This is a genomic window from Nocardioides cremeus (genome assembly GCF_030518195.1).
Taxonomy (GTDB): Bacteria; Actinomycetota; Actinomycetes; order Propionibacteriales; family Nocardioidaceae; genus Nocardioides; species Nocardioides cremeus.
Genome location: NZ_JAULSC010000002.1, coordinates 1 through 223,534, shown reverse-complemented (window position 1 = coordinate 223,534; position 223,534 = coordinate 1). Strand labels below are relative to the sequence as shown.

207 protein-coding genes, 6 tRNA genes, 1 other RNA gene and 7 pseudogenes are annotated in these 223,534 nt (G+C 72.3%); 72 read left to right on the top strand and 149 right to left on the bottom strand.

What is annotated here, in order from left to right; genetic code table 11:
• Positions 1-18 precede the first annotated feature (18 nt).
• Positions 19-426, bottom strand: a complete 408-nt coding sequence (locus QWJ41_RS03980; RefSeq protein ID WP_302705866.1) for a VOC family protein — start codon at positions 424-426, stop codon at positions 19-21.
• A 37-nt stretch (positions 427-463) separates the two neighbouring features.
• Between QWJ41_RS03980 and QWJ41_RS03975 the strand changes: the two genes are divergently transcribed.
• Together QWJ41_RS03975 and QWJ41_RS03970 are read left to right on the top strand one after the other, a co-directional pair.
• A complete protein-coding gene (locus QWJ41_RS03975; protein WP_302705865.1) occupies positions 464-1,120 on the top strand; it encodes a Pr6Pr family membrane protein in 657 nt (218 codons plus the stop codon).
• Positions 1,120-3,306, top strand: coding sequence for a molybdopterin-containing oxidoreductase family protein (locus tag QWJ41_RS03970; protein ID WP_302705864.1), 2,187 nt, complete (start codon positions 1,120-1,122; stop codon positions 3,304-3,306). Before QWJ41_RS03975 ends, QWJ41_RS03970 begins: the two co-directional genes overlap by 1 nt.
• On the opposite strand, the gene QWJ41_RS03965 is transcribed toward QWJ41_RS03970, so the two are convergent.
• Both QWJ41_RS03965 and QWJ41_RS03960 read right to left on the bottom strand, forming a co-directional pair.
• Positions 3,287-4,324 (bottom strand): S66 family peptidase, encoded by a 1,038-nt coding sequence (locus tag QWJ41_RS03965; RefSeq protein ID WP_302705863.1) that lies wholly within the window; start codon positions 4,322-4,324, stop codon positions 3,287-3,289. The genes QWJ41_RS03970 and QWJ41_RS03965 overlap by 20 nt on opposite strands.
• Entirely contained in the window at positions 4,321-5,556 is a 1,236-nt protein-coding gene (locus QWJ41_RS03960) for a kynureninase (protein ID WP_302705862.1), read from the bottom strand. The genes QWJ41_RS03965 and QWJ41_RS03960 overlap by 4 nt, the downstream gene beginning before the upstream one ends.
• A gap of 43 nt (positions 5,557-5,599) precedes the next feature.
• Here QWJ41_RS03960 and QWJ41_RS03955 point away from each other — a divergent pair.
• A pseudogene (locus QWJ41_RS03955) lies at positions 5,600-7,147 on the top strand (acyl-CoA carboxylase subunit beta).
• A 95-nt stretch (positions 7,148-7,242) separates the two neighbouring features.
• On the opposite strand, the gene ilvD reads toward QWJ41_RS03955, so the two are convergent.
• Positions 7,243-8,931 carry a dihydroxy-acid dehydratase gene (gene ilvD / locus QWJ41_RS03950; RefSeq protein WP_302705861.1) on the bottom strand — a complete coding sequence of 563 codons (1,689 nt, stop codon included), beginning with the start codon at positions 8,929-8,931 and terminating at the stop codon, positions 7,243-7,245.
• A gap of 101 nt (positions 8,932-9,032) precedes the next feature.
• Here ilvD and QWJ41_RS03945 point away from each other — a divergent pair, with 101 nt between their 5' ends.
• Together QWJ41_RS03945 and QWJ41_RS03940 are read left to right on the top strand one after the other, a co-directional pair.
• Positions 9,033-9,743, top strand: coding sequence for an HAD family hydrolase (locus tag QWJ41_RS03945; protein ID WP_302705947.1), 711 nt, complete (start codon positions 9,033-9,035; stop codon positions 9,741-9,743).
• Positions 9,744-9,769: 26 nt separating this feature from the next.
• Positions 9,770-12,241 carry a glycoside hydrolase family 65 protein gene (locus tag QWJ41_RS03940; protein ID WP_302705946.1) on the top strand — a complete coding sequence of 824 codons (2,472 nt, stop codon included), beginning with the start codon at positions 9,770-9,772 and terminating at the stop codon, positions 12,239-12,241.
• A 29-nt stretch (positions 12,242-12,270) separates the two neighbouring features.
• Here QWJ41_RS03940 and QWJ41_RS03935 read toward each other — a convergent pair whose 3' ends face one another.
• Positions 12,271-13,380, bottom strand: a complete 1,110-nt coding sequence (locus tag QWJ41_RS03935) for a WD40/YVTN/BNR-like repeat-containing protein (protein WP_302705860.1) — start codon at positions 13,378-13,380, stop codon at positions 12,271-12,273.
• An 81-nt stretch (positions 13,381-13,461) separates the two neighbouring features.
• Between QWJ41_RS03935 and QWJ41_RS03930 the strand changes: the two genes are divergently transcribed.
• The 4 genes from QWJ41_RS03930 to QWJ41_RS03915 all read left to right on the top strand — a co-directional run bounded on the left by QWJ41_RS03930 (position 13,462) and on the right by QWJ41_RS03915 (position 16,813).
• Positions 13,462-14,301, top strand: a complete 840-nt coding sequence (locus QWJ41_RS03930) for an EamA family transporter (RefSeq protein ID WP_302705859.1) — start codon at positions 13,462-13,464, stop codon at positions 14,299-14,301.
• Between the two features lie 128 nt (positions 14,302-14,429).
• Positions 14,430-14,663 (top strand): hypothetical protein, encoded by a 234-nt coding sequence (locus QWJ41_RS03925; RefSeq protein WP_302705858.1) that lies wholly within the window; start codon positions 14,430-14,432, stop codon positions 14,661-14,663.
• Between the two features lie 42 nt (positions 14,664-14,705).
• On the top strand, positions 14,706-15,617 hold the full coding sequence (locus QWJ41_RS03920) for an alpha/beta fold hydrolase (protein WP_302705857.1): 912 nt from the start codon (positions 14,706-14,708) through the stop codon (positions 15,615-15,617).
• The gene (locus tag QWJ41_RS03915) at positions 15,614-16,813 is read left to right on the top strand and encodes a PQQ-dependent sugar dehydrogenase (protein ID WP_302705856.1); all 1,200 of its coding nucleotides are present in this window, start codon (positions 15,614-15,616) and stop codon (positions 16,811-16,813) included. Before QWJ41_RS03920 ends, QWJ41_RS03915 begins: the two co-directional genes overlap by 4 nt.
• Here QWJ41_RS03915 and QWJ41_RS03910 read toward each other — a convergent pair.
• The 9 genes from QWJ41_RS03910 to gatC form a co-directional block, all read right to left on the bottom strand.
• A complete protein-coding gene (locus QWJ41_RS03910) occupies positions 16,797-17,666 on the bottom strand; it encodes an ECF transporter S component (RefSeq protein ID WP_302705855.1) in 870 nt (289 codons plus the stop codon). The two genes, QWJ41_RS03915 and QWJ41_RS03910, sit on opposite strands and share 17 nt — an antisense overlap.
• Complete coding sequence (locus tag QWJ41_RS03905; protein ID WP_302705854.1) at positions 17,663-19,273, bottom strand: ABC transporter ATP-binding protein; 1,611 nt, start codon at positions 19,271-19,273, stop codon at positions 17,663-17,665. The genes QWJ41_RS03910 and QWJ41_RS03905 overlap by 4 nt, the downstream gene beginning before the upstream one ends.
• Positions 19,270-20,424 (bottom strand): CbiQ family ECF transporter T component, encoded by a 1,155-nt coding sequence (locus QWJ41_RS03900; protein WP_302705853.1) that lies wholly within the window; start codon positions 20,422-20,424, stop codon positions 19,270-19,272. Before QWJ41_RS03900 ends, QWJ41_RS03905 begins: the two co-directional genes overlap by 4 nt.
• Positions 20,421-21,569 carry a prenyltransferase/squalene oxidase repeat-containing protein gene (locus QWJ41_RS03895; protein WP_302705852.1) on the bottom strand — a complete coding sequence of 383 codons (1,149 nt, stop codon included), beginning with the start codon at positions 21,567-21,569 and terminating at the stop codon, positions 20,421-20,423. Before QWJ41_RS03895 ends, QWJ41_RS03900 begins: the two co-directional genes overlap by 4 nt.
• Before the next feature lie 234 nt (positions 21,570-21,803).
• Positions 21,804-22,745, bottom strand: coding sequence for a hypothetical protein (locus QWJ41_RS03890; RefSeq protein ID WP_302705851.1), 942 nt, complete (start codon positions 22,743-22,745; stop codon positions 21,804-21,806).
• Positions 22,742-23,839, bottom strand: coding sequence for a prenyltransferase/squalene oxidase repeat-containing protein (locus QWJ41_RS03885; protein ID WP_302705850.1), 1,098 nt, complete (start codon positions 23,837-23,839; stop codon positions 22,742-22,744). The genes QWJ41_RS03890 and QWJ41_RS03885 overlap by 4 nt, the downstream gene beginning before the upstream one ends.
• Before the next feature lie 241 nt (positions 23,840-24,080).
• Positions 24,081-25,580: an Asp-tRNA(Asn)/Glu-tRNA(Gln) amidotransferase subunit GatB gene (gatB, locus tag QWJ41_RS03880; RefSeq protein ID WP_302705849.1), complete on the bottom strand. Its 1,500-nt coding sequence runs from the start codon at positions 25,578-25,580 to the stop codon at positions 24,081-24,083.
• A complete protein-coding gene (gatA, locus tag QWJ41_RS03875) occupies positions 25,577-27,067 on the bottom strand; it encodes an Asp-tRNA(Asn)/Glu-tRNA(Gln) amidotransferase subunit GatA (RefSeq protein ID WP_302705945.1) in 1,491 nt (496 codons plus the stop codon). Before gatA ends, gatB begins: the two co-directional genes overlap by 4 nt.
• Before the next feature lie 32 nt (positions 27,068-27,099).
• Positions 27,100-27,399 carry an Asp-tRNA(Asn)/Glu-tRNA(Gln) amidotransferase subunit GatC gene (gene gatC / locus QWJ41_RS03870; RefSeq protein WP_302705848.1) on the bottom strand — a complete coding sequence of 100 codons (300 nt, stop codon included), beginning with the start codon at positions 27,397-27,399 and terminating at the stop codon, positions 27,100-27,102.
• A gap of 138 nt (positions 27,400-27,537) precedes the next feature.
• Between gatC and QWJ41_RS03865 the strand changes: the two genes are divergently transcribed.
• From QWJ41_RS03865 to wrbA, 3 genes are all read left to right on the top strand, one after another.
• Positions 27,538-28,896 carry a PP2C family protein-serine/threonine phosphatase gene (locus tag QWJ41_RS03865; RefSeq protein WP_302705847.1) on the top strand — a complete coding sequence of 453 codons (1,359 nt, stop codon included), beginning with the start codon at positions 27,538-27,540 and terminating at the stop codon, positions 28,894-28,896.
• Positions 28,893-29,885 (top strand): cobalamin B12-binding domain-containing protein, encoded by a 993-nt coding sequence (locus QWJ41_RS03860; protein WP_302705846.1) that lies wholly within the window; start codon positions 28,893-28,895, stop codon positions 29,883-29,885. Before QWJ41_RS03865 ends, QWJ41_RS03860 begins: the two co-directional genes overlap by 4 nt.
• A 98-nt stretch (positions 29,886-29,983) precedes the next feature.
• On the top strand, positions 29,984-30,577 hold the full coding sequence (gene wrbA / locus QWJ41_RS03855; protein WP_302705845.1) for an NAD(P)H:quinone oxidoreductase: 594 nt from the start codon (positions 29,984-29,986) through the stop codon (positions 30,575-30,577).
• Positions 30,578-30,619: 42 nt separating this feature from the next.
• Here wrbA and ligA read toward each other — a convergent pair whose 3' ends face one another.
• On the bottom strand, positions 30,620-32,716 hold the full coding sequence (ligA, locus tag QWJ41_RS03850) for an NAD-dependent DNA ligase LigA (RefSeq protein WP_302705844.1): 2,097 nt from the start codon (positions 32,714-32,716) through the stop codon (positions 30,620-30,622).
• A gap of 223 nt (positions 32,717-32,939) precedes the next feature.
• On the opposite strand from ligA, the gene QWJ41_RS03845 reads away from it, so the two are divergent.
• The gene (locus QWJ41_RS03845; protein WP_302705843.1) at positions 32,940-33,920 is read left to right on the top strand and encodes a hypothetical protein; all 981 of its coding nucleotides are present in this window, start codon (positions 32,940-32,942) and stop codon (positions 33,918-33,920) included.
• 90 nt (positions 33,921-34,010) lie between these two features.
• On the opposite strand, the gene QWJ41_RS03840 is transcribed toward QWJ41_RS03845, so the two are convergent.
• The 12 genes from QWJ41_RS03840 to QWJ41_RS03785 form a co-directional block, all read right to left on the bottom strand.
• A complete protein-coding gene (locus QWJ41_RS03840; protein WP_302705842.1) occupies positions 34,011-35,024 on the bottom strand; it encodes a uroporphyrinogen decarboxylase/cobalamine-independent methonine synthase family protein in 1,014 nt (337 codons plus the stop codon).
• Positions 35,021-36,124, bottom strand: coding sequence for a tRNA 2-thiouridine(34) synthase MnmA (mnmA, locus tag QWJ41_RS03835; protein WP_302705841.1), 1,104 nt, complete (start codon positions 36,122-36,124; stop codon positions 35,021-35,023). The genes QWJ41_RS03840 and mnmA overlap by 4 nt, the downstream gene beginning before the upstream one ends.
• Entirely contained in the window at positions 36,124-37,308 is a 1,185-nt protein-coding gene (locus QWJ41_RS03830; RefSeq protein ID WP_302705840.1) for a cysteine desulfurase family protein, read from the bottom strand. Before QWJ41_RS03830 ends, mnmA begins: the two co-directional genes overlap by 1 nt.
• Positions 37,305-38,306 (bottom strand): endonuclease/exonuclease/phosphatase family protein, encoded by a 1,002-nt coding sequence (locus QWJ41_RS03825; protein ID WP_302705839.1) that lies wholly within the window; start codon positions 38,304-38,306, stop codon positions 37,305-37,307. The genes QWJ41_RS03830 and QWJ41_RS03825 overlap by 4 nt, the downstream gene beginning before the upstream one ends.
• Position 38,307: 1 nt before the next feature.
• On the bottom strand, positions 38,308-39,423 hold the full coding sequence (gene proB / locus QWJ41_RS03820) for a glutamate 5-kinase (RefSeq protein WP_302705838.1): 1,116 nt from the start codon (positions 39,421-39,423) through the stop codon (positions 38,308-38,310).
• A gap of 7 nt (positions 39,424-39,430) precedes the next feature.
• The gene (gene obgE / locus QWJ41_RS03815; RefSeq protein WP_302705837.1) at positions 39,431-41,005 is read right to left on the bottom strand and encodes a GTPase ObgE; all 1,575 of its coding nucleotides are present in this window, start codon (positions 41,003-41,005) and stop codon (positions 39,431-39,433) included.
• 160 nt (positions 41,006-41,165) lie between these two features.
• Positions 41,166-41,420 (bottom strand): 50S ribosomal protein L27, encoded by a 255-nt coding sequence (rpmA, locus tag QWJ41_RS03810; RefSeq protein WP_179615857.1) that lies wholly within the window; start codon positions 41,418-41,420, stop codon positions 41,166-41,168.
• A gap of 59 nt (positions 41,421-41,479) precedes the next feature.
• Positions 41,480-41,782, bottom strand: coding sequence for a 50S ribosomal protein L21 (gene rplU / locus QWJ41_RS03805; protein ID WP_179615856.1), 303 nt, complete (start codon positions 41,780-41,782; stop codon positions 41,480-41,482).
• 198 nt (positions 41,783-41,980) lie between these two features.
• Complete coding sequence (locus QWJ41_RS03800) at positions 41,981-45,673, bottom strand: Rne/Rng family ribonuclease (protein WP_302705836.1); 3,693 nt, start codon at positions 45,671-45,673, stop codon at positions 41,981-41,983.
• A gap of 387 nt (positions 45,674-46,060) precedes the next feature.
• Complete coding sequence (locus QWJ41_RS03795; RefSeq protein WP_302705835.1) at positions 46,061-46,774, bottom strand: TIGR03936 family radical SAM-associated protein; 714 nt, start codon at positions 46,772-46,774, stop codon at positions 46,061-46,063.
• Positions 46,767-47,987, bottom strand: a complete 1,221-nt coding sequence (locus QWJ41_RS03790) for a winged helix DNA-binding domain-containing protein (RefSeq protein WP_302705944.1) — start codon at positions 47,985-47,987, stop codon at positions 46,767-46,769. The genes QWJ41_RS03795 and QWJ41_RS03790 overlap by 8 nt, the downstream gene beginning before the upstream one ends.
• 89 nt (positions 47,988-48,076) lie before the next feature.
• Complete coding sequence (locus QWJ41_RS03785; protein ID WP_302705834.1) at positions 48,077-48,490, bottom strand: hypothetical protein; 414 nt, start codon at positions 48,488-48,490, stop codon at positions 48,077-48,079.
• Here QWJ41_RS03785 and QWJ41_RS03780 point away from each other — a divergent pair.
• Positions 48,465-48,686: a hypothetical protein gene (locus tag QWJ41_RS03780; RefSeq protein WP_302705833.1), complete on the top strand. Its 222-nt coding sequence runs from the start codon at positions 48,465-48,467 to the stop codon at positions 48,684-48,686. The genes QWJ41_RS03785 and QWJ41_RS03780 overlap by 26 nt on opposite strands.
• Here the strand turns inward: QWJ41_RS03780 and QWJ41_RS03775 are convergent.
• The gene (locus QWJ41_RS03775; RefSeq protein ID WP_302705832.1) at positions 48,683-49,792 is read right to left on the bottom strand and encodes a S8 family peptidase; all 1,110 of its coding nucleotides are present in this window, start codon (positions 49,790-49,792) and stop codon (positions 48,683-48,685) included. The genes QWJ41_RS03780 and QWJ41_RS03775 overlap by 4 nt on opposite strands.
• 246 nt (positions 49,793-50,038) lie before the next feature.
• Between QWJ41_RS03775 and QWJ41_RS03770 the strand changes: the two genes are divergently transcribed.
• Positions 50,039-51,244, top strand: a complete 1,206-nt coding sequence (locus tag QWJ41_RS03770; RefSeq protein ID WP_302705831.1) for an MFS transporter — start codon at positions 50,039-50,041, stop codon at positions 51,242-51,244.
• On the top strand, positions 51,241-52,008 hold the full coding sequence (locus tag QWJ41_RS03765) for a DUF4190 domain-containing protein (RefSeq protein ID WP_302705830.1): 768 nt from the start codon (positions 51,241-51,243) through the stop codon (positions 52,006-52,008). The genes QWJ41_RS03770 and QWJ41_RS03765 overlap by 4 nt, the downstream gene beginning before the upstream one ends.
• Positions 52,009-52,026: 18 nt before the next feature.
• Here QWJ41_RS03765 and QWJ41_RS03760 read toward each other — a convergent pair whose 3' ends face one another.
• The 8 genes from QWJ41_RS03760 to QWJ41_RS03725 all read right to left on the bottom strand — a co-directional run bounded on the left by QWJ41_RS03760 (position 52,027) and on the right by QWJ41_RS03725 (position 61,547).
• Complete coding sequence (locus QWJ41_RS03760) at positions 52,027-53,997, bottom strand: TIGR03960 family B12-binding radical SAM protein (RefSeq protein WP_302705829.1); 1,971 nt, start codon at positions 53,995-53,997, stop codon at positions 52,027-52,029.
• Positions 53,998-54,096: 99 nt separating this feature from the next.
• Positions 54,097-55,302 carry a rod shape-determining protein RodA gene (rodA, locus tag QWJ41_RS03755; RefSeq protein ID WP_302705828.1) on the bottom strand — a complete coding sequence of 402 codons (1,206 nt, stop codon included), beginning with the start codon at positions 55,300-55,302 and terminating at the stop codon, positions 54,097-54,099.
• Complete coding sequence (gene mrdA, locus QWJ41_RS03750; protein ID WP_302705827.1) at positions 55,299-57,452, bottom strand: penicillin-binding protein 2; 2,154 nt, start codon at positions 57,450-57,452, stop codon at positions 55,299-55,301. The genes rodA and mrdA overlap by 4 nt, the downstream gene beginning before the upstream one ends.
• A 46-nt stretch (positions 57,453-57,498) precedes the next feature.
• Entirely contained in the window at positions 57,499-58,008 is a 510-nt protein-coding gene (gene mreD, locus QWJ41_RS03745; RefSeq protein ID WP_302705826.1) for a rod shape-determining protein MreD, read from the bottom strand.
• A complete protein-coding gene (gene mreC, locus QWJ41_RS03740; protein ID WP_302705825.1) occupies positions 58,005-59,063 on the bottom strand; it encodes a rod shape-determining protein MreC in 1,059 nt (352 codons plus the stop codon). The genes mreD and mreC overlap by 4 nt, the downstream gene beginning before the upstream one ends.
• Complete coding sequence (locus QWJ41_RS03735; protein ID WP_302705824.1) at positions 59,063-60,091, bottom strand: rod shape-determining protein; 1,029 nt, start codon at positions 60,089-60,091, stop codon at positions 59,063-59,065. Before QWJ41_RS03735 ends, mreC begins: the two co-directional genes overlap by 1 nt.
• 330 nt (positions 60,092-60,421) lie before the next feature.
• Complete coding sequence (gene ndk / locus QWJ41_RS03730; RefSeq protein WP_302705823.1) at positions 60,422-60,841, bottom strand: nucleoside-diphosphate kinase; 420 nt, start codon at positions 60,839-60,841, stop codon at positions 60,422-60,424.
• A 10-nt stretch (positions 60,842-60,851) separates the two neighbouring features.
• Positions 60,852-61,547 carry a pyridoxamine 5'-phosphate oxidase family protein gene (locus tag QWJ41_RS03725; protein ID WP_302705822.1) on the bottom strand — a complete coding sequence of 232 codons (696 nt, stop codon included), beginning with the start codon at positions 61,545-61,547 and terminating at the stop codon, positions 60,852-60,854.
• Positions 61,548-61,618: 71 nt separating this feature from the next.
• Between QWJ41_RS03725 and pdxR the strand changes: the two genes are divergently transcribed.
• The gene (pdxR, locus tag QWJ41_RS03720) at positions 61,619-62,965 is read left to right on the top strand and encodes a MocR-like pyridoxine biosynthesis transcription factor PdxR (RefSeq protein ID WP_302705821.1); all 1,347 of its coding nucleotides are present in this window, start codon (positions 61,619-61,621) and stop codon (positions 62,963-62,965) included.
• Positions 62,966-63,058: 93 nt separating this feature from the next.
• On the opposite strand, the gene QWJ41_RS03715 is transcribed toward pdxR, so the two are convergent.
• Both QWJ41_RS03715 and folC read right to left on the bottom strand, forming a co-directional pair.
• Positions 63,059-63,421, bottom strand: coding sequence for a DUF4233 domain-containing protein (locus QWJ41_RS03715; protein WP_302705820.1), 363 nt, complete (start codon positions 63,419-63,421; stop codon positions 63,059-63,061).
• Positions 63,418-64,848 carry a bifunctional tetrahydrofolate synthase/dihydrofolate synthase gene (folC, locus tag QWJ41_RS03710; RefSeq protein WP_302705819.1) on the bottom strand — a complete coding sequence of 477 codons (1,431 nt, stop codon included), beginning with the start codon at positions 64,846-64,848 and terminating at the stop codon, positions 63,418-63,420. Before folC ends, QWJ41_RS03715 begins: the two co-directional genes overlap by 4 nt.
• Positions 64,849-64,913: 65 nt before the next feature.
• On the opposite strand from folC, the gene QWJ41_RS03705 reads away from it, so the two are divergent.
• Positions 64,914-66,017, top strand: coding sequence for an NAD(P)-dependent alcohol dehydrogenase (locus QWJ41_RS03705; RefSeq protein WP_302705818.1), 1,104 nt, complete (start codon positions 64,914-64,916; stop codon positions 66,015-66,017).
• Here the strand turns inward: QWJ41_RS03705 and QWJ41_RS03700 are convergent.
• Complete coding sequence (locus QWJ41_RS03700) at positions 65,995-66,891, bottom strand: GNAT family N-acetyltransferase (RefSeq protein ID WP_302705817.1); 897 nt, start codon at positions 66,889-66,891, stop codon at positions 65,995-65,997. The two genes, QWJ41_RS03705 and QWJ41_RS03700, sit on opposite strands and share 23 nt — an antisense overlap.
• A 97-nt stretch (positions 66,892-66,988) precedes the next feature.
• Here QWJ41_RS03700 and valS point away from each other — a divergent pair, with 97 nt between their 5' ends.
• Positions 66,989-69,601, top strand: a complete 2,613-nt coding sequence (gene valS / locus QWJ41_RS03695) for a valine--tRNA ligase (protein ID WP_302705816.1) — start codon at positions 66,989-66,991, stop codon at positions 69,599-69,601.
• Positions 69,602-69,703: 102 nt separating this feature from the next.
• Here valS and clpX read toward each other — a convergent pair whose 3' ends face one another.
• From clpX to QWJ41_RS03635, 12 genes are all read right to left on the bottom strand, one after another.
• Positions 69,704-70,987, bottom strand: coding sequence for an ATP-dependent Clp protease ATP-binding subunit ClpX (clpX, locus tag QWJ41_RS03690; RefSeq protein ID WP_302705815.1), 1,284 nt, complete (start codon positions 70,985-70,987; stop codon positions 69,704-69,706).
• 174 nt (positions 70,988-71,161) lie between these two features.
• Positions 71,162-71,767 (bottom strand): ATP-dependent Clp protease proteolytic subunit, encoded by a 606-nt coding sequence (locus tag QWJ41_RS03685; protein WP_302705814.1) that lies wholly within the window; start codon positions 71,765-71,767, stop codon positions 71,162-71,164.
• A 17-nt stretch (positions 71,768-71,784) separates the two neighbouring features.
• The gene (locus QWJ41_RS03680) at positions 71,785-72,387 is read right to left on the bottom strand and encodes an ATP-dependent Clp protease proteolytic subunit (RefSeq protein WP_302705943.1); all 603 of its coding nucleotides are present in this window, start codon (positions 72,385-72,387) and stop codon (positions 71,785-71,787) included.
• Between the two features lie 175 nt (positions 72,388-72,562).
• Positions 72,563-73,741, bottom strand: coding sequence for a PGAP1-like alpha/beta domain-containing protein (locus QWJ41_RS03675; protein ID WP_302705813.1), 1,179 nt, complete (start codon positions 73,739-73,741; stop codon positions 72,563-72,565).
• Between the two features lie 117 nt (positions 73,742-73,858).
• Positions 73,859-75,292, bottom strand: a complete 1,434-nt coding sequence (tig, locus tag QWJ41_RS03670) for a trigger factor (protein ID WP_302705812.1) — start codon at positions 75,290-75,292, stop codon at positions 73,859-73,861.
• 57 nt (positions 75,293-75,349) lie between these two features.
• Positions 75,350-75,422: transfer RNA gene (locus QWJ41_RS03665), tRNA-Pro, on the bottom strand.
• Positions 75,423-75,469: 47 nt separating this feature from the next.
• Positions 75,470-75,543: transfer RNA gene (locus QWJ41_RS03660), tRNA-Gly, on the bottom strand.
• 130 nt (positions 75,544-75,673) lie between these two features.
• Positions 75,674-76,777, bottom strand: a complete 1,104-nt coding sequence (locus QWJ41_RS03655) for a PP2C family protein-serine/threonine phosphatase (protein ID WP_302705811.1) — start codon at positions 76,775-76,777, stop codon at positions 75,674-75,676.
• 26 nt (positions 76,778-76,803) lie between these two features.
• Complete coding sequence (locus tag QWJ41_RS03650) at positions 76,804-77,652, bottom strand: Fpg/Nei family DNA glycosylase (RefSeq protein ID WP_302705810.1); 849 nt, start codon at positions 77,650-77,652, stop codon at positions 76,804-76,806.
• On the bottom strand, positions 77,645-78,166 hold the full coding sequence (locus tag QWJ41_RS03645) for a ribose-5-phosphate isomerase (RefSeq protein ID WP_302705809.1): 522 nt from the start codon (positions 78,164-78,166) through the stop codon (positions 77,645-77,647). Before QWJ41_RS03645 ends, QWJ41_RS03650 begins: the two co-directional genes overlap by 8 nt.
• Before the next feature lie 36 nt (positions 78,167-78,202).
• Entirely contained in the window at positions 78,203-79,087 is an 885-nt protein-coding gene (locus QWJ41_RS03640; RefSeq protein WP_302705808.1) for an alpha/beta hydrolase, read from the bottom strand.
• Positions 79,088-79,096: 9 nt separating this feature from the next.
• Positions 79,097-79,666, bottom strand: coding sequence for an LURP-one-related family protein (locus QWJ41_RS03635; RefSeq protein ID WP_302705807.1), 570 nt, complete (start codon positions 79,664-79,666; stop codon positions 79,097-79,099).
• An 88-nt stretch (positions 79,667-79,754) separates the two neighbouring features.
• Between QWJ41_RS03635 and QWJ41_RS03630 the strand changes: the two genes are divergently transcribed.
• A complete protein-coding gene (locus tag QWJ41_RS03630; protein ID WP_302705806.1) occupies positions 79,755-80,114 on the top strand; it encodes a DUF2568 domain-containing protein in 360 nt (119 codons plus the stop codon).
• Positions 80,115-80,149: 35 nt separating this feature from the next.
• Here the strand turns inward: QWJ41_RS03630 and metG are convergent, their stop codons facing one another.
• Positions 80,150-81,946: a methionine--tRNA ligase gene (gene metG / locus QWJ41_RS03625; protein WP_302705805.1), complete on the bottom strand. Its 1,797-nt coding sequence runs from the start codon at positions 81,944-81,946 to the stop codon at positions 80,150-80,152.
• Between the two features lie 61 nt (positions 81,947-82,007).
• Here metG and QWJ41_RS03620 point away from each other — a divergent pair, with 61 nt between their 5' ends.
• Entirely contained in the window at positions 82,008-82,658 is a 651-nt protein-coding gene (locus QWJ41_RS03620) for a GOLPH3/VPS74 family protein (RefSeq protein WP_302705804.1), read from the top strand.
• Here QWJ41_RS03620 and QWJ41_RS03615 read toward each other — a convergent pair whose 3' ends face one another.
• Positions 82,659-83,864 (bottom strand): N-acetylmuramoyl-L-alanine amidase, encoded by a 1,206-nt coding sequence (locus QWJ41_RS03615; protein WP_302705803.1) that lies wholly within the window; start codon positions 83,862-83,864, stop codon positions 82,659-82,661. It abuts the gene before it with no gap.
• Between the two features lie 107 nt (positions 83,865-83,971).
• Here QWJ41_RS03615 and QWJ41_RS03610 point away from each other — a divergent pair, with 107 nt between their 5' ends.
• Positions 83,972-85,249, top strand: a complete 1,278-nt coding sequence (locus QWJ41_RS03610) for a DUF2254 domain-containing protein (protein ID WP_302705802.1) — start codon at positions 83,972-83,974, stop codon at positions 85,247-85,249.
• A 4-nt stretch (positions 85,250-85,253) separates the two neighbouring features.
• Here QWJ41_RS03610 and QWJ41_RS03605 read toward each other — a convergent pair whose 3' ends face one another.
• Together QWJ41_RS03605 and QWJ41_RS03600 are read right to left on the bottom strand one after the other, a co-directional pair.
• A complete protein-coding gene (locus tag QWJ41_RS03605) occupies positions 85,254-85,874 on the bottom strand; it encodes a mycothiol-dependent nitroreductase Rv2466c family protein (RefSeq protein WP_302705801.1) in 621 nt (206 codons plus the stop codon).
• Positions 85,875-85,942: 68 nt separating this feature from the next.
• On the bottom strand, positions 85,943-87,592 hold the full coding sequence (locus QWJ41_RS03600; protein ID WP_302705800.1) for a CHAP domain-containing protein: 1,650 nt from the start codon (positions 87,590-87,592) through the stop codon (positions 85,943-85,945).
• A 170-nt stretch (positions 87,593-87,762) separates the two neighbouring features.
• Here QWJ41_RS03600 and pepN point away from each other — a divergent pair, with 170 nt between their 5' ends.
• Positions 87,763-90,312 (top strand): aminopeptidase N, encoded by a 2,550-nt coding sequence (gene pepN, locus QWJ41_RS03595; RefSeq protein ID WP_302705799.1) that lies wholly within the window; start codon positions 87,763-87,765, stop codon positions 90,310-90,312.
• Positions 90,313-90,433: 121 nt separating this feature from the next.
• Here pepN and QWJ41_RS03590 read toward each other — a convergent pair whose 3' ends face one another.
• Together QWJ41_RS03590 and QWJ41_RS03585 are read right to left on the bottom strand one after the other, a co-directional pair.
• A complete protein-coding gene (locus QWJ41_RS03590; RefSeq protein WP_302705798.1) occupies positions 90,434-90,820 on the bottom strand; it encodes a DUF5130 family protein in 387 nt (128 codons plus the stop codon).
• The gene (locus QWJ41_RS03585) at positions 90,807-91,181 is read right to left on the bottom strand and encodes a hypothetical protein (protein ID WP_302705797.1); all 375 of its coding nucleotides are present in this window, start codon (positions 91,179-91,181) and stop codon (positions 90,807-90,809) included. Before QWJ41_RS03585 ends, QWJ41_RS03590 begins: the two co-directional genes overlap by 14 nt.
• Positions 91,182-91,305: 124 nt before the next feature.
• Between QWJ41_RS03585 and QWJ41_RS03580 the strand changes: the two genes are divergently transcribed.
• Together QWJ41_RS03580 and QWJ41_RS03575 are read left to right on the top strand one after the other, a co-directional pair.
• A complete protein-coding gene (locus QWJ41_RS03580; RefSeq protein WP_302705796.1) occupies positions 91,306-92,367 on the top strand; it encodes a mechanosensitive ion channel family protein in 1,062 nt (353 codons plus the stop codon).
• Entirely contained in the window at positions 92,364-92,735 is a 372-nt protein-coding gene (locus QWJ41_RS03575) for a globin (RefSeq protein WP_302705795.1), read from the top strand. The genes QWJ41_RS03580 and QWJ41_RS03575 overlap by 4 nt, the downstream gene beginning before the upstream one ends.
• A gap of 4 nt (positions 92,736-92,739) precedes the next feature.
• On the opposite strand, the gene QWJ41_RS03570 is transcribed toward QWJ41_RS03575, so the two are convergent.
• Complete coding sequence (locus QWJ41_RS03570) at positions 92,740-93,636, bottom strand: acyl-CoA thioesterase (RefSeq protein ID WP_302705794.1); 897 nt, start codon at positions 93,634-93,636, stop codon at positions 92,740-92,742.
• Positions 93,637-93,736: 100 nt separating this feature from the next.
• Between QWJ41_RS03570 and QWJ41_RS03565 the strand changes: the two genes are divergently transcribed.
• Together QWJ41_RS03565 and QWJ41_RS03560 are read left to right on the top strand one after the other, a co-directional pair.
• Positions 93,737-94,951 (top strand): acetyl-CoA C-acetyltransferase, encoded by a 1,215-nt coding sequence (locus tag QWJ41_RS03565; protein ID WP_302705793.1) that lies wholly within the window; start codon positions 93,737-93,739, stop codon positions 94,949-94,951.
• Positions 94,952-95,068: 117 nt separating this feature from the next.
• Positions 95,069-95,584 carry a MarR family winged helix-turn-helix transcriptional regulator gene (locus tag QWJ41_RS03560; protein ID WP_302705792.1) on the top strand — a complete coding sequence of 172 codons (516 nt, stop codon included), beginning with the start codon at positions 95,069-95,071 and terminating at the stop codon, positions 95,582-95,584.
• A 54-nt stretch (positions 95,585-95,638) separates the two neighbouring features.
• Here the strand turns inward: QWJ41_RS03560 and ettA are convergent, their stop codons facing one another.
• The 5 genes from ettA to QWJ41_RS03535 all read right to left on the bottom strand — a co-directional run bounded on the left by ettA (position 95,639) and on the right by QWJ41_RS03535 (position 102,593).
• Positions 95,639-97,321 (bottom strand): energy-dependent translational throttle protein EttA, encoded by a 1,683-nt coding sequence (ettA, locus tag QWJ41_RS03555; protein ID WP_302705791.1) that lies wholly within the window; start codon positions 97,319-97,321, stop codon positions 95,639-95,641.
• 52 nt (positions 97,322-97,373) lie between these two features.
• Positions 97,374-97,868 (bottom strand): single-stranded DNA-binding protein, encoded by a 495-nt coding sequence (locus tag QWJ41_RS03550; RefSeq protein ID WP_302705790.1) that lies wholly within the window; start codon positions 97,866-97,868, stop codon positions 97,374-97,376.
• Positions 97,869-97,993: 125 nt separating this feature from the next.
• On the bottom strand, positions 97,994-99,640 hold the full coding sequence (locus QWJ41_RS03545; RefSeq protein ID WP_302705789.1) for a GTPase: 1,647 nt from the start codon (positions 99,638-99,640) through the stop codon (positions 97,994-97,996).
• 74 nt (positions 99,641-99,714) lie between these two features.
• Positions 99,715-101,475, bottom strand: coding sequence for a GTPase domain-containing protein (locus tag QWJ41_RS03540; RefSeq protein WP_302705788.1), 1,761 nt, complete (start codon positions 101,473-101,475; stop codon positions 99,715-99,717).
• A complete protein-coding gene (locus tag QWJ41_RS03535) occupies positions 101,472-102,593 on the bottom strand; it encodes a PrsW family intramembrane metalloprotease (protein ID WP_302705787.1) in 1,122 nt (373 codons plus the stop codon). Before QWJ41_RS03535 ends, QWJ41_RS03540 begins: the two co-directional genes overlap by 4 nt.
• An 82-nt stretch (positions 102,594-102,675) precedes the next feature.
• On the opposite strand from QWJ41_RS03535, the gene QWJ41_RS03530 reads away from it, so the two are divergent.
• A complete protein-coding gene (locus QWJ41_RS03530; RefSeq protein ID WP_302705786.1) occupies positions 102,676-104,097 on the top strand; it encodes an aminopeptidase P family protein in 1,422 nt (473 codons plus the stop codon).
• 15 nt (positions 104,098-104,112) lie between these two features.
• Here QWJ41_RS03530 and QWJ41_RS03525 read toward each other — a convergent pair whose 3' ends face one another.
• The 4 genes from QWJ41_RS03525 to QWJ41_RS03510 form a co-directional block, all read right to left on the bottom strand.
• A complete protein-coding gene (locus QWJ41_RS03525) occupies positions 104,113-105,423 on the bottom strand; it encodes a sensor histidine kinase (protein WP_302705785.1) in 1,311 nt (436 codons plus the stop codon).
• A gap of 29 nt (positions 105,424-105,452) precedes the next feature.
• On the bottom strand, positions 105,453-106,475 hold the full coding sequence (locus QWJ41_RS03520; protein WP_302705784.1) for a cytochrome P450: 1,023 nt from the start codon (positions 106,473-106,475) through the stop codon (positions 105,453-105,455).
• Positions 106,476-106,849: 374 nt separating this feature from the next.
• Entirely contained in the window at positions 106,850-107,272 is a 423-nt protein-coding gene (locus QWJ41_RS03515) for a response regulator (RefSeq protein WP_302705783.1), read from the bottom strand.
• Between the two features lie 37 nt (positions 107,273-107,309).
• Positions 107,310-108,923: a Na+/H+ antiporter NhaC family protein gene (locus tag QWJ41_RS03510; protein ID WP_302705782.1), complete on the bottom strand. Its 1,614-nt coding sequence runs from the start codon at positions 108,921-108,923 to the stop codon at positions 107,310-107,312.
• A gap of 486 nt (positions 108,924-109,409) precedes the next feature.
• On the opposite strand from QWJ41_RS03510, the gene QWJ41_RS03505 reads away from it, so the two are divergent.
• Positions 109,410-109,483, top strand: a tRNA-Arg gene (locus QWJ41_RS03505).
• A gap of 33 nt (positions 109,484-109,516) precedes the next feature.
• Here the strand turns inward: QWJ41_RS03505 and QWJ41_RS03500 are convergent.
• Positions 109,517-110,191 (bottom strand): response regulator transcription factor, encoded by a 675-nt coding sequence (locus tag QWJ41_RS03500; RefSeq protein ID WP_302705781.1) that lies wholly within the window; start codon positions 110,189-110,191, stop codon positions 109,517-109,519.
• Between the two features lie 143 nt (positions 110,192-110,334).
• Here QWJ41_RS03500 and QWJ41_RS22030 point away from each other — a divergent pair.
• A pseudogene (locus QWJ41_RS22030) lies at positions 110,335-110,688 on the top strand (PIG-L deacetylase family protein); the annotation flags it as partial.
• 369 nt (positions 110,689-111,057) lie between these two features.
• On the opposite strand, the pseudogene QWJ41_RS22025 reads toward QWJ41_RS22030, so the two are convergent.
• From QWJ41_RS22025 to QWJ41_RS03485, 3 genes and pseudogenes are all read right to left on the bottom strand, one after another.
• Positions 111,058-112,056, bottom strand: a pseudogene (locus QWJ41_RS22025) (adenosine deaminase); the annotation flags it as partial.
• Positions 112,053-112,787, bottom strand: a complete 735-nt coding sequence (locus QWJ41_RS03490) for a DsbA family protein (RefSeq protein WP_302705779.1) — start codon at positions 112,785-112,787, stop codon at positions 112,053-112,055. The gene QWJ41_RS03490 and the pseudogene QWJ41_RS22025, both read right to left, overlap by 4 nt.
• The gene (locus tag QWJ41_RS03485) at positions 112,784-113,317 is read right to left on the bottom strand and encodes a MauE/DoxX family redox-associated membrane protein (protein WP_302705778.1); all 534 of its coding nucleotides are present in this window, start codon (positions 113,315-113,317) and stop codon (positions 112,784-112,786) included. The genes QWJ41_RS03490 and QWJ41_RS03485 overlap by 4 nt, the downstream gene beginning before the upstream one ends.
• 83 nt (positions 113,318-113,400) lie before the next feature.
• Here QWJ41_RS03485 and orn point away from each other — a divergent pair, with 83 nt between their 5' ends.
• From orn to QWJ41_RS03470, 3 genes are all read left to right on the top strand, one after another.
• On the top strand, positions 113,401-114,021 hold the full coding sequence (gene orn, locus QWJ41_RS03480) for an oligoribonuclease (RefSeq protein ID WP_302705777.1): 621 nt from the start codon (positions 113,401-113,403) through the stop codon (positions 114,019-114,021).
• Positions 114,022-114,110: 89 nt separating this feature from the next.
• Positions 114,111-114,186, top strand: a tRNA-His gene (locus QWJ41_RS03475).
• A 100-nt stretch (positions 114,187-114,286) separates the two neighbouring features.
• Positions 114,287-114,802, top strand: a complete 516-nt coding sequence (locus tag QWJ41_RS03470) for a GNAT family N-acetyltransferase (RefSeq protein WP_302705776.1) — start codon at positions 114,287-114,289, stop codon at positions 114,800-114,802.
• Here the strand turns inward: QWJ41_RS03470 and QWJ41_RS03465 are convergent.
• Positions 114,757-115,704, bottom strand: coding sequence for a pirin family protein (locus tag QWJ41_RS03465; RefSeq protein WP_302705775.1), 948 nt, complete (start codon positions 115,702-115,704; stop codon positions 114,757-114,759). The two genes, QWJ41_RS03470 and QWJ41_RS03465, sit on opposite strands and share 46 nt — an antisense overlap.
• Before the next feature lie 81 nt (positions 115,705-115,785).
• Entirely contained in the window at positions 115,786-117,843 is a 2,058-nt protein-coding gene (locus QWJ41_RS03460; RefSeq protein ID WP_302705774.1) for an ATP-binding protein, read from the bottom strand.
• A gap of 126 nt (positions 117,844-117,969) precedes the next feature.
• Here QWJ41_RS03460 and QWJ41_RS03455 point away from each other — a divergent pair, with 126 nt between their 5' ends.
• From QWJ41_RS03455 to QWJ41_RS03420, 8 genes are all read left to right on the top strand, one after another.
• Complete coding sequence (locus QWJ41_RS03455) at positions 117,970-119,553, top strand: phytoene desaturase family protein (protein ID WP_302705773.1); 1,584 nt, start codon at positions 117,970-117,972, stop codon at positions 119,551-119,553.
• A gap of 66 nt (positions 119,554-119,619) precedes the next feature.
• Positions 119,620-119,692, top strand: a tRNA-Lys gene (locus QWJ41_RS03450).
• Between the two features lie 210 nt (positions 119,693-119,902).
• The gene (locus QWJ41_RS03445) at positions 119,903-121,099 is read left to right on the top strand and encodes a GAF domain-containing sensor histidine kinase (protein ID WP_302705772.1); all 1,197 of its coding nucleotides are present in this window, start codon (positions 119,903-119,905) and stop codon (positions 121,097-121,099) included.
• 65 nt (positions 121,100-121,164) lie between these two features.
• Positions 121,165-122,790, top strand: a complete 1,626-nt coding sequence (locus QWJ41_RS03440; protein ID WP_302705771.1) for a phytoene desaturase family protein — start codon at positions 121,165-121,167, stop codon at positions 122,788-122,790.
• Positions 122,791-122,825: 35 nt separating this feature from the next.
• A complete protein-coding gene (locus QWJ41_RS03435; RefSeq protein WP_302705770.1) occupies positions 122,826-123,185 on the top strand; it encodes a hypothetical protein in 360 nt (119 codons plus the stop codon).
• Positions 123,186-123,257: 72 nt separating this feature from the next.
• A complete protein-coding gene (locus QWJ41_RS03430; RefSeq protein ID WP_302705769.1) occupies positions 123,258-124,736 on the top strand; it encodes an MFS transporter in 1,479 nt (492 codons plus the stop codon).
• Between the two features lie 55 nt (positions 124,737-124,791).
• A complete protein-coding gene (locus tag QWJ41_RS03425) occupies positions 124,792-125,211 on the top strand; it encodes a PPOX class F420-dependent oxidoreductase (protein ID WP_302705768.1) in 420 nt (139 codons plus the stop codon).
• A 127-nt stretch (positions 125,212-125,338) separates the two neighbouring features.
• Positions 125,339-126,490: a hypothetical protein gene (locus tag QWJ41_RS03420; protein ID WP_302705767.1), complete on the top strand. Its 1,152-nt coding sequence runs from the start codon at positions 125,339-125,341 to the stop codon at positions 126,488-126,490.
• Between the two features lie 37 nt (positions 126,491-126,527).
• On the opposite strand, the gene QWJ41_RS03415 is transcribed toward QWJ41_RS03420, so the two are convergent.
• Complete coding sequence (locus tag QWJ41_RS03415; protein ID WP_302705766.1) at positions 126,528-128,132, bottom strand: penicillin acylase family protein; 1,605 nt, start codon at positions 128,130-128,132, stop codon at positions 126,528-126,530.
• A gap of 29 nt (positions 128,133-128,161) precedes the next feature.
• Between QWJ41_RS03415 and QWJ41_RS03410 the strand changes: the two genes are divergently transcribed.
• The 4 genes from QWJ41_RS03410 (at position 128,162) to QWJ41_RS03395 (ending at position 134,532) form a co-directional block, all read left to right on the top strand.
• Positions 128,162-129,727: a site-specific integrase gene (locus tag QWJ41_RS03410; protein ID WP_300388479.1), complete on the top strand. Its 1,566-nt coding sequence runs from the start codon at positions 128,162-128,164 to the stop codon at positions 129,725-129,727.
• A 104-nt stretch (positions 129,728-129,831) separates the two neighbouring features.
• Positions 129,832-131,547 (top strand): hypothetical protein, encoded by a 1,716-nt coding sequence (locus tag QWJ41_RS03405; RefSeq protein WP_302705765.1) that lies wholly within the window; start codon positions 129,832-129,834, stop codon positions 131,545-131,547.
• Complete coding sequence (locus tag QWJ41_RS03400) at positions 131,534-133,717, top strand: hypothetical protein (protein ID WP_300388483.1); 2,184 nt, start codon at positions 131,534-131,536, stop codon at positions 133,715-133,717. Before QWJ41_RS03405 ends, QWJ41_RS03400 begins: the two co-directional genes overlap by 14 nt.
• Before the next feature lie 299 nt (positions 133,718-134,016).
• Complete coding sequence (locus QWJ41_RS03395; protein ID WP_300388485.1) at positions 134,017-134,532, top strand: hypothetical protein; 516 nt, start codon at positions 134,017-134,019, stop codon at positions 134,530-134,532.
• A 521-nt stretch (positions 134,533-135,053) separates the two neighbouring features.
• Here QWJ41_RS03395 and QWJ41_RS03390 read toward each other — a convergent pair.
• Positions 135,054-135,713, bottom strand: a complete 660-nt coding sequence (locus QWJ41_RS03390; protein ID WP_302705764.1) for a hypothetical protein — start codon at positions 135,711-135,713, stop codon at positions 135,054-135,056.
• Positions 135,714-135,784: 71 nt separating this feature from the next.
• Positions 135,785-136,354 (bottom strand): HAD domain-containing protein, encoded by a 570-nt coding sequence (locus tag QWJ41_RS03385; protein ID WP_302705763.1) that lies wholly within the window; start codon positions 136,352-136,354, stop codon positions 135,785-135,787.
• Between the two features lie 204 nt (positions 136,355-136,558).
• Between QWJ41_RS03385 and QWJ41_RS03380 the strand changes: the two genes are divergently transcribed.
• On the top strand, positions 136,559-137,800 hold the full coding sequence (locus QWJ41_RS03380; RefSeq protein WP_300388491.1) for an MFS transporter: 1,242 nt from the start codon (positions 136,559-136,561) through the stop codon (positions 137,798-137,800).
• Positions 137,801-138,117: 317 nt separating this feature from the next.
• Here the strand turns inward: QWJ41_RS03380 and QWJ41_RS03375 are convergent, their stop codons facing one another.
• From QWJ41_RS03375 to QWJ41_RS03340, 8 genes are all read right to left on the bottom strand, one after another.
• The gene (locus tag QWJ41_RS03375; protein WP_302705762.1) at positions 138,118-138,975 is read right to left on the bottom strand and encodes a penicillin acylase family protein; all 858 of its coding nucleotides are present in this window, start codon (positions 138,973-138,975) and stop codon (positions 138,118-138,120) included.
• 65 nt (positions 138,976-139,040) lie between these two features.
• Positions 139,041-139,280 carry a hypothetical protein gene (locus QWJ41_RS03370; protein ID WP_302705761.1) on the bottom strand — a complete coding sequence of 80 codons (240 nt, stop codon included), beginning with the start codon at positions 139,278-139,280 and terminating at the stop codon, positions 139,041-139,043.
• 76 nt (positions 139,281-139,356) lie between these two features.
• Entirely contained in the window at positions 139,357-139,680 is a 324-nt protein-coding gene (locus QWJ41_RS03365) for a GroES family chaperonin (RefSeq protein ID WP_302705760.1), read from the bottom strand.
• A gap of 50 nt (positions 139,681-139,730) precedes the next feature.
• Positions 139,731-139,979 carry a DUF3618 domain-containing protein gene (locus tag QWJ41_RS03360; RefSeq protein ID WP_302705759.1) on the bottom strand — a complete coding sequence of 83 codons (249 nt, stop codon included), beginning with the start codon at positions 139,977-139,979 and terminating at the stop codon, positions 139,731-139,733.
• Positions 139,976-140,794, bottom strand: a complete 819-nt coding sequence (locus QWJ41_RS03355) for an energy-coupling factor ABC transporter ATP-binding protein (RefSeq protein ID WP_302705758.1) — start codon at positions 140,792-140,794, stop codon at positions 139,976-139,978. Before QWJ41_RS03355 ends, QWJ41_RS03360 begins: the two co-directional genes overlap by 4 nt.
• Complete coding sequence (gene cbiQ / locus QWJ41_RS03350) at positions 140,791-141,474, bottom strand: cobalt ECF transporter T component CbiQ (RefSeq protein ID WP_302705757.1); 684 nt, start codon at positions 141,472-141,474, stop codon at positions 140,791-140,793. The genes QWJ41_RS03355 and cbiQ overlap by 4 nt, the downstream gene beginning before the upstream one ends.
• A 1-nt stretch (position 141,475) precedes the next feature.
• The gene (locus QWJ41_RS03345) at positions 141,476-141,817 is read right to left on the bottom strand and encodes a PDGLE domain-containing protein (protein WP_302705756.1); all 342 of its coding nucleotides are present in this window, start codon (positions 141,815-141,817) and stop codon (positions 141,476-141,478) included.
• Positions 141,814-142,512 carry an energy-coupling factor ABC transporter permease gene (locus QWJ41_RS03340; protein ID WP_302705755.1) on the bottom strand — a complete coding sequence of 233 codons (699 nt, stop codon included), beginning with the start codon at positions 142,510-142,512 and terminating at the stop codon, positions 141,814-141,816. Before QWJ41_RS03340 ends, QWJ41_RS03345 begins: the two co-directional genes overlap by 4 nt.
• A gap of 125 nt (positions 142,513-142,637) precedes the next feature.
• On the opposite strand from QWJ41_RS03340, the gene bcp reads away from it, so the two are divergent.
• The gene (gene bcp, locus QWJ41_RS03335) at positions 142,638-143,117 is read left to right on the top strand and encodes a thioredoxin-dependent thiol peroxidase (protein ID WP_302705754.1); all 480 of its coding nucleotides are present in this window, start codon (positions 142,638-142,640) and stop codon (positions 143,115-143,117) included.
• On the opposite strand, the gene QWJ41_RS03330 is transcribed toward bcp, so the two are convergent.
• Together QWJ41_RS03330 and QWJ41_RS03325 are read right to left on the bottom strand one after the other, a co-directional pair.
• A complete protein-coding gene (locus QWJ41_RS03330; RefSeq protein WP_302705753.1) occupies positions 143,114-143,674 on the bottom strand; it encodes a GNAT family N-acetyltransferase in 561 nt (186 codons plus the stop codon). The two genes, bcp and QWJ41_RS03330, sit on opposite strands and share 4 nt — an antisense overlap.
• Complete coding sequence (locus QWJ41_RS03325) at positions 143,671-144,537, bottom strand: hypothetical protein (protein ID WP_302705752.1); 867 nt, start codon at positions 144,535-144,537, stop codon at positions 143,671-143,673. Before QWJ41_RS03325 ends, QWJ41_RS03330 begins: the two co-directional genes overlap by 4 nt.
• 21 nt (positions 144,538-144,558) lie before the next feature.
• Between QWJ41_RS03325 and QWJ41_RS03320 the strand changes: the two genes are divergently transcribed.
• Positions 144,559-144,640, top strand: a tRNA-Leu gene (locus tag QWJ41_RS03320).
• 117 nt (positions 144,641-144,757) lie between these two features.
• Here QWJ41_RS03320 and QWJ41_RS03315 read toward each other — a convergent pair.
• From QWJ41_RS03315 to murI, 7 genes are all read right to left on the bottom strand, one after another.
• The gene (locus QWJ41_RS03315; RefSeq protein WP_302705751.1) at positions 144,758-145,339 is read right to left on the bottom strand and encodes a 1-acyl-sn-glycerol-3-phosphate acyltransferase; all 582 of its coding nucleotides are present in this window, start codon (positions 145,337-145,339) and stop codon (positions 144,758-144,760) included.
• Between the two features lie 12 nt (positions 145,340-145,351).
• Positions 145,352-145,990 carry an RdgB/HAM1 family non-canonical purine NTP pyrophosphatase gene (gene rdgB / locus QWJ41_RS03310; RefSeq protein ID WP_302705750.1) on the bottom strand — a complete coding sequence of 213 codons (639 nt, stop codon included), beginning with the start codon at positions 145,988-145,990 and terminating at the stop codon, positions 145,352-145,354.
• On the bottom strand, positions 145,987-146,709 hold the full coding sequence (rph, locus tag QWJ41_RS03305; RefSeq protein ID WP_302705749.1) for a ribonuclease PH: 723 nt from the start codon (positions 146,707-146,709) through the stop codon (positions 145,987-145,989). The genes rdgB and rph overlap by 4 nt, the downstream gene beginning before the upstream one ends.
• Positions 146,710-146,763: 54 nt before the next feature.
• Positions 146,764-147,564 carry an ABC transporter permease gene (locus QWJ41_RS03300; RefSeq protein ID WP_302705748.1) on the bottom strand — a complete coding sequence of 267 codons (801 nt, stop codon included), beginning with the start codon at positions 147,562-147,564 and terminating at the stop codon, positions 146,764-146,766.
• Entirely contained in the window at positions 147,561-148,523 is a 963-nt protein-coding gene (locus QWJ41_RS03295) for an ABC transporter ATP-binding protein (protein WP_302705747.1), read from the bottom strand. The genes QWJ41_RS03300 and QWJ41_RS03295 overlap by 4 nt, the downstream gene beginning before the upstream one ends.
• 160 nt (positions 148,524-148,683) lie before the next feature.
• Positions 148,684-149,493 carry an MBL fold metallo-hydrolase gene (locus QWJ41_RS03290; protein ID WP_302705746.1) on the bottom strand — a complete coding sequence of 270 codons (810 nt, stop codon included), beginning with the start codon at positions 149,491-149,493 and terminating at the stop codon, positions 148,684-148,686.
• A complete protein-coding gene (gene murI, locus QWJ41_RS03285; RefSeq protein WP_302705745.1) occupies positions 149,490-150,323 on the bottom strand; it encodes a glutamate racemase in 834 nt (277 codons plus the stop codon). The genes QWJ41_RS03290 and murI overlap by 4 nt, the downstream gene beginning before the upstream one ends.
• 202 nt (positions 150,324-150,525) lie before the next feature.
• On the opposite strand from murI, the gene QWJ41_RS03280 reads away from it, so the two are divergent.
• Entirely contained in the window at positions 150,526-151,272 is a 747-nt protein-coding gene (locus QWJ41_RS03280; protein ID WP_302705744.1) for a PAS domain-containing protein, read from the top strand.
• Here QWJ41_RS03280 and QWJ41_RS03275 read toward each other — a convergent pair.
• The 4 genes from QWJ41_RS03275 to QWJ41_RS03260 all read right to left on the bottom strand — a co-directional run bounded on the left by QWJ41_RS03275 (position 151,269) and on the right by QWJ41_RS03260 (position 153,614).
• Positions 151,269-152,216: a PLP-dependent cysteine synthase family protein gene (locus QWJ41_RS03275; protein WP_302705743.1), complete on the bottom strand. Its 948-nt coding sequence runs from the start codon at positions 152,214-152,216 to the stop codon at positions 151,269-151,271. The genes QWJ41_RS03280 and QWJ41_RS03275 overlap by 4 nt on opposite strands.
• Before the next feature lie 17 nt (positions 152,217-152,233).
• Positions 152,234-152,800 carry an NYN domain-containing protein gene (locus tag QWJ41_RS03270; RefSeq protein WP_302705742.1) on the bottom strand — a complete coding sequence of 189 codons (567 nt, stop codon included), beginning with the start codon at positions 152,798-152,800 and terminating at the stop codon, positions 152,234-152,236.
• 11 nt (positions 152,801-152,811) lie between these two features.
• Positions 152,812-153,099, bottom strand: coding sequence for a MoaD/ThiS family protein (locus QWJ41_RS03265; RefSeq protein WP_302705741.1), 288 nt, complete (start codon positions 153,097-153,099; stop codon positions 152,812-152,814).
• Between the two features lie 86 nt (positions 153,100-153,185).
• Positions 153,186-153,614, bottom strand: coding sequence for a M67 family metallopeptidase (locus QWJ41_RS03260; protein WP_302705740.1), 429 nt, complete (start codon positions 153,612-153,614; stop codon positions 153,186-153,188).
• Between the two features lie 94 nt (positions 153,615-153,708).
• Here QWJ41_RS03260 and gdhA point away from each other — a divergent pair, with 94 nt between their 5' ends.
• Positions 153,709-155,055: an NADP-specific glutamate dehydrogenase gene (gdhA, locus tag QWJ41_RS03255; RefSeq protein WP_302705739.1), complete on the top strand. Its 1,347-nt coding sequence runs from the start codon at positions 153,709-153,711 to the stop codon at positions 155,053-155,055.
• Positions 155,056-155,064: 9 nt separating this feature from the next.
• Here the strand turns inward: gdhA and QWJ41_RS03250 are convergent, their stop codons facing one another.
• The 3 genes from QWJ41_RS03250 to clpS are packed head-to-tail and all read right to left on the bottom strand — an operon-like array spanning position 155,065 to position 156,404.
• A complete protein-coding gene (locus QWJ41_RS03250; protein WP_302705738.1) occupies positions 155,065-155,493 on the bottom strand; it encodes a hypothetical protein in 429 nt (142 codons plus the stop codon).
• Between the two features lie 26 nt (positions 155,494-155,519).
• Entirely contained in the window at positions 155,520-156,104 is a 585-nt protein-coding gene (locus tag QWJ41_RS03245; protein WP_302705737.1) for a DUF2017 domain-containing protein, read from the bottom strand.
• Positions 156,105-156,107: 3 nt separating this feature from the next.
• Positions 156,108-156,404, bottom strand: coding sequence for an ATP-dependent Clp protease adapter ClpS (gene clpS, locus QWJ41_RS03240; protein ID WP_193667732.1), 297 nt, complete (start codon positions 156,402-156,404; stop codon positions 156,108-156,110).
• 47 nt (positions 156,405-156,451) lie between these two features.
• Here clpS and QWJ41_RS03235 point away from each other — a divergent pair, with 47 nt between their 5' ends.
• The 5 genes from QWJ41_RS03235 (at position 156,452) to QWJ41_RS03215 (ending at position 161,114) form a co-directional block, all read left to right on the top strand.
• A complete protein-coding gene (locus QWJ41_RS03235; RefSeq protein WP_302705736.1) occupies positions 156,452-157,759 on the top strand; it encodes a nicotinate phosphoribosyltransferase in 1,308 nt (435 codons plus the stop codon).
• Positions 157,760-157,768: 9 nt separating this feature from the next.
• Complete coding sequence (locus QWJ41_RS03230; RefSeq protein WP_302705735.1) at positions 157,769-158,344, top strand: isochorismatase family protein; 576 nt, start codon at positions 157,769-157,771, stop codon at positions 158,342-158,344.
• A gap of 19 nt (positions 158,345-158,363) precedes the next feature.
• Positions 158,364-159,125 (top strand): enoyl-CoA hydratase, encoded by a 762-nt coding sequence (locus QWJ41_RS03225; protein WP_302705734.1) that lies wholly within the window; start codon positions 158,364-158,366, stop codon positions 159,123-159,125.
• A gap of 175 nt (positions 159,126-159,300) precedes the next feature.
• On the top strand, positions 159,301-159,873 hold the full coding sequence (locus tag QWJ41_RS03220; RefSeq protein WP_302705733.1) for an ArsR/SmtB family transcription factor: 573 nt from the start codon (positions 159,301-159,303) through the stop codon (positions 159,871-159,873).
• Positions 159,870-161,114, top strand: a complete 1,245-nt coding sequence (locus tag QWJ41_RS03215) for an MFS transporter (protein WP_302705732.1) — start codon at positions 159,870-159,872, stop codon at positions 161,112-161,114. The genes QWJ41_RS03220 and QWJ41_RS03215 overlap by 4 nt, the downstream gene beginning before the upstream one ends.
• A 96-nt stretch (positions 161,115-161,210) precedes the next feature.
• Here QWJ41_RS03215 and QWJ41_RS03210 read toward each other — a convergent pair whose 3' ends face one another.
• The 4 genes from QWJ41_RS03210 to hppD form a co-directional block, all read right to left on the bottom strand.
• On the bottom strand, positions 161,211-161,741 hold the full coding sequence (locus QWJ41_RS03210; RefSeq protein ID WP_302705731.1) for a DUF1697 domain-containing protein: 531 nt from the start codon (positions 161,739-161,741) through the stop codon (positions 161,211-161,213).
• 53 nt (positions 161,742-161,794) lie between these two features.
• Positions 161,795-162,466 carry a hypothetical protein gene (locus QWJ41_RS03205; protein ID WP_302705730.1) on the bottom strand — a complete coding sequence of 224 codons (672 nt, stop codon included), beginning with the start codon at positions 162,464-162,466 and terminating at the stop codon, positions 161,795-161,797.
• A gap of 77 nt (positions 162,467-162,543) precedes the next feature.
• Entirely contained in the window at positions 162,544-163,272 is a 729-nt protein-coding gene (locus QWJ41_RS03200) for a hypothetical protein (protein WP_302705729.1), read from the bottom strand.
• Between the two features lie 142 nt (positions 163,273-163,414).
• Positions 163,415-164,641: a 4-hydroxyphenylpyruvate dioxygenase gene (gene hppD / locus QWJ41_RS03195; protein WP_302705728.1), complete on the bottom strand. Its 1,227-nt coding sequence runs from the start codon at positions 164,639-164,641 to the stop codon at positions 163,415-163,417.
• A gap of 81 nt (positions 164,642-164,722) precedes the next feature.
• Between hppD and QWJ41_RS03190 the strand changes: the two genes are divergently transcribed.
• Positions 164,723-165,259, top strand: a complete 537-nt coding sequence (locus QWJ41_RS03190) for an Lrp/AsnC family transcriptional regulator (RefSeq protein WP_302705727.1) — start codon at positions 164,723-164,725, stop codon at positions 165,257-165,259.
• Positions 165,260-165,271: 12 nt separating this feature from the next.
• Here QWJ41_RS03190 and QWJ41_RS03185 read toward each other — a convergent pair whose 3' ends face one another.
• From QWJ41_RS03185 to QWJ41_RS03170, 4 genes are all read right to left on the bottom strand, one after another.
• Positions 165,272-165,922 carry an IclR family transcriptional regulator gene (locus QWJ41_RS03185; RefSeq protein ID WP_302705726.1) on the bottom strand — a complete coding sequence of 217 codons (651 nt, stop codon included), beginning with the start codon at positions 165,920-165,922 and terminating at the stop codon, positions 165,272-165,274.
• 31 nt (positions 165,923-165,953) lie between these two features.
• Positions 165,954-167,642: a DEAD/DEAH box helicase gene (locus QWJ41_RS03180; RefSeq protein ID WP_439117303.1), complete on the bottom strand. Its 1,689-nt coding sequence runs from the start codon at positions 167,640-167,642 to the stop codon at positions 165,954-165,956.
• 134 nt (positions 167,643-167,776) lie between these two features.
• Positions 167,777-168,064, bottom strand: a complete 288-nt coding sequence (locus QWJ41_RS03175; RefSeq protein WP_302705725.1) for a DUF3039 domain-containing protein — start codon at positions 168,062-168,064, stop codon at positions 167,777-167,779.
• Between the two features lie 28 nt (positions 168,065-168,092).
• A complete protein-coding gene (locus tag QWJ41_RS03170; protein ID WP_302705724.1) occupies positions 168,093-168,668 on the bottom strand; it encodes a YqgE/AlgH family protein in 576 nt (191 codons plus the stop codon).
• Between the two features lie 147 nt (positions 168,669-168,815).
• Here QWJ41_RS03170 and QWJ41_RS03165 point away from each other — a divergent pair, with 147 nt between their 5' ends.
• Positions 168,816-170,078 (top strand): HNH endonuclease signature motif containing protein, encoded by a 1,263-nt coding sequence (locus QWJ41_RS03165; RefSeq protein WP_302705723.1) that lies wholly within the window; start codon positions 168,816-168,818, stop codon positions 170,076-170,078.
• Positions 170,079-170,388: 310 nt separating this feature from the next.
• On the opposite strand, the gene QWJ41_RS03160 is transcribed toward QWJ41_RS03165, so the two are convergent.
• A complete protein-coding gene (locus QWJ41_RS03160) occupies positions 170,389-170,913 on the bottom strand; it encodes a hypothetical protein (RefSeq protein WP_302705722.1) in 525 nt (174 codons plus the stop codon).
• A 168-nt stretch (positions 170,914-171,081) separates the two neighbouring features.
• Here QWJ41_RS03160 and QWJ41_RS03155 point away from each other — a divergent pair, with 168 nt between their 5' ends.
• Positions 171,082-171,771, top strand: a complete 690-nt coding sequence (locus QWJ41_RS03155) for a TetR/AcrR family transcriptional regulator (RefSeq protein ID WP_302705721.1) — start codon at positions 171,082-171,084, stop codon at positions 171,769-171,771.
• A gap of 37 nt (positions 171,772-171,808) precedes the next feature.
• On the opposite strand, the gene QWJ41_RS03150 is transcribed toward QWJ41_RS03155, so the two are convergent.
• The 8 genes from QWJ41_RS03150 to QWJ41_RS03115 all read right to left on the bottom strand — a co-directional run bounded on the left by QWJ41_RS03150 (position 171,809) and on the right by QWJ41_RS03115 (position 178,329).
• A complete protein-coding gene (locus QWJ41_RS03150; protein WP_302705720.1) occupies positions 171,809-172,876 on the bottom strand; it encodes a DUF3048 domain-containing protein in 1,068 nt (355 codons plus the stop codon).
• Between the two features lie 63 nt (positions 172,877-172,939).
• Entirely contained in the window at positions 172,940-173,707 is a 768-nt protein-coding gene (locus QWJ41_RS03145) for an SDR family NAD(P)-dependent oxidoreductase (RefSeq protein ID WP_193669152.1), read from the bottom strand.
• A gap of 89 nt (positions 173,708-173,796) precedes the next feature.
• Positions 173,797-174,207, bottom strand: a complete 411-nt coding sequence (locus QWJ41_RS03140) for an HIT family protein (RefSeq protein ID WP_302705719.1) — start codon at positions 174,205-174,207, stop codon at positions 173,797-173,799.
• A 51-nt stretch (positions 174,208-174,258) separates the two neighbouring features.
• Positions 174,259-174,861, bottom strand: coding sequence for a M15 family metallopeptidase (locus tag QWJ41_RS03135; RefSeq protein ID WP_302705718.1), 603 nt, complete (start codon positions 174,859-174,861; stop codon positions 174,259-174,261).
• On the bottom strand, positions 174,818-175,750 hold the full coding sequence (locus QWJ41_RS03130; protein WP_302705717.1) for a hypothetical protein: 933 nt from the start codon (positions 175,748-175,750) through the stop codon (positions 174,818-174,820). Before QWJ41_RS03130 ends, QWJ41_RS03135 begins: the two co-directional genes overlap by 44 nt.
• Positions 175,751-175,795: 45 nt before the next feature.
• Positions 175,796-176,506: a potassium channel family protein gene (locus QWJ41_RS03125; RefSeq protein WP_302705716.1), complete on the bottom strand. Its 711-nt coding sequence runs from the start codon at positions 176,504-176,506 to the stop codon at positions 175,796-175,798.
• Positions 176,499-177,848 (bottom strand): TrkH family potassium uptake protein, encoded by a 1,350-nt coding sequence (locus QWJ41_RS03120; RefSeq protein WP_302705715.1) that lies wholly within the window; start codon positions 177,846-177,848, stop codon positions 176,499-176,501. Before QWJ41_RS03120 ends, QWJ41_RS03125 begins: the two co-directional genes overlap by 8 nt.
• Before the next feature lie 64 nt (positions 177,849-177,912).
• A complete protein-coding gene (locus QWJ41_RS03115) occupies positions 177,913-178,329 on the bottom strand; it encodes a hypothetical protein (protein ID WP_302705714.1) in 417 nt (138 codons plus the stop codon).
• A 253-nt stretch (positions 178,330-178,582) separates the two neighbouring features.
• On the opposite strand from QWJ41_RS03115, the gene QWJ41_RS03110 reads away from it, so the two are divergent.
• Complete coding sequence (locus tag QWJ41_RS03110; RefSeq protein ID WP_302705713.1) at positions 178,583-179,575, top strand: hypothetical protein; 993 nt, start codon at positions 178,583-178,585, stop codon at positions 179,573-179,575.
• 8 nt (positions 179,576-179,583) lie between these two features.
• Here the strand turns inward: QWJ41_RS03110 and uvrA are convergent, their stop codons facing one another.
• Together uvrA and QWJ41_RS03100 are read right to left on the bottom strand one after the other, a co-directional pair.
• The gene (uvrA, locus tag QWJ41_RS03105) at positions 179,584-182,094 is read right to left on the bottom strand and encodes an excinuclease ABC subunit UvrA (protein ID WP_302705712.1); all 2,511 of its coding nucleotides are present in this window, start codon (positions 182,092-182,094) and stop codon (positions 179,584-179,586) included.
• A 9-nt stretch (positions 182,095-182,103) separates the two neighbouring features.
• Positions 182,104-182,691, bottom strand: a complete 588-nt coding sequence (locus tag QWJ41_RS03100) for a gluconokinase (RefSeq protein ID WP_302705711.1) — start codon at positions 182,689-182,691, stop codon at positions 182,104-182,106.
• Between the two features lie 17 nt (positions 182,692-182,708).
• Between QWJ41_RS03100 and QWJ41_RS03095 the strand changes: the two genes are divergently transcribed.
• On the top strand, positions 182,709-183,389 hold the full coding sequence (locus tag QWJ41_RS03095) for a FadR/GntR family transcriptional regulator (RefSeq protein ID WP_302705710.1): 681 nt from the start codon (positions 182,709-182,711) through the stop codon (positions 183,387-183,389).
• Positions 183,390-183,427: 38 nt separating this feature from the next.
• On the opposite strand, the gene QWJ41_RS03090 is transcribed toward QWJ41_RS03095, so the two are convergent.
• From QWJ41_RS03090 to QWJ41_RS03080, 3 genes are all read right to left on the bottom strand, one after another.
• Positions 183,428-184,906 (bottom strand): GntP family permease, encoded by a 1,479-nt coding sequence (locus tag QWJ41_RS03090; RefSeq protein WP_302705709.1) that lies wholly within the window; start codon positions 184,904-184,906, stop codon positions 183,428-183,430.
• A gap of 205 nt (positions 184,907-185,111) precedes the next feature.
• The gene (locus QWJ41_RS03085; RefSeq protein ID WP_302705708.1) at positions 185,112-186,734 is read right to left on the bottom strand and encodes a sulfatase family protein; all 1,623 of its coding nucleotides are present in this window, start codon (positions 186,732-186,734) and stop codon (positions 185,112-185,114) included.
• A 49-nt stretch (positions 186,735-186,783) separates the two neighbouring features.
• Positions 186,784-187,365 carry a helix-turn-helix domain-containing protein gene (locus QWJ41_RS03080; RefSeq protein ID WP_302705707.1) on the bottom strand — a complete coding sequence of 194 codons (582 nt, stop codon included), beginning with the start codon at positions 187,363-187,365 and terminating at the stop codon, positions 186,784-186,786.
• Between the two features lie 65 nt (positions 187,366-187,430).
• On the opposite strand from QWJ41_RS03080, the gene QWJ41_RS03075 reads away from it, so the two are divergent.
• A complete protein-coding gene (locus QWJ41_RS03075) occupies positions 187,431-189,116 on the top strand; it encodes a bifunctional NAD(P)/FAD-dependent oxidoreductase/class I SAM-dependent methyltransferase (RefSeq protein ID WP_302705706.1) in 1,686 nt (561 codons plus the stop codon).
• 81 nt (positions 189,117-189,197) lie between these two features.
• Here the strand turns inward: QWJ41_RS03075 and QWJ41_RS03070 are convergent, their stop codons facing one another.
• A complete protein-coding gene (locus tag QWJ41_RS03070; protein ID WP_439117302.1) occupies positions 189,198-190,193 on the bottom strand; it encodes a helix-turn-helix transcriptional regulator in 996 nt (331 codons plus the stop codon).
• A 79-nt stretch (positions 190,194-190,272) separates the two neighbouring features.
• On the opposite strand from QWJ41_RS03070, the gene QWJ41_RS03065 reads away from it, so the two are divergent.
• Positions 190,273-191,229 carry a mycothiol transferase gene (locus QWJ41_RS03065; protein WP_302705704.1) on the top strand — a complete coding sequence of 319 codons (957 nt, stop codon included), beginning with the start codon at positions 190,273-190,275 and terminating at the stop codon, positions 191,227-191,229.
• A 131-nt stretch (positions 191,230-191,360) separates the two neighbouring features.
• Here QWJ41_RS03065 and ssrA read toward each other — a convergent pair.
• Positions 191,361-191,730: a transfer-messenger RNA gene (gene ssrA, locus QWJ41_RS03060) on the bottom strand.
• Positions 191,731-191,779: 49 nt separating this feature from the next.
• On the bottom strand, positions 191,780-192,388 hold the full coding sequence (locus QWJ41_RS03055; RefSeq protein WP_302705703.1) for a GNAT family N-acetyltransferase: 609 nt from the start codon (positions 192,386-192,388) through the stop codon (positions 191,780-191,782).
• A 114-nt stretch (positions 192,389-192,502) separates the two neighbouring features.
• Here QWJ41_RS03055 and QWJ41_RS03050 point away from each other — a divergent pair, with 114 nt between their 5' ends.
• Positions 192,503-193,948: an HNH endonuclease signature motif containing protein gene (locus QWJ41_RS03050; protein WP_302705702.1), complete on the top strand. Its 1,446-nt coding sequence runs from the start codon at positions 192,503-192,505 to the stop codon at positions 193,946-193,948.
• Positions 193,949-193,965: 17 nt separating this feature from the next.
• Here the strand turns inward: QWJ41_RS03050 and QWJ41_RS03045 are convergent, their stop codons facing one another.
• The 5 genes from QWJ41_RS03045 to ftsE form a co-directional block, all read right to left on the bottom strand.
• Positions 193,966-194,889 carry an amidohydrolase family protein gene (locus tag QWJ41_RS03045; protein ID WP_302705701.1) on the bottom strand — a complete coding sequence of 308 codons (924 nt, stop codon included), beginning with the start codon at positions 194,887-194,889 and terminating at the stop codon, positions 193,966-193,968.
• Positions 194,882-195,361 (bottom strand): SsrA-binding protein SmpB, encoded by a 480-nt coding sequence (gene smpB, locus QWJ41_RS03040; RefSeq protein WP_193669136.1) that lies wholly within the window; start codon positions 195,359-195,361, stop codon positions 194,882-194,884. The genes QWJ41_RS03045 and smpB overlap by 8 nt, the downstream gene beginning before the upstream one ends.
• Before the next feature lie 46 nt (positions 195,362-195,407).
• Positions 195,408-196,664 (bottom strand): M23 family metallopeptidase, encoded by a 1,257-nt coding sequence (locus tag QWJ41_RS03035; protein ID WP_302705700.1) that lies wholly within the window; start codon positions 196,662-196,664, stop codon positions 195,408-195,410.
• A gap of 53 nt (positions 196,665-196,717) precedes the next feature.
• Entirely contained in the window at positions 196,718-197,632 is a 915-nt protein-coding gene (gene ftsX, locus QWJ41_RS03030) for a permease-like cell division protein FtsX (RefSeq protein ID WP_302705699.1), read from the bottom strand.
• 70 nt (positions 197,633-197,702) lie between these two features.
• Positions 197,703-198,392 carry a cell division ATP-binding protein FtsE gene (gene ftsE / locus QWJ41_RS03025; RefSeq protein WP_302705698.1) on the bottom strand — a complete coding sequence of 230 codons (690 nt, stop codon included), beginning with the start codon at positions 198,390-198,392 and terminating at the stop codon, positions 197,703-197,705.
• A gap of 72 nt (positions 198,393-198,464) precedes the next feature.
• Between ftsE and QWJ41_RS03020 the strand changes: the two genes are divergently transcribed.
• A complete protein-coding gene (locus tag QWJ41_RS03020) occupies positions 198,465-199,154 on the top strand; it encodes a hypothetical protein (RefSeq protein ID WP_302705697.1) in 690 nt (229 codons plus the stop codon).
• Between the two features lie 3 nt (positions 199,155-199,157).
• Here the strand turns inward: QWJ41_RS03020 and prfB are convergent, their stop codons facing one another.
• The 11 genes from prfB to QWJ41_RS02965 form a co-directional block, all read right to left on the bottom strand.
• Entirely contained in the window at positions 199,158-200,273 is a 1,116-nt protein-coding gene (prfB, locus tag QWJ41_RS03015) for a peptide chain release factor 2 (protein WP_302705696.1), read from the bottom strand.
• A gap of 34 nt (positions 200,274-200,307) precedes the next feature.
• Positions 200,308-200,775 carry a CAP domain-containing protein gene (locus QWJ41_RS03010; protein ID WP_302705695.1) on the bottom strand — a complete coding sequence of 156 codons (468 nt, stop codon included), beginning with the start codon at positions 200,773-200,775 and terminating at the stop codon, positions 200,308-200,310.
• Between the two features lie 80 nt (positions 200,776-200,855).
• Positions 200,856-201,491, bottom strand: coding sequence for a class F sortase (locus tag QWJ41_RS03005; RefSeq protein WP_302705694.1), 636 nt, complete (start codon positions 201,489-201,491; stop codon positions 200,856-200,858).
• On the bottom strand, positions 201,484-202,731 hold the full coding sequence (locus tag QWJ41_RS03000) for a hypothetical protein (protein WP_302705693.1): 1,248 nt from the start codon (positions 202,729-202,731) through the stop codon (positions 201,484-201,486). Before QWJ41_RS03000 ends, QWJ41_RS03005 begins: the two co-directional genes overlap by 8 nt.
• 127 nt (positions 202,732-202,858) lie before the next feature.
• Positions 202,859-204,187: a cation:proton antiporter gene (locus QWJ41_RS02995; protein ID WP_302705692.1), complete on the bottom strand. Its 1,329-nt coding sequence runs from the start codon at positions 204,185-204,187 to the stop codon at positions 202,859-202,861.
• 64 nt (positions 204,188-204,251) lie between these two features.
• The gene (locus tag QWJ41_RS02990; RefSeq protein ID WP_302705691.1) at positions 204,252-205,772 is read right to left on the bottom strand and encodes a GntP family permease; all 1,521 of its coding nucleotides are present in this window, start codon (positions 205,770-205,772) and stop codon (positions 204,252-204,254) included.
• 174 nt (positions 205,773-205,946) lie between these two features.
• Positions 205,947-206,405 carry a pilus assembly protein TadG-related protein gene (locus QWJ41_RS02985; protein ID WP_302705690.1) on the bottom strand — a complete coding sequence of 153 codons (459 nt, stop codon included), beginning with the start codon at positions 206,403-206,405 and terminating at the stop codon, positions 205,947-205,949.
• Positions 206,402-206,857 carry a hypothetical protein gene (locus QWJ41_RS02980; RefSeq protein WP_302705689.1) on the bottom strand — a complete coding sequence of 152 codons (456 nt, stop codon included), beginning with the start codon at positions 206,855-206,857 and terminating at the stop codon, positions 206,402-206,404. The genes QWJ41_RS02985 and QWJ41_RS02980 overlap by 4 nt, the downstream gene beginning before the upstream one ends.
• On the bottom strand, positions 206,854-207,243 hold the full coding sequence (locus QWJ41_RS02975) for a TadE/TadG family type IV pilus assembly protein (protein ID WP_302705688.1): 390 nt from the start codon (positions 207,241-207,243) through the stop codon (positions 206,854-206,856). The genes QWJ41_RS02980 and QWJ41_RS02975 overlap by 4 nt, the downstream gene beginning before the upstream one ends.
• Entirely contained in the window at positions 207,243-207,449 is a 207-nt protein-coding gene (locus QWJ41_RS02970; RefSeq protein WP_302705687.1) for a hypothetical protein, read from the bottom strand. Before QWJ41_RS02970 ends, QWJ41_RS02975 begins: the two co-directional genes overlap by 1 nt.
• Positions 207,450-207,878: 429 nt before the next feature.
• Positions 207,879-208,379, bottom strand: a complete 501-nt coding sequence (locus QWJ41_RS02965) for an Lsr2 dimerization domain-containing protein (RefSeq protein WP_302705686.1) — start codon at positions 208,377-208,379, stop codon at positions 207,879-207,881.
• A 95-nt stretch (positions 208,380-208,474) separates the two neighbouring features.
• Between QWJ41_RS02965 and QWJ41_RS02960 the strand changes: the two genes are divergently transcribed.
• The gene (locus tag QWJ41_RS02960; RefSeq protein WP_302705685.1) at positions 208,475-210,109 is read left to right on the top strand and encodes a DNA methyltransferase; all 1,635 of its coding nucleotides are present in this window, start codon (positions 208,475-208,477) and stop codon (positions 210,107-210,109) included.
• A 182-nt stretch (positions 210,110-210,291) separates the two neighbouring features.
• Here QWJ41_RS02960 and QWJ41_RS02955 read toward each other — a convergent pair whose 3' ends face one another.
• From QWJ41_RS02955 to QWJ41_RS02930, 6 genes are all read right to left on the bottom strand, one after another.
• Positions 210,292-210,966 (bottom strand): recombinase family protein, encoded by a 675-nt coding sequence (locus QWJ41_RS02955; RefSeq protein WP_302705684.1) that lies wholly within the window; start codon positions 210,964-210,966, stop codon positions 210,292-210,294.
• 1,583 nt (positions 210,967-212,549) lie between these two features.
• Positions 212,550-213,992, bottom strand: coding sequence for a recombinase family protein (locus tag QWJ41_RS02950; protein WP_302705683.1), 1,443 nt, complete (start codon positions 213,990-213,992; stop codon positions 212,550-212,552).
• Positions 213,989-214,903: a type II secretion system F family protein gene (locus tag QWJ41_RS02945; protein ID WP_302705682.1), complete on the bottom strand. Its 915-nt coding sequence runs from the start codon at positions 214,901-214,903 to the stop codon at positions 213,989-213,991. The genes QWJ41_RS02950 and QWJ41_RS02945 overlap by 4 nt, the downstream gene beginning before the upstream one ends.
• Entirely contained in the window at positions 214,900-215,754 is an 855-nt protein-coding gene (locus QWJ41_RS02940; RefSeq protein ID WP_302705681.1) for a type II secretion system F family protein, read from the bottom strand. Before QWJ41_RS02940 ends, QWJ41_RS02945 begins: the two co-directional genes overlap by 4 nt.
• A gap of 2 nt (positions 215,755-215,756) precedes the next feature.
• The gene (locus tag QWJ41_RS02935) at positions 215,757-216,542 is read right to left on the bottom strand and encodes a TadA family conjugal transfer-associated ATPase (RefSeq protein ID WP_302705680.1); all 786 of its coding nucleotides are present in this window, start codon (positions 216,540-216,542) and stop codon (positions 215,757-215,759) included.
• 501 nt (positions 216,543-217,043) lie between these two features.
• Positions 217,044-217,391 carry a winged helix-turn-helix transcriptional regulator gene (locus QWJ41_RS02930; protein WP_200951053.1) on the bottom strand — a complete coding sequence of 116 codons (348 nt, stop codon included), beginning with the start codon at positions 217,389-217,391 and terminating at the stop codon, positions 217,044-217,046.
• A 99-nt stretch (positions 217,392-217,490) separates the two neighbouring features.
• On the opposite strand from QWJ41_RS02930, the gene QWJ41_RS02925 reads away from it, so the two are divergent.
• The 3 genes and pseudogenes from QWJ41_RS02925 to QWJ41_RS02915 all read left to right on the top strand — a co-directional run.
• Positions 217,491-217,910 (top strand): DoxX family protein, encoded by a 420-nt coding sequence (locus QWJ41_RS02925; protein WP_056675171.1) that lies wholly within the window; start codon positions 217,491-217,493, stop codon positions 217,908-217,910.
• Between the two features lie 170 nt (positions 217,911-218,080).
• The gene (locus QWJ41_RS02920; RefSeq protein WP_336623272.1) at positions 218,081-218,428 is read left to right on the top strand and encodes a luciferase domain-containing protein; all 348 of its coding nucleotides are present in this window, start codon (positions 218,081-218,083) and stop codon (positions 218,426-218,428) included.
• 408 nt (positions 218,429-218,836) lie between these two features.
• Positions 218,837-219,031, top strand: a pseudogene (locus QWJ41_RS02915) (IS3-like element ISPfr13 family transposase); the annotation flags it as partial.
• Here the strand turns inward: QWJ41_RS02915 and QWJ41_RS02910 are convergent.
• A pseudogene (locus tag QWJ41_RS02910) lies at positions 219,031-219,678 on the bottom strand (IS630 family transposase); the annotation flags it as partial. The pseudogenes QWJ41_RS02915 and QWJ41_RS02910 overlap by 1 nt on opposite strands.
• Positions 219,679-219,888: 210 nt before the next feature.
• Here QWJ41_RS02910 and QWJ41_RS02905 point away from each other — a divergent pair.
• Positions 219,889-220,197 carry a transposase gene (locus QWJ41_RS02905; protein WP_302705679.1) on the top strand — a complete coding sequence of 103 codons (309 nt, stop codon included), beginning with the start codon at positions 219,889-219,891 and terminating at the stop codon, positions 220,195-220,197.
• Here the strand turns inward: QWJ41_RS02905 and QWJ41_RS02900 are convergent.
• Entirely contained in the window at positions 220,159-221,316 is a 1,158-nt protein-coding gene (locus QWJ41_RS02900; RefSeq protein ID WP_302705678.1) for an IS30 family transposase, read from the bottom strand. The genes QWJ41_RS02905 and QWJ41_RS02900 overlap by 39 nt on opposite strands.
• Positions 221,317-221,516: 200 nt before the next feature.
• Between QWJ41_RS02900 and QWJ41_RS02895 the strand changes: the two genes are divergently transcribed.
• The 3 genes and pseudogenes from QWJ41_RS02895 to QWJ41_RS02890 form a co-directional block, all read left to right on the top strand.
• On the top strand, positions 221,517-221,879 hold the full coding sequence (locus QWJ41_RS02895) for an IS3 family transposase (protein ID WP_162250901.1): 363 nt from the start codon (positions 221,517-221,519) through the stop codon (positions 221,877-221,879).
• Positions 221,879-222,072: pseudogene (locus tag QWJ41_RS22385) on the top strand (DDE-type integrase/transposase/recombinase); the annotation flags it as partial. The gene QWJ41_RS02895 and the pseudogene QWJ41_RS22385, both read left to right, overlap by 1 nt.
• A 100-nt stretch (positions 222,073-222,172) precedes the next feature.
• A pseudogene (locus QWJ41_RS02890) lies at positions 222,173-223,384 on the top strand (IS30 family transposase); the annotation flags it as partial.
• Between the last annotated feature and the right edge of the window lie 150 nt (positions 223,385-223,534).

The following is a 223,534-nucleotide window of genomic DNA, read 5'->3' as shown; positions in this document are numbered from 1 at the left end:
CGCCGCGCCGGTCCGCCCTCAGGGCAGCACCTCCTGGCCGACCGGCCCCGGGTTCCAGGCCACCTCCCACCGGTAGCCGGCCGGGTCGGCGAAGTAGCCGGTGTAGCCGCCCCAGGCCCGTTCCTGCGGGGCCAGCACGACCCGGGCGCCGGCCACGCGGGCCTGCTCGAGCACCTCGTCGACCTCGGCCCGGGTGGCCACGTTGTGGGCGATGGTCAGCGGCGCCGCGCCCGAGCCGAGCGCGCCCACCTCGGCCTCCATCGCGGCGCGGTCCCACAGCGAGAGCACCAGGTGCTCACCCACCCGCAGCATCAGCACCTCCTCGCTGTCGTGGCTGGCCTGCCAGCCCAGGCCGTCGAGGAAGAAGGCCCGCGACGCGGCGAGGTCGCGCACCCCCAGGGTGATGAAGCTGATCCGCTGGTCCACCGCACAGATGCTGCCAGATGCCCTAGCGTCAGGGCCCATGACGTCACGGGTCCGGTCCTGGCACGCGCTCGTGGCGGTGGTGGCTGCCGCCGCACTGCTTCTCCAGCTGGTGCTGGTCGTCCAGGGCGGTCGGGTGCTCGACGAGCAGTCGGTGCCCCCGCTCGAGGTGCGCCTGGGCCGCCTGGTCTCCTACTTCACCGTGCAGAGCAACCTGCTGGTCGCCCTGGCCGCCGCCCACCTGGCCCGCCACCGCGGCAGGGACGGCACCGCCTGGACCGTGCTGCGCCTCGACGCCGTCGTCGGCATCACCCTCACCGGCCTCGTGCACTTCGTGCTGCTGCGCCCGCTGCTCGACCTGCAGGGCGCCGACGCGCTGGCCGACGCGATGCTGCACCTGGTGGTGCCCGTGCTGGCGGTCGTCGGCTTCGTCGTGGTGGGCCCGCGCCCGCGCGTCACCCGTCGTACGGCGGGCCTGGCGCTGGTCTGGCCGCTGGCGTGGCTGGCCTGGACCCTGGTCGTCGGGCTGGTGTCCGGGTGGTTCCCCTACCCCTTCCTCGACCACCGCGAGGACGGTTGGGCCGCGGTGGCGATCACCTGCGTGGCGATCACGGCGCTCTTCGTCGCGCTGCTCGGCGCGCTGTCGCTGCTGGACCGCCGCTCCTCCACCGGGTCGCACGAGCGGCAGCCGGCCTGATGACCCGCAGCGTGCGCACCTTCTGCCGCATCTGCGAGGTGCACTGCGGCCTGGTCGTCGACGTCGAGGGCAGCCCCGGCGTCGGCGACGGCGAGCGGGTCGTCAAGGTCCGCCCCGACCGCGAGCACCCCGTCACGAAGGGCTACTGCTGCGTCAAGGGCCTGGGCCTCGGTGCGCTGCACCACGACGAGGACCGGGTCGAGACCCCGCTCAAGCGGGTCGACGGCGAGCTGGTGCCGATCACCTGGGAGCAGGCCAACCGCGAGATCGGCGCCCGGGTGCGGGCCCTGGTCGGCGAGCACGGCCCGCGCGCGATCGGGATGTACCAGGGCAACCCGACCTTCTTCTCCCTGGCCGGCACCCTGATGTCGGCGGGCTTCGTCGAGGCGCTCGGCTCCCCCAACGTCTTCGCCTCCCACTCCATCGACGTCAACACCAAGTTCCACGTCGCCACCGAGATGTACGGGCTCTCCCTGGTCCAGCCGGTGCCCGACCTGGAGCACGTGCAGATGTTCCTCTGCCTGGGCTCGAACCCGCTGGTCAGCCAGATGTCGGTGGTGCAGGTCGCCGACGCCGCAGGTGTGCTGCGCCGCATCGAGGAGCGCGGCGGTCGCGTCGTGGTCGTCGACCCCCGGCGCACCGAGACCGCCCGCCGGGTCGGCGAGCACGTGGCGATCCGCCCCGGCACCGACGCCTACCTGCTGGCCGCGATGCTGCACGTGGTGACCCGCGAGGTCGGCGTCGACCTGGCCCCGGCCCGCGCCGTGGCCCGCGGTGTCGACGACTTCGTGGCCGCCGGGGCACCGTGGACCCCCGAGCGCGCCGAGCGCGTGACCGGGGTGCCGGCCGGCACCATCCGCGAGCTCGCCACGGCGTACGCCGCCGCCGACGGGGCCGCGCTCTACTGCTCGACCGGCGTCAACATGGGGCCCTTCGGCTCGATCTGCACCTGGTTGGTGCAGGGGCTCAACCTGCTCACCGGCAACCTCGACCGCCGCGGCGGGCTGCTGGTGCCGCGCGGTGCGTTCGACACGCTGCGCCTCGCCGGTCTCGCCGGGCTGGGCCGCTTCGACGAGCACCGCACCACCGACGGGCGCTGGCACCGGGTGGCCGGCGCCTTCCCCGTCGCCGCGCTCGCCGACGAGATCACCACCGAGCACCCCGACCGCATCCGGGCGCTCCTCGTGACCTCCGGCAACCCCGTGCACTCGGTGCCGGGCGGGCGGCTGGCCGCGGCGCTCGAGCGGCTCGACCTGGTCGTCAGCGTCGACCTCTACCGCAACGAGACCGCCGCGCACGCCGACTACGTGCTGCCGGCCACCGACATGCTCGAGCGCAGCGACTTCCCCGCCTCGCACCAGTCGCTGCAGGTGGTGCCGCACGCGCAGTGGACCCCGCCCGTCGTCGCGCCGCTGGGCGAGCGGCGTACCGAGTGGCAGATCTTCTCCGACCTGGCGCTGGCCTCGGGCGCGCGCCCCTGGGGCACCACCCCGGCCCACCTGCTCCCCCGCCTCAACCGCCTGCTGGCCCGGCTGCCGCGCTCACCCCAGGTCGGCTTCGACCAGCTGCTGGCGGTGCTGCTGCGCTGGGGGCGGCGTACGACGCTCGGCGAGCTGCGGCGCCGCCCCGAGGGGGTGCTGCTGCCACCGACCGAGCCCGGCTCGTTCCTGGGCCACCGGGTGGCCACCCCCGACGGGCTGGTCGACCTGGCGCCCGCCGACCTGGTCGCCGACCTCGACCGGCTGGCGGCCAGCGAGGCCGACCTCGCCCGCCCCGGGGTGCTGCGGCTGGTGGGCCGGCGCGACCGGCGCTCGCACAACAGCTGGATGCACAACAACCCCTACATCGAGCAGCCCGACGGCAACACCGCGCTGCTGCACCCGCTCGACGCCGGCGAGCGCGGCATCGGCGACGGCGACGAGGTCGAGGTGCGCGGCGCCGCGGGCGCGGTGCGCCTGCCGGTCAAGCTGACCACCGACGTCGCGCGCGGCGTCGTGGTGGTGCCCCACGGCTGGGGCCACCGGGCCTCCGGCGCCAGCCGGGCGCGGGCCCGCGCGGGGGTCAACGTCAACGAGGTGGTGCCGGGCGGCGCGGCGCACATGGAGCCCGTGAGCGGTCAGGCCGTGATGCTGGCCCACGAGGTGGAGGTCTCGCCAGTGGCGGCGCTCAGCCCCACACCTGGGTGATCTCGGCGCGCCGGGCGTCGACGACCACGCGGCACGACGCGCCGTTGACCAGCGGCAGGTTCGGCGGCACGTGGCCCACGTCGACCCCCAGCACCAGCGGCACCTCCAGCGGGCCCAGCGCGTCGAGCACGGCCTGGCGCTGGCTCAGCCCGGGGCTGTCGGGCCCGGAGGTGCGCCCGACGAGCACTGCCTCGGCCTCGTCGAACCAGCCGGCCATCCGCATCCCGTGCAGCGCGCGGCACACGTCGAAGGCGGCGTGCTCGGCCGCCTCCACGTAGACCACGAGGCCCTCGTCGACCTGCGCGCGGCCCCAGCCGGCGACGTCGGCGTACGGCGTGCCGACCAGCGGTCCGAGCACCTCGATGCAGCCGCCCACCAGTCGACCGGTCAGGTCGAGCCCGCCGCCGCCGACGACCTCCCACGAGCCGGTGAGGTCGAGCTGCTGCTCGGCGAGGCCCGGCTCGGCCTCCCAGTCGTCGAAGCCGCCGGAGCGGTGCCGGCCGGGCGAGGACTGCACGACCGGGTCGCCCGGCTCGGTCTCGAGCACGTCGATCCAGTGCGCGAGGCCCTCGGGCTGGCGGTAGGGCGCGTCCATCAGGTTGCCGCCGTGCAGCGTCGCCCAACCCAGCCGGGTCAGCAGCGGCACCATCAGGGTGGTCAGGTCGCTCCAGCCGACCAGCCAGGTCGGCTCGGCGGCGGCCAGGGCGTCCCAGTCGAGGTGGTCGAGCACCTGGATCGCCAGCTCACCGCCCCACGGCGGCACCACGGCGCGCACGTCGGGGTCGCAGAGCATCGCGGTCAGCTCGGCCGCGCGCTGGGCCGCCGGGGCGGCCACTCCCCCGTCGGGCGTCTCGAGCACCGCGCCGCGGCGCACCTCGTAGCCCCGCCGCCGCAGGTGCTCGCAGGCCACGTCGAGCCTCGGGAGCAGCGAGGTCTGCACGCCCGAGGAGGGCGCGGTGACCCCGATGGTGTCGCCGGGGCGCAGCGGGCGGGGGAAGCGGACGTCGGTGCTGCTCATGCGTCCGAGGCTGTCAGGTCGGCGAGCACCTCGCGAACCGACTCCATCCCGCGCGTCACCTCGTCGTACGACGTCGAGAGCGGCGAGAGGCCCAGTCGCAGGCCGCCGGGGTCGCGGTAGTCGGGGACCACGTCGGCGGCCCAGAGCCGGGCCGTGGCCTCGCGCATGGCCGGGTGGGTGAGCGTGACGTGGCCGCCGCGACGCTGCGCCTCGCGGGGCGTGGCGACGCCGACGCCCAGCGGCGCGAGCAGGACGTCGGTGAGCCGCAGGACGTGCTCGGCCAGGCCCACCGACTTGGCGCGCACGGCCGGCATGCCGACCTCCTCGAGCAGGTCGAGCATGTCCTGGACGGCGAGCATCCCGACCACCGGCGGGGTGCCCGAGACCATCCGGCGGATGCCCGGCGCGGGCGTCCAGCCGGGGCCCATCGCGAACGGGTCGGCGTGGCCCATCCAGCCCGGCACCGGCTGCTGCAGCCCGTCGAGCAGCCGCTCGGCGACGTAGACGAACGCGGGCGAGCCGGGCCCGCCGTTGAGGTACTTGTAGGTGCAGCCGACCGCCAGGTCGACCCCCCACGCGTCGAGCTCGAGCGGCACCGAGCCGACCGAGTGGCTCAGGTCCCACAGCACCAGCGCCCCGGCGTCGTGGACCGCCGCGGTGATCGCCGGCGCGTCGGCCAGCCAGGCCGAGCGGTAGGCGACGTGGCTGAGCAGCACCACCGCGGTCTGCTCGCCCACGACCTCCTGCACCTGCTCGAGGGTGACCCCGGCGCTGGTGTCGACGTCGATCCAGCGCAGGGTCAGGCCGAGCTCGTCGGCCACGCCGGCCGCCACGTAGCGGTCGGTCGGGAAGTTGTCGCGGTCGAGCACCACCTCGCGGCGCCCCGGCCGGGCGGCCACCGCGGCGCGCAGCGCCTTGTAGAGCAGCACCGTGGTCGAGTCGGCGACCACCGTCTGCCCGGGGGCCGCGCCCAGGCAGGTGGCGCCGATCCGGTCGCCCACGACGGTCGGCAGGTCCATCCACGCCTCGTCCCAGCCGCGGATCAGCCGGCCGCCCCACTCGTGCTCGACGAAGGTCCGCAGCCGCTCCCCCGTGACCCGCAGCGGGCGTCCCAGCGAGTTGCCGTCGAGGTAGACCAGGGGGCTCTGCGCCCCGACGAAGCGGTCGCGGTACGACGCCAGCCCGTCGTCGGCGTCGAGGCGTGCGGTGGTCTCGTGGGTGGTGGAGGTCACGGCGCATGTCTACCCCACCGGGCACGCTCCTAGACTCCCCGCCATGTCGACCCCCGACCCGATCCGGCCCGCCCTGCTGGAGGTGCTCGCACGGCGGGCCCTGACCGAGGACGCCGCACGCCCCGAGGCCGTCGAGCGGCTGCACGAGCGCGGCGGCCGCACCGCCCGCGAGCAGGTCGCGGCGCTGGTCGACCCGGGCAGCTTCGTCGAGTACGGCCGCTTCGTCACCGCGGCGCAGGAGGACAAGCGGTCGATGGACGACCTGCTCGACCGCACCGTCGCCGACGGCATCGTCGGTGGCCTGGCCACCATCGGCGGCCGGTCCGTGGCGGTGCTCTCCTACGACTACCTCGTGATGGCCGGCACCCAGGGCATGCGCGGGCACCGCAAGACCGACCGGCTCCTCGACGTCGTCGAGCGGCTCGCGCTGCCCTGAGTGTTCTTCGCCGCCGGGGGCGGCGGACGCCCCGGCGACACCGACATCCCGCTCGTCTCCGCGCTCGACGTCACCACCTTCGCCGCGTGGGCCCGGCTGTCGGGCCGGGTGCCGCGGATCGCCGTGGTCGAGGGCCCCTGCTTCGCCGGCAACGCGGTCGTCGCGGGCTGCTCCGACCTCGTGGTCGCCACCCCGCGGGCCTCCCTCGGCATGGGTGGGCCGGCGATGATCGCCGGTGGCGGGCTCGGCGAGGTCAGCGCCGCCGAGGTCGGGCCGCTCGACGTGATGACCGCCAACGGCGTGGTCGACGTGGCCGTCGACGAGGACGACGCGGTCGAGGCGGCCCGCGCGCTCATCGGCTACTTCCTGGGCGACGAGGACTCGTGGGAGGTGCCCGACCAGACGCCGCTGCGCGAGGCCGTCCCCGACGGCGAGCGCACGTCGTACGAGCTGGTGCCGGTGGTGGAGACGATCTGCGACGAGGGCACCGTCACCGAGCTGCGCCCCGACTTCGCCCCCGAGCTGCTGACCGCGCTGGGGCGCATCGAGGGCCGCACCGTCGGGGTCATCGGCAACGACACCCGCCACCTCGCCGGCGCGATCACCGCCGACGCCGGCGACAAGGCCGCGCGGTTCCTCCAGCTGTGCGACGCCCACGGCTTCCCGGTCGTCTCGCTGGTCGACACCCCCGGCATGATGGTCGGCCCCGACGCCGAGCGCACCGGCCTGGTGCGCCACACCTCGCGGCTGCTCGTGGCCGGCGCCCGGCTGCAGGTGCCGATGATCGGTGTGGTGCTGCGCCGCGGCTACGGCCTGGGCGCGCAGGCGATGCTCGGCGGCAGCACCCACCAGCCGCTGATGACGCTGGCCTGGCCCGGCGCGCACCTGGGCGCGATGGGGCTCGAGGGCGCGGTGCGCCTGTCGATGCGCCGCGAGCTCGAGGCGATCGAGGACGAGGCCGAACGCGAGCAGCAGGTGCGCGAGCTGACGGCCTACGCCCAGGCGCACTCCGCGGCGCTCAACGTCGCCCGACACTTCGAGATCGACGACGTCATCGACCCCGCCGAGACCCGTCAGGTCGTCGCGGCGCTGCTCGCGGCCGCCGCCCGCGACGGCCGCCTGGTGGGCAGCGGCCGTCCCGTCGACACCTGGTAGCGGCACGAGCAGTCACCTTCGCACCACCGAGCAGTCACTTTCGCACCCGACCAGGTGCAGAAGTGACCGGTGGCTGGTGCGAAAGTGACCGGTCGTCAGCCGGTGACCGCGCCGTGGGCGGCGGAGGAGACCGTCTTGGCGTACTTGCCCAGGACCCCGCGGGTGTACTTCGGCGGGTTGGGCTCCCAGCCCTCCTTGCGCGACTCCCACTCGTCGCCCTGCTCGACCTCGAGGGTGCGGTTGAGGACGTCGAGGGTGATCCGGTCGCCGTCGCGCACGAACGCGATCGGGCCGCCGTCGACGGCCTCGGGCGCCACGTGGCCCACGCACAGGCCGGTGGTGCCGCCGGAGAAGCGGCCGTCGGTGAGCAGCAGCACGTCCTTGCCGAGGCCGGCACCCTTGATGGCCCCGGTGATGGCGAGCATCTCGCGCATGCCGGGACCGCCCTTGGGGCCCTCGTAGCGGATGACGACGACGTCGCGGGCCTGGATCTGCCCGGCCGACAGCGCGTCCATGGCGGCGCGCTCGCCGTCGAAGACCCGGGCGGTGCCCTCGAAGACGGTCTCGTCGAAGCCGGCCGACTTCACCACCGCGCCCTCGGGGGCCAGCGAGCCCTTGAGGATGGTCAGGCCGCCGGTGGCGTGGATCGGGCGCTCGAGGCTGCGGATCACGTCGTCGTCGAGCGACGGCGGGGCGAGGGCCTCGAGGTTCTCGGCCATCGTGCGGCCGGTCACGGTCAGCACGTCGCCGTGCATCAGGCCCGCGTCGAGCAGCGCCTTCATCACCACGGGGATGCCGCCGATCTTGTCGACGTCGTTCATCACGTAGCGGCCGAACGGCTTGAGGTCGCCCAGGTGGGGCACCTTGTCGCCGATGCGGTTGAAGTCGTCGATGGTCAGCGGCACCTCGGCCTCGCGGGCGATCGCCAGCAGGTGCAGCACCGCGTTGGTGGAGCCGCCGAGGGCCATCACCACGGTGATCGCGTTCTCGAAGGCCTCCATGGTCATGATCTGGCGCGCGGTGATGCCCTCGCGCAGCATCCCGACGACGGCCTCTCCGGAGCGGTGCGCGAACCCGTCGCGGCGCCGGTCGACGGCCGGCGGGGCGGCCGAGCCGGGCAGCGACATGCCGAGCGCCTCGCCGACGGCGGCCATCGTGTTGGCGGTGTACATGCCGCCGCAGGCGCCCTCGCCGGGGCAGATGGCCCGCTCGATCCGGTCGACCTCCTCGCGGCTCATCTTGCCGGCCAGGCACGCGCCGACGGCCTCGAAGGCGTCGATGATCGTCACGTCCTCGCCGTCGACCTGGCCGGGCATGATCGAGCCGGCGTACATGAAGACGGAGGCCAGGTCGAGGCGCGCGGCGGCCATCAGCATGCCGGGCAGCGACTTGTCGCAGCCCGCCAGCAGCACCGACCCGTCGAGACGCTCGGCGCTCATCACCACCTCGACCGAGTCGGCGATGACCTCGCGGGAGACCAGCGAGAAGTGCATGCCCTCGTGGCCCATCGAGATGCCGTCGGAGACCGAGATGGTGCCGAACTCCAGCGGGTAGCCGCCGGCGGCGTGCACGCCGTTCTTGACCGCCTTGGCCAGGCGGTCCAGCGACAGGTTGCAGGGGGTGATCTCGTTCCAGCTCGACGCGACGCCGATCTGGGGCTTCTCCCAGTCGTCGTCGCCCATCCCCACCGCCCGGAGCATGCCGCGGGAGGCGGCGCGCTCGAGGCCGTCGGTGACGTCGCGGGAACGGGGCTTGAGGTCGGGTCGCTCGGACGGTCCGGTCATGGAACCAGGCTATCCGTGACCGTCGTCGCACTCGGGGCGGCGTCTCACGGTGTCGATCTGCGTCGGGGCGCAAAGGGCCCTAGCCTCGTGGGGTGACGACCGTGAACTGGACCGACCACGACGCCGTGCTGCTCGACCTCGACGGCGTCATCACGCCGACTGCCGAGGTGCACATGAGGGCCTGGGCCGACATGTTCAACGCCTTCCTGGGCTCCTACGACGGCGCGGCGACCGACCGCTCGCCCTACACCGAGGCCGACTACTTCGCCCACGTCGACGGCAAGCCCCGCTACGACGGCGTGCGCGACTTCCTCACCTCGCGCGGCATCGAGCTGTCCGAGGAGCGGGTCCGCGAGCTCGGCGACCGCAAGAACGAGGCGTTCAACGCGGTGCTGGCCCGCGACGGCGTCGAGGCCTACCCGGGATCGGTGGCGCTGCTCGACCACCTGCGCGAGCTCGGGATGCCGCTGGGCGTCGTCTCCTCCTCGGCCAACGCCCCGGCCGTGCTCGAGGCCGCGGGCCTGGCCGACCGGTTCGGCACCGTGGTCAGCGGCGCCGTGGCCACCGAGCTGGGCCTGCCGGGCAAGCCCGAGCCCGACACCTTCGTGCACGCCGCCCGCGAGCTGGGCGCCGACGTGGCGCGCTCGGTGGTCTTCGAGGACGCTGTGTCGGGCGTGCGCGCCGGCGCGGCCGGCGGCTTCGCGCTGGTGGTCGGCGTCGACCGTGGCGCCGGCGTCGAGACGCTGACCGGGGCCGGGGCCGACCTCGTCGTGGCCGACCTCGCCGAGCTGCTCCCGGGCCCGGTCGCGTGACCCGCCGCTTCGTCACCGAGGACCCGATGAACCGGGGCCGCTTCCCGGTGCACCCGTGGCGGCTGGTCGAGCGCTCGCACCGTCCCGAGGACCTCGGCGTCACCGAGACCCTCTTCGCGGTGGCCAACGGCTACCTCGGCATGCGCGGCAACCCCGAGGAGGGGCGCGACGCGCACGCGCACGGCACCTTCGTCAACGGCTTCCACGAGACCTGGCCGATCCGCCACGCCGAGGCCGCCGTCGGCTTCGCCCAGACCGGGCAGACGATCGTCAACGTCCCCGACGCCAAGCTGATGAAGCTCTACGTCGACGACGAGCCCCTCATCCTCGGCACCGCCGACCTCGAGCGCTACGAGCGCTCCCTGGACTTCCGCGACGGCGTGCTGCGCCGCTCGCTGGTCTGGCGCACCCCGTCGGGCAAGCGGGTCAAGGTGGAGTCGACGCGGATGGTGTCGATGACCCAGCGCCACCTCGCGCTGCTCGGCCTGACGGTGACCATGCTCGAGGGCGACGCCCCGATCACCATCTCCTCGCAGCTGCTCAACCGCCAGGACGGCACCGACGAGTACCACGACCCGCGTGCCGCGATGGGCGAGGGCGTCGACCCCCGCAAGGCCGCCGCGTTCGAGGACCGGGTGCTGGTGCCGCGCCTGCACTCGGCCCACCAGCAGCGCATGGAGCTCGGCTACAGCTGTGCCAACTCCCGGATGACCATCGCGGTCGCCGCCGACCACACCCTCACCACCGACGACCCCAGCGAGGTCGTGCGCAGCGCCGAGCAGGACCTGGCCAAGATGGTCTTCCGGGTCGAGGCGACCGAGGGCAACCCGGTGCGGCTGCAGAAGGTGGTGGCCTACCACACCTCGCGCGGCGTGCCGGTGCGCGAGCTCGCCGACCGCTGCGAGCGCACCCTCGACCGGGCCCGCCACCACGGCCTCGACCACTACCTCGACGAGCAGCGCGACTGGTACGCCGACTTCTGGTCGGCCGCCGACGTCGAGGTCACCGAGCCCGACGCCTCCGACGAGGAGATCGCCGTCCAGCAGGCGATCCGGTTCAACCTCTTCTCCCTGGCCCAAGCGAGCGCCCGCGCCGACCAGCAGGGCGTGCCCGCCAAGGGCGTCACCGGCTCGGGCTACGAGGGGCACTACTTCTGGGACAGCGAGATCTACGTCGCGCCGTTCCTCACCTACACCCAGCCGCACCTGGCGCGGAACCTGCTGCACTTCCGCAGCCGGATGCTGCCCTCGGCCCGGCACCGGGCCCGCGAGATGGCCCAGAGCGGCGCGCTCTACCCGTGGCGGACCATCAACGGCGAGGAGGCCTCGGCCTACTACGCCGCGGGCACCGCCCAGGTGCACATCGACGCCGACGTGGCGCACGCGCTGATGCAGTACGTCGCCGCCTCGGGCGACGTGGGCTTCCTGGTGCGCGACGGCATCGACATGCTCGTCGAGACCTCGCGGATGTGGGTCGACCTCGGCTTCTGGCGCAGCAACGGCACGCCGTCCTTCCACATCCACGGCGTCACCGGGCCCGACGAGTACACGACGGTCGTCAACAACAACCTGTTCACCAACGTGATGGCCCGCTACAACCTCGAGCAGGCCGTGGCCGCCGTCGAGACCGTGCGCCGCGACCACCCCGAGGACTTCGAGCAGGTGCGGGCCCGGCTCGAGCTCGACGACGCCGAGGTCGAGGAGTGGGCGCGCTGCGCGGCCGGGATGCACATCCCCTTCGACGAGGGCCTGGGCATCCACCCGCAGGACGACGCGTTCCTCGACCGCGAGGTGTGGGACCTCTCCGAGACCCCGGACTCGCTGCGCCCGCTGCTGCTGCACTACCACCCGCTGGTCATCTACCGCTTCCAGGTGCTCAAGCAGGCCGACGTGGTGCTGGCGCTGTTCCTGCAGGGCGACCGCTTCACCGAGGAGGAGAAGCGCGCCGACTTCGAGTACTACGACCCGATCACCACCGGAGACTCGACCCTGTCGGCCGTGGTCCAGTCGGTGGTCGCGGCCGAGGTCGGCTACGCCGACGCCGCCTGGGGCTACTTCCGCCAGGCCCTGCACGTCGACCTGGCCAACCTGCACGGCAACACCGACGACGGCCTGCACGTCGCGTCGGCGGGCGGGGTGTGGGCGGCGCTTGTCAACGGCTTCGCCGGCATGCGCGACCACGGTGGCCGGCTCTCCTTCGACCCGCGGCTGCCCGACGCCTTCCCGGTGCTGCGCTGCACGCTGCGCTGGCAGGGGCACCGGCTGGCGCTGGAGGTGCGCCCCGACCGGCTGTGCGTCTCGGTGCTCGACGGGACGGGACCGGTCTGCATCACGGTGCGCGGCCACGAGCACGAGGTCGACGCGGACCGTGCGCTCGTGGTGCGGCTCGACGCCCGCGGCACCCGGCTGCCACACCCGCTCGACGACCGCCCCCAGCTCGGCGGCACCCGCGCCGACGGCAGCAGGATCACCGCCGGCGTGCCGGCCGCCACGCTGTAGCGGCGGCTGGAACGACGCTACGAGCAGGGCTAGAACGAGGCGGCGCGCACGCAGACCACGTCGGGCAGGTCGGCCACCGCCAGGCGCCAGGTCCTCCCGGCGTCGGCCGAGGCCCACACGGTGCCGTTGCGGGCGCCGAGGTAGAGCCCGGCCTCGGCGTGGTCGTCGCTGGTCATGGCGTCGCGCAGCACCCCGACGAAGAACCCGTCGGGCAGGCCCTCCCCCAGCGCCTCCCAGCTCTCCCCGGCGTCGCGCGAGCACCACACCCGGGCCCGCCCGTCGGGCGGGTAGCGCCCGCCGGCGCCGCCCAGCGGGAAGACGTAGGCCGTGTCGGGCTCGTGGGGGTGCACCACGACGGGGAAGCCGAAGTCGGCCGGCAGGCCGGCGGCGATCGAGGTCCAGCTGCCGCCCTCGTCGTCGGAGCGGTAGACCCCGCCGTGGTTCTGGGCGTAGAGCCGCTCGGGGCGGGAGGGGTGGCGCGCGACCTTGTGGACGCACTGGCCGAACTCGGGGTACTGCTCGCCCTCGGGCAGGAACTCGGCGCGGATGCCGACGTTGCGCGGCTCCCACGACGCCCCGTCGTCGGTGGTGCGGTAGACCCCGCCGGTGGACAGCGCGACCACGGCCGAGCCGGGGTCGGTGGGGTGCGGCAGCACGGTGTGGAAGGCCTGGCCGCCGAAGCCCTCCGACCAGCGCGGCCGGTGCGGGTGGTCCCACAGGGCGCGCTCGAGGTCCCAGGTCTCGCCGTCGTCGCGGGAGCGGAAGACCGCGCCCGGTTCGGTGCCCGCCCAGACGACGCCCGGCTCGCTGCCCGGCGCCAGCTGCCAGACCCGGTCGACCGAGGCGTCGACGTCGCCGGGGAAGACCGGCGGCGCCTTGCCCGGGCGCCAGGTGGCCCCCAGGTCGTCGGAGACCTGCACCTGCGGGCCGAACCAGGTCGACGAGGCGCCCGCCAGCAGCCGCGGCCGGCCCTGCGCGTCGCGCACCCGGGTGTCGACCAGGCAGGAGTAGACCTCCTGCATGTCGTGGTGCGGCCCGGTGAAGGACCACTCCTCGCGGCGCGCGTCGGACTCCCCGACCCACAGGCCCTTGCGGGTGCCCACCATCAGCACCGTCCTGCCCTGCGTCTCCTGCGCCATGTCGCTGTCCTCTCCTCGGCGGCCCACCCGTACATTGACCGCGTGCTCGGCCCGAACTCATCGTCGCCCCTCACACGGGCCGTGTCACCGGTCTGGCTGGTGCTCATCGGGATCGCCTCGGTGCAGCTCGGCGCCAGCGTCGCGAAGTCGATCTTCGACGAGATCGGCCCCACCACCATGGTGTGGCTGCGGCTGGCCTCGAGCGTGCTGGTGCTGGCGCTCGTGGTGCGCCCGCGGCTGCGTGGTCGCAGCCACCGCGACTGGGCCGTGGTCGTGGCCTTCGGGCTGAGCCTGGGCCTGATGAACTGGGCGATCTACCAGTCCTTCGCCCGGATCCCGCTCGGGGTCGCGGTGACCATCGAGTTCATCGGCCCGCTGAGCCTGGCGGTGCTGGGCTCGCGGCGCGCCCGCGACCTGGTGTGGGTGGGGCTGGCCGGGGTCGGGGTGGCGCTGCTGGGCCTCGACGGCGCCGACGTGAACTGGGCCGGGGTCGGGTTCGCGCTGCTGGCCGGCGCCGCCTGGGCGGCCTACATCCTGCTCAGCGCGGAGACCGGGCGGCACTGGCAGGGCGTCGACGGCCTGGTGCTGGCCAGCGCGGTGGCGGCGCTGCTGCTGATGCCCTTCGCGGTCGGCACCGGCGGCAGCGACCTGCTCGACCCCCGGGTGCTGCTCATCGGCGCCGCGGTGGGCCTGTTGTCGTCGGTGATCCCCTACAGCTGCGAGCTGGTGGCGCTGCGCAGCCTGCGCCCGGCCGTCTTCGGCATCCTGATGAGCCTCGAGCCGGCGGCCGCCGCACTGGCCGGCATCGTCGTACTGGGCGAGCTGCTCGGCCCGGTGCAGTACGCCGCCGTCGCGTGCGTGGTGCTGGCCAGCATCGGCGCCACCCGCTCCCGGCGTCCCGCTGTCCCGGTCGTCGACTGAGCCCTCCGGGCTGAGACGGGCAACCGGCCGCTGACCTGCTTGTTCACGCTGCGGTGACGCCACGGACTCCCCAGCGACACCGGAGCGTCCTAGATTCAGCGACGTCGTCCAACCACTGGAGCCCCCTGATGTCCCTGGCACGCCGCGCTGTCCTGCCCGTCCTCGGCCTGGCCGGGGCTGCCCGGCGCTGGCCGGTCGCCGCCCAGCAGCGGGCCCAGCACAACGCCATGGTGGCCAGCACCGAGGCGGCCCGACGGCGCGTGGAGCGCTACGAGGTCGAGCACTACCTCGAGGAGCTCTCGGCCGCCCGCCGGCACGGCCAGCCGCACGCCACGGCCCAGCCGCGCGCCCAGCACCTCTGATCCTGCGCCCGGCCGCACCGCCGGTGCGGCACAATCGGCGCCATGCCGACCTCCCAGGCCCGCACCTCGACGCCCGCGCTCGCCTTCGACGAGGTGCTCTCCGACGACGGGACGCGCCTGCGGGCCTGGACCAACGACCCCGACGGCGTCATCGACGGCCCCACCGTGGTGCTGTGCAACGGCCTCGGCACCAACGCCTACGCCTGGCCGGCGCTGCTCGACCCCGACTGCGGGGTGCGCGTGGTCTCCTGGCACCACCGGGGCGTCGGCGGCTCCGAGCGGCCCCGCGACCGCTCGCACTGCCGCATCGAGGACGTCGTCGACGACGGCCTGTCGGTGATGGACCACTTCGGCATCGACCGGGCGGTGCTGATGGGCTGGTCGATGGGCGTCAACACGATGTTCGAGCTCGCGCTGCGCCACCCCGAGCGGGTCAGCGGACTCTTCGCCGTCGCCGGGGTGCCCGGTGACACCTTCGCCACCATGCTGGCGCCGCTGCGGGTGCCGCGCCCGCTCGCGCGGCTGCTCACGGTCAACACCGCCCGCGCCGCCAAGCACGCCGGCTGCCTGCTGAGCCCCGTCACGAGGCGGCTGCCCGTGGGGCCGCTGACGATCGCGGCGCTGAGCCACAGCGGCTTCATGCTGCCGGTGCGCGACCCCGAGATGGCGGCGCTGGCGGTGCGCGAGTTCCTCTCCACCCCGCTCGACTGGTACTTCCACCTCGCCCTGCACACCTCCGAGCACGCCCGGGTCTCGCTGCGCCACCTGCAGGTGCCGGCGGCCTTCGTCGCCGGCACGTACGACGTGCTGGCCGGTGCACGCGACATGGCCAGTGCGGCCGAGCGGGTGCCGGGCGCGACCTACCACGAGCTGCCCGGCACCCACTTCCTGTCGCTGGAGCAGCCCGACGAGGTGCACCGCCTGCTGCTCGAGCTGCTCGAGCGGGTCGGATGAGCCGGCGCCGCCCCGCCCTCGCCCTGGTAGGCGCGCTGGTGGGTGCCCTGCTGCTCGGCGGTTGCCTCGACGAGGGCAACAGCACCGACGTGCGGATCCTCGAGACGACCCCCGACGCCACCCCGCTGCCGGCCACCCCGACCATGAGCCCGACCACCAGCCCGACCACCAACCCGACCGCGTCCCCCTCGCGGGCCCCGGGGGCGACGCTGACCCCGGCCGACCGCGACCCGCGGCTGCTCGGCACCGTGGCCACCGGGCTGTCGGTGCCCTGGGGCCTGGACTTCCTGCCCGACGGCGACGCGGTGGTCACCGAGCGCGACAGCGGCCGGGTGCTGCTGCTGCGCGGGGAGCAGCACCGCGTGGTGGTGGCGGGCACCGTCGAGGAGCGGGTGGCCCAGGGCGAGGCCGGCCTGCTCGGGGTGGCGGTCTCCCCCGACTTCGACGACGACCGGCTGCTCTACCTCTACGTCAGCACCGCCGAGGACAACCGGGTGGTGCGGGCGCGGCTGCAGGGAGCGCGGCTCGGCGATACCGAGCCGGTGCTGACCGGCATCCCCAACGGCTTCATCCACGACGGCGGCCGGCTGCTCTTCGGGCCGGACGGCCACCTCTACGTCTCCACCGGCGACGCCGGCGAGCCCTCCCGGGCCCCCGACCCCGACAGCCTCGGCGGCAAGATCCTGCGGATCACCACCGACGGCGAGCCGGCCCCCGGCAACCCGCGCCCCGACAGCCCCGTCTTCTCCTCCGGGCACCGCAACGTGCAGGGCCTCGCGTTCGTCGGCGACCAGCTGTGGGCCTCGGAGTTCGGTGACAGCACCGCCGACGAGCTCAACCGCATCGACGGCGGCCAGGACCACGGCTGGCCGGCCGTCGAGGGCGTCGGCGACCAGCAGCGCTACGTCGACCCGCAGGTCACCTGGGGCACCGGCGAGGCATCGCCGTCGGGCCTGGCGCTGGCCGGCGGCCACCTGTGGCTCGGCGCGCTGCAGGGCGAGCGGCTGTGGCGCGTCGAGGTCGGCGCCGACGGTCGCCGCGCCGGCGAGGCGACGGCGTACCTGGTCGGCGAGCACGGCCGGATGCGCAGCGTCGCGCAGGCGCCCGACGGGTCGCTGTGGGTGACGACCAGCAACCGCGACGGCCGCGGCGACCCGGGCCCGGGCGACGACAAGATCCTCAGGATCCGTCCCTGACCCCCGCCACGACGCCCGTCACGGTCGCCCGCCGGGCCGCGCGACGCAGGACCGCGAGGATCGAGGGGCCCAGCAGCACGATCGCGGCGCTGTTGGTGACGGCGCGCAGGGTGTCCCAGCCGCCGGTCGAGGTCAGCAGCGTGTAGACCCCGAAGCGCTGCAGGTTCTCGAGCACCGGCGCCCCGGCGACGTAGCTCAGGTCGCCCTCGTGGCCCGGCACCGCGACACCCAGGATGAAGGGCCAGCCCGAGAGGTTCATCAGCGCGCCGAAGAGGTAGGCCGCCACGATCCCGTAGACCACGAGCATCGCGATCTCGCCGCGCCCGCGCGGGCGCCGCGGCAGCAGCCCCGCGAACATGCCCACCCAGGCCGCCACCAGCATCTGGTAGGGCAGCCACGGGCCGACGCCGGCGGTGACCAGCGCCGAGGCGAAGAGGCTGGTGCAGCCCAGCACGAAGCCGAAGCCCGGCCCGAAGACGCGCCCGCCCAGCACGAGCAGGAAGAAGACCAGCTCGACCCCGGCGATGCCCGGGGAGATGGCGCGGGCCAGGGCGTTGACGGCGCTGAGCACCCCCAGGACCGCCAGCACCCTCGCGTCGAGACCGCCCTCGCTGACCTCGGCGAGCACGACGGCCACCACGATCGGCAGCAGCGCCAGGAACAGGAACGGCGGGTCGACGCGGGTGCCCTCGGGCACCCGCAGCAGCAGCGGCCAGACCAGCATCATCAGGCCCGCGACCGAGGCGAGCGCCAGCACCAGCCCGGAGCGGCGCCCCAGCGGTACGGCGGCGGCGCGGTGGGGACGGCCGGGACGGTCGGGACGGTCGGGGCGCGCCGGCGCGCGGGTGCTCACACCGGCTCCAGGGCCGCGACGACCTCGTCGACGCGCAGCCACGGCGCGCCCAGGACCTTGGTGACCTGCGGGGCGAAGGCGGGCGACTCGACGACGACCCGGCGGGCCGGGCCCGAGGAGACCACCTCGCCCTCGGCCATCACGACCGCGTCGTCGGCGGCCTGGGCCACGAACTCGACGTCGTGGGTGGCCACCAGCACGGCGTGCCCCTCGCTCGCCAGGGCTCGCAGCACCCGGGCCAGCTCGGCCTTGGCGGCGTAGTCGAGCCCGCGGGTGGGTTCGTCGAGCAGCACCACGCCGGGGCGCGCGGCGAGCACCAGCGCCAGGGCCAGGGCCAGGCGCTGGCCCTCGGAGAGGTCGCGGGGGTGGGCCTCGCCGTCGATGCCGGGCACCAGCCGGTCGAGCAGCGCCCGGCAGGCCCCCGGGGCGTCGTCGGGGTCGCCGGCGGCGAGCTCCTCGTCGACGGTCTCGAGGTAGAGCAGGTCGGCGGCGTTCTGCGGCAGCAGGCCCACCAGCGCCCGCCGCCGGCCCGGCGGCACCGCGGCCGGGTCGGTGCCCGCGGCCGCGACCGAGCCGGCCGAGCGGCGCCCGGTGCCCTGCAGCGCCCACAGCAGCGACGACTTCCCGGCCCCGTTGCGGCCCATCAGGGCGGTGACCCGGCCGGGGGGCAGCACCAGGTCGACCTCGCGCACCGCCACCTTGGCGCCGTGGCTGACGGTGAGGCCGCGCGCGACCAGGCCCTCCCCCGGCGGGCCGGTGAGCGGCGCGAGCTCCTCGACGGGCGGGACCAGGCGCTGCTGCAGGGGGCGGGCGGCGCGCCTGGCCTCGCGCACGCTCAGCGGCAGCGGCGACCAGCCGGCGGCGCGGCCGAGCTCGACGATGGGCGGGGCGACCGGCGAGGTGCGCAGCAGCTCGGCCGGCGGCCCGACCAGCAGGCGGCCGTCGCCGGGCAGCAGGCACATGGCGTCGGCGAACGGCACGACCCGCTCGAGCCGGTGCTCGGCCAGCAGCACGGAGACCCCGAGGTCGTGCACGAGCCGGGTCAGGGTGGCCAGCACCTCCTCGGCGGCGGTGGGGTCGAGCGCCGAGGTGGGCTCGTCGAGCACCAGCAGGCGCGGGTGCATGGTCAGCACCGAGCCGATCGCGACCCGCTGCTGCTGCCCGCCCGAGAGGGTGCGCAGGTCGCGGGCGCGCAGCTCGGCGATGCCGAGCAGGTCGAGGGTCTCCTCGACGCGGCGGCGCATCGTCTCGGCGGGCAGCCCCAGCTGCTCCATGCCGTAGGCGAGCTCCTCCTCGACGGTGTCGGTGACGAAGCCCCGGGCGGGGTCCTGGCCGACGTAGCCGATGGCGTGGGCGCGCTCGCGCGGCGGGCGGTGCACGATGCTCTCGCCGTCGAGCAGCACGTCGCCCTCGAGACGGCCGCCCGAGAAGCGGGGCACGAGCCCGGTGACGATGCCGAGCAGGGTGGACTTGCCGACGCCGGTGGGTCCGGAGACCACGACGAGCTCGCCCTCCTCCACCACCAGGTCGACGGAGTCGAGGACGCGCCGGGCCGGGGTGCCGGCGCCGGGCTCGTAGGCGAAGTCGATGCCGCGCAGCTCGATCATGCGAGCGCCCCCCGTCGCGCCGGCGGCGCCGCCAGGCCACCGGCCACGGCCACGACCGCGGCGGCCAGCGCGGCCGCGCTCACGCTCGGCACGGCGTCGAGCGGCGGGTGGGCGAGGGCCACCTGGGCCTCGGCGACCCAGAGCCCGAGAGCGCCGGCGCCCACGCCCGAGAGCGCCACGACGAGGTCGGGCCAGCGCCAGCGGTCGGCCCGGTAGCGGGTGCGCTCGACGCGGCGACCTGCCGAGACCAGCCCGGCCACCGCGAGCAGCACTCCCAGCGCCAGCATCGGCAGGGCCAGCACCTGCGGGGCGCTGGTGTCGAGCAGCGCGTAGGTGCCGACGCAGACCCCGAGCAGCCCGGCCACCATCAGGGCGCCGGTGAGCAGGCGGGCCCCCCGCTGCTGGTCGGGCAGCCGGCCGTAGCCACGCGCATCCATGCCGGCCGCCATCGCCAGCGAGCGGTCGAGGGCGTCCTCGAGCACCGGCACCAGCGAGCGGCGCAGCAGCCCGAGGCGGCCCTCGGCGCCCGCGCGCAGGCCCTGCGCCGCACGCACCCGGCGTACCGAGTCGGCCAGCTGGGGCAGCACGGTCACCGCCACCACCAGCGCCGTGCCGATCTCGTAGAGCGCCGGCGGCACCGAGCGCAGCAGCCGCTTGGGGTTGGCCAGCGAGTTCGCGGCACCGACGCAGACGACGATGGTGGCCAGCCGCATGCCGTCGTACAACCCGGCCAGCAGGGCCTGCGAGGTCAGCGGGCCGAGCAGGGCGATGCCCGCGGCCGCGTCGGGGAGCGGGATCTCGGGCAGGTCGAGCAGCACCGGGCCGCCGGCGTACCCGCCGCCCAGCAGGATGCGGAAGAGCACCCGCACGACGACGATCGCCAGGGCGAGCCAGAGGTAGAGCTTGAAGGAGCGCGCCCAGGGCTGGTCGGAGCGGCGGGCCGAGACGACCAGGGCGGCGACCCCGACCAGGAGCAGCAGGCTCAGCGGGTTGGTGGTGCCCGAGGCGGCGGCGGCCAGACCGATGGCCCAGACCCACCACGCGACCGGGTGCAGGTCGCGGGGCAGCCGGGCGTTGCCGCCCGTCGGCCGACGGGCGGTGAGCTCCGCGCCGGATCCCTCCACGCCGCCGGGGGGCGCCAGGACGCTCACGGGGACGCCGACCCGCAGCGCTCGGGCTGCAGGTGCTCGAGCGCCGGGGCGGCCTGGGCGGTGGCGCGGCGCCACTGGTCGCGCTCGGGCACCACGATGCGCCCGCTGGCCGGCAACGACTCGAAGGCCTCCAGCGAGTAGGCGACCGCGCCCGCCGCGCGCTCGCCCTCGGGCACCTGGACCGCCGCCAGCCACTGCGCGGCCGCTGCGGCCTCCTCGCAGGCGCCGAGGCGGCCCAGCACCCAGCCGGCGAGGCCGGTGGAGTTGGAGCTGGGCACCGGGTCGGGCGCGCCCGGCTCGGCGACCAGGCTGCCGTCGGCGGCCTGCTGCTCGACGAGCCAGGCCTGCGCGCGCTGCAGGGCCTCGGTGATCTCGGCCGACGGGTCGTCGACCTCCAGCAGCGCCAGCACCACCAGCGCCGTCGCGTCGGTGTCGGGAGCGCTGCGCCCCTCGGGGTCACCGGCGTCGCAGGACTGGTCGCGAGCGGTCGGGTCCTCGGTGAGCAGCAGCCGGAACCAGCCGCCTGCGCACTGCTGGTCGAGCAGGTACGCCGTCGCGGGTGCGGCGGCCGGCGAGCCGGCGGCGTCGAGCGCGTGCGCGCCGAAGGCCTGGCCGATGGTGTTGGCGACGTCGGTGCCCGGCGCGCTGTCCTGCAGCCGCCCGGCGGAGACCGGACGGGTGCTGACCAGGCCCTCGAGGCGCTCCACGAGGTCGGTGCCACCGAAGGAGGTCGGGTCGTCGCCGACCTGGACGGCGAAGGACGCCAGCTTGGCCACCGCGCCGGAGTAGAGGCCCTCGGTGCCGCCGGTGGTGTACTCCTCGACCGCACCCTCCAGGGCACCCGCGACCTCCTGCACCACCGCCTCGCGCCCGCCCTGGGCCCGCAGCGCCAGGGCCACGTCGATGCTCAGGCCGTGGTCGTCGAAGTCGTACTGCTCGTTGCGCACCAGGCCGTCGCTGAGCTGGGCGGTGAGCCAGTCGGCGGCGAGCGCGGCCTCGGCCGGCTGCTCGACCTGCTGCTCGGCCTGGGGCTCTCGGGGCTCGGCCGGCTGCTCGTCCTGCTCGCCTGCGCCGCAGGCGGTCACGGCCAGCAGGGCCGCGGCCAGCACGGTGGCCAGGGCGGTGCCTGGGTGTCGGCTCCTCACGGGGCTCCCCTCCGCTGCACGCGGCGGCGACCCGGTGGAGCGGGGGCGACACCGCTGCGGTCCTCGACAGCGTGTGATCGGTGCGCGGCACGCGGGTGCTCCGGCTCGCCGCCTGCCGGCGGCCTACGGTTGCGGGTCAGCGCCGGACTTCGACCGGCTTCCCCCGACGTGCGCGGGTGTGTGGTTGGTGCTGGGAGCATACCGCCGCCGGGGCCCGACGGCGGCATGCGTCCCTCAGCCCCTGCGGCGACGGCGTACGACGGCCAGGCCGGCCAGGCCCGCGGCCAGCAGGCCCAGCACCGCCGGCGCGACCCAGACGGGCAGCCCCGCCGGGTCGTCGACGGGCGCCGTGGTCGGCTCGGTGCCGTCGAGGTCGACGACGGTGTCCTGCTCCTCGGCCTCGGCGTCCTGATCGGTCTCGGCGTCCTCGTCGGCCTGATCGGCCTTCTCCTGCTTCTGCGACTTCCGGCGGTCCTTCTGGGCCTTCTCGGCCTCGTCGGCCCGCTCCTGCTGCTGGTCGGACCCGTCCGCCGGCTCCTCCCCGGCCGCGGCCCCGGCGCTGGCCGAGCCCGCGGTGGGGGCCGGCGCGGTCGGGGACGTGCCGCCGCCCTGGGCGCCCTGGCCGCTCTGGCTGCCCTGGCCGCCCTGGCTGCCCTGGCTGCCCTGGCTGGGGCTCGGGCTGGCGGCCGGCGCCTTCGGCGGGGCGGTGCCGGGCTCGACCTGACCGGACTGGTCGTCCCAGGCGAAGCCGACCGACCCGCCCTCGGGGATCTCCAGCTGGTCGACGCCGAGGCTGGCATAGCTCCAGGAGCCCGACGAGCCGTCGGACCACCACAGCGCCCAGTAGGCGTCGGACGGCGAGGCGTTGACGCACGGGTCGCTCGCCGGCACCTGCTGCACGCGGCACACGAAGCCCGGCTGGTTGCGCGCCCGGGTCAGCTCGACCCCGGCGGCGCCCAGGATGGTGGCTGCACTGCTGCCGCCCTTGCCGGTGACGCACCCGGTCTGCTGTCCCCCGCCGAGATCCTTGAAGTCGACGACGACCGAGACACCCGCCCCGCTGCAGGTGGCAGCGGTGGCGGCGGGCGCGACGGCCACGAGCCCCGCCGTCGTCGCGCCCAGCGCGACGACGGCGGAGCCCAGGACTGACATGGTGCGGGAGGGGCGCAGGCTCACGCCTTGCACTCGACCTTGCGGAGGTTCTCCAGCGCCGGCGCGGCCTGGGCGGTGGCCCGGTGCCACTGGTCGCGGGTCTGCTCGGTGATGCCCTCCTTCTTGCCGGTCAGGAAGGCGGCGCGGTCATAGGCGATCGCGCCCTTCTCGACACCCAGCGCCTTGTCGCGGGCGCCGGCCTGCTGCTTCTTGACCCACCGGGCGGCCTGCTGCGCCTTGCCGCACATGCCGGCCTCGCCGAGCGCCCACCCGGCCAGGCCGGTGCTGTTGGAGTTCACCCCGGCGTCGGCACCGCCGCCGAAGGCGCCGCCGTCGCTCTGCTGGGCGACCAGCCACGCGGTGGCGTCGTCGACAGCGGCGACCACCTCGGCCGAGGGGTCGTCGATCTCGAGCAGGTTGAGCACCACCAGGGCGGTGACGTCGGCGCCCTGGTCGGGGTCACCGGGGGCGGCGTCGCAGCCCTGGTCGGGCGCGGCGGCGGGGCTGAAGGAGAGGCGGAAGTAGCCCGCCTCGCACTGCTGCTGCAGCAGGTACGACGTCACCGGCGCGGCCTGCTCGGAGCCGACGGCCTCGAGCGCCTGGGCTGCGAAGGCCTGGCCGATGGTGTTGGCGTAGTCGCCGAAGGAGGAGCGGTCCTGCAGGCGGCCCGTGGTCGGAGCCTCGGTGGAGACCAGGCCCTCGAGGCGCTCCACCAGGTCGACACCGCCGACGTCGACCGGGTCGCCGCCGGTGCGGGTGACGAAGGAGGCCAGCTTGGCCGTGGCGCCGGCGTACACGTCGTCGGAGCCGAAGTCGGCGCCGGTGGTGTAGCTGTCGACGGCCTCGGCCATGGCCGCGGAGATCTTCGAGACCTTGCGGGCCTTGAGACCCTGCGCGCGCAGGGCGAGGCCGGTGTCGATGCTCAGGCCGTAGTCGTTGAACTCGTACTGCTCGTTGACGGCGACGCCGCCGTCGAGCTGGCCGGCCAGCCAGCCGGCCGCGGCCTGCTGCTTGTCGGCCGGGCCGGCGACGGCCGGCGTGGCGGTGGCCACGACGGCCAGGGTGGTGGCGGCGGCGCCGGCGACGAGCGCCGCACCGCGGGTGAGCGGGTGCTTCACGGGGTTCCTCTCCGCTGCGGGCAGCGGCGACGACCCCGCGCGGCGGGGGCGACACCGCTGCGGTCCTCGACAGCGTGTGATCGGTACGCGCCACGTGGGTGCTCCGGCTCACCGCCCTGCGGGCGGTCTACGGTTGCGGGTCAGCGCCGGACTTCGACCGGCTTCCCCCTGCGTGGGCGTGCATGTGTAGTTGGTGAGCGGAGCGTACCGCCGCCGGGGACCGGCGGCGGCACCGCGTCCGTCAGGCGAGCTTCTCGAGCACCAGCTCGCGCACGCGGGCGGCGTCGGCCTGCCCGCGCATCTGCTTCATCACCGCGCCGATGAGCGCACCCGCGGCGGCGTGCTTGCCGTCGCGGATCTTGTCGGCCACGTCGGGGTTGGCCGCGATGGCCTCGTCGACGGCGGCGTTGAGCGCCCCCTCGTCGGAGACGATGGCCAGCCCGCGGGAGGCCACGATCTCGTCGGGCGTGCCCTCGCCGGCCAGCAGCCCGTCGAAGACCTGGCGCGCGAGCTTGTCGTTGAGCGAGCCCTCGTCGACCAGTGCCTGCACCCGGGCCACGTCGAGCGGGGTGACGCCGAGGTCGGCGATGTCGGTGCCGGAGTCGTTGGCGCGGCGCGCCATCTCGCCCAGCCACCACTTGCGCGCGGCCTGCGGCGGGCAGCCGGCGGCCACGGTGGCCTCGACGAGCCCGAAGGCGCCGGCGCCGACCGTGTCGCGCATCTCCATGTCGGAGAAGCCCCAGTCGGCCTGCAGCCGGGCACGCTTCTGCGTCGGGTTCTCGGGCAGCGTGGCCCGCAGCTCCTCGACCCACTCGCGCGTCGGCGCGACCGGCACGAGGTCGGGCTCGGGGAAGTAGCGGTAGTCGTCGGCGTCGGACTTCTCGCGGCCGCTGGTGGTCACGCCGGTGTCCTCGTGCCAGTGCCGGGTCTCCTGCAGGATCGAGCCGCCGGAGCCCAGGATGCCGGCGTGGCGCTGCATCTCGTAGCGCACCGCGCGCTCCACGGAGCGGAAGGAGTTGACGTTCTTGGTTTCGGTGCGGGTGCCGAGCACCCCGCTGCCCTTGGGGGCCAGCGACAGGTTGACGTCGGCGCGCAGGTTGCCCTGGTCCATCCGGGCCTCGGAGACCCCGAGCGCGACGATCAGCTCGCGCAGCTGCTGCACGTAGGCGCGCGCCACCGCCGGCGCCTTCTCCCCCATGCCCGTGATCGGCTTGGTGACGATCTCGATCAGGGGGATGCCGGCGCGGTTGTAGTCGACCAGCGAGTAGTCGGCGCCGTGGATGCGCCCGGTGGAGCCGCCGACGTGCAGCGACTTGCCGGTGTCCTCCTCCATGTGGGCGCGCTCGATCTCGACCCGGAAGGTCTCGCCGTCGACCTCGACGTCCATGAAGCCCTCGAACGCGATCGGCTCGTCGTACTGGCTGGTCTGGAAGTTCTTCGGCATGTCGGGGTAGAAGTAGTTCTTGCGCGCGAAGCGGCACCACTCGGCGATCTCGCAGTTCAGGGCGAGGCCGATGCGGATCGCCGACTCGACCGCGACCCGGTTGACCGCGGGCATCGCGCCCGGCAGGCCCAGGCAGGTCGGGCAGACCTGGGTGTTCGGCTCGGCGCCGAAGCCGGTCGGGCAGCCGCAGAACATCTTGGTCGCGGTGCTGAGCTCGACGTGCACCTCGAGACCCAGCGCGGGGTCGTAGGCGGCGAGCACGTCGTCGAAGGGCACGAGGGTCTCGGTGGCGCTCATCGGGCCGCTCCTTCCAGGGTGGGGGCCTTGTCGAGCAGCGGGCCGCCCCACTGCTTCTCGAGCGCGGCCTCGAGCGCGGCGCCGACTCGGTAGAGCCGGTCGTCGGCGAGCGCCGGCGCGAGCACCTGGAAGCCGGTGGGCAGGCCGTCCTCGTCGGCCAGCCCGCTGGGCACCGAGATGCCCGGCACGCCGGCGAGGTTGGCGGGGATCGTCGCGAGGTCGTTGAGGTACATCGCGAGCGGGTCGTCGAGCTTCTCGCCGAGCTTGAAGGCGGTGGTCGGCGAGGTCGGGCTGACCAGCACGTCGACCTTCTCGAAGGCGGCCTCGAAGTCGCGCGAGATCAGCGTGCGCACGCGCTGGGCGGTGCCGTAGTAGGCGTCGTAGTAGCCGCTCGAGAGCGCGTAGGTGCCCAGGATGATGCGGCGCTTGACCTCGTCGCCGAAGCCGGCGTCGCGGGTCGCGCGCATGACCTCCTCGGCCGAGGGCGACTCGACGCCCTCGGGCAGCACCCGCAGGCCGTAGCGCATCGCGTCGAACTTCGCGAGGTTGGAGGACGCCTCGCAGGGCATCACGAGGTAGTAGGTGGCCAGCGCGTGCACGAAGTTCGGGCACGAGACCTCGACGACCTCGGCGCCCGCCTGCACCAGCAGCTCGACCGACTCGTTGAAGCGGGCCAGCACGCCCGGCTGGTAGCCCTCGCCCGACAGCTCGGTGACCACACCGACCTTGAGGCCGCTCAGGTCGCCGGCCGCGCCCTGGCGGGCCGCCTCGACCAGCGGCGGCAGCGGCTGGTCGACCGAGGTGGAGTCGAGGGGGTCGTGGCCGCCGATGATCTCGTGCAGCAGCGCCGCGTCGAGCACGGTGCGGGTGACCGGGCCGACCTGGTCGAGGGAGTTGGCCATCGCGACCAGCCCGTAGCGCGAGACCCCGCCGTACGTCGGCTTGACGCCCACGGTGCCGGTGACGGCGCCGGGCTGGCGGATCGAGCCGCCGGTGTCGGTGCCCAGGGCCAGCGGCGCCTGGAAGGAGGCCACGGCCGCGGCCGAGCCGCCGCCCGAGCCGCCGGGGATGCGCTCGAGGTCCCACGGGTTGTGCGTGGGGCCGTAGGCCGAGTGCTCGGTGGAGGAGCCCATCGCGAACTCGTCCATGTTGGTCTTGCCCAGGATCGGCAGGCCGGCGGCCTTGAGGCGGGTGACCACCGTGGCGTCGTACGGCGGCAGCCAGCCCTCGAGGATCTTGGAGCCGCAGGTGGTCGGCAGGCCGGTGGTGGCCAGCACGTCCTTGACCGCGACGGGCACGCCGTCGAGGGCGGAGGCGGGGGTGCCGGCGGCGCGGCGGGCGTCGGACTCGGCGGCCTGTGCCAGCGCGCCCTCGGCGTCGACGTGGAGGTAGGCGTGCACGAGGCCGTCGACGGCGGCGATGGCGTCGAGCGCGGCGCGGGTGAGCTCGACCGAGGTCGTCTCACCGGCCGCCAGGGCGCGCGCCATCTCGTCGGCGCTGGCGCGGGTCAGGTCGATGCTCACTGCTCGTCCCCCAGGATCCGCGGCACCATGAAGCGCTGCTCCTCCGAGGCCGGGGCCCCGGCGAGGGCCTCCTCGGCGCTCAGTCCGGGCCTGACGACGTCCTCGCGGAAGACGTTGGTCAGGGGCAGCGGGTGCGAGGTGGGCGGCACGTCGGCGCCGGCCACCTCGCTGATCGAGGCGACCGACTCGAGGATGACCGACAGCTGGGGTGCCAGGTGGTCGAGCTCGTCGTCGGACAGGTCGATCCGGGCCAGGTTCGCCAGGTGGGCGACCTCGTCTCGGGTGATCTCGGGCATGGGCGCCATCCTAGGAGGCGCCGTGGCGGCCACCCGACCGGGTGGGTCGGCCCGGGAAGCCCCACTTCTGGGGATCCTTCTTTAGGCTGGCCCCGGCAGCACCTTGGCTGGAGACCTGGCACCGCACCTGGAGGCACGATGACGGCGACGACGCGCGAGCGCCCGGCGCGGCTGCTGGCCGACTCCCGCTCCGCCGAGCCGCGTGCCCGCCTGGCCCAGGCGGTCAGCCGGGCCGACTTCCTGCTGCGTCTCTCGCGCAACGTCTCGGCCGTGCAGAACCCCGACCGCGGCCTGGAGGCGCTGGTCGAGCTGCTGCTCGACGAGGTCGTCGACGTGGCGCAGGTCGTGGTCCGCTCCGGGGCCCACCACCTCGTCTGCAGCGGCACCCACGTCGACGAGCCGACGACGCTGCGCCGGCCCCTGGCCGACCCGCTGCCGCGCGACGCCGCGGCGACGATGGAGACCGGGCTGGGCGCCGAGGTCGTGCTCCCGCGCACTGGCCCCGCGCGACGTGAGGCGCTGCGCTCGGTGGTCGTCGACGACGACCTCGCCGCCCGTCTCGAGCTCAGCGAGGTCGAGCTGCTGGCCGTGCTGCCGCTGGTCGCCCGCGGTCGCACGCTGGGCTCGCTGGTCGTGGGCCGCGACCGGGGCAGCGACTTCTCCGGCTCGCAGGCCTTCCTGGCCGACCTGACCGAGCGGATCGGGGTCGGGCTCGACGCCACCCTGCTGGTCGCCGAGAGCCGCTACGTCGCCGACGTGCTGCGCCGCTCGCTGGCCCCGGGCCGGGTGCCCGAGGTCCCCGGCCTGCAGATCGCCACCCACGTGCGCGTGGCTCACGAGTCCCAGGCCGTCGGCGGCGACTTCTTCGACGTGCTCCACGACCCCGAGCGCCCCGACGACCTGGTGCTGCTGTGCGGCGACGTGACCGGCAAGGGCGTCGAGGCCGCGGTGCACGCGCGGCGCATCCGCAACGCCGTGCGCACCACCTCCTTGGTGCACGACTCCCCCGGCGCCGTCCTCGCGCTGACCAACCGGGTGCTGGTGCTCGAGGCCGACCAGGACGACGAGTTCAGCGAGCGGCTCGCCACCGCGGTGTGCGGACGGCTCAGCCGCGACGGCGACGAGCTGGGCGTGACCCTGGCCGGGGCCGGACACCCCGACGCGCTCCTGCTGCGCGCCGGCGGCGAGGTCGAGGCGCTGCCCGGCGGGGGTGTGGCACTGGGCCTGATGCCGGGCGCCGAGTTCCCCGAGACCACCGCCTCGATGGGGCCGGGCGACACGCTGGTCCTCTACACCGACGGCGTCACCGAGGCCCGCGGCGCTGACGACCTCTTCGGCCAGGACCGTCTCGAGGCCGTGCTGGCCACGGTCGCCGGGATGCCCGCGGCCGCGGTCGTGGAGGCGGTGGCACTGGCCGTCTCCGACCACCTGGGCGACCGGGCCCACGACGACATCGCCCTCGTGGTGCTGCACCGCGAGCCGGCGGACCGCGCGTGAGCGCGTCCGTCACCGACAGCGCAGCGCCGCACCGCGACGACTACTGGGCCGCCGTGTCCGCCGGCGACGCCGCGCGCGCCCATGCGGTGGCCGCCGGCGCCCTGGCCGACGGCACCGACGTCGAGACCTTCCTGCAGGAGGTGGTCGTCGAGGCGCAGCGACGCGTCGGCGAGCTGTGGGCGACCAACGACTGGAGCGTGGCCCAGGAGCACGCGGCGACCGCCGTTTCCGAGGCCGTGGTCGGCCGGCTCGCCGACACCCTGCCCGTCGGGTCCGGGCCGCTGCTGCTGGTCGGCTGCGCCGAGCGCGAGTGGCACGCGATGCCCGCACTGGTGCTGACCACGACCCTGCGCGCCCGTGGGCTCGACGCCGTCTACACCGGCGCCTCCACCTCGCGCGACGAGCTCGTCTCCGCCATCCTCGACCGCGGCCCTCGCGCCGTGCTGCTCAGCGCCTCGCTGTCCTCGTCGCTGCCCCGGCTGCGCCGCCAGGTCGAGGCGGTGCGCGGCACCGGCACGCCCGTGGTCGTCGGCGGGCGCGCGTTCACCCACGGTGGGCGGTGGCGCACGCTCGGCGCAACGGCGTACGCCGCGTCGCCGGCCCACGCGGTGCAGGTGCTGGCCGACCTGCCGCGCCACGTCGGTGCGGCCGCCCCGCTGACCCATCCCGGCGCCGCTGAGTCGCGCACCGTGCAGGCCGGCGCCGACCGGGTCGTGCGCGACGTGCTGGCCGCCCTCGACCTGGGCAACCTGGCGCTCCCGCCCGACGACTGGCGGGTGGTGCTGGCCACGCACACCTCGCACGTGGTCGACTCGGTGGCCAGCGCCCTGCTCTGCGACGACGCCTCGGTGCTCGTGGAGGCCCGCACGTGGCTGGGCGAGGTCGTGACCGGCCGTGGCGGCGACCCGGCCGCGGTGGACCGCCTCTGGGAGGCGCTGGCCCACGAGCTGCGCGACTTCCCGGCCGCGCTCGCGATGCTGCGGGCCTGACCCCGGTGAGGACCCGCCCACCCGTGCGGGTGGGCGGAGGCGACCTACCGTCGAAGTTGAAGAGTGAATCATTCCTCGACCTCACCGGGAGTCTCCGCATGACCAAGATCGCGATCGTCTACTACTCCTCCTACGGCAGCGTGCACGCCCTCGCCGAGCGCGCCGCCCAGACCGCCGAGAAGGCCGGCGCCGAGGTGCGGCTGCGCCACGTCGCCGAGACCGCGCCCGAGGAGGTCTGGTCCTCCGTCGAGGGCTGGGCCGCGCACCGCGCCGAGGTCGCGGACCGCCCGGTCGCCGAGCCGGCCGACCTGGAGTGGGCCGACGTCGTGCTGCTCGGCTCCGGCACCCGCTACGGCAGCGTGACCAGCCAGCTGCAGTCCTTCATCGACACCCTCGGCCCGCTGTGGGCGGAGGGCAAGCTGGCCGACAAGGTCTACGCAGGCTTCACCGCGAGCCAGACCGCCCACGGCGGCCAGGAGACCACGCTGCTCTCGATGCTGACCACCTTCGTGCACCTCGGCGGCATCATCGTGCCCCCGGGCTACACCGACCCGGTCAAGTTCACCGACGGCAACCCCTACGGCGTCGGCAAGGTCACCGGGGCCTCCTCCGAGCTCACCGACGACGACCACGCGGCGATGGACCACCTCGTCGAGCGGGTGCTCAGCGTCGGCGCCAAGCTGGCCGCCTGAGCCGCCGGTCCTCCCGGAGGCCGCTCAGGCCGCTCAGGCCGCTCAGGCCTCCGGGGGACCCTGCTCGAGCAGCGCCTTGAACCCGTCCTCGTCGAGGACCGGCACCCCCAGCTGCTCGGCCTTGTCCGCCTTCGAGCCGGCGTTGTCGCCGACCACGACGAAGTCGGTCTTCTTCGAGACCGACCCCGCGGCCTTCCCGCCGCGCAGCAGCACCGCCTCCTTCGCCGAGTCGCGGCTGAAGTCGACCAGCGAGCCGGTCACCACGATGGTCAGGCCCTCGAGGGTGCGCGGCACCGACTCGTCACGCTCGTCGGCCATGCTCACGCCGGCCGCCTCCCATGCCTCCACGATGCGCCGGTGCCAGGCGACGTCGAACCACTCGATGACGGCGCTCGCGATGGTCGGGCCCACGCCCTCGGCGGCGGCGAGCTCCTCCTCCCCCGCCTCGCGGATCCGCTGCATCGACCCGAACTCCTGGGCCAGCGCGCGGGCCGCCGTCGGCCCGACGTGGCGGATCGACAGCGCCACCAGCACCCGCCACAGCGGCACCTGCTTGGCCCGGTCGAGGTGGTCGAGGAGCCGCTGGCCGTTGGCCGAGAGCACCCGGCCGTCGGTGGCCCGGTCGGTCTCGGTGCGCTTGGCGGCGCGGGTGAAGAGCTCGGTGCGCAGCAGGTCCTGCTCGGTGAGGGCGAAGACGTCGCCCTCGTTGGTGATCACGCCCGCGTCGAGCAGCGCCGAGGCCGCCTCGTAGCCCAGCCCCTCGATGTCGAAGGCCCCGCGCCCCGCGACGTGGAAGACCCGCTCGCGCACCTGGGCGGGGCACTGCTCGTGGTTGGGACAGCGCAGGTCCTTGTCGCCCTCCTTCTGCTCGGCGAGCTCGGTGCCGCAGGCGGGGCAGTGCGTCGGCATCACCCAGGGCTCCAGGCCTTCGGGCCGCAGCGCCAGCACCGGGCCGAGGATCTCGGGGATCACGTCGCCGGCCTTGCGCAGGATCACGGTGTCGCCGGGGCGCACGTCCTTGCGGCGCACCTCGTGGGCGTTGTGCAGGGTGGCGTTCTCGACGGTCGAGCCGGCCACCCGGGTGGGCACCATGACGCCGTACGGCGTGACGCGCCCGGTGCGCCCGACGTTGACGCGGATGTCGAGCAGCTCGGCGTTGACCTCCTCGGGCGGGTACTTGAAGGCGATCGCCCAGCGCGGCGCGCGGCTGGTGGAGCCCAGGCGGCGCTGGTCGCTGACCGCGTCGACCTTGACCACCACGCCGTCGATCTCGTGCTCGACGGCGTGGCGGTGCTCGCCGTGGTGGGCGATGAGCTCCTCGACCTCCGCGAGGGTGGACAGCACCGTGGCGCGCTCGCTGGTGGGCAGCCCCCACGCCTGCAGCGCGCGGTAGGCCTCGGACTGCGAGAGCGGCTCGAAGCCGCGGCGCGCACCGACGCCGTGGCAGACCATGCCCAGCGCGCGGGTGGCGGTGACCCGGGGGTCCTTCTGGCGCAACGAGCCGGCCGCGGCGTTGCGCGGGTTGGCGAAGACCGGCTTGCCGGCCTCGGTCATCGCCTCGTTGAGCCGCTCGAAGGCAGCCACCGGCAGGAACACCTCGCCGCGCACCTCGACCAGCTCGGGCACCGGGAAGTCGTCGGTGCCGGTGAGGCGGTGCGGGATGGTGTCGATCGTCTTCACGTTGGGCGTCACGTCCTCGCCCGTGCGGCCGTCGCCGCGGGTCAGCGCCCGCACCAGCCGGCCCTGCTCGTAGAGCAGGTTGATGGCCAGCCCGTCGACCTTCAGCTCGCACAGCAGCGCCGGGTCGTCGACGCCGTCGCGGCGCAGCCGGTCGTGCCAGGCCTGCAGCTCCTCGAAGGAGAAGGCGTTGTCGAGGCTCTGCATCGGCTCGAGGTGGTCGACCGCGGTGAACAGCGTCGACACCGCTCCCCCGACCTGCTGGGTCGGCGAGTCGGGGGTGCGCAGCTCGGGGTAGGCCTCCTCGAGCTCCTCCAGCCGCCGCATCCGGGCGTCGAAGTCGGCGTCGTCGATCGTCGGGCTGTCCAGCACGTAGTAGCGCCAGCGCGCGTCGTTGATCTCCTCCGCCAGGCGGCGGTGCTCCTCGCGGGCCTCGTCTCCGGGCGGGGTGGGGTCGCTCATGGGGACATCTTGCCCGGTGCCGCGGACACCCTCGGGGTGCGGCTGGGGCGTGCGGTTTCCCCGGGTACCCGGGGAAGCCGATCCAGTGACCCGCCAGGCACCCCGGGGCGCTCCTCCGGGGTGCCGGGGCGGTCACTCGACCCCAGCCCTGCCCACCTGCGGGGTTCTCCACAGGCCGCCGTGCCCCTGGTTGGGGCTCCAGCCCGGCGGGCAGGCCCAGCAGGTGCCTGCCGACTTCACCCTCCAGCTCCCGGTCCCCTGTGACCTGGTCGTGCCACGACCGGTCGACCCCCGTGGTCGGCAGGGCCCGACCCGGGGACAGGCCCGCGGGTCGCAGTGGCGACGCTGCGCCCCCGGCCTCTACGTGCCGGCCGCGACCGCGACGACGGTGGAGCAGCGGGTCCTGGAGCAGTCCGCGCGCCTCGGGACAGGAGCCGTGACCGGGTGGGCGGCGCTGCGCTGGTGGGGCGCCGCGTTCTTCGACGGCCTGGCGCCCGACGGGCGTACGCCGCTGCCGGTGCCGCTGCTCGCGGGCACCGACCGGCTGCGTCCCGGGGCGGGCGTGGTGGTGCAGCGCGCGCGGGTCGCGCCCGCCGACGTGGTGCTGCGCGGCGGCGTACGCGTGGTGGGAGCGCAGCGTGCCCTGCTCGACGAGGCCCGGCGCCACGTCCCCGCGCCCGGGACCGGTCTCGAGGCGTGGGAGGAGGCGCTCGACGAGGCGGCGGTCTCGCTGAGCATGGCCTTCGGTGCCCGGGTCTGCTCGGCCGCCGGGCTGCGCGACTGGCTCGGGCCGCGGCGCGGGGTGCGGCACAAGGGCTTCGTGCTGGCGGCGCTGGCCCGCAGCGTCGACGACGCCCGCTCGCCCATGGAGGTGCGGCTGCTGCGCCGCTGGCTGCGCGAGAGCGAGCTGCCGGAGCCGCTGCGCAACCCCGTGGTCCGCGACCTCGACGGGGCGTTCGTCGGCATGCCCGACCTGCTCGACGTGGAGCTGGGCCTGGTGGGCGAGTTCGACGGCGAGGTGCACCGCAGCCGGGCCAGGCACACCGCCGACGCGCGTCGGCACGCGGCGTTCCGGGGCGTGGGCCTGGAGTACGTCGAGTTCGTGGGCGCCGACCTGCGCACCCCGGGCCTGGTGGGGCGCCGGCTGCGGGAGGCAGCCAGTCGGTGCCGGCCCGAGCTGCACCGGTTCGTGGTGGTCCAGTGACCCACCTGGCACCTCCGGAGCCCCTCCGACGACCCTGGGGGGTCACTCGTCCGGGTTCCCCGGGTACCCGGGGAAACCGCACGGGCCGGGCTACCCCAGGTTCGCCAGGTTGTCGGCGACGGTGCGGCTCAGCGCCAGCGCCCGCCGCGACCAGTCGTACGACGCCCCGGCCAGGCCGCAGGTCGGCGAGACGCCGAGGCGGCCCGAGGTGGGGTCGAGGCCGAGCATGTCGAGCCAGCGCACGATGCGCTGAGTCAGGGCGGTGTCGCTGACGGCCCCCTGGGGGTCGGTGCTCGGGACCAGCCCCAGGACGACCACGTCACCGGCCTCGAGCGCCTCGGCGAGCACGTCGTGGTCGGCGGCGGCCAGCCGGTCGACGTCGACCAGGAGCCCGCGGGCGCCGGCGCCGCGCAGCAGGGCCAGCGGGGTGCCGGCCGAGCACGAGTGCACCCAGGGCTCCGCGCCCTCGGCGACGACGGCACCGATGACCGTCTCGAGCAGCGCGGAGGCCTCGGGCGGGTGCACGGCACGGTGCCGCCCGAAGCCCGACGCGGTCGGCACCGCCGCGGCCAGCACCGAGGCCAGCGCCGGCTCGTCGAGCTGGACGACCAGGGAGGCCGCCGCCGGCATCCGGCGGCGCACGTCGCGCACGTGGTCGCGCAGGCCCTCGGCCAGCGCCTCCGCGAGGTCGCGTCGCGCCCCGTGGTCGCCGAGCACGAGGTCGCCGCGCGGCTTCTCCACGGTGGCCGCCAGCGTCCAGGGACCGGCGACCTGCAGCTTCACGACACCGGCGTACCCCTGGCCGAGCTCCTCGAGCGCGTCGAGGTCCTGGCCGAGCAGGCTGCGGGTGCGGCGGTGGTCGAGGCCGGGGCTGCCCGAGCCGCCGGTGAGCCGCCACCCGGCGGGCTGCAGATCGACGTCGAGCCCCGCGACGACGGCCAGGGTGCGCCCGGTCATGGTGGCGGCGGGGCCGCGGCCCGGCTGCTCGGGCACGGCCGCGAGGTCGGGCAGCTGGTCGAGCACGACCTTGACCGCCTCGCGGTAGCCCGCACCCGTCGTCTCGTCGCCGGGCATCGACCCGATCGCGGTCGCCAGCACACTCATGACTCTCCCCCGGTCTCGCTGATGGTGGCCGAGCCGACGACCCGGCTGCCGTCGTAGACGACGACCGCCTGCCCCGGCGCGATGCCGTACGCCGGCTCGTCCAGCTCGACGTCGACGCCCTCGCCGCCGACGACCACCCGCGCGGGCAGCTCGGCCCCGTGGGCGCGCAGCTGCACGCTCACCTCGGGGCCGTCGAGACGGGTGGGGCGGGTGCCGCACCAGCGCGGCCGGATGCCGCGCAGCCGGTGCACGGCCAGCCGCTCGCGCGGGCCGACCCGCACGGTGCCGGTGACCGGCTCGATGTCGAGCACGAAGCGCGGCTTGCCGTCGGGCGCCGGCCGGCCGATCCGCAGACCCTTGCGCTGGCCGATGGTGAAGCCGTAGGTGCCCTCGTGGCGCCCGAGCTCCTCACCGGTGGCGTCGTCGACCACGGCGCCGCCGTGGTTGGGGGCCCGGTCGCCGAGCTTCTCGCGCAGCCAGCCGGCGTTGTCGCCGTCGGCGACGAAGCAGATGTCGTGGCTGTCGGGCTTGTCGGCCACCAGCAGGCCGCGCTCGGCCGCCTCGGCGCGCACGTCGGTCTTCGTCGAGCCGCCGAGCGGGAAGAGCGAGTGCTGCAGCTGGCGCTGGTCGAGCACCCCGAGCACGTAGGACTGGTCCTTGCCGTGGTCGAGGGCGCGGTGCATCTCCACGAGCCCGTCGGCGCCGGTGCGCAGCTGCGCGTAGTGCCCGGTGACGACGGCGTCGAACCCGAGCGCGAGCGCCTTGTCGAGGACCGCGGCGAACTTGATCTTCTCGTTGCAGCGCAGGCACGGGTTGGGGGTGCGCCCGGCGGCGTACTCGTCCATGAAGTCCTCCACGACGTCCTCGTGGAAGCGCTCGGACATGTCCCAGACGTAGAACGGGATGCCGATCACGTCGGCGGCGCGGCGCGCGTCGTTGCTGTCCTCGATGGTGCAGCAGCCCCGCGCGCCCGAGCGGTACGACGCCGGGTTGCGCGAGAGCGCGAGGTGGATGCCGGTCACGTCGTGGCCGGCCTCGACGGCGCGGGCAGCGGCGACCGCGGAGTCCACGCCGCCCGACATCGCGGCCAGGACCCGCATCAGAACCGGACCCCGCGGGCCCGCTCGACGCAGGGGCCGATGGCCTCGACCACGGCCGCCACGTCGTCCTCCGTGGAGGTGTGGCCCAGCGAGAAGCGCAGCGAGCTGCGGGCCGCGGCGTCCTCGCGGCCCATCGCCAGCAGCACGTGGGAGGCCTGCGGCACGCCGGCCGAGCAGGCCGAGCCGGTGGAGCACTCGATGCCGCGGGCGTCGAGGAGCATCAGCAGCGAGTCGCCCTCGCAGCCGGGGAAGGACAGGTGCACGTTGCCGGGCAGCCGCTCGGCGTCCCAGGCGTCGGGGCCGGGGCCGTTGAGCACCGCGTCGGGCACGACCTCGCGCACCCCGGCGACCAGCCGCTCGCGCAGGCCCGCCATCCGCGCCGCGTGCTCGGCCTGGCGGGCCACGGCCAGCTCGACCGCGGCGGCGAAGCCGGCGATCGCGGGGGCGTCGAGGGTGCCGCTGCGGATGTCGCGCTCCTGGCCGCCGCCGTGCACGAGCGGGACCACCCCGACCTCGCGGCGTACGACGAGCGCGCCGGCGCCGTGGGGGCCGCCGACCTTGTGCCCGGTCACGGTCATCGCGTCGACCCCGGAGGCGGCGAAGTCGACGGGCAGCACGCCGAGGGCCTGCACGGCGTCGGTGTGCACGGGGATCGCGTGCTCGGCGGCCAGCGCCACCACGTCGGTGACCGGCTGGCGGGTGCCGACCTCGTTGTTGGCCCACATCACCGAGACCAGGGCCACGCCGGCGGGGTCCCGCTCGATGCTGGCGCGCAGGGCCGCGAGGTCGAGGCGGCCGTCGGCGTCGACGGGCAGCAGCTCGACCTCGGCGCCGTGGTGCTCGGCCAGCCAGTCGAGCGGGTCGAGGACCGCGTGGTGCTCGACCGCGGTGGTCAGGATGCGCACGCGGCGCGGGTCGGCGGCCCGGCGCGACCAGTAGATGCCCTTGACCGCGAGGTTGTCGGCCTCGGTGCCTCCCGAGGTCAGCACCACCTCGCCGGGCCGGCAGCCCAGGGCTCGCGCGATGGTCTCGCGGGACTCCTCGACGACCCGGCGGGCCCGGCGCCCGGAGGCGTGCAGCGAGGACGGGTTGGCCGCGGTGGCCAGGTGCGCGGTCATCGCCTCCAGCGCGGCGGGCACCATCGGCGTCGTCGCTGCGTGGTCGAGGTAGACGGGCGTGCTCATGACCGGCTCAGCCTACGTGCCTCGACCAGCACCTCGACCAGCAGCGCACGGTGGTCGGTGCCGTCGACGGGCAGGGTGCGCGCGGAGGCCGCGCGCAGCCCCGGCCCGGTCAGCACGTGGTCGATCTGCACCAGCGGCCCCGGCAGGCCGACGAAGAGCCCGTTGGCCGGCCAGGTGGGCTGCCAGCCGCTGTTGCTCTCCTCGACCGCGTCGCGGTAGCCGTCGTCGACCAGGCGGCGCAGCGGGGCGTGGTCGAGGGTGGCGTTGAGGTCGCCGACCACCAGGTCGGCGTCGCTCTCGCGGGCGGCCTCGCGCAGCAGGGCGTGGTCGCGCACCCAGCCGTCGGGGTCGGTGGGCGCCGAGGGGTGCACCGCGAGCAGCACCAGCCCGTCGACCTCGACCTCCCACGACTGCAGCACGGTGCCGAGCGGGCGCGGCTCCCCCAGCGGCTCGCGGGCGAAGACCATGGTGCCGACCGTGTCGGCGAAGGGGCGCTCGCCGGTGGCCGGGAAGCCGATCCGGTGCGGCAGCAGCTCGTCGAGGCCGGCACTGTCGAGCCCGGCCAGGGCCCGGCCCGTCACCTCCTGCAGCACCAGCAGGTCGACGTCGGCGTCGACGGCGGCGCGCACCACCTGGGCGGTGTCGGCGCGCCCCATCAGCAGGTTGCTGCTCATCACCACGACCCGCTCGTCGGCCGCGGCCTGGCCCGCGCCGCCGGCCGCCGGGGCCCCGGTCACCAGCGGCGCCAGCCACGAGCCGTGCAGCACCAGCGCCGCGACCACGCCCAGCGCCCCGACCCGGGGCGCCGGGCGGCGCCGAGCCACCACGAGCAGCAGCACCAGCGCGACCGTGTAGGCCACGACGGCGTACGGCGTGAACGAGACCAGGCGGATGGCCAGGCCGGCCTCCCAGGCGCCCAGCCGCAGCACGGTGAGGGTGAGGGCGGGCAGGAGGCTCGCGAGGAGCAGCACCCACCAGACGGCGCGACGCACGCTCATCTCAGAGCAGGACCAGGTCGTCGCGGTGCACGACCTCGCGCTCGTAGGCGGCGCCGAGCTCCTGCTTGAGCTCGTGGCTGGAGCGCCCCAGCAGCCGGGGCACCTCCTCGGCGTCGAAGTTCACCAGCCCGCGCGCGACCGCGGTGCCGTCGGGACCGGCCAGGTCGACGGGGTCGCCGGCCTGGAAGACCCCGCTCGCCCCGGTGACACCGGCGGCCAGCAGCGAGGCCCGCCGCTCGACCACGGCGCGCACCGCCCCCTCGTCGAGGTGCAGGGTGCCCAGCGGCTCGGTCGCGTGCGCCAGCCACAGCAGCCGCTTGGGGCGACGCTTGCCGGTGGGGTGGAACAGGGTGCCGACGGGCTCGCCGGCCACGGCCTCGGCCGCGCGGTCGGCGGCCGTGAGCACCACCGGGATGCCCGCACCGGTCGCGATGCGGGCGGCCTGCACCTTGGTCTCCATCCCGCCGGTGCCCAGGCCCGCGGCGCCGGTGCGACCGATCCGCACGCCGTCGAGGTCGTCGAGGCCGTGCACGTCGGCGAGCAGCCGGCTGCCCGGGGTGCGCGGGTCGGCGTCGTACAGGCCGTCGACGTCGGAGAGCAGCACCAGCAGGTCGGCGTGCACCAGGTGCGCCACCAGCGCGGCGAGCCGGTCGTTGTCGCCGAACCGGATCTCGGAGGTCGCGACCGTGTCGTTCTCGTTGACGATGGGCAGCACCCCCAGGTCGAGCAGCTGGGTGAAGGTCTGCGAGGCGTTGCGGTAGTGCGCGCGACGGGTGACGTCGTCGACGGTCAGCAGCACCTGTCCCGCGATCAGCCCGTGGCGGCGCAGCTCCTCGGTGTAGCGGTGCACCAGCAGCCCCTGGCCCACCGAGGCCGCGGCCTGCTGGGCGGCCAGGCCCGAGGGGCGCCGGCGCAGGCCGAGCGGCGCCAGCCCCGCGGCGATCGCGCCCGAGGAGACCAGCACGACCTCGACGCCCCGCTCGCGCGCGGCGCCGAGCACGTCGACCAGCGCCCGCAGCCGGTCGGGGTCGATCCCGCCGGCGGCGGTGGTCAGCGACGAGGAGCCCACCTTGACGACGACACGTCGGGCCCCGGTGACCTCGGGGCGCAGGCTCATCGCGACGTCACTCGCGGTCCTGGCCCACGCCGGGGTCCGACTCTTCCCAGTCGGGGTCCGAGGGCGTGCCGATCTCGTACGACTTCGGGCCGCTGGCCCCGCCACGCTTCTGCTTGGCGGGGCTGGTGGTGTCGAGGCGGCGGGCCACGTCGGCGCGGGTCTCGTTCTCCTCGCGGCCCTCCATCGCCTCGTCGATCTCGCGGCGGCGGCGGGCGGCGGGGCGGGAGTCGTCGAAGCGCTGGTCCTCGCCGCGGCGACCGAGCATCTCGGCGCCGGCCTCGATGCCGGGCTGGAAGTCGAAGACCACGGCGTTGTCGGGGTGCCCGATGAGCACGGTGTCGCCCTCGACGGCACCCATCCGCACGAGCCGCTCCTCGATGCCGAGGCGGTTGAAGCGGTCGGCGAGGAAGCCGACGGCCTCGTCGTTGCTGAAGTCGGTCTGGCGCACCCAGCGCTCGGGCTTGGCCCCGCGCACCCGCCAGCCCTCGCCGGTCTCCTTGATGGTGAAGTCGTCGCCGCCGTCGGCGCTGGGCGGTCGCAGCACGATCCGCTGGGCCTCGACGACCTCCTTCTCGGCGCGGGCGGCTGCCACGATCTCGCCCATCGCGAAGGTCAGCTGGCGCAGCCCCTCGCCGGAGGCGGCCGAGATCGGGAAGACCTTCAGGCCGCGCTCGCGCAGGTCGTCGATGGTGATGTCGGACAGGTCGCGCCCGTCGGGCACGTCGACCTTGTTCAGCGCCACCAGGCGGGGGCGGTCCTCGAGACCGCCGTAGCGCGCGAGCTCGTTCTCGATCACGTCGAGGTCGTCGAGCGGGTTGCGGCCCGGCTCGATCGAGGCGGTGTCGATGACGTGCACGATCGCCGCGCAGCGCTCGACGTGGCGCAGGAAGTCGTGGCCCAGGCCACGGCCCTCGCTGGCGCCCTCGATCAGCCCGGGCACGTCGGCCACGGTGAAGGTCAGCTCACCGGCGGTGACCACGCCCAGGTTGGGCACCAGGGTGGTGAAGGGGTAGTCGGCGATCTTGGGCCGCGCCCGCGAGATCGCCGCGATCAGGCTCGACTTGCCGGCGCTGGGGAAGCCCACCAGCCCGATGTCGGCGACCACCTTGAGCTCGAGGACGATCTCGAGCTCGTCGCCGGGCTCGCCCAGCAGCGCGAAGCCGGGCGCCTTGCGCTTGGAGGAGGCCAGCGCGGCGTTGCCCAGGCCGCCGCGACCGCCCTGCGCGATGACCAGCTCGGTGCCGGGCCCGACCATGTCGGCCAGCACGTTGCCCTCCTTGTCGCTGACCACGGTGCCCTCGGGCACGGGCAGGACCAGGTCGGAGCCGTGGCCGCCGTTGCGGTGGTCGCCGGCGCCGTGCCCACCGTGCTCGGCGCGGCGCTTGGGGCTGTGGTGGTAGTCCAGGAGCGTGGTGACGTCGGTGGCGACGCGCAGGATCACCGAGCCGCCGGGCCCGCCGTTGCCGCCGTCGGGGCCGCCGAGCGGCTTGAACTTCTCGCGGTGCACCGAGGCGACGCCGTTGCCGCCGCGGCCGGCGCTGACGTGCAGCGTGACGCGGTCCACGAAGGTGGGGACGGCCATGGGGTGCTCCTCGGGGCTGGGGTGCTGCTGGGGGTGCTGCTGGGGGTGCTGCTGGGGGTGCTGCTCAGGATGGTGCAGAAATGCCCGAAGGGCGCCCCGGGTGGGGGCGCCCTCCTGGACAGCTGCCGGTCAGGACCGGCGCAGACGTGGTCGCCTCAGGTCACTCGCCCGGGACGATGTTGACGACCTTGCGGCCGCGGCGGGTGCCGAACTCGACGGCACCGGCCTCGAGGGCGAACAGGGTGTCGTCGCCACCGCGGCCCACGTTGGAACCCGGGTGGAAGTGGGTACCACGCTGGCGCACGATGATCTCGCCGGCGTTGACGAGCTGGCCGCCGAAGCGCTTGACGCCGAGGCGCTGGGAGTTGGAGTCGCGGCCGTTCTTGGTGGACGCCGCACCCTTCTTGTGTGCCATGTCGTGTTCCTTAGTCCTGGATTCGTTCGGGAGGGCCTGCAGCAGGCTCGAGCCGGGGCTCAGAGCGAGATGTCGGTGACCTTGACCTGGGTGTACTTCTGGCGGTGACCCTGGCGCTTCTTGTAGCCGGTCTTGTTCTTGTACTTCTGGATGATGATCTTGGGGCCCTTGGTGGCGCCGAGGACCTCGACGGTCACCGCGGCCTTGTCGAGGCCGTTGGCCGTGACCTTCTCACCGTCGACAGCCATGAGGACGGGGAGCGTCAGGGTCTCGCCGACGGCCGTCGTGACCTTGTCGATCTCGATGACGTCGCCCACGGCAACCTTCTGCTGGGTTGCGCCAGCGCGCACGATCGCGTACACCGCGGTCTCCTTCGTCGAACTCTGGATGTGTCTTCGGTCTGGGGCTGCCCACCCGCTAGCGGGCCACCTCCGAGGAGATGCCTCGTCAGTGGGGGTGCCACGCAGAGACGGCACGCGTAGGCGCACCGAGAGGCAATACTACGGACGGGGCCGGACAGGAGCAAAACGTGAGCCCGCTCCTGCCCGGCGCCGGTGTCCTCAGCGCTTGCGCGCGCCCTTCTTGACGGGCACGTGGGCGACGTCGTCGTCCTCGCCGTCCCCTGCTGTGCCGGGAGCTGCCTCGGAGGCTGTCCCCGCACCTGTCTCCGAACCTGTCTGCGGCGCGCTGGCTGCGCGCCCGCGGGTCCGGGTGACCACCTTGGGCGGTGCGGCCACGGGGGCCTCCGCAGCCGCTGCGGGCTCGGCTGCGGCGGGTGCCTGTGCGGCCGGGGCCGACATCACCACGGGCTCCCCCGCCGTGGTGGGCTGGCCCGCGGGGCGGGTCGCCGCACGACGACGGGTCCGGGTCACGACCCGGGTGCCGGCGGCCGGCGCCGGCTCGTCCTGCCCAGCGCCCTCCTCAGCCGGCGCAGCGGGCTGCGGCTCGGCTCCTTTGGGCTGCTCCGCGGCCTGCTCGGGCTCGGCCTGCTTCTGCTCGGGCTGCTTCTGCTCGGGCTGCTTCTGCTCGGGCTGCTTCTGCTCCGGCTGCTCCTGCTCGACCTCGGCGCTCTCGGTGCTGTCGGTGCCCTCGGTGCTGTCGGTGCTGTCGGGGTTCTCGGGTCGCGCCATCGCCGCGACGTCCTTGGGCGAGGGCGCCTTGGCGGGCGAGGAGTCCTCGCCACCGTTGCCACCCCGGCCCCGGCCGCCGCCGCTCTTGCCGCCGCCCTGCTGGCCGCCCTGCTGGTTGCTCTGCTGGTTGCCCTGCTGGCCGGAGTCGTCGCCGCCCTTGCCGCCCTTGCCGCCGCGCCGACCACCGCTGCGACGACCCTCGTCGTCACCGCCGTTCTTGGGCTCGATCGGGTGGTCGTGGGTGACGATGCCGCGGCCCTGGCAGTGCTGGCACGGCTCGCTGAAGGCCTCGAGCAGGCCGGTGCCGATCCGCTTGCGGGTCATCTGCACCAGGCCGAGCGAGGTGACCTCGGCGACCTGGTGGCGGGTCCGGTCGCGGCCCAGGCACTCGACCATGCGGCGCAGCACCAGGTCGCGGTTCGACTCCAGCACCATGTCGATGAAGTCGACGACGATGATGCCGCCGATGTCGCGCAGCCGCAGCTGGCGCACGATCTCCTCGGCCGCCTCGAGGTTGTTCTTGGTCACCGTCTCCTCGAGGTTGCCCCCCGAGCCGGTGAACTTGCCGGTGTTGACGTCGACGACGGTCATCGCCTCGGTCCGGTCGATCACCAGGGAGCCGCCCGAGGGCAGCCACACCTTGCGGTCCAGGCCCTTGGCGATCTGCTCGTCGACCCGGTAGGCGGCGAAGACGTCCTTGCCGGCGAGCTTGCCCTCGGTGGCCGGCTCGAAGCGCTGCAGGCGCTCCTCGAGGTCCGGCGCCACGTGGCTGACGTAGCTCTGCACCGTCTCCCACGCGTCGTCGCCGTCGATGACCAGCTGCGAGAAGTCCTCGGTGAAGAGGTCGCGCACCACCTTGAGGGTCAGGTCGGGCTCGCCGTACAGCAGCTGGGGCCCGTTGCCCTTCGTCTTCTTCTCGATGTCCTCCCAGCGCGCCTTGAGCCGCTCGACGTCGCGGGTCAGCTCGTCCTCGCTGGCACCCTCGGCGGCCGTGCGCACGATGACGCCGGCGGTGTCGGGGACGATCTCCTTGAGCAGCGCCTTGAGCCGCGCCCGCTCGGTGTCGGGCAGCTTGCGCGAGATGCCGCTGGTGGTGCCGTCGGGCACGTAGACCAGGAAGCGTCCGGCCAGGCTGACCTGGCTGGTCAGTCGGGCGCCCTTGTGGCCGATGGGGTCCTTGGTGACCTGCACCAGCACCGACTGGCCCGAGGAGAGCACCGACTCGATCTTGCGCGGCTGGCCGTCCTTGTGACCCAGCGCCGACCAGTTGACCTCGCCGGCGTACAGGACCGCGTTGCGGCCCTTGCCGATGTCGATGAAGGCGGCCTCCATCGAGGGCAGCACGTTCTGCACGCGGCCGAGGTAGACGTTGCCGATCAGCGAGGTCTGCGACTCACGGGCCACGTAGTGCTCGACGAGCACCTTGTCCTCGAGGACGCCGATCTGGGTGAGGTCGTCGCGCTGGCGGATCACCATGACCCGGTCGACCGCCTCGCGGCGGGCCAGGAACTCGGCCTCGCTGGCGATCGGGGCGCGGCGGCGGCCGGCCTCGCGGCCCTCGCGCCGACGCTGCTTCTTGGCCTCGAGCCGGGTCGAGCCCGAGACCGCGGTGATCTGGTCCTCGCCGGTGCGCGAGCTGCGCACCCGGGTGACGGTGTTGCTCGGGTCGTCGCCGCCCTCGCCACCGTCGTCGCCCGAGCGGCGCCGACGCCGGCGGCGGCGCGAGCTGCTGCTGCCGCCCTCGTCGCCGTCCTGGCCACCGTCCTGGCCGCCGTTCTGGCCGCCGTTCTGGCCGCCGCCCTTCTTGGCCTCGGTGTCGTCGTCGGACGTGGCGTCGGCGGAGCCCTGCTCGGCGCCGCCGCCCTTGCCGCGGCCGCCGTTGCGCTGGCCGCCCTGGCCGCCCTGGCCCTGGCCACCCTGGTTCCGGCCGCCCCGGTCCTGGCCGCCCTTGTCCTGGCCGCCCTTGTCCTGGCTGCCCTGGTCCTGGCCACCCTGGTCCTGCTGGTCGTCCTGCTGGTCGTCCTGGGCGCTCTGGCCGTTGTCGCCGCCGCCCTCGCCGGACCTGCGGCGGCGACGCCCGCCGCGACGGCGGCGACGGCGCCCGGTGCCGGAGCCTTGGCCCTCGTCGTCGCTGTCGTCGCTGTCGTCGTCGTTGTCGTCGTCGTCCGTGGCGGCGCGACCCGTGTCGGCCGCCGACCGATCGGCGGGCTTGTCGCTGGCCTTGTCGGCGGGCTCCTCGTCGGCCGGCTGGTCGGCGCGAGCGGTGCGCCCCGACGACGAGCGGCTGCGCCGGGTGGTCGTGGTCGTGGTCGTGCGGGTGGCGGCGCCCGACTCCTCGGTCGCGGCCTCCTCGCTCTCCTCGACCTCGGCCTCGCCAGCCTCGTCAGCCTCGGCCGGCGTCGCGACGACGGGCTCGGCGGCCTTGGCCGGGGTGGCCTTGCGGGCGCTGCGGGTGCGCGTCGTGGTGGTGACGGTGGGCGCCTGGAAGACCGGCGCGACGCCAGCGGTCCCGGCAGCGGCCTCGGCCGGCTGCTCGGTGTCGGTGGCGTCGGGGGCGTCGGTGGTCTCGGCGGTCGGGGCGGCGGGTGCCGCCACCTTCGCGGTGGTCGAACGGCGGGTGGTCCGCTTGACGACCGGCTTGTCGCCGGCGGGCGCCTCGGTGGTCTCCGGCGTCGCGGAGGTCTCGGAGGTCTCGGCCTCGGCGGAGGCCTTCTTCGCGGTGGTCTTCTTGGCCGCGGCCTTCTTCGCCGGTGCCTTCTTGGCCGCGGTCTTCCGGGCCGGCGCCTTCTTGGCGGGCGCCTCGGCGGCGTCGCCCAGCTCGAGCTGCTCGTCGGCCGGCGCCGGTGCGCTGGCCGCCTTCTTCGTGGTGCGCCGCGTCGTCGCCTTCTTGGCGGGAGGAGCGTCGGCGGCGACCTCGGGGCCGTCCTGGGCGTCGGCCGGGGAGTCGGCCTGGGCGGCCTTCTTGGCCGGGGCCTTCTTCGCCGGCGCCTTCTTGGCGGCGCTCTTGCGGGTGCGCGTGGTCGTGGTCACCTTCGGCGCGGCGGCCTCGGTGGCCTCGGTGCCCTCGGTGGGGGCTTCCTTCGAGGTGGTCGGCTCCTGGCCGACCTGGGTCTCGTCGGGCATGTGGTGCTCCTCTGCCCGGCACGCCAGCGGGTGCCGGACTCGTCAGACGTCGTCGTCCGCAGCGCGGTCGCGACGCAAAGCCTTCGGTGGCGACGACACCCTCCGCGTATGCGTCACCACGGTCACGGCCATCACCTTCCGCGGTCGCCGGGCTCTCCTCCGGATGGAGGTGGCGGACTCGCTGTCACCGGGCCTGCCTGCCGCGTCGCGGTCTGGCGACGACCGGTTCCCTGGTGTGCCGCCCTCCTGCTGGGAGGACCGGCGAGAACGTCGTCGGGTCGACGACCGCAGCTGTGCCGTCAGGGCAGGCGCTGGAGTGCGCCCTCGTCGGGTACGACCGCAGGTCGGGGACCGTGGCGAGTATCGCACACCACGGCCCCGCGGTCGTCATGTCGACGCGGCCAGCGGGTCGCCGACGTTCCCGTCGTCCTGCAGCGGCCCCTGGGCCAGGCGCGTCAGCAGCGGGGCGGCCCCGGCCCCGAGGCCCGCGACGGCCGCCAGGCCGCGCAGCACGTCGTCGGGGCGCACCGAGGGGACACCGTGGCGCAGCACCAGGTCGAGGGAGGAGCCCTGCTCGCGCGGCGAGCTGCTGAGCGAGACCACCGCCGCTCGGCAGTCGAACTCGCGCAGCCCCTTCTTCATCATCCGCTCCACCAGCACCGACTCGGTGGCCAGGAAGGTGGCGACTGCGGCCGCCGACTCCTCGGGCATCGCCTCGATGTCGAGGCGCCAGCGGCTGGCCTCGAGCCGGTCGGCCAGCGACCCGCCCGGCGACTCCACGACCTCGAGCACGTCGAGCCCGGTCGGCAGCGCCTCGGCGAGCTCGACGTGGATGTCGGCAGGGTCGACCACCTGGGCCAGGCCGATCTCGAGGTACTCCGCCTCGCTGGCCGAGCCGGTCGGGGCGGCACCGGCGTACGAGATGCGCGGGTGCGGGTTGAAGCCCGAGGAGTAGGCCATCGGCACGCGGGCGCGGAAGACCGCGCGCTCGAAGGCGCGCGAGAAGTCGCGGTGGCTGGTGAAGCGCAACCGCCCCCGCTTGGCGTAGCGGATGCGCAGGCGCTGGACGGGCGGGGCTTGCTGCTCGGGCTGGTCACGCACGCACGACAGGGTAGGTGAGGTCACCGGGATCGGCCCGCATCGCCGGCGACGGGTAGACCGTGCCGACCCGCTGGCCGTCGAGGCGTCGGGTGAGCCGGGCGGCCTCCACGGCCAGCCCGGCCCGGGCGTCGCGACCGACGTCGTCGAGCAGCCGCACCTCGACCACGCCGTCGGGGTCCTGCACCCAGCAGCCCACGACGCGACCGTCCCACCAGGCGGTGGTGCCGGCGTTGCCGTTGCGGTCGAAGAGGGCCCCGGCGTGGGCGGGGAGGTAGAAGTCGCGCTGCTTCCAGCCCATCACGCTCGGGTCGAGGACCGGCAGCAGCGCCGGCCACGGCTCCACGGGCGGCTCTTCCTCCAGGTCGTCGGACAGCAGGTGGCCGCGTCCGGCACCCTCCAGGTCGACCTCGACCGCCCCGAGGGCTCCCAGCGCGGCGCGCACCGCGCCCTTGGTGGCACCCAGCCACCAGACGAGGTCGGCCTCGGTCGCGGGCCCGAAGCGCTCGAGCCAGCAGCGCACCAGTGCGGCGTACCCCTCGGCGGGACCCAGCGGCGGCGGGCGGTCGTCGAGCCAGTGCTCGAGCAGCGTCCACCGCGGGCGGGACTGTCGCCAGTGGGTGGTGTTGTGGCCACGCACGACCTCGCCGCGCGCGCCGAGCCAGGTCAGCACCCGGCTGCCGGCGTACGTCGCCCCGCCGGCCAGGCGCACCTCGAGACCGGGGACGCTCGAGCGCAGCTCGATCGCGGTCAGCCCCTCGGGCCTGTCCCCCAGCACCTCCAGCACCGCGGCGCGGGTCTGCGCCAGCCAGCCCGCGGGGTCGGCGACCTCGCCGGAGGCGGCGAGGTCCTTGGCCAGCCGCGCCTCCTCGCTCTGCGCGACCCGGGCCGCCGCGCTGCCCCACGCCGCGCCCAGCAGGTCGCGCGGGAACACGAACAGGGTGCGGCGCATCGCCAGCTGGCGCACCAGGCTGCGGTCGACGTGCAGCGCGCGGTCGAGGCCGGCGGCCGGCTCGTCGCCCGCCCGCTCGCCGCCCGCCTGCTCATCGCCCGGGGCCTCGTCGACGCGGGCGTGCACCGAGAGGTGCACCGTGGCCGGCTCGGTGGCGTGCAGCGCCACCACGGCCCGGGTCGCGCCCACCGCGTCGCCGACCCGGTGGGCGGGGGCGACCGCGTGCCGCCGCGCCAGCCGTGCCCGTCGCTGCGCCGCGCTCATCTCCCGCACGACACGCACCCTGCCACCGACCACGGACGGTCGGCGACAGGGTGCGGGTGGCGGGGTGCGGGACTAGTTGGGGGTGGTGCTCAGCTCGTGGCCAGGGAGGTGTCGTCGACCACGAAGCTGGTGCCCAGGGAGGAGTCCTCGGTGCCGACGAAGCGCACCGTGACGCTCTTGCCCGTGAAGGCGGAGGCGTCGAGGGTGCGGGTGACGTAGCCCGTGCCCTCGTCGAGGTTGGAGTAGGTCGCCAGCGTCGTGGTGCTGCTCCCCGAGACGACCTGGACCTTCAGCGTGTCGTAGGCCCGGCTCGTCGTGGTCTCGGCGCTGCTGACGTAGAGCTTGAACGAGAGCGTGGCGTTCGCCGCCGAGGGGACGCTCACCTGCTGGGTGAGGGTGTCGGTGCGGGTGGTGCCGTAGCCGGTGAGCCACGCCTTCCAGGAGCCGCTGGCCGCGGGGGCGCCGGAGTCGTTGGTGATGACCCCCGAGCTGGCCGACCACACCGTCGCACCGGACTCGAAGCCGGGGTTGGCCAGCAGGTTGCCCGACGGGGCCGGCGGCTCGGTCGGGGTGCCGCTGAGCAGGGAAGTCAGCAGGCGGTTGGGCGACCCGGTGCCGGCACCGACGACCTTGCCGCTGGTGGAGGCGCCGAGGATCGCGCTGGCGACGGTGCTCGGCGACGCGGTCGGGGAGCCCTAGAGGTAGAGGGCGGCCACGCCGGCGACGTGCGGGGTGGCCATCGAGGTGCCGGAGATGGTGTTGGTGGCGCTGGTCGAGGTGTGCCAGGCCGAGGTGATGCTGGAGCCGGGTGCGAAGAGGTCGAGGCAGCTGCCGAAGTTGGAGAACGACGAGCGGGCGTCGGTGCTGGTCGTGGAGCCGACGGTGATCGCGGCAGCCACGCGCGACGGGGAGCCGTTGCAGGCGTTGGTGTTCTCGTTGCCGGCCGCCACGGCGTAGGTGACGCCGTCGGCGATGGAGGTGTTGACCGCCTGGTCGAGGGCCGAGGACACCCCGCCGCCCAGGCTCATGTTGGCCACCGCGGGGGCCCCGGCGCCGTGGTGGGAGGTGACCCAGTCCACGCCGGCGATGACCCCGGAGGTCGAGCCGCTGCCCGCGCAGTCGAGCACCCGCACCGGTCGCAGGGTGACCTGCTTGGCGACGCCGTACGTCGTGCCGCCGACGGTGCCGGCGACGTGCGTGCCGTGGCCGTTGCAGTCGCTGGTGCCGCGGCCGTCGTTGATCGCGGTGTAGCCGGACTGCACGCGGCCGCCCAGGTCGGTGTGCCCGGCCAGGATGCCGGTGTCGATGACGTAGGCGGTGACCCCGCTGCCGGTGGGCGTGTAGGTGTAGCTGCCGTCGAGCGGCAGGTCGCGCTGGTCGATGCGGTCCAGGCCCCAGGTGGCCCCCGTCTGCGTCGCGTCGATCGACAGGGCCTGGTCGGCCTCGATGTAGGCGACACCGGGACGGTTGCGCAGCGCCTCCACGGCGCGTTGCGGGAGCCGCGCGGAGAAGCCGGTGAGCGCCGCGCCGTAGGTCTGCTGCACACGGCCACCGTTGTCGCGGGCGACGCGCCGGGCGTCGGCGACGTCGGCCGCGCTCGCCCGCTCCTCCATCACGACGATGTAGTCGCCCGGCACGGCCGCGGCGCGGCCCTGGCCCACGACGGGCGCGGGCCGGTCGGCACGGTCGGCCCGGTCGGGGGCGGCCTGGGCCGAGGTGGGGGTGAGCGCGGCGAGGCCTGCGAGGGCGACGGCGGCGGCGGTGCCGGCGCCGAGGCGGCGCAGGCGCGATGACGAGGTTGTCATGGATGGACTCCCGAGAGATGAGGTCGCCGCGGGAGGCCCCGCGGCTCCCGCGCCGGTCGGCGCGGTGGGCAGGACAGTAGGGCCGCACGACCTCCGGTGGGGGCGGCTGCTCGCCTCAGCTTTGTCCGCTGCAAGAACCTGCACCTTTACCTTCTCCGGCCACGCGTCCGACCTCCGGGCCCGACCTCCGGGCCCGACCTCCGAGCCCGACCTCCGGGGTGGTGCACCGGGTGCGACGATCCTCGGGTGTCTCGTCGCGGTGGATGGCTGTTCCTGCTCGGCCTCGTCCTGCTCTCGCTCAACCTGCGACCGGCGGCCGTCAGCGTCGGGCCGGTGCTGGCCGAGGTGCGGGCGGGGCTGGCGATGTCGGCGGCCGAGGCCTCGCTGCTGACGACGCTGCCGGTCCTGGCCTTCGCGGTCTTCGGAGCGCTGGCCCCGCGCGCTGCCGCCTCGGTCGGCCTGCACCGGGTCACCCTGGCCGCCCTGGTGGCGGTGGTGGTCGGGCTGGCCGGGCGGGCCGTCACCGGTTCCGACCTCGTCTTCCTGGCGCTCTCGCTGCTGGCGGTGGCCGGCATGGCGATGGCCAACGTGCTGATGCCCTCGCTGGTCAAGCGGCACGCGCCGGAGCGCATCGGTGCGGTCACGGCCGTCTACTCCACCGCCCTGGCCATCGGGCTCACCTCGGCGCTCCTGCTGACCGTGCCGCTCTCCGAGGCCCTCGGCGGCTGGCGCGGCGGCCTGGGCGCCTGGGCCGTGCTCGCGGGCCTGGCGGTGCTGCCCTGGCTGGTGCTGGCCCGCCACGACCGGGTGGCGCCGACCCCCGGGGGTCCGATCACGGTCGGACAGGTGGCGCGCACCCGCCTCGGCCTCGCGATGGCGGCCTTCTTCGGCGTGCAGTCGCTGCACGCCTACGTGATGTTCGGCTGGTTCGCCCAGCTCTGGCGCGACGCGGGCTACTCCCCCGCCGCCGCCGGGGCGCTCGTGGGCCTGCTCGCGGGGGTCAGCATCCCGCTCTCGTGGCTGCTGCCGCCGCTGCTGGCCCGCTCGCAGCACCAGCGGCGGGTGCTGCTGCCGGTCATCGCCTGCTACCCGGTGGCCTACGTCGGCCTGCTGGTCGCGCCGGCCGGTCCGGCCGTGCTGTGGGCGCTGCTCGCCGGGATCGGCGCCTGCACCTTCCCGCTCATCCTCACCCTGATCGGGCTGCGCGCGCGCACCGCGGAGGGCACCGCGGCGCTCTCGGCCTTCACGCAGTCCGCGGGCTACCTGCTGGCTGCGGCCGGGCCGTTCGTCGTGGGGCTGCTCTACGACGCGACCGGCGAGTGGACCATTCCACTGATCCTGCTGCTCGTCCTCGTGGTACCCATGCTGGGCCTGGCCAGCTGGCTGTCCCGCCCGCTGCTGCTCGAGGACGAGCTCGAGCAGCACGCCGCACGAAGGAGCGCACCCGCATGAGCAGCACCCCACCCGAAGGCCCCGAGGACCAGCCGTCGTACCCGCCGTCGTACGGCCAGCAGCCCCCGCCGCAGCCGCAGCAGCCGCCGCCGGCGTACGAGCAGGGCTACCCGCCCGCGGGCGGGCACCCCTACGGGCAGGCGTTCCCCGGGGGCGGCGACCCGCGCCAGGAGGCGCCGCCGTCGAAGGCGATGGCGATCACCTCGCTGGTGCTGTCGCTGCTGTTCTGCGTGCCCTTCCTGGCGGCGATCGTCTCGATCGTGCTGGGCGTGGTCGTGCTGGGGCGCAGCAGGGACGGGCGCGACCACGGTCGCGGCATGGCCATCGCCGGCATCGTGATCAGCACGCTGGTCCTGCTGGCCACGGTGGCGCTGCTGGTCGTGGCGGTGGTGCTGGGCATCAGCTCGCTCAAGGACGTCAACGACCTGGAGCGGGGCGACTGCATCAGCGCCGACAACCTGACCGACGGCGACGCGGAGGGCTTCGGCCAGATCACGGTCGGCTCCTGCACCGACGAGCACGACGCCGAGGTGGTGGCCGTCAAGACGCTCGACGCCGAGGAGGCCGAGCGCTACGCCTCCGCCTCGACCACCGAGATCTGCCAGAGCCTGGTGCTCGACGACCCCGAGCTGCTCGAGCTGGTCGCCCCCGGGATCGATCTGCTCACCATCACGAACTCCGCCGAGCCCGCCGCGGGCGACAAGGTGGCCTGCATCCTCTTCAACGCCGACGGCTCCCCCCTCGACGAGCCGCTGCTCGACTGAGCAGCGGCGCGGGCCGGGTCAGACGACCTGGAGGGGCAGCAGCTTCTGGCCGGTGGGGCCGACCTGGATCTCGGTGCCCATCTCGGGGCACACGCCACAGTCGTAGCAGGGCGTCCAGCGGCAGTCCTCGACGTCGACCGAGTCGGGGTCGAGGGCGTCCTCCCAGTCGGCCCACAGCCAGTCCTTGTCGAGGCCCGAGTCGAGGTGGTCCCAGGGCAGGACCTCGTCGATGGTGCGCTCGCGGGTGGTGTACCAGTCGAGGTCGACGCCGGTGCCGGCGAGGGCGGTGGTGGCCGCCTCCATCCAACGGTCGTAGGAGAAGTGCTCGCTCCAGCCGTCGAAGCGGCCGCCGTCGCGCCAGACCTGCTCGATGACCCGCCCGACGCGGCGGTCGCCGCGCGAGAGCAGTCCCTCGATGATGCCGGGCTTGCCGTCGTGGTAGCGGAAGCCGATCGCGCGACCGAACTTCTTGTCCTCGCGCACCGTGTCGCGCAGCTTCTTGAGCCGCTCGTCGGTGGTCTCGTGGTCGAGCTGGGCGGCCCACTGGAACGGGGTGTGCGGCTTGGGCACGAAGCCGCCGATCGAGACGGTGCAGCGGATGTCGTTGCGGCCCGAGACCTCGCGGCCCTTGGCGATCACCTTCTTGGCCAGCTCGGCGACCTGCAGCACGTCATCGTCGGTCTCGGTGGGCAGCCCGACCATGAAGTAGAGCTTGACCTGCCGCCAGCCGTGCGAGTACGCCGCCGCCACGGTGCGGATCAGGTCCTCCTCGGTCACCATCTTGTTGATGACCTTGCGCATCCGCTCCGAGCCGCCCTCGGGGGCGAAGGTCAGCCCCGAGCGGCGCCCGTTGCGGGAGAACTCGTTGGCCAGGGTGATGTTGAAGGCGTCGACGCGGGTCGAGGGCAGCGAGAGCGAGACGTTGGTGCCCTCGTAGCGGTCGGCCAGGCCCTTGGCGACGTCGCCGATCTCGGTGTGGTCGGCGCTGGAGAGCGAGAGCAGGCCGACCTCCTCGAAGCCCGTCTTGCGGATGCCGTTCTCGACCATGTCGCCGATGGTCTCGATGGAGCGCTCGCGCACCGGGCGGGTGATCATCCCGGCCTGGCAGAAGCGGCAGCCGCGGGTGCAGCCGCGGAAGATCTCGACGCTGAAGCGCTCGTGCACGGTCTCGGCGAGCGGCACCAGCGGCTTGGCCGGGTAGGGCCAGGCGTCGAGGTCCATCAGGGTGTGCTTCTTGACCCGGAACGGCACGCCGGGCTTGTTGGGCACCACGGCCTCGATCGAGCCGTCCTCGGCGTGCACCACGTCGTAGAACTTCGGCACGTAGACGTTGCCGGTCACCGCGAGGCGGCGCAGCAGCTCGTCGCGGCCGCCGGGGCGGCCCTCGCCCTTCCACTCGCGCACCACCTCGGAGATCGCCAGCACGACCTCCTCGCCGTCACCGAGCACGGCGGCGTCGATGAAGTCGGCGATCGGCTCGGGGTTGAAGGCGGCGTGCCCGCCGGCCAGCACGACCGGGTCGTGCTCGCCGCGGTCGACGGCGTGCAGCGCGATGCCGGCCAGGTCGAGGGCGTTGAGCATGTTGGTGTAGCCGAGCTCGGTGGAGAAGCTCAGGCCGAGCACGTCGAAGTCACCGACGGGGCGGTGGGCGTCGACGGTGAACTGCGGGATGGCGTGCTCGCGCAGCACCGCCTCCATGTCGGGCCACACGGCGTACGTGCGCTCGGCCACGATCCAGTCGCGCTCGTTGAGGACCTCGTAGAGGATCTGCACGCCCTGGTTGGGCAGGCCGACCTCGTAGGCGTCGGGGTACATCAGCGCCCAGCGCACCGTCTCGCCCTCGGGGGCGCAGTCCCACTCCTTGACGGTGGAGTTGAGCTCGCCGCCGACGTACTGGATCGGCTTCGAGACGCCCGGCAGGTGCGGCTCCAGGTCGGCGAAGACGGAGCGACCGGCCTGACGTGTGGCCTCGACGGTGGACGCGGACATGCAGCAGACCTCGCAGCGGTGGTGGGACGGTGGGGCGAAGCATCCAGGGTACGGCGGCGCCGGGCCCCGATCCATTTCGTCGCCCGTGCGCGAGGGCGCTCAGCGCGCGGTGACCAGCACCCGGGGCGCGGAGTAGCGGCGGGGGGCGGGCTCGGTGGCGCGCAGGTGGATGTTCTGCAGCAGCCCGACCGCGACCAGGCCGGCGAACATCGACGAGCCGCCGTACGACACGAAGGGCAGCGGCACGCCGGTGACCGGCATGATGCCCAGGCACATCCCGACGTTCTGGAAGGCCTGGAAGCCGAACCAGCAGGCGATGCCGGCGGCCGCGACCCGGCCGAAGACGTCCTCGGTGCGGGTGGCGATCGCCAGGGCGCGCCAGATGACCACGCCCAGCAGCACCACCACGAGCCCGGCGCCCAGCAGGCCGAGCTCCTCGCCGGCCACGGTGAAGACGAAGTCGGTGTGCTGCTCGGGCACGAAGCCCGAGCGGGTCTGCGAGCCGCTGAAGAGGCCCTGGCCGAAGAGGCCGCCGTTCCCGACCGCGACCCGGGCCTGCTCGACGTTGTAGCCGGCGCCGCGGGGGTCGAGGTCGGGGTTGGTGAAGGCCAGGAAGCGGTCGACCTGGTAGTCCTTGAGCACCCCGGCCGCCACGGCCACCACGGCCGCGGTCACGCCGCCGGCGCCGAGCACGGCCAGCCAGCGCCGCGGGGCTCCCGAGACGGCGAGCACGCCCACCACGGTGGCGGTCAGCACCAGCATCGTGCCGAGGTCGGGCTGGAGCAGGATCAGCACCGCGGGCACGGCCGCGATCAGCAGCATCAGCACCACCTCGACCAGCCCCACCTGGGGCCGCCAGCGCCCGGCCGCCCGGTGCGCCAGCACCAGGCTCATCCCGATGATGACGGCCAGCTTGGCGAACTCGGCCGGCTGCACCGACATCCCGCCCACCATCAGCCACGAGCGCGAGCCGTTGATGGTCGAGCCCATCACCAGCACCAGCACCAGCCCCACCACCGAGGCCAGGTAGACCACCGGCGCCGCGACCCGCACCCAGCGGTGGTCGGCGACCACCACGGCGGCCATCAGCAGCAGCCCCACCGAGATGTTGAACAGCTGCTTCTCGAGGTAGGCGCGCGGGTTGCCGCCGGTCAGGTCGTCGCGCGTCGAGGTCGCCGACCACACGAGCAGGGTGCCGACGACCACCAGCGCGAGCACCGCGCCCAGCAGCACCCAGTCGAGGCCCTTCCAGCGCAGCCGCGGCCGGGTCCCGCCGGGCGTGCGCAGGCGTACGCCGGCGCTCACCGGGCGTCCTTCGACGGGGTCCTGGCCGGCGGCAGCACCGAGCCGTCGCGGGTGAACGTGGGCAGCCTGGTCGGGGGGACGGTGCCGGGGATCGCGGCCTGCGCGGGCCGCACCCGGTCGCCCTCGACGCCGTACAGCGTCTCCCAGATGGTGCGGATCGCCGGGCCCGAGGTGCCCGAGCCGGTGCCGCCCTGGCTGACCATCATCACCACGACGTAGTCCTCGGAGTAGGAGGCCACCCACGACGTCGACTGCTTGCCGTAGACCTCGGCCGAGCCGGTCTTGGAGCGGATCGGGACCTCCTCGAGCGGGAAGCCGATCATCCGCCACGACATCGTGCCCTGGCGGGTCACCCCGGCCAGCGCCTGGTCGATGTAGCCGAAGGTCTTCTCGGGCAGGTCGACGGTGCCCTGCACCTCGGGGTCGATGCGCCGCAGCACCTTGCCGTCGGGGCCCACGACGGCCTTGGCCACCCGCGGCTCGTAGAGGGTGCCGCCGTTGGCGATCGCGCCGTAGGCCCGGGCCAGCTGCAGCGGCGTGACGATCGTGTCGCCCTGGCCGATGGCGAAGTTCACCGCGTCACCGGCGCGGTAGGCGTAGCCCTCGATGCAGAACTCGCGGGCGAACTTGTAGACGAAGTCGGAGGTGTCGGCGTCCTGCGGCTTCTTCGAGATGCCGCAGTAGTAGCCCTTCATCGACTCGTAGTAGTCGCGCTTCCACTGCCGGTCGGCGATCCGCCCGGCGGCCTCGCCGGGCAGGTCGATGCCGGTCTCCTCGCCGAAGCCCCAGTCCTTGGCCTCCTCGACCAGCGGGTCCTTCGCGTCGACGTCGTCGACGTCGGAGCCCAGGCGGCGCCAGTAGTCGTAGCCGATGCGGTAGAAGAAGGTGTTGCAGGAGACCTCGAGCGCCTTGGCGAAGGAGATCGAGCCGTAGGCGCCGGACTCGTAGTTCTTGAAGTCGCGGTTGCCGACCCGGAACGCCGAGGAGCAGTCGAGCACCGTGTCGGTGTCGTAGCCGTTGCTCAGCGCGCCGGCGGTCATGAACGGCTTCCACGTCGAGCCGGGCGCGAACTGGCCCTGGGTGGCGCGGCCCAGCAGCGGGGTGCCGGCGGCCTCGGAGTAGAGGCGGGCCAGCTCCTTGTCGGAGATCCCGCCCACCCAGACCTCCGGGTCGTACGTCGGCTGGCTGGCCATCGCCACGACCCGGCCGGTGTCGGCCTCGAGCACGATCGCGGCGCCGGAGTCGGCGGCGTACTTGCGCCCGGTCACGGTGTCGGTGGTGGCGCGCGCGGTCCTGATGGTCTCGGCGAGCTGCTCCTCGACCACGCTCTGCACGCGGGCGTCGATCGAGGTGACCAGGGTGTCGCCGGGGCGGGCCTGGGTCTCGCTGTCCTCGCCCAGCACGCGGCCCATCGAGTCGACCGCCACGGACTGGTAGCCGGGCATGCCGCGCAACCACGCGTCGTACTCCTTCTCGACACCGGCGCGGCCCACGGAGGAGGCGCCGTTGACGCTGGCGTCGCCGTCGGACTCGGCCTGGTCGAGCTCGTCCTCGGTGATCGGGCTGAGGTAGCCCAGCACGTGGGCCAGGTTGACGCCGTAGGGGCGCGGGTAGGCGCGCACGGTCTGCTGCTCGGCCAGCACCGCGGGGTAGTCCTCGGGCTGCTCGAGGATCTTCAGCGCGACCCCGCGCTCGACGTCGGTGGCCACGGGGACCGGCTGGTAGGGCGAACCGTTCCAGCAGGTGCCGCTGACCGACCCCTCGTCGCCGCAGGTGACCAGGCGCTTCTCGAGCGTGCCGCGCTCCTCGCCGGTGACGGTCGCGACCCGGTCGAGGACCTCGCGCCGGTCGCGCCCGCCCATCCTGCCCAGCAGGGTGCGGTCGACGGAGACGACCCACGCGGTGCGGTTGGTGACCAGGGGCCGGCCCATGTCGTCGACGATGAGCCCGCGCTGGGGCTGCACGACGATGTCGCGCACCGACTGCGAGGCGGCCTGGGCGGTGTACTCCTCGCCGGTGACGACCTGCAGGTAGTACAGCCGCACCAGCAGGGTCGCGAACAGCGAGAGCACCAGGGCCTGGATCACCACGATCCGCAGGCGCGAACGGCGGGTGCCGGTCGCCTCCTCGCCGCGGGTGGGAGCACGCATCAGCTGGACCTCACAGGACTGTTCACGGAGTGGCTCATAGGGCGGCTCATAGGGCGTGGGCGGGTTCGAGGCGGCGGAAGAGCGCCATCAGCGGGGGCAGCACGAAGGGGGTCAGCAGCACGTCCCAGACCAGCGAGACCGCCAGCACCGAGAGGGTCTCCCCCACCCCCACCACCGGGTCGGAGAGCAGCACGCCGCTCAGCGCGAAGACCGAGGTGCCGACGAAGGAGGCACCGGCGACGGTGGCGACCACGGTGGTGGCCGTGGGCCGCGACTCCGGCCGCACGCGACCGACGAGGTAGCCCACCAGCAGCAGGGCCAGCGCCCAGCGGCCGGCGACGTGGTCGGCGGGCGGCGCGAGGTCGAGCAGCAGCCCGGCCCCGAAGCCCAGGACCATCGCGAACTGGGGCCCGCGGGTCAGCGCCCCGGCCACCACGACGAGCAGGCACAGGTTGGGCACGACGCCCTCCCAGGCCAGCGGGCCGAAGACGGAGACCTGCAGCACCAGCGCGAGCGCGACGGCCACGGCCGCCACGACGCCGCGCACCGCGCTCACCGTCCACCACCGGCGATCTCGCCGTCGGCACCGATGATGCCGCGGTCGCTGCGGGTGCCGGTGGGCACGACCACGCCGACGAGGTCGAGCGCGCCGAAGTCGACGTACGGGTCGATCACCGCGCGCTGCGCGGTCTCGCGCAGCGAGGAGTAGACCTTGGTGACGCGGCCGATCGGGATGCCGGCCAGGTACGGCGCCCCGCCGTCGCTGCCCCAGGTCACCACGCTGTCGGCGCGCGCGGGCACCGAGGAGTCGTCGACCAGCTCGAGGTCGAGGCGGCCCTCGTCGCCGATCACGCCGCGCCCGCTGAGGAAGCCCATCTCCATCGAGTCGCCCACCCGGGCCCCGACGGTCGCCTCGGGGTCGACGAGCAGCAGCACGGTGGCGGTGGAGCGACCGGCGCTCAGCACCCGCCCGACGAGGCCGTCGTTGTTGACCACGGTCATGTCGGGCTGCACGCCCGCGTCGGTGCCGGCGTCGATGGTCACGGTGCTCGAGAACGACTGCGCCGGGCCGACCCCGACGACCCGCGAGGGCACCAGGGAGTAGCCGAGGTCGGCGGCGACGCTGGTCAGGCCGTCGTACTCGGCGAGGCGGTTGCGGTCGTAGGCGGAGGTGTTCAGCTCCGAGCGCAGCGCGGAGTTCTCGGCCTCGAGCGTCGCGACCTCGTCGCGCAGCGAGCCGTTGCTCTCGAACCAGCCACCGATCGCGGTGAAGGGCCGCACCACGGCCGTCGCCGCGCCCTGCGCGGGCCCCATGGTGTCGGCGAGCACCCCGCGCACCGGGTCGAGCGGGGAGTCCTCGCCGGTGGCCAGGTCGAGGGTGGTCACCGTGGCGCTGGCCAGCAGCAGCGCGACCAGCAGCGAGCGCGAGGCCCGGGGCGGCTCGGCGCCGGTGCCGCCCTCGTGGCCCCACCGGCGCTCACGGCGCTCGTGGCGCGACATCAGCGAGCGGGTACGCCGCGAGCGGCCGGGTCGCCCGGGGCGCACCGGCTGCTCCTCGCGCGGCGTACCGGGGGCGCGGCGGGCGGTGCCGACGCGGTCGAGCAGGGCCATCAGTAGCGCCTCGGATCGGTGACGAGCACCTGCTGCAGCGCCTCGAACTCCTCGACGCACTTGCCGGCGCCCAGGGCCACCGAGCTCAGCGGGTCGGGGGCCACGTGCACGGGCATGCCGGTCTCGTGGCGCAGGCGCTCGTCGAGGCCGCGCAGCAGCGCGCCGCCGCCGGTGAGCACGATGCCGCGGTCCATGATGTCGCCGGCCAGCTCGGGCGGGGTCTGGTCGAGGGTGGTGCGCACCGCGTCGACGATGGCGTGCAGCGGCTCCTCGAGGGCCTGGCGGACCTCGGCGCTGGAGACCACGACGGTGCGCGGCAGCCCGGAGACCATGTCGCGGCCGCGGATCTCGGCCTCCGGCTCGTCGGGCAGCGGGAACGCCGAGCCGAGGGTCATCTTGACCTCCTCGGCGGTGCGCTCGCCGAGCATCAGCGAGTACTCCTTCTTCATCCACGCCACGATCGCGGCGTCGAGGTCGTCGCCGGCGGTGCGGATCGACAGGCTGGTCACGATGCCGCCGAGGCTGATCACGGCCACCTCGGTGGTGCCGCCGCCGACGTCGACGACCATGTTGCCGGTGGCCTGGTGCACCGGCAGGCCGGCGCCGATCGCGGCGGCCATCGGCTCCTCGACGATGTAGACGCGTCGTGCACCCGCCTGGTAGCCGGCCTCCTTGACCGCGCGCTGCTCGACGGCGGTGATGCCGGAGGGCACGCAGATGACCATGCGGGGCTTGGCGAAGACGCTGCGCCGGTGCACCTGCTGGATGAAGTAGCGCAGCATCTGCTCGGTCGCCTCGAAGTCGGCGATCACGCCGTCCTTGAGCGGGCGGATGGCGGTGATGTTGTCGGGCGTGCGACCGATCATCCGCTTGGCCTCGTGGCCCACCGCGAGGATCTCGCCGGTGGTCGAGTTCAGGGCGACCACGCTGGGCTCGTCGAGCAGCACGCCGCGACCGCGGGCGTAGACCAGCGTGTTGGCGGTGCCGAGGTCGACGGCCATGTCGCGGCCGAAGAAGCTGTTCGCCATGGCAGGTGCGCCTCGTGGTCCCTCGTGCGCGAGTGCTGACCGGGGAAGGTAGGCCGCCCCGCGCGCACGATCCCGGCACGACCCGGTCCTGAGCCTAAGGAGCGCCTACCACAGATCCCGGACGCCACGCCGAGGCACCACGCGCCACACGAGTCACACGCACCCCGCCCACTCGCGACCCGGCCCAGATCCCCCGCTGACCCGTCCCCAATGTCGCACTGACCCGGCCCAGATCTCCCGCCGAGCCGGCCCGGACCCACCGTGGTGGGTTCGGGCCGGGTCAGTGGGAAGTTCGGGCCGGGTCAGGGCGAAGTTCGGGCCGGGTCGGCGTCAGGAGGTGGGGAACCAGATGCCGATCTCGCGCTCGGCGGTCTCGGGGGCGTCCGAGCCGTGCACCAGGTTCTGCTGCACCTTCAGGCCCCAGTCGCGGCCCAGGTCGCCGCGGATGGTGCCGGGGGCGGCGGCGGTCGGGTCGGTGGCGCCGGCCAGCGAGCGGAAGCCCTCGATGCAGCGCTCGCCCTCGAGCACCATCGCCACGACCGGGCCGGAGAGCATGAACTCGACGAGGGGCTCGTAGAACGGCTTGCCCTGGTGCTCCTCGTAGTGCTCGGCGAGCAGCTCGGGGGTGGCCTCGCGCAGCTCGAGGCGGACCAGGGTGTAGCCCTTGGCCTCGATGCGGCGCACGATCTCGCCGGTGAGGCCGCGGCGGACGCCGTCGGGCTTGATCAGGGCAAGGGTGCGCTCGGTCATGGCCGCGACCCTACCGAGCCCCGAGCGCCGTCGCTCGTGCGGCCACGTCGGACGGCACCGCCACGTCGCGCGCGTCGGCGTCGGCGACCGGCTCGCCGGCCACCAGCCGCAGCGGGACGTGGCCTCCCCACACGCCCGCCTCGACGTCGGCCTCGTCGTCGACGGGGCCACCGCCGCGGACCTTGAGGGACGCCTCGGCGAGCGGGAGGGCCAGCACCACGGTGGCAGCCAGCTCCTTGCGGGTGTGCGGGCGCAGCGTGGCCGAGCGTCCGGGCACCACCTGGTCGACCACCAGGTCGAGCGCCCGGGCGCGCTCGGTCTCGTCGTCGACGAGCCGTGGCCGCCCGACCACCACGGCGCTGCGGTAGTTCATGGAGTGGTGGAAGCCCGAGCGCGCCGCGACCAGCCCGTCGAGCACGGTGATGGTCACGCAGACCTCGCCTGCGAGCACCGGAGCCAGCCAGCCGGCGGCGACCGAGCCGTGCAGGTAGAGCGAGCCGCCGTCGTCGGGGCCGCCCGGGTCGGCGGCGTACGCCGTGGGCAGGACGAGGGGGTGGGCCTCGGCGCCGGACCCGACGACGAGACCCAGGTGGGCGACCAGCGCCTCGTCGAGCAGGGCGTGCAGGGCTGCCCGGTCGTCGACCATGCGGTGCCGGCCGCGGGTGGCGGTGGTGCGGTCGGTGGGTGAGAGCGGTGCGCTGGGCATGCGACCATCGTGGTTGCGAAGTGGCCCGCGCTCGAGGGCCACTTGCCACCGACTTCGACAGGCCACTACCGATGACCTCGCTCGCCCTGCACCTCGACCGCTCCGCCCCCGGCCCGTTGGGCGTCCAGCTGGCCGACGCGGTCCGCGACCGCGTCACCGACGGTCGGCTGCGCCCCGGCGAGCGGCTGCCCAGCAGCCGCGCGCTGGCCGCCGAGCTCGGCGTGGCCCGCAGCGTCGTCGAGCAGGCCTGGGCGCAGCTGGTGGCCGAGGGGTGGCTCGAGGGTAGGCACGGCGCCGGCACCTTCGTGGCCGCGGGTCGCAGCGGTGCGGGCGCCCCACCCCCGCGCCGACCGCGCGCCCCCGCGGCGGCAGGCGGGCAGCCCGTGCGCCTCGACACCGGCACGCCGTGGATCGACCCGCGCCACCGGGCGCTGTGGCGCCGCGCCTGGCGCGACGTCGCGGCCGCCACCCCGCCATCCGGGTACGACGACCCGCGGGGCCTGCCCGAGCTGCGCGCCGAGATCGCGGCACGCCTGGCCCGCACCCGGGGGCTCGTCGTCGACGCCGACGACGTGCGGGTCACGGTCGGCACCACCGACGGGCTGCGCCACCTGCTGGGCGCGCTGGCACCTGGGCCGGTGGGGGTGGAGGACCCCGGCTACCGCGCGGCCGTCGCCACGGTCGAGGCCGCCGGGCGCCGGGTCGTCGACCTGCCGCCCGGCGCGGCCGGGGCCGACCTGCGTGCTCTCGCGGCGGCGTACGTCACCCCGGCCCACCAGCACCCGCTCGGGCGCACCATGCCGGGAGCCGAGCGGCTGGCGCTGCTGGCCGCGGCCGGCGAGGCCGGGGCGGTGCTCGTCGAGGACGACTACGACTCGGAGTTCCGCTACGACGTGGCGCCGATCCCGGCGCTGGCCAGCCTCGACCGCGAGCGCGTCGCCTACCTGGGCACCACGAGCAAGTCGGTCTCCCCCAGCCTGCGCCTGGGCTGGCTGGTGCCACCGGCCGGCCTCGGCGCCCGCATCGACGCGCAGCGGGCGCGCACCCACGACGCCGCCCCCTGGCCGGTGCAGCGGGCCTACCTCTCCCTGCTGCGCGAGGGGTACGTCGACCGCGTGGTCCGCTCGGCGCGCCGCACCTACGCGGCCCGGGCCGCGCGGGTGGTCGAGGTCCTGGGCGCGCACCTCGACGGACCCGTGGCCGGGATGTACGCCACGGTCCCGCTGCCGACGGACACGGCCCGCCGGGCCCGGGACGCAGCGCTCGCGGCGGGCTTCGACGTACCGCTGCTCGACGACTACTGCCGCTCGACCAGGCGCAGCGGGCTGGTGCTGGGCTTCGGGGGCTGCACCGACGCCGAGCTCGACCTGGCCCTGGAGGCCATCAGGGTGGTCCTGGGGGCCGACGTACCCGAGTGACCCTCCCGGCACCGCCACGGACCCCTCGGGCAAGCCTGCGGGGTCACTCGAACGGTTTCCCCGGGTACCCGGGGAAACCGCACGGGCACGGACCTACCCCTGCTCCGCCTCGTACGCCGCGTAGGCGGCGGCCCGCTCGCTCTCGATCTTGCGCCCCAGGAAGACCGCGGTGCCCCAGAGCAGGGCGAAGACGCCACCCAGGAAGAACATCATCGGGATCACCAGGCCCAGCGCGATCGCGGCGCCCTGCACCACCCAGCCGGCGGTGTAGGCCCACTCGGAGCGCAGCATGCCGGCCAGCAGCAGGCACACCACGGCCAGGCCGAGGCCGATCAGGAGGGCGAGCCCGGTGGGCACGTCGGTCAACGAGATCAGCACCGGCGTGGTGAGGCCGAGGGTGATCGCCTCGAGCGAGAGGATCGCCGCGCACATGCCGCGGCGGGGCGAGCGGCTCACTCGTGGTCCTCCTCGCGGGGGGTGCCGGGGGCGCGGCGGCCGCGGGTCAGCAGCGTGCGGGCCTCGCCAGCAGTGACCACCGAGCCGGTGACCAGCACCGCCCCCGACCCGATCGAGGATCCCACGGTCTCGCCCGCCTCGGCGAGCGCGGCGGCGGCGTCGATCGCGTCGAGGAGCCGGTCGATGACGGTGACGCGGTCCTCGCCGAACACCTCCACGGCGGCGGCGCCCAGCTCGGCGGCCGGCATCGCCCGGTCGGTGCTGTTCTGGGTGCACACGACGTGGGCCAGGTGCGGCTCGAGCGCGACCAGCAGGCCCTCGGCGTCCTTGTCGCCCATCACGCCGAGCACGCCGATCAGCGGCTCGAAGGTGAAGGAGTCCTCGAGGGCGGCGCCGACGGCCTCGGCGCCGTGGGGGTTGTGGGCGGCGTCGAGCACGACGGTGGGGCTGCGGCGCACGACCTCGAGCCGGGCCGGCGAGGTCACGTCGGCGAAGGCGGCGCGCACGAGCTCGGCGTCGAGCGCCTGGGCGTCGGGACCGGATGCCGCGAACGCCTCGACCGCGGCCAGCGCGACGGCGGCGTTCTGGGCCTGGTGGGCGCCGTAGAGCGGCAGGAACACGTCGTCGTAGCGCGCCCGCAGGCCCTGCAGCGAGAGCATCTGCCCGCCGACGGCGGGCGTGCGCGAGACCACGCCGAACTCCAGGCCCTCGCGGGCCACGGTGGCGCCGACCTCGGTGGCGCGCGCCATCAGCACCGCGCCGGCCTCGGCCTCCTGCTGGGCCATCACCACGGTCGAGCCGGCCTTGATGATGCCGGCCTTCTCGTGGGCGATCGCCTCGACGGTGCCGCCGAGGTAGCGGGCGTGGTCGACCGCGACCGGCAGCACCACGGCCACGTCGGCGTCGGCGACGTTGGTGGCGTCCCACGAGCCGCCCATGCCGACCTCGACCACCGCCACGTCGACCGGGGCGTCGGCGAAGGCGGCGTAGGCCATGCCGACCACGGTCTCGAAGAACGACAGCGGGTGGGTCTGGTCCTCGTCGACCAGGTGCGTGTAGGGCGCCACGTCGTTGAAGGCGCGCACGAAGGCCTCGTCGTCGAGCGGCTCGCCGTCGACGCTGATCCGCTCGTTCATCGTCTCCACGTGCGGGCTGGTGAAGCGCCCGGTGCGCAGCTCGAGGGCGCGCAGCAGCGCGTCGATCATCCGCGAGGTCGACGTCTTGCCGTTGGTGCCGGTCAGGTGGACCATCCGGAAGGAGCGCTGCGGGTCGCCGAGCAGCTCGAGGAACGCCTCGATGCGCTCCAGCGAGGGCTCGAGGCGGGTCTCGGGCCAGCGCGAGAGCAGGGCGTCCTCGACCTCGCTGAAGGTCTCGGCGGCGCGGGGCACGACGGTCTCGTCGTCTGGCAGGGCGGATGCATCACTCATGTCCGGTCCAGTCTAGGGACGTGACCCGCTTGACCCCGAGTCTGTAACACGTTCTAGTTCTGCGCATGAGGACGACAGTGGCGTTGGTCGCCGAGCAGGGCGGCACGTTCGAGCTCGCGGAGGTCGAGATCGACGAGCCTCGCGACGACGAGGTGCTGGTGCGGATCGTGGCCACCGGGCTGTGCCACACCGACCTGACGATGCGCCACTTCCTGCCGCCCGAGATGTTCCCCCACGTCTTCGGCCACGAGGGCGCCGGCGTCGTCGAGGCGGTGGGCTCGTTGGTCGAGGGCATCACGGTGGGCGACCACGTGGTGCTCTCCTTCCGCTCCTGCCGCGAGTGCGCGGCGTGCAAGGCCGGCGACGTGGGCTACTGCGAGCAGACGCTGCTGCTCAACTACATGGGCATGCGCGCCGACGGCTCGACCACGATGACCGCCGGCGACGGCGCCCCGGTCTTCGGCTCCTTCTTCGGCCAGTCCAGCCTCGCTCGGCACGCCCTCGCCCACGCCGACAACTGCGTCGTGGTCGACCCCGCGCTCGACCTGCGCATCGCCGCGCCCTACGGCTGCGGCTTCCAGACCGGCGCCGGCACCGTGCTCAACGTGCTGCGCCCCGCCCCCTCCGAGTCCCTGGCGGTGTACGGCGCCGGCGCCGTGGGGCTCGCCGCCGTGGCGGCCGCGGTGGCCGAGGGGGTCACCACCGTGCTGGCCGTCGACCTCGTGGCCGACCGGCTCGCCCAGGCCGAGCGGCTCGGGGCGACCCCGGTCGACGCGAGCGGGCTGGAACCGGCCCAGGTGGTCGCCCGGGTCAAGGAGCTCACCGGCGGCGCGGGGTCGACGTACGCCATCGACACCACGGCGCTGCCGGTCGTGGTCAAGCAGGCCCAGCAGGCCCTCGCCCCGCGCGGCACCCTGGTGGCGCTCGGGCTCGGCCCCGAGGAGTACCAGCTCGACGCCATCGACCTGCTGCACGGCGGCAAGCGGGTGATGTCGTCGATCGAGGGCGACTCCGACCCGCTGGAGATGGTCCCCCGGCTGCTAGCGCTGCGCGAGGCCGGCCGCTTCGACCTCGACGCCCTGGTCACCACCTACTCCTTCGAGCAGATCGGCGAGGCGGTCGAGGACGTGCTGGCCGGCCGGGTCGTCAAGCCGGTGCTGGTGTGGTGAGCCGCAGGTTCGCGGTGTCGGTGACCGCCTCGTAACCCAGCGCCTGGTAGATCCGGTTGGAGACCGGGTTGGCCTGGTCGGTGAAGAGGGTGGGCCGCGCGCCCTCGTCGAGCACGCCGCGGCTCAGGTGCGCCACCAGGGCGCTGGCGTAGCCGTGCCCGCGGTGCTCGCCGGGGGTGTAGACGGGACCGATGCGGGCCACACCGAACCGCGCCGGGGAGCGGGCGCTGAAGTGCACCGGCACGCCGTCGACCTCCCAGACCCACAGCAGACCCTGCTCGAGCCGCTCACGGGTCCACTCCCGGTCGAGGTGCTCGAGGGGCTCGGGCGGGCGACCGGCCTGCTCGTCGGCGTCGACCGAGAACGCCGCCGCCCAGCCGGTGAGCAGGTCGAGGTCCGACGGCACGGTGACCCGGGCCGCACCCCGCGTGGCCCGGGGCTCCACGAGCCGGCGCAGCTCGAAGAGCCGCAGGTGCTCGTGCACGTACGCCGCCGCGCCGCGCAGCCGGGCCAGCTCGTCCATGAAGACGCGCACGGCGGGCAGCGCGCCGTTGGCGGCGGTGACGTCGTCGCCGCGCTCGTGCACCCAGCGGGCCAGCGCGACCGCGGCGTCGTCGGGCATCTGGTGCACCCACATCGGGTAGGGCCGGAAGGGCGCGGTGCGCATCGCGGTCCCCACCACCTCCGCGCGACGACCGGCCAGCACGCTGACCCACCACTGCGGGTGCGCGGGTCGCGCCGACCCGCCCTCCAGCACCCCGTGGGCGGAGCCGGCGAGCACCGTGGCGAGCACCGGCTCGAGCGCCAGGTGGGCCCCGGCACGGTCCAGGAAGACCGCGGGGTCGGTGGTGCTCTCGAAGAGGTAGGACGTCACCAGGCGCACGCTAGGCGCTGCCCGGCGGGGACCGCACGCCGGTTTCGGGCACGATGCGGGTTCGCACCCCTCGAGCCGCCACTCATAGGATTCCCCCATGACCGAGACCACGCAGCAGGCCACCGACACGACGAGCACCGACGCGCGTGCCCTCGTCGTACCGGAGAAGCCGGCGCTCGAGGGTCTCGAGTCGACCTGGGCGGCGCGCTGGAAGGAGCAGGACACCTACGCCTTCGACCGCACCCAGCCGCGGGAGAACGTCTACTCCATCGACACTCCCCCGCCGACCGTCAGCGGCAGCCTGCACGTGGGCCACGTCTTCTCCTACACCCACACCGACCTGGTCGCGCGCTACCAGCGCATGCAGGGCAAGTCGGTCTTCTACCCGATGGGCTGGGACGACAACGGCCTGCCCACCGAGCGCCGGGTGCAGAACTACTACGGCGTGCGCTGCGACCCCTCGCTGCCCTACGACCCCGACTTCACCGCGCCGGCCAAGCCCGACCCCAAGAAGCAGGTGCCGGTCAGCCGGCCCAACTTCATCGCCCTGTGCGAGGAGCTGGTCGCGCAGGACGAGGAGGTCTTCGAGTCGCTGTGGCGCACCCTGGGCCTCTCGGTCGACTGGTCGCAGCACTACACGACCATCGGCCCGAAGGCGCAGACCGTCAGCCAGCGCGCGTTCCTGCGCAACTTCGCCCGCGGCGAGGCCTACCTGCAGGAGGCGCCCACGCTGTGGGACGTCACCTTCCAGACCGCCGTCGCGCAGGCCGAGCTCGAGGCGCGTGAGTACGCCGGCGCCTACCACCGCGTCGCCTACCACGCCCCCGACGGCACCCCGGTGCACATCGAGACGACCCGCCCCGAGCTGATCCCCAGCGTCGTGGCGCTGATCGCGCACCCCGACGACGAGCGCTACCAGCCGCTCTTCGGCACCATGGTGACCTCGCCGGTCTTCGGCGTGGAGGTCCCGGTGCTGGCCCACCCGGGCGCCGAGATGGACAAGGGCGCCGGCATCGCCATGTGCTGCACCTTCGGCGACCTCACCGACGTCACCTGGTGGCGCGAGCTCGACCTGCCGGTGCGCACCGTGATCGGGCGCGACGGCCGGTTCACCCGCGAGACGCCGCCCTGGCTGACCGCGGCCGAGGAGTCCTACCAGCGCCTGGCCGGCAAGACGACGTTCTCGGCGCGCGAGGAGATGGTCGCGATGCTGCGCGAGGTCGGCGACCTCGAGGGCGAGCCGAAGCCCACGCAGCGGATGGCCAACTTCTTCGAGAAGGGCGACAAGCCGCTCGAGATCGTCGCGACCCGCCAGTGGTACCTGCGCAACGGTGGGCGCGACGGCGACCTGCGCGACGAGATGCTCGCCCGCGCCGACGAGATCACCTGGCTGCCCACCCACATGAAGCACCGCTACGACAACTGGGTGGGCGGCCTCAACGGCGACTGGCTGATCTCGCGCCAGCGCTTCTTCGGTATCCCCTTCCCGGTCTGGTACCCCCTCGACGCCGAGGGCGAGCCCGACTACGAGCACCCGCTGCTGCCCAGCGAGGCCGAGCTGCCCGTCGACCCGTCCACCGACGCCCCCCGCGGGTACGACGAGTCGCAGCGCAACCAGCCCGGCGGCTTCCTCGGCGACCCCGACGTGATGGACACCTGGGCCACCTCCTCGCTGACCCCGCAGATCGCCGGCGGCTGGGAGGACGACCCCGACCTCTTCGACCGGGTCTTCCCGATGGACCTGTGCACCCAGGGCCACGACATCATCCGCACCTGGCTCTTCAGCCGCGTGGTGCGCGCCCACCACGAGCACGGCCGCACCCCGTGGACCCACGCGATGCTCTCGGGCTGGATCCTCGACCCCGACCGCAAGAAGATGTCGAAGTCCAAGGGCAACGTGGTCGTGCCGACCGAGATCCTCGAGAAGTTCGGCGCCGACGCGGTGCGCTGGCGCGCCGCGATGGCCCGCCCGGGACTCGACTCGCCCTTCGACGAGGCGCAGATGAAGGTCGGGCGCCGCCTGGCCATGAAGGTCCTCAACGCCTCCAAGTTCGTGCTCGGCAACGTCGGCGCGACCTCGTGCAACGCCTTCGAGGTCTCCGAGCCGGTCGACTGCGCGCTGCTGGGCCGGCTGGCCCTGGTGGTGCGCAGGGCCACCGAGTCCTTCGACGCCTACGACTACACCAGCGCCCTCGAGAGCGTCGAGAAGTTCTTCTGGGAGTTCTGCGACGACTACCTCGAGCTGGTCAAGGAGCGCGCGTACGCCGAGGACGGCGGCGCGGCCACCGCCTCGGCGAAGGCCACGCTGGCCATCGCGCTGCAGGTCCAGCTGCGGCTGCTGGCCCCGTTCCTGCCCTACGTGACCGAGGAGGTCTGGTCGTGGTGGCAGGAGGGTTCCATCCACCGCGCCAGCTGGCCCACCGAGATCGACCTGGGCTCGGCGGCCGCGGCCGACCCCGGCGTGGTCGACGCCGTCGCGGCGGCCCTGGTGGGCATCCGCGGCGCCAAGTCGCAGGCCAAGGTCTCGATGCGCGCCGAGCTGGGCCGCGTCGAGGTGCGCGGCCCCGAGACGCTGGTGCGCGCGGCCGAGCAGGCCGCCGACGACCTGCGCCGCTCGGGGCGCATCGTGGGCGAGCTGCTCTTCACCGCCGACGAGTCGGCGGGCGAGATCAGCGTCGATGCCGAGCTGGCCCCGGTCGCCGAGGGCTGAGCGAGCGCCCGCCACCCCGCACACCCTGCAGAGCAAGCAGCGCCCCGACCGGTCCGGTCGGGGCGCTGCTCGTTGGTGCAGGTGCGGGGGCGGCGGAGCCGCTCAGGCCGACTTCTTCTTCTTCGTCTCGGCCTCGCGCAGCACCAGCTCGGGGCTCTCCTCGCCGGAGACGACCTCGGCCGACAGGATCACCTTGGCGACGTCGCCGCGCGAGGGCACCTCGTACATCACCTGGAGCAGGACCTCCTCGATGATGGCGCGCAGACCGCGCGCGCCGGTGCCGCGCTCCATGGCCTTGTCGGCGATCGCGTCGATCGCCTCGGGGCTGAACTCGAGCTCGACACCGTCGATCTCGAAGAGCTTCTGGTACTGCTTGACCAGCGCGTTGCGCGGCTCGGTGAGGATCTGCACCAGTGCCGGGCGGTCGAGCTTGGAGACGCTGGCGATGAGCGGGAGCCGGCCGATGAACTCGGGGATCAGGCCGAACTTCGTGAGGTCCTCGGGGCGCACGAGCGCCAGCAGGTCGTCCTCGGTGCTCTCGGACTGCTTCTTGACCTCGGCGGTGAAGCCGAGGGTCTTCTTGCCGACCCGCTGCTCGATGATGTGCTCCAGGCCCGCGAACGCGCCGCCCACCACGAAGAGGATGTTGGTGGTGTCGATCTGGATGAACTCCTGGTGCGGGTGCTTGCGCCCGCCCTGCGGCGGCACCGAGGCGGTGGTGCCCTCGATGATCTTCAGCAGCGCCTGCTGCACGCCCTCGCCGGAGACGTCGCGCGTGATCGAGGGGTTCTCCGACTTGCGGGCCACCTTGTCGATCTCGTCGATGTAGATGATCCCGGTCTCGGCCTTCTTGACGTCGTAGTCGGCGGCCTGGATCAGCTTGAGCAGGATGTTCTCGACGTCCTCGCCGACGTAGCCGGCCTCGGTCAGGGCCGTGGCGTCGGCGATGGCGAACGGCACGTTGAGCATCCGGGCCAGCGTCTGGGCCAGGTAGGTCTTGCCGCAGCCGGTGGGCCCGATCACCAGGATGTTGGACTTGGCGACCTCGACCACCTCGTCCTTGGCGTGCTTGCCACCGGCCGGCGCGAGACCGGCCTGGACGCGCTTGTAGTGGTTGTAGACCGCCACCGCCAGCGACTTCTTGGCCTGCTCCTGGCCGATCACGTAGGAGTTGAGGAAGTCGAAGATCTCGCGCGGCTTGGGCAGCTCGCCCATGCCGACCTCGGTGCCCTCGCTGAGCTCCTCCTCGATGATCTCGTTGCACAGGTCGATGCACTCGTCGCAGATGTAGACGCCGGGTCCGGCGATGAGCTTCTTCACCTGCTTCTGCGACTTGCCGCAGAACGAGCACTTCAGCAGGTCTCCGCCGTCACCGATCCGTGCCACCGGGGTCACCCTCCTCGATCACCTCGGGCGCGAGGGGCGCCCGGGTCGTGCTTCTTGGTGCGCCGCTCCCCCGTCGGGCGGGGGGCAGCCGTGTTGCAACGATCTGGACGAAGGTACTCCCCGAGCCGCCCCTCGCGCGGGAGGACGCGGGGAGACACCCTCGTCGTGTGGCCCTCAGGCGAGGGCCGGCGTCTTCAGCGACTCCAGGACCGAGTCGATCAGGCCGTACTCGACCGCCTGCTGGGCGGTCAGGATCTTGTCGCGCTCGATGTCGCGGCTGACCTCCTCGACCGGACGGCCGGAGTGGTCGCTGATCATCTTCTCGAGCAGCTCGCGCATCCGGATGATCTCGTTGGCCTGGATCTCGATGTCGGAGGTCTGGCCGAACGTGCCCTCGGTGTAGGGCTGGTGAATCAGGATCCGGCTGTTGGGCAGGCCCATCCGCTTGCCGGGGGTGCCCGCGGCCAGCAGGATCGCGGCCGCCGAGGCGGCCTGGCCCAGGCACACGGTGCGCACGTCGGGCTTGATGAAGTTCATCGTGTCGTAGATCGCCGTCAGCGCGGTGAACGAGCCACCGGGGCTGTTGATGTAGATGCTGATCTCCTGGTCGGGGTTCATCGACTGCAGGCACAGCAGCTGGGCGATGACCGCGTTCGCGACGTCGTCGGAGATCGGCGTCCCGAGGTAGATGATGCGCTCCTCGAAGAGCTTCGCGTAGGGGTCGATGCGGCGCACGCCGTAGGAGGTGCGCTCCTCCCACTGCGGGATGTAGTAGTTCATGGTGTGCGGTGCTCCCGTCACTTCGTGTGGGCCGGACGGCCGTCGTCGGCCGCCTCGCGAGCGCTCTTGATGACCTGGTCGACCAGGCCGTAGTCCTTGGCCTGGTCGGCGGTGAACCAGCGGTCGCGGTCGGCGTCGGCGACGACCTGGTCGATCGGCTGGCCGGTGTGCTCGGCGATCAGGTCGAGCAGCACCTTCTTGATGTGCAGCGACTGCTGGGCCTGGATCTTGATGTCCGAGGCCGAGCCGCCCATGCCCGAGGAGGGCTGGTGCATCATGATCCGCGCGTGCGGCAGGGCGTAGCGCTTGCCCTTGGTGCCGGCGCACAGGAGGAACTGGCCCATCGAGGCGGCCAGGCCCATGCCGACCGTGGCCACGTCGTTGGGGATGTAGTTCATGGTGTCGTAGATCGCCATGCCGGCGTCCACGGACCCGCCCGGGGAGTTGATGTGCAGGAAGATGTCGGCCTCGGGGTCCTCTGCCGAGAGCAGCAGCAGCTGCGCGCAGATCGCGTTGGCGTTCTGGTCGCGCACCTCGGAGCCGAGGAAGACGATCCGCTCCCGGAGCAGACGCTGGTAGATGTGGTCGTCGAGGACGTTGAGCCCGGCACCACCACCCATCCTCTGGTCGGAGGCGGTGTCGCGGCCTGCGGAGCTGGAGTTCTGGTTCACGTCGCCGACACTAGCCCGAACGACGGACAGTTCCACGAGCAACCCCGCCCTGTTCGCCGACAGCGGATCCCGGCGCCGCACCGGTCCGGTCCAGCTGCCCGGTCCGGCCACTCAGTCCAGCCACTCAGTCCAGCCACTCCCTGAGGGCTGCCAGCACCTCGGGATGGTTGAGCAGGTCGAAGTGGCCGCTGCGCCCGACGTGCAGCACGGTGGCGCCGGGGAACAGCTCACCGCCGCGCCGGTCGCGCCCGTACGCCGAGGGCGGGCGCACCAGCAGGTCGCCGACCACCTGGCCCACGGGGTGCCGCTCGGCGGCGCTCAGCGTCGCCGCCACCAGCCGGTAGCGCGCGTGCGGCAGCGCCGGCACGTCCTCGGCCAGCCCGGCCACCAGGTCGTGCACACCCACCGAGCGCCAGTCGAGCAGCCGCCCGAAGGCGGCGGTCTCGGGCAGCAGCGACAGCCCGCGGCTGCCGTGCCCGATGCCCTGGGCCACGGGCGCGCCCAGGTGCGGGGTGCCGAGCGTGACCACGTCGCTGACCAGGCGGGTCCAGCCCGCCCCCGCCCCGTCCGGCTGCACGGCCACCGCACCCGCGGCGCGCATCACCAGCCCGCCCATCGAGTGGCCCACCAGGGCGATGCGGGTGACGTCGACGGGCCAGTGGTCGACGACCTGCTGCAGCAGCGCGGTCAGGGCCGCGCCGTTCTCACGCAGCGACAGGCCGGTGTTGGCGCGCAGCAGCAGCGGGGTCCACCCCAGAGCGGCCAGGTCGTCGGCGTACGTCGTGCCGGTGCGCTCGCGGTGGTGGCCCCAGTAGGACTCGTCCTCGCACAGCCCGTGCAGCAGCACCACGACCCGCCCGGTGGCGTCGGGGAAGGCCCCCGCCAGCCCGGGGCCGTCGGGCACCACGTCGCGCCCGGCCAGGCGCACCGCAGTCGGGATCGCCATCTGCGGTCGTTCGCGCAGCAGCCGGTCGCCGATCAGGCCGTTGACGGCCGCGCTGACGAACCGGCCCCGGGGCGAGTCCTCGAGGCGCGGCCCGGCGCCGGTCGCGGCCGCCCGGTCGAGCCCCCGCGACGCGGTGCGCAGCCCCAGCCCCAGACCGCCGTACACGGCGCCGGCGATGCCGCGGTGGGCCGTCTCGACGACGCCCGGGCCGGTGCCGCTGAGGCGGCGTCCCAGGCCGTGGACGCGGTCGAGCCACGCGGTGTGGGTGTCGCGCACGCTGCGCACGACCAGGCCGTCGACGACCTCGCAGGCCAGCGAGGCGAGGTCGAGCACCGAGGGGCCGGTGGCGGTGGTCATGGGGCCCACCCTAGCGCCTTCAGTGGACGCCCGTTCACTCAGCGGCGATGGAGCCCCGGAACGCCACGACCCGCCCGAGCAGTGCTCGGGCGGGTCGTGGGCGGGATCGCGCCGGGCTCAGGCCTGGGCGTCCTCGGTCTCGCTGTCGTCCTCGGCCTCGGCCGGCTCGGCAGCCTCCGCCTCGGCGGGCTCGGCAGCCTCGGCGGGCTCGGCCGGCTGCTCCATGATGGTGCCGTCGGGCTGCAGGTTCTTCAGCTCCAGCACGTTGCCCGAGGCGTCCTTGACGGTCGCCGACTCCACCAGCACCGCCAGCGCCTTGCCGCGCAGGATCTCCTGCACCAGCTCGGGGATGTGGTTGTGCTCGAACATGTGGTTCGCGAACTCCTGCGGGTCCTGGCCGGACTGCTGGGCGCGACGGATCAGGTGCTGGGAGAGCTCCTGCTGGTCGACGCCGAGCTCCTCCTTCTTCGCGATCTCGTCGAGCAGGAACTGCGCGGCGACGGCGTCGCGGACCCGGCGGTCGAGCTCGGCCTCGAACTCCTCCTGGGTCTGCTCCTCGTCCTCGAGGTACTTCTCCATCGTGATGCCGGCCATCATCAGCTGCTGCTCGATGTTCTGGCGGCGCGCGTTGAGCTCGTCGGTGACCATGGTCTCCGGCAGCGGGACGCTGATCTTCTCGAGGAGGGCCTCGAGCACCGCGTCGCGGGCCTCGGCGGCCTGCTCGAGGCGCTTGCCGTTGCCCAGGCGCGAGCGGACGTCGGCCACGAGCTCCTCGGAGGTGTCGAACTCGGAGGCCAGCTGGGCGAACTCGTCGTCGAGCTCGGGCAGCTCCTGCTCCTGGACCTGGCTGACCGAGACGGCCACCTCGACCTCCTCGCCGACGAGGTCGCCGCCGACGAGCTGGGAGGTGAAGGTCTTGTCGTCGCCGGCCTTCATGCCGACCAGCGCGTCGTCGAGGCCGTCGATCATGCCGCCCTTGCCGACCTGGTAGCTCATGCCGGTCACCTCGGCGCCCTCGAGCACCTCGCCGTCCTTCATGGCCTTGAGGTCGAGCACGACGAAGTCGCCCTCGGCCGCGGGACGCTCGACGTCGGCGAGGGTGCCGAAGCGCTCACGCAGCGACTGGACCTGCTCGTCGACGTCCTCGTCGCTGATCTCGATGTCCTCGACCTGGGCCTCGAGGCCCTCGTAGGCCGGCAGGTCGATCTGCGGCTTGACGTCGACCTCGGCGGTGAACTCGACGAGGTCGTTGTCCTCGAGCCGGGTCACCTCGATCTCGGGCTGCGCGAGCGGCTCGAGCGAGTTCTCCTGCAGCGCCTCCACGTACTTCTTCGGCAGCGCGTCGTTGATGGCCTGGTCGAGGACCGCGCCCCGGCCGACCTGACGGTCGATGACCATCGGCGGCACCTTGCCCCGGCGGAACCCGGGGACGTTGATCTGCTGGGCGATCGCCTTGTAGGCCGCGTCGAGGCTCGGCTTGAGCTCCTCGAAGGGCACCTCGACGGTCAGCTTGGCCCGGGTCGGGCTCAAGGTCTCGACGGCGCTCTTCACAGGGTGTCTCCTCATGGTTCGGTGGTGGTGTCGGCACAGGTGGTTCGTGGTGTGACGTCGGGGCGACAGGACTCGAACCTGCGGTCTCCTGCTCCCAAAGCAGGCGCGCTAGCCACTACGCTACGCCCCGCCAAAGCGCCCCCTCCGGCTCGCGTCGCGAGGCCGCCGGGGGCTCCTTGGAGCGGATGACGGGAATCGAACCCGCGTAGCCAGTTTGGAAGACTGGGGCTCTACCATTGAGCTACATCCGCGCGCGTGATCATCGACGTCGACGCACCGGGATCAGGGCGCGCGCCAGCCTGCGATCTGCTCCGTCATCGTGCCACACGCCGCGGCCACGGCCACAACCGGCGCCGGACCCCCACGCCGGTGCAAGCGCCGTCAGCGCCGGTGCACGACGACCATGGCCCGGTCGTCGTCGGGCGAGCCGAGCGAGGTGACCAGGCGCTCGGCCGAGCCCACGAAGCTGCCGTGCAGCAGGGTCTCGGCCTGCCCCAGCATCCGGTCCAGCCCCATCTCGATGTCGCGTCGCGGGCGCTCGACCATGCCGTCGGTGTAGAGCAGCACGGCGTCGCCGTGGCCCAGCACGCCGTGGGCGACCTCGAAGTGGGCGTCGTCGATCAGGCCCAGGACCGGGCCAGCGCTGGGCAGCACGCCCCAGCGACCCGATCCCGAGTGGCGCTGCACGGCGGGCGGGTGGCCGGCGCTGCGCACCGAGAACCTGCCGCTGCGGAGGTCGAGGGAGAGGTGCACGGCGGTGGCGAACCCCTCCTCCCAGCCCTGGCGCAGCAGGTAGTCGTTGGCGGCGCCGAGGAAGTCCTGCGGGGCCAGCGAGCCGAGCATGCCGCCGAACGCGCCCGAGAGCAGCAGCGCGCGGGTGCCGGCGGCGTCGCCCTTGCCCGAGACGTCGACGACCACCACCTCGAGCCGGGTGTCGTCGTCGAGCACGGTGGCGACCAGGAAGTCGCCGGCGAAGGGCGTGCCGGAGGCCGAGCGCAGCGCCGACTCGACGCGCCAGCCGCCGGGCAGCGCCGGGATGCCGCCCTGGTTGAGCAGGCGGTCGCGCAGGTCGACGAACATCGACTCGCCGGTGTTGCCGGCCACGCCCAGGCTCGAGCGGCGCCGTGCGGTGACCAGCACGATCGCGGCCATCAGCACCTCGATCACCGCCACGGCCATGATCCGGCCGGTGCGCTCGTCCTGCAGCCACAGCGCGACCCCGACCATCACGACGATCCAGCCCACGAACCACGGCAGCTGGCGCGGGTTGAGCACCAGGCTGCCCAGCAGCAGCGGGACCATCAGCGCGGTGACCGGGAAGACCGACGGGTCGATCGCCACCCCCATCACGACGCTGGCGGCCAGCAGGCACAGCAGCACGGCGGTGCGGAACTGGCGCACCCTGCCCCGGCTCCACGCCAGACGCGCCCGGTCGAGGCCGCTCGCCACGACGCCCGGGCCGGAGTGGTCGAACACCGCGTCCATGGTCCGTCCTTCGCCGAGGGTCCGGCTCATCGTAGGGCCCGGGAGCGGAACGTGGGCTGGCATCGGCTGCACCAGAAGAGGTTGCGCCCGGCCATCTCGGTGGTGCGCACCGCCCGGCCGCACACCAGGCAGGGCTGGCCGTGGCGCCGGTAGACGTAGACCTCCCCGCCGTGGTCGTCGCGGCGCGGCGGGCGACTCATCGCCTCGGGCTCGTGCTGGGGGCGCACGGTGTCGATGCGTCCGGTGCGCACGCCCTCGTTCATCAGCACCACCAGGTCGTCCCACATCGCCCGCCACTGGCCCACCCGCAGCGTGCGGCCCGGGCGCTGGGGGTCGAGGCGGTGCCGGAAGAGCACCTCGGCGCGGTAGACGTTGCCCACGCCGGCCAGCACCGACTGGTCCATCAGCAGCGCCCCGATCGGGGTGCGGCTGCGGCGGATCCGCTCCCACGCCCGGTCGGGGTCGGCGTCGGCGCGCAGCGGGTCGGGCCCCTGCCGCTCGAGCACCGCGTCGCGCTGGGGCCCGGTCAGCAGCTCGCAGGCGGTGGCCCCGCGCAGGTCGGCGTACGCCCGGCCACGGGCGTCGGCGGCGACCAGGCGCAGCCGCACCTGCCCGACCGGCTCGGGCACCTCGTCGACGTCGGGGTGCACGTCGAGCTTGCCGTAGAGACCCAGGTGCACGTGCACCCAGCGCTCGCCGGGGAAGGCCAGGAAGAGGTGCTTGCCCCACGCCTCGGCGTGCTCGAGCACGCTCCCGTCGAGCTGGGCGGCCGCCTCGGCGAAGCGGCCCTGGGGGCTGGAGACGGCGACCCGGCGCCCGGCGAACGCTGCGCCCAGGTGCCCGGCGAGCCGGTGGAGGGTGTGCCCCTCAGGCATCGGTCCCCTCGTCGGGGCCCAGGCCCCGTGCCGACTCCGGCAGCGGCGGCAGCACCGACGTCTCGTCGTACGACGAGAGCTGGCCGATGCGCCGCACGTGCCGCTCGTCGCCGCTGAACGGCTCGGCCAGGAAGACCTCCACGAAGCGGGTCATGTCGGCCAGGCTGTGCATCCGGCCGCCGACCGAGACCATCTGGGCGTCGTTGTGGTCGCGGGCGAGCTTGGCGGTCTCCTCCGACCAGGCCAGGGCGCAGCGGATGCCCTCGACCTTGTTGGCGGCCATCTGCTCGCCGTTGCCGGAGCCGCCGATGACCACGCCCATCGAGTCCTGGCCGGCGGCGCGCTCGCGGGCCACGGCCTCGGCGGCGCGCAGGCAGAAGACGGGGTAGTCGTCGAGGGCGTCGTAGACGAAGGGGCCGTGGTCGACAGGCTCGTAGCCGTGCTCGGAGAGCCAGGCGACGAGGTGGGCCTTGAGGTCGAGTCCGGCATGGTCGGAGCCCAGGTGCACGCGCATGGCGGGATCATCCCAGAGCCGGGCAGGCAGGTCGGCTCAGGGGTACATGCCCAGGAAGGCCGCGACCTGGCGGGTCATCGGCTCGGCCGCGTCGAAGACCTCGGGATGGCGCCAGAAGCCGTGCACCTGGCCCAGGTAGCGGGTCGCGACCACGGCGACGCCGGCGTCGGCGAGCAGGGCGGCGAGGTGCTCGCCCTCGTCGCGCAGCGGGTCGTGCTCGGCGGTGGTCACCAGGGTCGGCGGCAGCGTCCAGAGGCGGTCGGAGCGCAGCGGGGCCAGGTCGGGGTGCTGCAGGTCGGCCGGGGTGGCGGCGTACTGCTGCCAGTACCACTGCGCCTCGCGAGGATCGAAGCCGTCGGCGGCGGTGCGGTAGCTCTCGAACGCGCCCTCGGGGTCGAGGAAGGGGTAGATGAGCGCCAGCGCCCGGAAGCGCCCGGGGTGGCGCAGCGCCGCGACCAGGGCCAGGTTGGCCCCGGCGCTGTCGCCGTGCACGTAGAGCGGCGCCTCGAGCTCGTACGCCGCTCCCTCGCGCGCCATCCAGCCCAGCACGGTGTCGACGTCGTCGGGGGCCGCGGGGAACCGGTGCTCGGGCGGGCGGCGGTAGTCGACGCTGAGCACCGTCACCTCGCTGCGGTTGGCCAGGCGGCGCGCCGCGGCGTCGTGCACGTCGATGTCGTGGAAGACGAAGCCGCCGCCGTGCAGGTGCACCAGGGTGCCCTCGCGCGCGTCGCGGGGCCGGTAGAGCCGGCAGCGGACCCCGTCGGCGTCGACGTCGAGGACCTGCTCGACGTCCTCGCGCGGCTGGCCGGCGGCCAGCTCACGCGCCTGGCGCCGCGACTCCTCGATGTCGAAGTCGGGGTCGAAGACCTTGGGCGTCAGCGCGGCCGCCTCGACCGAGCGTCGGGACTGGGGGTAGAGCACGGGGTCTCCTCAGCGCTGCATCAGCGCGTCGAGCCCGACGGCGATGGCGGCGGCGACCCGGAAGTCGACGCGCTCGTCGGGCACGGTGACGGTGTAGCGGTCGCGCAGCTTGAACTGCCGCTCCACGCTCATCAGCGGCGCTCCGTCGGGGGTGGTGAAGTCGAAGTGGATCGACAGGAACGGGATGTCGGCGACGCGGCGCAGCAGCGCGGTGAGCTGGCTGCGCTCCTGCCCGGTGCCGGTGTAGCCGGGGCCCTCGACGTGGAAGGTCGAGCGCAGCAGGCTGGCCCCGAAGTCCTTGCGGAAGAAGCCGATCTGGCGCTGTGCCTCGTCGAGCACGTCGTAGCCGGCGTTGAGGTCGACACGCTTGCGGGCCTTGAAGCTGAAGACCGGACGCGCCTTGGACTCGTCGGCGTAGAAGGTGACCTCCTCCTTGAACGCCAGCCGCTTCTGCTGGGCCAGGCCCATCAGCCGACCCTCTCCCCCGCCCGGCTCCGCGGCGACGAGCTCGTAGCGGTTGGTGGTCATCGCCAGCTTCTGCTTGACGTAGAAGCTGGGGAGGTACATCTCCGCGGTCATGGCCCCGAACCTACTGCCGAGCAGTCACTTTCTAACCACCGACCAGTCACTTCCGCACCGACGGGTCCGGGCGCCGCAGACTGGTCCCGTGGTCTGGTCCGTGCTGACGCTGCTGCTCCTGGTCGAGCTGCTCGCCTGGGCGGCGTACGGCGTGCTCGGGTGGGCGTTGTCGCCCGGGTGGCTGTGGGTGTGGCTGCTGCCGCTGCTCGTGGTCTCCCTGTGGACGGCGACCGCCTCGCCGAGGGCTCGGTGGCGCGGCGCCGTGCTGACCCCGGTCGTCAAGCTGCTCGTCTTCTCCGGTGCCGTGCTCGCCCTGGTCGCCACCAGGCACCCGGTGGCCGGTGGCGTGCTCGGTGTCCTCGCGACCGCCGTGCACCTGGCTGCGCGCCGACCCGACGTACGGGCTCGGCTGGAGCAGGTCAGCACCCCGGATGGAGTGCGGGACTGACCGCTCGGTGGTGCAGAAGTGACTGCTCGTCCCGCTCAGGCCTCGGCGAGGCGGGCGACCTCCTCCTCGGCCACGGCGGGGTCGAGCTTGGTGAAGACCGGGGTGGGCTTGTCGACGGGGGTGCCGACCACGATCGGGTGGCGCTGCCAGGACGGTGCGGTGGTGTAGTCGCCGGTGATGACCGGGTAGCCGGGGCCCCCGTCGAGGTCCTCGACCTCCTCGATGCGCGGCATCGGGGCGACCTCGCCGGTGCCGCCGAGGGCCCGGTCGACGGCGTTGGCCGAGAACGGCAGGAACGGGGCCAGCACCAGGTTGAGGTCGGCGACGCACTGGGCGACCACGTGCAGGATCGTGGCCAGCCGCTCGCGCTGGTCGTCGCCCTTGAGCTTCCAGGGCTCGGAGTCGGAGACGTACTTGTTGACCACGCCGACCGCGCGCATGGCCTCTCCGATGGCGGCCTTGAGGCGGTGCCGCTCGAGCAGCTCGCCCACGACGCCGAACGCCGCCTCCGCGACGTCCAGCACCTCCTGGTCCTGGGGCTCCAGCGGCCCCGCGGCCGGGATCTCGCCGAAGTTCTTGGCGATCAGGGTGGCGGTGCGGTTGACCAGGTTGCCCCAACCGGCGACCAGCTCGTCGTTGGTGCGGCGCACGAACTCGGCCCAGGTGAAGTCGGAGTCCTGGTTCTCGGGGCCGGCCGAGGCCACGAAGAAGCGGAACGCGTCGGGCTGGTAGCGGCTGAGCAGGTCGCGCACGTAGATGACGACCTTCTTGGAGGAGGAGAACTTGCGCCCCTCCATCGTCAGGAACTCCGAGCTGACCACCTCGGTCGGCAGGTTGAGCTCGCCGTAGGCATGGGTGCTGCCGCCGCGCTCGCCCTTGCCCGAGTAGGCCAGCAGCTCGGCCGGCCAGATCTGGGAGTGGAACGTGATGTTGTCCTTGCCCATGAAGTAGTACGACAGGGCCTCGGGGTCGTTCCACCACTGGCGCCAGGCCTCGGGGTCGCCACTGCGGCGGGCCCACTCGATGGAGGCCGAGAGGTAGCCGATGACCGCGTCGAACCAGACGTAGAGCTTCTTGGTGGGCTGCTCGCGCCACCCGTCGAGCGGGACCGCGATGCCCCAGTCGATGTCACGGGTCATCGCGCGCGGCCGGATCTCCTTGAGGATGTTCTGGCTGAACCGGATGACGTTGGGCCGCCACAGACCGGTCGCCTCGCGCTCGTCGAGCCACTCCCCCAGCGCCTCGGCCAGCGCGGGCAGGTCGAGGAAGAAGTGCTGGGTCTCGATGAACTCGGGCGTCTCGCCGTTGATCTTCGAGACCGGGTCGACGAGGTCGGCGGGGTCGAGCTGGTTGCCGCAGGTGTCGCACTGGTCGCCGCGGGCGCCCCCGGCGCCGCAGATCGGGCAGGTGCCCTCGATGTAGCGGTCGGGCAGGGTGCGCCCGGTCGACGGCGAGATCGCCCCGTGGGTGGTCTGCTCGACGAAGTAGCCGTTGGCGTGCACGCCCAGGAACAGCTCCTGGACCACCGCGTGGTGGTTGGGCGTGGTGGTGCGCGTGTAGAGGTCGTAGGTGCAGCCCAGCGCGGCGAGGTCCTCGGCGATGACCCGGTGGTTCTTGTCGGCGAGCTCCTGGGGGGTGACCCCGGCCTCGTCGGCGGCGATCAGGATGGGCGTGCCGTGCTCGTCGGAGCCCGAGACCATCAGCACGTCGTGGCCCGCCATGCGCATGTAGCGGCTGAAGACGTCGGAGGGCACACCGAAACCGGCGACGTGGCCGATGTGGCGCGGACCGTTGGCGTAGGGCCAGGCGACTGCCGACAGGACTCTGCTCATGCACCGAATCCTAGGGATGGCGTCGCGGCCGGCCTGCGGCGGTGCGGCTACCGTCGCTCCCATGACCACCTCGGTCGCGGAGGACCTGCTGCTCCTGCTGCTCGACGACGCCTCCGGGGCCACCCACGGATCGACCTACGTGGCGCCGGGCCTCGGCGGGGCGCTGCTGGTCGAGCTGGCCCTCGAGGGCCGGGTCGAGGTCGTCGAGCACGGCGGCCTGCTGCGGCGCCAGGGTGTGCGGGCGCTCGGCGCCGTCCCCGACGACGACCTGCTGGCCGGGGCCTGGTCCGAGGTGTCCCGCAAGGAACGCAGCCCCCAGCGCCTCGTCGGCCGCCTCGGGCGAGGACTCGAGGAGCCGCTGGCCCAGCGCCTGGTCGACCAGGGCGTCCTCGAGCGCCACGACGACACCGTGCTGGGCCTCTTCCACCGCACCCGCTGGCCCGCTCGCGACGGGTCCCGCGAGGCCGCGGTGCGCCGAGACCTGGCCTCCGTGCTCGTCGAGGGAGCAGAGCCCGACCGGCGTACGGCGGCCCTGGTGGCGCTGCTGCTCGCCGTCGGGCGCGCCCACAAGGTGGTGGACCACGAAGGCCTGCGCGCGTCGAGGGTGCGTGCTCGCGCCCGGTCGGTGGCCCGGGCCACCGAGTGCGAGTGGGCCACGCAGGGCGTCAAGGACGCGATCGCCGCCGCGGGGTCGGGGTCGTTCGGCGGCTGATCAGCCGATCCCGCCGTGCTTCTTGACCCGCTTGCGGGTGCGCTTCCGGATCGCCGGCAGCTTCTTGTACAGCGACTGCCCCGGGCAGGCGGTGTCGTTGGTGTCGCGGTGCCCATCGATGACGCGCAGCCGCACCCAGCCCTTCGGGTACTTGTCGCTGCCGGTGGAGTAGACGCGGACCTTGCCCGAGGGGCGGCGGCCGTACTTGTCGAGCTTCCAGGCGGCCAGCTTGACCACGGCCGTGACGGTCTTGCTGGTCACACCGCTGGTCTCGAAGTTGCCGATCACCGCGACACCCACCGAGGTGTTGTTGAAGCCGAGCGTGTGCGCGCCGCGCACCGGCCGGCCCGGGCCGCCGGCGCGGCCAACCCAGGTGCGCCCGAACTTGTCGACGAGGAAGTTGTAGCCGATGTCGGACCAGCCCAGGGACTGCGTGTGGTAGCGGTACATCGAACGGATCATGGCGGGCACGTCGGTGCGGCTGTAGTCGTTGCCGCTCGCGGTGTGGTGCACGTGCACCTGCTGGATCGTGCGGCACATCACCGGCTTGCCGTCGCGCCACGAGCCGTCGGCGCCCCAGTCCTTGCGGCTGCGCAGCGGCGGTCGCGGCGAGCGCCGAGGCTTCTTGCGGGCGGCCTCGTCGGTCTCGTCGGCTCCATCGGTCTCGTCGCGCTCCTGTGCCCCGCTGCGTCCCGCGGGGATCGAGGCCCGGGTGCGGGAGTCGCCGGCGCGACTGCCGGGGTCGATCAGCACCAGGCGCAGGTCGCGGGGCCGCTGCCCGACCACGAGCACCTCGACGCCGTCGGCCTCGGGCAGCCACAGCGGCTCGGTGCCACGGCGTCCGGAGTCCTCGCGGCCCCCGGTGTCGGGCCCGTCGTGCAGGACCCGCAGGGCCCGCCACGACGACCAGCGACCACTGCTGCGGGTGCGCACCCGCAGGCCGGGCGCCCGGCCGGTCCAGGTCAGCGCGAGCATCCGGTACGACGCCGTGTCGAGGCGGCCGGTGGCCCACCGACCCGCGCCGCTGCGTTGCAGCCGCTGGTCGCCGAGGGCGATCTCGTGGCTGGTGACGCCGCCGGAACGGGTGGTCTCGGCGGCCACCGCGCCGGGCGCGGGCCACCCGGTCAGGGCGCCGACGACCGGCACGGTCGACAGGGCCGCGGCCCGGGTGACCAGGGCGCGGCGCGGCAGTGGGGGGCTGGACATCACCAACATCATGCGTCACTGCAGTCACAGTGTCGATCCCCGAGCCCGCCCCCGGTCGATGACCGTGTCACCCCAGCGGGGGGCGGCGTACACGATAGGAAGGGGCGGTGAGCACCCCACAGAGCCGGCCCACCCCCGTCCCCGCAGCCCCCGACGGCGACCAGGCCGGGCGCAGCTGGGTGAGCCGGCAGGCCCGCCGCGCCGTGCGCCCGTTCTGGGTCGTGCCGGCGCTGTGGTCGGTCGGTGCCATCGGGCTGGGCCTGCTCGTCCCGCGGCTCGACGCCACCGGGTTGGCCGACCTGCTGCCGTTCCTCTTCCCCGGCGACGTCGAGGGGGCGCGCAGCGTGCTGTCGAGCATCGCGGGCGCGATGATCACGGTGACCGGCCTGGTCTTCTCCAACACGATGGTGGTGCTGCAGCTGGCCAGCAGCCAGTTCTCTCCGCGGGTGCTGCAGACCTTCCTGCAGGACCGGGTCACCCAGCACACGCTCGGCGTCTTCACCGCGACCTTCGTCTACGCCCTGACGGTGCTGCGCTCGCTGGCCGACGCCGGTGACGACCCCGTGCCCCAGCTGGCCGTGACCCTCGCCTTCGCGCTGGTGGTCGCCGCGGTGGCCATGTTCCTGCTCTTCATCAACCACATCACCGCCTCGGTGGGCATCTCCAACATCTTGCACCGCAGCGCGCGCGAGACCCGCGACCTGCTGCAGCGCGGCCGGGGCGCGCGCCGCGAGATGCCCGAGAGCCGACCCGAGATGCCCGACCTGGGGCACCAGCACGTGGTGCTGGCCCGGGTCAGCGGCTACCTCGACGCGCTCGACGTCGACCAGCTGTGCGCTCGCGCCGAGCAGCACGGGGTGCGCCTCGAGATGCTGCACCCGTTGGGCACGTTCCTGGTGGAGTCGCGCCCCCTCGCGGTGGTGCACGGCGCCCGACCGGGCGAGGTCGACTGGGACCGGGTGCTGCGCCGTCACGTCGACCTCGCCAGCGAGCGCTCCCTGCAGCAGGACATCGCCTTCGGCCTGCGGCGCCTGGTCGACATCGCCGAGCGTGCGCTGTCGCCCGGCATCAACGACCCGACCACCGCCGTGCAGGTCGTCGACCAGCTGCACGACCTGCTGCACCGTCTGGCCGTCGAGCCCGACCCGTGGCCGGTGCACGTCGACGGCGAGGGCACGCCGCGCCTGGTGACCCGCGAGACCACGTTCGAGCAGCTGCTCGACCTGGCCGTCGACGAGATCGCACACTGGGGCCACGACAGCCTGCAGGTCCCCCGGCGGCTGCGCGCCATGCTCGACGACCTCCTGGTCGACGCGACGCCCGAGCACCGCACGGCCCTGCAGGCCAAGCAGTCCCAGCTCGCCGCGCTCGACACGGCGGGCTGAGGGTCTAGCTGAAGTCGAGCTCTGCGGTGCGCGAGCGCTTGAGCTCGAAGAAGTGGGGGTAGCCGGCCAGCAGCACCGCGCCGTCCCAGACCTTCCCGGCCTCCTCGCCGCGCGGGATCGACGTCATGACCGGCCCGAAGAAGGCGGTGCCGTCGATGGCGATCGTCGGCGTGCCGACCTCGTCGCCGACCTGGTCCATCCCCTCGTGGTGCGAGGCGCGGACGGCGTCGTCGTACGACGCGTCGTCCCACGCCTCGATCAGCGTGTCCGGGAGCCCGACCTCGGCGAGCGCCTCGACGACCACGTCGCGCTCGGCCCCCCGCCCCTGGTCGTGGATGCGGGTGCCCATGGCGGAGTAGAGCGGCAGCAGCTGGTCCTGGCCGTGGCGCTGCCAGGTCGCCATCGCGACCCGCACCGGGCCCCAGCCCTTCTCGAGCGCCTCGCGGTACTCCTCGGGCACGTCCTTGCCCTCGTTGAGGTAGGACAGGCTCATCACCTGCCAGGAGACCTCGATGTCGCGCACCTTCTCGACCTCGAGGATCCATCGCGAGGTGACCCAGGCGAAGGGGCACAGGGGGTCGAACCAGAAGTCGGCGGTGGACGCGGGTGCGGTCTCGGAGGTCATGGACCTTTCAATCACCTCCGCCGGCGCACTATTCCCCCGGCCTGCTTCCCCGGCCTGCTCCCCCGGCGCTACTTCCCCGGCACCGTGACCCGCAGGACCTGGCGCGAGCGCCGGACCACGTCGGTGCCGTCGTAGAGCACGCGGACGCGGTGCGTGCCGGGGTCGAGGCGGCCCAGGCGCAGCTGTGCCGTGCCGTCGACCAGCTCGGCCACCTTCTCCCGCTGCCCGACCAGCAGGCGCACCGTGCCACCGGGCCCGGGCTCCGCCACGCCGGGCGCGGAGACGGAGACGTCGGCGACCACCTTGCGGGTGGCCCCTGTGGCCTCGACCAGCATGGTCGAGCGCGTGGTGACCGGCCCACCGGTCCCCAGCAGCGCGGTGTGGGTCTCGTAGCCGGGCCGCTCGACCTCGACGAGCAACTCGAGGGTGCTGCCCACGTCGCCCTCGCCGAGCGAGTAGCGCCGACCGCCGGCACCGACCGCCGGGCCGGAGACGGCCTCGCCGTCGCGTCGCCACGTGTAGGTGACCTCGGCGTCCGCGGGCGTGAAGGTGCCTCGGCCGACCTCGAGCGTCTTGCCCAGCCTGGCCTTGCCCGCCAGCGTGAACGGCTCGGTGACGCTCAGGACACCGGGCGCGACCCGGCCGCCCGTGACGGCGGCGGTGCTCGTGCGGTAGCCGTCGAGGACCGCGGCCTCGCGCACCTCGACGTCGGCGCCGACCAGCTCGGGCGTAAGTCGCAGCCTGGCCGTCGTGGCACCCGGCACGGGTGTCCCGTCGGCGTACCACTGCAGCGAGGTCTGCTCGGGCCTCGGCTCGTAGCTGCCGCGGGTGGCGGTGAGGACCTGGTCGACCTGCGCGGTGCCCGCGACGGCGGGCGCGCTGAGGGTGGTCAGGGTGCCGGGCTTGACCTTGCGGGTGCGCGAGGACGTGGCGGTGCCGTCGGCGTAGCCCTTCTTGGTCGCCACGACCGACACCGAGAGCCGCGTACGCCGCTGCGCCGCGGTCGGCGTGAAGGTGGGCTGGTCGGCCCCGGGCACCGGGGTGTTGCCGGCGTACCACTGCAGGCGCGTGGTGCCCGCGGGCCGCCAGCTGCCGGTGGTGGCCTGCAGGGTCTCGCCGACGGCGACGTCGCCGGTGATCACGGGCGCCTCCTCGGCCTCGACCTGCTGGTCGCGGAAGTGGATGAAGCCGCTGGGCCAGCCCGTGCCCGAGGTCGTGATGCGGCGCCAGTGGAAGTCGCCGCCCCACACGTCCTCCGAGACGATGATCTCCGTCGGCGAGATCACCTGCTCGACGTAGGCGAGGTGGCCGGCGGAGCCGGCGCCGGGCACGTTGGCCTTCCACCAGGCCACCGACCCCACGACGGGGACGTCGTCGACCAGGTGGGACATGGCGTAGCCCCAGTTGGTGGCGTTGCCGCTGCCCGACCAGGGCCGCTCGGGCGACATCCCGTTCTGCACGAGGCGGTAGGCCACGTAGTTGGTGCAGTTGTGCCCGGCGTACATCCGCCACCACATCTGCTGGCCCGCCGTGCGGTAGCCGGCGTGGGAGTAGCCCTTCTCCTGGCACGACACGTAGCCGGTGCACAGGTAGGTGGAGTAGCCCTGCGCGGGCACCGCCGGCAGCACGACCAGGCCCACGGCCAGGCTCACGAGCAGTCCCACCAGCCGCCCGGCCGGGCGCCTCGCCCCAGCACGCACGGCATCCCGAGTCATCATCACGAGAGGGGATTAAACCCCACGTCAAGCACCGACACGCCGGTTCTCTCGATTTTTTTCACATTGGTCACACCGGTCGCACACGGCCTCAGGCACCCCAGCAGTCACGCCGCAGACCCCTCCAGGTATCTGGTTGTCGCCCTCGGCCCGCGCGGTGCGATGATCGCGCCATGCCTGGAACCAACCTCACCCGGGACGAGGCCGCCACCCGCGCCGCCCTCCTGGACGTCACGTCGTACTCCATCGACCTGGACCTCACGACGGGCGAGAAGACCTTCGCCTCCACGACCACGATCTCCTTCACGTGCAGCGAGCCGGGGGCGGCGAGCTTCGCCGATCTCGTCGACGCGACCGTGCACGAGATCACCCTCAACGGGCGCAGCCTCGACCCCGCCACGGCGTACGCCGACAGCCGCATCGCCCTCGACGACCTGGCCGCCGACAACGAGCTGGTCGTGCGTGCCGACTGCACCTACTCCCACACCGGCGAGGGCCTGCACCGCTTCGTCGACCCGGCCGACGATCGCGTCTACCTCTACTCGCAGTTCGAGGTCCCCGACGCCCGGCGGGTCTACACCACCTTCGAGCAGCCCGACCTCAAGTCGGTCTTCACCTTCCGGGTCACCGCGCCCCAGGACTGGAAGGTCGTCTCCAACTCCCCCACCCCCGAGCCGCAGGGTCTCGGCGACGGCCGCGCCGTGTGGGAGTTCGAGCCGACCAAGCCGATGTCGACCTACATCACCGCGCTCATCGCCGGCGAGTACCACGAGGTCCAGGACGTCTACGAGGGCAAGCACGGCACCATCCCGCTGGGCCACTACTGCCGCCAGTCGCTGGTGGAGTACCTCGAGCGCGACCTCGAGGACGTCATGACGATCACCAAGCAGGGCTTCGCCTTCTTCGAGGACGCCTTCGACTTCCCCTACCCCTTCGGCAAGTACGACCAGCTCTACGTGCCGGAGTACAACATGGGCGCGATGGAGAACGCCGGCGCCGTGACGCTGCGCGACGAGTACCTGCCGCGCTCGCGCCAGCCGCGCTCGTTCTACGAGTTCCGCTGCTCGGTGATCCTGCACGAGATGGCGCACATGTGGTTCGGCGACCTGGTCACCATGAAGTGGTGGGACGACCTGTGGCTCAACGAGTCGTTCGCCGAGTGGGCCTGCTACCACGCCGAGGTCGAGGCCACCGAGTTCACCGACTCCTGGACCGGCTTCGCCAACGCGCGCAAGCAGACCGGCTACCGCGCCGACCAGCTGCCCAGCACGCACCCGATCGCGGCCGACAACCACGACCTCCAGGCCGTCGAGGTCAACTTCGACATGATCACCTACGCCAAGGGCGCCTCGGTGCTCAAGCAGCTGGTGGCCTGGGTCGGGCTCGACGACTTCCTCGGCGGCCTGCAGCAGTACTTCAAGGACTTCGCCTACGGCAACTCCGAGTTCGCCGACCTGCTCGCCGCGCTGGAGAAGTCCTCGGGCCGCGAGCTGTCGGGCTGGGCCAAGGAGTGGCTGCAGACGGCGGGCGTCAACACCCTCAGCGCCGAGTTCGACCTCGACGCCGAGGGCCGCTACACCCGCCTCGCGGTGCGCCAGGGCGCGCACCCCGACTGGCCCCAGCTGCGCCGGCACCGCATCGGCATCGGCCTCTACAACGAGGTCGAGGGCCGCCTGGTGCGCGCCCGCTACGTCGAGACCGACGTCGAGGGCGAGCTCACCGACATCGCCGAGCTCGCCGGAGAGACCCAGCCCGACCTGCTGCTTCTCAACGACGCCGACCTGACCTACGCCAAGATCCGGCTCGACGAGCGCTCGCTGGCCACCGCGATCAGCGGCCTCTCGCGCCTTGACGACTCGCTGGCCCGGGCCCTGGTCTGGGGTGCGGCGTGGGACATGACCCGCGATGCCGAGATGGCCGCCACCGACTACGTCGAGCTCGTGCTGGCCAACATCGGCAGCGAGACCGACCCCTGGGGCGTCAGCCGGATCCCGAGCACGGCCGCCACCGCGGCGTCGGCGTACTCCGCACCCGAGGGGCGCGCCGCGCTCCTCGAGCGCTGGGAGGGCGGGCTGCGCGAGCTGGCGCTGGCCGCCGAACCGGGCAGCGACCAGCAGCTGACCTTCGTGCGGTCCTACGCCGCGGCCGCCCACGGCGACCGGGCGCTCGACGACGTGGCCGGGCTGCTCGACGGCACCTGGGAGATCGAGGGCCTCAGCGTCGACCAGGACCTGCGCTGGTCGCTGGTGACCTCCCTGGCCGCCGCCGGTCGTGCGGGCTCGCGCATCGAGGACGAGCTGGCCGGCGACGCCACCATCTCGGGCCAGGAGCACGCGGCCGGGGCTCGCGCCGCGCGCCCCGACGCGACCGCGAAGGCCGAGGCCTGGGAGCTGGCGGTCGAGCGCACCGACGTGCCCAACGAGACCGCGCGCTCGATCGTGTTCTCGTTCATGCGCCAGGGCCAGGAGGAGGTGCTCGCGCCGTACGTCGACAAGTACCTCGAGGCGGCCGAGACCCTGTGGGACCACCTGGGCACCCACCGCGCCTCGACCGTGCTCAACTACATCTTCCCCAGCCCGCTGGCGAGCACCGCGCTGGTGGAGAAGGTCGACGCCTGGCTGGAGCGCACCGCCGCGCCCGCCGCGGCCCAGCGCTACGTGCTCGAGGGCCGCGCCGACGTGCTGCGCGCCCTGGCCGCCCAGGAGCGCGACGCCCGCCGCTGACACACGAGCAGTCACTTTCGCACCACCGAGAGGTCGCTTCTGCACCTCTCGGTGGTGCGAGAACGACCGGTCGCTGGTGCAAAAGTGACCGGTCGGTGGTGCGAAGGTGACCGGTGGTGCTTCAGGCCTTGGCGTGCAGGGTGCGCGGGGGCCGCGCGTGCTCGGCGAGCATCTCGATGCCGCGGCGCAGGCCGCCGGCGAGGTCGCCCGCGGCGAAGTCCTGCTGCATGTGCAGCGCGGCCAGCTCGACCTCGCGGTCGGTGAGGGTGCGGCGCACGTAGGCGCCGGTGACGATCTCGAGCACCCGGCGGGTCGGGTCGACCATCACCAGGATGCTGCGCGAGGGCGCCACCAGCGTGTTGTGCAGGCTCGTGGCGAAGTCACGGGGCTCGCCCTCGGCGTTGCCGACGAAGATCGAGAACTCCATCCGGCACAGCTGCTCGGCGCGACGGATCGTCGCGTCGAGGGCGGCGTGCTCGGCGGAGCTGAACGGGTCACCAGCGGGCACTGGAGCCACCCGCCTGCGAGTCGTCGCCGTCGGGGCCGGCGAGCTCGCCGGTCGCGCGGCGCGGACCGCCGATCCACTGGTTCTCGACGGCCGGGGCGCCGGGGGCGACCCGCTCGCCGCGGGCCAGCGGGGGCCCGTAGACCAGCGCGGTCAGCACGAGCACGCCCAGCACCGGCAGCCCGACCAGGACCAGCAGCCAGCCGAGCGGGTCGACGGCGGCCGGGTCCGACCAGCCCTCGGGGACGTCGGCGGCGGCCGGGGCGGCGCTCAGCACGACCGCGACGCCGGCCGCGCCGAGCGCGAGCAGCAGCGTGCGGGCACGGCGGGCGAGGACGGTGGAGGCGGTGATCAGCGTGGTCACCCCCCGAGGATATCGCTCCCTGCCCGGGGCTCGCACCGCGGCCGCCCCGGCGCCCGCGCGACGTGACCCGGTCGACACGCGCAGGGTTGGGGGTCCTGGGTGGGCACCTGTTTGACTGGCAGGCATGGTCCCCCTGGTTTCCCTGTCCTCCCTGATCAAGGGCCGGTGCGACGAGTCCGAGCAGGTCTGCAACTGGGTCAAGGAGCAGACCGGCAGCAACAAGCTCGCCAACACCGCCGACCTGCTGATCGGCAAGCCGATGGCCGTGCTCGGTCTGATCGTCTTCGGCTTCGTGCTGCGCTGGGTCCTCCACCGGGTCGTCGACCGCATCGTCTCCCGCGCCGAGGACGGCGTGCTGCCCGACCAGATGAACCGCTTCCGCCGCGGGCGTGCGGCCAGGGTGGAGGCCGCCCACGAGGCGCGCAACGCCACCCGCCGGGTCCAGCGCGCCAAGACGATGGGCAGCCTGCTCAAGAGCATCATCACCGGCCTGGTGCTGGCGATCGTCGGCACGATGGTGCTCAGCGAGATCGGCGTCAACATCGCCCCGATCATCGCCAGCGCCGGCATCGTGGGCCTGGCCGTCGGCTTCGGCGCCCAGTCGCTGGTCACCGACTTCCTCTCGGGCGTCTTCATGATCTTCGAGGACCAGTACGGCGTGGGCGACGAGATCGACCTCGGCGAGGCCATCGGCACCGTCGAGGCGGTGAGCCTGCGCGTGACCCGCCTGCGCGACATCAACGGCACCGTCTGGTACGTCCGCAACGGCGAGATCGCCCGCGTGGGCAACATGAGCCAGAACTGGGCACGCACGGTGCTCGACGTCTCGGTCTCCTACGACTCCGACCTGGTCAAGGTCAGCCGGGTGCTGCAGGACGTCGCGCACGACCTGTGGGACGACGAGGACTTCAAGGGCAAGGTGCTCGAGGAGCCCTCGGTCTGGGGCGTGCAGGACCTCGGCGCCGACGGCATCGCGGTGCGGGTGGCCCTCAAGACGGCGCCCGGCCTGCAGTGGGGCGTGGCCCGCGAGATGCGCCAGCGCATCAAGGCCCGCTTCGACATCGAGGGCATCGAGATCCCCTTCCCGCAGCGGGTGGTCTGGCACCGCGACGAGCGCTCCGGCGACGAGGCCGGCGACCGGGCGGCCGAGGACGCCGCGGGCACGAACGGGATGATGGGGCGGTGACGTTCTACGACGAGATCGGGGGCGAGGCCACGATCCGCGCGATCGTGCACCGCTTCTACCAGGGCGTGCGCGACGACGAGGTGCTGCGCCCGATGTACCCCGAGGAGGACCTCGCCCCCGCCGAGGACCGCTTCGCGCTGTTCCTGGTGCAGTACTGGGGCGGGCCCACGACGTACTCCGACACCCGCGGGCACCCGCGCCTGCGGATGCGGCACGCCCCGTTCGCGGTCAACCCCGAGGCGCGAGACCACTGGCTGATGCACTTCCGGGCCGCGCTCGACGAGGCCGACCTGACCGAGGAGCAGCGCCAGACGTTCTGGGACTACGTCACCCACGCGGCCCAGTTCATGGTCAACACCTTCGACTGATCCGCTACCCGGCGGCGCGGCCCAGCATGGCCTCGAGCGGCTCGCGCTGCTCCGGGGCCGGCGGGCGGGCGCGCCCCGACTCGGGGTCGACGAAGACGAGCACCACGCGCGCGCGGGCCAGCACCGCGTCGCCGTCGCAGATCTCGCTCTCGACCACCATCGACGTCGTGCCGACGTGGCTGACCCACGACCAGGCGTCGTACGCCGCCTCGCGGTGCAGGATCGGCACCCGGTAGTCGACCTCGGCGCGGGCCACGACCATGCTGGCCCGGCTCGCGTCGCCCGGGCTCGGCCACAACCGCGACATCAGCGCGATCCGGGCCTCCTGCAGGTACTCGAAGTAGCGCACGTTGTTGACGTGGCCGTAGACGTCGACGTCGCTGAAGCGGACCTGCACCGGGTAGTGCCCGGCCTCCTCGCGGTGCGCCCGGCCGACCGTGCCCCTCTCCCCCGCGGCCTCCTCGCCGTCCCCGTCCTCGAGGTACGCCGCGAGCGCCTCGCGCTCCTCGGCGCTCAGGCGGCGGGGCCGTTCGTGGCTGAAGACGAAGGGCGTCAGCACGGTGGTGGCCCGCAGGTAGACGGTGCGGCTGCCGTCGTCGTGCTCGTCGAAGATCTCGTAGGCCATCGTGAAGCTCGCGGCACGCACCCGCACGACCCAGCACTCGATGCTCACCGGCCCGAAGCGGAAGGTGAGCGGTGCGCGGTAGGAGACCTCGTGGCGCACCACGACCAGGCCCTCGACCAGGTCCTGCGCCGACTGCTGGGCCGGGGCCCCGCCGCGGTGGTGGCGCATCATGTCGACGCGCGCCTCCTGCAGGTAGTCGACGTACACGACGTTGTTGACGTGGCCCAGCAGGTCGAGGTCGGCCCAGCGCACCGGGCACTCGTAGCGATGTCGCACGTCGTGATCGTGCCAGAACGGTCACGCCGTCCGGGGTCCCCGGGGCTCGACTAGGGTGGGCGCGACTCATCGTTCCCGACCAGAGAGCCGGTTCACATCCATGCCTGAGGCAGTCATCGTCTCCACCGCCCGCTCGCCCATCGGGCGCGCCAACAAGGGCTCGCTCAAGGACCTGCGTCCCGACGACCTGAGCGCGACCATCATCAAGGCCGCCCTCGACAAGGTGCCGGCGCTCGACCCCAGCAGCATCGACGACCACTACATGGGCGTGGGCCTGCCCGGCGGCGAGTCCGGCAACAACCTGGCGCGCGTCGTCAACGTGCTCAACGGCATGGACGACGTGCCCGGCGCGACGATCACGCGCTACTGCTCCTCCTCGGTGCAGACCACCCGGATGGCCTTCCACGCGATCAAGGCCGGGGAGGGCGACGTCTTCATCTCCTCGGGCGTCGAGACCGTCTCCCGCTTCGCCAAGGGCACCTCCGACCACTGGCCCGACACCCACAACCACGCCTTCGACGACGCCAAGGCGCGCACCGACAAGATGGCCGAGGGCGGCCAGGACTGGGTCGACCCGCGCGAGAACGGCGCGCTGCCCGACGTCTACATCGCGATGGGCCAGACGGCCGAGAACGTCGCGCGGATGCGCGGGCTGGACCGCAAGGAGCTTGACGAGTTCGGCGTGCGCAGCCAGAACCTGGCCGAGAAGGCGATCAACGACGGCTTCTGGGCCCGCGAGATCACCCCGGTGACCCTGCCCGACGGCACCGTCGTCTCGACCGACGACGGCCCGCGCGCCGGCGTCACCTACGACGCCCTCAAGGACCTCAAGCCGGTCTTCCGTCCCGACGGCGTGGTCACCGCCGGCAACTGCTGCGCGCTCAACGACGGCGCCGCCGCCGTGGTCATCATGAGCGACACCAAGGCCGCCGAGCTGGGCCTCACGCCGCTGGCCCGCATCGTCTCGACCGGTGTCAGCGGCCTCTCCCCCGAGATCATGGGCCTGGGCCCGGTCGAGGCCACCCGCAACGCGCTCAAGCACGCCGGCATGAGCATCGGCGACATCGACCTCGTCGAGATCAACGAGGCCTTCGCCGCGCAGGTCGTGCCGTCCTACCAGGACCTCGGCATCGACCTCGACCGCCTCAACGTCAACGGCGGCGCGATCGCCGTGGGCCACCCCTTCGGCATGACCGGCGCGCGTCTGCAGAACACCATGCTCAACAGCCTGGACTGGCACGACAAGACGACCGGCCTGATCACCATGTGCGTCGGCGGCGGCCAGGGCATGGCGCTGATCCTCGAGCGTCTCTGAGCCTTCGCTCGCAGCTCCCACGACCGCTCAGGCGCGACCCCCGGCACCCCGGTGCCGGGGGTCGCGGCCGTCCTGGGTGGTGCCGCTCGCCCGCGTCGCGAGACTAGGATGCGCGCTGTGACCAGCACCGAGACCTCCCCCAGCCGCGTCACCGGACGTTGGCTCGACGCCGACCAGCAGCACGCCTGGCGTGGGCTGGTGATGGGCTCGACGCTGCTGTTCGACCGTCTCGACGACGAGCTGCGCCGCGAGTGCGGCCTCTCGCTGACCGAGTACGAGATCCTGGTGCGGCTCTCGGAGCGCGACGACCACCTGCGGATGGCCCAGCTGGCCGACGCGCTGGCGCACAGCCGCAGCCGGGTCACCCACACCGTGGCGCGCATGGAGAAGGCCGGGCTGGTCGAGCGGCGCACCTCTCCCGAGGACGGTCGCGGGATCGTGTGCTGGCTGACGCCTCAGGGTCGTCGGCTGCTCGAGCGGATCGCGCCGGTGCACGTGGCCGGGGTGCGCGAGCACCTCATCGACCGGGTCGACCCCGACGACCTGGCGGCCCTGGGCCGGGCGATGAACGCCGTGGCCGACGCGCTGGTCGCCTGCCACCCCGAGATGGAGATGCGACAGCCGGGACCCTGAGGGTCCCGGCCGCCGGCTCGTGCGGTCCCGGCGCCGGCGCCGGGACCTGCTGCCTCAGTCGCGGGTCAGGCGACGGTGGGTCACCCGGTGCGGGCGGGCCGCCTCGGCGCCCAGGCGCTCGATCTTGTTCTCCTCGTAGGCCGCGAAGTTGCCCTCGAACCAGAACCAACGGGCCGGGTCCTCGTCGTCGCCCTCCCAGGCGAGGATGTGGGTGGCCACGCGGTCGAGGAACCAGCGGTCGTGCGAGGTGACCACGGCGCACCCGGGGAAGTCGAGCAGCGCGTCCTCGAGCGAGGACAGGGTCTCGACGTCGAGGTCGTTGGTCGGCTCGTCGAGCAGCAGCAGGTTGCCGCCCATCTTCAGGGTCAGCGCCAGGTTGAGGCGGTTGCGCTCTCCACCGGAGAGCACGTTGGCCTTCTTCTGCTGGTCGGGACCCTTGAACCCGAAGGAGGCCACGTAGGCGCGCGAGTTCATCTCGAAGTTCGCGACCTTGATGAAGTCGAGCCCGTCGGAGACGACCTCCCACACGTTCTTGGTGGCGTCCAGGCCGCCGCGGCTCTGGTCGACGTAGGAGATCTTGACGGTCTGGCCGACGTTGAGCTCGCCGGAGTCGGGCTGCTCCTGGCCGGTGATCATCCGGAACAGCGTGGTCTTGCCGACGCCGTTGGGGCCGATGACGCCCACGATGCCGGCGCGCGGCAGCGAGAACGACAGGTCGTGCATGAGGGTGCGGCCCTCGAAGCCCTTGGTCAGGGTCTTGGCCTCGAGCACCACGTCACCGAGCCGCGGCCCGGCCGGAATGTTGATCTCGGAGGTGTCGATCTTGCGCATCCGGTCGGCCTCGGCCGCCATCTCCTCGTAGCGCGCCAGGCGGGACTTGCTCTTGGCCTGGCGGGCCTTGGGGTTGGAGCGGACCCACTCCAGCTCCTTCTCGAGCATCCGGGCGCGCTTGGCGTCCTTCTGGCCCTCGACCTTGAGCCGGTCCTTCTTGGTCTCGAGGTAGGTGGAGTAGTTGCCCTCGTAGGGGTGCGCCTGGCCGCGGTCGAGCTCGAGGATCCACTGGGCGACGTTGTCGAGGAAGTACCGGTCGTGGGTCACGGCCAGGACCGCTCCGGGGTAGCTGGCCAGGTGGCCCTCGAGCCACTGCACCGACTCGGCGTCGAGGTGGTTGGTGGGCTCGTCGAGCAGCAGCAGGTCGGGCTGCTGCAGCAGCAGCTTGCACAGCGCCACCCGGCGCCGCTCGCCACCGGACAGGTTGTCGACCAGCGCGTCGGCGGGCGGGCAGCGCAGCGCGTCCATGGCCTGGTCGAGCCGGCTGTCGAGGTCCCAGACGTTGGCCGCGTCGAGCTCGCTCTGCAGGTCGCCGGCCTCGGTGGCGACCTTGTCCTGGTCGGCGTCGGGGTCGCCCATCATCATGTAGAGCTCGTCGAGGCGCGCCATCTTCGCCTTGGTCTCGGCGACGGCCTCCTCGACGTTCTCCAGCACGGTGCGGCCCTCGGTGAGCGGGGGCTCCTGCTGGAGCATCCCGACCGTGGCCCCGGGGTCCAGGATGGCGTCGCCGTTGTTGGCGTGGTCGAGCTGGGCCATGATCTTCAGCAGCGACGACTTGCCGGTGCCGTTGGGGCCCACCACGCCGATCTTGGCGCCGTGCAGGAACGAGAGGGTGACGTTGTCGAGGACGACCTTGTCACCGTGGGCCTTGCGCACGTTGCGCAGTGTGAAGACATATTCCGCCATGTCGTCGAGCGTAGTTGCTCCGCGGCCCGACGGCTCCCCTGGGTCCCCCGGCTCAGGCCGCCACGTGACCGGCGTCGCCCGCGCCCGGCGCCTCCTGCGCCACGGGGCCGGAGGGGTCCGCGGAACGCTGGCGGGGCGTGCGGGTGAAGACCGAGGTGCCCCGGGTCAGGTCGTGGCCGACCAGGACGGCGTCGACCTCGATGGTGGTCACCTCGACACCCGCCTGGTTGGTCCAGACCCGCGGCAGCAGCCGGCCGTGCACCACCACCGGGTCGCCGCGGCGCAGCGAGGTCGCGCAGGTCCGGGCCAACGTGCGCCAGGCATTGACGGTGTACCACTGGGTGACGCCGTCGACCCACTCCCCCGTGCCGCGGTGGAAGCGGCGCGGCGTGCTGGCCACCCGGAAGCTGGCCACCTCGCTGCCCGCCGCGTCGCGCACGGTCACGTCGCCGCCCAGCCAGCCCTGCAGCGTCACGGTCGTCTCGTTGAGCATGTCGTCCTGCCCTCCTGCCCGGTGCCGGGCGTCGTGCCGCGACGGTGCGTCCACGGCACGACCACCCTGCGCCGGCGCGCCGCGCCACGTCGGGCGTGGTCGAGCGCCGGTGCAGGCGCGTGGCGCGAGCGGCACGCTGTGCACGACAAGTGGTCAGGAGGTGACCGCGAGCAAGGGACTCAACGGGTCGCGAGCGCCTTGGAGAGCCCTCCACGGGCGCGGGTGTAGGCCTCGAGCTCGATCTCGACCGGGCTGACCACCAGGTCGTGGGCCACCACGCCCACGGCCTCGCGCAACCGGGTATCGGCCACCGCGGCCCGCCGGCGCGCGGTGGCGGCGACCAAGCCCCGGCACACCAGCGCGAGCAGCACGCCGAGCCCCACCCCGCCCAGCAGCAGGATGAGCGGCAGCGCGACACCGAACCGCACGGGGGTGTCGTCGAGGGTGCCGGACAGCGCGGTCGCGACGGTCCACGCAGCGCCCAGCAGCGCGGCGACGACGAGGATCCACTGCAGCACCCGCACCACGCCGGCCCAGACCGGGATCCGCGCGACCTGCAGGTCGACCCCGCGCACGGCGTCGTCGAGCCGGTCGCCGATCTCGGGCAGCCGCTGCACCGAGGCACGGCGCACCGCGTCGGCCCAGGGCCGGCCCAGCCCCTGCGTCGTGTCGTCGGCCAGCGCACGCACCTCGGAGTCGACGCGGGCGCGCTGCACCGGGGTCGCCTCGGGCACCGCGCTCTCGGCGCCGCGCAGCGCCTTGACGGAGCCGCCCAGGTCGAGCTGGAGCTTCTTGAGGGGGTCGGGGCGCAGCCGGCCGACCCACGAGACCAGCGGCCAGCCGGTGGCCCGCCCGGCCCGCAGGCGGGTGGAGCGCTCGACGGCATCGACCACGGTCGGCACGCCCGCCGCCTCGGCGAAGGCGTCCTGCAGCGCACGGACCCGCTGGTCTGGCAGGGCGCGGGTCGGGGCGTCGCCGCCGGCCTCCTGCAGGCGAGCCGCGGCGGCCCGCACGTCGGACTCGATCCGCTCGGCGGTCATCTTCTTGGCCCGCACCCGCGACTCGATCTCGGCCCGCAGCTCGTCGAGGCCGATGCCCTGGCGGGCGCTGATCCCGATCACGGGGACCCGCCCCAGCCCGTCGGCCTCCAGCAGGCGGCGGACGTCGGCGAGCATCGCCTCGCGCCCCTCGGCCGGCACGGTGTCGATGTGGTTGAGCACCACGACCATGACGCCCTCGTGGGTCTTCAACGGTGCCAGGTAGCGGTCGTGGATCGCGGCGTCGGCGTACTTCTGGGGGTCCAGCACCCAGACCAGCATGTCGGCGAGCGCGACCAGCCGGTCGACCTCGAGGTGGTGGGAGACCTCGGTGGAGTCATGGTCGGGCAGGTCGAGCAGCACGACGCCCTCGAGGGCCTGCGACTCCCGGCGGGTGTCGAGCATCGAGTCGCGCGTGGTCTGGTGGCGCGGGGGGATGCCGAGCCAGTCGAGCAGCTCGCCCGCACCGTCGGTGCCCCACACGCAGGCGGTGGCCCACGACGTGGTCGGGCGGCGTACGCCGACGGCCGACAGCTCGAGCCCGGTGAGGGCGTTGAAGGTCGAGGACTTGCCCGACCCCGTCGCCCCGGCGATGGCGACCACCGTGTGCCCGGCCGAGAGGCGCAGCCGGCTGGTGGCCCGGTCGACGACCTTCTCGGCGTCGTCGACGAGGGCGTCGTCGAGCCGCCCGCGGGCCGCGTCGGCGGCGGCCGCGAGACCCTCGATGCGGGCGCCGGTGTCGGTCCCACGGGTGACCAGCTTCTTGGCCCCCTCGAGCAAGGACGTCATGTTCTCCCACTCAGCGTGCGGTCAGTGCTGGGCGACACCCTAGGGTGCCGCCTCAGCCGTGTGGTGGGCAGGGCTCAGCCCTGCCGGGGTGCGGCGAAGCGGACGTCGTCGACGCGGCGCGCCGCCTGGCGAAGCTGCTCGGCGGCGTCGGGCGCCAGACCGAGCGCGTCGACCAGGGACGTGAAGCGCTCGCGCTCGGCGGCGAGCAGCGCCGTGATCCGCTCCTCGAGCAGGCGCCGGGCCCGCTCGGCCAGGCCGCGGACGGCCTGGTCGCCGAAGACGGCCTCGAGCAGCTTCTGGCCCAGCGCGGCCGAGCCGCCGGCGATGCCGGCCTCGGCGCCGGTCAGGCCGGCGGTGTGGGTGAAGACCACGACCATCAGCGCGACCGAGAGGCCGTTGACGCCGAACGCCAGGAACCTGGCGGTGGAGCGCTTGTCCGCGCCCTCGACCTTGACCAGCTCGAGCACGTCGCCCTGCCAGTCGCGCACCGCGCGCTCGGCGCGACGGCGCAGGTCGCGCGAGGCGCGCCCGATGTCGGGCCCAGCCTGGGCCAGCAGGCCGACCCCGGCGGCGTGCTGCTGCCAGGCGGCCTCGGCCCGCTCGGCCGCCTGCTCGGCGTGCTCGAGGATGAGCAGCTCGAGGCCCGACTCGACCGCGACGGTGACCCGCTCGGCCTGCTGCGGCTTGCCCTTGACGGCGTTGACGACCCGGTCGCGCAGCCAGCCGACGCGGTTCTCGAGCGACTTGAGCAGCTCGCCGGTGCCGACGAACTCCTGCCACCGCGCCAGCACCTCGCCGCGCAGCAGGGTGCCGTCGGCGCTCGCGCGCACGGCGTCGGCCACCGCACGCTCGTAGGCCCGCTCGGCCTCCTCGCGCAGCGTGGCCGCGGTGCCGACCTGCACGGCGGCGGCGTCGGCCACCGGGTGCACGTGGTGGGTGATGCTGCGGATCGCGCCGTCGAGGGTCTGCTTGACGACCGCGGCCCGGGCCCCCGCGTCGGCGGCCAGGGACTCCAGCCAGCCACGCACGTCGGCGACGTGCCCGGCCGGCAGCAGCCCGGCGTCATCCACGGGTCCTTCGTTGACCACGAACAGCGGCGAGTCCTTGAGCCCGCGCGAGGCCAGCATCCGCGCCAGGTGGGTCGAGACGGTCTGCACGGCGTCGGGAGCGGTGCGGTCGAGCACGACCGCGACCGCGGTCGAGCGGTCCGCGGCCTGCTTGAGGAAGCCCCACGGCACCTGGTCGGCGTAGCGGGCGGCGGAGGTGACGAAGAGCCACAGGTCGGCGGCCGCGAGCAGCTGGGCGGCCAGGGTGCGGTTGCGCTCCTCGACGGAGTCGACGTCGGGGGCGTCGAGGATCGCCAGGCCCTGCGGGACCGTGTCGGAGGCCACCAGCTGCAGCGCGTCGGGGTCGTTGGTCGAGTGCTCGACGCGGCGCAGGTCGGGCAGGAGCCGGTCCTGCCCGAACCAGTGCCCGTCGTCGGGGTGGTGCACCAGCACCGGCGAGCGCGTGGTGGGGCGCAGCACGCCCGGCTCGGTCACGCGACGCCCGACCAGGGAGTTGACCAGGGTCGACTTGCCGGCACCGGTCGAGCCGCCCACCACGGTCAGCAGCGGTGCGTCGATGGTCATCACCCGCGGGATGACGTAGTCCTCGAGCTGGTCGACCATCTCCTGGTGCGAGGCGCGCACCTCCTCCACGCCCGGCAGGTCGAGCGGCAGGGTCGCGGCCTGGAGCGCGCCGCGCAGGCGCACCAGCGCCGTGAGCATCTGCGCGTCGTCGACCCCGGTGGGGCCCCCAGGGCCGTCGGGGCTGGCGTCGTGCGGGGCTGTCATCGGGTCGGAACCACCTGTCCGGGGAATGCGATGGACGGCCGTACGGCGCGGATGCGGGCGACGTAGTGCTGTCCTCGGAGTGCGAAGTCTGGCGGAGGCGTGCCCCGCAGGTAGCGATGATGCAGGAATCCGAGCTCGATCACCGCTTGCTGGTAGTCACGCATGGCCCGCTCGCCCGCGGCACCACCCAGCCGGCGCGCGTGCGCCCGGGCGCGGCGACGGGCGCCGAGGTCGACCACCCAGCCGATGTCGGTGGCGGGCAGCAGCCCCTGCTGGGCCGCGTCGCCGAGCGCGGCGGCCAGCATCCGGCGCTCCGAGCGCCGGGCCCACACGGCGATGGCGAACAGGCCCACCAGCGCGGGGAACATCAGCACCACGTAGACCACGACGAAGCTGCCCATGCCGAAGATGGTCGAGCCGTTCCACAGCCCGTGGGCGAGCACGGCGAGCACGTAGCCACCCAGCGGCGCCAGCACCCGCACCCCCGCTGAGCGGGACCCGACGGCCAGGCCCACGCCGATGCCGATGAAGGTGGTGAAGAACGGGTGCGCGAACGGGCTGAACAGGCAGCGCACCACGAAGGTGGCGGTCAGCGCCTCGGTGCCGCCCGGCCCCATCCCGTCGGTGCCGTTGTAGGCCGCCGCCAGGTAGAGGATGTTCTCCACGAAGGCGAACCCGATGCCGACCATGCCGGCGTACACGATGCCGTCGAGGACGCCGTCGAGCTCGGCGCGGCGCCACCACAGCAGCAGCACGAGGAACGCCCCCTTGGAGAGCTCCTCGGTGACCGGGGCGACCACGGCCAGGCTGGCGGCCTCGGTGACCCCGACGAAGAAGCCGCCGATGCCCTGGACCAGCAGCGCCGCGGCGGTGGCCACGAACCCGCCCCACAGCAGCCCGAGCAGCAGCAGCGACCTCGGCTCGGGCTCGTAGCGGTCGAGCCACAGGTAGCAGGCGACCAGCGGCCCCACCGGCAGGGCCGCGAGGGCGGTGGCCAGCACGAGCGTGTCCGGGGCGCCGGACAGCGCCACGACCAGCAGGATCGGCAGCGCACCGAGCACTACGAGGGTGGTGACCACGACCGTGAAGACGACGTTGTCTCGACGGGCGGGGACCATGGCAGCAGAGCCTATCGGCAGCGCTCGTGGGGCCGGGCGCGCGGCGTCGCCGGAGGCGAACGGCCGACGTAGCATGACGGGCATGAGCGAGCAGAGCACCCCGGAGTCGACCGAGCCCAAGACCGAGTCGCACGACCCCGCCGTGCCTGCGGCCTACTCCGAGTTCATGCGCACCGGCTGGGGCGAGCGCGAGCTCGACCTGCCTCTCCACCCGGTGGCCGACCTCGCCGCGCAGCGGCGGGCCCGCCTGGCCGAGACCTTCCCCGGCGAGCGGCTGGTGCTGCCGGCCGGCACCTACAAGGTGCGCTCGAACGACACCGACTTCCGCTTCCGCAGCGACACCGCGCACACCTACTTCACCGGCAACCTGACCAGCGACGCGGTGCTCGTGCTCACCGACGGCGAGGCGGTGCTCTACGCCCGGCCGCGCTCGGACCGCGACACCGACGAGTTCTTCCGCGACCGCCAGTACGGCGAGCTGTGGGCCGGACGCCGCCCCTCGGCCCGCGAGATCGCCGACTCCCTGGGCATCGAGGTGCGCCACGTCGACCGGCTCGCCGAGGACCTCGCGGTGACGGTGCCCAAGACACGCGTGCACCGCGGGGTCTCGGGCCACGTCGACCGCCTGCTCGGCGCCGACGCCGGGCTCGACGCAGAGCTGGCCCGGGTGGCTTCGGAGATGCGGCTGGTCAAGGACGACTGGGAGGTCGCGGAGCTGCAGGAGGCCTGCGACGCCACCACGCTCGGCTTCGAGGACTCCGTCTCCGACTGGGCCAACGTGCTCAAGTACGGCGAGCGCTGGATCGAGGGCACCTTCTTCCGACGCGCCCGGGCGATGGGCAACGACATCGGCTACGACTCGATCGTCGGCGGCGGCAAGCACGCCACCACGCTGCACTGGATCGAGAACTCGGGGCCGATCACGCCCGGCGAGCTGGTGCTGCTCGACATGGGCGTCGAGGGCCACAACCTCTACACCGCCGACGTGACCCGCACGCTGCCGGTCGACGGCACCTGGACCGGCGCGCAGCGCGAGCTCTACGACCTGGTGCTGGCCGCCCAGGAGGCCGGCATCCAGGCGGTGCGCCCCGGCACCGCCTTCGCCGACGTGCACACCGCCTCGATGACCGTGCTCGCCCACGGCCTGGAGGACATGGGCCTGCTGCCCGTGCCCGCCGCGCAGGCGCTGGACCCCGACAGCAAGGTCTACGCCCGGTGGACGCTGCACGGCACCAGCCACATGCTCGGCATGGACGTGCACGACTGCGGCGCGGCCGCCCCCGAGTCCTACGCCAAGGGCACCCTCGCCGAGGGCATGGTCCTCACCGTCGAGCCGGGCCTGTACTTCCAGGAGGACGACCTGCTGGTCCCCGAGGAGCTGCGCGGCATCGGCATCCGCATCGAGGACGACGTGCTGGTCACCGCCGACGGCCACCGCAACCTCTCGGCGGCGCTGCCGCGCAGCGCGGGCGACATCGAGGCCTGGATGGGCGCCCGCCTCTGACACTGGTGGGCCCCGTCAGTCCGGCGGGGCCGGCAGGTCGATCCAGAACGTCGACCCCTCGCCAGGCCGGGAGTCGACACCCAGCCGGCCCCCGTCGCGCTCGGCGACGGCGCGCGCCAGCGACAGGCCCAGCCCGGTGCCGCGGACCCCGGGCTCCGCGAAGCGGACGAACGGCTCGAAGACCTGGCTGAGCTGGCGCGGAGTGAGGCCCGGGCCGGTGTCCCTGACGCTGACCCGCACCCTGGACTCGCCGCCCTCGCCGCTCGTGCTGGTCGCGGTGACGGTGACGGCGCCTCCGCGCCGGTTGTGGGCGATCGCGTTGCCGACCAAGTTGGTCAGCACCTGGCGCACCCCGGCCGGTGTGGCAGCAACTAGCAGAGCGGGGTCTACCTCGGCGCTCACCTGCACCCCGGCCGCGGACGCCGGCGTGCGCACCCAGTGGACTACGTCCTGGACCGCCTCAGCGACCACCACGGTCTCGCGCCCGCCGTCACCGAGCAGCCTGGCGGTGCTGAGAAGATCCTCCACGATCGCCAGCAGCTGCTCGCCGGCACCGACGATGATGCCCGCGTCCTTGCGCACCTGCGCCACGAAGCCCGCCACCTGTTGCACGTCCTCGACGCCCTCGAGGTCCTCGGCTTCGCTCTGCAGCACCTCGGCGAAACCAAGGATCGCGCTGATGGGGGTGCGCAGCTCGTGACCCGTGGCTGCGAAGAACTGCTGCTGTACGGCACTGGCCTGGTCCCCCCGCTTGATCGCGTCGGCGAGGGAGCGCTGGGCCGCCTCCGCCGACATGCGAGCCGTGAAGGCACTGCTGAACAGCCGGAGGTCAGCGACCAGCGACTCGGGCCAATCGCCTGCCCGTTCGCTCCCCATTGAGAAAGAGCCGAACATGTCAGCCCCCGAAAGCAGCGAGGTGTTCACGATCCCGCGCACGTGACACTGCGCCATCTCGCGGGCGTCCTGCGCGGCTTCGTGGGGAAGCTTGTCGCGATCGGGGATGACGACGATGCCGAGTCGGGAACGTTGTGAGACCCACGGCATAGAGAACGCATCCTGGGCCTCGGCCTCGGCATCTGGCAGCACGGTGCACTTGGCGCCGGGGCGTCGCCACTCCCGCAACCAGGCCCGCTTGCCCAAGTGCACCCACTTAGACTCATCAGTCGGGTTGAACGTGGTCAATGCGATGGCGACGGCGTCCACGCGGGGATCGCTCAGGAGATGACCTGCGAGCCGGTCGAGGGCGGCATCGAAGTTCAGCTCGGATCGCAGGATCTGGTGGGACAGTCGCACAGCTGTGGCGCTCGGCACGATCTCCTGCGACACCGCTTGGACACCAGGCTCGAGTCCACTGCTCACGTGTTCCCCCCCTCGACACGAACCACGGCGATGCGCGCGGGCCTGGGAAAGATACCCCGCGTCTGGTCCGTGCTGGGGGTGGCGGCTAGATGCAAGGACGCACTAGTGGCCCACTTCGTGAGCGCGACCAGCTGCGCCAGCCCGACACTACGTCCAGGACAAGCGCTAGCGCCCAGCCCGAAAGGCAGCCACGCGCCGGGACGCACGTGTGGATCCCGCCACCGCTCGACCTCCAGACGAGCCAGCTGCTGGTGGGGGTTGCCGTCGCCGCCGGGGACCAGGTTGGGTAGTCGCCCCAGCAGAAGCGGGCTGACCACCACCACGCCGCCCTCCGGAATCCGCACTCCGGCCAGATCAAGCGAGCGGCGGGCCACGCGAGCGGTTGCCCACGTGGGTGGGGTCAGCCGCAGGACTTCCCAGACGACCCATATCGGCTCGACCTCGCCAGCGGCAAGCCGCTCCTGCAGCTCGGGCCGTTCGGCCAGGGCAACCAGCAGCCATGCGCCGGCAGCGATTGGGACTTGGGTGCCGGCCGCGAGCATCGTGGCCGTCCGCGCAGGGGTGGGGTCGCCGAGTGCCTCGATCCGCCCTTCGAGGCTCTTCCGCGCCGCGTCCTCTTGTCGCCGGGCCCTGGACCAGCGGTAGGGAGGCGCGGGAGCAGCGATCACCGGGCCAAGAGCATCCACCCAGTCAAGGGCCGCGTCGGCGACCTCGTTGCGAGCATCGTCGTCGATGGCCCCCAACGTGGCGGCTGCTGTCGCGCGAGCCACGGGCCTGCGCAAGAGCTGCATTGCCTCGTACTCCCCGCTGCCGTCGCTCTTGGTGCTCGAGCGGAGCTCGCCGGCCAGGACCTCGCCGGCGATCGCGGCACTTTCCCGGGGCAGGGTCGCGAACGGCTCAGGCCGCGACGAGTCCCGAGTCCCCACAACTGGATCAGATCGCCGACTGACATCTACCGGAAAACCGAACGCACCGGCATCGGCAAGGACGCTGCGTGCTTGGGCCAGGGTGGTTGCCACCCAAGGTCCACGGCGACCCAGCGCAACCGGGCGCGGCTCTCCGACCGCACGCAGCACGGCACCGAGCCGACCTGGGGTGTCCTCGGTGCCGTGCTCGAGGGCAGACGTCACGCGCCTGCCACCGGTGGTGCGATCTGCTTTAGCGACCCGGACGCCACGAGTACCAAGCTGTTACCTGGCGTGCTGCACGGCGCTTCTGGATGAGCTTCAACATGTGTGTTCCTCCCTTGGTGGTGCGGTGACATGACAGTCCCGAGAACCACCGCACGGTCCCTCCCCGGCGGCTGGACGTCAGCATAGTGAGGGCGCAGGCTCCGCGACCATCAAAACCAGGTACCCGGAGCCGCGACCACCCCTCCGGGTCCTCGCGGGACTCAGCCGGACCGGTCGAGCTCCTCGAGGAGGTCGACCAGCTGCTGCTTGCGGAAGGGCTTGGGCAGCACGGCGTCGACGCCGAGCTCGTGGAGGGTCGAGCGCTTGTCGCCGGCCCAGGCGCTGACCACCACGATGCGCAGGCCGGGCGCCACGTCGGGGTGCTCGCGCAGCCAGCGGACCACGTCCTCGCCGCTCATCCGGGGCATGGAGAGGTCGAGGAACATCACGTCGTAGCGCTCGGCGGCGAGGGCCTCGACGGCGTACTGGCCGTCCTCGGCCTCGTCGGCGCTGTGCCCCAACCGGGTCAGCATCCGGACCATGATGTCGCGGATGTCCTCCTGGTCGTCGACGACCAGGAAGCGCCACCCCGCCCCGTCAGGGGAGGTGCCGCTGGTCCCCGAACCCTGCGACGACGCGTCCACGTCCCGAGCCTAGCGACCTTTACGCGCGCTGCAGGAGTTACGACGATGACGCCTGGGTCACGCCGCCTGGCCCCGCCTCGATGTCGTCCTCGAGGCGGCCGGCGACGCGGTGCGCCACCAGCAGGATCGCCGCCCCCGCCGCCAGGGTGACGGCGAAGCCGGCGAGGACGGACCCGACGACGGCGACCGTGACGTAGCCGAGCGTGGCCGCGACGACCGAGATGACGACGTACGGCAGCTGGGTGGTCACGTGGGTGATCACGTTGCAGCCGGCGCCCGTCGAGCTGAGGATCGTGGTGTCGGAGATCGGGGAGGCGTGGTCGCCGGCCACCGCGCCGGCGAGCACGGCACCGAGCGCCGGCAGCAGCAGCTCGGGCGCGTCCAGGGCGTTGACGATCCCGCCCGCGATGGGCAGCAGGAGCCCGAACGATCCCCACGAGGTGCCGGTGGCGAAGGCCATCGCGCCGGCGAGCAGGAAGACCGTCGGGATCAGCCAGGACGCCGAGATCGAGGAGCCCTCGACGAGGCCACCGAGGTAGTCGCCGGTGCCGAGCGCGCCGATGAGGGAGCCGAGCATCCAGGCCAGCAGCAGGATGCTGACGGCCGGCCACATCGACCGCAGGCCCTCGAGCCAGCCGCGGCCGAAGGTGCTGCGGCCGAACTTGGGGTTCGACGAGGTGTCGCGCGCGTAGTAGTAGATGGAGGCCAGCAGGCCCAGCGCCCCGCCGACGATCAGCGAGAGGGTCACGTCGGTCTCGGCGAGCACGTCGATCGGCGACCACGAGCCCGCCCCCAGCCGCCCGGTCACCGCGATCCCGCCCAGCACTCCCAGGACCAGCAGGCCGAAGGGGACGACCAGGGCGCGCTTGGCACCGGGGCGGTGCACCGGCAGGTCCTCCGAGAGCTGGCCGGGGATGGCCTCGTCGCTGTCGTAGGTCTCCCCCTCGACCAGCGCGCGGCGCTCCTCGCTGCGCATCGGCCCGATGTCGACGCCGAGCGCGACGACGAGGGCGACCATCAGCAGTGCCGCGTAGGCGTAGTAGTTGGCGCCCGCGGCGCGCAGGAACGCGCTCACGTCGCTCATGCTCAGCGACGACTCGTCCATGATCGGCGCGATGACCCCGAGGATGTAGGCACCCCAGCTGGAGAAGGGCACCAGCACCGCGACCGGCGCCGACGTCGAGTCCACGAGGTAGGTCAGCTTGGCGCGGGAGACCCGGTAGCGGTCGGTGACCGGACGGGTCACCTGCCCGACCGTGAGTGCGTTGAAGTAGTCGTCGACGAAGATCGCCATGCCCAGCAGCGCGGGCAGCACCACCGCGCCGCGACGCGTCCTGATGCGTTCCTGGGCCCAGTCGGCGAAGGCCTTGGTGCCGCCCGACATCAGGATGAACGCGGTGATCACACCGAGCGTGAGGGTGAAGACGAGGATGTAGACGTAGGTGGTGTTCAGGCCCCCGTCGACCCAGAAGATCTCCGCGAACGCGCTCGCGACCAGCTCGACGGTCCCCCACGGCGACCCGTCGGCGACCAGGAACGCGGCACTGAGCACCCCCAGCCCCAGGGACAGCAGCACCTTGCGGGTGGCCACCACCAGGCCGATCGCCAGCAGCGGCGGGACCAGCGACAGGATCTCGTACGACTCGACCATGGGGCTCTCCTCCTGGCAGGGGACACCACGCTACCCCCGCCTGCGCCCACCGGCGCCCACCCGCGAGGCGCCGGCAGATCCTATGGGATCTGCCGGTCCTCGGATGGTCGGCTGATGTGGTCGCGACGTAGCCGGAAGGACCGAAGGCCCCGTGACCGGCATCCGCTCCGCGGGCCCCATGCGTCCTTGGACCCTTCGGTCCTTCTGACTACGAGAGGCCGCGAGGCGCCCGCTCATGTGCATGATGCCGAGCTGCGCGCGGCAGTGGGTACAGCGCTCATCGGGGATCCCGACGCGGGTGGTTGCCGGGGGCGTTGGCTACGAGAGCCGATCTCGGCCTGGAGCCAGAACCGCGGCCGAGCGGACCGATCCACCCCTGCGCATCACGACGACCCACTACGGCATACTGGCGACCGGGTCGGCAGGTGCCGTCGAGCTGCACCGGGGTTGTCCCTACGTTTCTTCCGACTGTCCTTCCGATCCCCCGCCTCCGTAGCTCAGCTGGATAGAGCAGCGGCCTTCTAATCCGCCGGTCGCAGGTTCGAGTCCTGCCGGGGGCGCTCGTCGCGGCGCCGGCACCTCCCGGTGCCGGGTCAGCCGCTGCGCGGATCCTGCTCGGTGGGCCGCAGCACCCGCACCCGCTCGGGGCGGAAGCCGTGCTGCATCGCCCAGGCCACGGCCTGCGAGCGCGACCCGGCCCCGATCTTGCGGTAGGCGGTGCGGATGTAGGTCTTCACCGAGTTGATCGACAAGTAGGTCCGCTCGGCGATCTCCTGGTTCGTCAGCCCGGCACAGATCAACGCCAGCACCTCCGCCTCCCGGGCGGTCAGCCCCCGGTCGCGCCCGGGCCAGGCGCCGACCTCGGGCAGCGAGGAGTCACCCACGTCCTGCGGCCGCAGCTCGGCCCCGGCCGCGACCTGCTGCAGCGCCCAGGCCATCTCCTGGCCGGTGACCTGCTTGGAGAGGTAGCCGCTGGCCCCCCGGGCCAGCGCCCGCTCCACCAGGTCGGGCTCGGTGTTCCAGCTGAAGACGACCACCCGGGCTCGACCGTCGTCGACGAGGGTCGGCAGGTCGACCCCGTCGCCCTGGGCCTGGCCGAAGGTGTCGTAGAGGACGACGTCGACCTCGGAGCGCACCTCGGCGCCGGTCACGATCTCGACCACCCGCACCCGGTCGGCGTACGGCTCGAGGACGGCCGCGACCCCGGCCACCACGATCGGGTGGTCGTTGACGATCGCGACCCGCACCGGGACTCCGACGACTGCCATGACACCGATCATATTTCACCCGGGCGGAGGGTGCCGGCACCTCGCGAGAATCCTTAACCTCGGGGACGACGACGTGAGGGGCGAGATCTTTGCCGGAGACGTGGCAGCAGCACCCGGAGTGGGGCCGGGTCCCACCTCTCGACGTGGCTCCGGCCACCGAGCGGTGGCACCGCCTGGTGGTCGTCTCGGCGCACCCCGACGACGAGAGCCTCGGCGTGGGCGGCCTGATCTCCACCGCGCACCGCGCCGGCATCGACGTGTACGTCGTGCTGCTCACCGCCGGCGAGGCCTCGCACCCGCCCGGGCGCGAGGTGACGCGGCACGCGCTGGCCACCGAGCGCCTGGCCGAGATGGACCGGGCCGTCGAGCTGCTCGCGCCCGGCACGCCCGTCGTCTTCCTGGGCGCACCCGACGGCGGGGTGGCCGACGTCGAGGACCAGATGGTCGTCGCGCTGGGTGACATCGTCGGTGACGGCGAGGGCACCCTGCTGGTCGCCCCGTGGCGCCACGACGGCCACGCCGACCACGAGGCGGCGGGCCGCGCCGCGGCGGAGGTCGCGCGCAGCAGCGGCGCCTGCCTGCTCGAGTACCCCCTGGTGATGTGGCGCCTCAGCGAGCCGGACGACGCGCCCTGGGGGCAGATGGTGCGCCTCGACCTCGCGCCGGAGGTCCGTGAGGCCAAGCTGGCCGCGATCCGGGCGCACGCCAGCCAGCTGCGCGCCCTCTCCCCCGACGACCCGCCGGCGCTGTCGGGCCCGATGCTGGCGCACTTCACCGGCAGCGCGGAGCACCTGGTCCTCACCCCGGCCGAGGCGGACGCGCTCGACCCGAGCGACGACGCCCTGCACCAGCGGGCGAGCCGCGACGTCGCTGGGCGCGAAGGAGGCGTGCACCGAGGCCCGGGCCAGGTCGCGCACGCCCTCCTCGTCGAGGTCGAGCAGCCCGGCCGCGATCACGTACTCGTTGTTGAGGGTGGTGCCGAACATCGACGGGTCGTCGGAGTGCACGGTGACCGTGACCCCGGCGTCGCGGAACGCGCGGATGGGGTGCTCCTCGAGCGCGGCCACGGCCCGCGTGGCGATGTTGGACGAGGGGCACACCTCCAGCGGCACGCCGCTGTGGGCCAGGTGTGCCAGCAGCTCGGGGTCCTCGACCGCCGACGTGCCGTGCCCGATGCGCTCGGCGCCCAGCAGCCGCAGCGCGTCCCAGACCGTCTGCGGCCCCGTGGTCTCCCCCGCGTGCGGCACGCTGCGCAGCCCGGCGGCCCGGGCGGCGTCGAAGTGGGGCTGGAACTGCGGGCGGGGCACCCCGATCTCGGGGCCGCCGAGCCCGAAGCCCACCAGCGCGTCGGTGCGGTGCTCGAGGGCGTACTCCAGCGTCTTCTCGGCCGCGGGCAGGCCGGCCTCGCCCGGGATGTCGTAGATCCAGCGCAGCACCAGCCCGAAGTCGCGCTCGGCAGCGACCCGGGCGTCCTCGAGCGCCTCGGTGTAGGCCTCGATCGCCATCCCCACGCCGCTCTCGTGCGGGCGCACCGACGTGTACGGCGTGCACGTGAGCTCGGCGTAGCGCACCTGCTGGGTGGTGGCCAGCTCGCGCGCCACCTCGTAGGTGAGGAAACGGACGTCCTCGGGGGTGCGCACGAGGTCGACGACGGCGAGGTAGACCTCGATGAAGTGCGCGAAGTCGCGGAACTCGAAGAAGCGGCGCAGCTCGTTGAGGTCGCTGGGCACCACCCCGGGGTGGCGGGTCGCGAGGCCCGAGACGATCTCGGGCGAGGCGGAGCCGATGTGGTGCACGTGCAGCTCGGCCTTCGGCAGCCCGGCCACGAACGCCTCGAGGCCGGTCCCGGCGCCCGGGGCGCTCACTCGACGCCCTCGACCAGCAGCTCGGCGATCTCCTCCACCGAGCCGCCGTTGACGACCCCGCCGTCGAGCAGCACCGTCGGGGTGCCCTGCACGCCCGCCTCCTGGGCGGCCTGCGTCGCCTCGTCGACCCAGTCGCTGCGGGCCCCGGTCTCGATGCCCTCGGCCACCGCGGCCTCCTCGGCGCCGGCCTCGACGGCCAGGTCGACGAGGTCCTCGTCGGACGGGAACGGGCCGCTCTCGGGGGGCTGGTTCTCGAACAGCAGGTCGTGGAAGGTCTTGGCGACCTCGGGGCCGGACTCCTCGAGCACCACGGCGAAGGCGTTGGTGGCACGTCCCGAGTAGTCGCTGATGCGCGAGAGCAGCTCGAAGGGCCGGTACTCCACCGTCACCTTGCCCTCCTCGGCGAGGCGCGCGAGGTCGGCGCGTGAGGCCTCCTCGAGCTCGCCGCAGAACGGGCAGAGGAAGTCCTCGTAGATGACGATGTCGTGCGGCGCGTCGGCCTCGCCGATCGTGACGCCGTACTCGCCCTGGCCCGCCGACGGCGCGGCCACGTCGGTGCTGGTGTCGCGGTTGCGCTGGATGGCGAAGCCGACCCCGATGACCAGCACCATCGCCAGCACCACCCCGCCGACCGAGAGCAGCCTGCGGCGCCGCTCGGCCCGCTCCTGCTCGACGCGTGCCTGCTGGGCCCGCGCGGTGCGCTCGGCCGCCCTGGACTTGCTGCTGCTCATCGTTCTCCCTCGTGGCTCAGGTGGCCGTCGTGGTTGATGTCGTGGACGTCAGGGGTGCTCACCCGTCGCGGGGCGAGGAAGAGGTTGTCGAGCGCCCAGCGGGTGCGGGGCAGCGCGACCAGGTAGACCGAGGCCGCCAGCAGCGCGGTGTCGCGGGCGATCTCCCAGGGGTACTTCGAGGCCGCGTCGGGGTCGGTGCCGCCGCCGCCGAAGCAGCCGCAGTCGATGGTCATGCCCCGCGCCCAGACCGAGGCGATGGCGACGATGAAGGCGACGAACAGCACCGCGGAGACGACCGAGGCGCCCCGGGTGAGGAGTCCGAGCACCAGCATCAGCCCGATCACCACCTCGAGGACGGGGAGCAGCTGGCCCACCGTGGGCACGACCGCCTCGGGCAGCAGGTCGTAGGCGCGCACGGCGGCCACGGACGCGCCGGGGTCGGGCAGCTTCACCGCGCCGGCGGCGATCCAGACACCGCCGGTCGCCAGGCGCGCCAGCAGCCCGATCCACTCCTTGACCGCGTCGCTCACGCCTCGACCCTAGGAGAGGGGGCTGAGCGGCCCCTGAGAGAGGGGCGCGGCCGCGGAGGGACGCGCGCGTAGGGTGTGGGCCCATGAGTGACCGACTGGTGTGGATCGACTGCGAGATGACCGGCCTGGACCTGGGCGCCGACGCCCTGATCGAGGTCGCTGCGCTGGTCACCGACTTCGACCTCAACGTGCTCGGCGAGGGGGTGGACATCATCGTCAAGCCACCGGCCGAGGCGATGGACCAGATGATCCCCTTCGTCCGCGAGATGCACGAGAAGTCCGGGCTGCTCGTCGAGCTCGAGCACGGCGTCACCCTGGCGGAGGCCGAGGAGCGGGTGCTGGCCTACATCAAGGAGCACTGCGCCGACGGCAGCCGGCCGCCCCTGGCCGGCAACACCGTCGCCACCGACCGAGCGTTCCTGGCCCGCGACATGGCTGCGCTGGAGTCGTTCCTGCACTACCGCATCGTCGACGTCTCCTCGATCAAGGAGCTCAGCCGGCGCTGGTACCCCCGGGCCTACTACGCCGCGCCGGAGAAGCGCGGGAACCACCGCGCCCTGGCCGACATCCAGGAGAGCATCGAGGAGCTGCGCTACTACCGCGAGGCCGTCTTCGTCGCGCCCCCCGGCCCCGACAGCGCCACCGCCAAGGAGCTCGCCGCCCGCCACGGCGGCTCCATCACCGGCCTCACCGAGCCCTCCTGAGCCACCACCGGCCACGGGGCGAGCCCGATTCTGCACCGCTGGGCCGTGTGCCCTAGACTCTGCGTCGTTCCGGCCACGGCCGGATCGTGGTGGGCGTAGCTCAGCTGGTAGAGCACCGCGTTGTGGTCGCGGGGGTCGCGGGTTCAAGCCCCGTCGTTCACCCCACTGTCGCCGGGCCCCTGATCCGCACGAGTGCGGACCAGGGGCCCGACGCACGTCCGGGGCCGTCGTGCCCCCGACCGCGCAGGTCTCCTAGGCTTCCGGGGTGGACGACCCTCGCCCTGCCTGCCTCGTGCGCGCCGAGCACGACGACCCGCGGGTCGTCGGTGCCGTACGCCGCTACGTCGCCGAGCTCGACGCCCGGTTCCCCGGCGGGTTCGCGGTCGTCGAGGCCGACCTCGTCGACCCCGGTGGTCACTACCTGCTCGCCCTCGACGACGAGCGCGTGCTCGGCGTCGGTGGCGTGCGGGCGCTGCCCGGCACCGACGGCGCGCCGAGCGCTGAGGTCAAGCGGATGTGGGTCGATCCCGCCGCCCGCGGCACCGGCCTGGGTCGGCTGCTGCTGGCCGCCCTCGAGGAGCTGGCCGTCGACCTGGGCCACCGCCGGGTGCTGCTCGACACGAACCTGGTGCTCGGCGAGGCCGTGGCGCTCTACGAGCGCGCGGGCTACGACCGGGTCGAGCGCTACAACGACAACCCCTACGCTCAGGCCTTCTTCGCCAAGGACCTGACCGGTCAGGCCGGCACGTGGCCGAAGCGCCCGCTCTGGAAGTCCTGGTAGGCCTCCATCACCTCGGCGCGGGTGTTCATCACGAACGGCCCGGCCCAGGCGAGCGCCTCGCGGATCGGGCGCCCGCCGAGGACGACCACGTCGAGGGCCGGCGTACGGCTGTCCTGGCGGGCGGCGGCGCTGACGCTGAGGTAGTCGCCGGCGCCGAGCACGGCGGTCTGGCCGGTACGCAGCGGGCGCTCCTCGACGCCGACCGAGCCCTGTCCGCTGAGCACGTAGACCAGTGCGTTGTGCTCGACGTCCCAGGGCAGCTCGAGCCGGGCCCCCGGCTCGACGGTGGCGTGCACCAGGCTCATCGGCGTGTACGTCGCACCCGGGCCGGCATGCCCGGCCACGGTGCCGGCGATGACCCGCACCAGTGCTCCGGCGTCGGGGGTCGTGAGCAGCCGCACCTCGCCGGAGCGGATGTCCTGGTAGCGCGGGTCGCTCATCTTGGCGCTGCGCGGCAGGTTCACCCACAGCTGGATGCCGTGGAAGAGCCCGCCGGACTGCACCAGCCACTCGGGCGGCGTCTCGATGTGCAGCAGGCCGGAGCCCGCCGTCATCCACTGGGTGTCGCCGTTGGTGATCGACCCGCCGCCGCCGTGGGAGTCGCGGTGGTCGAAGACGCCGTCGATCATGTAGGTCACGGTCTCGAAGCCGCGGTGGGGGTGCCAGGCGGTGCCGCGCGGCTCACCGGGTGCGTACTCCACCTCGCCCATCTGGTCCATCATGATGAACGGGTCGAGCAGCGCGAGGTCGATGCCGGCGAAGGCACGGCGCACCGGGAAGCCCTCCCCCTCGTGGCCCTGGGGCGCGGTGCTGACCTGCAGCACCGGGCGCGGCTGGTCGCCGAGGCCGGGCGAGCCCAGCCTGGCCAGGGTGGTGAGGTCGTCGACGGTGATCGCGGGCATGCTGCCCACCTCGCTTCGTTGCAGGGAGCTGCTGGGACGGGGACTCTCGGGCAACGGTAGTTGAATGTTGGATATTCCGCGTCAGACCATCGACGGCAGCTCCACCACGAACGTGGTGCCGGCGCCGGGCTCCGACTCCGCGCGCAGCGTGCCGCCGTGCTGGGTCACCACCGAGTGCGCGATCGAGAGGCCCAGGCCGCTGCCGGGGATCGCCTGCGCCTGGGCCAGCGAGGAACGGAAGAACCGACTGAAGAGACGGTCCTGCTCGGCGAGCGGGATCCCGATGCCGGTGTCGGCGACGGTGATCGTGCTGCCCTGCTCGTGGCAGCGCAGGGCGACCTCGACACGGCCGCCGCGCGGGGTGAACTTGACCGCGTTGCCGACCAGGTTGATGACCACGCGCTCGAGCATGTCGCGGTCGCCGAGGAAGGGCACCGGCACGTCGGGCACCTCGACGCCGATCGGCACGCCGGCCCGCTCGCCGCCGGGCGAGACGACCGCGCAGCCGGCCCGCACGACGGCGACCAGGTCGAGCACCTTGTCCTCGAGCCCCAGTCCCGACTCCTGGACCCTCGAGAGGGTGAGCAGGTCGTCGATGAGGACCAGCAGCCGCTCGCTGTTGGCCGCCACCTTGGCGACCGCCGAGCGCTGCTGCGCGCTCAGGTCGCCGAAGGAGCCGTCGCCGAGCAGCTCGAGGTAGCCCTGGATGCTGGTGATCGGGGTGCGCAGCTCGTGGCTGACGCTCGAGACGAAGGCGTCCTTGACGGCATCGACCTCCTGCATGCGCGCCAGCGCGTCGCGCAGCGCCTCCTCGGCAGCCACCCGGTCGGTGACGTCCTCGGAGGTGCTGACGTAGCCCAGCACCCGGCCCGCCTGGTCGGTGATGCGCCCCAGCGTCATCGAGTGGGTGCGCTCGGTGCCGTCCTTGCGCACGAAGCCCATGTCGGCCCCGGCCATGTCGGGCTCGAGCATCCGCGCCGAGACGCTGGCGAAGTCGTCGTCGACCTCGAGCTCGTGGGCCTTGGCGCTGACCTGCTCGGCGGTGTGCAGGACCTGCGTCGACAGGCCCGCGGCCTCGCGCGCCGACCAGCCCAGCAGCCGCTCGGCCCCCGGGTTGAACAGGGTGATCCGACCCTGGCGGTCGGCGCCGATGATGGCCATCCCCGTGGCGCTCTGCACGATCCGGCCCAGCGTGTCGCGCTCGGCCGCCGCTGCCCGCGCCGCCTCGACGCTCTCGCCGACGCGCAGCAGCAACGGCACCACGATCAGCGCGCAGGTGGCGGCGTACGCCGCGAGCAGGACGGACCGCACGTCGCGCGGCAGGTCGAGCAGCACCGGCACGTCGGCGAAGGGGCCCCGGCCCGCCGTGGTCATCGCGATGGCCACGCCCAGCACCACCACGAGCTGGGCCAGCGCCTGGCGCGGGCTGACCCGCAGGGCGCTCCAGGCCAGCAGCGGGACCAGCACGAAGACCACGGAGGGGAACATCGCCGGGGCCAGCACGGCGGGCGCGAGGACGAGCACCGCGACCCACTGCAGCACCCGCTCGGGACGACGGGCCAGGGGGCCGTGGGTGGGCAGCCGGGCCCACAACGGGGTGAGCACCAGCTGGGAGGCCAGGTGGGAGGCGCCCAGGGCCAGCCCGACGAAGCCCGGATCGCCGAAGCCGGTCACGGCCGAGGTCAGCGCGCCGCCGACGAGGCCGACCAGCCCACCGAGGAGGCAGGCGCCCAGGTAGCGGCGCAGGTCCCGGTCGGCCCGGAGCCGCCACGGACCCTCCGCGCCCCCCAGCAGCACCCGCGAGACCAGCCACGTCTCCAGCCCGATCGTGGCGGTGTAGCCGGCGACGACCCCGGCCGGGCGGGCGGAGAACGAGAGCGTGAGCAGGGCCAGCGCCAGCACCACGCCCAGCAGCGCCGGCGCGTGGCGACGCGGGGCCAGCACCAGCACGCCCGTCGCCACCCCCACGGGCCAGATGCCGATCACGTGGCCGTCGTCGGGGGCCGCGCGCACCGCGGCCAGGCCCAGCAGCACGACCACCCCGAGCAGGGCCGCCACGCGGACCTCCCAGCGGCCGAGCCAGCCGGGCCAGCCGGGCCAACCGGGCCAACCGGTGGCGCTCGTCGAGCTCGTCGGCACGACGCTCCCTTCCCAGGACGGCGGCGGCTCCCCTGCCGCGCCGGGCCCATCGTGACACCCGCACCCGCCCACGACACGCGCGACACCGAGGATTTGTCGAGGCACGCGCTCGACTACCTTGGCCCGATGAGTCCGGCCTCCCCCTCGCGCACCCACTACGACGTCGCCGTGGTCGGCGGTGGCCACAACGGCCTGACCGCCGCCGCCTACCTCGCCCGCGCCGGCCTCTCGGTGCTCGTGCTCGAGCGCCTAGACCACACCGGCGGCGCCGCGGTGTCGGCCCCGGCCTTCAGCGGTCACGACGTGCGGCTCTCCCGCTACTCCTACCTGGTCTCGGTGATGCCCGACGATCTGGTGCGCGACCTCGACCTCGACGTGCGGCTCACCTCGCGCCGCACCGCGTCGTACACCCCGACCCTGCGCGACGGCACGCCCGGCGGCCTGATGGTCCAGCGCCCCGAGGGTGAGGAGACCGCGCGCTCGTTCCGCGAGCTCACCGGCGGCGACGACGAGTACGCCGCGTGGTGCGACTTCTACGCCGGCGTCGGTCGGCTGGCCGAGGTGGTCGCCCCCACGCTGCTCGCGCCGCTGCCGCACGAGCGCGACCTGCGCGAGCAGGTCGACCCCACCATCTGGCGCGACATCGTCGAGCGCCCGCTGGCCGAGGCCATCGAGCGGCGCTTCGCCGACGACACCGTGCGCGGGGTGATCGGCACCGACGCGCTGATCGGCACCTTCGCGTCGCTGCACGACCCCTCGCTGGTGCAGAACCGGTGCTTCCTCTACCACCTCGTCGGCAACGGCACCGGCGAGTGGCGGGTGCCGGTGGGGGGCATGGGTGCGGTGACCGACGCAATGGCTCGCGCGGCCATCGGTGCCGGGGCCGAGGTGCTCACCTCGGCCGGCGTCTCCGCCATCCGCCCCGGCGAGGGCTCCCCCGCCGAGGTCGACGTGCACACCGGCGACGGCCCGCGCACCGTCACCGCCACCACGGTGCTGGCCAACGTGGCGCCCTGGGTGCTGCGGATCCTGCTCGGCGAGCCCGAGGACGCCGCCTCGAAGCCGGTGGGCGCACAGCTGAAGATCAACCTGCTCCTCGACCGGCTGCCCCGGCTGCGCTCGGGGGTCGACCCCGAGGTGGCCTTCGCCGGCACGCTGCACCTGGCCGAGGACTACACCGAGATCGAGCAGGCGTGGGCCGACGCGGCCGCCGGCCGGGTGCCCACCCGGATGCCCGGCGAGGTCTACTGCCACTCGCTGAGCGACCCCTCCATCCTGGGCTCGGCCGCCCCGGGAACGCACACGATGACCTACTTCGGGCTGCACACCCCCGCGACGCTCTTCGAGCACGACGGGGAGGCCGCGAAGCGGCTGGCGGTCGAGCGAGCGCTGGCCTCGCTCGACGAGCACCTGGTCGAGCCGATCTCCTCGGTCGTGGCGCGCGACGCCGAGGGCAACCCGTGCATCGAGGCCAAGATCCCCCAGGACATCGAGGCCGACCTCGCCATGCCGGGCGGGCACATCTTCCACGGCGACCTCGACTGGCCATGGGCGCCGCCCCGCGCCCGGCTCGACACCCCCGCCCAGCAGTGGGGCGTGGCCACCGGCGTCGACCAGGTCCTGCTGTGCGGCTCGGGCAGCCGCCGCGGCGGAGCCGTCTCCGGCCTGGGCGGCCACCACGCCGCGCAGGCCGTCCTCGAGGCCCGCTGAGCCGACCAGGGCCCCTCGATTTCGACTCCGCGCCGGCCGCTGGTAACGTTCACGTCGCTTCACCACGCGGCATTAGCTCAATTGGCAGAGCAGCTGACTCTTAATCAGCGGGTTCGGGGTTCGAGTCCCTGATGCCGTACCGATCACCACGCTCGAGGCCCTCACGCAGAGATGCGGAGGGCCTCGAGTGCTTCCACCCGGCCCGCGCTCCCGCCGGCCCGGTCTGGACCGGCCCTGGTCCACCACGGCCGCCTTTTACCGTCCTGCCGGCTCCGGGGCCTCCCCCGTCGTAGCCTCGACCCGGGTCGCTTTCGTGGAGGGACGAAGCGGCACGGGGCTGGGAGGACCCATGGCGCACGAGCGCGGCACCGCCTCGGCGGTGGACGGCCATGCCGGTCTGGCCGACCGGGGCACGGCCGAGCGCGCACTGACCGCCCTGCGCGCGGTCACCGACGCCGACCTGTCCGACCTGCTCGCCCTGGCCGCCGACCTGACCGGCGTGGAGGTCGCGGCGCTGGCCGTCGCCGACGACGAGTCCTTCCACTACCCCGTCACCGTCGGCACCGATGCGTTCACGACGCCGTACGCCGAGGCGCTGTGCCGCCGAGCGCGTGGCGTGCCCGGCCTCTTCGAGGTGCCCGACACCACGCTCGACCCGCACCTGCAGGACTCACCGCTGGTCACCGGGGAGCGGGCGGTGGTGCGCTTCTACGCCTCGGCGCCGCTGACCACGTCCGGCGGGCAGGAGGTCGGCCGCTTCTGCCTCTTCGGCACCCGTCCCCACCAGCTCGACGAGGAGCAGCGGCGGGTGCTGGCGACGCTGGCGGTGGCGGCCAACCGCATCCTCGAGCTGCGGCTGCGCCGCCTCGCACCCAGCCAGCCCCCGACCGCCGACGTCGTGGCGATCGCCGCGCAGATCAGCCACGACCTGCAGTCACCGCTGGCGACGCTCACCATGAGCCTGGGGATGCTCGAGGGCGACGGGCTCGACGTGCCGACCCGGTCGTCGGTGCTGGCGATGGCCTCGCGCTCGGTGGAGCGGATGCGCGGCATGGTCGAGGGCACCCTGCGCCTGCACGACCTGGCGCACGAGCCGCCGCGCCACGAGGTGGTCGACCTGCGCGCCCAGGTCGAGCAGCTGGTCTGCGACGAGCGCGACCAGTGGGAGCGCTCGGGCGGACGCGTCGACGTCGGACTCCTGCCCACGGTGCTCGGGGACCCGGCCCAGGTGAGCCTGGTGCTGCAGAACCTGCTCCAGAACGCCCGCAAGTTCGCGCGCCCGGGGCACCCGCCCGAGGTGGCGGTCAGCGCGACCCGGGAGGACGACCGGGTGCGGGTCACGGTGCTCGACAACGGCGTGGGCATCCCGGTGGAGCGCAGAGCCCGGGTCTTCGACCTCTTCGCCCGCGCCGGTGACGGCCAGGGGCACGGGATCGGCCTGGCCACCGTCGCCCGGATCGTGCACGCCCACGGCGGGCGGTGCGGCGTCGACGACGGCCCTGCGGGCGCAGGCGCCGCGCTGTGGTTCGAGCTGCCCGGGGCCTGAGCACCGACGCCGGACCGCCGGTGCGGGTGGTGCGTGGTCACCGGACGGCTGGCACCGTGGGAGCGGTGAGCACCTCGAGTCCCGGGAGCCCCGGTCATGACGCGGTCGTCGTCGGCGCCGGCCACAACGGCCTGGTCGCCGCCAACCTGCTGGCCGACGCCGGCTGGTCGGTGCTGGTCGTCGAGCAGCAGGACCAGGTCGGCGGCGCGGTGCGCAGCGACACCGAGGTGCACCCCGGGTTCGTGCACGACACCTTCAGCGCCTTCTACCCCTTCGCTGCCGCCTCGCCCGTGATCTCCGGCCTGGGCCTGGAGGAGCACGGCCTGCGCTGGCGGCACCCACCGGCCCCGCTGGGCCACCCGTTCCCCGACGGCGGCTGGGCCCTGGTGCACCCCGACCGCCATGACACCGCGGCCGGCCTCGACGACGAGCACCCCGGCGACGGCGAGGCGTGGCTCGAGCTGTGCCGCACCTGGGACCGGGTGGGCGAGCCCCTGCTGTCGGCCCTGCTCGACCCGTTCCCGCCGGTGCGCGGGGGGGCTCGGCTGCTGTCGCGGCTGCCCGGCGCGGGCGGCCTGCACCTGGTCCGCGAGCTGCTCACGCCGGCGGCGTCGTTCGGCGCCCCCCGCTTCGGTGGTCGCGGCGCCCGAACGCTGATCGCGGGCAGCGCGGGCCACGCCGACATCCCGCTCGACTCCACCGGCTCGGGCGCCTTCGGCCTGATCATGACGATGCTGGCCCAGAGCGTCGGCTTCCCGGTGCCCGAGGGCGGCGCCGGCCGGCTGACCGAGGCGATGGCCCGTCGCCTCGAGTCCCGTGGTGGCCGAGTGCTGCTGGGCACCGAGGTCGAGTCCGTCGAGGTGCGGGGCGGCCGGGCCGTGGCGGTGCGCACCCGGGAGGGCGAGCGGTACGCCGCCCGCCGCGCCGTGGTCGCCGACGTGTCGGCGCCGTTGCTCTACGGCCGCCTCCTCGACCCCGCCGACCTGCCCTCCCGGGTCGCGCGCGGCATGCGGTCCTTCGAGCTCGACCCCGCCACGGTCAAGGTCGACTGGGCGCTCTCGGGGCCGATCCCCTGGGCCGGGGCGCCCGCGGTCGCGCCGGGCTCCTTCCACGTGGGCGACTCGCTCTCGCAGCTGCAGGGCGCGCTGGCCGAGGTCGCGGCCGGCGGAGTGCCGGAGCGCCCCTTCCTGCTCGCCGGGCAGATGACCACCAGCGACCCGACCCGCAGCCCGGCCGGCACCGAGTCGCTGTGGGCCTACACCCACGTGCCCCAGTCGGTGGGTGCCCGCTGGGGCCGCGACGACGTGGAGCGCTTCGGTGACCGCGTCGAGGCGCGGATCGAGGAGCTCGCCCCGGGCTTCGGCGACCGCGTGCTCGCCCGGCGGGTGCTGGGCCCCCGCGACCTGCAGGAGCGCAACGCCAACCTCGTCGGCGGCGCCGTCAACGGCGGCACCTCCCAGCTGCACCAGATGCTGGTGCTGCGGCCGGTGCCGGGGCTGGGCCGCCCCGAGACCGGGATCGGGGGTCTCTACCTGGGCTCGAGCTCGGCGCACCCGAGCGGCGGGGTCCACGGCGCACCCGGCGCCAACGCGGCCCGTGCCGCGCTGCTGCACCACCGGCTGCACGCCCCCGTGCGTGCCGGGGCCGGGCTACTGGCCCGGCTCAACCGGTCCGCGACCCCCGGCGGGTAAGCGCCGGGCCCAGCCCGCGACCTACCGTCGAGGCCATGCCCACCATGAAGCTGTCCCGTGCCCTGTCCGCCGCCACCGCGTCGTACGGCGCCTATGCCCTGGCCCGTCCCTCCCACCTGCCCGACGCCCTGGGCTCCCAGGCCGGCGACCGCGATGGGCTCGAGCTGCTCTCGCAGTCCTACGGCGTGCGCGACCTCGCCGTGAGCGCCGCGGGCGTGTTCGGGTCGCCGCGCGTGGTCAAGGCCGCGATGGCGATCCGGATCGCCGCCGACCTCGGCGACTGCGCACTGCTGGCCGCCCGCACCGAGGGCGACGTGCGGCGCAAGGTGATGGGCGTGACCCTGGGCTGGGCGGGGCTCAACGCCGTCGCGCTGCTGGTCGACCGGAAGGCCTGAGCGCCTCCGGCGCCGGGCTACACTCCCCGGGTGCTTGGTTGTCAGGCACAACCATCACCGAGGAGGAACCGGGTGCCGTCGCTCACGAGGTCGTCGTTCTCGACCCTGCGCCGGCGCGGCGACGAGCGCGTCACCTTCGCCGTCCTGGCGGTGGCGGTCGCGTCGTTCGTGATGCTGCAGTCGCTGGTGGTGCCGGTGCTGGCCCAGCTGCAGGTCGAGTACGAGACCGACCAGGCCACCGTCACCTGGGTGCTGACCGCCTACCTGCTCTCGGCCTCCATCGCCACGCCGCTGGTCGGTCGCCTGGGTGACGCGGTCGGCAAGCGCCGCGTCCTGGTCATCGCCCTGGCCCTGCTCACGCTCGGCTCGGCGCTCGCCGCGCTCTCCCCCACCATCGGCTGGCTGGTCGCCGCCCGAGCCGTGCAGGGCGTCGGCGGCGGCGTGATGCCGCTGGCCTTCGGGGTCATCCGCGACGAGTTCGCCCCGAGCCGGGTCAACGGCGCGCTGAGCGTGATGGCCTCGCTGACCGCCGTCGGCTTCGGCGTCGGCATCGTGGCCGCCGGTCCGGTGGTCGACACGCTCGGCTTCACGTGGTTGTTCTGGCTGCCGATGATCGCCACCGCGCTGGCCGGCGCGGGCGCCCTGCTGCTGGTGCCCGAGTCACCGGTGCGCACCCCCGGTCGTCTCCCGGTGCTGCCCGCGGTGCTGCTGGCCGGGTGGCTGGTCTGCCTGCTGCTGGGCGTCAGCCAGGGCAACGTCTGGGGCTGGGGCTCCGGGCGGGTGGTGGGCCTGCTCGTCGCCGCGGCGCTCCTGCTGGTGGCCTGGGTGCGCGTCGAGACCCGCGTGCCGGTGCCCCTGATCGACATGACGATGATGCGCCAGCGCGGCGTGTGGACGGCCAACGCGGTGGCCGCCTTCGTCGGCTTCGGGATGTTCGCCTCCTTCGGCTTCCTGCCCCAGTTCCTGCAGAGCCCCGTCGAGACCGGCTACGGCTTCGGCGCCTCGATCAGCGAGTCGGCGGCGCTGCTGCTGCCCTCGGCGGTCGCCAGCTTCCTCGTCGGCTTCGTCACCGCGCGCCTGGTGCGCCGCCTGGGCGCGCGCACCGTGATCGTGGCCGGCACCCTCGGCAACGCCGTCGCCTTCGCCTCGGTGGCCCTCTTCCACGACCACACCTGGCAGCTCTACCTGGCCACCACCCTGCAGGGGCTCAGCTCGGGGTTCGTCTTCTCGTCCCTGGCCGGCGTGGTCATCGGCGCGGTGCCCGCGCACCAGACCGGGGTGGCCAGCGGCATGAACGCCAACATCCGCACCATCGGCGGTGCCGTGGGCTCGGCCGTCATGGCCGGCATCCTGACCGCCGACGTGCTGGCCTCGGGCTACCCGACCGAGCGGGCCTACGTCGTCGGCTTCCTGGTGCTCGCCGGCGCGATGGCGCTCGCCGCCCTGGCCGGAGCCCGCATCCCCGACTCCCGCGAGCCGCGCAGCGCCGGCGCCCTCGCCGACGCCGACAACGCCGAGCTCGGCCACGTCCCGGCAGCGCCCGCGCGCTGACCGGCCCTCCTCATCGGGGGTGGCGCAGCCGGGCGCCGACGACGAGGCTGGCGGCATGGAGATCGAGAAGGCGATGACCGCCGTGCGCGGGACCCACCAGTCGGTGCTCACCACGCTGCGCCGCGACGGCCGGCCGCAGCTGTCCAACGTCGTGCACGCCGTCGACGAGCAGGGCGTCATCCGGGTCTCCACCACCGCCGACCGTGCCAAGCACGCCAACCTCCGGCGTACGCCGTGGGCGGCGCTGCACGTCAACGGCGACAGCTTCTGGTCCTACGCGGTCGTGGAGGCCGACGTGACCCTCTCGGAGGTGGCCGGCGCCCCCGACGACGCGGCCACCGACGAGCTCGTCGAGCTCTTCCGGGCGATCTCGGGCGAGCACGACGACTGGGACGAGTACCGGGCTGCCATGGTCGCCGAACGGCGCGTGGTGCTGCGGCTGCACCCCACGCGGGCCTACGGCGCACTGCGCTGAGCCCGACCCGTTCCGCAAGGAATCCGCAAGGTTGGCACCAGCGGGCACAAGGTCTGCACAAGCCGGGCCCGACGGCCAGCCCAGCACGACAGGGTGGTCTCATCACCTGCTGATCGAGGAGACCACCGTGCACCAGACCACCCCGCCCACCCGCTCACCGCGCCGCGCCGCGCTGGCCGGTGGCCTGAGCGCCCTGTTGGCACTCGGCACCGTCGTGGCGCTGAGCGCCTCTCCGGCGGCGGTCGCAAGCCCCCCTGACCGCGACCAGGTCTGTGACGATCTCGACTCCGAGAAGCGCGACACCACCGGCGACCCGATGACGGTCACGCTCACCGCGCCTGCCGGCTTCCTGATCAACCGCTACTGCGTCAAGGCCGGCAGCATCAACCAGGGCGACGGTCCGCAGTACGTCGAGCTCGACACCCCGCTGGCCTCCATCGCCGTCAGCTACACCTCGACGGTGAGCAACAAGGGCAAAGCGATCTCGCACTACTCCTACTCGTGGGTGCCGGCTGCCACCTCTCCCGCCCCGGAGCCGGAGCCCGCGCCCGAGCCGAACCCGGAGCCGAACCCGGAGCCCGAGCCCGACCCGGTGCCGAACCCGGAGCCGGAGCCGGAGTTCCCGCCGAACCCCCCGACCAACCCGGGCGGCCACTTCGACTGGAACTGGAAGTACGCCGACCCCACGTGTGCGGGTCTCGTGGTCGCCTACCCGAGCGACCTGCCGCAGGGCCAGGCCAACGACATCAACATCCGGCTGCGCACGGCCACCGGTCAGATCACCCTGAACTACCACAACAACGAGGGCACCTGGTCGGGCACGCGGGCCTTCCCCTACTCCCAGCACCGGAACTGGCCGGCCGGGACCACCGACTACACGGTCGAGTGGATCCAGGTCGCCGGCACCAACTACCACTGGGAGGACGGGCTGCGCTGCCTCCTCGAGACCGACGGTGACGACAGCACCCTCGACGTGCCCCGCGCCGTGACCGCCATCGACGACTTCGACGCCGACAAGGTCAAGCTGCGCCGCGGCCAGCGGGTGGGCACCGACCTGGTCACCATCGACCAGCCCGGCCTGGAGTCCGTCGAGCTGCAGCGCCTCGCCAAGGGCGACTGGACCACCAAGCGGACCCTGCCGGCCGACACCGGGCGCGTGCTGGTCTCGTTCCCCAAGGAGCGCAAGAAGGGCACCTCGCGCTACCGCCTGGTGGTCCCCGGCTCCGAGTCGGTGACCGGCGCCGTCACCGACGTGCTCAAGGTGAAGGTCCGCCGCTGAGGCGAGGCCTCCACAGCAACCACACGGACCGGGTCCGTCAGCGGGTGACCACCTGCCGACGGATCCGGTCCTTGCGGATCCGGGCGTCGGTCCACGCGAAGCGCACCCACTTCTCCTGGGAGAACAGGCGGGTCTGGTCGCGCGAGAACGGCGAGCGCGGGTCCTCCGACTGCCCGTAGGTCAGGATCGTGCGGGCGTCGAGGCCACGGCGGCCGCGGTAGCTGATCGCCTGGATGTGCGACGAGCCGTAGGTGATCGGCCGGTAGCGGTCGGCGTGGTCGACGACGTCGCGCGAAGCCAGGGCGTTGGCGTTGCCCACCGCGTCGCCGGTGCCGCCACCCAGGCCGTAGGGCCGCGCCCCCCGGTCGCCGGCGACCTGCAGGCTCCCCCAGCGGGCATCGAAGGCGAGGCCGGCGTCGCGCACGGCATCGATCGCCGCCTGCATCGCCTCGACCACCTGCGGGTTGTCGGTGTTGAGGTCGCGCGGGGTGTGCAGCGGGTCCTCCGGGTCGAAGGGGGTGCGCCACACGGTCTCGACCAGGTCGAGGGGCACCGAGGGCAGCCGCGTCACGAACTCCTCGAAGAGGTGCACGCCGCGCGAGCCCTTGTCGGAGCGCCCGTCCCAGGCCGACAGCGCGGCGCAGGCCTCGGTCTCCCCCGTCTGCGCGCAGACCTCGTCGAGGGCGCCGTCGGCGCGCATCACCTCGGCGGCCATCACCCGGTTCTCGTGCTGGTGGCCGCGGAAGCTGCGCGGGGTCTCCTTGCGCCCGGCCGCCAGGCGATCGGCGACGTAGGCGGAGACGACCCGGGTGCGCATCGTCCGCTCGCAGCGCTCGCAGCCGATGATCGCGGCGTACCCCTCGAGGCGCACCTCGTCGTTGGGCACCCAGTAGGAGTCGTTGGCGTTCATCACCCAGTCGCGGCGCACCACCGACGGCAGGTTCTCGGGGCCGAAGATGCCGGGGCGCTGGGCGTCGTCGTCGGCGCCCCACGCGCACGACGAGGAGGCGCGGGTGCCGTCGAGGCCCGGCAGGCCCGCCACCTGCTCGAGCACCCGGCCCACCGGGGTCATGCACTGCTGGGCGAGCGCGTCGGGCACGTTGGGCACCACCGAGTGGTCGGCGTAGAGCACCCGGCCGTCGCGGTCGGCGGCCGTGGTGTTGACCCACGGCATCCCGGCCCCCGCGTCCTGGCGGCGCAGCAGGTCACGCACTCCGGTGGCCTTGCCCATGTCGAAGAAGGTGTCGATGGTGCGCAGGTGCTCGGCGTTGGCGTCGCGGATCGCCCAGACCGAGGCGGCGCCCCACGGCATCAGGGTGTCGGGCGAGTCGACGACGTACCCCTCGGCGGTGCGGTAGAGGTCCTCGGTCACGGTGCTGACCCGGCCGTCCTCGCCGAGCACCTCGACCTCCACCTCGCGGCGCTCGATCGGCTGCGGGCCGGCGTCGGTGAGGTACGTCGTCGGGCCGAGCGTGAGGTACTCGTAGGGCGTGAAGCGGTAGGCCGTGGAGACGGTGTGGCTCCACGCGACGTCCTTGTTGAAGCCGATGTTGACCGCGGGCGAGCCGACGAGCGAGGCGCCGGCGACGTCGTAGCGGCCCGGGATGGTCAGGTGCTGCTGGGTGCACTGTTCTGGGGACATTACGACTGTTCAAGCCATACACTGTTCAAGTGACGCCAGCCGAGAACGAGCCAGGAACACACTGGCTAGTGCTCTTCGTCGACCAGGACAAGCAGGTACCGGTACACCTGCATCCCGACCTCGTGGCACTGGCCGATCTAGCCGACGAGGAGCAAGCCCACGGGGTCACCTCGGGCACGCCAATCATCGTTTCGCCTGAACTCGAACTCGACCCACGACTAGTCGCTTTCTGCACTCAGGGTCCCCTCGCTTCGAGACGTGACCTGACCAAGGACGCGTACGCCCGCAACATCGCCGACTGGTGCTCGTTCCTCTGGAGCGAAGACCTGACATGGACCGATGCGACAGAAAGCCACTACGACGACTACCGGCGCTGGCGGACTGATAGGAACCTGCATCGCTCGCCCCTGCCTGGTGAGCGGAAGGTGCACATCCGCGAGTCGTCATTCGATCGTGCCCACTTCGCTCTCAAGTTGCTCTACGACTGGGCCGTGAAGCAAGGACACGTGGACCAGTCGCCCGTCCCAGAAGCGCGACCCGCTAAGTCGCCCAGGGGACGCAGTAGGCCGACAGGTCACGCGTCGCGTCCTGAGCGCTTTCGCTGGGTCACCCCAGCCTCTTATCAGGTATGGCGCAACGTCGGGCTGCTTGGGCACGAAGCAGTTCGGCGAGACCGTGCTGTCGTTACCGGACCGCCACTCACCTCATGGCGTGGACACAACACAGACCGGGACAGCGCACTGACCGACCTCATGATTACCTCGGCGCTGCGCAGTGGCGAGCAGCGGGCGCTACTGCTACCCGAGATGCCTGAGCACTCGATTGACCTGCGCTTGGCCACTGAGACCGCGAAGTACCGGAAGAGCCGCATCTACACGCCGCTCCCGTTGGCGTTGGATCGGGTTGCGCGTTACTGCCAGGGCGAGCGAGCCAGGGCGGTACGGCGAGCCCAGGCTGCTGGCCGCTACGAGACACGCGCCACCAGTGAGCGGCTGCTCGTCGTTCGCTGGGTCCAGGACGGACGAGACCTGGCATACGAGGCAGAGGACGGGCGCTGCGGGCTGCTCGACGACTTGACCATCATCGAGCGCTCTCGGGTGTTCGTACGAACTGAGGGCGGCGAGTTGGAACCACAGTCGCTGTGGCTGAAGGACGACGGTTCGGCCATGACGGAGGACGCTTGGAAGAAGGTCTTCCGACGTGCCAACAACCGCGTCCTCACGCAGTGGGAGGGCCTCGGTGCAGACGTTCGGACCGTGCCATGGATTAGTTCTCACAGCCTGCGCTTCTCGTTCGCCCTGTACGTGCTCGCAGCCCTGCACCGGCGCATCGACGAACGCGACGGACGTGACCCCCACGGCGCATACGACGAACGGAACTACGAGACCGCCTACGACATCGTCAGGGACATGCTGGGACACGCCTCTGTGGTGACTACGAAGGACATCTATCTGGAGCCCGTGAAGCGGCTCCGCAGCGCCAGCCTCTTTAACGATGTAGCAACCGCGACTGACCTGTCGGAGGTCATCGCCAGACTGGTTGGCGATAGCGACCGCGTTCTCGACACCGGCACCGTGTTCGAGAGCGGGGACTGATGCCGCAATCACCCAAGCGTGCCAAGGGACAGCCCATCCCGTCACGCCTCGACGCAGGCCGTCTCTCACTAACCTGGACGGTGCCGGGCGAAGACGAGCCACGGGTGATTGACCTCAGCGGCGAGCCGGGGTCAGTAGCCCTGCGGCTTGACATGCTGCGCGCGTTCGAGGAGAAGACCAAGGTCGACTGGCGCGAGACCGCCACCGTGTTCCGGGGGCTCAACGCTGCCAGGCATCTGCTGGGCAAGTGTGACGAGCAGGGCATCGGGTCTCTCGCCGACCTGCAAGTCGACGTGTACGCCGCAATGGTGGAGGACCTCGCCACCGGTTGGTCGGAAGCGACACTGCAGACCTTCAAGGTGCACATCAGGTCTCTGCTCCTTGTCGCGCCGAACCTCCCCATTCGGACCGCGTGGTTCGTTGGCACACGGACGGGAGGACGCCGAGGAGAGAGCGACCGCGCCGCTTACACCAGAGACGAGTTCCTGGCGCTCGCTGATGCTGCACAACGAGTGGTCAGTCAAGCCCACCGGCGCATCACCCGCGCCTATGCGGACGCATTCGTCGGCTCAACACTTCCCGCGTGGCGCGACCTCCCGGCAGGGTCAGAAGACCGGCGCAAGCGCCTCCTCTGGTTACTGCTCACAGATAGTGAGCGGCCGACCTATGCCGTCTACAAAAGGGACCTGGGCTCTCCTTCTGTAACGGACTTGCGATACCCCGACGCGAACTCTTGGTACATGTTCAAACACTGGTTCCTTCTCACGGCAAGAGAGGCATCAGCCGCAGCGACCCTTCTCACCTGTCGCGAGGGTTACAACACCAGCACCATCGACCGACTCACCGTTGCAGACCGAAGCGTTGGCGTAGGCGACCCCGACAGCGAGTTCTTCGCTGTGCTCAATGACAAGGCCCGGCGAACAAGCAATCGATACTTCACGAGCATCCACGAGGACTCGAACGACGACATCGAAGATCCGGAAGAGGCTGCTCACGAGGTGGGATCTGCCACGCTGCGCACGGGACGAGTGTTCAGGCTGCTACACGAAGCCACCGACCCGGCGCGGCATCACGCCTCCGCAAGAGGGCTAGCCACTACGACTCTGCTGATATACGGCAGCCCCGGACCTGCCATCACCAAGACGAGTGGACATTCCCAGCGCAGCCTCATGCAGGGGCTCATGTCCGGAGTGCCGGACCAGTACCGAGATGGCGGCTGGATACCGACCGGGTTGCACCTCGACTTCCAGATGCTTCACCGGACGTACCAAGTCGTCATCGATCGTGCGCCCACCCACAACACCCGCAACACCCACACTCGCGCGTACCTCGCCAAGAACCCCGAAGCGCGAGCGCAAGCAGACGCGACAGCGCGAGACGGTTTCACGCAGTCGGTCGCCACCGCGCACCAGCGAATGGCGCTGCGAATCAGCGCCGAAGCCGAGGTCAGCGCCGAGGTCAACTCAGGACTCAAGGACACGGCGACTGTTGCGTGCGCCGACATCACCCACCACCCAGTCACCGGCACCATCTGCCGCGACAACTTCCTGATGTGTCTTGCTTGCACCAACGCCATCGCCACCGCCCGTCACGTACCCCGACTGGCTCTACTTCATGGGGCTCTCGAAGACTTGCGAAGCACCATGACCAGCACGGCTTGGGAACAATGGCGCGACGATTACCTGCGCCTGCACGCCTTCCTTGTCAACGAGGTCCGGCTCGACCAAGACGGCATCCGAGAAGCCGCGCAGCGAGCCACCAGGGCCGACCGTCTCAACGTATCGCGCGTCCTCGAAGGAGCCCTTGATGTCGACCAGTGACGCGGAGTGGGTGGAGGCTCTCGCGGAAGAGGTCGATGCCGGAGAAGTCGTCAGCCTCAGTCCCGACACCCCCGCAATCGAGTCCCATCGCATCCTGAACACCGCCGCTGCCGTCCCTGTTGCAGGGGATGACCGGTGGGACCTCTCCGCACTCAACCAAGACCCAGGCGTGTCCCCCGTCGCGCTCGTGTTCACAACCACCCGCGCCACTGGAGTCGTCTACCACCCAGAGCGCATCGAAACGCTCAAGCGAATCGCTTACCTCCTCATCAACCGCCGCGTTCCGGCCACTGTCGCCATGGCTCCTGACAGCAAGCCAGGGTCTCCCTACGTACCGGCCCCCTCCGTCTACCAAACCCTTCGCGCCCTGCGCCGGTTCATGGAGTGGGCTGAAGCCATCGCCGAGGCTGAGGTCCTAGCCGACTGCACGCCCGCCCTGATGGACCAGTACGCCAACGCTCTAGCCCAGAGGGACATCGAAGACCAGTCGGTAAGAGCAAGCCTCTACCCACTGTGGCGACTGAGCCAGATGGCGAAGTGGCTGCCCTCACAAGACCAACTCCCCGTGCCGTCCTGGAAGTGGGACACCCCCGGCACTGGGCGGGTGCAAGTCGACCCGGACGGGTCCGCTTTCGCTGTCATCGACCCCGAAGTTCTGGACCCGCTGCTCACCTGGTCCTTGGCTTACGTGCGTGACTTCTCACGCGACCTCCTGCCCGCACGGGACCTGGTGCGGAATCGTCTAGCCTCTGCTCGACCGGTCTCCGAGGAAGAGGTCGGGGCCTGGATGCGTGACTACCTCCAACAGACCGGACATCGCATCCCGCTCGATCCGCAGTTACCGAGGCCCACCCCAGCCCTGCACTACCTGTCGTACCTGTCCGGCATCGACTACACATCACTCAGGGTCTGGTGGGATACGCACCGCAAGCGACGACCACTCATCATCCGCGACCGCGACCTGCGATGCGACCTCGGTGTGACCGTCACCGCGACGCTGCACGACGGCCTCCCCTGGGCCGACGACATCGAGTTCTACGACGTGTCCAAGGGCAACCAGACGCGCGGAGTCAACGGCGCTCGGGCGCTTCGACATCTCCAGACGGCGTGCTTCATCGTTCTGGCCTACCTCAGTGGATGCAGGCCACAAGAGTTGCGCACTCTTGAACGCGAGGGCTGCATCATCGAGGTCCCGGCACCAGAACCAGGCGGCATCACCGGCTACCTCGTGCGAGGAACCCTTCGTAAGGGCCAGGAGTCCGGTGGCACGAGTGAAAAGTGGGCCACCATCAAGCCCGGAGCAGACGCGGCGCATCTCGCATCCAGGCTCGCTGAAGACAGTCGCTGGCTCTTCCCTGGGCCTGACGGCAAGCCCATCAGCACCGTGCGAATCAACGCCCGCATCGACGACTTCATCAAGCACGTCAACAACCTGCCGCTCCAGGACCGACTCCCCGGCGCATTCCGCATCGGCGGCGACCAGGAACCTGACGTCACGACCCGGCAGTTCCGACGCACCGCGTCCTGGAACATCCTGAACCAGCCGGACGGTGAGTTCGCACTGGGCAACCAGTACAAGCAAGCGAGCACCACGCTGGGCCGAGACGGCTACGCGTCGATGCGCAACGCTGGCGTGACGAAGATGATGGACGCCGACGCTGCCGCCGTCCACCGAGCAACCCTGGTGTCGGTGAGCGAAGCAATCCTGAACGGCGCAGGAGTGTCTGGTCCCTCAGCGGACCGACTCATCGCCGCAGCCCAGTTGGCCCAGCCTCTGAGAGCCGTTTACGTGGCGCCAGCGGCCCTTGCGGAGATTCTGAGCGACGCCGACGCGCAGGTGTACGACAACCCAAGTCAGCACAGCCTGTGCGTCTACGTGCCTGCCCGAGCCAAGTGCGCAGGCACCGACGACGCACCCGACCGTGGGTCCTGCGTCAGAAACTGCACCTGCCATGCCCGCACCGACATCCAGATGGACGTTCTCGCGAAAGAGGCGGAGCGCAACCGCATCGAAGCCGAATCACCCCTGACCCCGGAGCCCCTCAGGGTTCGACTCCTCCAGGTCGCAGAGCAGGCGGAACAGGACGTCGACCAACACCACCGTGAACGCAGGTACCTGCCGATAGTCGAAGTGACCAACCAAGCGGGCGGGGTGTCCGATGGCGACTGAAGCACCAGGCTGGTGCAAGCGATGCCTCAAGCCCATCGAGCAGGCTGAGCGACGCCAAGGTCGGGCTCGTGAGTTCTGCGGCGATGCCTGTCGCCAAGCCCACGGACGTGCCCAGCGGACCCACCGGTTACTCGTGAAAGAGGTCGGTCTCAGCGAGGCCCAGGTCGGACGGCTACTCACTCTCTTCAAGGTCAGCGAACGTGACGTGAGGCTGTCACGTTCTGGTTCGGAGCAGGAGGCTTCTGATGCCACGACGTGACCCAAAGGTGGTGCGGGCTATCCAGGCAGCGTCCCAAAGGATGCTTGACGGCAACCCCATCGAAGTCGAGGTAGGGCGTCTCAGCGTCATAGCCCTGTCTGAGGAGTCCGGGGTAGCGCGCACACGGCTCAACCGCGAGTACAAGGAAGAACGCGACGCACACACCCTTGCAGTGCTGAGGGCACAAGCACCAGGCGAGCCGACCACTCCGAGGGAACGAGAACTACGGGACCAGGTAGCGACCCTCACCGACCAGGTCGAGGTCCTCAACGACCAGCGGCTAGGGCTGTCTCAGTTGCGGGACTCTTGGAAGCAGGCTGCCGAACACTTCATCCGAGCCGCACACGTCAAGCAGGTGGAGGTCAACCGTCTTCGTGAGAAGGACGCCGTGTCGATGAAGGTCCGAGCGCGGCTCAAGAACGAACTGGAAGACGCCATCGCGAGAGCCGAGCAGGCCGAGTTCGAACTACTGCAACGCGAAGCCCAGCCGGGCCAGGCGACACCTGTTCGGAGCCTTCGTCCTGTCGGTTCTTCCGACATCCCAGACGAGGTCTGACTGGGTGTGTCCCTATTGGTGACGCCAGTTACCGGATCTGCCGATGTCCGGATGGGTCTTACTAAGCCTCACCTATGGGAGCCACCACAGAGCGATCGGCGGGACACACCCACACCGCACTCGACTCGACAACGCTCGCCTGCAATGGGTGACTCGCGGGGTGGCTTGGGCACGGAGGCCAGTTGGTGCGTGCGGAGCCCCACAATTGGTCCTCGATGGCCCATTCCTGCACCTGGTCGGCCGCCTGCGCAATGCGTTCTTCGCAGGATGCTGCCCGTCGCACTGACAGTCCCGAGCCGCTGCCGTCTGCGCTCCACATCATGCAAGACACGTACGCGCGGTCGCCGATCCAGTCGTCTTCGTCAAGTGTCGGCGCGTTGATCTGCGCGCGAGCCAAGTCGCGCAGCACGGGCGCGACCGACTCCCCCAAGACCGGGTCCATGGCTGCACCATCTCAGGTCTGGGCTCCCAGCGTCCGCACATGCCGCAACCGCATCTCGCTCGTGCCGATGAGCGGACGGTCAGCGGCTCATCTTTTCGGCGTCACTCCCGATGCGCACCGGGGACAGGCGCCCTGCCCAGCGGTTATCGAGGTTGACGCTCTCAGGAACGGTCCAGTTCAGGTCGCGGTTGGTCAAGAGTGCCTGCACGACCTCGAACGTATCGCCCGTGCCATACGCGGTCATGGTCAGAGAGCCGCCGTCATCTGACTGCCGGAACCCTTCGACCGTCCTCTTGGACGACCGGAGCACGACGAAGTCCCCGGCGTCGGAACTGCCTGATTCACATGGCAGGTCCACTTCGTCGCAAGCCCCGACTATGGCACGGTCGTTCGCAGCCAGCACCACTCGAACTAGCGTCACCGGCGCATCCTGCTTCCAGCGGACGTACACCTCGGTTGAAGAGTCCGTCTCATCCACGGACACGTCAACGGGCCGACTCTGGCTCACTACAGTGTTCGCGGCGAGTGCGGCGACGGCGCGTGCCTCGATGACGACCTCAGAGGTCGGCTGTACATCCTCGACTCCCCGCGTACTCGTCGGGTCACTTGAGTCGCTGCAGGCTGAGAGAGCCATCAGCATGAGAGCGCCAGCAGGCGCGACACCGAGTCGTCTACGCATGGAAGCCATCTTGTCATCGGCGTAGACGACTGTTCGACGCTTCCTATGATGCGCGCTCATCTGCCGCGATCCGCGCAGTCGCGCGAATTGCAGTAGCGAGCACCTGATGCACTGAACGTCGGAGGTAGGGGTTACCGACGAAGTGCCCGTTCGATATCGGCCAGTTCGTGCGGAGTCAGCCCGCGCTCGGCGTCGGGCGCGATGAGGTGCGCCCTGATCCCCCGTTCCTGCAGTCGCGTTGCACAGAACTCGCCTCTCGTTTGCTCTGCGTGCTCGGAGGCTTCCCCCTGATCGAGTTTGCGGCCCAGGTCATCATCGCACCAGACGATGGTGGAGACGTCGTAGTTGTCGTCCAGCCACGCGTCAAGGGCCCACCACTTCCACCAAGGCATAAGGTCCCACGCCTTCCCAGCGCGCTCGTGGGCGCGAATGCGGCCCTCCTCCGGACCGGCGATCGATGGCCAGTCACGGCCTGGAAAGGGACGCATTGAGGACCGCATCTCGGCGTCCCAGTCAGTGAGCCACCAGGACCGCACCCCCGGCACCTGAGCAAGCGCATCGAGTCGCACGCACAGGCTCGCGGAGACGAGCACCGGACCCAGCAGCCGACCCGCGACGACGTCATCTCCCCAGGTCGTCGTCCCGTGAAGAGGGGACACGACGCCATCCACGTCGACTACCAGGGCTTTGGTGTCCCTCACGTGGCAGGTCTACCGGAAGCCGCCGACATGATGCCCCTCAACCCGCGATGCGGCTTGCCTACAGGTGCACACATCTGGCGCGTAGCGTACGCCCGGCGACCATCCGGTTCTGCCGCCGTCCGCGCGGTCGTGCCGATGGACGTGCGCTTCTCCCATTCTGTAATTGACTGGGACCTGTCCGCAGGCCGTGAGAGGTTGTGCCCCATGTCTTCTCTCGGGCGCGACTTTCGGTGGCTGTGGTCCGGCAACGCAGCGGGCAACATGGCTGATGGCGTTGCCTTCGTGGCCATCCCTCTGGTCGCGACCTCGATCACCACGAATCCGACCTTGATCGCTGGGCTGGCCCTCGTGTACTCCGGAGTCCGGATGCTGTTAGTGGTGCCGGTGGGGGTGATCGTCGATCGGGTAGATCGACGGCTGCTGATGTGGCTGCCGAATGTGCTCAGAGGCGCGACCCTTCTCGCGCTGTCGCTGGCCTTCGCCGTCGGCGTGGAGTCCTTGCTGCTGTTGTACATCGCCTTCGCCCTCGTCGGCGTAATGGAGATTGCCGCCGACAACGCCGCCATCTCAGTCCTGCCCGACTTGGTCGAGCAAGATGATCTGGACCGGGCGAACGGACGCATCGCGACTGCTCAACTGGTGGCCGACGAGTTCGTCGGGCCTCCGTTCGGAGGTTTCCTGTTCGCCCTCGCGGTCGCTGCGCCTCTAGCCGCAACAGGGGCTCTCTACGGGGCAGCGGGGCTCTTGTTCCTGGCTATACCCCGTCAACCACGCCCGGCGCAAAGCGACGTAGGTGCAACCAAAAGGCCCTCGATGTGGCGCGATGCCGCTGCGGGCGCCACCTGGATCCGCAGCCAACAGTTGCTGCTCGGACTGGCGATTACCGGCGGCCTCGCGAGCGTCGCTTACATGATGACCTTCTCCATCATCGTGCTCTACGCCACCGAGACCCTCGGCGTGACATCCACCGGCTACGGCCTGATCCTCGCCGTTTCGTCACTGGGCGGCCTCCTTGCCTCTGCCTCCACAGCGAGGATGCGGCAGTTCCTCGGTTACAGGCTGTTGGTGCCGGGGGCGCTGGCTCTGGGCTCGATCACCATGCTGGGGCTCTTCTTCACGACCAGCCCCTACGTCGCAGCCGTTCTGCTCGCGGCCTACATTTTCCACGTCACCGCCTGGAACATCTGCGTCGTATCACTGCGTCAGCGACTGGTGCCCGACGACATGCGCGGGCGGCAGAACAGCCTATTCAAACTCTCAGGCCTGATCGGGCTCGTCGTCGGAGCAGCCATCGCAGGCCCCATCGCCTCCACCGCCGGGCTTGCCACGCCCTTCGGCATAGCCGGGCTCATCTTCGGCGGCTGCACCGCCTACACGGCCTGGCTGCTGACATCTGAACCCGACGTCGCCAGCCGTGTCACAGTCACCACCGCCACCCCCAACTAGCCGAGAACCGCATGTGGTCTGGGCGATGTACAGCATCGCGTCCACCATGCTCCGCAGGTCGTCGGCGTTGCCTGCGGCCCCGCTTGCCCGGCGCGTCGGGGACAGGCTCCAGCAGGTCCCGCTGCTCATCGGTTCGGTCACTGGGGTACGGCATGCGCCGCACGGTGCCTGTGCAACTCGCCCAGCCATCGGGATACACCCAGTGACAGGTCTCCCAGCCATCCTCGTGGCGGGTCATCATGGTGTACCGGTACCTGCTTGTCCTGGTCCACGAAGAGCACCACCGAGTGTGTAAACAGAACAGCCCTGGGAGGTCCCTATAAGAAGTGGTAGCGACCGCGCCACGGGAAGTGCGGGTTGCCCAGCAGCATCCCGCCACCCGTCGAGGTGGCGGCCGAGCCGGCTGCGGTGGCGTTGGAGCCGAAGGGTGCCTCCGGGTCGCGGCCCAGCGCGGCGAGCAGCGCGTCGCGGTCGACGTCGGCGGCGCGCACCGGCAGCGAGGGCAGGCCGGGGTCGCCCGGGCCCGGCGGCGCCGCGTCGGCGATCTGCGGCACGAAGACGCCGGTCGAGGCGAGCAGGTTGGCCAGGTAGACGCCGTACCAGAGGTCGAGGGTGGTGACGTCGGGGCGCACGTACGCCGCGCCGCGGCAGGCCTCGTCGCGCACGTCGTTCTCGCGCACCCACTCGTTGACGCCGGCCACGTAGCCCTTCACCAGCGCCCGCGCCTCGCGGCCGGGGCCGCGCACGTCGTCGGCCAGCAGGGTCTCGACCACCTCGCGGTCGCGCAGGTCGGTGACCAGCGTGTCGACCTGCAGGTTGGTGGCGTCGAGGGTCACCTGGTCGTTGTAGCGGGCCTCGGGGCCGAACCAGCGCGAGCGCTCGCCGCGGCCGGTGACCAGGGTGTCGAAGAGCGTGCAGGCCGTCATCTCGGTGGCGGCGTAACCGCTGCCGAGGCCGAGCGAGGTGACGTCGCGCGCCTCGATGTGCGGGATGCCGTGCTCGGTCCAGGTGATCTCGGCACGCAGGCCGGCCTTGCCGCGCTCCTGCAGCACCTGCTGGGGTGCCGGCTGGGCTGCCGGCTGGGCCGCGCCGCTGAGGGAGACGGTGGCCAGCGGCGCGAGGACCGCGGCGGTGAGCGTGGCGATCAGCCGGGCGGGCCGGCGGGTGGGGGGCATGACTGCCCTAACGGCGCGGGGTGACGTGCGTTACGCACGCGTCCTACCCCGTCGGACCGCGGGCGTCAGCGGGGGTCGATGTCCTGGTGCAGCCGCAGCTCGGCGTGCAGCGCGTAGGGCACCGGCAGCCGGCGCTGCTCGAGCTCGTGCACCAGCGCCTCCAGCGAGCGGCGCAGCTCGAGGTGCGCGCGGCCCAGGTCGTCGCGCCGGCCGGGGTCCTGGCGGCGCAGGGCGACCTCGTCGCGTGCCGATCGCACCCGCTCCCGCAGCATGCTCAGCGCCAGGTCGTTGCCGGTCTCGTGCACGTGTCCCCCTGTCGGGCCGGCTCGGCCCTGTGGTCGTGCTGCCAGACTACGCGGCCCGCGTGGTGCCGGGGCCGGCTCACAGGTAGAGGCCGGTGGCCTGGTCGCCGACACGCTCGGCGGCCACGGCGTGCACGTCGCGCTCGCGCATCACCACGTAGGTCTCGCCGTGCACCTCGACCTCGGCCTTGTCCTCGGGCCCGAAGAGGACCCGGTCACCGACCTCGACCGCGCGGGCCTGCGGGCCCACCCCGACGACCCGGGCCCAGGCCAGGCGCTGGGCGCCCATGGCGGCGGTGGCGGGGATGACGATGCCGCCCGAGGAGCGACGCTCGCCGGCCTCGGTGTCGAGCTCGACCAGCACCCGGTCGTGCAGCATCTTGATCGGAGTCTTCTCGCTCATGCGCTGCCGGTCGCTCGGGGTGCTGGGTGTGCCGGGTGTGCTGTGGCTGCTCAGGACGTGATCTTGCGGACCGCGACGAACGCGACGACGACGCCCACGACGGCACCGACGGTCTTGAGGATGTTGTCGGTGCGCGGCTCGCCGGTCTGCGGGTCGACGTAGTGGGCCTTGATGCTCCAGATCTCGCGGCCGACGATCGTCTTGGGGCTCGCCCGGTGCAGCAGCTGGTCGATGGTGCCCGCCAGTCGCTCGCGGGTCTCCTCGATCTCACGCTCGAGGGCGCTGGGGTCCGTGGTCACGTCGTCACGCTATCAACACCGGACCCCGACCCGTGACCACCCCGGGAGGCGGCGGGCGGCGCCCCGACGGTGCGGGGGTCGAAGCCGAAGGGCAGCTCGAGGCGGTGGGCCCGCATCAGCGCGTCGTCGGTGAGCACGTCGTAGGTGGCGCCGTCGGCGACCACCTGGCCGTCGTGCAGCACCACCGAGCGCGGGCAGAGCTCGAGGGCGTAGGGCAGGTCGTGGGTGACCATCAGCACCGTCACGTCGAGCGCGCGCAGCACGTCGGCCAGCTCGCGGCGCGAGGCCGGGTCGAGGTTCGAGGACGGCTCGTCGAGCACCAGCACCTCGGGCTCCATGGCCAGCACGGTGGCCACGGCCACGCGGCGGCGCTGGCCGAAGGAGAGGTGGTGCGGCGGCCGGTCGGCGTACGCCGCCATCCCGACCTGCTCGAGCGCGGCCATCACCCGGGCCTCGAGCGCGGCGCCGCGCAGGCCGAGGTTGTGCGGGCCGAACGCGACGTCGGCGCGGACGCTGCCCATGAAGAGCTGGTCGTCGGGGTCCTGGAAGACGATCCCGACGCGGCGGCGCACCTCCTGCAGGTGCTCCTTGCCGACCGGCAGCCCGCTCACGCTGACCGAGCCGGCGCCGGCGGTGTGGATGCCGTTGAGGTGCAGCACCAGTGTGGTCTTGCCCGCTCCGTTGGGCCCCAGCAGCGCCACCCGCTCGCCGCGGTGCACCTGCAGGTCGACGCCGTAGAGGGCCTGGTGGCCGTCGGGGTAGGCGTAGGCGAGCCCGCGCACGTCGAGGACGGGCGGCTCCCGGCCCGCGCTCACCGGTGACCGCCGTGCTCGGGCATGGTGCCGGTGTAGCCGCGCGAGAGCATCGCCAGGTGCACGCGCTCGCCGCGCTCGTAGGAGCGGATGAACAGCGCGCCGGTGGAGCGGGCGATCACCGGCCACTGCCGCGGGTCGCGGGCGCTGAAGCCGCGCGACTCGCGCGCCACCCGCATCCGCTGCATCTCGCCGGTGACCACGTCGAGGTAGCGCACCATGAACGACATGATCTGCACCAGCAGGCTCGGCACCCGCAGCCGCTCCAGGCCGGCGAGCAGCGCCTGCGGCTCGGTGGTGGCGGCCAGGGTCAGCGAGGCCAGCACGCCCAGGGTGGCGGTGGCCAGGATCCCGAAGGCGGCCAGCAGGCCGGGGCGGCTCAGCGAGAGGCCCAGGACCTCGACCTGCTCGCCGTAGGCCACGAACGGCAGCACCAGCGCGAAGACCACGAACGGCACCTCGACGACCATCCGCTTGAGCAGGTAGGTGGGCGGCACCTGCGACAGCGCCACCACCCCCAGCAGCACCAGCAGGTAGGCGCCGAAGGCGGCGAACCAGTGGTCGGGGGTGGCCACGACGACCAGCATGAAGCCCAGCAGGCCCAGCAGCTTCAGGTGCGCCGGGGCGCGGTGCAGCGGCGAGTGCCCGTGGTAGTGCAGACGGTGCCCGTGCCCAGCGCCCACCTCAGGGTCCCGTCTGGTCGAGCGGCTCGCCGGCGCCGGGGCGGCGGCGTACGACGGCGGTGAGGGCGGTGCCCAGCACCAGGACCACCAGCACGCCCGCGACCCCGGCGACGGCGCCGCCCAGGTCGCCGTCGACGAACCCGGCGTCGTAGCCGGCGAACGGCCCGTCGGCCGCGCCGTGCTCGGTCTCGGTCTCGGCGAAGCCCTGGTCCTGCGAGACCTTGGTCAGTCCGTCGGGGGTGGAGGCGGCGTAGAGGCTCACGACCCCGGCCAGCAGCAGCGAGACCAGCAGGGCGCCGACGACGACGGCGCGGGTGCTGACGGTGCGGCGCCCGGCGCTCATGCGGTGGCTCCGGTGGTCTCGGTGCGGATCTCGAGGGTGCGCTCGGCCAGCACGGGGCGTGCGCCCCGCACCAGGTCGGGGCGCACCGCGATGATGCCGGCCACGGCCAGGAAGGTGATCAGGCCCTCGCCGATCCCGATGAGCGAGTGCACCCCCACCATCGCCGTGGTCAGGGTGTCGAGCGGCACCGGGGCGGCCCCGCCGACGGCGTAGAGGGCCACGAAGAGCAGCGAGGCCACCGGCACGGAGGCGAACGCGCCGATGCCGGCCAGCACCGGCACCAGGGCGAGCCGCTTGGGCAGCACCGCCTGCAGGCCGCGGAAGACCCCGTAGCCGACGACGACGGTGGCCAGGCCCATCACGGTGATGTTGGTGCCGATCGCGGTGATGCCGCCGTCGGCGAACATCAGGGTCTGCACGACGAAGACGACGCTGGTGGCCAGCACAGCCGTCCACGGCCCGACGAGCACCGCGGCGACCGCGCCGCCCATCAGGTGGCCGCTGGTGCCGGCGCCGACCGGGAAGTTGAGCATCTGGGCGGCGAAGACGAAGGCGGCCACGAGGCCGGCCATCGGGGCGGTGCGGTCGTCGAGCTCGCGGCGGGCCCCGCGCAGCGAGACCCCGATGGCAACGACGGCCACGACGCCGGTGGCGATGGAGGTGGGGGCGTCGAAGAACCCGTCGGGCACGTGCATGGCCGCTCCTGATCAGGTCTCGGGGTGGGGCTAGGTTGGACGCCGGTCGGGCGTCACCGCCCACCCTACGTTGTTGCAAATAGTTCGCAACAAGCCCCGGACCGGATTGCCCCCAGGAGGATCCCTTGACCACGACCCCCGCCCCGCGCCTGTCCCCCGGCGACCCGGCCCCCGACTTCACGCTGCTCGACGACGCTGGCAACGAGGTCTCCCTGTCGTCGCTGCGCGGGCGCAAGGTGGTCGTCTACTTCTACCCCGCGGCGATGACCCCCGGCTGCACCAAGCAGGCCTGCGACTTCACCGCGACCCAGGACGCCTTCCGCGAGGAGGGCTACGAGGTGCTGGGCATCTCCCCCGACAAGCCCGAGAAGCTCGCCCGCTTCCGCGACAAGGAGGCGCTGGGCATCCGGCTGCTCTCCGACCCCGACAAGACCGTGATGAGCGCCTGGGGCGCCTTCGGGGAGAAGAAGATGTACGGCAAGGTCGTGCAGGGAGTGATCCGCTCGACCTTCGTGGTCGACGAGCAGGGCGCGGTCGAGGTGGCGCAGTACAACGTCAAGGCCACCGGCCACGTCGCCAAGCTGCGCCGCGACCTGTCGCTCTAGGCGTCGGTGACCAGCCGGGCGTGCAGGTGCTCGTCGTGGTGGCGGCCGTCGGCGTAGCGGAACGACTGGCGCAGCGTGCCCTCCAGCGCGAACCCGGCGCGCCGCGCCACCGCGCACGACGCTTTGTTCTCCACGGCGTGGAAGAGGTGGGCGCGGTGCAGGCCCAGCCGCTCGAAGCCGTACGCCGCCGCTGCCGCGGCCGCCGCGGCGCCCACCCCGCGCCGCCGGGCCCACGGCGCCACCCAGTAGCCGACCTCGGCGTCACCCTGGTCGCGGTCGATCTTGTGCAGCGAGACCGAGCCCAGCAGCCGGCCCGCCGGCTCCGGACCGGCCCCGACGGCGGCGACCGCCCACGAGACGTGCGTGCCGGCGCTCCAGTCGTTGCGCTCGCGCATGAAGGCCAGCGCACCCTCGAGCGGGCCGGGGTTCCAGGTGACGATCTCGGGGTCGGCGAAGACCTCCGCCAGGTCGGCCTCGTCGCTCCAGTCGAAGGCGCGCAGCACGATGCCGTCGCCGGTCCACGGCTCGGGCGCTGCCGGCCCCGGGCCGGGCGTCACAGGCCGCAGCTCTCTCGCACGAAGGCGACCGCGCTCGCCGAGGCACGATCGTCCATCCGCACCAGCAGCTGACCCGCCTGGCCGTCGAGGCGCAGGCCGACACGGAAGGCGGTCGAGCCGCCGCCCTCCATGAACACGTGGTCGTCGCAGCGCGCCGCCTGCGCCTCCAGGGCGATCCGCACCGGGTCCCCGTCGCTGCGCACCCGCACCGCCGGCGACCAGTACGCGGCCCGCGCAGCGCCCAGGAGCGGCGTACCGCTGATGGTGTCGATGACGAGCACGTGCCCCGCGGCACCGCTCGGGCGGACCTCGAGCACCATCGTGGCCGTGCTCCCGCGACCGCCGTCGTGGCGCACCGGCAGCCAGCGCAGGTCCACCGCCTGCGCCACGGCACGCTCGAGGCAGCGGGCGGCCAGGTGACGACCGAGCACGTCGGTCTCGTCGTCGACCGGCACGCTCCACTCGCCCCGGTCGGAGCGCACCTGCACCTCCTGGGTCCCCCGCTCCGCGCTGCGGGGACCGCAGGTCGGGGGCGGCAGCGCCAGCACGAACCCGAACCGGGCGCCGTCGGGCACCTCCCGCAGCCGAGCGCCCGCGAGCGGCGTACGCAGCCGGTCGTCGCGGTAGGTCACCGCGGTCGGCAGCAGCGCCGCACCCGAGTTGTTCTCGACCCAGACCTGCATCTGCCCACGCGCCACGTCGAGGGACGACTGGCGCAGCTCGGCCGCCAGCCCGACCTCGACACCGGTGGTGGTCGCGGGCGTCGGGGTGGGCGCGGCAGCCTCCGGCTCGGGGTCGCCGCAGCCGCCCCCGAGCAGCACCGGCGCGAGCAGCAGCAGGCCCGCCAGACGCGTGCGCCCCATCGCCCTAGACTCCCACCTGCAGCCGGAGTGGTGGAACAGGCAGACACGCAGGTTTTAGGTACCTGTGCCCCAGGGCGTGCGGGTTCAAGTCCCGCCTCCGGCACGAGCAGTCACTTTCTCACCATCGACCGGTCACTTTCGCACCCTCGACCGGTCGATCCAGTCCCTGCGGCAGGTGCAGAAGTGACCGCTGGGTGGTGCGAACCTGACTGCTCGTGGGTCAGGCCGGGCCCTCCTCCTTGAGGCGGGGCTCGGTGGTCTGCTCGGGCTTGAGGCCGGTCTTGTCGGCGTAGAACTCGCGGATGCGGTCCATGTCGGCCGAGACGTCGCCGGTGAGCGGGAAGGTCGGGCCCCAGCCGACGCGGCGGGTGAGCTTGTCGACGAAGGCCAGCGTGATCGGCAGCCCGGTCTGCTGGGAGATCCGGTAGAACCCGGACTTCCAGTACTCCCCCTTGCTGCGGGTGCCCTCGGCCGCGATGCCGAGCAGGAACGTCTCGTCGGTCTCGGCGTCGGCGATCAGCTCGCGGATGGTGCCACCGGGGTTGGCGCGGTCGAGCGGCACCGCGCCGGTCGAGCGCAGCACCCAGCCGATCGGGCCCTTGAAGAACTCCTTCTTGACCAGCAGCCGGATGGTGACCCTGCTGTCCCAGGCGAGCAGCAGGGTCAGCACCCAGTCCCAGTTGGAGGTGTGGGGCGCGCCGACGAGGACGCCCTTGCTGGGCACCTCCCCCACCGTGCGCCAGCGCACCAGGCGCAGCAGCAGTCGGGCGAGGGGGCGACGCAGCAGGAAGGGACGGGTCACGGGGGCAGCCTCTCAGACGGAGCCGTCGAGGCGGGCCGCCACGAGCGGGGCGATCTCGCGCAGGGCGCGACCGCGGTGGGAGACCCGGTCCTTCTCGGCCGGGTCGAGCTCGGCGCTGGTGCGCTCGGGCTCGCTGTGCTCGTCGGCCACGAAGAGCACGTCGTAGCCGAAGCCGCCCTCGCCGCGCAGCTCGTCGATCACGGTGCCGTTCATCCGGCCCTCGACGACGAGCTGGCCGTGCTCGCCCGGTCCGTCGACGTAGGCGACCGCGCAGGCGAAGTGGGCGCCGCGGCGCACCTCGGGCACGTCGGCGAGCTGGGCGAGCAGCAGCGCGTTGTTGGCCGCGTCGTCCTTGGCCGGGCCCGCCCAGCGCGCCGACAGCACGCCCGGCATCCCGTTGAGGGCGTCGACGCACAGGCCCGAGTCGTCGGCCAGCGTCGGCAGCCCCGTCGCGGCGTGCCCGGCGCGGGCCTTGAGCAGCGCGTTGCCGGCGAAGGTGGGCTGGTCCTCGACCGGTTCGTCGTACGCCGCCACGTCGTCGAGGCCGACCACCTCGAGGTCGGGCGCGTGCTCGCGCAGGATGCGCTGCATCTCGGCGATCTTCTTGGCGTTGCGCGAGGCCAGGTGGATGCGTGGCCGCCCGGTGCTCATCGTGCGAGCGCCTCCTGCTGCAGGCGGGTCAGGTCGACGCAGCCCTGCGCGGCCAGGTCGAGCAGCGCGTCGAGCTCGGCGCGGTCGAAGGCGGCGCCCTCGGCGGTGCCCTGCACCTCGACGAAGGAGCCGGCGCCGGTCATCACGACGTTCATGTCGGTCTCGGCGCGCACGTCCTCGACGTAGGGCAGGTCCAGGCGCGGGGTGCCGTCGATGATGCCGACCGAGACAGCGGCGACCGATCCTGTCAGCGGCTCGCCCTTGAGCGCGCCGGTCGAGCGCAGGTGCGAGACCGCGTCGGCGAGCGCGACGTAGGCGCCGGTGATCGCGGCGGTGCGGGTGCCGCCGTCGGCCTGCAGCACGTCGCAGTCGAGCTGGATGGTGTTCTCGCCCAGCGCCTCGTAGTCGACGACCGCGCGCAGGGAGCGCCCGATCAGCCGGCTGATCTCGTGGGTGCGCCCGCCGATGCGGCCCTTGACCGACTCGCGGTCGGAGCGGGTGTTGGTCGCGGCCGGCAGCATCGCGTACTCCGCCGTCACCCAGCCCAGGCCCGAGCCCTTGCGCCAGCGCGGCACGCCCTCGGAGGCCGAGGCGGCGCACAGCACCTTGGTGCGGCCGAACTCCACCAGCACCGAACCGGCGGCGTGGTCGAGCCAGTGGCGGGTGATCGTGATCGGGCGGAGCTCGTCGTCGGCGCGGCCGTCCTCGCGTGCAGTCATGCGGGCGACCCTAGCCAGCCGCGCCGACGAGGCGCGTGCCCGGGCGGTGCCGGGCTACTTCGGCTCGGCGCGCAGCAGGCGCAGCAGCCCGAGCACGAACGGCAGTACCAGCCAGATCAGCCCCGAGGTGACCAGCTGCGCGGTCTCCTCGCCGGTCGGCACGTAGTCGCCCTCGAAGAGGGTCGCCTGGGCGGTGTTGAACTCGATCCACGGCGCCAGGTCGGCGAACCACTCCTGGAAGGCGCCGAGGATGGCCACGGCCGTCGGCAGCACCAGCGTGTAGATGAAGTAGGTGACGATCGCCGCGGGGGTGTTCATCAGCAGCATCGCGATGGCGAAGCCGAGCACGATGCCGATCAGGTTGGCCACCACGAAGCCGTTGACCAGCAGCCCCGTCTCGACGCTCCACTCGGCGCCGGCGATCAGCGCGCCCAGGCCCGCGACCGCGGCGGCCAGCACGATCAGGGAGGCGCCCAGGACCAGCGCGGCCAGGAACTTCGCCAGGACAACGCGCGGGCGGTGCGGCTCGAGGGTGAAGGTCACCAGGCCGGTGCGCTGGCTCCACTCGCTGGTGACCATCAAGATCACCAGGATGGGCAGGAAGTAGCCCAGCACGCTGCCCGAGACCAGCAGGAAGTCGCCGTAGGTGAGGCCGCCCCCGTCGGAGATGAGCGCGAAGATCACCACGATCGCCAGGCACAGCGCGACGATCGAGCCGGTGAACCAGCGCCCGGCGCGGGTGTCGAGGCTCTTGCGCAGCTCGACCGAGACCAGGCGGCCCAGCGGGACGCGCGGGGTGGAGCTGATGTCGAGGGCACCGGGCGTGCCGGGGACGGGTGCGATGGTGGCGCTCATGCGTGGACTCCCTGCTGGCTGGACTGCTGGCCGGGCTGCTGGCCGGACTGCTGGGTGGCGGCCTCGGGGTGGCCCTCGCGCTGGGTGCCGGCGGTGAGCTCGAGGAAGAGGTCCTCGAGCCCGGCCGAGCCGCTGCGCAGGTCGGTGAGCACGATGCCGTGCTCGGCGGCGGCGCGGCCCACCTCGACGGTGGCGCACTCCGCGCGCAGCCCCTCCCCCGACACCGTCACGCCGACGCCCTTGTCGCGCAGCACCTGGGCCAGGCGGTCGTTGTCGGTGGCGGTGACCAGGGCCGCGGCGGCCTGGCCCTGCAGCAGGGTCTTCTTGTCGCCCTGGGCGACCACCCGGCCACGGCCGATGAGGATCATCTCGTCGGCGATCTGCTCGACCTCGTGCAGCAGGTGGCTGGAGAGCAGCACCGTGCCGCCGCGGTCGGCGTACCCCTTGAGCAGCCCGCGCATCCACCGGATGCCGGCGGGGTCGAGGCCGTTGGCGGGCTCGTCGAGGATCAGCACCGACGGGTCGCCGAGCAGCGCGTGCGCGATGCCGAGGCGCTGGCGCATGCCGAGCGAGTAGTTGCGCACCCGGCGCTTGGACTCCGCGCCGGTCAGCGAGACCAGCTCGAGCATCTCGTCGACGCGGCTGTCGGGCAGCCCCATGGTGCGCGCACCGATGGTCAGCACCTCGCGTCCCGTGCGCCCGGCGTGCTGCGCGGAGGCGTCGAGGAGCACGCCGACGTGGCGGCCGGGGTTGGGGATGTCCTGGTAGGCGTGCCCGCCGATCGTCACCGTGCCGCTGGTCGCCGGGGTCAGCCCGACCATCACCCGCATGGTGGTGGTCTTGCCGGCGCCGTTGGGCCCGAGGAACCCGGTGACCCGGCCCGGCTGGGCGGTGAAGCTGACGTCGTCGACGGCCGCGAACGCGCCGTACTTCCTGGTGAGGTGATCCACGATGATCATGGCTCTCACCCTGCCCGACCCGGGGTGCCTCGCGCACGTCGACCCGGCGAAAGCTGCATGAATCCCCGGCCGGCCGGGGACTCCGTCGCTTGTCGGGTGTTGCAACCCCTGACAAGCGCAGGAGTACCCGGATGGCCGGGGACTCCTGCAGCCCGCCGGGTCAGAGCTCGTAGACCGCCCCGGCGGTGGCCAGCTCGGTGGGGCCGCCGAAGACGGCGACCGCCTCGGCCAGGGCGTCGGCGGGGTCGAACCAGGGCGGGACGTGGGTGAGGACCAGGCGGCCAACCCCGCCGCGGGCCGCAGCCTCGCCGCAGTCGGCGCCGGTGAGGTGGATGTGGGGCGGGTTGTCGTCGCCGGAGCGGAACGACGCCTCGGCCAGCAGCAGGTCGACCCCGTCGGCGACGGCGTCGAGGCCGGGGCAGGGCGCGGTGTCGCCGGAGTAGCCGATGGTCACGCCACCCACCGAGATGCGCAGCCCGAAGGCGTCGACGGGGTGGTCGACGGGGATCGCCTCGACGTGGAAGGGGCCGATCCGCACCGGCTCGCCCCAGACCCGGAAGTCGAACTCCTCGCGCATCCCGGGGTCGGGGTCGAGGTCGTAGCCTCGCGCCAGCCGGTCGGCGGTGTCGGCGGGCCCGTGCACCGGCAGCAGCGGCTGCGGGCCGGAGGGGTGGTAGCGGCGCAGCACGTGGTAGCCGCACATGTCGAGGCAGTGGTCGGCGTGCAGGTGGCTCAGCAGCACCGCGTCGATGGCCAGCGGGTCGGCGTAGCGCTGCAACGCGCCCAGCGCCCCGTTGCCGAGGTCGAGCACCACCCGCCAGGTGCGCGGCCCGGTGCCGTCGTCGTGCTCGGCCTCGAGCAGGTAGCAGGACGCCGGCGAGTCGGGCCCCGGGTAGGAGCCCGAGCAGCCGACGACCGTGAGCCGCAGCGACGTACCGGCGCCCGAGCGCGTGGTCATGCCCGTGCTCATGCGAGGCTCTCGTGGCGCGGGGCGAGGCTGGTGGCCGCCACCATCTCGGGGCCCAGGAAGCGCCGGCCCACGGCCGCGAACTCCTCGGGCTCACCGGTGGTCAGGAACGAGTGCCGCGGCTCACCGCCGTCGCGCAGCAGGTCGTTGACGACGAGCATCTTGAAGACGTCCTTGGCGCACTCCTCGGCCGAGCTCACGAGGGTCACGCCGTCGCCCATCACGTAGGAGATGATGCCGGTCAGCAGCGGGTAGTGGGTGCAGCCGAGGATCAGGGTGTCGACCCCGGCCTCGCTCAGCGGGTCGAGGTACTCGTGGGCGGCCGCCAGCAGGTCGTCGCCGGCGGTGACACCGGCCTCGACGAAGTCGACGAAGCGGGGGCAGGCGCGGGTGCTCAGCTCGAGGTGCGGCGCCGCGGCGAACGCGTCGTCGTAGGCCATCGACTCGGCGGTGGCCCGGGTGCAGATCACGCCGATCCGCCCGTTGCGGCTGGCGGCCACCGCGCGCCGGGTGGCGGGGTAGATCACCTCGACGACGGGTACGTCGTAGCGCTCGCGGGCGTCGCGCAGCATCGCGGCGCTGGCGGAGTTGCAGGCGATCACCAACGCCTTCACACCGGTCTCGACCAGGTGGTCGAGGCACTCCAGAGCGTACTCGCGCACCTGCCCGATCGGCCGGGGGCCGTAGGGCTGGCGGGCGGTGTCGCCGAGGTAGACCACCGACTCGTGCGGCAGCTGGTCGATCACCGAGCGGGCCACGGTCAGGCCGCCGAAACCGGAGTCGAAGATCCCGATCGGGGCGTCCTTCGACGGCGTGGTGGACTCTGGCGGCACGGGTGAAGGGTAGGCGCAGAATCCTCGGCCCGCACGCAGGCGCGAGGCAGGTCACGCCGTGGGGCCGGCCACAGGGACGACCATGGGGACGGCCACGGGGACGGCCACGGGGACAGCCACGGGGACAGCCAGGGCGTGGGTCGCTGGGTGAAATGTCCCGCGAACGCCCCCACCGCCCGCCGGGTCGGCGCACAGTGAGGTGATGACGACCGACGAGCAGGTCACCGCACTGCAGGAGCAGCTGGCGCGCCAGAGCGCTGCCAGGCACCTGGCCGAGCAGCAGCTAGCCGACCTGGCGGCCCGCGTCGACAACGCGCAGCGGCTGGCGACGATGGGCGACTACGACTGGCACGTGGCCAGCGACACCAACACCTGGTCCGACGAGCTGTTCCGCATCTACGGCTACGAGCCCGGCGCGATCGAGCCGTCGTACGCCGTCTTCCTCGAGCACGTCCACCCGGACGACCGGGAGCGGGTGACCGCGGCCCACCAGCACGCCTACGCCACGGGCGAGCCCTACGAGATGGTCGAACGGATCGTGCGCCCCGACGGGCAGGTCCGCCACCTCTCCAGTAACGGCCAGGTCGTCTGCGACACCGACGGCACCCCGCTGCGCCTGCGCGGCACCTGCATCGACATCACCGACCGGGTGCTGGCCGAGCAGGAGCGCGAGGAGGCCGCCCGCCAGCTCGGCGAGATGCACCAGCGGCGCCGCCAGGCATCGGAGATCAACGACAACGTGGTGCAGGGCCTGACCGCGGCGCTGTACGCCGGCCAGCTGGGCGACCACGAGCGTGCTGCGGAGTACGTGCAGCAGACCCTGGCCGCCGCGTGCCGGATGATGACCGAGCTGATGGACGCCCCGGGCGCCGACGACCCCGCCCTGGTGCGCTCACGGGCCGCCGAGGTGGGCGGCAGCCCGACGGGGGCCGCAACCCAGCCGGCCTAGGCCCAGAGCTGGCCCTCGAGCCGGTCCTCGGCGTCGTCGACGGTGCCCTCGTAGGCGCCGGTGGACAGGTACTTCCAGCCGCCGTCGCAGACGATGAAGGCGATGTCGGCGCGCTCGCCGGCCTTGACCGCCTTGGCGGCCTGGCCCAGGGCGGCGTGCAGGATCGCGCCGGTGGAGACGCCGGCGAAGATGCCCTCGAGCTCGAGGAGCTCGCGCACCCGGCGCACCGCGTCGCGGGGACCGACGGAGAAGCGCGAGTCGATCAGGTCGGCGTCGTAGAGCTCGGGCACGAAGCCCTCGTCGAGGTTGCGCAGGCCGTAGACGAGCTCGCCGTAGCGCGGCTCGGCGGCCACGATGCGCACCTCGGGCTTGGCGCGGCGGAAGAACCGGCTGGTGCCCATCAGGGTGCCGGTGGTGCCGAGCCCGGCGACGAAGTGGGTGATCTCGGGCAGGTCGGCCAGCAGCTCGGGGCCGGTGGTGTCCTCGTGCGAGAGCGCGTTGGCCTCGTTGCCGTACTGGTAGAGCATCACCCAGTCGGGGTGCTCCTGCGCGGTCTGCTTGGCCACCCGCACCGCCTCGTTGGAGCCGCCCGCGGCGGGCGAGGAGATGATCTCGGCCCCCCACATCCGCAGCAGCTGGCGCCGCTCCTCGGAGGTGTTCTCGGGCATCACGCACACGATCCGGTAGCCCTTGAGCTTGGCGGCCATCGCCAGGGAGATGCCGGTGTTGCCGCTGGTCGGCTCGAGGATCGTGCAGCCGGGGCGCAGGGTGCCGTCGCGCTCGGCCTCCTCGATCATCCGCAGCGCCGGGCGGTCCTTGACCGAGCCGGTGGGGTTGCGGTCCTCGAGCTTGGCCCACAGGCGCACGTCGGGGCTCGGCGAGAGGCGCGGCAGCCCGATGAGCGGGGTGCCGCCCACGGAGGCGAGCAGGTTGTCGTAGCGCATGGTGTGGCGAAGGCTCCTCAGCGAAGGAAGTAGGCCGGGTCGAACTCCTCGAGCGGGATGATCCGCACCCGCGGCAGCGGGGAGAGGAAGGCCGCGACGTCGTCCTCGAGGTCGTGCACCTCGAGACCCAGGCCGGTCAGGGCGGTGCTCATGAACTCGCGCAGTCCCAGCAGGCCCACGCGGTGCCCGGCGTCGAGCAGCGCCCCGGCCTGCGGCGCGAAGTCGCCGTCGTGGCTGCACAGCAGCACGTCGACCGGGTCGTCGTCGCCGCGCTGGGCGATCGCCTCCAGCGTGCGCTGGATGCCGACGTCGACGACCTTCACGTCGTGCCCGCCAGACAGCGGGACCGGGCGGTAGCCCATCGCCAGCAGCGCCTGCACGAACGGCGTGTGCAGCTGGCCGCTGGAGGCGTTGAGGAAGAACAGCCCCTGGGTGGGCTGGCCCCACAGCCGCTCGGCGTACGTCGTGACCCGCTCCCAGCGGGGGCGCTCCTCGGGGGTCGGTCGCCGCCCGAGGAGCGAGTTGCCGAGCGTCGCGTCGATGTTCTCGCCGTCGACGATGACGAAGGTACGACGCTCGGTCACGTCAGCGCCGCTCAGCAGCCGCCGGCGACGGCGGGCAGCACGACGACCTGGTCGCCGTCGCTGAGCGGGGCCTCGAGGCCGCCGATGAAGCGGACGTCCTCGTCGTTGACGTAGATGTTGACGAAGCGGCGCAGGTCGTCCTTGCCGTTCTTGTCCTCGACGAGGCGCTCCTTGATGCCGGGGTGGTTGGCCTCGAGGTCGTCGATGAGGGCGCTCAGGCTGGCACCGTCACCGTTCACGGCCTTCTCGCCTCCGGTGTAGGTGCGCAGGATGGTCGGGATACGGACCTCGATGGACACAGGTGCTCCTAGCTCGTTCGGGGCTGGTTCTGGCTGGTTCTGGGGTTCTGCTGGGGGTTGAGACTCGTGCGGGACCGCTGTCGCACTCAGGGGAGCGCGTCGAGGACGGCGACGTCCTCCTCGCTGACCTCGCCGTCGACGATCCTGTAGGACCTGAACTCCACAGGGCCGTCGTTATTCCCGTGCTCGCGGGTGCTGACGAGCACGTAGTGCGCCCCGGGCTCGCTCGCGAGCCCGATGTCGGTGCGCGAGGGGTAGGCCTCGGTGGCGGTGTGCGAGTGGTAGATCACCACCGGCTCCTCGTCGTTGTCCCACATCTGCTTGTAGAGCTCGAGCAGCTCGGTGGGGTCGAACTCGTAGAAGGTCGGGCTGCCCGCGGCGTTGACCATCTCGACGTGGCGCTCGGGACGGTCGCTGCCCTCGGGGCCAGCGACGATGCCGCACGCCTCGTCGGGGTGGTCGCGCTTGGCGTGCGCGACGATGGCGTCGTACGTCGTCCGGTCGATGCTCAGCACCGCTCCAGCCTAGGGGGTCGGCTCAGGAAGGCCGCCGCGGTCTCGGGGTCGGGCACCACCCCATGGTGGTGCACCGGTCTCCTAGGGTGCCTCCATGACCTCCCTCGACCCCGTGCTCGACGAGCACTACGCGACCGTCCTGGCCCGCAACCCCGGTGAGCGCGAGTTCCACCAGGCGGTGCTGGAGGTCCTCGAGACCCTCTCCCCCGTGGTGCGACGCCACCCCGAGTACGCCGACCAGTCGGTGATCGAGCGCATCTGCGAGCCCGAGCGGCAGCTGATCTTCCGGGTGCCGTGGGTCGACGACCGGGGCGTGGTGCAGGTCAACCGGGCCTTCCGCGTGGAGTTCAACTCCGCGCTGGGCCCCTACAAGGGCGGGCTGCGCTTCCACCCCTCGGTCTACCTCGGGATCGTGAAGTTCCTCGGCTTCGAGCAGGTCTTCAAGAACGCGCTGACCGGCATGCCCATCGGCGGCGGCAAGGGCGGCTCCGACTTCGACCCCAAGGGCCGCAGCGACGGCGAGGTGATGCGCTTCTGCCAGTCGCTGATGACCGAGCTCTACCGCCACCTCGGCGAGTACACCGACGTGCCGGCCGGCGACATCGGTGTCGGCGAGCGCGAGATCGGCTACCTCTTCGGGCAGTACAAGCGGATCACCAACCGCTACGAGTCCGGCGTGCTGACCGGCAAGGGCCTGGCCTACGGCGGCTCGCAGGTGCGCAAGGAGGCCACCGGCTACGGCACCGTCTTCTTCACCGAGCAGATGCTGGCCGCGGCCGGCAAGGGCATCTCGGGTCGCCGGGTGGTGGTCTCGGGCTCGGGCAACGTGGCCATCTACGCCGCGGCCAAGGCCGCCGAGCTGGGCGCGCAGGTGGTGGCCTGCTCCGACTCGTCGGGCTACGTGGTCGACGAGGCCGGCCTCGACATCGACCTGCTGCGCCGGGTCAAGGAGGTCGACCGGGCCCGCATCTCGGCGTACGCCGACGAGCGCGAGGGCGCCCGCTACGTCGAGGACGGCGACGTCTGGGAGGTGCCCTGCGAGGTGGCGCTGCCGTGCGCGACCCAGAACGAGCTCGACGCGGGGGCCGCGACCACCCTGGTCGAGAACGGCGTCCTCGCGGTCGCCGAGGGCGCCAACATGCCCTGCACCCCCGACGCGGTCGACGTCTTCCAGAAGGGCGGCGTGCTCTTCGCGCCGGGCAAGGCCGCCAACGCCGGCGGCGTGGCCACCAGCGCCCTGGAGATGCAGCAGAACGCCTCGCGCGACTCCTGGACCGCCCAGCACACCGAGGAGCGGCTGCACCAGATCATGGCCGGCATCCACGAGAGCTGCGCGAGCAGCGCCGAGGAGTACGGCACTCCCGGCGACTACGTGGCCGGCGCCAACATCGCCGGCTTCCGCAGGGTCGCCGACGCGATGCTGGCGCTCGGGGTCGTCTGACCCTCGGCCTCAGCGCTGCTCCCGGTCGCGCACGCAGTCGGGGCCCGTGCGCTGGCCCGGGCACTCGCGCGGCAGCGTGTGCTGGGCCAGCGCCACGAGCAGCGCCGGCAGCACCAGCGTGGCGACCAGCCCGCCCGCCAGGAGCCGTCGAGAGCCGCGAGGGCGACCGGGCGCGAGCAGGCCGGTCGCCAGCGCGGTCACCAGTCCGGCGGCCAGCGCCACGGCGAGCACGACCAGGGACGCAGCGGTGAGCTCGACCTGGCTCATCGACGCCGGTGCGAGCGTGAGGACCGGCTCGCACATGACCCGCCCGTACGCCGAGGCCGGGGACACCATCGGCCCCTCGCTCTCGAAGCCCGGGCAAGGGTCGTCGAGGACGGTCCAGGCGACCAGCAGCGCCAGGCCGGCCACCGCGTCGGCCACGGTCGCGGCCGCCACCACTGCGAGCCCGAGCCAGCGGCCCCTCAATGGCTCAGGGCGTCGACCAGGGTCTCCTGCAGGTAGCCGACCCACTCGTAGATGTCGTGGGCCTGCGAGCGCGGGTCGTCCTCGGGCAGCGAGAGCCAGTAGTCCTCGTCGCCCTCCTCGACGTCGAGGCGGGTGGCCAGCGCCAGGCGCAGGTCGGCGAAGGAGCGCAGCCACCTGGTGGCCACGTCGTGCTCGAGCTCGACGTCGATCATCAGCCCGTCCTCGTCGAGCTCGTGCGGCAGCCCGGCCTCCTCGAGGGTGTCGATGATCGAGCAGGCAGCGGCGGCCTTGCTGTCGCGCAGCGCGCCCTCGGTGAAGCGGCGGAACTCGCCGGCCGCCTCCTCGTCCTCGGTGTAGGCGGTCGGGAAGAGCCGGGCCAGCACCGGGTCGTCGGGCGCGGTGGTGGGCCCCGAGAAGTCCATCATCGCCTCGAGGGGGTCGCGGTCGTCGTCGGGCACGGCCGCCTCGTTGCGCAGCAGCTCGACGAGCTGCGAGGCCAGCGAGCGCAGCAGGTCGGCCTCGAAGCCGGTGAACGTGGCGATCACCCGCTTGCTGCGGCGGTGGCGTGCGAAGGCGCTCACGGCTCAGTCGTCCTTCTGCATCGTGGCCCACAGGCCGTACTCGTGCATGGCCTGCACGTCGCGCTCCATCTCCTCGCGGCTGCCCGCCGAGACCACTGAGCGACCCTCCTCGTGGACCTGCATCATCAGCTTCTCCGCCTTCTTCTTGGAGTAGCCGAAGTAGGAGCGGAAGACGTAGGCGACGTAGCTCATCAGGTTGACCGGGTCGTTCCACACGATCGTCACCCACGGGGTCGCGGGGCTGAGGAGCTCGTCGGGGGTCGTGGTCGGCTCGACCTCGACCGGGCTGGGCGCGGACACGCCACCATGCTTGCACAGCGGCGACGGGTGATCCCTAGGGTGGGCACGTGACCGGGTCGACCGCGCTGCTCACCGACCACTACGAGCTGACGATGCTGCAGGCCGCCCTGGCCGCCGGCACCGCCGAGAGGCGGTGCGTCTTCGAGCTGTTCTCGCGCTCGCTGCCCGACGGGCGCCGCTACGGCGTGCTCGCCGGGGTCGGGCGGGCGCTCGAGGCGCTGGAGTCGTTCCGCTTCGAGGAGGAGTCGCTGGCCGCGCTCGACGGGGTCGTCGACGACCGCACCCTGTCGTGGCTGGCCTCCTACCGCTTCTCCGGCGACGTGCGCGGCTACGCCGAGGGCGAGACCTACTTCCCCGGCTCCCCGCTGCTGCAGGTCGAGTCGAGCTTCGCCGAGGCCGTGCTGCTCGAGACCCTGCTGCTCTCGATCTACAACCACGACTCGGCCATCGCCGCGGCGGCCTCGCGGATGACCCGCGCCGCCGGCGAGCGCCCGTGCATCGAGATGGGCTCGCGGCGCACCCACGAGGAGGCGGCGGTGGCCGCGGCCAGGGCGGCGTACGTCGCGGGGTTCGAGGCGACCTCGAACCTCGCCGCCCGGCAGCGGTGGGGGGTCCCCTCGACCGGCACCTCGGCGCACAGCTTCACGCTGCTGCACGACAGCGAGGCCGACGCGTTCCGCGCCCAGGTCGACTCGCTGGGGGTCGGCACGACGCTGCTGGTCGACACCTACGACGTGGCCGAGGCGGTGCGCCTGGGCGTCGAGGTCGCCGGGCCCGGGCTCGGCGCGGTGCGCCTGGACTCCGGCGACCTCGCGGTGCTCGCCCACCAGGTGCGCGCCCAGCTCGACTCGCTCGGTGCGCAGGAGACGCGCATCGTGGTGACCAGCGACCTCGACGAGTACGCGATCGCGGCCCTGGCCGCCGCCCCCGTCGACGGGTACGGCGTCGGCACCCAGCTGGTCACCGGCAGCGGGCACCCGACCTGCGGGATGGTCTACAAGCTCGTGGCCCGCGAGGACCGGCACGGCGACCTGGAGCCGGTGGCCAAGCGCAGCAGCAAGAAGGCCTCCTTCGGTGGCCGCAAGTGGGCGCAGCGCCGCATCGGCGCCGACGGGTGGGCCGAGGCGGAGGTGGTCGGCACCGGCGAGGCGCCGGCGCCCGGCGCCGACTCCCGCGACCTGCTGGTCGACCTGGTGCGCGGCGGCGAGGTGGTGGGCCGCGAGCCGCTCGCGCAGGCCCGCGAGCGCCACCACGCCTCCCGCGAGGAGCTGCCGCTGGCCGCGCAGTCGCTGGGCCGCGGCCGGCCGGTGCTGCCCACCGAGCGGGTGGATGCCGCCGCACCGGCTCGTGGCTAGGGTCGCGCCATGACCCGAGCACTGATCGTCGTGGACGTGCAGAACGACTTCTGCGAGGGCGGCTCGCTGCCCGTGACCGGGGGCGGGCAGGTGGCGCGCGACGTCGACGCCCTCCTCAAGCAGTGGGTGGCGGGCGGACCCGAGGCTCCCGGCTGGGACCACGTGGTGGCCACCAAGGACCACCACGTCGACCCCGGCGAGCACTGGTCGAGCGAGCCCGACTTCGCCACCTCGTGGCCGGTGCACTGCGAGGTCGGCACCGACGGCGAGCAGTTCCACCCCGACCTCGACCCCACGCCCTTCGAGGCCGTCTTCCTCAAGGGCCGCCACGAGGCGGCGTACTCGGGCTTCGAGGGCCACGACGACGACGGCGCCACGCTGGCCGACTGGCTGCGCCGGCGCGGCGTGACCGAGGTCGACGTCTGCGGGCTGGCCACCGACCACTGCGTGCGTGCGACCGCCCTCGACGCGGTCGCGGCCGGGTTCGACACCCGGCTGCTGAGCCAGCTGTGCGCCGGCGTCGCGCCCGAGACCACGACCGCCGCGCTCAGCGACCTCGAGGCCCACGGGGTGCAGGTTGCCTGACCAGGGCTCCGTCCCCGGCTTGGCGGTCGACCTCGCCGACGGGGTGCTGACCGCACGCTTCGACCGGCCCGAGGTCTTCAACGCCGTGTCCGGGGAGATGATGCTGGGCCTGGCCGACCTGCTCGAGTCGGTGCCGGCGCGCGACGACGTGCGCGTGGTGGTGCTCACCGGCACCGGGCCCGCCTTCTGCACCGGCGCCGACATCAGCGGCGAGGCCGCCCACGAGCGCTTCGACGTGCGCGCCATGGACGTGACCAACCGGGTGGTGCGCGCGGTCGTGGCCTGCGACCGGCCGGTGCTGGCGGCCGTGAACGGCATCGCCGCGGGTGTCGGGTGCTCGCTGGCGCTGGCGGCCGACCTCAGCGTCGCGGCCGCGTCGTCGTCGTACCTGCTGGCCTTCACGCGCATCGGTTTCATGCCCGACGGCGGCGCCTCGGCCACCGTCGCCGCGTCGATCGGCCGCGCGCGGGCGATGCGGATGGCGCTGCTCGCCGAGCCGCTCTCGGCCCAGGAGGCCTACGACGCCGGGCTGGTCACCCACCTGGTCGCCGACGACGAGCTCGCCGACCTGGTCGCCACCCTGGCCCGGCGCCTGGCCTCCGGGCCGCCGCTGGCCCTGGCCGCCACCAAGAAGGCCGTCAACGCCGCCACCCTGCTCCCCCTCGAGGACGCCCTCGAGCGCGAGCGCAGCGGCCAGAGCGTGCTGATGCGCACCGCCGACGTCGCCGAGGGGATGGCCGCCTTCTCCGAGCGCCGCCGTCCGGTCTTCCGCGGCGAGTAGGTGCACGAGCAGTCACCTTCGCACCACCGACCGGTCACTTCTGCACCCCGCTGTGGGCTGAAAGTGACTGGTCGATGGTGCAGAAGTGACCGCTCGTCCGCGACTCCCCAATAACTGCTTGACAGTCGCGAGCAGGGCAGCGTCTACTACTGTCCAAGACTTCTTGGAGGGTGAGATGACGGACGAGATCGCGGCCATGCGGGCCATCGCCCACCCGGTGCGGCTGCGGATCCTCTCGCTGCTGACCGGGACGGCGATGAGCGCGGCCGAGGTGGCGCGCGAGCTCGGCCTGACCCACGCCAACGCCAGCTACCACCTGCGTCTGCTGGCCGATGCCGACGAGCTGGTCGTCGACGGCGAGGAGAAGATCCGCGGGGGCGTGGCCAAGCGCTACCGCTACCCGCACGAGCGCGACCTGGAGCCGGGCGAGCCGGGGGCCCAGCGCCGGCCGGGCGCGCCCTCGGCGTACCTGCGCGCCCTGGGCAAGGAGCTCGAGCGGCGCAGCCGGTCGCGCCGGCCCTCCACCCCCGGCCTGAGCAGCGACCTCGAGGGCTGGGTCGACGAGGAGACCTGGGAGGAGGTGCTCGAGCTGCTGATGCGCGCCTCGCGGCTGGTGCACGAGCGCAACCGACCGCCGCGCACCGAGGGGACCGTGCACGTGAGCGCCACCGCCCTGGCCTTCCGGATGGACGACGACGTGGCTGCTGCCGAGGGCGCAGACGAAGCAGATGGCGGGGCCGGGCGATGAGCAGCACCGGCGCGCTGGCACCGCTGGGCGAGCGCAACTTCCGCCTCTACTTCGCCTCCCGCGTCGTCAACCTGATGGGCGCCCTGATGGCGCCGGTCGCGCTGGCCTTCGCGGTGCTGCAGATCAGCGACTCCCCCACCGCCCTGGGCGTGGTGCTGGCCGCGCACAGCATCCCGATGGTGGTCTTCCTGCTCGTCGGCGGCGTGCTGGCCGACCGGTTCGGACGCACCCTCGTCATCCAGAGCTCCAACGTCGTGGCCGGGCTCAGCCAGCTCACCATCGCAGCGCTCGTCATCACCGGCGAGGCCCAGATCTGGCACGTCGTGCTGCTCACCGCGGTCAACGGCGTCGCGGCCGCAGCCGCCCTGCCGGCGCTGGCAGGAGTACTGCCCCAGCTGGTGCCACGCGACCAGCTGCAACCGGCCAACGTGCTGGTCTCGATGGCCGGCGGCGGCCTGGCAGTCGTCGGCCCGACGGTGTCGAGCCTGCTCGTGGTCGGCGTCGGGCCCGGCTGGGCACTGGGGGTCGACGGCGTGACCTACCTGGGCGCCGCGGCGCTGCTCTCGCGCATCCGCCTGCCCCGCCCGGTGCGCGCGGCCGGCTCGTCGGCCCTCGTCGACCTGCGCGAGGGGTGGACCTACTTCCGCACCACGCCCTGGCTGTGGGTGGTCGTGCTGGCCTTCAGCATGATCTGCGCGGTCCACCAGGGCGGCTTCTTCACCCTCGGTCCGGCCCTGGCCAAGGGCTCCGCGCTCGGCGAGCGCGGCTGGGGGCTCATCCTGTCGGCCGAGGCCCTCGGGCTGCTGGTGGCCGGGCTGGTGCTGCTGCGGGTGCGGCTGGAGCGCCCCCTCTTCTGGGGCATGCTCGGCACGGCGGCGTACGGCGCCCCGCTCATCGCTCTCGGTCTCACCGACGACCTGGGCATCGCGCTGCTGGCCGCGCTCGGCGCCGGGGCCGGCATCGGCGTCTTCGAGCTGGCGTGGAACCTGGCGATGCAGGAGAACGTGCCGCCCGACATGCTGTCTCGGGCCTTCTCCTACGACGCGCTCGGGTCGTTCGCAGCGATCCCCTTGGGCCAGCTGCTGGCCGGGCCGCTCGCGGTCGCCTTCGGGCTGCAGCGGGTGATGCTGGTGGCCGGTCTGCTGCTGACGGCGGTCGCCCTGCTGACCCTGCTCTCGCGCAGCGTCCGTGACCTGCCGCGCGAGCCGCAGGCGCAGGGCGCCCCCATGGCCTCCGCCTGACCCAGGGATCCGCCGGGTCGAGTGACCCCCCAGGCACCTCCTGAGGTGGCCCGGGCGTGCCTGGCGGGTCACTCGAACGGCGAAGACGTCGCCGTGTCAGCACCAGCGCTCGACGAGCGTGCGCAGCACGGTGGGGTTGCGGGTGGTGGCGACCGTGCCCAGCACCTTCTCGACGAGGTTGTTGCCGAGCCGCATGCCGTGCACGCCGTCGGCGCCGACGAGCAGGTGCACGGCGCGGCCACCGAGGACCACCCGCTCCCCCTCCCCCGCCCGGGCCTGCAGCGCCGCGAGCGCCTCGGGTGCGGGGCGTTCGCGCAGCAGCGCGACGTAGTGGTGGCCGTCGTGCTCGATCGCCGTGGCGGCGGCGTCAACCTCGCGCAGCTCGTCGGGGGTGAGCACGAGCGTGGGGACCTCGAAGCCGCGGTCGGCCAGGAACGCCGCCTCCAGGGCGGCCTCGATGCGGGCGGTGGAGCGCATCGAGGTCTCCAGCCGCACGTTGCCGGTGTTGAGGTGGGTCAGCACGCCGGTGAAGCCGGCGCCCTCGACCGCGGCCACCACGTCGTCGCGCGGGAACTTCCGCTTGGCCCCGAGGTTGATGGCGCGCAGGAACGCGATGCGGGTGCTCATGCCCGCGATCCTGCCCGACGATCACCCCTGGAGCGGCAGCCCCAGCCCGGTTGTCAGCCGGACTTGGTGTTGACGGTGATCTTGGCGATGCCGACGAGCAGCTGGTCGGTGACCGCCTTGGTGCCGTAGGTGTCGTTGAGCAGGCCGGCGGCCACGTCGGAGATGAAGACCTTGGTGCCCTCGAGCACCGCGAACTTGCCGTCCTTGATGGTGGCGAGCTCGTTCAGCGTGCGGCCGTCGAGCCGGAAGAGGTAGGCGCTGGTGACGGCGGTCTGGCCGTTGACGGCCACGTCGCCGTACACCCGGGACACGCCGGGGTCGACGTTGAAGTTGCTCAGCCGCACGGTCGTGCCGCCGGCGGCCAGGGTGAGCCCCGAGCCCTCGTGCTGCAGCTGGCCGATGACGTACGGCGAGACCTCGCCCGGGGTGAAGACCGAGACGTTGCCGCCGCTGATCGGGAAGACCAGCGAGCCCTTGACCAGCTTGGCGCCACCGGTGACGCCGGGCGTCAGGCCCAGCGAGCCGAGCGCGTCGGTGAAGCCCTTGTCGAGCTTGATGGCGGTGTTCTTGCCCTTGACGGCGGCGATCTCGGCGACGGGCTGCGGCGGGGCATCGCTCGAGGCATCGGCGTCGTCGCCGCAGGCCGACAGCGGCAGGGCTAGGGCGAGCACGGCGGCGCCGGCGGCGAGCCGGCGCAGGTGACGGGAGGGCGGGCGCAGGGCCATGACGGGATCCGTTCGGAGGGAGCAAGGGGGACGGTGACTGTTCGTCACCGTCCCCCCTCCCGGATGGGTCGAGCCGCTCAGGCGGGCAGGTCGACCGTGATCTCCGCGATGCCGACGAGCAGGCCGGCCTCGACCGCGTCGGTGCCGAACGTGTCGTTCAGCAGCCCGGCGGCGGGCTCCGAGATCTTGACCTCGGTGCCCTCGAGGATCGCCTGGTCGCCCTGGACCTCGAGGGGGTTGAGCGTGCGACCGTCGAGCTGGAAGAGGAACGCGCTCTCGACGGCGACCTTGCCGTTGACCAGGACGTCGCCGTAGACGCGGGAGACGCCCGGGTCGACGTTGAGGTTCTCGAGCTGCACGGTGGTGTCGCCGGCGCTCAGCGAGAGCCCGGAGGAGACGTGCTGCAGCTGGCCGATGACGTACGGCGACACGGCGCCCGGCTCGAAGACGGTCACGTTGCCGCCGGTGATCGGGAAGCTGAGCTCGGCGCCCTCGAGGGTCGCCTCCCCGATCGTGCCCGGCTGCAGCTTGAGCTGGGTCAGTGCGTCGAGGAAGCCCTGGTCGAGGGTGATCTGGGTGTCCTCGCCGGTGAGCGACTCGATGGCCGCGACGGGCTCGGGCGCACCGGCCTCGGAGGACTCGGAGGACTCGGAGGTGGTGGCCGCGGCTGCGGCGTCACCGGCGTCCTCCTCGGTGCCGCAGGCGGTGAGCGGCAGGGCGACCAGCGCGGTCGCCGCGAGGCCCCCCACGACGCGACGGACGCGACGGGTGCCGGTGGTGCGGTGGGTGCTGGTGGTCGAGCGCATGGGTGCTCTCCCTGTCTGTGTCGAGACTGTTGCTTCGTACACAGGGGGTTCGCGGGGCCCGACGGGAACGGATGGGTGTCGCGGGTGGTGATCCGGATCACCCCGGCGAGCGCCCACCGGCCACCCACCACCGACAGACCGCTCAGAGGTTGCCGCGCAGCTCCTGCTCGCGCTCGATCGCCTGGAAGAGCGCCTTGAAGTTGCCCTTGCCGAAGCCGAGCGAGCCGTGCCGCTCGATGAGCTCGTAGAAGACCGTGGGTCGGTCGCCGATCGGCTTGGTGAAGATCTGCAGGAGGTAGCCGTCCTCGTCGCGGTCGACCAGGATGCCGCGCTTCTTCAGCTCCTCGATCGGCACCCGCACCTCGCCGATCCGCTCACGCAGGGCCGGGTCGTCGTAGTAGGAGTCGGGGGTGTCGAGGAAGGCGATCCCGTTGTCGCGCAGGATGTCGACCGATCGCAGGATGTCGCCGGTAGCCAGCGCGATGTGCTGGCAGCCCGCGCCGTCGTAGAACTCCAGGTACTCGTCGATCTGCGACTTCTTCTTCGCGATCGCGGGCTCGTTGAGCGGGAACTTCACGCGGTGGTTGCCGCTGGCCACGACCTTCGACATCAGCGCGGAGTAGTCGGTGGCGATGTCGTCACCGATGAACTCGGCCATGTTCGTGAAGCCCATGACCTTGTTGTAGAACTCCACCCACTCGTCCATCCGGCCGAGCTCGACGTTGCCGACACAGTGGTCGACGGCCTGGAAGAGCCGGCGCGGGTGACCCTCGCGGCGGGTCACCGCGGTCGTGCGCGCCTCGAAGCCGGGCAGGTAGGGGCCGGTGTAGCGCGAGCGGTCGACCAGGCTGTGGCGGGTCTCGCCGTACGTCGCGATGGCTGCCATCCGCACCGTTCCGTGCTCGTCGGAGATGTCGTAGGGCTCGTCGAGGATGGTGGCCCCGACCGAGCGGGCGTGCTCGATGCAGCGGTCGACGTCGGGCACCTCGAGGGCCAGGTCGACGACGCCGTCGCCGTGCTTGCGGTGGTGCTCGAGCAGCGGGCTGTCGGGGGTGACGCCGCCGGCGAAGACGAAGCGCGCGCTGCCCGAGCGCAGCACGTAGACCTTGGCGTCGCGCAGCCCGGTCTCGGGGCCGCGGTAGGCCTCGAGGTCCATCCCGAAGGCCAGCTGGTAGAAGGTCGCGGTCTGGGTGGCGTTGCCGACCACGAAGCACACGGCGTCCATCGCGGTGACCGGGAACGGGTCGCTGCTGGCGTCGTACTCGACGAGGCCGACGAGCTGGCGCAGCTGGTCGAGGGTCAGGTCGGCCTTGAGCTCGTCCTCGGTGAGGGCGCCGCCGGTGGTGGGGGTCTCGTGCGTGGTGGTCATGGGGACAGCGTGGTCAGGCAGGGCAGAGTGTGCAACAGTACGCCGACACGCTGGGCAGGTTGCACAGTCAGGAGGCGCCTCGTGGACGAGCTGGACGTCAGGTTGATCGACCTCTTCAGCAGCGAGCCACGCATCGGCGTGCTCGAGGCCTCGCGCCGGCTCGGCGTGGCCCGCGGCACCGTGCAGGCGCGGCTCGACAAGCTGGTCGAGCGCGGGGTGGTCACCGGGTGGGGCCCGGACCTCTCCCCCGCCGCGCTGGGCTACCCGGTCACCGCGTTCCTGACCCTGGAGATCCGCCAGGACGTCGGCACCTCGGGCGCCGGGGAGTCGTCGGGTGCCAGCGGGCACGACCTGGTCGGCGAGCACCTCTCCCAGATCGCCGAGGTGCTGGAGGTGCACACCATCACCGGCGCCGGCGACCTGTTCGCGCGGGTGGTGGCCTGCTCCAACGCCGACCTGCAGCGCGTCATCGACCGCGTGCTGGCGCACCCCGCGATCACCCGGTCCTCGACCGTCATCGCGCTGGCCACCCAGGTCGGCTACCGCACCCTGCCGCTGGCCCGGGCCGCGACGACGACCGCGACTTCGACTGGGACTGCGACGGCAAGGGGGCGCTGAGCGGCCCCGGCCTCAGCCCTCGCGGCCCGAGAGCAGCGCCGCGACCTCGTCGGCGGCGGCGATGACCGCCTGGCTGACCGTGCGCTCGTCGAGGACGCCGAGCGTGACGATGCCGACGCTGGCCTCGAGCCCGTCGACGTCGCGCACGGGCGCGGCCAGGCCGCGGGCGCCGGTCTGCAGCTCGCCCTCCGTCACCGAGTACGCCGCACCCGCACGCCCCCGGCGCGCCAGCAGCACGGCCCGGCCCGCGGCGCCCTGGGCCAGGGGGTGCCGGGTGCCGACGCGGTAGCCGACGTGGAAGTCGGTCCACGACGGCTCGACCACGGCGACGGCGAGCGCCTCGGCGCCCTCGGCGACGGTCAGGTGCGCGGTGCAGCCCACGGTCTCGGCGAGGCGGCGCAGCACCGGCCCGGCCAGGTCGCGCAGCACCGGCTGCACGGCCGAGGCCAGGTGCAGCACGCCGAGGCCGACGTGCAGGCGGCCGCGGGCGTCGCGGCGTACGAGCCTGTGCTGCTCGAGGGTGGCCACGAGCCGGTACACCACGGTGCGGTTGACGCCCAGCTTGGTGGCGAGCTCGGTGACGGTCAGCCCGCCGGCCGAGCCGGCGAGCGTCTCGAGGACCAGCAGCCCGCGGTCGAGGGTCTGGGAGGTCTCGGCCGGCACAGCTGGAGTCTAGGGCGTGCGGCCGGCCGGCTCAGCCCGACTTGCGGGCCGCCCACTCGCGCACCCGGTCGATGCGCGCGCGCAGCTGCTCGGCGTTGGCGATGGCCGCGGCCGGTCCGCCGCACTCCTTGCGCAGCGCGGCGTGGGTGATGCCGTGGGCCTGGCCGGTGCGGTGGAACCACGCGGCGACCAGGCCGTTGAGCTCGCGGCGCAGCACCGCCAGCTGCTCGTGGGTGGAGACCTGCTCCACGCTGGGGGCCGCGGTCGCGGCCGCGGGGGTCACGGGCTTCTGCTTGCGCGCCCGGTCGGACTGGCGCTGGCGCAGCAGGTCGCGCATCTGGCCGGGCTCGAGCAGCCCGGGGATGCCCAGGAAGTCCATCTCCTCCTCGGAGCCGACCTGCACCTCCCCCTCGTGGCCGAAGGTGGCGCCGTCGTAGAGCACGTGGTCGAAGCGCGCCTCGGAGCCGATCGCCTCGAACGACAGCGACTGCTCCTCCGAGGAGGCCGACTCGCTCGCGTTGGCCTGGGCCAGCAGGTCGTCCTCGGCGGCGAAGATGTCGTCCTCGTCGGTGACCTTGCGGCCCAGCACGTGGTCGCGCTCGACCTCCATCTCGGAGGCGAAGGAGAGCAGGCGCGGCACCGAGGGCAGGAAGATCGAGGCGATCTCGCCGCGGGTCCGGGCCCGCACGAAGCGCCCGACCGCCTGGGCGAAGAACAGCGGGGTCGAGGTGGTGGTGGCCCACACGCCGACGGCCAGGCGGGGCACGTCGACGCCCTCGGAGACCATCCGGACCGCGACCATCCAGCGGGAGTCGTCGGCGGCGAAGGCGCTGATCTTCTTCGAGGCCGCCTTCTCGTCGGAGAGCACTACGGTGGCGGCCTCGCCGGTGATCTTGCGCAGCGTCTTGGCGTAGGAGCGGGCGCTGTCCTGGTCGGTGGCGATCACCAGTCCGCCGGCGTCGGGCACGTGGCGGCGTACCTCGGAGAGCCGCTTGTCGGCCGCGGCGAGCACCGAGGGGATCCAGGAGCCCTCCGGGTCGAGGGCGGTGCGCAGCGCCTGGTTGGTCAGGTCCTTGGTCAGCGGCTCGCCCAGGCGCGCGGCGACCTCGTCGCCGGCACGGGTGCGCCAGTTCATCTCGCCCGAGTAGGCCAGGAAGAGCACGGGGCGGACCACGTGGTCGGCCAGCGCGTGGGAGTAGCCGTAGGTGAAGTCGGCCGCCGAGCGCGGGATGCCGTCGGGGCCGGGGGCGTAGCTGACGAACGGGATGGGGTTGACGTCGGAGCGGAACGGCGTGCCGGTCAGGGCCAGGCGCCGCGCGGCCGGCTCGAACGCCTCGCGGACCCCCTCGCCCCAGGAGAGCGCGTCACCGGCGTGGTGCACCTCGTCGAGGATGACCAGGGTCTTGAACCGCTCGGTGCGGATCCGCATCGCCAGCGGGTTGACCGCCACGCCGGCGTAGGTGACCGCGATGCCGACGTAGTCCTGCGAGGTGCGGCCCTTGCCGGCGGCGTACGTCGGGTCGATGGGGATGCCGGCGCGCTCGGCGGCCTGCGCCCACTGGGTCTTGAGGTGCTCGGTCGGCGCCACGACCGTGACCCGGTCGATGAGCCGGCGTCCCAGCAGCTCGGCGGCCACCGAGAGCGCGAAGGTGGTCTTGCCGGCGCCGGGCGTGGCCACGGCGAGGAAGTCGCGGGGCTGCTCGGAGAAGTACTTCTCCATCGCCGCCTGCTGCCAGGCGCGCAGCGAGGGGGCCGTGCCCCACGCGGCGCGCTCGGGCCAGGCCGGGGGCAGCGCGGGCGTCAGCGAGGGGCCGGACCCGTCGTCGAGGGGGAGGTCCGGCTGGTGGGAGCCCGTCACGCGTCGGAACCGCCAGAGCCGCCGGAGCCGCCGTCGTTGAAGGAGTCCCACACTTCCTTGCAGTCGGGGCAGACCGGGAACTTCTCCGGGGAGCGGCTGGGCACCCAGACCTTGCCGCACAGGGCGATGACGGGCGTGCCCATCACCATCGCCTCGGTCAGCTTGTCCTTGTCGACGTAGTGCGAGAAGCGCTCGTGGTCGCCCTCGTCGGTCGGGACCGTGCGACGGTCCTGCCGGAGGTCCTCCTCGACGGCGGTGCCGGTCCCGAATCCGAAGCTGCTCACGAGAGACCACCCTACGCGAGAAGGCCGTTCAGTTCAGGTCGGGATCGGCCGGGCGGGTGGAGTGCCAGGCCAGCTCGCCGGGCTGGCGGCGCATCACCTCGCGGCGCAGCTCGGTGGTCTCCTCGCGGAACACGTCGTCGTCGTGGGCGGGCACGACGTACCAGCTGCCCTCGGCGATCTCGTCGTCGAGCTGGCCGGCGCCCCAGCCGGCGTAGCCCGCGAAGATCCGCAGCGCGTCGAGGTGGCCGGCGAGCAGCTCGACCGGGGTGTCGAGGTCGACCAGGCCCAGGGTCGGGGTCAGCGGTCGGTAGCCGGGCGCTGGGGCCGGCTCGACGCCCGGCGCGGCGCCGGCCAGGTGGGCCACCGCCAGCGCGCCCTCGGTGCTGACCGGGCCGCCCTGGAAGAGCACGTCGGGCTCGGCGACCACCGGGCTCCAGTCGGCCAGCACCTCCGCCACCGGCACGGGCGTCGGTCGGTTCAGCACCACCCCGAGCGCACCCTCGTCGTCGGCGTCGAGCAGCAGGATCACGGTGTCGGCGAAGTTGGGGTCCAGCAGCGCGGGACTGGCCACCAGCAGCATCCCGGCGCGCGCCTCGTTCGACATGGCCCCATCATGGCCGAGCAGTCACTTCCGCACCATCGAGCAGTCACTTTTGCACCCTCTTGAGTATCTCGAAAAAGTTTTCGATCTGCCTGTGGAAAACGGCTTCTGACCTGGTGCTTTGTCGGTGGGCCCTGAGATACTTCACTCATGGCCACCACCGCGGCGCACCCCATCGGCGGTGCTGTCGCGCGTGTGCACTCGGCGCTCGACGACGTGGCAGAGGTGCCGGTCTGGTCGATGAGCCAGGAGGCCACTGCGCAGACGTTGGTCGAGATCGCGCGGGCCGAGGCGCGGCTGGTGGAGGTGCGCTCGCAGCTGTTGTCGCATGCCGAGACAGTGGCGGTGGCGGAGACGAATGCGTCGCCGTCGGTTGCGGTGTGGCACTCCAACGCGACGAGGTCGACGAAGCGGGAGTCGTTCCGCCAGGTACGCCTGGCTGCGGGTCTAAGTCGGTACGACGTGGTGCGGGAGGCGCTCGGTCGTGGCGAGATGGTCGCGGAGCAGGCGTCGGTGATCTGCACCGCGCTGGACGAGCTGCCCGACGACCTCGACCCGTCGGTGCTGGAGCAGGCGACCAAGGCGCTCGTCGCCTTCGCGGAGGTCCACGACGCCAAGGGCCTGCGGGTGCTGGGCCGCCGGATCCTCGAGGTGGTCGCGCCCCAGGTGGCCGAGGCGTGGGAGGCCGAACAGCTCGACCGCGAGGAGCGCGAGGCGGAGAAGTCCGCGGTGTTCCGGATGCGCGAGGACGGCCACGGCCGGATCAAGGGATCCTTCACCGTGCCGCTACTCGTCGGGCAGATGCTGGAGCGAGCCCTGCTCGCCTTCGCCGCCCCCAAGCACCAGATCGCCACCCGCGAGGCTCAGGAGGAGCAGAGCGAGGCGCCGGTGCCGGCGCGCCGCCCGACCGCGCAGCGACTCGGTGCCGCGTTCGTGGAGCTCGTCGAACGCCTCGACCCCCACGAGCTGCCCAAGGCCGGTGGCGTCAACGCGACCGTCGTGGTGACCATGACCCTCGACTCCCTGAAAGACGGCCTGGCGGCCGCCACGCTCGACACCGGCGACCGGATCAGCGCCGCGACCGCACGCCGCCTCGCGTGCGAGGCCGGCGTCGTCCCCGTCGTGCTGGGCGGTGGCAGCCAGCCGCTCGACGTGGGGCGGGCGAGGCGGTACTTCACCCCGGCCCAGCGGGTCGCGATGGGCATCCGGGACGGTGGCTGCACCGCCCGCGGCTGCGACGCCCCGCCGGCGATGTGCCACGCCTACCACGACGACCCCTGGTCCTGCCACGGCCACACCGACCTCGCCCGGGGACGCTTGTTGTGTCCCTACCACCACCGGCGGATTCACGATCCTGAGTACGAGGCGGATGTCGGCGGAGACAACCAGGTCAGTTTCCACCGGCGGACGTAGGAGAGGTCTGCCCACCCGCGCCGTTGGTTGAGCAGCAAGGGCCGAAGGCTCGAGCGACGCCGAAACCCGGCGACCCCATGGCGTACGGCGAGTGGTCGCGGCGGGCGGTCACCTCGCGGGGTCTCGGCATCGCTCGTCGCTGGCGCTCCTCACTGCTCGACCAACGGTGCCCGCTGGCGCTCCTCCCTGCTCGACCAACGGGGCGCGGGGAAGGGGACAGCCCCCGGCAGCGCGTCAGGGAGGGAGGGAGACGCGCGGGCGGGGGCTGTCGGACGGCCCGGTGGGAGGTCCGGGCCGGATCAGGGGCGACTCAGGCGGCGAGCGCCGCGCGGAGCCGGTGCAGCAGCGTAGGACGCTCGGGCTGCAGGTCCACCGACTGGGGGTGCCACCCGGCGCGGGCGGCGGTCTCGAGGCGGGCACCGACCCGGGCGGCGCCGGCGTCGCTGGCGCTGGCGCGGCCGGCCATCACGGCCAGGAAGGCCCGCTCCTTGGCCTCCGCGCGGGTCATCGCGGCGGCCATCTCCTCGTCGAGGGGGTGCTCGCGGTGCTGGTCGACGATGGCCCGCACGCCGGGCAGCTCGTCGGCGGTGGCCCGCCACGCGGCGACCACGGCCCGCTCGAGGTCCATCGGGTCCTCGACCAGCTCGCGCTCGATGCGGCCGGCGAGGCGGGTGTGCCAGCGCAGCTGCAGCGCGCCGAGCAGGTCGAGCTCGGAGCCGAAGGCATCGGCGACGCCCTCGAGGTCCATCGGCAGGCGGCCGTCGCGTCGGAGATCGGCGCTGGCGATCACGCGACGGAGGGTCTCCCCGCGGTGGCGATACGAGTTCCAGGTCATGGGTGTCTCCTGTGTCGGTCAAGGTTCACACACCTTGAGTACATACCGAGAGTACGGAGACGTACCGTCGGTATGCAATGGATGGAGGGGTGGCCCGGCCGTGATCCTGACCACCGCAGCGGCCAGTCGACGTGACGGTCGGCACAGGCGGGTCCCTAAGGTGGACCCATGCCGAAGTCCTCCGTCCACAAGCTGGTGCCGAAGGTGCCGGGCGTGCCCGGGGTGGGCGGCACCCGCCGCCAGCAGTACTCCGCCTCGACCAAGCGCGCCCTCGTGGACGTCGCCGAGGAGCTCTTCACCGAGCACGGCTACGCCGGCACCTCCCTCGATGCCATCGTCGGTGGCGCCGAGGTCACCAAGGGCGCGCTCTACCACCACTTCTCCGGCAAGCAGGCGCTCTTCGAGGCCGTCTTCGAGCGGGTCGAGGCCGAGGCCTCGCGCGCCATCCAGAAGTCGTTGAAGGAGAACCGCGACCCGTGGACCAAGGCCCGGGCGGGCCTCGAAGCCTTCCTCGTCGTCGTCCAGGACCCGACGTACCGGCGCATCGTGATCCAGGAGGGGCCCTCGGTGCTGGGCTACGAGCGCTTCCGCGAGCAGGAGGAGCGCTCCACCTTCGCCAACGTGCTCGACATCGTGCGCGCGGTGCTGCACGCCGGCCCCTGGGACCTCGACGAGGAGATGCAGCAGACCTTCGCCCGGATCTTCTTCGGCGCGATGTCGTCGGCCGGCGAGGCCGTGGCCGGCTCCGACGACGCGATCGCCGCGGCGGCCCGGGTCGAGACCGCGATCGGCTTCATCATCAGCGGCTTCCAGGCCCTCGCCGACGCCGGCGTCGAGCTGCCCGAGCAGCCGAGCTGACCCCGGCTGACCCGGGCTGATCCGGGTCGGGCCGGGCTCAGCGCGAGAAGCTGACCGACCCGCTCACCGCGGGCACCAGCTCGACCCAGGTCCGTCCGGCGGGGACCGTGAGCCTCTTGCCGCCCACCTTCAGCGCCAGCGGCGCCTCGAGCGTGGCCTTCGACCACTGCCCGCGCACCATCCGGCCGTCGTGGAAGAGCAGTGCCTCGCCCTTGCCCTCGAGCTTGGTCTCGGGCACCGGGTTGCCGGCCGGGTCGCGGTAGCCGGCGTCGCCGACCTGCACCCGCAGCACCAGCACCGTGTCGGCCGGGAACCGGTCGTCGGCGGCGGCGAAGGAGTTGGTGTTGGTCCAGCCCTTCGGGCCGTGGCTCCAGGTCGTGGTCTGGCTGCCGAAGTCGGCGGAGAGCGACGTGGCCGGCTTGCCCTTCGGCAGGTCCTTCGCCTCGCCCCACGGCAGGTAGTCGTCGGGGCGCTCCTCGGCACCCTCGACCAGGGTGGTGGTGGCCTCGAGGTCGGTGAAGAGGTTGTACGGCGCCGAGCGGGCGTTGTCGCGGAAGAAGCCCTTGGAGCCCTCGGAGAAGAAGGTGATCCCGGCGCCCCGCACCCGCTGCAGGGTGACCGGGGCGGCGCCGCTGGTCACCACCGCGGCGTCGGCCGGGGCGACGATGCCGATGTCGCTGGCGCGCATCGAGCGCACCGGCCCGACGGTGCCGGGGATGTCGGAGTAGTAGAAGGCCGCGAGCCGGGTGACCCCGCCCTCGACGAGCTCCTCGACGACCAGGTCGGCGGCGCCGAGCCCGCGCTGCGGGGCGCTCGAGGGGGTGTTGTCCATCTTGACCACCATCACGGGGTGGTCCCGGGCGGCCGACTGCGAGCCGGTGACCAGCAGGCCGGTCAGCGGCCAGGTGGCGTCGAGCGTCGCGCCCTTGCTCACCTTCTGGCCCTCGGGGCCCTCGGCGGCCGGGTCGTCGCCCCCGCCCCCGTCGTCGGAGGAGCAGGCCGCCAGGGCCAGGCTCGCCACCAGGGCGAGCGCACCGACCCGGAGGGGACGGTTGCGCCGCGGGTTCGGGCGCGGCCGGGTGGGGCTGGTGCGTGCAGGGCGCACGGTGGCTCCGATCAGGGGACGACGGGGGGTGGGGCGACGCGGGGGGATGGAGCGGGGCGCGGCTCAGCCGAGCTTGGCGCCGCCGTCGACGTACAGGGTCTGGCCGGTGATGTAGGACGCCTCGTCGCTGGCCAGGAACGCCACGGCTGCGGCGATGTCCTCGGGGAAGCCGACCCGCTTGACCGGGTTGGCCTCGGCCGAGAGGGCGCGGAACTCGTCGACGTCCATCTTGAGCCGGGCCGCGGTGGCGTCGGTCATCTCGGTGGCGATGAAGCCCGGGGCGACGGCGTTGGCGTTGATGCCGAAGGGGCCCAGCTCGATGCCCAGGGTGCGGGTGAAGCCCTGGATGCCCATCTTGGCCGCGGAGTAGTTGGCCTGGCCGCGGTTGCCCAGCGCCGAGACGCTGGAGATGTTCACGATCTTGCCGTACTTCTGCTCCACGAAGTGCTTCTGGGCGGCCTTCGTCATCAGGAACGCGCCCTTGAGGTGCACGCCCATCACGAGGTCCCAGTCGTCCTCGGTCATCTTGAACAGCAGGTTGTCGCGGGTGATGCCGGCGTTGTTGACCACCACGTGGATGCCGCCGAGCTCCTCGACGACGCGGGTGACCGCGGCCTCGACCGACTCGCCGTTGCTGACGTCGGCGCCGATGCCGGCGGCCTTGGCGCCGTCGACCAGGGGCAGGCGGCCCGCGGCCTCGGAGGCGGCGGCCTCGTCGAGGTCGACGATGGCGACCGAGGCACCCTCCTCGGCGAAACGGGTGGCGGTGCCGAAGCCGATGCCCCGCGCTCCCCCGGTGACCACGACGACGCGTCCGTCGAAACGACCCATCTGCTACCCAACTCCTTCGAAAGTCTGCGGCGCGCGCAGGGCGCGCTCGCGCGATGCGGTCACCGCGCCGTCTGCACGATAGCCGCGACTCATCCCAGCGCCGCGCGCAGCCTCGCGGCGTACGCCGCCCGCTCGCCGTCGGCGTACTTCTGGCGCGGCCAGAAGAACCCGCGCAGCCCGTCGCCCTTGGTGCGCGGCACCACGTGCAGGTGCAGGTGGGGCACCGACTGGCTGACGGTGTTGTTGATCGCGACGAAGCTGCCCTGCGCGCCGAGCTCGTCGACGACGGCCGTGGCGATGCGCTGGGCGGCGGCCAGGAACGGGTCGCGCAGCGGCGCCGGCAGGTCGGGCAGGGTGACGACGTGCTCGCGGGGCACCAGCAGCACGTGGCCCTTGAAGACCGGTCGCTGGTCGAGGAAGCCGACCAGATCCTCGGTCTCGAGGACCAGGTCGGCCGCCAGGTCGCCGGCCACGATGCGGCAGAAGACGCAGTCGCTCATGGGCCGCAGGCTAGCCCCGGCCACCACCCCGACCAGCCCGGCCACCCCGGTTCAGTGGCACACCACGTGGTCGCACGCCGGCGGCAGGTCGGGCCGGTCACCGCGACCGGCGGTGCGGCCGCCGGCGGGGCGGGCGTCGAAGTGGTGGGCGTCGGCGGTGCCGTAGGTCCAGCGCACCCCGTGGCCGCGCATCAGTGACACCACGGCGTGCGAGCCCGAGCGCCAGGCGACCTTCGGGTGGCTGCGACCGACCCACCAGCCCGTCGGCAGCCAGCCGCCGGAGGTCCGGTAGGGGTTCTCCCACGGGTTCACGTCGAGCGAGCGGCCCCACGAGTGCGGCGAGCGCACGCCGGGGCGGCCCACCACCTGGCGGCAGTTGAACGCCGAGGTGTTGCCGGCGGCCATCGAGGCGTGGTCGTCGGCACCCTTGAGCCGCTTCGACCAGCCGAACCGGTCGACGCGGTACATCGACCGGATCGGCAGCTCACGGGCGTACATGTCGGCGAGCGCCCGGCTCATCCGGCCCACGGCGTCGGCGTGCGCGACCAGCTCGCCGCGGTGCCGGTAGCCGTCGTAGCCCCAGTAGTTGATGCGCAGCAGCCGCAGCGAGTCACGGCCCACGGGGCAGCCGGCGTGCCAGCTGCGGCCGGTCATCTGCTTCCAGACGCCGTCCGGGATGCGTGAGACCTTCGCGTGCGGCCCCTCCCCCACGGCCCGGGGCTGCGCGGGCAGCGACCGGCGCGGACCCGGGGCCGCCGCCGGGAGCGCCACCGGCGTGCCCGGCGGCAGGTTGTCGAGGCGGTGCACGGTTGGTGCCGCTGCTCAGCCAGGGCCGCTGCAGCACGCGGGCCCGGTAGCGGGTGTCCTCGCGAGGGGCGACCCTGGTGGCGGCGCGGCCGCGCTCGTCGAGGCGCAGCCGCTCCTGGTCGACCCAGCGGCGCCCGGCCCGGCGCTCCAGCCGCACCGGCCCCTCGACGGGCTCGCCCGCCCCGGTGGTGACCCGCAGGCGCAGCCGCACCGACTGCTCGTCGACCACGCTGCTCGGCCCGCGCAGGCGCACGTCGGCGTTGCGGCGGCGCAGCGGCAGGCGCACCATCCCGGTGCCCGAGGCCGCATGCGCCTCGTCGCCGTCGTACGACGCCCGCACCCGGTTGTCCTTGGGCGCGCGGGCGGCCTCGACCTCGGCGGTCGCGGTGCCGGTCTCGTCGGTCGGCCCGGCCGGCACCTCGCTCCACACGCCGTCGCGGCGCCGCTCGAGACGCAGCACCGCGCCGGGGACCGGTGCACCGGCCTCGTCGGTGAGCACCAGGCGCACCGGCACCTGGCTGCCGGCGTACCGGGCGGGCGCGTCGGCCGAGAGCACCGTGGTGCGCGGCTCCGCCCCTGGGCCCGGCCCGGGGTCGGGTCCGGGGTCGGGATCGACACCCGCGTGGCCGGTCGCCGGCACGGCGAGGGCCAGGCCCAGGGCGAGCACCAGCGCCGGCAGCAGCCGGCGCGGGCGGGGGCGGACGGGTCGGGGGGATCGTGCGGCTCCGAGATGCACCCGCACAGTGTGCCCAGGGGCGCGGCCCGAGCCCGTGCGCCACGCTCAGCACATGTCGCTGAAGCGCTCCACGTCCTGGCGGGCACCGGAGACGACGATCACGTCGCCGGCCACCAGCACCGTCTCGGGGGTCGCGTAGGTGAACGCGGCGCCGGGGCTCTTGACCCCGACGACGGTCACGCCCCAGCGGCGACGGACGTCGGACTCGGCCAGCGAGGTGCCGTGCATGGCTGCCGGCGGTGTCGTCTTGACCATGGCATAGCCGTCGTCGATCTCGATGTAGTCGAGCATCCGTCCCCGGACGAGGTGGGCGACCCGCTTGCCCATGTCGTGCTCGGGGCGCACGACGTGGTGCACGCCGATCTGGGTCAGGATGCGGGCGTGGGCCTGGCTGATCGCCTTCGCCCACACCATCGGCACGCCGAGGTTGAGCGCCACCGAGGCCGAGAGGATGCTGGCCTCGAGGTCGTTGCCCACCCCGACGACGGCTCGCTCGAAGTCGCCCACCGAGAGCTGGCGCATGGCCTCCTCGTTGGTGGTGTCGGCGGTGACGACGTGGGTCAGCCGGCCGCTGAGCGACTGGACGATGCGCGGGTCGGCGTCGACGCCCAGCACCTCGGTGCCCTCGGCGACCAGCTCGAGGGCCAGGCTCTTGCCGAAGCGGCCCAGCCCGAGCACGACGACGCCGCCGTCGGCGGCGCCGTGACGGTGACGGCGGGGTCGGTGCTCCTCGGCGCGGTGCTTGTTCCTAGCCAATGATCGGCCTCTCCTCGGGGTGGCTGTAGGCACGCCGCCGCTCGCGCAGCGCGAGCGCGGAGACCAGCGTGACCGGGCCCAGGCGGCCCACGAACATGAGCAGGGTCAGGACCAGGTGCCCGTCGCGGCCGACGTCGGCGGTGATGCCGGTCGAGAGCCCCACCGTGGCGAAGGCCGAGACGGCCTCGAAGAGCACCTGGTGGGTGGGCAGGCGGGTCATCTCGACCAGGGCGATGGTCGCGGCGGAGACCACCCCGACCGACAGCAGCGCCACCGTCAGCGCCTGACGGGTGGCCCGGTCGTCGATGCGGCGTCCGAACGCCTCGACGTCCTGCTCGCCGCGCACCTCGGCCCAGATCACGAACCACAGCAGCACGAAGGTGGTCACCTTGATGCCGCCGGCGGTGCCGGCCGAGCCGCCTCCGATGAACATCAGCACCACGGTGCCGAGCAGGGTGCCCTCGTACATCTGGCCGTAGTCGAGAGAGTTGAAGCCGGCCGTGCGCGGCATCACGGCCTGGAAGAACCCGGCCAGCACTCTGCCGGCACCGGAGTCGAGCGCGCCCAGCGTGGCCGGGTTGCGCCACTCGTTGGCGGTGACGAAGGCGGTACCGGCCACCAGCAGCACCACCGTCGCCGAGACGGTGATCTTGGTGTGCAGGCTCCAGCGCCGCGGTCGGCGCAGCTGGCGCCGCAGCTCGAGCACGACCGGGAACCCCAGACCGCCGAGGATCACGGCGGCGGCGATCGGCAGGCAGATCCACGGGTCGGTGACGTAGCGGGTCAGGCTGTCCGACCACAGCGCGAAGCCGGCGTTGTTGAAGGCGGAGACCGAGTGGAAGACACCGAGGTACGCCGCCCGCCCGGGCGAGTAGTCGTAGGCCCACCAGAACCGCAGCGCCAGCGGCACCGCAACGGCGGCCTCGACCAGCAGGCTGACGCGCGCGACGCCCAGCACCACGCTGCGCACGTCGCCCAGGCCCAGCGCCTTGGTCTCGGTCATCGCCGTGATCCGGCTGCGCAGACCCATCCGGCGCCATACCAGCAGTCCGAGCAACGAGGCCAGGGTCATGATGCCGAAGCCACCGACCTGGATCAGCGCCAGCACCACCACCTGGCCGAAGCCCGACCAGTAGGTGCCGGTGTCCACGACGGCCAGACCGGTGACGCACACGGCCGAGGTGGCGGTGAAGAGCGCCGTGACGAGGTCGGCCCCGGCGGTGTCGGTGCGCGAGACCGGCAGGAGGAGCAGCAGGGTGCCCACAGCGACGGCACCCGCGAAGCCCAGGACGACCAGCTGGGCGGGGTGCCGAAGGAACCGACGTGGTCGGGCATCGTGCACCGCCGCAGCGTAGGGCACGACCGCTCCCGCGCAGCGCGGGCACCCGCACCTGACCGCGAGCCGGCTACCAGCCGAGCGTCTCCAGGCGGTGCCGGCGGCCGAAGCCCCGCAGGTCGTCGGTGGTGTAGTCGCGCTGCTCGGCGCGGACCTCGGCGGCGGTGGCCTTGAACCGGCTGAAGGGCAGGAAACCCGCCATCACGGCACGCGCCTGGGTGACCAGCAGGTCGCGGTGGCGCGACTCGTGCAGCTGGCCGTGCCACTGCTCGCCCTGCCAGCGGAAGGAGAAGATCCAGTAGAACAACGAGCCGCCCGACCCCGGGAAGTGCAGGTGGGTCTGGTCGACGCGCAGCTCGGGACTGATCAGCAGGTTCTCGCGCTCGGTGGTGACCTCGTCGGCGAAGACGAGGTGGCTCAGGTCGGCGGTGAACTCGTGCGACGACCACGTGCCCCCGCTGGGGTCGGTGGCGGTGGTGCTGCTCATTCGGCTCCTCGTCCTCTTCGCGCGGGGACACCCCGTACGGGTGGCGGGGTGGGCGCGGCGCTGTCGCCGTCGCCGCGGCTCCCCCCGGCGCCACGACGACAACACCATCAGTTGTAGGCCCTGACCTGCGATTTCCACCACCCCCGGTTAAGTCCCGAACGAATCCGAACAACCCGGACGCACGCTCGTACAGTGGGGAGCCGGACGGTCGTGCGCATGGGCGCCGCCGCAGCCCACCAGGGAGGACCAGGTCGTGACCGACACGCCGACCCAGTCACCCAGCGGGAGCGAGTGGGACCTCCTCGCGCTCCACCTCCAGCAGCTGCGGCTCGAGGCCGGTGAGCCGTCGTACGGCGAGATCGCGCGCCGCGTAGCACTCCGGCGCCTGGAGGCGGGCCTCGGCGAGCACGAGGCCCGGGTCGCCCGGACCACCGTCTACGACGTGTTCCGCACCGGCCGGGCGCGGGTCAACCTCGAGCTGGTCCGCGAGATCGTGGGCGTGCTCGGCGGCCACGACGCCGACGTCGACCAGTGGGTCGCGCAGTGCCGCCACCCGGTCGACGTCCTTCCCCCGGCGCCCGCGGCCCAGCCCACCCCGGCCGCCCAGCCTGCCCCTGCGTCCACCTCCGAGGCGACCTCGTCGCCGGCCGCCCCTCCGGGGCTGCGGCTGGCGATGGCGCTCGCCGGGCTGTGCGTCGTGGTCAACCTCGTGGGCCGCGTCGTCGTCGACGTCCTGCAGCTCCCGATTTTCCTCGACATGATCGGCACCGCGGTCGCCGCGATCGCGCTCGGCCCCTGGTACGGCGTCGGCGTCGGCCTGAGCAGCAACCTGGCGGGCACCGCGATCAGCGGCCCCGACTCCATCCCCTTCGCCCTGGTCAACATGGCCGGCGCGCTGGTGTGGGGCTACGGCGTGCGGCGCTTCGCGATGGGCCGCACGCTGCTGCGCTTCATGGGCCTCAACGTGCTGGTCGCCGTGGCCTGCACGCTGGTGGCGATCCCGGTGCTGGTGCTGCTCTACGGCGGCGGGGTCGGGCACAGCCAGGACTTCGTCACCGCCACGTTCGTGGAGATGACCGGCCTGCTCGAGGTGGCGGTCGGGCTGTCCAACATGGTCGTCTCGCTGGGCGACAAGATCATCAGCGGCTTCGTGGCCCTGGTCGCCTGCTCCACGCTGCCGCTCGCGCTGCGCCGACGGACGCCGCTGGTGCTGGTCTCCCCACAGCTCGGCGGCTCCGACGCCTGAGCCCCGGCTCAGCTGCCCGCGCGGACAGTCTCGCGCTGGGCCAGTCGTTGGGCCAGGTGCCGGGCCAGGTACGGCGCGGTGACGCTGCCGTCGGCGGCGGCGACCTCGTCGGGGGTGCCGGTGGCGACCACCCGACCGCCCCCGTCGCCGCCGGCCGGGCCGAGGTCGACGACCCAGTCGGCGCCCGCGATCGTGGCGAGGTCGTGCTCGACGACCACCACGGTGTTGCCGGCGTCGACCAGGCGGTGCAGCTGGTCGACCAGCAGCGCGATGTCGGCCGGGTGCAGCCCCGCGGTGGGCTCGTCGAGCAGGTAGAGCGCGTGCCCGCGCCGGGCCCGCTGCAGCTCGGTGGCCAGCTTGATGCGCTGCGCCTCACCGCCGCTGAGCTCGGTCGCGGGCTGGCCCAGCCGCAGGTAGCCCAGGCCGACCTCGCGCAGGGTCGTCAGGCTGCGCGCGGCCGCCGGCACGTCGGCCAGCACCTCGGCGGCCTCGTCGACCGAGAGGGCCAGGACGTCGGCGATGCTGCGGCCGCGGTGCCGGATCTCGAGGGTCTCGGGGTTGTAGCGGGCGCCCCCGCAGGCCGGGCACGGCGCGTAGGTGCCCGGCATGAAGAGCAGCTCGACGGAGACGAAGCCCTCGCCCTGGCAGGTCTCGCAGCGCCCCTCGGCGACGTTGAAGGAGAAGCGACCGGCCCCGTAGCCGCGGGCGCGAGCCTCGGGGGTGGCGGCGTAGAGCTTGCGCACCGCGTCGAAGAGGCCGGTGTAGGTGGCCAGGTTGGAGCGCGGGGTGCGTCCGATGGGGCGCTGGTCGACCCGCACCAGCCGGTCGAACGACTCGAGGCCGGTGACGTCGTCGACGTCGATCTCCAGGGCGCTGTCGTGCTCCTCGTCGGGCTTCTGGCCCAGGTGGCGGCGCACCAGCTCGGCCAGCACCTGGGTGACCAGGGTCGACTTGCCCGAGCCGGACACGCCGGTGACCGCGGTGAGCGTGCACAGCGGCAGGTCGACGTCGAGGTCGTCGAGGTTGTGCCTGCTGATGCCGCGCAGGTGCAGCCAGCCGTGCGGCGTACGCCGCTGCCGCTCGACGGGCTCGACCCGGCCGAAGAGGTGCGCCCCGGTGACGGAGCCGGCCACCTCCTCGAGCCCGGCCACGGGGCCGGAGTAGAGCACCCGACCGCCGTTCTCGCCGGCGCCCGGACCGATGTCGACCACCCAGTCGGCGCGCCGCACGACGTCGAGGTCGTGCTCGACCACGAAGAGCGAGTTGCCCGACGCCTTGAGCTGCTCGAGCACGTCGAGCAGCGGCTCGGCGTCGGCGGGGTGCAGGCCGGCGGAGGGCTCGTCGAGCACGTAGACGACCCCGAAGAGCCCCGAGCGCAGCTGGGTGGCGATCCGTAGCCGCTGCGTCTCTCCGGGCGAGAGCGTGGTGGAGCTGCGGCGCAGGGACAGGTAGCCCAGGCCGAGCTCGAGCAGCACCTCGACGCGGGCGACCAGGTCGGCGCACAGCCGCACCGCGACCTCGGTGCCCTCCCCCGAGTCGGCCGACGACGTGGCGGCCGAGGCCTCGCCCAGCTCGGCGACCGGTCGCAGCTGCTCGACGAGGTCGACGAAGGAGAGCGCGTTGGTCTCGGCGATGCTCAGCCCGCGGAACGTCACGGCCAGCGACTCGGCCTGCAGGCCGGTGCCCGCGCAGGCGGAGCAGCGCACCGCCCGCACGAAGCGCATCGCCTTGTCGCGCATCATCTGGCTCTTGGTGTCGGCCAGCACGTGGCGCACGTGCTTGCGCGCGCTCCAGAAGGTGCCGTGGTAGTCGCGGCCGGTGGAGTCGTCGGGCTCGCCGCGGCGGTCGACCAGCACCCGGGGCTGCTCGTCGGTGTAGAGCAGCCAGTCGCGGTCCTTGCGCGAGAGCTGCTCGAAGGGCGCGTCGACGTCGATGCCGACCGCCTTCACGACCCGCAGCAGGTTCTTGCCCTGCCAGGCGCCCGGCCAGGCGGCGATCGCGCCGTCGCGGATGCTCAGCGAGGGGTCGGGGACCAGCAGATCCTCGGCCACGTCGTGGACCTCTCCCAGCCCGTGGCACTCGGGGCAGGCCCCGGCGGTGGTGTTGGGCGAGAACGCCTCGGCGCCCAGGCGCTGCGCGCCCGCCGGGTAGGTGCCGGCGCGCGAGTAGAGCATCCGCACCAGGTTGGACAGCGTGGTCAGGGTGCCGACGCTGGAGCGCGAGCTGGGCGCCCCCCGCCGCTGCTGCAGCGCCACGGCCGGCGGCAGGCCGGTGATCTCCTGCACGTGGGGCGCGCCGACCTGCTGCAGCAGCCGCCGGGCGTAGGGCGCCACCGACTCGAAGTAGCGGCGCTGAGCCTCGGCGTAGAGGGTGCCGAAGGCCAGCGAGGACTTGCCCGACCCCGAGACGCCGGTGAAGACGACCATGGCGTCGCGGGGCAGGTCGACGTCGACGTGCTGCAGGTTGTGCTCGCTGGCACCGCGGACGTGGACGAAGTGGTCGCTCGGGTCGTGGGGCACGCCCCCTTCCTACCGGCCGGGGCCGACGACCGGGTCCCCCGCACGGGGTCCGGCCTCCGAGCGGCCCCTCTGCAGCGCCTCGACGACGCGGTCGACGACGACGGCCAGGGGCGCGCTGACGTCGACGCGCATCCCCGGCTCGTCAGGGCCGAGCGGCTCGAGCGTGGCCAGCTGGGAGTCCAGCAGCGAGGCGGGCATGAAGTGCTCGCGCCGCTCCATCCGCTCGCGCAGCAGCGCGGCCGGCGCCTCGAGGTGCACGAAGAGCCTGCTGCCGGGCGCGTCGCCGGCGCGCAGCGCGTCGCGGTAGCGCCGGCGCAGCGCCGAGCAGGTCAGCACCGTGCCCGCACCGAGCGCCTCGTGCCGGCGTACCTCGGCGGCCAGCGCGGCCAGCCAGGGCGCCCGGTCGTCGTCGGTCAAGGGCTGCCCGGCGCTCATCTTGGCGACGTTGGCGCGCGGGTGCAGCGCATCGCCCTCGACGAAGGTGAGGCCGAGCCGCTCGGCGAGCAGGCCGGCCACCGACGTCTTGCCGGTGCCGGAGACGCCCATCACGACGAGGTGGGGCAGCCGGTCCGTGCGGCGCGGGAGGGGCGCGCTCATGACCTAGGCTCCCCGGCATGGCGACGATGCACGAGGAGGTCCTGGCGAGCCTGGGCCCGCGCATCATCGACGGCTCGCTCGCCGAGGGCACCGTGATCACCCTCGAGTGGCTCGGCGCCGAGTACGCCGTCTCGCGCACCGTGGCCCGCGAGGTCGTGCAGGTCCTCGCCTCCAAGCACCTGGTCGAGAGCCGCCGGCGCACCGGCATCCGGATCCTGCCCGCCTCGGAGTGGAGCTCCTACGACCCGGCCGTGGTGCGCTGGCGCCTCGACGGCGAGCAGCGCACCGCCCACCTGCGCGAGCTCTCGCAGCTGCGCGCCGCGGTCGAGCCGGCCTCGGCGGCGCTGGCCGCCGAGCACGCCGGGCCCGACGACGGGGCCGCGCTGCTGCGGCTGGCCCACGACATGGAGACCACCGGCGCGGCCGGTGACCTGCGCGCCTTCCTGGAGCACGACGTCGCCTTCCACCGCCGGCTGCTGCAGCTGTCGGGCAACCAGATGTTCGCCGGGCTGTGCGACGTGGTGGAGGAGGTGCTGCGCGGGCGCACCGACCACGACCTGATGCCGCCGCGCCCCAAGCCCGAGGCCCGGCGCCTGCACCTGGTGGTCGCCGAGGCGGTCGCCGCCGGCGAGCCGGAGGCGGCCCGCTCGGCGATGACCGCGATCTGCACCGAGGTGCTGCACGCCACCAGCGACTGACCCGCCACCCTCGTGGAGCCCGGCCCGGTGGACCCGGGTCACAGCAGGAGGCCGCTGAGCGGCCAGAGCACCGCCGCGGCTGCGAAGGCGCTCAGGCCCAGCGTGGTCTCCATGACCGTCCAGGTCTTGAGGGTGGTCTTCTCGTCCATCCCGAAGAAGCGGCTGACCAGCCAGAAGCCAGAGTCGTTGACGTGGGAGAGCACGGTCGCGCCGGCGGCGACGGCGATCACCAGCAGGGCGATGCGCAGGTCGGGCAGGCCCGCGGCCTGGGAGGCGATCAGGCCGGCGGCCGTGGTCAGCGCGACGGTGGCCGAGCCCTGGGCCACGCGCAGCGCGGTGGCGATCAGGAAGGCCTGCAGCAGCAGCGGCATGCCCAGGTCGGACAGCGAGCTGGTCAGCGCCTCGCCGATGCCGCTGGCGCGCAGCACGCCGCCGAACATGCCGCCGGCGCCGGTGATGAGGATGATCGAGCAGATCGGGCCCAGCGCCTCGTCGAGCACGTGGGTGGTCTCCGAGAGCGTGCGGCCTCGGCGCCCGATGGTCGCGATCGCGAGCAGCAGCGTGATGAGCAGCGCGACGGGGGTCTGGCCGATCAGCTGCAGGCCCTCGACGAGGCCGTTGCCCTCGCCGATGGTGCCGGCGGCGACCAGCGTCGTCAGCACGGTGTTGAGCGCGATCAGCACCAGCGGCACCAGCAGCAGGCCCAGGACGGTCGAGAACGCCGGCGGGGCGACGGTGGTGGTGCCCGTGGTGGTGCCGGTGGTGGTGCCGGCGGCCGTCGCGGTGCCGGTCGAGCCGGTCCCGGTGCCGGTGTCGGCGCCGGTGTCGGTGTCGCGGCCGCCGTTGACCGGGCCGAGGAGCAGGTCGGGCAGCGGCACGTAGATGCGGGCACCGAGCCAGCGCGAGACGAGGTAGACGCCGACGTACCAGCTCAGCACGGCGACGGGCAGGCCGACCAGGAGCACCACGCCGATGTCACCGCCGAGCACGGTGCCCGCGGCGACGGGGCCGGGGTGCGGCGGGACGATCGCGTGCATGGCGGCGAAGGCGCCCGCCGCGGGCAGCGCGTAGTAGAGCACCGAGCCGCCGAAGCGTCGCGCGACGGTGAGGATGATCGGCAGGAAGACCACGAGGCCGGCGTCGAAGAAGATCGGGAAGCCGAAGATCAGGGCGGCGACGCCGAGGGCGAAGGGCGCCCGCTCCTCGCCGAACCGGTTGATCAGGGTGTCGGCGAGCACCTGGGCGCCGCCGGTGATCTCGAGCAGCCGCCCGAGCATCACGCCGAAGCCGACCAGCAGCGCCACCGACGCCAGGGTGCTGCCGAAGCCGCTGGTCAACGCCGTCGGCACCAGCGCCAGCGGGATGCCGGCGGCCACCGCGGTCAGCAGGCTGACCAGCACCAGCGCGATGAAGGCGTGCAGGCGCACCTTCATGATCAGGAACAGCAGGACGGCGACCGCGGCGGCTGCGATCAGCAGCAGCGTGGCGGTGCCGTGGGCGGGAGCGATCGCTTCCATCGGGTCTCCAGGCGGGGCGGGCTCGGGCGGGCCGAGCGGCTCGGTGTGGGGTCGGTCACCATGAGGGTGCCTCAAAGGTATGACCTTTTGCAATACCGGCCCGTCGGTCGTGGTCCGCGCTCGTGCCGCAGGCGGTCCCGGACGCACGCACGGCCGCCCCCACCGGGGACGGCCGTACGTCGAGGTCGTGCGAGGTCGTGCTTGGTCAGCGGCGCGGACGCGGCACCGGGCCGAAGTCGCGGAAGCAGGCGGTGGCGCCGCCGCAGCGGTTCAGCTTCGAGAGCCGGCGCTCCAGCTCGCGGCGCACCTTGCGGTAGCGGGGCTGGGCGGCCACGTTGCGGAGCTGCTGCGGGTCGGCCCGGCGGTCGAAGAGCTCGGCGAAGGGCCGGCCCGAGCGCTTCTTCCACTTGGTGAACGTGTAGTCGGCGGTGCGCACGCCGCGATACATCCACGCGCCGGTGCCGTCGCGGGCCGAGCGGGCGCCGGCCTGCACGAGCGTGGTGTCGCCCGTGGGCCGGGTGCCGCCCGTCAGCGCCGGCACGAGGTCACGGCCGTCCTGGCGGCGGCCCGGCGTCGCGCCGGCCAGCGAGGCGATGGTCGGCGCCAGGTCGACCGTGGTGGCCGTCCAGGTCGGGCGCGAGCGCTCGATCCCCGGGCCGCGCACCAGCAGCGGCACCCGCAGGGCCTCCTCGTAGGGCACGATCTTGCCGGAGTAGCGGTGCTCCCCGAGCAGGTAGCCGTTGTCGGAGGTGAACATGATGACGGTGTTGCTCAGCTCACCGGCCTCGCGCAGCGAGGTCACGATCCGGGCGACCCCCTCGTCGACGCTCTGCAGCGAGCGGACCCGGTCGAGGAAGAACTTCTGGGTGTGCCCGCGGGAGGCCACCTTGCGGCCCGCCACCAGGGGGTTGGGGCGGTGCTGCGGGGCGTCGTACGACCGCTTCTTCAGGCTGGGCGCCTTGGCGTTGCGACGGGCGTCGGCGTACTTGCGCTCCGGCGTCGGCCCGTTCTTGCAGCTGCCCTCGCCGCACTCGCCGTGCGGGGCGAAGTAGGAGCTCCAGATGAAGAACGGCTTCGGCTCCGCCTCGGGCTCGGCGTCGGGCTGCGTCGGGTCCGCCCCCTGCGACCAGCTCTCGATCAGCTCGACGGTGCGGTCGGTGGTGTAGGTGCTGGAGTAGGCCTTGCCGTCGTTGTAGCGCTTCTTGACGCCCTGGGTGAACATCTTGAAGTCGTAGTAGCCGAACGTCGAGGTGCGCGGCACGTCGAACCACTCCCAGCCGGTCGGCACGCCGTCGCGCTGGGGCTTCCAGTGCGTGATGAACTTCCCGACCATCCCGGTGTGGTAGCCGCTCTCGTAGAGCCACTTGGGCAGCGTGTTGTGCGGGTCCTTGAGCCGGCGGTAGCCGCCGTACTCGCCGCCGTTGGAGTGCACGCCGTTGTTCTGGGCGAACTGGCCGGAGACGATCTCGGCGCGCGCGGGGCAGCACAGCGGGTGCGGGCTGATGGCGTCCTCGAAGGTCGCCCCGGCCCGGCCGAGCAGCCGGCGGGTGCGCGGCATGAAACGCATGTCGGCGGCCGTCTGGTCGTCGGTGGTGATCAGGACGATGTTGGGGGCCTCGGCCTCGGCCTGCTCGCGCACCGGGGGCAGAGGCGGCTCGTAATCGTCGGAGACACCGGCATACATCGCCGCGCCGACCAGGCGCTGGTGCAGCTGGGCGGGGTCGACCGCCGTCGTGGTGGTGCCCGCCGAGACCCCGGGCACGACGGCAGCGGCCAGGGCGAGGGGGGCGAGGGCGAGGACTGCCGAGCGCAGGCGTGGAACAGGCACAGGCGGGAACGTAAAGGACGGTGCCTACCTCGCCGAAATCGTTGGAGCCTCAGCCGGTCCCGCCCCGCACGTCGGACTCGGAGTGGGTGTGCGTGTGCATCTTCATCCCCTCGTCGTTGAAGATGCTCAGCACCTGCGCGGGCCGGGAGCCCACCGCCGACATGCTGTGCGGGGTGCGGGTGTCGAACTCGGCCGCCTCCCCGCGCGTCAGCACGAGGTCCTGCTCCCCCAGCAGCAGCCGCAGCCGGCCGGTGAGCACGTAGAGCCACTCGTAGCCGTCGTGGGTGCGGCGCTCGGGCGGGCTGTCCACCGGCGGGTAGGTGATCTTGTACGTCGAGATCGGCGCGCCCTCGGGTGCCAGCGGCACGATCAGCATCCCCTGCCGCCGGATCGGCGCCCGCCGCACCCGCGGGTCAGGGGTCTGGGTCGAGACGAGGTCGTCGAGACGGATGCCCAGCTGGCGGGTCAGCGGCAGCAGCAGCTCGAGGCTGGCCTGGCGCTTGCCCGACTCCAGGCGCGAGAGCGTGCTGGGCGACATCCCGGCCCGCTCGGCCAGGTCGTCGAGGGTCCAGCCCCGGTCGTTGCGGGCGGCCCGCAGCCGCGCCCCCACCTGTGCCAGCTCGTCAGTCATGCGTCGATCTTGCCATATCCGCAAAGATCATTGCGAGATCAGCATCCACCGGGTGCACTAGTCACATGGACGACGAGACGATGACCGAGAACGACACTCCTGACCCGGCCGAGACCTGGGACGTGGTGGTCGTGGGCGGCGGCGCCGCGGGGCTGGCGGCGGCGCTGATGCTGGGCCGGGCGCGGCGCCGGGTGCTGGTGGTCGACGCGGGTGAGCCGCGCAACCGCTACGCCGCGCACGTGCACGGGGTGCTGGGCCACGACGGCACCGCCCCGGCCGACCTGGTGGCGCGCGGGCGCGCCGAGGTGGCGGCGTACGACGTGGAGGTGCGCGCGGGGCGGGTCGACCGCGTCGAGCAGGCCGGGCCCGAGGCTGGGGACGGGCTGCTCGTGCACCTGGGCAGCGAGGTCGTGCGGGCCCGGGCGCTGGTGGCGTCCACCGGCATCACCGACGTGCTGCCGGAGGTGCCGGGGCTGGCCGAGCGGTGGGGCACGAGCGTGCTGCACTGCCCCTACTGCCACGGGTGGGAGGTGCGCGGGCGCCGGCTGGGAGTGCTGCTCACCAGCCTGGCGAACCTGCACCAGGCCCAGCTGCTGCGCCAGTGGAGCGACGACGTGACGGTCCTCAGCGCCGCCGTCGAGCCGCTGGAGGAGGAGACCGTGCGGCGGCTGCGCAGCCGCGGGGTGCGCCTGGTCAGCGAGCCGGTGGTCGAGGTGCTCGGTGACGGCCCGGCCCTGAGCGGGGTGCGCACCGCTACTGGCGAGGTGGTCGGGCTCGACGCGCTCTTCACCTCCGGCCGCCCGCTCCCCCACGACGCGTTCCTCGCCGGGCTCGACCTGGCGCGCGAGGACGGGCCGTTCGGGAGCGTGCTGGCCGTCGACGCCACCGGTCGCACCAGCCACGGTCGGGTCTGGGCGGTCGGCAACGTGGTGCAGCCGATGGCCACCGTGCCGGTGGTGACCGGCGCCGGCGCGATGACCGGGGCGTTCGTCAACGCAGTGCTGGTGGAGGAGGAGTTCGACGTGGCCGAGGCGGCCACCCACCGGGTCACCACGCACTGGGAGGACTGGTACGCCGGGTCCGCGCCGCTGTGGTCGGGGCGCGTCAACGCGACGACCGCCGACGTGGTGGCCACCCTGCCGGCCGGCGAGGTGCTCGACCTCGGCTGCGGCGAGGGCGGCGACGCGGTCTGGCTGGCCGAGCAGGGCTGGCAGGTGACGGCCGTCGACGTCTCGGCGACCGCGGTGGCCCGAGGCGCGGCGGGCGCCGAGCAGCGGGGTGTGGCGGAGCGCATCGACTGGCACGCGCACGACCTCGCCTCGTGGCGCACGGAGCAGGCCTTCGACCTGGTGACGGCCTCGTTCCTGCACTCCGACGTCGAGCTGCCGCGCGCGGAGATCCTGCGCCGCGCCGCCGGGAGGCTGCGCCCGGGCGGCCACCTGCTGGTGGTCTCCCACGTCTTCGAGTCCGCGGCCGACATCCCGCCGTGGGCGTCGGCCCACCTCGACCAGCAGGACCACCACGACCACCGCGACCACCAGCACGCGCACGACGCCCCCGACCAGGAGGGCCGCTACGTCTCGCCGATGCCCGAGCTGCTGCTGCCCGCCGAGGAGGTGGCCGGGCTCGCCCTCGACCCCGCCGACTGGGAGGTGGAGCTGTGCGAGGTGCGCCCGCGCGAGGCCACCGGCCCCGACGGGGTGCAGCGGGCCGTCGTCAAGGACGGAGTCGTCCTGCTGCGGCGCCGCTGACCCGGCCCGAACTTCCCGCCCACCCGGCCCGAACTTCCCGCCCACCCGGCCCGAACTTCCCGCCCACCCGGCCCGAACCGCTCAGCTACGAGGAGGATGCTGGGGTCCGCGACCCGCGCGCTCGAAGCGCGTGCCGATCGCCGTGCAGATCTCGGCCAGCTCGGGCGGCTCGAGCACCTCGAAGTCGTGCCCGGCCACCCCGAGGTAGACCGCGACCATCGCGAGGTCGTCGCCCCCGGTGCGCAGCAGGCAGGTGTCCTCGGTCTCGGGCTCCACACTGACCGCCGCGACCGGGTAGGCCGCCCGCACCGCCGCGGCCGGGGCGCGGAACCGCACCAGGACCTGGTGGGGGTAGGGCGACGAGGTGACGGCCCGGTGCACGTAGGTCACCGGGTCCTCGTGCTCCCGGGCGGTGAACCTCCAGGTGCTGACGTGCACCTCGCCCAACCGGTCGAGGCGGAAGGTGCGCCAGTCGTCGCGGTCGAGGTCGTAGGCCATCAGGTACCACCGGCGCCCGGTCGCCACCAGTCCGTAGGGCTCGACGCGTCGCCGGGTGCTCGCGCCCGAGCGGGCGGCGTACGCGAACTCGAGGCGGACCAGGTCGCGGCAGGCGCCGGCGATCGCGACCAGGGCGTCGGCGTCGACGGTCTCGGCAGCGGCCGACCCGGGCAGCGTGGAGATCGAGTCGTGGATGCCGCGGACGCGGTGGCGCAGCCGTGACGGGAGGACCTGGTCGAGCTTGGCCAACGCACGCAGCGCCGCCTCGCTGGCGCCGGCGACCGTCCCTCCCGCGGCCAGTCGCAGCGACACCGCGACCGCCACCGCCTCGGCGTCGTCGAGCAGCAGCGGCGGCAGCGCCCGGCCGGCACCGAGGCGGTAGCCACCGGCCACGCCCTGGGTGGCGTTGACCGGGTAGCCGAGCTCGCGCAGGCGGTCGACGTCGCGTCGGATCGTGCGGGTCGTGGTGCCGAGACGCTCGGCCAGCTCGCTGCCGCTCCACGTCTGGCGCTGCTGGAGCAGGGCCAGCAGCGCCAGGACGCGCTCGGTGGGGCCCGGGGAGGAGTCGGTCACCCCCAGAATCTCCCACAGACAGCGGACAGAACCTGTCCTAGTTCCGGTCCAGGGTTGAGGGGTCCACCCCTACCGAGGAGAACAGATGCCCTTCCTGGCCCCACCCGCCGCCACCGAGCAGGACAACCTGACCGGCTACCTGTCCATGCAGATCGACGCCTTCCGGGCCCTCGCCCACGGCCTGTCCGACGCGCAGGCCGCCGCCACCCCGAGCGCGAGCACCTTCTCCATCGGCGCCCTGGTCCGCCACGTCACCGTCGTGACCGCCAACTGGGTCGACGCCGTCGAGCACGCACCGGCACACGCCCCGGTCGCCGAGATCGAGCGACGGGTCGCCGAGTTCGAGCGCGGCTTCGTGGCCGGCGACTCCCTCGCCGCCGCGATGAAGGAGTACGACGACGTCGCCGACCGGGCGCTCGCCGCCTCCCGGCGCGTCGACCTCGACACCGCCGTGCCCGTGCCCCACGCGCCGTGGTTCCCGAAGGACGTCGAGCACTGGTCGGTGCGGTGGGCCTGGTGCCACCTGGTCCAGGAGCTGGCCCGGCACGCGGGTCACGGCGACATCATCCGCGAGACCCTCGACGGCGCCACGATGTACCCGTTGGTCGCCGCCGCCGAGGGGATGGGCGACCTGGGCTTCCTCCAGCCGTGGACGCCCTCCGAGCCCGGCTTCACGACCGGGGTCAGCACGGTCGTCTACTTCGCGGCCGATCCCGCAGCGGCCCGGGCCTGGTACACCGAGCTCCTCGGCGCCGAGCCCTACTTCGACCAGGGCCCGTACGTCGAGTGGCGGGTCGGGCCCCACGACCGTGAGCTGGGGCTGCTCGACGCCGCCTTCGCGCCCGAGCACCGCGCCGACGGCACCGGGTCGGTCATCGCCTACTGGCAGGTCGACGACGCGGAGGCGTCGTACGAACGGCTGCTGGGCATGGGCGCCACCAGCCAGTGGCCCCCGCGAGACTTCTGCGCAGGGTACGTCGGCGCCAGCGTCGTCGACCCGTTCGGCAACGTGCTCGGCGTCATGCAGCGTCCGGTCGGCTGAGCGGGAAGCCCCTGTGCCGCCCTGCGATCGCCTGGGTGGACAGCACGAGAGCCGCCCCGACATGGTCGGGGCGGCTCTCGACAAGAGGGCTGTGCCATGCAGTTGGTTCTGGCTGGCTGGTTCTGGCTGGCTGGTGGAGCTGGCGGGAATCGAACCCGCGTCCTCGAGCGTCGAACCTGGTCTTCTCCGGGTGCAGTCTGTGATGTCGTTTTCTCAGCCCCGGTGCTCGCACAGACACGTCACCGACGGGCTCAGTCAGGTTTGAGTCCCGATCACCCATCCTGACTACAGGTGATCAGCAAGTCTCCTAGTCGACGCCAGGTTCCGGGACGGAGACAGGTGCCCGGTCTGACGCTTCGATCACTGCTCAGGCAGCGAGAGCGAAGGAACTGCGATTGGTGTTGGCAGTTATTGGTTTCCAGCGATCGTTTACGAGATGACGCTGGCTTCTCGACCCGCTTCTCCAGGAACTAACGTCCCAAGTCGAAACCGATCAGCCCCTCTTGAGTTGTACCTGCTTGCACAGGTTACCTTCCCCAACCACAGCGGGTCACGTCGCATTCCCGTCGGGCCACGAAGTCCGCGCCGCCCACTCCTCGTCCAGCATCGCGTACTCGACCTCGTCCACCCAGCCGAGCTCGCGGTGCCACAGTGCCTTGACCGCGTGGCGCTCCCGGCGCATGCCCGCCTGCTCGAGCACGCGCACGGACGCGACGTTGTCGAGGTTCGCAGCCGCGGTCACCCGGCGCAGACCGAGCCTGTCGAAGGCCGCCTGCAGCAGGGCACGAGCGGTGGCGCTCCCGACGCCCTGACCGGCGGCACCGGGTCGCACGATGTAGCCGATCAGGCTGTCGGTGCCCGCGGGGCGGCCCGGCTGCCCGGAGCCGTCGACGATGTCGAGGAACCCCATGGCCACGACCTGTCCGTCACGCTCAACGACACACGAGTAGTCCGTCGCACTGTCGGGCACCGCCAGCCACTCGCGGCGCAGGTCGTCGGGCTCGACGTGGGTGCGCACCATGAACCGGTTGACGTCGGGGTCGTTGCGGAAGGACTGCAGCACCTCGATGTCCGCCTCCGTGGCCTCTCGGAACAGCAGGGAGCCCATCCCCACGGGCCAGGGGCTGCCGAGGTTGTGCGCGCTGCCCGCTCCAGTCACGCCGGCATCGTGCCACGAGGGGCCGGACACGCCCCTCCAGGCAGGTCGAGAAGTTCTCCACAGATTGTCGAACTGGTGTTCCCATCGGCGTCTTTGCTTGGGAGAATGGTGGGCATGAGGCTGCTCCAGAACCCCACCAGCGACCGGGTCCCCGCCCCGGGTGCCGGGGTGCCCGCGAGCAGCCGTCCGGCCGCGGAGGCCGGTCCGGTGGCGCAGGCGGTCGCGACCGCTCGGGCCGCCATGGCCGCGGCCCGCGAGGGCGACCTGAAGGACCAGCCGATCGACGACCTCGCCGGCCTGGTGCAGGCACTCTCCGCGCTCGAGGCCGAGGCCTCCGCCCTGATGGGCGACGTGCTCGGCGAGGCCGAACGCCGCCAGGTCGCCGACACCGAGGCCGCCACCGGCACCGACGCCTGGGCCGCCGCACTGACCGGGCAGTCCCGCGAGGTCCTCGCCGGCGGCGCGCGCATCGCGGAGCTGCTGCGGTCGAAGTACCACCACGCCCGGCAGGCCTACGCGATCGGTGCGATCACCACCCGGCAGGTGCGCGTCATCGTCGCCGCCGCCGAACAGGCCCCCCTCGAGACAACGGTCGAACAGCTCGCCGCCGCGGAGGAGGTCCTGGTCAACAAGGCCAGCGGCATCGGCACCCGCACCGGGCGACCGATGAACCCCAAACGACTACGGCAGGCAGCGCGGCGGATGCTCGACATCGTCGACCGCGACCTGGCCGACAAGCACGAAGCGATCATGCTCGGCCGCGAATCCCGCCGCGCCAAGCACGAGACCTACCTCGCCCTGCACGACAACGGCGACGGCACCTACTCCGGCAAGTTCACCATCCCCGAGCTGCACGGCTCCCTGCTGCGCACCGCCCTCGAGACCCTCTCCGCACCCCGACGCCTCAACAAGACCCGCACCAGCCCCGAGGGCGAGACCATCTCCGGATACGACGAGTCCGCGCCCACCGGACCCGGTCACGGACTCTCCGGGTGGGAGATCCACGGCAACGCCCTGTGTGAGCTCATCGAGCACCTGCCCACCGACGGCTGGAACGGCGCCAACGCCCTCACCCTGCTCGTCACCATGACCGCCGAGGACCTCACCCACGACCTCACCCAGGCCGGGAAGCTCGACCCCCAGGACTGGCCCGACTGGCACGGGCCCGACGAGACCGGCACCGCCAAGCTCGACACCGGCACCCGCACCGCCGCCGGCGACCTGCGCCGCCTCGCCTGCGAAGCAGGACTCGTCCCCGCCATCCTGAACTCGAAGTCGGTCCCCCTCGACCTGGGCAGGACGAAACGGCTGCACAGCCACCATCAACGAAAAGCCTTGGCCCTCATCCACGACACGTGTGCGATCGGGACCTGCGAGAGACCGTTCGCCTGGTCCGAGATCCATCATTTGATCCCCTGGGCACGAGGCGGCGACACCGACCTCGACGCCATCCCCCTCTGCTCCTGGCACCACCACCGCGCCCACGACCCCCGATGGCACCTCACCCAACACCCCCTGCGCGGCTGGGAACTGCGCACACGCGAGCGACGCAGGCGTTGAACCGCGCACTCGCAGGGTCAGGCGGGTGCGCCGAGGAGGGCGGCGGCGTTGTGCCAGCAGACGGCGCGCAGCCAGTCGTCGCCCAGGTCGAGCCGGGCGAGGCCCTCGAGCTGGTGGCTGTAGGGGTAGGGGATCGTCGGGAAGTCGGTCCCCAGCAGGATCCGGTCGCCCCGGTCGGCGAGCCGCACCAGCAGCTCGTCGGGGTAGGTGGTCGGCCAGAAGTCGGTGAAGACCATCGTGGTGTCGAGGTGCACCCGGTCGTACCGCTCGGCGAGCGCCAGGAAGTCCAGGTAGTCCGGCGCTCCGAGGTGTGCCACGACCAGGCGGAGCCGGGGGTGGGCGGCCAGGACCCTGGCCATCGGCGCCGGCCCGGTGAAGTCGTTGCCCACCGGCGCGTGGCCGGCGTGCACGACGACGGGGGTGCCGGCCTCGGCGAGCAGCCCCCAGACCGGGTCGAGCAGCGGGTCGTCGAGGTCGAACTCCCCCACCTGCACGTGCACCTTGAAGATCTCGACGCCGGCCTCGATGCCGGCCGAGACGTAGGCCCCAGCCTCGGGCTCGGGGTAGAAGGTCGCCGACCACACCGACTCGGGCACCTGCTGCTTGAACTGCGCGGCCCAGTCGTTGAGGTAGTCGGCGATGCCGGGCCGGTGGGCGTAGGGCAGCGTCGAGAAGCGGCGTACGCCGAGCTCGCGCAGCTGCTCGACCCGCTCCTCGACACTGCCGCGGTAGCGGATCGGCCAGGGCCGGCCGATCTTGGGGCCGGCCTCGTCGAACTGGGCCCAGACCCGGCGCTGGATGTTGTCGGGAAGGAAGTGGGTGTGCACGTCGAGCAGCCCGGGCAGGCCCAGCCCGCGCCAGAACCCGGTGACGGCCTCGACCTCCTGCGCCCAGCTCACCTCGCCGGCACCAGCCTCAACAGCCTCAACAGCCTCAGTCACGCATACCCTTGAGGCGACGGCCCACGGCCTGCTCGACCTCGCGCTTGGCGGTGCGCTCGGCGATCGAGTGGCGCTTGTCCCAGTGCTTCTTGCCCTTGGCCAGGCCGATCTCGACCTTGGCCCGGCCGTTGACGAAGTAGAGCGAGAGCGGGATGACCGTGAGGCCCTTCTCGCTGACCCGACGCTCGATCTTGTCGATCTCGACCCGGTTGAGCAGCAGCTTGCGCTTGCGGCGGGCGGCGTGGTTGGTCCAGGTGCCCTGCGAGTACTCAGGGATGTGCACCCCGTGCAGCCAGGCCTCGTTGCGGTCGATGTCGACGAAGCCGTCGACCAGGCTGGCGCGGCCCATCCGCAGCGACTTCACCTCGGTGCCCTGCAGCACCAGGCCGGCCTCGAAGGTGTCCTCGATCGCGTAGTCGTGGCGCGCCTTCTTGTTCTGCGCCACCATCTTCTGTCCCTGCTCCCTGGCCATCCGTCCATTCTCCCAGGTCAGGTCAACGCGGATCGGGCGGGACCGGTCACAGCCAGTTCATCGGGTCGACGGGGTTGCCGCTCACGAGCACGCTGTAGTGCAGGTGGCAGCCGGTCGACCAGCCCGTGTCGCCGACATACCCGATCGTGGTGCCGCGGCTGACCCGGGCGCCCACGCCGTAGCGGTAGCTGCGCGCGTGGTTGTAGACGACGGTCAGCGAGCGGCCGTTGACCTGGCCGAGGTTGAGGAAGAGCCGGTTGCCGTAGACCTCGGAGTAGTACTTCGCGATCACCGTGCCGGTGCCCGAGGCGACCATCGGCTGGCCGCACGCGACCCCGAAGTCGGTGCCGTCGTGCATGCTGCGGTAGCCGTAGATCGGGTGCGTGCGGTAGCCGAAGGGCGAGGTCACCACTCCCCCGACCGGCGGCAGCAGGTAGCCGGTCGGCCTCGCCGAGACCGACGTGCCGCGGGCGCGCCGGGCGGCGGCGGCGATGCGCTCCTTGATCCGCGACTCCTGGCGACGCAGCGCCGACAGCGCGGCCTGGTCGGCCTGCTTGGCGGCGGTCGCCTTCTTGCGGGCCGAGAGCCGCTTGGAGACCAGGCCCCGCACCTCGTCGCGCACCTGGACCGCCTGCGCGGTCAGCGACTTCACCTTCGACAGCTGCGCGGCCGCCGCCGCACGCTCGTCGGCGACACGGTCCTTGGCGGTCTCGACCTCGTCCTCGCGGACCTGCAGGAGCACCTCGGCCGCGTCGAGGTCGTCGTACATCGACGTCTCGCGGCCCACGATGGCGCTGCTGGCCGCCTGCTGGCGGGTCAGGTCGCTGGTCGAGCTGGAGTTGAGCAGGCTCCCGAGCACGAGCATGTCGGGGCTGCCCTGCATGTAGGTGTCGGCGATGCGGTCCTTGACCACGTCGCGCTGCTCGTCGAGCGCCTCCTGGCCGGCGACCAGCTCGTCGCGGGCGCTCTCGAGGCGCAGCTGGGCCGCGGCGAGGCGCTGCTCCATGCGGGCGTCCTCGAGCTTGGCCTCGTCGAGCTTGCTGCGCACGGTGCCCAGCTCGGCCTTCGCCGAGTCGAGGTCGGCGCGGGCCTTGGCCGCGGCCGCGAAGGCCTTGCGGGTCGCCTTGCTGGACTGCTCGAGGTCGTCTGCGGCGCCCTCGATCTGCTTCTGGACCTTCTTCTGCTGGTCCTTGAGGTCGTCATCGGCATGAGCGAGTGGGATGGCCAGAGCACCCAGGACCAGCGCACCGGCCGTGGCGGCCGATGCGAGGCGGTGGCGCGAGGCGCTGGGGAAGGAGCGCACCGTATTGCCTTCGACGTCGGGGAAGAGTCGCTTGGAACGGTACGGCGCGCGGCTCAGACTTTGACGTATTTGCGGGTCAGCGCGAGTGTCGGCAGCAGCGTCAGCACCGGTCCGAGCACCGCGACGACGCCCAGCGCGACCACGTAGTCGTCCCAGCCGACCCACGGGATGAACTCCAGGTAGTCGCTGAAGCGCTGCTGCACCCCGAAGTACTGGAAGCCGGCCAGCGCCCCGCCCGCGAGCACCACGCTGATCACCGCCGTGACCAGCGCCTCGAGCAGGAACGGCAGCGCGATGTAGAGCGTGGAGGCGCCCACCAGCCGCATGATGCCGATCTCCTTGCGGCGCGCGAAGGCGGCCAGGCGGATCGTGTTGGCCACCAGCAGCAGCGCCGAGACGACCAGCAGCAGGGCGATGCCGAGCGCGGCGCGCTGCATCGCCTCCATCGTGTTGATGATCTTGCCCGCGGTCTCGCGCTGGTCGACCAGCTTGGCCACGCCGTCGAGGCCGACGATCGCCGAGGTGATGCCCTCGAACTCGGAGGGGTCCTCGAGGGTGATCCACACCGACTCGGGCAGGTCCTCGGCGCCCAGGATGGCGTTGGGTCCCTCGAAGCGGTCGGCCTCCTCGGGCCCGTAGAGCTCCTTGACCTTCTCGAAGGCGGTCTCCTTGGACTCCACGCGGTAGGAGGCGACCTCGGGGTTGTCCTCGATCGTGGCCAGGATCCGCTGCTTCTCCTGCTTGGTCACCTCGCCCTGGCAGCTCTGGTTGGGGTCGTCGTCACGGCACAGGTAGGCGGTGATCTCGAGCTCGCTGCCGAGCTGGTCGCTGGTCTTCTCGGCCTGGCGGTTCAGCAGCGCCCCCGCGCCCACGAGCGTGAGCGAGACGAAGAGGGTCAGGATCACCGCCAGGTGCATCGAGAGGTTGCGACGCAGCCCCTGGCCGAGGTTGGAGAGGACGTAGCGCATGGAGGAGGGGGCTCTCTGCCTGTAGAGGGTCTGCCTGTCGAGGACGTGCGGGAGGTGCGGTGGGCCTGGCTCAGTGCTGGAAGCCGTAGGCGCCCTGCGCCTGGTCGCGGACCACCTTGCCGTGGTCGAGCTCGATGACGCGCTTGCGCATCTGGTCGACGATGCCGTGGTCGTGGGTGGCCATCACCACGGTGGTGCCGGTGCGGTTGATCCGGTCGAGCAGCTTCATGATGCCCACCGAGGTGGTGGGGTCGAGGTTGCCGGTCGGCTCGTCGGCGATCAGGATCATCGGCCGGTTGACGAAGGCCCGGGCCACCGCGACGCGCTGCTGCTCGCCGCCGGAGAGCTCGTCGGGCAGCCGGTCGGCCTTGGTGTCGAGGCCCACCAGCTCGAGGGTCTCGGGCACCAGGGCCCGGACCTCCTTGGGCGAGTGCCCGGTGACCTGCATCGCGAACGCGACGTTCTCGGCCACGGTCTTCGACTGCAGCAGCCGGAAGTCCTGGAAGACGGTGCCGATCTGGCGCCGCAGCCGGGGCACCTTCCAGCCGGCGAGCCGGTTGATCTCCTTGCCGGCGACGTAGACGCGGCCCGACGTGGGCCGGGCCTCGCGCAGGATCAGGCGCAGGACCGTGGACTTGCCGGAGCCGGAGCTGCCGACCAGGAAGACGAACTCGCCCTTCTCGACGTCGACCGACACGTCGTCGAGGGCGGGGCCTCCGGTGCCGGGGTAGGTCTTGGTGACCTTCTCGAAGCGAATCACCCGCACGAGATTACGCCAGGGGGCCAGGAGTCCCCGCCTCGTCGTCGCCGGCCGCGTCCGTAGGGTGTGCGCGTGTCGTCCCGGTCCCCCCGCGCAGCCGCGCTCGCGGCGCCCGCACGGGTGCCGGCGCTGATGCTGGCGCTGGCGCTGCTGCTGGGTGCCTGCAGCTCGCAGCCGCCCTCCCCCGCGCCCGACGCCGCACCGACCGCTCCGGCGCCTTCCGCCGAGCCGACCTCGCTCGACGACCTCGACCCCGCGACGATGAGGGTCCCCCGCGCCTACCTGTGCGCGGGGCTGCCGGCCGCGGCCGTCGAGGCTGCCCTGCTGGGCGAGCCGCGCCGCGTCGAGACCTGGGCCGACGGTGAGCAGGCGCGGCTGACCGACCGGGTCCGCGACGTCGCCCACGAGGGCGGCTGCCGCTTCGACGGCCCCTCGCGCACCAGCGCCGCCGCCTGGGTCTTCGCCCCGCCGGTCGCGCCCCAGCGCGCCGACGAGCTGGCCGCGGCCGCGACCAGCGGCGACCGCGGCTGCCGGGAGGTGCCCGACACGGCGACGTACGGCGACCCGTCGGTGGCGCGCACCTGCCGCACCGGCCCGTTGCGCGAGACCAGGTACGCCGGCCTGGTCGGCGACGCGTGGCTGACCTGCAGCCTCAGCGCGCCCCGGTCGGTCGACCGCGCCGACCTCGAGGCGCGTGCCGACGCGTGGTGCGCCGCGGTGCTGCTCGGCGCCGCGCCGGACCAGACCTCTGCGACGGGCTGAGGATCAGGCGTCGGCCTTGTCGGCGCCGCGGCGCCAGCGGATGCCGGCCTCGAGGAAGCCGTCGAGGTCGCCGTCGAAGACCGCCTGCGGGTTGCCGACCTCGTAGGAGGTCCGCAGGTCCTTGACCACCTGGTAGGGGTTGAGCACGTAGTTGCGCATCTGGTCGCCCCACGATGCCTGCACGTCGCCGCGCATCTCGTCGAGGTGGGCCTTCTCCTCGGCCTTCTTGCGCGCCAGCAGCTTGGCCTTGAGCACCACCATGGCGCTGGCCTTGTTCTGCAGCTGCGACTTCTCGTTCTGGCAGGAGACGACCACGCCGGTGGGGATGTGCGTGAGCCGCACCGCGGAGTCGGTGGTGTTGACCGACTGGCCGCCGGGACCGCCCGAGCGGTAGACGTCGGTGCGGATCTCCTCGTCGGGGATGTCGATCTCGTCGGTCTGCTCCAGCACCGGCACCACCTCGACGGCGGCGAAGGAGGTCTGGCGGCGGCCCTGGTTGTCGAAGGGGCTGATCCGCACCAGGCGGTGGGTGCCGGCCTCGACCGAGAGGGTGCCGTAGGCGTAGGGCGCGTGGATGGCGAAGGTGGCCGACTTCAGGCCCGCCTCCTCCGCGTAGGAGGTGTCGAAGACCTCGACGGGGTACTTGTTGCGCTCGGCCCAGCGGGTGTACATCCGCATCAGGGTCTCGGCGAAGTCGGCCGCGTCGACGCCACCGGCGCCGGCACGGATCGTCACCAGCGCCTCGCGGGCGTCGTACTCGCCCGAGAGCAGGGTGCGGACCTCGAGCTGCTCGACGGACTTCTTGATGCGGCCCAGCTCGCGCTCGGCGTCGGCCATCGAGTCGGCGTCACCCTCCTCGACACCCAGCTCGACGAGGACCTCGAGGTCGTCGATGCGCTCGGACAGCTCGGAGAAGCGGTCGACCTGGCCCTGCAGCAGCGAGAGCCGACCCGTCACGCGGGTGGCGTTGGCCTGGTCGTCCCACAGGTCGGCGGCGCCCACCTGCTCGCCGAGCTCGGCGATCTCGCGACGCATCGCGTCGATGTCGAGCACCTGCTCGACGGTGCGCATGGTCGCCCGGAGCTGCTTGATCTCGATGTCGTAGTCGATGCCTGCCACAAGGCCCAACACTACGCACCCGCGGGGGCGGTTCCTACTTGCGGCCGAAGACCTGGGCCAGGTACCAGGTGCCCGACTCGCTCTGGCGCGCGCCCACGCCGAGCAGGCGGTAGCGCTTCTTGACGATGTTGGCGCGGTGCCCCGGGGAGCCCATCCAGCCCTTCATCACGGCGTCGGCCGAGGTGTAGCCGTAGGCGACGTTCTCGCCCGCCATCGAGAGCGAGCAACCCTTCAGGACCGCGCCCAGGTCCTGGTGGTACATCTTCTCCTTCTTGGCCATCCGCCGGGCCTGCCGCGCGGCGAACTTCTGGACGCAGGCGTTCTTGCCGAGCTTGGCCAGGTCACGGTCGACGCGGACCTCGTTGGTCTTCGACCGCACCGCACCCTGGAAGCCGGCGGCGGTCTTGGCGCTCGCCGGCGGCGTCAGGGTGAGCACCAGGGCGGCGAGGACCGCCACGGTGACCAGCCAGGTCGTCGTGAGGAGGGGGATCCGCGAGAGCATGGCCAGCAGCGTAGGTCAGCACCGCTCGCCGCGCCGATCCTTCGCGGATCCTCCGTATGTCCTTCGCGGACCGTCGGCACCTACCTGGCGGGACGCGCCACCACCACGACGTTGCTCAGGTACTGCTCGCCGTCCCAGTCCTCGCAGGTCAGGAGCACCAGCCGGGCCGGCCCGTCCTGGCGGAACAGCCGCTCGGACTGCTGGGCCAGGCGTCCCTTGCCGAGTGTGCGCACCGTCTCGACCTCGTAGGCGACCCGTCCCTCGTCGCCGACCACGACGACCCGGGCGCCGCGGCCCAGGTCCTCCAGGTCGTCGAGGGCGCCCCCTCCGCTGCTGACCGTGTGACCGGCCAGCAGCGCTCGACCTGTCGACGCGCCCGGCTCTGCCCCCTCCCCCCACCAGCCGACCTGCTGCGGGTCGGTGGGCGGGATCAACGTGTCGCGTCGGGTGCCGACCGGCACGACCGGCGCGTCGATGCCCAGGTCGGGCACCCGGAGGCGCCGCGGACTGCCCGGCTCACGCTCCAGGCGTCGCGGCGACGGGAGGGCCGTCTGCGCGACCGAGGCGCCCTCCCCGGCCGGGGCGCCCTGCTGGGACGCCCCGGCGGGGACGGGCTCCTGGTCGCGCCAGGCGACGACGCCGCCGGCCACCAGCGCGATCGCCGCGCCGGTGAGCAGCCACGACGTCGTACGCCGAGCGAGAGAGGTCTCAGCCATGCGTGCGGCGACGCGCCAGCACGGCCCCGACAGCGACCAGGGCACCGAGCCCGAGGAGCAGCAGCGGCAGCGGCGAGCGCACCCAGTCCGTCACCGAGCGACCGGCCGCGCCGGCGTCGACGGCCGACGGCACGTTGCTGCTGGCCTCCTCGCCGGAGTCTCCGCTGACCGCGGTCCCGTCGGTCCCGTCGGTCCCGTCGGCCCCGTCGGACGAGCCGCTGTCGGTGGAGCCGGTGGTCGAGCTGGCCTGGGTGCCCAGCACGCCGGACCCCTTGTCGGAGCCGTCCGTGCTCTCCGACGAGTCGCCGTCGGCGGACGTCTCGCCATCCTCGCCGCCGGAGCGATCCGCCTCGCAGGGAGCGACCCAGAAGACCTTCGACTTGGTGTCGTTGCCCTGGGACCACTCGGTCGCCACGCTCAGCTTGACGTGGTAGCCCTGCTTGGGGTGCGGCTCGCCGTCGAAGGCGAGGGTGTAGGCCTCCGTGTGGTCGAGACCGGAGTCGGTTCCGGCTCCGCTGGCGTCGTCACCGTCGAGCTGCACGTCGGTGAGCTGGCCCTCGACCACGGTGTACGTGGCGGCGCTGGTGGGTGCCTGCATGGTGAAGGTGACGTCGGAGGTCGCGTCGGGGCCGAAGCCGTACCACTCGACGAGGAAGCTGCAGCCCGGGTGCGGGTTGTTGTCGGGGGTGTCCTTGTCGCCGACGTGGGAGATCTTCACGGTCCCGTTGTTGCCGGCCGGGTCTCCGTCCTTCCCTTTGCCCTTGCCCCCGCCCTTGCCCTTGCCCTGGCCGCCACCCTGTGCGCTGCCAGCCGCGCCGGCGCCGTTGCCGTTGCCGTTGCCGCCGGCGTTCCCGCCGGCGTTGCTGTGCGCGGGGGCGTTGCCCGTGCTCGAACCGGAGCCTGCACCGTTGCCGCCCGCGTTGCCCTTGTCGTTGCCGCCGGCGTTGCTCTTTCCGTTGCCGCCCGCGTTGCTCTTGTCGTTGCCGCCCGCGTTGCTCTTGTCGTTGCCGCCCGCGTTGCTCTTGCCCTTGTCGCCGGCGTTGCTCTTGGCGTTGCTCTTGGCGTTGCTCTTGCCCTTGTCGTTGCCCTTGTTGCTCGCCTGGGCGGAGGCGCCCTTGCCTCCCGGGTCCGCTGCGGCCGGGGCTGCGACGGCTGCCGGACCGAGCGCCACCGCAGCCAGCAGTGCCACCGCGCCGCGGGCGCGGCGTCGGGTCGAGGTGTTCGGGCTCGTCGAACGCATGTGAGACTCCTGAGGTCGGGCCGCGAGGCCGCGTGAGGCGGCGCCCCGAGCGCGCCTTCGACTGGTAGCCGACTCATTCCGCGGGCACGGAGGGTAAAAACCACCTGGTCAGGCGGTTTTCACGCGTTCACGAGTGGGAAGGGGACCTGGCTCCGCCCTGGCGCTCGAGCATCTCCATGGCCGGGCCGACCAGCACCCCGTGCACGAGCACCGAGGCCACGATGGTGAAGCCCACCGTCGACCACAGCCACGGCTGCCCGAAGGCGTCGACCTCGCCGGCGGCGTAGGCGAGGTAGAACAGCGAGCCCACGCCGCGGACGCCGAAGAACGCGGCCGTGCCGCGCTCGGCCCGGGTCAGTCCGCCGCGCTCCCCCGGCGGGACCGGGCGCACGCCGAGAGCCAGGTAGCCGGCCAGCGGCCGCACCACCAGGATCAACCCGAGCCCGATGGCCACGCCGCGCCAGTCGAGCGCCTCGAGCAGGCCGCGGGTCAGCGCGATGCCCAGGACCAGCAGCACGAAGAGGGTCAGCAGCCGCTCGAGCCGCTCGACCACCTCGTGCATCGCCCGGTGGTAGTCGTGGCGCCGCTCGGAGGCGCGGAAGGTCATGGCGCAGGCGAAGACGGCCAGGAACCCGTAGCCGCCGAGCGCCTCGGCCGCGCCGTACGACGCCGCCAGCGCCGCCACGGCGAGCAGCGGCTCGCCACGCTCGGCCACGCGCAGCGACGGCCGCACGGCTCGGAACGCGACGCGGGCCAGCACGTGGCCGACCGCGATGCCGACGAGCACCCCGATCGCGACCTTGCCCACCAGGTACCAGCCCACCCACTCCAGGGCGGTGGCCCCGAACGCCCCGCCGCCCGCGACCAGCACCGCCAGGTAGACGAACGGGAAGGCCAGGCCGTCGTTGAGGCCGGCCTCGGCGGTGAGGGCGAAGCGGACCTCGTCGTCCTCGTCGATCGGGGCGCAGTCGTCCTTCTCCTCGCCCAGGATGCTGCTGGTGGCCGGTCCGCCGACCTGCACGTCGGAGGCCAGCACCGGGTCGGTGGGCGCGAGGACCGCGCCGAGGAGGATGGCGACGGCCGGGGCGAGCCCGGCCCACCAGCCCAGCAGCGCGACGCCGGCGATCGAGAGCGGCATGGCGACGCCGAGCAGGCGCCACGTCGGCGACCAGGCACGGCGCGAGGCCTTCTGGCGCGGGTCGAGCGGGCGGTCGAGCGCCAGGCCGACGCCCATCAGCGCGATCAGGACCGTCAGCTCGGTGATGTGCTCGATGGCGGCCCGGTTCTCCTGCGGGTTCAGCGGCAGGTCGTTGGGCAGCGGGGTCAGGCCCAGCAGCATGCCCAGCCCGACCAGCACCATCGGCGAGGTGAGCGGCAGCCGGCCCAGGGCGCTGGGCAGCACGATCGCCAGCAGCAGGCTGGCTCCGGCCACGAGGTAGACGAGGTCGGCGGTCACAGTCTCGAAACTACCGGGACCGGCCGGGTGGGGAGCCCGGCCGGTCCGAGGTGTGGCGGGTGGCTCAGAAGCCGCCGAAGAGGGTGCCGAGCGTGATCACGACCACCAGGGCGACCAGCGGGATCGCGACGGCGACCACGAAGATGTCCTTGTAGGACTGGCGGTGGGTCAGCCCGCAGATCGCCAGCACCGTGACCACGGCGCCGTTGTGGGGCAAGGCGTCGAAGCCGCCCGCGGCCAGCACGGTGACGCGGTGCATCAGCTCGAGGCTGATGCCCTGGGTGTCGGCGAGGCCGCGGAACTGCTCTCCCAGCGTCTGCAGCGCGATGCTCATGCCGCCCGAGGCCGAGCCGGTGATGCCGGCCAGCACGTTGACGGCGACGGCCAGGGAGATGACCGGGTTGCCGGAGATGCCCAGCACCGCGTCGCGCACGGTGCGGAAGGCGGGCAGCGAGGCGATGACGGCGCCGTACCCGACCTCGCTGGCGGTGTTGAAGATCGGCAGGAACGAGGCCATGGTGCCGGTGTTGACCGACTCCTTGACGTCGCCGAACCGCTTGAGGTTGGTCAGCACGACCACGAGCGTGGCCACGACGAGGGCGACCACGATCGCCCAGATGCCGCCGACGGTGTCGATGTCGGTGTTGCCGTAGGCGTCGCCGGCCAGGTAGTCGGTCTCCATGGCGGGGAAGACCCAGGTGACCAGCACGTAGTTGAGCGCGATGACCACGAAGATCGGCAGGAAGGCGATGAGCACGCTGGGGCGCGGCAGCGTCGACTGGTCGGTCGCGACCGGCTCGCCGGTGGTGGCGGTGGCGGTCGCGGTGCCCTGGCCCTCGGGCGCGGGACCGGACGAGATGGTGGTGCTGCCCCGCTCGCTGCGGTCGCTGCCCCTGCCGGTGACGCGGGACAGGAGGCCGGGGCCCTTGGGCGCGTCGGCGGGCAGGTAGGTCTCGCCGGCGGCGGTGAGCTTCTTGGAGCGGTACATCAGCCACGCGGTGCCGCCGCCGAACATGATGACGGCGGCGATCATGCCCAGGCCGGGCGCGGCGAAGGCGTTGGTGCCGAAGAACGGCGCCGGGATCGCGTTCTGGATCTGCGGGGTGCCCGGCAGGGCGGTCATCGTGAAGGTGAAGGAGCCCAGCGCGATGGTGGCCGGGATCAGGCGCTTGGGCACGCCCGCCTCGCGGAAGAGTGCGGCGGCGATCGGGAAGACCGCGAAGGCGACCACGAAGAGCGAGACGCCGCCGTACGTGAGGATGCCGCAGGCCAGGACGATCGCCAGGATCGCCTTGGTGTCGCCGAGCTTGTCGACGATGAAGTAGGCGATCGACCGCGCCGCTCCGCTGTCGTCCATCATCTTGCCGAAGAGGGCGCCGAGCAGGAACAGCGGGAAGTAGGTGATGAGGTAGTTGCCCAGCGCCGGCATGAACACCTGGGTGTAGGTGGCCAGCATGGGCAGTCCGCCGGCGAAGGCGGTCGCGAGGAGCGCCATCAGCGGGGCCAGGATGATCACGTTGACGCCGCGGTAGGCGAAGAAGATCAGCAGGACCAGCGACAGGATGATTCCGATGAGCCCGATCATGGGCGGGGTTCCTTCCGTTCAGGGCGACCGCGCCCACGGGTGCGTGTGACGACGGTCTCGTGCATTCGGGTGACGCTACGCACACAGCGACCCGACGGGTATGTGTGCGGGACACACAGAACGGCGACGACGTTGTGACTCGCCTAGACGGGTGGGCTTAACCCGGGCGCCGCCTCACCGCTCGACGTCGGAGACGGCCGAGCCCTCGGCCGAGACCATCGGCGCCTCGGGGGCACCGGGGACGCCCAGCGGCAGGTCGAGCGGGGCGCTGACCCGCACCTGCACCGAGGAGCGGGCCTGGTCGACGACCACCACGAACCGCAGCCCGGGGTACTCCTGGTGGGCGCCGACGCTGCGCAGGTAGTCCTCGACGCCGGCGCGGGCGACCCCCGCGTCGAGGGCGAGCTGGTCCTCCGGCACGCCCTCGGTGTACGTCGACGCACCGGTCGCACCCGCGTCGGCGCCGTACAGCGCGGCACCGTCGGCCAGGGTGCTCAGCCCCGAGCGCTGCAGGTAGGCGGCGCTGACGTCGACGACCACCGCCACGCCCAGGGCGAGGACGAAGGCGAACCCGATGATCAGCACGCTGACCTGGCCGGCGTCGTCGCGGCGCCGTGGCTGCCTCCGGCTCATCGGGTGATCTCCTGGTACTGCCCGATCGGGACGGTGTGGCTGGAGGCGAGCGCGAAGCTCGGCGCTCCCCCGCCGAGCACGTCGGGCATCAGCGGCAGCTCGACCCGCGAGTCGACCCGCACGGTGATGACCGCGGTGCCGGAGTGGCAGTCGGCGAACCCGCCGCAGTCGACGTCGATCTCGACCGGAGCGTCCTCGAGACCCTGGTCGGCCAGCGCCTGCTGGGCCGCGGCCCGTGCCCGCTCGCGACCGGTCGAGTCGTCGGGTGCCAGCGCGTAGGCGCGGGCAGCGGACCGGGCGGCGGACTCGACGCCGAACGCGCCGCGCTGCACGTCGAAGACGCTGACCACGATCCACAGCAGTGGCACCAGCAGCAGGATGCCCAGCCAGACCAGCTCGACCAGCGCGCTGCCCCTCTCGTCGCGACGCCGTCGGCCGGCGATGTGGCTCACTGCTCCTCCTCGACGGCGTGGCTGGCGACCTGGAGGCCGACCCCGGGTCCGCCGAGACCCAGGGCGGGCACGGTGGCTCGCACCGTGACGACCACGGTGGGCGCGCCGTCGACGAGGACCGTGCGGGCCGAGACGTCCTGGGCGAAGCGGCCCGAGACCGCGCCGTCGATCTGGCTGCGGGTGCGGGCCACCCCGTCGGCCTCGCCGCGCCCCGCGGTGGCGGCGTACCGGGCGCCCTCGGAGGCCGCCGAGGCCAGGGTGTTGCGCACCAGCAGCACCAGCGAGACCTGCAGGATGCCCAGCACCAGCGGCACGAGCACCACCAGCACCAGGACGAAGTCGACGATCGCCGCACCGCGGCAGCCGCGCCGACGCAGCAGCGGCACTACTTCACCTTGTTCAGCGCGTTGCGCAGCATCTGCCCGAGCTCGTCCTGGGCGATCGAGCCGATGGCGACCACGATGCCGGCCGACATCACGGTGACCAGCACCCAGCCGGGCACGTCACCGCGCTCGCCGCGACGCCGACGAGGCGCGGGCGCCACCAGGGCGAGCCAGAGCAGCACCAGGCGGTGCGCGAGGAGGGAGGTCATGAGGGGTCCTTTCCCGAGAGGGTCATGGGGTGGTCAGGTCGAGCCCGACGACGCCGGGCCAGAAGGCGAAGAGGATGGTCACGGGCAGCACACAACCAGTCTCAAACAGGAACCTTCGACGCGGCACATACCACAGCGGGAGGCAGGGAACTTACACGGGTGTCATTCGACCGGTAGACTGTGGCCCCAGACACAGCGAAAGGAGGTGAGAGCATGGCAGGGAAGAAGGCCAGCGGCCCGTACCGCAGCGCCAAGACGGGCCGCTACGTGACCGAGAAGTACGGCAAGTCGCACCCCAACACCACGGTCAAGGAGAGCAAGAAGAAGTAGCAGCAAGCGGAAGACCCGGGACAACGCAACTGTCCCGGGTCTTTCCGTGTCCGAACATAGACGACGCAGGTTCGTCAGTCAGGCGAACACGCGGCTATCTCAGGCGTCCTTGTAGTCGGCCCTCTGCGGGGCTTCTGCTGCCTCGTCCCCGTAGTACCGCACCGCCTCAGGGTTGTCGGCGTAGTAGGCCGCTAGAAGGTCAGCCTTGATGATGCCCTTCTCACCGGGGACGGCACCGCTGAACTTCTCAGACCCTCGCGCCCACTCCTGTATGTCCTTGCGCTGGTCCTTCTTGGCTTCGTTGAACTCGGCAAGGTCCGCCTTGAACTTCTCGGATGCCTCACCAGAGAGACGGAAGTTGCCGCCACTCTCGGCGCGTCGCTCAGCGGCCTGCTGCCTCATGGCTTCCCTGTGGTCGTAAGCAACCTCAGCATCCTTGGTGAAGTCAGCGAGGAAGTCCCGCAACTTGCCCTCGTTCTCAGGAGACAGGTACAGCCGGTACCGCTGACCGCCGAGACTCAGACTGATTGGTTCGGTGTCGGCGGGAAGTTCCTTGCCGTCGTAGTCGTCGTACAGAACTTCAATCGTCTTCTTGGGCATGACCGCTCCTAAGGTTGCTCAACAGGGACAAGTCAACCACAACGCCGCAACTGATAGGGTCGCGCTCAATCGGCTAGGCAGGAGTGCGGGGCTTCATGGCAGACAACAAACTGTTTTACGGCGACAACTTAGAGGTACTGCGTCAGCACATTGAGTCTGATTCAGTTGACCTTGTTTACCTCGACCCGCCTTTCAACTCTAACCGAAACTACAATGTTCTGTTCGGGCGACACGAAACGCACCCGGCCGACGATGCGGCACAAATGCAAGCATTCGGGGATACGTGGGTCTGGACGCCAGAGACAGAAGAACAGTATCTGGAACTCATTCAAGGCGGCACACCCAACCGAGTAGCCGACGCCCTCACAGCATTTCGAACACTGCTTGGCGAGAACGACGCCATGGCCTACTTGGTAAATATGACGCCACGGTTGGTCGAACTGCATCGTGTACTGAAGTCCACGGGAAGCATGTACCTTCATTGCGACCCGACCATGAGCCATTATCTGAAGGTTCTGCTGGATGCAACATTCGGGCCGACGATGTACCGCAATGAAATCACTTGGCGACGAACCTCTACGGTCAAGGGCAACGCCGGTCAAGGGGCACGCCACTTCGGGCGCAATACTGACATCATCCTTTTCTACACGAAGTCAGATATCTACACGTTCAATCCGGTCTTTCAACCGTACTCTGACGAGTACCTTCGCAAAAAGTTCTCATATGTCGAGGAAGGAACGGGGCGCCGTTTCCAGACCGTCAGCATGGAAGGTCCCGGGGGCGCAGCCAAGGGGAATCCGCTCTACGAAGTGCTCGGCGTGACCCGCTATTGGCGTTTCAGCAAGCCAGAGATGGAACGCCTAATCAGCGAGGGTCGTGTCCACCAAGCAAAACCGGGAAATGTTCCCCGACAAAAGTACTATTTGGATGAGGCGAAGGGCGTACAACTACAGTCTCTCTGGTCAGACATTGACGCTATCAACTCTCAGGCAGCCGAAAGACTCGGGTATCCAACGCAGAAGCCTCTCGCTCTCCTTGAGCGGATTCTCGCCGTTAGTACCAATCCCGGCGACACAGTGTTAGACCCGTTCTGTGGGTGCGGAACTACCGTTGACGCTGCACAGAGTCTAAATCGCAAGTGGCTCGGCATTGACGTTACCTACATTGCCATTGACCTCATCCGTAAGCGTCTCCGCCACACCTACGGGGAAGAGATTGAGGGAACATACGACGTTCTGGGCATCCCACGCGACCGCGCCGGAGCGTTTGCCCTGTTCAGTCAATCGCCCTTTGACTTTGAGCGGTGGGCCGTCTCCCTTGTCAATGCTCAGCCGAACGAGAAGCAAGTAGGAGACAAGGGCATAGACGGCGTGGCCCGATTCTTCCTAGACGCTAGCGGCAAGAACTTTGGCCGCATTCTCGTATCGGTCAAGGGCGGCAAGACGATTGGCCCTCAGTTTGTGCGCGACTTGCTTGGCACCGTAGAGACTCAGAAGGCTGAAATGGGAATCCTCATCACCATGACTGAGCCGACACGGGGAATCATCGACGCGGTGAACCACGCGGGCACCTACACGCATCCGGCCAACGGCCAGAAGTTCCCCAAGGTTCAGGTTATTACAGTTGACCAGTTGCTCAGAGGCGAGAAGCCCAACGTTCCGCTGACGATGCTTCCATACATCGAAGCCAAGCGAGCACGCTTGAAGAACACGGATGAGGGACTGTTCTAGAAACCTGCTGAGCCTCAAAATGTATAAATCTGCCTGTGGTGCTTGATACACCCATGCGAGCGCACTAGCCGTTTCGGATAGTGCGCCCATGCTCTGCGACGCTCTGAGCCTCTTACGTTTCCTGTTGGCTCTTGGCTACCCCTTCCTTTGCCACGGCGCTCAGAGGGCCGTTTCTGTCCCTCCTAGGCCACGGCTACCGCATCGAGTGAGGCAGAGGTTAGAACCGCCTTGACCGTGCTGGGGTACCACTTCGCACCGCCCCTTGCCGTAGGCACGCTCTCAGCGTTCAGACCCTCCGCGATTGCCGCCAACGTCCTACCGCCCTCCCGCTCCTTGACGATGCGCTCAGTGACTTCCTGAGCCATGACACGCGGCCTACCCAGCCGGACACCTTGCGCCTTTAGTTGCTGCATGGCCGCGCTCGTGCGCTGTCCGATGATGCGCCGCTCATACTCAGCAAATGAGGCCATGACAGAGGCCATGAGTTGCCCGCTTGGGGTTGTCGTGTCTACGGCCATATCCAGCACGACAAGTTGCCAGCCCTCGTGCTCTGCCTGAGCCATGAGGCCAGCGAAGTCCAGTAGCGAGCGGCTGAGCCTGTCCAACTTGCTTACAACCAGTACCCCGGCTTTGCCAGCCCTCAGCCGGTCCAGTGCGTCAGTGATGCCGGGACGGGCAAGGCTCTTGGCTGAGTAGCCGTCGTCAGTGACGTACTCGACCGCATCCCAGCCCCGGCGCTGAGCCTCTGCACCGATTGCCGCTCGCTGGTCAGCCAAGCCAAGGCCGCTGAGTGCCTGCTCTTCCGTTGAGACTCGGCAATACCCAATGACTACTGCTGAACGATTCCTCTTCTTCATAGTCTCATCATACATGAAAGGTTCGGTTTCTGTAACTAGAGACTATGGTTCTTAGGGAAGAGGCAAGGTCAGCCAAGCAACTTGCGAGCAACTAGCGACCTTGGCCCTCCCTACCCCGCGATTACGAAACGCCCATGCGTTCACGGGGACTTTCACGAAACCTCAGCCTCACTCACGGACATATGCGGCTAGGTCAACATTCTGAGGCTTGCGTAGGTCATACGTTGCTGTAACGGCCTTTGGTGAGGCTTGGAAGGTTGCCACATAGCCGGTCAGGTTGAGCGCACTCATTACGGCGTATGGCGTTCCTAGACCTTGGGTTAGGTGGAGGGTCATTACCCATACCGGCCCCTTACGTTCCTCAACCTCTGTGCTGTCTACAAGCGCACACAGACAGTCATAGCCTGTTCCCTTCAGGCAGGACAGCCCTAGCAACTCCCTAGGGCACTCCCCCTCTACCGGCTCATTGCTGAGGGCGGTGCTGCTGATGACTTCTCCCAACTCAGTCATCTTGACTCACCGTGCTCTCTAGCAGACTCAGGTGACGTAGCACCTTGGCTGAGTCCTTCGTAATGTCTACGCTCATGCTTTGGGCTAGTAGCAAGGCATTGGTTAGGCGGATGCTCTCTCGTACCGCCTCTGTCTGCTCTCTGATTGCTTCCTCTAGTCCTGTGTTTACTTCAATACTCATATTGCTTTCTCCTTAAGTTATTTATTGTCTACCGCCGCGAACGGCGGTAACCGCCCCGCAGGGCGGGCCGGTACTGCTAAAGACTCTCAATCACAATCTCTGAGAATCTCAATCTCTTCATCTTCAATCACTCATGCACTTCCTTTAACTTGTTACTCGCTTCCCTCACGCAAGACGCTTGCGTCTTGCCGGATGGGGTCAAGGGAAGGTGTCCTTCCCTCGTGCTAATCAACAACTTTGATGCTTGGGGATTTTGGGCAGGGGCGACTCAGGGAACCGTTGGCCTAGAGGTCGCTCACGCTTGTTTCGCAACAATCGCTTAGGGAGAGTAGTGCTATCACGCCTCCCGGTTATCCACCACGCTCGGTTATACCGCCAAGCCTGCCCGGTTGTAAGCGCCCTAGAAACAACAAACCCCTAGGGAGGGAACCGGGCAGTACCTCAACCTAGGGGTTATGAGTCTTACGACTCTGTTTGTTGCAAACCTACGATAAGCCTTTCTAACCCGGTTCCGCTTACAGTATCCATTCTACCACATTACTTCTCTCAATGCGATAGTCTGCAAGAAAGTTGTTGGCCGCTCTGAGTTATAGAATGCTAAGACTCAGAGCGACCGAAGGGGCGAGTGAGAAAGCGCCACGCTGCAACCTGCCCCAAGTGTTACAACGCTGCTTGTGTCCCCAGACAGCAGAAGGACATAAACTGTCTGGGGATGAGCGGTGCGAAGCACTCCGCATAAGAGGATTGGTTTCCCGTCAATCTTCACTCGCTCTACTTCTATTATACCGTCTAACGATTATGACCCGTTATCGTTATTGATTCGTTACATATTCCAGTAACCAAGTCTGAGTCTGTCTACTTTATCGCTCACTCTGTATAGATTATTGAGCCGTTACAGAGAACTCAGGTACTTGAAAACCTCTTGCGGGTCGTCACTCTTGAACTCTGCCTCATGCTCAATCCACGTCAGGCGGCTTTGGTCAAACTTCCTACCTACCCGCCCCTTGTGCAGACGCACACCGGCAAACCGATTAAGGAGGGCGGTACGGGGGTTGTCCTGCCACTGTTCACCTGACGTGCTCTCAGACCACTCAGACGAATACTCAACCTCAGGAATGTTGCGCCTAAGTGCCTTCAAAGACGTGAGACGTTCAGCCAGAGCCATAACGTCGGCGTCGTCGTCCTGCATGCGTCGCACCGTCTCATTGATTTGATTGTTTATCTCAGTCAAGTCATAGTCAGTTGGCTGAGAGACGAAGCGGGCAAAGTGCAAGTGCCCGAACTCAGACAAGAACCGTTCCTCAACGATGCTCTCTAGGTTCGTCACCTGCTGACCGCAACCAGACTTGCCCTGACATTGAAAAACACGAACCTTCTTACCGTTCATCGTCTTAGCGTTGCGGTACATCTTTCTGTCGCAGTGTCCACACCACACCAGACCGGCTAGGTAGGACTCTGTAGCGGCCTTGTAGGGCTCAGAGTTTGCTAGGCGGTCTTCTAGTGCTCTGAACTGCTCAACGGTCACCACAGCCAAATCCTCGCGGATAATCGGCATGCCGTCAGTACCGCGCAAGACTTCACTACCCCGCTGCTTGCCCACGTTGCCGGGGTTGTGCGGTGTCATGCCCGCTAGAACGGGATTGAGAAGCATCCGCTTAGTGACTGTGACCGTCCAGTAGGCGGCACTGTTCTTCCTGCCCGTGCGCGGCGCTACCTCGTCCAAGTAGGTACAAACGCTGTTCACTGAGTCGCCGTTAAGTACGCGCTCTACCGCCTCAATGAGAAATGGAATCGTCTCAGGGTCTTTGGCTAGTACCTTGCCGGGACCGTTGGGGTTAGGTGCGTTCCAGTAACCAAAGGGTGCCGCTCCACCCGCTACCCGCCCCGCCTTGATGAGTGCCTGACGTGCCGCCGTGACTCGCGCTCTAATCGCTTCCGCTTCCATCTCAGCGAACACGGCAAGCATGGTTGCGAAGGCTCGACCTTGCGGCGTTGTCATATCAACAGGGTCATTCACCGCCGCGACAGCGGCCCCGCGCTCCTGTAGTGCCTTGTCAGCGTTGAGAAAGTCCAGAACCTTGCGAGCGAGGCGGTCAATCTTCCAGACCAACACAACGTCGTATGAGCCTCTGGGATGGGCTAGGACTTCCTGCCAGCCTCTGCGGTTCTCAGGGGCGTTGGCAGACGCGCTAACGCCGTCGTCTCGATGCTCAGCGACTACCTGCCAGCCACGGGCACGGCAGTAGTCCCGTCCTGCCTCTAGTTGGCGCTCGATGCTGACAGACTCATCCGTAGCGATAGACAGGCGTGCGTACAGAACCGCTCTCTTGCTCACACGAGAAGGTTACTGGTTCGCACAGGCAGCACCAGGAACACGACGGGCACCATCATCAGCACCTCGCGCCGGGCGGCGGACTCGATGAGCTCGCGACGCCCGGCCTCGCGGACGTCAGCGGCCTGGGCGTGCAGCACGTCGGCCAGCGGGGTGCCGCGCTCCACGGCGGTGGCGATGCCCTGGGCGAAGCGGGAGACGAGGGGAAGCCCGCTGGTCGCGGCCAGCTCGTCGAAGGCCGAGCCGACCGGCTCGCCGGTGCGCACCTGGGCCAGCACCCGGGCGAGGTCGGCCGACAGGTCGCCGCCCGATCGGCTGACCACGCGGTCCAGGGCCCCGACCGGGCTCTCCCCCGCCGCCACGGCGAGGGCGAGCAGCTCGGCCACGGTGGGGAACTCGGCGAGGATCCGGCGCTCGCGGGCGCGGACCTGGCCGGAGAGGTGGTTGTCGCGCCCCAGCACCCCCACCACGAAGGCGATGGCGCAGACCAGCGCCGAGCTGACGACGGCTCCCGGGTCGCCCAGGGTGCGCAGCAGGCCCCAGGCCGCGGCCACCGAGAAGGCCACCAGCCCCCACTGCACCTGCTCGACCCGGAACTCGTGGACGGTCTTGTCGAGACCTGCCCGGGCCAGGCGACGGCGCACCGACGTGGCCCCGCCCAGCACCCGTTCGACGCTCTGGGCCATCGAGCGCAGCACCGGGCCGAACACCGCGACGACGACCGAGGAGCCCGCGCCCCCGCCGGCCGCCGCCCGGGGCGCCGTAGGCATGCCGACGGCGGGCAGGTCACGCAGGTAGGGCAGCACGCGGGAGGCGAGCTGCGGGCGGCGTACGGCGCGCAACCGGGCCGCGACCAGCAGCAGACCGGCGGCCGTCGTGGCGCCCAGCAGCGCGCCCCACATCGCGAGGCTCACGAGAGGATCCGCCGCTCGGTCGGCAGCCGGCCGATGCGCATCATCAACCGGTAGGCCAGCACGCACAGACCGGCGCCCACCCCCAGCACCACGACCCCGGCGGGCGAGGCGTAGCGGCGGATCACGTCGCTCTGCAGCGACATCAGCAGCAGCACCACCCACGGCGCGGCGACCGCGAGGCGGGCCCCGTTGACGGTCCAGGCCTGTCGCGACTCGAGCTCCGAGCGGGTCCGTGCGTCCTCGCGCAGGTAGCCCGACAGGTTGCGCAGCAGCCGGCCGAGCTCCCCGCCGCCGACCTCACGAGCGACCCGCAGCCCCTCCACCACCCGGTCCCCCACCGGGTCGGCGAGCCGGTCCTTGAGCCGGTCGAGGCTCTCCCCGAACCGGCCCGAGACCTGGTAGTCGATGGCGAACCCGGTGAACGCCTCGCGCAGCGGCTCCGGCCCGCGCGTGCCCAGCGCCGACAGCGCATCGGGCAGCGACATGCCCGCCCGCACCGCGGAGGCCAGGTTGTCGACGGCCTCGGGCCAGACCTCGGCGAACTCGCGCAGCCGGCGACGGGCGCGGGCCGCCACCACCGTGACCGGCAGGTACGCCGCGAGCACACCGAAGACGATCGCCACCGGCGGCGTGCGGGAGACCAGCTGCACCAGCAGCGCGGCACCGGCGCCGGAGACCGCGCACAGCAGCACGAACGACGTCGACGAGACGCCTCGCAGCCCGGCGGAGCCCAGCAACCGCTCGAGGCGGCCCGGCCCGCGCGATGCGATCCTCGGGCGCAGGGGCATCGTGAACGCCGACCAGATCAGCAGCAGGCCGACACCCACCCCGAGCCCCACGAGCGCGCCCACGCTCAGGCCTCCTGCTCCGCGCCCACCGCGAGCAGGCGTCGTACGTCGATGCCGTGGCGCTCGTAGAGCTCGGTGCGCGGCGGCATCCCCTGAGCCCGGCGCAGCTCGCCGTCGGAGCGGCGGAAGATCGGCTCGACCTCGATGATGTCGTTCTCGGTGCGGCCCGGCACGGCCACGATCTCCTCCACGTGGCGCCGGCCCCGGTGGTCGAGGCCGAGGTGGACCACCAGGTCGACCGACGAGGCGACGGTCGGCACCACGAACCTCGAGCCGATGTTCTCGCCGGCCAGCAGCGGCAGCGTGCACATCTTGACCAGCGCCTCACGCGCGGAATTGGCGTGCAGGGTGCACATGCCGGGCAAGCCGGAGTTGAGTGCCAGCACCAGGTCGAGGCACTCCTCGGCGCGCACCTCACCCACGATCACCCGGCTGGGCCGCATCCGCAGCGTCTCCTTGACCAGGTCGCGCAGCCGGATCTCGCCGGTCCCCTCCAGACCGGCTTGCCGGGTCTGCAACGGCACCCAGTCGGGGTGCGGGAAGCGCAGCTCGAAGACCTCCTCGGCCGAGATCACCCGCTCGCTGCCGGGGATGGCGGCGGCCAGGCAGTTCAGCATCGTGGTCTTGCCGGCCTGGGTGCCTCCGGAGACCAGGATGTTGAGCCCGGCCCGCACCGAGGCGTGCAGGAACGCGGCGGCCTGCGGGGTCAGGCTGCCCAGCTCGACCAGGTCGTCGAGGCGTGCGGCGCGCAGCACGAACTTGCGGATGTTGACCGCAGTGACAAAAACCACTGCATGTTGACCTGCAGTTATGTGTTCAAGCGCTCCGACGTGTCGTCACCGATGGAGCATCCTTCAAGCCACTCCCCCGCCGTCCACATCTCGGTACGTAGGGCCTCAGGAAAGACCAGACCGGCAGTCCCCGCGCAGCCACTTTGTCCGATGGCGTCACGGTCGGCCGTTCGGTCGACCTCGACCATCCCCACTACTCGAAGCGCAGCACCCAAGAGGGGCACACTGAACAGCACAAGCACCGACGGCCAGTCTGATGCGCTCGTTTGAGCAGGGGCCGCCTTCTTCATTCTGGACGAGGATTCCCACCGACACCACGGGACAGTCGAGCCCTGGTTTCGCGACGTCCGGCGTTCTACCACATGTCACGGCGAGGCGTCCCGACGATGCAGCCGTGGTCACTCTTGCCGCCGGCACGACGCGCAACCCAGCAGGGCAGTGGCCACGATGAATGCGGGCCGTCGGACCCGCATCGTCGATATGCGGTCACCGGGATGCCCTTCACTCAGCAACCGGGTTCCAGTCCGCCGCCCAGGCCGATATCGCGTCGATGACCGGTCCCAGCGCCCTTCCCTTGGGCGTCAGCAGGTATCGCGGGGCACTTGAGGTGCCTGGGCAGATCCGCGAGAGGAGTCCTTCGCGTTCCAGCTCTCGCAGCCGCTCGGTCAGCAGGCGGTCGGAAATTCCAGGGATCGCGGCGTGGATCTCACCGAAGCGCTCAGCGTGGGTCATCAGCGCGTGGAGGATGACACCGTTCCAACGCCGGCCCAGCAGTTCCACCGTCTGGTGGAACTGAGGGCAGTAGCGTCCGCAGTCATTGTCCACCGGACCGATCAGCCCGTCCGCCACCTCGACCCCACCTCTGCATCAAGCTTGATTGACCTGCGGTCAGGCTACTGCTATAACTCAACCACTTACTCATAGTAAGTATCGATCGTAGGAGGAAGCGTGGATGTTCTGGTACTCATCGGGAGGGTGCTCTTCGCCCTACTCTTCCTCGGATCAGGCTACGGACACCTCGCACAGAGGGAGATGATGGCCGGATACGCCGCCGGTAAGGGAGTGCCCGCCGCGCCCGTCATGGTCGTCCTGACCGGCCTGCAGCTCCTGGCCGGCGCACTCATGGTGGCCCTGGGGATCTGGCCCGACGTCGGGGCCCTGTTGCTCGCGGCCTTCCTGCTACCCACCGCCTTCATCATGCACGGCTTCTGGGCCGAGACCGACCCCGGAGCCAAGGTCATGGAACAGACCCAGTTCCTCAAAGACCTCTCGCTGGCCGGTGCGGCACTCGTGATGTTCGCGGCCTTCGCCTACCTCGGTGACGATCTCGGCCTCGTCCTCGTCGGACCGCTATTCACCCTGTCATGAGCAAAGCCGTCCCTGTCCCTGTTCCCATGCCCCAGCGCCCTGGCCCGCGGCCCTCGACGACCCCGACGAACCCACACACCCAGCTCGACCAGCAGCCCCGCGATGACCAACCACGGGAGCGCCTGATCGGGCAGATCGGCACCCTGCCGGGGGTGGTCTGGGCGGGCTCGATGATCTCCGTCCCCGGTGCGCAGGCGCTCACCCTGCCTCAAGGCCCGGCCCAAGGGCCACCGGATGCGTTCATGATCGGCACCGAGTTCGCCCACCTCCACCCATCCCCCGATCAATCCCTACACCTGGTCCTGCCGCCTCCGACCGCCGAGGCTGCGATCGAGGCTGGCTGGGCCGAGCAGCACCCGATCGCCCGCCTCGGGATCATCTCGCCGGGGGCGGTCATGGTCTACGCCCCACGCGATGCATACGAGGCGGACATCGCCGCTGGCCTCGTACGGGCATCCTACGCCTACGCAATCGGTGCAGAACCTCCGATCACCACCGGGAACGAGCGCGGGCACTGACGGCAACGCCGGCTCTCAGGTCGCGCTGTTAGGAACCACGCCACTCCAACAGCTGGACCTCATCGCAGGAAGACTCGCTGGCAATCTGGCCCTCAAACACCGGCACGTTGGGCGACATGGGACGACGAGGGTGCGGCACCTTCGGCCGCTGACGCCAAGACCGCGGACTGCGACCCGAAGGCGGAACTCGCCGAACGGACCATCGAGCTCATGCGCGCGCGGCGGTGAGATGCTCTCGGCGCAGCCGCCAAACCTGGGCGACCAGCCCGGGGTGCAACGCTGGACCGACTTCACAGTTGAGCAGCACGACGACTTCGTCATCTTGTAGAACAACGCCTCGGGTGTACGCGCGGCGGCATCGCGCCTGATCCGCGCGGACTGGGACCTGTAGTGCCTCACATCAAGAACCCGCAACCGCTGATCATGGGCTTCATTGACACGATGAGAAGCCAGGGCCACGCGGTCGAGTCGATCTGCCGGGCCCTGCGCGAGCAGGGCTGCCAGATCGCCGCGGACCTACCGCAGCTGGAAGCGAGCAGGCCGAGTCGTCGCGGTGCGGACCGTGAGTGACGCCACGTCGTCAACGCGGTGCGTGACATCGCCTAGTGTCCTGAGTCGTTGATTCGCGTGCAGTAGCGGGCTATGGAGTCGAGGATCTGGTCGGCCGTCTTGGTCCAGACGTAGGGCCTGGGGTTCTCGTTCCAGGTCTTGATCCAGCCGCGGATGTCGTTGTTGAGGGCGCGGACGCTCGTGTGCGCGCCGCGCTGGAGCTTCTTGGTGGTCAGCTCGGAGAACCAGCGCTCGACCAGGTTGAGCCACGAGCTCGAAGTCGGGGTGAAGTGCACCACGAAGCGCGGATGGGCGACCAGCCAGCGCTGGATCACGGGGGTCTTGTGGGTCGAGACGTTGTCCATCACCAGGTGCACTGCGAGGTCGTCGGGAACCTCCTTGTCGATCGTGGTCAGGAACTTCTTGAACTCGATCGCCCGGTGCCGGGCGTGCAGCTGGCCGATGACCTTGCCGGTGGTGATGTCGAGTGCGGCGTAGAGGCTGGAGGTGCCGTGGCGGGTGTAGTCATGGGTGGCGCGCTGCGGGGTCCCCGGCAACATCGGCAAGATCGGTGCGGTCCGGTCCAGCGCCTGGATCTGGGACTTCTCATCGACGCACAGCACCACGGCCCGTTCAGGTGGGGCGAGGTAGAGCCCGACGACGTCCTTGACCTTGTCGACGAACTGCGGGTCCTTCGACAGCAGTCCCCGGGATAGGCCAGTTGCGGAGTGACGCGCCGTGCTTGCGGTGCTCGGTTGGCGACCGACGGCGTTCGGTCATCACCTGGGTCTTGAGTAGTCAAACCCAGCTGCCTAGCGGCACCCGCTGCACTGCACAACCCGTCTTCAAGGTCGGGGGTGAATAGCCCTGGGTCTGATGGAGGCTCTCTCAATCCATGGAGGATGAGAGTCATGGCAGCACCCAGGAAGGACCCCGACGAGCTGCGTGAGCGGGCCACGAGGATGGCCGTCGAGCTCCGGCAAGATCCCGAGACCAAGGTCGGTGCGATCAATCGTGTGGCCGAGCAACTCGGCATGCACCCCGAGACGTTGCGCAACTGGGTCCGGCAGGCCGAGGCCGACGGTGGTGTCCGGCCCGGCACCACGACCAGCGACGGGCATCGGTTGGCCGAGCTCGAGCGGGAGAATCGCGAGTTGCGTCGGACCAACCACATGGCGCATTCAAACGGTGGGCGCAAGGAACTCTGCGAGCTTCTCTGATGGTGTCAGATAGCCCAGGGTCTTGCGCGGTCGGTTGTTGAGGCTGTCCTGGATCGCGTCGAGCCCATCGCGGGTGACGATGCTCAGGTCACTGCCCTTGGGCAGGTACTGGCGCAGGAGCCCGTTGGTGTTCTCGTTGCTGCCGCGCTGCCACGGCGAGTGGGGATCGCAGAAGTAGATTGGGATGCCGGTGGCAGTGGTGAAGGCGGCGTGCTTGGACATCTCTGCGCCCTGGTCCCAGGTGATCGTCCTGGCCAACGACGAGGGCAAAGCCGTGATCGCTATACGCATCGCGGCCTCGACCTGCTCGGCACTCTTCCCGTCCGGCAGGTGCAGCAGCAGAACCATCCGGGTGGTCCGTTCGACGAGCGTGCCGACCGCGCTGCGGCTGCCTTCACCGAGGATCAAATCGCCCTCCCAGTGCCCGGGCACTGCCCGGTCGTCGGCTTCCGCAGGACGCTCGCTGAGCATCACCATGCCGGGGATTCGGCCTCGGCCGTCGGTGGTCCCGCGGGGCTTGCGGGAGGCGCGGCCAGACCGCAGACAACGGGCGAGCTCGCGTCGCAGTTCGCCGCGGCCCTGCACGAACAGCGACTGGTAAATCGTCTCGTGGCTCACGCGCATCTCCGGGTCGTCGGCGTGATCCAACCGTAGGCGTGCGGCGATCTCCTGCGGTGACCACAGCTGCTCGAGCTGCTTGGCCACCTCGTCGAGGAGTCGCCCAGATGCGAGCTTGAACGGTTTGGGGCGTCGGGCCTGCTCGCGGGCACGTTCGTGGGCATGCCAGGCCGAGTACCGGGTACGGCCACCGCCGCGCTTCACCTCGCGGCTGACGGTGGACACTGCCCGGCCGAGTTGCTCAGCGATCGCGGTGAAGGTGTCTCCGCGGTTGACCCCGAGCAGGATCTGTTCGCGCTCGTCGATGGTCAGCTGGCCGGCACGAGGCTGCCAGCCGTACGGCTTAGCGTCGACATGCCGACCGGTGCGGGCCATGATGCCGACCATCGGTGCGCTGCAGCCGATCTCCTTGGCGATGTCGACCAGTCGCCAGCCCTTCGCATGCAGCCGGAGTGCGAGCTGCTTCTGCTCCCGGCTGAGATGCCCGTGCTTGCCCTGCATCCGGATCCTCCTGTGGTCAGTGACGGCCTCATCTCACAGGACTCGTTGCGCCCACCGTTTGAATCCGCCCATTCTGAGGACGGCTTCGGCTTTCTTCGCGGCGGAGCTCGACCGCCCCACGAACAGGTAGTTGCCTACATCGAGGCTCATCGCCACGACGTGGTCGATGGCGCGAGGTCGGGGTCGAGCCGATCTGTGCCGTGCTGAAGAAGGCCGGCTTCACGATCGCCCGGAGCAGCTACTACGCCGCGAAGACCAGGCCGCCGTCGGCACGTGCGATCCGCGACGCCGAACTGGTCGAGGATATCAAGGTCGCCCACAAGGCCAACCTCGGGGTCTACGGCGCGCGGAAGATCCACGCCGAGCTCAACCGCGAGGGCGTGAAGGTCGCCCGCTGCACCGTCGAGCGACTCATGAGGGCTGAGGGGCTGCGCGGGATCCCGCGGGAGAAGACCCGCAAGACCACCCTCGGCGACGGCGCTGAGACCGAACGACCCGAGGACCTTGTCAGCAGGAAGTTCGTCGCGACAGCACCGAACCAGCTGTGGGTGGCCGACCCCTGACCTACGTCAGGACCCACGCTGGCTGGACTATGTCGCGTTCGTCCTCGATGTCTTCGCCCGAATGATCGTCGGCTGGCAGGTGTCCACCAGCCTGCGCACCGACCTGGCGTTGGACGCCCTCGACATGGGCCTTTGGAACCGGCAACGGGCCGGGCAGGATGTCACCGGCTTGGTCCATCACAGCGACCGTGGAGTATCGGGCGAAATCAACCGGTCGTCGCAACACCTCGACTGCATGGAGGTGTTCGGTGGTTCGTCGACAACAGGATGCGGATCGTGCGGTGCGGCCGGCGATGCGGTCGCCTGGGCGTCCGTATCCACCCCCGGCATGTGGAGCAGGAGTTCTGGCGGCGGATCGCCGAAGGGATGGGCAGCGAGGACGCCGCGGCCGCTGTTGGCGTGTCAGGCCCGGTCGGGTCGCGGTGGTTCCGCCACGGTGGCGGGATGCCACCGATCACTCTTGCCGCACCGTCAGGCAGGTATCTGTCGTTCGTTGAGCGGGAGGAGGTCGCCATCCTGAGGGCGCAGGACCAAGGGGTGCGCGAGATCGCCCGGCGGGTCGGTCGGCATCCCTCGACGATCTCGCGCGAGTTGCGACGCAACGCCGCCACCCGCAGCGGGAAAGTGGAGTACCACGCTTCGGTGGCGCAGTGGAAGGCCCGGAGCGCAGCCAAGCGCGCCAAGACCGCGAGGCTCGTCGAGAACCCGCGGCTGCGCGACTACGTCCAGGACAAGCTCGCCGGTGTGCTCCGTGGACCAGATGGCGTGGAGATCATCGGGCCGGACGTGGCGCCCTGGAAGGGGCGGAACAAGCCGCACCGTCAAGACCGCCGTTGGGCGTTGGCGTGGAGTCCGCAGCAGATCGCCAACAGGCTCCCGATCGACTTCCCCGATGATGAGTCCATGCGGATCAGCCACGAGGCGATCTACCAAGAGCTCTACATCGAGGGCCGCGGCGCGCTCAAACGCGAGCTGGTCGCCTGCCTGCGCACCGGTCGGGCGCTGCGCGTGCCCCGGGCCAGATCACGCAATACGCCCGGCGCCCACGTCACCGCGGACGTCGTGATCAGCCAGCGGCCCGCCGAGGCTGCCGACCGCGCGGTGCCCGGTCACTGGGAAGGCGACCTCATCATCGGGCTGAACCGCTCCGCGATCGGCACTCTGGTCGAACGCACCACCAGGTACACGATGCTCGTGCACCTGCCCCGTGCCGAGGGCTACGGGATCGTTGCGCCCACGAAGAACGGTCCACCGCTGGGCGGCTACGGCGCGGTCGCGATGAAGGACGCCCTCGCCACGACGATGACGACCCTGCCAGAGCAGCTGCGTCGCACGCTGACCTGGGACCGCGGCAAGGAACTGTCCCAACACGCCCAGTTCAAGAGCGAGACCGGGATCGCGGTCTACTTCGCCGACCCCCACTCGCCCTGGCAGCGGGCCACCAACGAGAACCACACGGCCTGCGGCGCCAGTACTTCCCCAAGGGCACCGACCTGTCCCGGTGGGAGCGCACGAGATGCAGGCCGTCGAAACAGTGAGAATGACAAGCCCATTTGGCCCCACTGTGCTGCTTTGATTTGGCCCCACCCTCCGGGTCAATGCATCGGTTCCGGGGTTGGCTCCCGGGGGGGGGTCAGGTGGTGGCGGGGTCCTTT

What these genes read in the sequence shown, in the direction of transcription:
- QWJ41_RS03975 (WP_302705865.1), top strand. Translation starts at nt 464, where the DNA reads ATGACGTCACGGGTCCGGTCCTGGCACGCGCTCGTGGCGGTGGTGGCT.
- QWJ41_RS03970 (WP_302705864.1), top strand. Translation starts at nt 1,120, where the DNA reads ATGACCCGCAGCGTGCGCACCTTCTGCCGCATCTGCGAGGTGCACTGC.
- QWJ41_RS03965 (WP_302705863.1), bottom strand. Translation starts at nt 4,324, where the DNA reads ATGAGCAGCACCGACGTCCGCTTCCCCCGCCCGCTGCGCCCCGGCGAC.
- ilvD (WP_302705861.1), bottom strand. Translation starts at nt 8,931, where the DNA reads ATGACCGGACCGTCCGAGCGACCCGACCTCAAGCCCCGTTCCCGCGAC.
- QWJ41_RS03940 (WP_302705946.1), top strand. Translation starts at nt 9,770, where the DNA reads ATGAACCGGGGCCGCTTCCCGGTGCACCCGTGGCGGCTGGTCGAGCGC.
- QWJ41_RS03935 (WP_302705860.1), bottom strand. Translation starts at nt 13,380, where the DNA reads ATGGCGCAGGAGACGCAGGGCAGGACGGTGCTGATGGTGGGCACCCGC.
- QWJ41_RS03925 (WP_302705858.1), top strand. Translation starts at nt 14,430, where the DNA reads ATGTCCCTGGCACGCCGCGCTGTCCTGCCCGTCCTCGGCCTGGCCGGG.
- QWJ41_RS03920 (WP_302705857.1), top strand. Translation starts at nt 14,706, where the DNA reads ATGCCGACCTCCCAGGCCCGCACCTCGACGCCCGCGCTCGCCTTCGAC.
- QWJ41_RS03915 (WP_302705856.1), top strand. Translation starts at nt 15,614, where the DNA reads ATGAGCCGGCGCCGCCCCGCCCTCGCCCTGGTAGGCGCGCTGGTGGGT.
- QWJ41_RS03905 (WP_302705854.1), bottom strand. Translation starts at nt 19,273, where the DNA reads ATGATCGAGCTGCGCGGCATCGACTTCGCCTACGAGCCCGGCGCCGGC.
- gatB (WP_302705849.1), bottom strand. Translation starts at nt 25,580, where the DNA reads ATGAGCGCCACCGAGACCCTCGTGCCCTTCGACGACGTGCTCGCCGCC.
- gatA (WP_302705945.1), bottom strand. Translation starts at nt 27,067, where the DNA reads ATGGCGCGCGCCCTGGCGGCCGGTGAGACGACCTCGGTCGAGCTCACC.
- gatC (WP_302705848.1), bottom strand. Translation starts at nt 27,399, where the DNA reads ATGCCCGAGATCACCCGAGACGAGGTCGCCCACCTGGCGAACCTGGCC.
- QWJ41_RS03865 (WP_302705847.1), top strand. Translation starts at nt 27,538, where the DNA reads ATGACGGCGACGACGCGCGAGCGCCCGGCGCGGCTGCTGGCCGACTCC.
- wrbA (WP_302705845.1), top strand. Translation starts at nt 29,984, where the DNA reads ATGACCAAGATCGCGATCGTCTACTACTCCTCCTACGGCAGCGTGCAC.
- ligA (WP_302705844.1), bottom strand. Translation starts at nt 32,716, where the DNA reads ATGAGCGACCCCACCCCGCCCGGAGACGAGGCCCGCGAGGAGCACCGC.
- QWJ41_RS03840 (WP_302705842.1), bottom strand. Translation starts at nt 35,024, where the DNA reads ATGAGTGTGCTGGCGACCGCGATCGGGTCGATGCCCGGCGACGAGACG.
- mnmA (WP_302705841.1), bottom strand. Translation starts at nt 36,124, where the DNA reads ATGCGGGTCCTGGCCGCGATGTCGGGCGGCGTGGACTCCGCGGTCGCC.
- QWJ41_RS03830 (WP_302705840.1), bottom strand. Translation starts at nt 37,308, where the DNA reads ATGAGCACGCCCGTCTACCTCGACCACGCAGCGACGACGCCGATGGTG.
- QWJ41_RS03825 (WP_302705839.1), bottom strand. Translation starts at nt 38,306, where the DNA reads ATGAGCGTGCGTCGCGCCGTCTGGTGGGTGCTGCTCCTCGCGAGCCTC.
- proB (WP_302705838.1), bottom strand. Translation starts at nt 39,423, where the DNA reads ATGAGCCTGCGCCCCGAGGTCACCGGGGCCCGACGTGTCGTCGTCAAG.
- obgE (WP_302705837.1), bottom strand. Translation starts at nt 41,005, where the DNA reads ATGGCCGTCCCCACCTTCGTGGACCGCGTCACGCTGCACGTCAGCGCC.
- rpmA (WP_179615857.1), bottom strand. Translation starts at nt 41,420, where the DNA reads ATGGCACACAAGAAGGGTGCGGCGTCCACCAAGAACGGCCGCGACTCC.
- QWJ41_RS03800 (WP_302705836.1), bottom strand. Translation starts at nt 45,673, where the DNA reads ATGCCCGACGAGACCCAGGTCGGCCAGGAGCCGACCACCTCGAAGGAA.
- QWJ41_RS03790 (WP_302705944.1), bottom strand. Translation starts at nt 47,987, where the DNA reads ATGAGCGCGGCGCAGCGACGGGCACGGCTGGCGCGGCGGCACGCGGTC.
- QWJ41_RS03780 (WP_302705833.1), top strand. Translation starts at nt 48,465, where the DNA reads ATGACCCCCGAGCTGGCCGACCACACCGTCGCACCGGACTCGAAGCCG.
- QWJ41_RS03775 (WP_302705832.1), bottom strand. Translation starts at nt 49,792, where the DNA reads ATGACAACCTCGTCATCGCGCCTGCGCCGCCTCGGCGCCGGCACCGCC.
- QWJ41_RS03765 (WP_302705830.1), top strand. Translation starts at nt 51,241, where the DNA reads ATGAGCAGCACCCCACCCGAAGGCCCCGAGGACCAGCCGTCGTACCCG.
- QWJ41_RS03760 (WP_302705829.1), bottom strand. Translation starts at nt 53,997, where the DNA reads ATGTCCGCGTCCACCGTCGAGGCCACACGTCAGGCCGGTCGCTCCGTC.
- mrdA (WP_302705827.1), bottom strand. Translation starts at nt 57,452, where the DNA reads ATGCGTGCTCCCACCCGCGGCGAGGAGGCGACCGGCACCCGCCGTTCG.
- mreC (WP_302705825.1), bottom strand. Translation starts at nt 59,063, where the DNA reads ATGGCCCTGCTCGACCGCGTCGGCACCGCCCGCCGCGCCCCCGGTACG.
- QWJ41_RS03735 (WP_302705824.1), bottom strand. Translation starts at nt 60,091, where the DNA reads ATGGCGAACAGCTTCTTCGGCCGCGACATGGCCGTCGACCTCGGCACC.
- ndk (WP_302705823.1), bottom strand. Translation starts at nt 60,841, where the DNA reads ATGACCGAGCGCACCCTTGCCCTGATCAAGCCCGACGGCGTCCGCCGC.
- QWJ41_RS03725 (WP_302705822.1), bottom strand. Translation starts at nt 61,547, where the DNA reads ATGCCCAGCGCACCGCTCTCACCCACCGACCGCACCACCGCCACCCGC.
- pdxR (WP_302705821.1), top strand. Translation starts at nt 61,619, where the DNA reads ATGACCTCGCTCGCCCTGCACCTCGACCGCTCCGCCCCCGGCCCGTTG.
- folC (WP_302705819.1), bottom strand. Translation starts at nt 64,848, where the DNA reads ATGAGTGATGCATCCGCCCTGCCAGACGACGAGACCGTCGTGCCCCGC.
- QWJ41_RS03705 (WP_302705818.1), top strand. Translation starts at nt 64,914, where the DNA reads ATGAGGACGACAGTGGCGTTGGTCGCCGAGCAGGGCGGCACGTTCGAG.
- valS (WP_302705816.1), top strand. Translation starts at nt 66,989, where the DNA reads ATGACCGAGACCACGCAGCAGGCCACCGACACGACGAGCACCGACGCG.
- QWJ41_RS03685 (WP_302705814.1), bottom strand. Translation starts at nt 71,767, where the DNA reads ATGAACTACTACATCCCGCAGTGGGAGGAGCGCACCTCCTACGGCGTG.
- QWJ41_RS03680 (WP_302705943.1), bottom strand. Translation starts at nt 72,387, where the DNA reads ATGGGTGGTGGTGCCGGGCTCAACGTCCTCGACGACCACATCTACCAG.
- QWJ41_RS03675 (WP_302705813.1), bottom strand. Translation starts at nt 73,741, where the DNA reads ATGACCACCGCCACCGGCCCCTCGGTGCTCGACCTCGCCTCGCTGGCC.
- QWJ41_RS03655 (WP_302705811.1), bottom strand. Translation starts at nt 76,777, where the DNA reads ATGGACGCGGTGTTCGACCACTCCGGCCCGGGCGTCGTGGCGAGCGGC.
- QWJ41_RS03650 (WP_302705810.1), bottom strand. Translation starts at nt 77,652, where the DNA reads ATGCCTGAGGGGCACACCCTCCACCGGCTCGCCGGGCACCTGGGCGCA.
- QWJ41_RS03645 (WP_302705809.1), bottom strand. Translation starts at nt 78,166, where the DNA reads ATGCGCGTGCACCTGGGCTCCGACCATGCCGGACTCGACCTCAAGGCC.
- QWJ41_RS03635 (WP_302705807.1), bottom strand. Translation starts at nt 79,666, where the DNA reads ATGACCGCGGAGATGTACCTCCCCAGCTTCTACGTCAAGCAGAAGCTG.
- metG (WP_302705805.1), bottom strand. Translation starts at nt 81,946, where the DNA reads ATGAGCAGAGTCCTGTCGGCAGTCGCCTGGCCCTACGCCAACGGTCCG.
- QWJ41_RS03620 (WP_302705804.1), top strand. Translation starts at nt 82,008, where the DNA reads ATGACCACCTCGGTCGCGGAGGACCTGCTGCTCCTGCTGCTCGACGAC.
- QWJ41_RS03615 (WP_302705803.1), bottom strand. Translation starts at nt 83,864, where the DNA reads ATGTCCAGCCCCCCACTGCCGCGCCGCGCCCTGGTCACCCGGGCCGCG.
- QWJ41_RS03605 (WP_302705801.1), bottom strand. Translation starts at nt 85,874, where the DNA reads ATGACCTCCGAGACCGCACCCGCGTCCACCGCCGACTTCTGGTTCGAC.
- QWJ41_RS03600 (WP_302705800.1), bottom strand. Translation starts at nt 87,592, where the DNA reads ATGATGACTCGGGATGCCGTGCGTGCTGGGGCGAGGCGCCCGGCCGGG.
- pepN (WP_302705799.1), top strand. Translation starts at nt 87,763, where the DNA reads ATGCCTGGAACCAACCTCACCCGGGACGAGGCCGCCACCCGCGCCGCC.
- QWJ41_RS03580 (WP_302705796.1), top strand. Translation starts at nt 91,306, where the DNA reads ATGGTCCCCCTGGTTTCCCTGTCCTCCCTGATCAAGGGCCGGTGCGAC.
- QWJ41_RS03565 (WP_302705793.1), top strand. Translation starts at nt 93,737, where the DNA reads ATGCCTGAGGCAGTCATCGTCTCCACCGCCCGCTCGCCCATCGGGCGC.
- ettA (WP_302705791.1), bottom strand. Translation starts at nt 97,321, where the DNA reads ATGGCGGAATATGTCTTCACACTGCGCAACGTGCGCAAGGCCCACGGT.
- QWJ41_RS03545 (WP_302705789.1), bottom strand. Translation starts at nt 99,640, where the DNA reads ATGACGTCCTTGCTCGAGGGGGCCAAGAAGCTGGTCACCCGTGGGACC.
- QWJ41_RS03540 (WP_302705788.1), bottom strand. Translation starts at nt 101,475, where the DNA reads ATGACAGCCCCGCACGACGCCAGCCCCGACGGCCCTGGGGGCCCCACC.
- QWJ41_RS03535 (WP_302705787.1), bottom strand. Translation starts at nt 102,593, where the DNA reads ATGGTCCCCGCCCGTCGAGACAACGTCGTCTTCACGGTCGTGGTCACC.
- QWJ41_RS03530 (WP_302705786.1), top strand. Translation starts at nt 102,676, where the DNA reads ATGAGCGAGCAGAGCACCCCGGAGTCGACCGAGCCCAAGACCGAGTCG.
- QWJ41_RS03510 (WP_302705782.1), bottom strand. Translation starts at nt 108,923, where the DNA reads ATGGTCGAGTCGTACGAGATCCTGTCGCTGGTCCCGCCGCTGCTGGCG.
- QWJ41_RS03500 (WP_302705781.1), bottom strand. Translation starts at nt 110,191, where the DNA reads ATGGCAGTCGTCGGAGTCCCGGTGCGGGTCGCGATCGTCAACGACCAC.
- QWJ41_RS03490 (WP_302705779.1), bottom strand. Translation starts at nt 112,787, where the DNA reads ATGAGCAGCAGCAAGTCCAGGGCGGCCGAGCGCACCGCGCGGGCCCAG.
- orn (WP_302705777.1), top strand. Translation starts at nt 113,401, where the DNA reads ATGAGTGACCGACTGGTGTGGATCGACTGCGAGATGACCGGCCTGGAC.
- QWJ41_RS03465 (WP_302705775.1), bottom strand. Translation starts at nt 115,704, where the DNA reads ATGCCCGCGATCACCGTCGACGACCTCACCACCCTGGCCAGGCTGGGC.
- QWJ41_RS03455 (WP_302705773.1), top strand. Translation starts at nt 117,970, where the DNA reads ATGAGTCCGGCCTCCCCCTCGCGCACCCACTACGACGTCGCCGTGGTC.
- QWJ41_RS03445 (WP_302705772.1), top strand. Translation starts at nt 119,903, where the DNA reads ATGGCGCACGAGCGCGGCACCGCCTCGGCGGTGGACGGCCATGCCGGT.
- QWJ41_RS03435 (WP_302705770.1), top strand. Translation starts at nt 122,826, where the DNA reads ATGCCCACCATGAAGCTGTCCCGTGCCCTGTCCGCCGCCACCGCGTCG.
- QWJ41_RS03425 (WP_302705768.1), top strand. Translation starts at nt 124,792, where the DNA reads ATGGAGATCGAGAAGGCGATGACCGCCGTGCGCGGGACCCACCAGTCG.
- QWJ41_RS03415 (WP_302705766.1), bottom strand. Translation starts at nt 128,132, where the DNA reads ATGTCCCCAGAACAGTGCACCCAGCAGCACCTGACCATCCCGGGCCGC.
- QWJ41_RS03400 (WP_300388483.1), top strand. Translation starts at nt 131,534, where the DNA reads ATGTCGACCAGTGACGCGGAGTGGGTGGAGGCTCTCGCGGAAGAGGTC.
- QWJ41_RS03395 (WP_300388485.1), top strand. Translation starts at nt 134,017, where the DNA reads ATGCTTGACGGCAACCCCATCGAAGTCGAGGTAGGGCGTCTCAGCGTC.
- QWJ41_RS03390 (WP_302705764.1), bottom strand. Translation starts at nt 135,713, where the DNA reads ATGAGCGCGCATCATAGGAAGCGTCGAACAGTCGTCTACGCCGATGAC.
- QWJ41_RS03380 (WP_300388491.1), top strand. Translation starts at nt 136,559, where the DNA reads ATGTCTTCTCTCGGGCGCGACTTTCGGTGGCTGTGGTCCGGCAACGCA.
- QWJ41_RS03375 (WP_302705762.1), bottom strand. Translation starts at nt 138,975, where the DNA reads ATGCCCCCCACCCGCCGGCCCGCCCGGCTGATCGCCACGCTCACCGCC.
- QWJ41_RS03365 (WP_302705760.1), bottom strand. Translation starts at nt 139,680, where the DNA reads ATGAGCGAGAAGACTCCGATCAAGATGCTGCACGACCGGGTGCTGGTC.
- QWJ41_RS03345 (WP_302705756.1), bottom strand. Translation starts at nt 141,817, where the DNA reads ATGAGCGCCGGGCGCCGCACCGTCAGCACCCGCGCCGTCGTCGTCGGC.
- QWJ41_RS03340 (WP_302705755.1), bottom strand. Translation starts at nt 142,512, where the DNA reads ATGCACGTGCCCGACGGGTTCTTCGACGCCCCCACCTCCATCGCCACC.
- QWJ41_RS03325 (WP_302705752.1), bottom strand. Translation starts at nt 144,537, where the DNA reads ATGGGGCGCACGCGTCTGGCGGGCCTGCTGCTGCTCGCGCCGGTGCTG.
- rdgB (WP_302705750.1), bottom strand. Translation starts at nt 145,990, where the DNA reads ATGAGCACCGGGCGGCCACGCATCCACCTGGCCTCGCGCAACGCCAAG.
- rph (WP_302705749.1), bottom strand. Translation starts at nt 146,709, where the DNA reads ATGACTGCACGCGAGGACGGCCGCGCCGACGACGAGCTCCGCCCGATC.
- QWJ41_RS03300 (WP_302705748.1), bottom strand. Translation starts at nt 147,564, where the DNA reads ATGAGCGCCACCATCGCACCCGTCCCCGGCACGCCCGGTGCCCTCGAC.
- QWJ41_RS03295 (WP_302705747.1), bottom strand. Translation starts at nt 148,523, where the DNA reads ATGATCATCGTGGATCACCTCACCAGGAAGTACGGCGCGTTCGCGGCC.
- QWJ41_RS03290 (WP_302705746.1), bottom strand. Translation starts at nt 149,493, where the DNA reads ATGAGCACGGGCATGACCACGCGCTCGGGCGCCGGTACGTCGCTGCGG.
- QWJ41_RS03280 (WP_302705744.1), top strand. Translation starts at nt 150,526, where the DNA reads ATGACGACCGACGAGCAGGTCACCGCACTGCAGGAGCAGCTGGCGCGC.
- QWJ41_RS03275 (WP_302705743.1), bottom strand. Translation starts at nt 152,216, where the DNA reads ATGCGCTACGACAACCTGCTCGCCTCCGTGGGCGGCACCCCGCTCATC.
- gdhA (WP_302705739.1), top strand. Translation starts at nt 153,709, where the DNA reads ATGACCTCCCTCGACCCCGTGCTCGACGAGCACTACGCGACCGTCCTG.
- QWJ41_RS03230 (WP_302705735.1), top strand. Translation starts at nt 157,769, where the DNA reads ATGACCCGAGCACTGATCGTCGTGGACGTGCAGAACGACTTCTGCGAG.
- QWJ41_RS03220 (WP_302705733.1), top strand. Translation starts at nt 159,301, where the DNA reads ATGACGGACGAGATCGCGGCCATGCGGGCCATCGCCCACCCGGTGCGG.
- QWJ41_RS03215 (WP_302705732.1), top strand. Translation starts at nt 159,870, where the DNA reads ATGAGCAGCACCGGCGCGCTGGCACCGCTGGGCGAGCGCAACTTCCGC.
- QWJ41_RS03210 (WP_302705731.1), bottom strand. Translation starts at nt 161,741, where the DNA reads ATGAGCACCCGCATCGCGTTCCTGCGCGCCATCAACCTCGGGGCCAAG.
- QWJ41_RS03205 (WP_302705730.1), bottom strand. Translation starts at nt 162,466, where the DNA reads ATGGCCCTGCGCCCGCCCTCCCGTCACCTGCGCCGGCTCGCCGCCGGC.
- QWJ41_RS03200 (WP_302705729.1), bottom strand. Translation starts at nt 163,272, where the DNA reads ATGCGCTCGACCACCAGCACCCACCGCACCACCGGCACCCGTCGCGTC.
- hppD (WP_302705728.1), bottom strand. Translation starts at nt 164,641, where the DNA reads ATGACCACCACGCACGAGACCCCCACCACCGGCGGCGCCCTCACCGAG.
- QWJ41_RS03180 (WP_439117303.1), bottom strand. Translation starts at nt 167,642, where the DNA reads ATGGAGAAGTACTTCTCCGAGCAGCCCCGCGACTTCCTCGCCGTGGCC.
- QWJ41_RS03170 (WP_302705724.1), bottom strand. Translation starts at nt 168,668, where the DNA reads ATGTCGAACGAGGCGCGCGCCGGGATGCTGCTGGTGGCCAGTCCCGCG.
- QWJ41_RS03165 (WP_302705723.1), top strand. Translation starts at nt 168,816, where the DNA reads ATGGCCACCACCGCGGCGCACCCCATCGGCGGTGCTGTCGCGCGTGTG.
- QWJ41_RS03160 (WP_302705722.1), bottom strand. Translation starts at nt 170,913, where the DNA reads ATGACCTGGAACTCGTATCGCCACCGCGGGGAGACCCTCCGTCGCGTG.
- QWJ41_RS03155 (WP_302705721.1), top strand. Translation starts at nt 171,082, where the DNA reads ATGCCGAAGTCCTCCGTCCACAAGCTGGTGCCGAAGGTGCCGGGCGTG.
- QWJ41_RS03145 (WP_193669152.1), bottom strand. Translation starts at nt 173,707, where the DNA reads ATGGGTCGTTTCGACGGACGCGTCGTCGTGGTCACCGGGGGAGCGCGG.
- QWJ41_RS03140 (WP_302705719.1), bottom strand. Translation starts at nt 174,207, where the DNA reads ATGAGCGACTGCGTCTTCTGCCGCATCGTGGCCGGCGACCTGGCGGCC.
- QWJ41_RS03135 (WP_302705718.1), bottom strand. Translation starts at nt 174,861, where the DNA reads ATGACCGGCCGCAGCTGGCACGCCGGCTGCCCCGTGGGCCGTGACTCG.
- QWJ41_RS03115 (WP_302705714.1), bottom strand. Translation starts at nt 178,329, where the DNA reads ATGAGCAGCACCACCGCCACCGACCCCAGCGGGGGCACGTGGTCGTCG.
- QWJ41_RS03100 (WP_302705711.1), bottom strand. Translation starts at nt 182,691, where the DNA reads ATGAGCGCGCCCCTCCCGCGCCGCACGGACCGGCTGCCCCACCTCGTC.
- QWJ41_RS03095 (WP_302705710.1), top strand. Translation starts at nt 182,709, where the DNA reads ATGGCGACGATGCACGAGGAGGTCCTGGCGAGCCTGGGCCCGCGCATC.
- QWJ41_RS03090 (WP_302705709.1), bottom strand. Translation starts at nt 184,906, where the DNA reads ATGGAAGCGATCGCTCCCGCCCACGGCACCGCCACGCTGCTGCTGATC.
- QWJ41_RS03080 (WP_302705707.1), bottom strand. Translation starts at nt 187,365, where the DNA reads ATGACTGACGAGCTGGCACAGGTGGGGGCGCGGCTGCGGGCCGCCCGC.
- QWJ41_RS03075 (WP_302705706.1), top strand. Translation starts at nt 187,431, where the DNA reads ATGGACGACGAGACGATGACCGAGAACGACACTCCTGACCCGGCCGAG.
- QWJ41_RS03065 (WP_302705704.1), top strand. Translation starts at nt 190,273, where the DNA reads ATGCCCTTCCTGGCCCCACCCGCCGCCACCGAGCAGGACAACCTGACC.
- QWJ41_RS03050 (WP_302705702.1), top strand. Translation starts at nt 192,503, where the DNA reads ATGAGGCTGCTCCAGAACCCCACCAGCGACCGGGTCCCCGCCCCGGGT.
- smpB (WP_193669136.1), bottom strand. Translation starts at nt 195,361, where the DNA reads ATGGCCAGGGAGCAGGGACAGAAGATGGTGGCGCAGAACAAGAAGGCG.
- ftsX (WP_302705699.1), bottom strand. Translation starts at nt 197,632, where the DNA reads ATGCGCTACGTCCTCTCCAACCTCGGCCAGGGGCTGCGTCGCAACCTC.
- QWJ41_RS03010 (WP_302705695.1), bottom strand. Translation starts at nt 200,775, where the DNA reads ATGCTCTCGCGGATCCCCCTCCTCACGACGACCTGGCTGGTCACCGTG.
- QWJ41_RS03005 (WP_302705694.1), bottom strand. Translation starts at nt 201,491, where the DNA reads ATGGCTGAGACCTCTCTCGCTCGGCGTACGACGTCGTGGCTGCTCACC.
- QWJ41_RS03000 (WP_302705693.1), bottom strand. Translation starts at nt 202,731, where the DNA reads ATGCGTTCGACGAGCCCGAACACCTCGACCCGACGCCGCGCCCGCGGC.
- QWJ41_RS02990 (WP_302705691.1), bottom strand. Translation starts at nt 205,772, where the DNA reads ATGATCGGGCTCATCGGAATCATCCTGTCGCTGGTCCTGCTGATCTTC.
- QWJ41_RS02985 (WP_302705690.1), bottom strand. Translation starts at nt 206,405, where the DNA reads ATGAGCCGGAGGCAGCCACGGCGCCGCGACGACGCCGGCCAGGTCAGC.
- QWJ41_RS02970 (WP_302705687.1), bottom strand. Translation starts at nt 207,449, where the DNA reads ATGACCTCCCTCCTCGCGCACCGCCTGGTGCTGCTCTGGCTCGCCCTG.
- QWJ41_RS02965 (WP_302705686.1), bottom strand. Translation starts at nt 208,379, where the DNA reads ATGCCCAAGAAGACGATTGAAGTTCTGTACGACGACTACGACGGCAAG.
- QWJ41_RS02960 (WP_302705685.1), top strand. Translation starts at nt 208,475, where the DNA reads ATGGCAGACAACAAACTGTTTTACGGCGACAACTTAGAGGTACTGCGT.
- QWJ41_RS02955 (WP_302705684.1), bottom strand. Translation starts at nt 210,966, where the DNA reads ATGAAGAAGAGGAATCGTTCAGCAGTAGTCATTGGGTATTGCCGAGTC.
- QWJ41_RS02920 (WP_336623272.1), top strand. Translation starts at nt 218,081, where the DNA reads ATGATCTCCGTCCCCGGTGCGCAGGCGCTCACCCTGCCTCAAGGCCCG.
- QWJ41_RS02905 (WP_302705679.1), top strand. Translation starts at nt 219,889, where the DNA reads ATGGCAGCACCCAGGAAGGACCCCGACGAGCTGCGTGAGCGGGCCACG.
- QWJ41_RS02900 (WP_302705678.1), bottom strand. Translation starts at nt 221,316, where the DNA reads ATGCAGGGCAAGCACGGGCATCTCAGCCGGGAGCAGAAGCAGCTCGCA.